This window comes from Domibacillus aminovorans, assembly GCF_001643235.1.
Lineage (GTDB): Bacteria > Bacillota > Bacilli > Bacillales > Domibacillaceae > Domibacillus > Domibacillus aminovorans.
On sequence record NZ_LQWY01000012.1, the window covers coordinates 1 to 230,686 of the forward strand.

At 42.5% G+C, this 230,686-nt stretch carries 227 protein-coding genes, 1 pseudogene and 1 other annotated feature (1 of these 229 cut by a window edge); of the genes and pseudogenes, 20 read left to right on the forward strand and 208 right to left on the reverse strand.

Translation table 11 applies throughout. The features are described from left to right. Positions 1 to 1,023 (reverse strand): spore germination protein (locus tag AWH49_RS05155; RefSeq protein WP_169815975.1); only part of this gene is annotated, 1,023 nt, incomplete at its 3' end. Positions 1,024 to 1,308: 285 nt separating this feature from the next. Between AWH49_RS05155 and AWH49_RS05160 the strand changes: the two are divergent. Continuing rightward, positions 1,309 to 2,439, forward strand: a pseudogene (locus AWH49_RS05160) (tyrosine-type recombinase/integrase). 122 nt (positions 2,440 to 2,561) lie between these two features. On the opposite strand, the gene glnA reads toward AWH49_RS05160, so the two are convergent. From glnA to AWH49_RS05175, 3 genes are all read right to left on the reverse strand, one after another. Next, positions 2,562 to 3,896, reverse strand: a complete 1,335-nt coding sequence (gene glnA / locus AWH49_RS05165; RefSeq protein WP_063965033.1) for a type I glutamate--ammonia ligase — start codon at positions 3,894 to 3,896, stop codon at positions 2,562 to 2,564. A gap of 47 nt (positions 3,897 to 3,943) precedes the next feature. Continuing rightward, positions 3,944 to 4,339: a MerR family transcriptional regulator gene (locus tag AWH49_RS05170; RefSeq protein ID WP_034285445.1), complete on the reverse strand. Its 396-nt coding sequence runs from the start codon at positions 4,337 to 4,339 to the stop codon at positions 3,944 to 3,946. 118 nt (positions 4,340 to 4,457) lie between these two features. Continuing rightward, complete coding sequence (locus AWH49_RS05175; protein ID WP_425305696.1) at positions 4,458 to 5,729, reverse strand: methionine gamma-lyase family protein; 1,272 nt, start codon at positions 5,727 to 5,729, stop codon at positions 4,458 to 4,460. Positions 5,730 to 5,873: 144 nt separating this feature from the next. Here AWH49_RS05175 and AWH49_RS05180 point away from each other — a divergent pair, with 144 nt between their 5' ends. Beyond that, positions 5,874 to 6,476, forward strand: coding sequence for a trimeric intracellular cation channel family protein (locus AWH49_RS05180; RefSeq protein WP_063965035.1), 603 nt, complete (start codon positions 5,874 to 5,876; stop codon positions 6,474 to 6,476). 113 nt (positions 6,477 to 6,589) lie between these two features. On the opposite strand, the gene AWH49_RS05185 is transcribed toward AWH49_RS05180, so the two are convergent. The 6 genes from AWH49_RS05185 to glpK form a co-directional block, all read right to left on the reverse strand. After that, positions 6,590 to 7,222, reverse strand: coding sequence for a TetR/AcrR family transcriptional regulator (locus tag AWH49_RS05185; protein ID WP_063964886.1), 633 nt, complete (start codon positions 7,220 to 7,222; stop codon positions 6,590 to 6,592). Between the two features lie 37 nt (positions 7,223 to 7,259). After that, the gene (locus AWH49_RS05190) at positions 7,260 to 8,174 is read right to left on the reverse strand and encodes an AAA family ATPase (protein ID WP_082862684.1); all 915 of its coding nucleotides are present in this window, start codon (positions 8,172 to 8,174) and stop codon (positions 7,260 to 7,262) included. A gap of 85 nt (positions 8,175 to 8,259) precedes the next feature. Next, entirely contained in the window at positions 8,260 to 8,508 is a 249-nt protein-coding gene (hfq, locus tag AWH49_RS05195) for an RNA chaperone Hfq (RefSeq protein ID WP_063964887.1), read from the reverse strand. Between the two features lie 42 nt (positions 8,509 to 8,550). Further along, positions 8,551 to 9,501, reverse strand: coding sequence for a tRNA (adenosine(37)-N6)-dimethylallyltransferase MiaA (gene miaA, locus AWH49_RS05200; protein ID WP_227431844.1), 951 nt, complete (start codon positions 9,499 to 9,501; stop codon positions 8,551 to 8,553). A 44-nt stretch (positions 9,502 to 9,545) separates the two neighbouring features. Continuing rightward, entirely contained in the window at positions 9,546 to 11,171 is a 1,626-nt protein-coding gene (locus AWH49_RS05205) for a glycerol-3-phosphate dehydrogenase/oxidase (RefSeq protein ID WP_063964888.1), read from the reverse strand. A 143-nt stretch (positions 11,172 to 11,314) separates the two neighbouring features. Continuing rightward, the gene (gene glpK, locus AWH49_RS05210; protein ID WP_063964889.1) at positions 11,315 to 12,805 is read right to left on the reverse strand and encodes a glycerol kinase GlpK; all 1,491 of its coding nucleotides are present in this window, start codon (positions 12,803 to 12,805) and stop codon (positions 11,315 to 11,317) included. Between the two features lie 127 nt (positions 12,806 to 12,932). Here glpK and AWH49_RS05215 point away from each other — a divergent pair, with 127 nt between their 5' ends. Further along, positions 12,933 to 13,694 (forward strand): polyphosphate kinase 2 family protein, encoded by a 762-nt coding sequence (locus tag AWH49_RS05215; protein ID WP_063964890.1) that lies wholly within the window; start codon positions 12,933 to 12,935, stop codon positions 13,692 to 13,694. A gap of 56 nt (positions 13,695 to 13,750) precedes the next feature. On the opposite strand, the gene mutL is transcribed toward AWH49_RS05215, so the two are convergent. The 114 genes from mutL to AWH49_RS05785 all read right to left on the reverse strand — a co-directional run bounded on the left by mutL (position 13,751) and on the right by AWH49_RS05785 (position 132,303). Further along, positions 13,751 to 15,538, reverse strand: a complete 1,788-nt coding sequence (gene mutL / locus AWH49_RS05220; protein WP_063964891.1) for a DNA mismatch repair endonuclease MutL — start codon at positions 15,536 to 15,538, stop codon at positions 13,751 to 13,753. A gap of 83 nt (positions 15,539 to 15,621) precedes the next feature. Further along, positions 15,622 to 18,183: a DNA mismatch repair protein MutS gene (gene mutS / locus AWH49_RS05225; protein WP_063964892.1), complete on the reverse strand. Its 2,562-nt coding sequence runs from the start codon at positions 18,181 to 18,183 to the stop codon at positions 15,622 to 15,624. Between the two features lie 85 nt (positions 18,184 to 18,268). Then, positions 18,269 to 18,766, reverse strand: a complete 498-nt coding sequence (gene cotE, locus AWH49_RS05230) for an outer spore coat protein CotE (RefSeq protein WP_018392421.1) — start codon at positions 18,764 to 18,766, stop codon at positions 18,269 to 18,271. Positions 18,767 to 18,922: 156 nt separating this feature from the next. Continuing rightward, entirely contained in the window at positions 18,923 to 19,357 is a 435-nt protein-coding gene (locus tag AWH49_RS05235; RefSeq protein WP_018392420.1) for a YlbF/YmcA family competence regulator, read from the reverse strand. Position 19,358: 1 nt separating this feature from the next. Then, positions 19,359 to 20,897: a tRNA (N6-isopentenyl adenosine(37)-C2)-methylthiotransferase MiaB gene (gene miaB / locus AWH49_RS05240; protein ID WP_018392419.1), complete on the reverse strand. Its 1,539-nt coding sequence runs from the start codon at positions 20,895 to 20,897 to the stop codon at positions 19,359 to 19,361. Positions 20,898 to 21,023: 126 nt separating this feature from the next. After that, complete coding sequence (locus AWH49_RS05245; RefSeq protein WP_018392418.1) at positions 21,024 to 21,890, reverse strand: 2-oxoacid:ferredoxin oxidoreductase subunit beta; 867 nt, start codon at positions 21,888 to 21,890, stop codon at positions 21,024 to 21,026. Between the two features lie 2 nt (positions 21,891 to 21,892). Continuing rightward, a complete protein-coding gene (locus AWH49_RS05250; RefSeq protein WP_063964893.1) occupies positions 21,893 to 23,635 on the reverse strand; it encodes a 2-oxoacid:acceptor oxidoreductase subunit alpha in 1,743 nt (580 codons plus the stop codon). A 230-nt stretch (positions 23,636 to 23,865) separates the two neighbouring features. After that, a complete protein-coding gene (locus AWH49_RS05255) occupies positions 23,866 to 24,126 on the reverse strand; it encodes a stage V sporulation protein S (protein ID WP_018392416.1) in 261 nt (86 codons plus the stop codon). Between the two features lie 67 nt (positions 24,127 to 24,193). Next, positions 24,194 to 24,994: a TIGR00282 family metallophosphoesterase gene (locus tag AWH49_RS05260; RefSeq protein ID WP_063964894.1), complete on the reverse strand. Its 801-nt coding sequence runs from the start codon at positions 24,992 to 24,994 to the stop codon at positions 24,194 to 24,196. Positions 24,995 to 25,061: 67 nt separating this feature from the next. Next, positions 25,062 to 26,621, reverse strand: coding sequence for a ribonuclease Y (gene rny, locus AWH49_RS05265; protein WP_018392414.1), 1,560 nt, complete (start codon positions 26,619 to 26,621; stop codon positions 25,062 to 25,064). A 248-nt stretch (positions 26,622 to 26,869) separates the two neighbouring features. Continuing rightward, on the reverse strand, positions 26,870 to 27,937 hold the full coding sequence (recA, locus tag AWH49_RS05270) for a recombinase RecA (RefSeq protein WP_063964895.1): 1,068 nt from the start codon (positions 27,935 to 27,937) through the stop codon (positions 26,870 to 26,872). A gap of 303 nt (positions 27,938 to 28,240) precedes the next feature. Then, the gene (locus AWH49_RS05275; protein ID WP_063964896.1) at positions 28,241 to 29,533 is read right to left on the reverse strand and encodes an O-acetylhomoserine aminocarboxypropyltransferase/cysteine synthase family protein; all 1,293 of its coding nucleotides are present in this window, start codon (positions 29,531 to 29,533) and stop codon (positions 28,241 to 28,243) included. Positions 29,534 to 29,602: 69 nt separating this feature from the next. Further along, positions 29,603 to 30,847 carry a competence/damage-inducible protein A gene (locus AWH49_RS05280; RefSeq protein ID WP_034285465.1) on the reverse strand — a complete coding sequence of 415 codons (1,245 nt, stop codon included), beginning with the start codon at positions 30,845 to 30,847 and terminating at the stop codon, positions 29,603 to 29,605. 60 nt (positions 30,848 to 30,907) lie between these two features. Next, the gene (gene pgsA, locus AWH49_RS05285) at positions 30,908 to 31,486 is read right to left on the reverse strand and encodes a CDP-diacylglycerol--glycerol-3-phosphate 3-phosphatidyltransferase (RefSeq protein ID WP_063964897.1); all 579 of its coding nucleotides are present in this window, start codon (positions 31,484 to 31,486) and stop codon (positions 30,908 to 30,910) included. Between the two features lie 25 nt (positions 31,487 to 31,511). Then, the gene (locus AWH49_RS05290) at positions 31,512 to 32,372 is read right to left on the reverse strand and encodes a helix-turn-helix domain-containing protein (RefSeq protein ID WP_063964898.1); all 861 of its coding nucleotides are present in this window, start codon (positions 32,370 to 32,372) and stop codon (positions 31,512 to 31,514) included. Between the two features lie 18 nt (positions 32,373 to 32,390). Next, positions 32,391 to 33,182: a YmfK family protein gene (locus AWH49_RS05295; RefSeq protein WP_034285470.1), complete on the reverse strand. Its 792-nt coding sequence runs from the start codon at positions 33,180 to 33,182 to the stop codon at positions 32,391 to 32,393. 136 nt (positions 33,183 to 33,318) lie between these two features. Beyond that, positions 33,319 to 33,564, reverse strand: a complete 246-nt coding sequence (locus AWH49_RS05300; protein WP_063964899.1) for a DUF3243 domain-containing protein — start codon at positions 33,562 to 33,564, stop codon at positions 33,319 to 33,321. Positions 33,565 to 33,623: 59 nt separating this feature from the next. Next, positions 33,624 to 34,346 (reverse strand): elongation factor P 5-aminopentanone reductase, encoded by a 723-nt coding sequence (gene ymfI, locus AWH49_RS05305; protein WP_063964900.1) that lies wholly within the window; start codon positions 34,344 to 34,346, stop codon positions 33,624 to 33,626. Continuing rightward, on the reverse strand, positions 34,346 to 35,641 hold the full coding sequence (yfmH, locus tag AWH49_RS05310; protein ID WP_063964901.1) for an EF-P 5-aminopentanol modification-associated protein YfmH: 1,296 nt from the start codon (positions 35,639 to 35,641) through the stop codon (positions 34,346 to 34,348). Before yfmH ends, ymfI begins: the two co-directional genes overlap by 1 nt. After that, on the reverse strand, positions 35,641 to 36,918 hold the full coding sequence (gene yfmF, locus AWH49_RS05315; RefSeq protein ID WP_063964902.1) for an EF-P 5-aminopentanol modification-associated protein YfmF: 1,278 nt from the start codon (positions 36,916 to 36,918) through the stop codon (positions 35,641 to 35,643). Before yfmF ends, yfmH begins: the two co-directional genes overlap by 1 nt. 270 nt (positions 36,919 to 37,188) lie before the next feature. After that, a complete protein-coding gene (locus tag AWH49_RS05320; RefSeq protein ID WP_018392403.1) occupies positions 37,189 to 37,914 on the reverse strand; it encodes a GntR family transcriptional regulator in 726 nt (241 codons plus the stop codon). Between the two features lie 147 nt (positions 37,915 to 38,061). Beyond that, complete coding sequence (locus AWH49_RS05325) at positions 38,062 to 40,326, reverse strand: FtsK/SpoIIIE family DNA translocase (RefSeq protein ID WP_157723669.1); 2,265 nt, start codon at positions 40,324 to 40,326, stop codon at positions 38,062 to 38,064. A gap of 100 nt (positions 40,327 to 40,426) precedes the next feature. Next, positions 40,427 to 42,094, reverse strand: coding sequence for a ribonuclease J (locus tag AWH49_RS05330; RefSeq protein ID WP_034285479.1), 1,668 nt, complete (start codon positions 42,092 to 42,094; stop codon positions 40,427 to 40,429). Between the two features lie 145 nt (positions 42,095 to 42,239). Further along, positions 42,240 to 43,106: a 4-hydroxy-tetrahydrodipicolinate synthase gene (gene dapA, locus AWH49_RS05335; RefSeq protein WP_018392400.1), complete on the reverse strand. Its 867-nt coding sequence runs from the start codon at positions 43,104 to 43,106 to the stop codon at positions 42,240 to 42,242. Positions 43,107 to 43,142: 36 nt separating this feature from the next. Next, the gene (gene dapG / locus AWH49_RS05340) at positions 43,143 to 44,369 is read right to left on the reverse strand and encodes an aspartate kinase (protein WP_063964903.1); all 1,227 of its coding nucleotides are present in this window, start codon (positions 44,367 to 44,369) and stop codon (positions 43,143 to 43,145) included. Between the two features lie 257 nt (positions 44,370 to 44,626). Then, complete coding sequence (gene asd / locus AWH49_RS05345; protein ID WP_063964904.1) at positions 44,627 to 45,679, reverse strand: aspartate-semialdehyde dehydrogenase; 1,053 nt, start codon at positions 45,677 to 45,679, stop codon at positions 44,627 to 44,629. A 187-nt stretch (positions 45,680 to 45,866) separates the two neighbouring features. Further along, entirely contained in the window at positions 45,867 to 46,451 is a 585-nt protein-coding gene (locus tag AWH49_RS05350; RefSeq protein ID WP_063964905.1) for a dipicolinate synthase subunit B, read from the reverse strand. Positions 46,452 to 46,454: 3 nt separating this feature from the next. After that, positions 46,455 to 47,324, reverse strand: a complete 870-nt coding sequence (dpsA, locus tag AWH49_RS05355; protein ID WP_157723670.1) for a dipicolinate synthase subunit DpsA — start codon at positions 47,322 to 47,324, stop codon at positions 46,455 to 46,457. A gap of 102 nt (positions 47,325 to 47,426) precedes the next feature. Beyond that, complete coding sequence (locus AWH49_RS05360) at positions 47,427 to 48,668, reverse strand: M16 family metallopeptidase (RefSeq protein WP_018392395.1); 1,242 nt, start codon at positions 48,666 to 48,668, stop codon at positions 47,427 to 47,429. Between the two features lie 135 nt (positions 48,669 to 48,803). Then, positions 48,804 to 50,924 carry a polyribonucleotide nucleotidyltransferase gene (gene pnp, locus AWH49_RS05365; RefSeq protein ID WP_034285483.1) on the reverse strand — a complete coding sequence of 707 codons (2,121 nt, stop codon included), beginning with the start codon at positions 50,922 to 50,924 and terminating at the stop codon, positions 48,804 to 48,806. Between the two features lie 75 nt (positions 50,925 to 50,999). Continuing rightward, complete coding sequence (rpsO, locus tag AWH49_RS05370) at positions 51,000 to 51,269, reverse strand: 30S ribosomal protein S15 (RefSeq protein ID WP_018392393.1); 270 nt, start codon at positions 51,267 to 51,269, stop codon at positions 51,000 to 51,002. 112 nt (positions 51,270 to 51,381) lie between these two features. Beyond that, a complete protein-coding gene (gene ribF / locus AWH49_RS05375) occupies positions 51,382 to 52,344 on the reverse strand; it encodes a bifunctional riboflavin kinase/FAD synthetase (RefSeq protein WP_018392392.1) in 963 nt (320 codons plus the stop codon). Between the two features lie 21 nt (positions 52,345 to 52,365). Further along, a complete protein-coding gene (gene truB, locus AWH49_RS05380) occupies positions 52,366 to 53,259 on the reverse strand; it encodes a tRNA pseudouridine(55) synthase TruB (RefSeq protein WP_063964907.1) in 894 nt (297 codons plus the stop codon). Positions 53,260 to 53,341: 82 nt separating this feature from the next. Beyond that, positions 53,342 to 53,698: a 30S ribosome-binding factor RbfA gene (rbfA, locus tag AWH49_RS05385; RefSeq protein WP_034285487.1), complete on the reverse strand. Its 357-nt coding sequence runs from the start codon at positions 53,696 to 53,698 to the stop codon at positions 53,342 to 53,344. 25 nt (positions 53,699 to 53,723) lie between these two features. Continuing rightward, positions 53,724 to 55,733 carry a translation initiation factor IF-2 gene (gene infB, locus AWH49_RS05390; RefSeq protein WP_063964908.1) on the reverse strand — a complete coding sequence of 670 codons (2,010 nt, stop codon included), beginning with the start codon at positions 55,731 to 55,733 and terminating at the stop codon, positions 53,724 to 53,726. 43 nt (positions 55,734 to 55,776) lie between these two features. Beyond that, positions 55,777 to 56,085 carry a YlxQ family RNA-binding protein gene (locus tag AWH49_RS05395; protein WP_018392388.1) on the reverse strand — a complete coding sequence of 103 codons (309 nt, stop codon included), beginning with the start codon at positions 56,083 to 56,085 and terminating at the stop codon, positions 55,777 to 55,779. 1 nt (position 56,086) lies between these two features. Then, the gene (gene rnpM, locus AWH49_RS05400) at positions 56,087 to 56,362 is read right to left on the reverse strand and encodes an RNase P modulator RnpM (RefSeq protein ID WP_018392387.1); all 276 of its coding nucleotides are present in this window, start codon (positions 56,360 to 56,362) and stop codon (positions 56,087 to 56,089) included. 12 nt (positions 56,363 to 56,374) lie between these two features. Next, positions 56,375 to 57,523, reverse strand: a complete 1,149-nt coding sequence (gene nusA / locus AWH49_RS05405) for a transcription termination factor NusA (RefSeq protein ID WP_063964909.1) — start codon at positions 57,521 to 57,523, stop codon at positions 56,375 to 56,377. Positions 57,524 to 57,563: 40 nt separating this feature from the next. Next, on the reverse strand, positions 57,564 to 58,037 hold the full coding sequence (gene rimP / locus AWH49_RS05410; protein WP_018392385.1) for a ribosome maturation factor RimP: 474 nt from the start codon (positions 58,035 to 58,037) through the stop codon (positions 57,564 to 57,566). Positions 58,038 to 58,187: 150 nt separating this feature from the next. Next, complete coding sequence (locus tag AWH49_RS05415) at positions 58,188 to 62,504, reverse strand: PolC-type DNA polymerase III (protein ID WP_063964910.1); 4,317 nt, start codon at positions 62,502 to 62,504, stop codon at positions 58,188 to 58,190. Positions 62,505 to 62,560: 56 nt separating this feature from the next. Continuing rightward, the gene (locus tag AWH49_RS05420) at positions 62,561 to 64,267 is read right to left on the reverse strand and encodes a proline--tRNA ligase (RefSeq protein WP_063964911.1); all 1,707 of its coding nucleotides are present in this window, start codon (positions 64,265 to 64,267) and stop codon (positions 62,561 to 62,563) included. Positions 64,268 to 64,306: 39 nt separating this feature from the next. Next, positions 64,307 to 65,563: an RIP metalloprotease RseP gene (gene rseP / locus AWH49_RS05425; RefSeq protein WP_063964912.1), complete on the reverse strand. Its 1,257-nt coding sequence runs from the start codon at positions 65,561 to 65,563 to the stop codon at positions 64,307 to 64,309. 18 nt (positions 65,564 to 65,581) lie between these two features. Beyond that, positions 65,582 to 66,727, reverse strand: a complete 1,146-nt coding sequence (dxr, locus tag AWH49_RS05430; RefSeq protein WP_018392381.1) for a 1-deoxy-D-xylulose-5-phosphate reductoisomerase — start codon at positions 66,725 to 66,727, stop codon at positions 65,582 to 65,584. 13 nt (positions 66,728 to 66,740) lie between these two features. Then, positions 66,741 to 67,529 (reverse strand): phosphatidate cytidylyltransferase, encoded by a 789-nt coding sequence (locus tag AWH49_RS05435; protein WP_063964913.1) that lies wholly within the window; start codon positions 67,527 to 67,529, stop codon positions 66,741 to 66,743. Between the two features lie 25 nt (positions 67,530 to 67,554). Further along, the gene (locus tag AWH49_RS05440) at positions 67,555 to 68,316 is read right to left on the reverse strand and encodes an undecaprenyl pyrophosphate synthase (RefSeq protein WP_034285499.1); all 762 of its coding nucleotides are present in this window, start codon (positions 68,314 to 68,316) and stop codon (positions 67,555 to 67,557) included. A 125-nt stretch (positions 68,317 to 68,441) separates the two neighbouring features. Then, on the reverse strand, positions 68,442 to 68,963 hold the full coding sequence (gene frr / locus AWH49_RS05445; RefSeq protein WP_415874128.1) for a ribosome recycling factor: 522 nt from the start codon (positions 68,961 to 68,963) through the stop codon (positions 68,442 to 68,444). A gap of 38 nt (positions 68,964 to 69,001) precedes the next feature. Next, positions 69,002 to 69,724, reverse strand: coding sequence for a UMP kinase (gene pyrH / locus AWH49_RS05450; protein ID WP_018392377.1), 723 nt, complete (start codon positions 69,722 to 69,724; stop codon positions 69,002 to 69,004). Positions 69,725 to 69,814: 90 nt separating this feature from the next. Next, the gene (gene tsf / locus AWH49_RS05455; protein WP_063964914.1) at positions 69,815 to 70,696 is read right to left on the reverse strand and encodes a translation elongation factor Ts; all 882 of its coding nucleotides are present in this window, start codon (positions 70,694 to 70,696) and stop codon (positions 69,815 to 69,817) included. A 163-nt stretch (positions 70,697 to 70,859) separates the two neighbouring features. Continuing rightward, positions 70,860 to 71,612: a 30S ribosomal protein S2 gene (gene rpsB, locus AWH49_RS05460; RefSeq protein WP_018392375.1), complete on the reverse strand. Its 753-nt coding sequence runs from the start codon at positions 71,610 to 71,612 to the stop codon at positions 70,860 to 70,862. Positions 71,613 to 71,762: 150 nt separating this feature from the next. After that, positions 71,763 to 72,239 carry a DUF6115 domain-containing protein gene (locus AWH49_RS05465; protein WP_063964915.1) on the reverse strand — a complete coding sequence of 159 codons (477 nt, stop codon included), beginning with the start codon at positions 72,237 to 72,239 and terminating at the stop codon, positions 71,763 to 71,765. A 36-nt stretch (positions 72,240 to 72,275) separates the two neighbouring features. Beyond that, the gene (locus AWH49_RS05470) at positions 72,276 to 73,040 is read right to left on the reverse strand and encodes a FliA/WhiG family RNA polymerase sigma factor (RefSeq protein ID WP_063964916.1); all 765 of its coding nucleotides are present in this window, start codon (positions 73,038 to 73,040) and stop codon (positions 72,276 to 72,278) included. A gap of 128 nt (positions 73,041 to 73,168) precedes the next feature. Then, the gene (locus AWH49_RS05475) at positions 73,169 to 73,666 is read right to left on the reverse strand and encodes a chemotaxis protein CheD (RefSeq protein ID WP_034285508.1); all 498 of its coding nucleotides are present in this window, start codon (positions 73,664 to 73,666) and stop codon (positions 73,169 to 73,171) included. Continuing rightward, entirely contained in the window at positions 73,659 to 74,300 is a 642-nt protein-coding gene (locus AWH49_RS05480) for a chemotaxis protein CheC (protein ID WP_034285510.1), read from the reverse strand. Before AWH49_RS05480 ends, AWH49_RS05475 begins: the two co-directional genes overlap by 8 nt. Positions 74,301 to 74,312: 12 nt before the next feature. Next, positions 74,313 to 74,750, reverse strand: a complete 438-nt coding sequence (locus AWH49_RS05485) for a chemotaxis protein CheW (protein WP_018392370.1) — start codon at positions 74,748 to 74,750, stop codon at positions 74,313 to 74,315. A 15-nt stretch (positions 74,751 to 74,765) separates the two neighbouring features. Continuing rightward, positions 74,766 to 76,793, reverse strand: a complete 2,028-nt coding sequence (locus AWH49_RS05490; protein ID WP_063964917.1) for a chemotaxis protein CheA — start codon at positions 76,791 to 76,793, stop codon at positions 74,766 to 74,768. Between the two features lie 6 nt (positions 76,794 to 76,799). Continuing rightward, complete coding sequence (locus tag AWH49_RS05495) at positions 76,800 to 77,891, reverse strand: protein-glutamate methylesterase/protein-glutamine glutaminase (protein ID WP_063964918.1); 1,092 nt, start codon at positions 77,889 to 77,891, stop codon at positions 76,800 to 76,802. Further along, positions 77,888 to 78,778 (reverse strand): MinD/ParA family protein, encoded by an 891-nt coding sequence (locus AWH49_RS05500; RefSeq protein ID WP_063964919.1) that lies wholly within the window; start codon positions 78,776 to 78,778, stop codon positions 77,888 to 77,890. The genes AWH49_RS05495 and AWH49_RS05500 overlap by 4 nt, the downstream gene beginning before the upstream one ends. Then, the gene (gene flhF, locus AWH49_RS05505) at positions 78,771 to 79,895 is read right to left on the reverse strand and encodes a flagellar biosynthesis GTPase FlhF (protein ID WP_063964920.1); all 1,125 of its coding nucleotides are present in this window, start codon (positions 79,893 to 79,895) and stop codon (positions 78,771 to 78,773) included. The genes AWH49_RS05500 and flhF overlap by 8 nt, the downstream gene beginning before the upstream one ends. Beyond that, positions 79,892 to 81,928 (reverse strand): flagellar biosynthesis protein FlhA, encoded by a 2,037-nt coding sequence (flhA, locus tag AWH49_RS05510; RefSeq protein ID WP_063964921.1) that lies wholly within the window; start codon positions 81,926 to 81,928, stop codon positions 79,892 to 79,894. The genes flhF and flhA overlap by 4 nt, the downstream gene beginning before the upstream one ends. A 21-nt stretch (positions 81,929 to 81,949) precedes the next feature. Continuing rightward, positions 81,950 to 83,029, reverse strand: coding sequence for a flagellar biosynthesis protein FlhB (gene flhB / locus AWH49_RS05515; RefSeq protein ID WP_034285523.1), 1,080 nt, complete (start codon positions 83,027 to 83,029; stop codon positions 81,950 to 81,952). Positions 83,030 to 83,033: 4 nt separating this feature from the next. Further along, the gene (gene fliR, locus AWH49_RS05520) at positions 83,034 to 83,810 is read right to left on the reverse strand and encodes a flagellar biosynthetic protein FliR (protein ID WP_063964922.1); all 777 of its coding nucleotides are present in this window, start codon (positions 83,808 to 83,810) and stop codon (positions 83,034 to 83,036) included. Between the two features lie 6 nt (positions 83,811 to 83,816). Next, positions 83,817 to 84,086 (reverse strand): flagellar biosynthesis protein FliQ, encoded by a 270-nt coding sequence (fliQ, locus tag AWH49_RS05525; RefSeq protein WP_018392362.1) that lies wholly within the window; start codon positions 84,084 to 84,086, stop codon positions 83,817 to 83,819. Positions 84,087 to 84,098: 12 nt separating this feature from the next. Further along, positions 84,099 to 84,764, reverse strand: a complete 666-nt coding sequence (gene fliP / locus AWH49_RS05530) for a flagellar type III secretion system pore protein FliP (RefSeq protein WP_018392361.1) — start codon at positions 84,762 to 84,764, stop codon at positions 84,099 to 84,101. Next, positions 84,757 to 85,425, reverse strand: a complete 669-nt coding sequence (locus tag AWH49_RS05535; protein ID WP_082862686.1) for a flagellar biosynthetic protein FliO — start codon at positions 85,423 to 85,425, stop codon at positions 84,757 to 84,759. Before AWH49_RS05535 ends, fliP begins: the two co-directional genes overlap by 8 nt. A 12-nt stretch (positions 85,426 to 85,437) precedes the next feature. Beyond that, positions 85,438 to 85,803 (reverse strand): response regulator, encoded by a 366-nt coding sequence (locus tag AWH49_RS05540; RefSeq protein ID WP_063964923.1) that lies wholly within the window; start codon positions 85,801 to 85,803, stop codon positions 85,438 to 85,440. Between the two features lie 23 nt (positions 85,804 to 85,826). Beyond that, the gene (gene fliY, locus AWH49_RS05545) at positions 85,827 to 87,029 is read right to left on the reverse strand and encodes a flagellar motor switch phosphatase FliY (protein WP_063964924.1); all 1,203 of its coding nucleotides are present in this window, start codon (positions 87,027 to 87,029) and stop codon (positions 85,827 to 85,829) included. Beyond that, entirely contained in the window at positions 87,019 to 88,020 is a 1,002-nt protein-coding gene (fliM, locus tag AWH49_RS05550) for a flagellar motor switch protein FliM (protein ID WP_034285527.1), read from the reverse strand. The genes fliY and fliM overlap by 11 nt, the downstream gene beginning before the upstream one ends. Before the next feature lie 16 nt (positions 88,021 to 88,036). Continuing rightward, positions 88,037 to 88,486 carry a flagellar basal body-associated protein FliL gene (fliL, locus tag AWH49_RS05555; protein ID WP_063964925.1) on the reverse strand — a complete coding sequence of 150 codons (450 nt, stop codon included), beginning with the start codon at positions 88,484 to 88,486 and terminating at the stop codon, positions 88,037 to 88,039. Beyond that, complete coding sequence (locus tag AWH49_RS05560) at positions 88,476 to 88,697, reverse strand: flagellar FlbD family protein (RefSeq protein ID WP_018392355.1); 222 nt, start codon at positions 88,695 to 88,697, stop codon at positions 88,476 to 88,478. The genes fliL and AWH49_RS05560 overlap by 11 nt, the downstream gene beginning before the upstream one ends. Positions 88,698 to 88,764: 67 nt before the next feature. After that, complete coding sequence (gene flgG, locus AWH49_RS05565; RefSeq protein WP_063964926.1) at positions 88,765 to 89,550, reverse strand: flagellar basal body rod protein FlgG; 786 nt, start codon at positions 89,548 to 89,550, stop codon at positions 88,765 to 88,767. Between the two features lie 94 nt (positions 89,551 to 89,644). Further along, entirely contained in the window at positions 89,645 to 90,052 is a 408-nt protein-coding gene (locus tag AWH49_RS05570; RefSeq protein ID WP_063964927.1) for a TIGR02530 family flagellar biosynthesis protein, read from the reverse strand. A gap of 15 nt (positions 90,053 to 90,067) precedes the next feature. Continuing rightward, the gene (flgD, locus tag AWH49_RS05575) at positions 90,068 to 90,724 is read right to left on the reverse strand and encodes a flagellar hook assembly protein FlgD (protein WP_063964928.1); all 657 of its coding nucleotides are present in this window, start codon (positions 90,722 to 90,724) and stop codon (positions 90,068 to 90,070) included. A 4-nt stretch (positions 90,725 to 90,728) separates the two neighbouring features. Further along, a complete protein-coding gene (locus AWH49_RS05580) occupies positions 90,729 to 92,069 on the reverse strand; it encodes a flagellar hook-length control protein FliK (protein ID WP_063964929.1) in 1,341 nt (446 codons plus the stop codon). Positions 92,070 to 92,122: 53 nt separating this feature from the next. Continuing rightward, positions 92,123 to 92,752 (reverse strand): MotE family protein, encoded by a 630-nt coding sequence (locus tag AWH49_RS05585; RefSeq protein ID WP_063964930.1) that lies wholly within the window; start codon positions 92,750 to 92,752, stop codon positions 92,123 to 92,125. Between the two features lie 5 nt (positions 92,753 to 92,757). Then, positions 92,758 to 93,204 (reverse strand): flagellar export protein FliJ, encoded by a 447-nt coding sequence (fliJ, locus tag AWH49_RS05590; protein WP_018392348.1) that lies wholly within the window; start codon positions 93,202 to 93,204, stop codon positions 92,758 to 92,760. A 7-nt stretch (positions 93,205 to 93,211) separates the two neighbouring features. After that, positions 93,212 to 94,525, reverse strand: coding sequence for a flagellar protein export ATPase FliI (fliI, locus tag AWH49_RS05595; protein WP_063964931.1), 1,314 nt, complete (start codon positions 94,523 to 94,525; stop codon positions 93,212 to 93,214). Between the two features lie 3 nt (positions 94,526 to 94,528). Then, the gene (gene fliH, locus AWH49_RS05600) at positions 94,529 to 95,287 is read right to left on the reverse strand and encodes a flagellar assembly protein FliH (protein WP_157723671.1); all 759 of its coding nucleotides are present in this window, start codon (positions 95,285 to 95,287) and stop codon (positions 94,529 to 94,531) included. Beyond that, positions 95,280 to 96,293 carry a flagellar motor switch protein FliG gene (fliG, locus tag AWH49_RS05605; RefSeq protein WP_018392345.1) on the reverse strand — a complete coding sequence of 338 codons (1,014 nt, stop codon included), beginning with the start codon at positions 96,291 to 96,293 and terminating at the stop codon, positions 95,280 to 95,282. Before fliG ends, fliH begins: the two co-directional genes overlap by 8 nt. Before the next feature lie 11 nt (positions 96,294 to 96,304). Continuing rightward, complete coding sequence (fliF, locus tag AWH49_RS05610; RefSeq protein WP_063964933.1) at positions 96,305 to 97,882, reverse strand: flagellar basal-body MS-ring/collar protein FliF; 1,578 nt, start codon at positions 97,880 to 97,882, stop codon at positions 96,305 to 96,307. A 37-nt stretch (positions 97,883 to 97,919) separates the two neighbouring features. Further along, the gene (gene fliE, locus AWH49_RS05615; protein WP_018392343.1) at positions 97,920 to 98,225 is read right to left on the reverse strand and encodes a flagellar hook-basal body complex protein FliE; all 306 of its coding nucleotides are present in this window, start codon (positions 98,223 to 98,225) and stop codon (positions 97,920 to 97,922) included. A 16-nt stretch (positions 98,226 to 98,241) separates the two neighbouring features. Beyond that, entirely contained in the window at positions 98,242 to 98,694 is a 453-nt protein-coding gene (gene flgC / locus AWH49_RS05620; RefSeq protein ID WP_063964934.1) for a flagellar basal body rod protein FlgC, read from the reverse strand. Further along, positions 98,691 to 99,077 carry a flagellar basal body rod protein FlgB gene (gene flgB / locus AWH49_RS05625; RefSeq protein ID WP_063964935.1) on the reverse strand — a complete coding sequence of 129 codons (387 nt, stop codon included), beginning with the start codon at positions 99,075 to 99,077 and terminating at the stop codon, positions 98,691 to 98,693. The genes flgC and flgB overlap by 4 nt, the downstream gene beginning before the upstream one ends. Before the next feature lie 239 nt (positions 99,078 to 99,316). Next, positions 99,317 to 100,099, reverse strand: coding sequence for a GTP-sensing pleiotropic transcriptional regulator CodY (gene codY, locus AWH49_RS05630; protein ID WP_034285544.1), 783 nt, complete (start codon positions 100,097 to 100,099; stop codon positions 99,317 to 99,319). 23 nt (positions 100,100 to 100,122) lie between these two features. Then, positions 100,123 to 101,532, reverse strand: a complete 1,410-nt coding sequence (gene hslU, locus AWH49_RS05635) for an ATP-dependent protease ATPase subunit HslU (protein WP_034285546.1) — start codon at positions 101,530 to 101,532, stop codon at positions 100,123 to 100,125. An 11-nt stretch (positions 101,533 to 101,543) separates the two neighbouring features. Continuing rightward, positions 101,544 to 102,086 carry an ATP-dependent protease subunit HslV gene (gene hslV / locus AWH49_RS05640; RefSeq protein ID WP_018392338.1) on the reverse strand — a complete coding sequence of 181 codons (543 nt, stop codon included), beginning with the start codon at positions 102,084 to 102,086 and terminating at the stop codon, positions 101,544 to 101,546. Between the two features lie 17 nt (positions 102,087 to 102,103). After that, a complete protein-coding gene (gene xerC / locus AWH49_RS05645) occupies positions 102,104 to 103,003 on the reverse strand; it encodes a tyrosine recombinase XerC (RefSeq protein ID WP_034285548.1) in 900 nt (299 codons plus the stop codon). 70 nt (positions 103,004 to 103,073) lie between these two features. Then, positions 103,074 to 104,378, reverse strand: a complete 1,305-nt coding sequence (trmFO, locus tag AWH49_RS05650) for an FADH(2)-oxidizing methylenetetrahydrofolate--tRNA-(uracil(54)-C(5))-methyltransferase TrmFO (RefSeq protein ID WP_063964936.1) — start codon at positions 104,376 to 104,378, stop codon at positions 103,074 to 103,076. A gap of 151 nt (positions 104,379 to 104,529) precedes the next feature. Beyond that, a complete protein-coding gene (gene topA, locus AWH49_RS05655; protein WP_034285550.1) occupies positions 104,530 to 106,608 on the reverse strand; it encodes a type I DNA topoisomerase in 2,079 nt (692 codons plus the stop codon). 221 nt (positions 106,609 to 106,829) lie between these two features. Next, complete coding sequence (gene dprA / locus AWH49_RS05660; protein WP_063964937.1) at positions 106,830 to 107,699, reverse strand: DNA-processing protein DprA; 870 nt, start codon at positions 107,697 to 107,699, stop codon at positions 106,830 to 106,832. Between the two features lie 71 nt (positions 107,700 to 107,770). Beyond that, on the reverse strand, positions 107,771 to 108,673 hold the full coding sequence (gene sucD / locus AWH49_RS05665; RefSeq protein ID WP_018392333.1) for a succinate--CoA ligase subunit alpha: 903 nt from the start codon (positions 108,671 to 108,673) through the stop codon (positions 107,771 to 107,773). 34 nt (positions 108,674 to 108,707) lie between these two features. Continuing rightward, positions 108,708 to 109,868 (reverse strand): ADP-forming succinate--CoA ligase subunit beta, encoded by a 1,161-nt coding sequence (gene sucC, locus AWH49_RS05670; protein ID WP_034285554.1) that lies wholly within the window; start codon positions 109,866 to 109,868, stop codon positions 108,708 to 108,710. A gap of 153 nt (positions 109,869 to 110,021) precedes the next feature. Further along, the gene (locus AWH49_RS05675; protein ID WP_063964938.1) at positions 110,022 to 110,294 is read right to left on the reverse strand and encodes an EscU/YscU/HrcU family type III secretion system export apparatus switch protein; all 273 of its coding nucleotides are present in this window, start codon (positions 110,292 to 110,294) and stop codon (positions 110,022 to 110,024) included. After that, the gene (locus AWH49_RS05680) at positions 110,291 to 112,168 is read right to left on the reverse strand and encodes a hypothetical protein (protein ID WP_063964939.1); all 1,878 of its coding nucleotides are present in this window, start codon (positions 112,166 to 112,168) and stop codon (positions 110,291 to 110,293) included. Before AWH49_RS05680 ends, AWH49_RS05675 begins: the two co-directional genes overlap by 4 nt. Positions 112,169 to 112,191: 23 nt before the next feature. Then, complete coding sequence (locus tag AWH49_RS05685; protein WP_063964940.1) at positions 112,192 to 112,959, reverse strand: ribonuclease HII; 768 nt, start codon at positions 112,957 to 112,959, stop codon at positions 112,192 to 112,194. 69 nt (positions 112,960 to 113,028) lie between these two features. Beyond that, positions 113,029 to 113,883, reverse strand: coding sequence for a ribosome biogenesis GTPase YlqF (ylqF, locus tag AWH49_RS05690; RefSeq protein ID WP_063964941.1), 855 nt, complete (start codon positions 113,881 to 113,883; stop codon positions 113,029 to 113,031). A gap of 31 nt (positions 113,884 to 113,914) precedes the next feature. Beyond that, positions 113,915 to 114,454, reverse strand: a complete 540-nt coding sequence (gene lepB / locus AWH49_RS05695; RefSeq protein WP_018392327.1) for a signal peptidase I — start codon at positions 114,452 to 114,454, stop codon at positions 113,915 to 113,917. 98 nt (positions 114,455 to 114,552) lie between these two features. Beyond that, positions 114,553 to 114,900 (reverse strand): 50S ribosomal protein L19, encoded by a 348-nt coding sequence (gene rplS, locus AWH49_RS05700; RefSeq protein WP_018392326.1) that lies wholly within the window; start codon positions 114,898 to 114,900, stop codon positions 114,553 to 114,555. A 127-nt stretch (positions 114,901 to 115,027) separates the two neighbouring features. Continuing rightward, positions 115,028 to 115,768, reverse strand: coding sequence for a tRNA (guanosine(37)-N1)-methyltransferase TrmD (gene trmD, locus AWH49_RS05705; RefSeq protein ID WP_063964942.1), 741 nt, complete (start codon positions 115,766 to 115,768; stop codon positions 115,028 to 115,030). Then, positions 115,765 to 116,283: a ribosome maturation factor RimM gene (gene rimM / locus AWH49_RS05710; protein WP_063964943.1), complete on the reverse strand. Its 519-nt coding sequence runs from the start codon at positions 116,281 to 116,283 to the stop codon at positions 115,765 to 115,767. The genes trmD and rimM overlap by 4 nt, the downstream gene beginning before the upstream one ends. Before the next feature lie 5 nt (positions 116,284 to 116,288). Continuing rightward, on the reverse strand, positions 116,289 to 116,678 hold the full coding sequence (locus AWH49_RS05715; RefSeq protein WP_063964944.1) for a YlqD family protein: 390 nt from the start codon (positions 116,676 to 116,678) through the stop codon (positions 116,289 to 116,291). 82 nt (positions 116,679 to 116,760) lie between these two features. Then, complete coding sequence (gene rpsP / locus AWH49_RS05720) at positions 116,761 to 117,033, reverse strand: 30S ribosomal protein S16 (RefSeq protein ID WP_018392322.1); 273 nt, start codon at positions 117,031 to 117,033, stop codon at positions 116,761 to 116,763. A gap of 212 nt (positions 117,034 to 117,245) precedes the next feature. Beyond that, entirely contained in the window at positions 117,246 to 118,595 is a 1,350-nt protein-coding gene (ffh, locus tag AWH49_RS05725) for a signal recognition particle protein (RefSeq protein ID WP_018392321.1), read from the reverse strand. 12 nt (positions 118,596 to 118,607) lie between these two features. Next, positions 118,608 to 118,922, reverse strand: coding sequence for a putative DNA-binding protein (locus AWH49_RS05730; protein WP_018392320.1), 315 nt, complete (start codon positions 118,920 to 118,922; stop codon positions 118,608 to 118,610). 102 nt (positions 118,923 to 119,024) lie between these two features. Then, positions 119,025 to 120,044 carry a signal recognition particle-docking protein FtsY gene (gene ftsY, locus AWH49_RS05735; protein WP_018392319.1) on the reverse strand — a complete coding sequence of 340 codons (1,020 nt, stop codon included), beginning with the start codon at positions 120,042 to 120,044 and terminating at the stop codon, positions 119,025 to 119,027. A 21-nt stretch (positions 120,045 to 120,065) separates the two neighbouring features. Continuing rightward, positions 120,066 to 123,626 (reverse strand): chromosome segregation protein SMC, encoded by a 3,561-nt coding sequence (smc, locus tag AWH49_RS05740; protein ID WP_063964945.1) that lies wholly within the window; start codon positions 123,624 to 123,626, stop codon positions 120,066 to 120,068. A 17-nt stretch (positions 123,627 to 123,643) separates the two neighbouring features. Continuing rightward, positions 123,644 to 124,378, reverse strand: coding sequence for a ribonuclease III (gene rnc, locus AWH49_RS05745; RefSeq protein WP_034285574.1), 735 nt, complete (start codon positions 124,376 to 124,378; stop codon positions 123,644 to 123,646). A gap of 117 nt (positions 124,379 to 124,495) precedes the next feature. Then, positions 124,496 to 124,729, reverse strand: a complete 234-nt coding sequence (acpP, locus tag AWH49_RS05750; protein WP_018392316.1) for an acyl carrier protein — start codon at positions 124,727 to 124,729, stop codon at positions 124,496 to 124,498. A gap of 60 nt (positions 124,730 to 124,789) precedes the next feature. Continuing rightward, complete coding sequence (gene fabG, locus AWH49_RS05755) at positions 124,790 to 125,533, reverse strand: 3-oxoacyl-[acyl-carrier-protein] reductase (protein WP_063964946.1); 744 nt, start codon at positions 125,531 to 125,533, stop codon at positions 124,790 to 124,792. Continuing rightward, the gene (gene fabD / locus AWH49_RS05760; protein WP_018392314.1) at positions 125,530 to 126,477 is read right to left on the reverse strand and encodes an ACP S-malonyltransferase; all 948 of its coding nucleotides are present in this window, start codon (positions 126,475 to 126,477) and stop codon (positions 125,530 to 125,532) included. Before fabD ends, fabG begins: the two co-directional genes overlap by 4 nt. After that, positions 126,477 to 127,478, reverse strand: coding sequence for a phosphate acyltransferase PlsX (plsX, locus tag AWH49_RS05765; protein WP_063964947.1), 1,002 nt, complete (start codon positions 127,476 to 127,478; stop codon positions 126,477 to 126,479). Before plsX ends, fabD begins: the two co-directional genes overlap by 1 nt. Beyond that, entirely contained in the window at positions 127,462 to 128,052 is a 591-nt protein-coding gene (fapR, locus tag AWH49_RS05770) for a transcription factor FapR (protein WP_063964948.1), read from the reverse strand. The genes plsX and fapR overlap by 17 nt, the downstream gene beginning before the upstream one ends. A gap of 91 nt (positions 128,053 to 128,143) precedes the next feature. Continuing rightward, positions 128,144 to 130,201 carry an ATP-dependent DNA helicase RecG gene (gene recG / locus AWH49_RS05775; protein WP_082862690.1) on the reverse strand — a complete coding sequence of 686 codons (2,058 nt, stop codon included), beginning with the start codon at positions 130,199 to 130,201 and terminating at the stop codon, positions 128,144 to 128,146. Positions 130,202 to 130,258: 57 nt separating this feature from the next. Continuing rightward, entirely contained in the window at positions 130,259 to 131,923 is a 1,665-nt protein-coding gene (locus AWH49_RS05780) for a DAK2 domain-containing protein (protein ID WP_063964949.1), read from the reverse strand. A 17-nt stretch (positions 131,924 to 131,940) separates the two neighbouring features. Next, a complete protein-coding gene (locus AWH49_RS05785) occupies positions 131,941 to 132,303 on the reverse strand; it encodes an Asp23/Gls24 family envelope stress response protein (protein WP_063964950.1) in 363 nt (120 codons plus the stop codon). Between the two features lie 224 nt (positions 132,304 to 132,527). Here AWH49_RS05785 and rpmB point away from each other — a divergent pair, with 224 nt between their 5' ends. Then, the gene (gene rpmB / locus AWH49_RS05790) at positions 132,528 to 132,716 is read left to right on the forward strand and encodes a 50S ribosomal protein L28 (RefSeq protein ID WP_045850130.1); all 189 of its coding nucleotides are present in this window, start codon (positions 132,528 to 132,530) and stop codon (positions 132,714 to 132,716) included. Between the two features lie 56 nt (positions 132,717 to 132,772). Here rpmB and spoVM read toward each other — a convergent pair whose 3' ends face one another. From spoVM to remA, 14 genes are all read right to left on the reverse strand, one after another. After that, entirely contained in the window at positions 132,773 to 132,856 is an 84-nt protein-coding gene (spoVM, locus tag AWH49_RS21190; RefSeq protein WP_034285583.1) for a stage V sporulation protein SpoVM, read from the reverse strand. Next, entirely contained in the window at positions 132,853 to 133,515 is a 663-nt protein-coding gene (locus AWH49_RS05800; RefSeq protein ID WP_063965040.1) for a thiamine diphosphokinase, read from the reverse strand. Before AWH49_RS05800 ends, spoVM begins: the two co-directional genes overlap by 4 nt. A gap of 79 nt (positions 133,516 to 133,594) precedes the next feature. Continuing rightward, positions 133,595 to 134,470: a ribosome small subunit-dependent GTPase A gene (gene rsgA / locus AWH49_RS05805; RefSeq protein WP_063964951.1), complete on the reverse strand. Its 876-nt coding sequence runs from the start codon at positions 134,468 to 134,470 to the stop codon at positions 133,595 to 133,597. Positions 134,471 to 134,481: 11 nt separating this feature from the next. Continuing rightward, entirely contained in the window at positions 134,482 to 136,416 is a 1,935-nt protein-coding gene (gene pknB, locus AWH49_RS05810; protein WP_063964952.1) for a Stk1 family PASTA domain-containing Ser/Thr kinase, read from the reverse strand. Between the two features lie 5 nt (positions 136,417 to 136,421). Next, positions 136,422 to 137,174: a Stp1/IreP family PP2C-type Ser/Thr phosphatase gene (locus AWH49_RS05815; RefSeq protein WP_094777144.1), complete on the reverse strand. Its 753-nt coding sequence runs from the start codon at positions 137,172 to 137,174 to the stop codon at positions 136,422 to 136,424. 5 nt (positions 137,175 to 137,179) lie between these two features. Then, positions 137,180 to 138,265 carry a dual-specificity RNA methyltransferase RlmN gene (gene rlmN, locus AWH49_RS05820; RefSeq protein WP_063964954.1) on the reverse strand — a complete coding sequence of 362 codons (1,086 nt, stop codon included), beginning with the start codon at positions 138,263 to 138,265 and terminating at the stop codon, positions 137,180 to 137,182. Next, entirely contained in the window at positions 138,262 to 139,590 is a 1,329-nt protein-coding gene (gene rsmB / locus AWH49_RS05825; protein ID WP_063964955.1) for a 16S rRNA (cytosine(967)-C(5))-methyltransferase RsmB, read from the reverse strand. Before rsmB ends, rlmN begins: the two co-directional genes overlap by 4 nt. Before the next feature lies 1 nt (position 139,591). Continuing rightward, positions 139,592 to 140,530, reverse strand: coding sequence for a methionyl-tRNA formyltransferase (gene fmt / locus AWH49_RS05830; protein ID WP_063964956.1), 939 nt, complete (start codon positions 140,528 to 140,530; stop codon positions 139,592 to 139,594). Next, on the reverse strand, positions 140,530 to 141,012 hold the full coding sequence (gene def, locus AWH49_RS05835) for a peptide deformylase (protein ID WP_063964957.1): 483 nt from the start codon (positions 141,010 to 141,012) through the stop codon (positions 140,530 to 140,532). The genes fmt and def (AWH49_RS05835) overlap by 1 nt, the downstream gene beginning before the upstream one ends. 19 nt (positions 141,013 to 141,031) lie before the next feature. Beyond that, positions 141,032 to 143,428 carry a primosomal protein N' gene (gene priA, locus AWH49_RS05840; RefSeq protein WP_063964958.1) on the reverse strand — a complete coding sequence of 799 codons (2,397 nt, stop codon included), beginning with the start codon at positions 143,426 to 143,428 and terminating at the stop codon, positions 141,032 to 141,034. Then, complete coding sequence (gene coaBC / locus AWH49_RS05845) at positions 143,425 to 144,630, reverse strand: bifunctional phosphopantothenoylcysteine decarboxylase/phosphopantothenate--cysteine ligase CoaBC (protein WP_063964959.1); 1,206 nt, start codon at positions 144,628 to 144,630, stop codon at positions 143,425 to 143,427. Before coaBC ends, priA begins: the two co-directional genes overlap by 4 nt. Positions 144,631 to 144,710: 80 nt before the next feature. Then, the gene (rpoZ, locus tag AWH49_RS05850; RefSeq protein WP_063964960.1) at positions 144,711 to 144,938 is read right to left on the reverse strand and encodes a DNA-directed RNA polymerase subunit omega; all 228 of its coding nucleotides are present in this window, start codon (positions 144,936 to 144,938) and stop codon (positions 144,711 to 144,713) included. Then, the gene (gmk, locus tag AWH49_RS05855; protein WP_026221569.1) at positions 144,938 to 145,555 is read right to left on the reverse strand and encodes a guanylate kinase; all 618 of its coding nucleotides are present in this window, start codon (positions 145,553 to 145,555) and stop codon (positions 144,938 to 144,940) included. Before gmk ends, rpoZ begins: the two co-directional genes overlap by 1 nt. A 5-nt stretch (positions 145,556 to 145,560) precedes the next feature. Next, complete coding sequence (remA, locus tag AWH49_RS05860) at positions 145,561 to 145,821, reverse strand: extracellular matrix/biofilm regulator RemA (RefSeq protein WP_018392295.1); 261 nt, start codon at positions 145,819 to 145,821, stop codon at positions 145,561 to 145,563. Between the two features lie 166 nt (positions 145,822 to 145,987). Here remA and AWH49_RS05865 point away from each other — a divergent pair, with 166 nt between their 5' ends. Beyond that, on the forward strand, positions 145,988 to 147,691 hold the full coding sequence (locus AWH49_RS05865) for an Rqc2 family fibronectin-binding protein (protein ID WP_063964961.1): 1,704 nt from the start codon (positions 145,988 to 145,990) through the stop codon (positions 147,689 to 147,691). Positions 147,692 to 147,791: 100 nt separating this feature from the next. Here AWH49_RS05865 and pyrE read toward each other — a convergent pair whose 3' ends face one another. The 36 genes from pyrE to bshC form a co-directional block, all read right to left on the reverse strand. Further along, positions 147,792 to 148,418: an orotate phosphoribosyltransferase gene (gene pyrE / locus AWH49_RS05870; protein ID WP_018392293.1), complete on the reverse strand. Its 627-nt coding sequence runs from the start codon at positions 148,416 to 148,418 to the stop codon at positions 147,792 to 147,794. 1 nt (position 148,419) lies between these two features. Next, complete coding sequence (gene pyrF / locus AWH49_RS05875) at positions 148,420 to 149,130, reverse strand: orotidine-5'-phosphate decarboxylase (RefSeq protein ID WP_018392292.1); 711 nt, start codon at positions 149,128 to 149,130, stop codon at positions 148,420 to 148,422. Beyond that, a complete protein-coding gene (locus AWH49_RS05880) occupies positions 149,130 to 150,041 on the reverse strand; it encodes a dihydroorotate dehydrogenase (protein WP_018392291.1) in 912 nt (303 codons plus the stop codon). The genes pyrF and AWH49_RS05880 overlap by 1 nt, the downstream gene beginning before the upstream one ends. Continuing rightward, positions 150,038 to 150,817, reverse strand: coding sequence for a dihydroorotate dehydrogenase electron transfer subunit (locus AWH49_RS05885; protein ID WP_034285605.1), 780 nt, complete (start codon positions 150,815 to 150,817; stop codon positions 150,038 to 150,040). The genes AWH49_RS05880 and AWH49_RS05885 overlap by 4 nt, the downstream gene beginning before the upstream one ends. Further along, positions 150,814 to 154,020: a carbamoyl-phosphate synthase large subunit gene (gene carB / locus AWH49_RS05890; protein WP_063964962.1), complete on the reverse strand. Its 3,207-nt coding sequence runs from the start codon at positions 154,018 to 154,020 to the stop codon at positions 150,814 to 150,816. Before carB ends, AWH49_RS05885 begins: the two co-directional genes overlap by 4 nt. Further along, complete coding sequence (locus AWH49_RS05895) at positions 154,013 to 155,104, reverse strand: carbamoyl phosphate synthase small subunit (protein WP_063965041.1); 1,092 nt, start codon at positions 155,102 to 155,104, stop codon at positions 154,013 to 154,015. The genes carB and AWH49_RS05895 overlap by 8 nt, the downstream gene beginning before the upstream one ends. Further along, a complete protein-coding gene (locus AWH49_RS05900; RefSeq protein ID WP_063964963.1) occupies positions 155,101 to 156,387 on the reverse strand; it encodes a dihydroorotase in 1,287 nt (428 codons plus the stop codon). The genes AWH49_RS05895 and AWH49_RS05900 overlap by 4 nt, the downstream gene beginning before the upstream one ends. Continuing rightward, complete coding sequence (locus tag AWH49_RS05905) at positions 156,371 to 157,279, reverse strand: aspartate carbamoyltransferase catalytic subunit (protein WP_018392286.1); 909 nt, start codon at positions 157,277 to 157,279, stop codon at positions 156,371 to 156,373. The genes AWH49_RS05900 and AWH49_RS05905 overlap by 17 nt, the downstream gene beginning before the upstream one ends. A gap of 190 nt (positions 157,280 to 157,469) precedes the next feature. Continuing rightward, on the reverse strand, positions 157,470 to 158,006 hold the full coding sequence (pyrR, locus tag AWH49_RS05910; RefSeq protein WP_063964964.1) for a bifunctional pyr operon transcriptional regulator/uracil phosphoribosyltransferase PyrR: 537 nt from the start codon (positions 158,004 to 158,006) through the stop codon (positions 157,470 to 157,472). A 160-nt stretch (positions 158,007 to 158,166) separates the two neighbouring features. Then, positions 158,167 to 159,078 carry an RluA family pseudouridine synthase gene (locus AWH49_RS05915; RefSeq protein WP_063964965.1) on the reverse strand — a complete coding sequence of 304 codons (912 nt, stop codon included), beginning with the start codon at positions 159,076 to 159,078 and terminating at the stop codon, positions 158,167 to 158,169. Between the two features lies 1 nt (position 159,079). Further along, positions 159,080 to 159,538: a signal peptidase II gene (lspA, locus tag AWH49_RS05920; RefSeq protein ID WP_018392283.1), complete on the reverse strand. Its 459-nt coding sequence runs from the start codon at positions 159,536 to 159,538 to the stop codon at positions 159,080 to 159,082. Between the two features lie 71 nt (positions 159,539 to 159,609). Then, positions 159,610 to 162,381: an isoleucine--tRNA ligase gene (gene ileS, locus AWH49_RS05925; protein ID WP_063964966.1), complete on the reverse strand. Its 2,772-nt coding sequence runs from the start codon at positions 162,379 to 162,381 to the stop codon at positions 159,610 to 159,612. Positions 162,382 to 162,441: 60 nt separating this feature from the next. Beyond that, positions 162,442 to 162,663 (reverse strand) — a binding site (T-box leader). Positions 162,664 to 162,718: 55 nt separating this feature from the next. Then, a complete protein-coding gene (locus AWH49_RS05930; protein ID WP_018392281.1) occupies positions 162,719 to 163,228 on the reverse strand; it encodes a DivIVA domain-containing protein in 510 nt (169 codons plus the stop codon). A 92-nt stretch (positions 163,229 to 163,320) separates the two neighbouring features. Then, the gene (locus tag AWH49_RS05935) at positions 163,321 to 164,097 is read right to left on the reverse strand and encodes a YlmH family RNA-binding protein (RefSeq protein ID WP_018392280.1); all 777 of its coding nucleotides are present in this window, start codon (positions 164,095 to 164,097) and stop codon (positions 163,321 to 163,323) included. A 12-nt stretch (positions 164,098 to 164,109) separates the two neighbouring features. Beyond that, a complete protein-coding gene (locus AWH49_RS05940) occupies positions 164,110 to 164,370 on the reverse strand; it encodes a YggT family protein (protein ID WP_018392279.1) in 261 nt (86 codons plus the stop codon). A gap of 5 nt (positions 164,371 to 164,375) precedes the next feature. Then, positions 164,376 to 164,801, reverse strand: a complete 426-nt coding sequence (locus AWH49_RS05945) for a cell division protein SepF (protein WP_063964967.1) — start codon at positions 164,799 to 164,801, stop codon at positions 164,376 to 164,378. Between the two features lie 16 nt (positions 164,802 to 164,817). Then, the gene (locus tag AWH49_RS05950; protein WP_063965042.1) at positions 164,818 to 165,492 is read right to left on the reverse strand and encodes a YggS family pyridoxal phosphate-dependent enzyme; all 675 of its coding nucleotides are present in this window, start codon (positions 165,490 to 165,492) and stop codon (positions 164,818 to 164,820) included. Positions 165,493 to 165,496: 4 nt separating this feature from the next. After that, entirely contained in the window at positions 165,497 to 166,312 is an 816-nt protein-coding gene (gene pgeF, locus AWH49_RS05955) for a peptidoglycan editing factor PgeF (protein WP_063964968.1), read from the reverse strand. 51 nt (positions 166,313 to 166,363) lie between these two features. Beyond that, a complete protein-coding gene (locus tag AWH49_RS05960; protein WP_018392275.1) occupies positions 166,364 to 166,621 on the reverse strand; it encodes a YlmC/YmxH family sporulation protein in 258 nt (85 codons plus the stop codon). A 77-nt stretch (positions 166,622 to 166,698) separates the two neighbouring features. Then, positions 166,699 to 167,478, reverse strand: a complete 780-nt coding sequence (sigG, locus tag AWH49_RS05965; RefSeq protein ID WP_018392274.1) for an RNA polymerase sporulation sigma factor SigG — start codon at positions 167,476 to 167,478, stop codon at positions 166,699 to 166,701. Positions 167,479 to 167,539: 61 nt separating this feature from the next. Beyond that, a complete protein-coding gene (gene sigE / locus AWH49_RS05970) occupies positions 167,540 to 168,259 on the reverse strand; it encodes an RNA polymerase sporulation sigma factor SigE (protein WP_018392273.1) in 720 nt (239 codons plus the stop codon). Between the two features lie 22 nt (positions 168,260 to 168,281). After that, on the reverse strand, positions 168,282 to 169,130 hold the full coding sequence (locus tag AWH49_RS05975) for a sigma-E processing peptidase SpoIIGA (RefSeq protein ID WP_063964969.1): 849 nt from the start codon (positions 169,128 to 169,130) through the stop codon (positions 168,282 to 168,284). 161 nt (positions 169,131 to 169,291) lie between these two features. After that, a complete protein-coding gene (gene ftsZ, locus AWH49_RS05980) occupies positions 169,292 to 170,461 on the reverse strand; it encodes a cell division protein FtsZ (RefSeq protein ID WP_063964970.1) in 1,170 nt (389 codons plus the stop codon). A 39-nt stretch (positions 170,462 to 170,500) separates the two neighbouring features. After that, positions 170,501 to 171,805, reverse strand: coding sequence for a cell division protein FtsA (gene ftsA, locus AWH49_RS05985; RefSeq protein WP_018392270.1), 1,305 nt, complete (start codon positions 171,803 to 171,805; stop codon positions 170,501 to 170,503). A 220-nt stretch (positions 171,806 to 172,025) separates the two neighbouring features. Further along, complete coding sequence (locus AWH49_RS05990; protein ID WP_034285632.1) at positions 172,026 to 172,820, reverse strand: cell division protein FtsQ/DivIB; 795 nt, start codon at positions 172,818 to 172,820, stop codon at positions 172,026 to 172,028. Between the two features lie 47 nt (positions 172,821 to 172,867). Next, positions 172,868 to 173,965, reverse strand: coding sequence for an undecaprenyldiphospho-muramoylpentapeptide beta-N-acetylglucosaminyltransferase (murG, locus tag AWH49_RS05995; protein ID WP_018392268.1), 1,098 nt, complete (start codon positions 173,963 to 173,965; stop codon positions 172,868 to 172,870). Positions 173,966 to 174,096: 131 nt separating this feature from the next. Continuing rightward, positions 174,097 to 175,158, reverse strand: a complete 1,062-nt coding sequence (gene ftsW, locus AWH49_RS06000) for a putative lipid II flippase FtsW (protein ID WP_280512813.1) — start codon at positions 175,156 to 175,158, stop codon at positions 174,097 to 174,099. Between the two features lie 94 nt (positions 175,159 to 175,252). After that, entirely contained in the window at positions 175,253 to 176,602 is a 1,350-nt protein-coding gene (gene murD, locus AWH49_RS06005) for a UDP-N-acetylmuramoyl-L-alanine--D-glutamate ligase (protein WP_063964971.1), read from the reverse strand. Further along, positions 176,599 to 177,570 carry a phospho-N-acetylmuramoyl-pentapeptide-transferase gene (gene mraY / locus AWH49_RS06010; protein ID WP_018392265.1) on the reverse strand — a complete coding sequence of 324 codons (972 nt, stop codon included), beginning with the start codon at positions 177,568 to 177,570 and terminating at the stop codon, positions 176,599 to 176,601. Before mraY ends, murD begins: the two co-directional genes overlap by 4 nt. Then, complete coding sequence (locus AWH49_RS06015; RefSeq protein ID WP_063964972.1) at positions 177,567 to 179,042, reverse strand: UDP-N-acetylmuramoyl-L-alanyl-D-glutamate--2,6-diaminopimelate ligase; 1,476 nt, start codon at positions 179,040 to 179,042, stop codon at positions 177,567 to 177,569. The genes mraY and AWH49_RS06015 overlap by 4 nt, the downstream gene beginning before the upstream one ends. Before the next feature lie 125 nt (positions 179,043 to 179,167). Then, positions 179,168 to 181,048, reverse strand: coding sequence for a stage V sporulation protein D (locus AWH49_RS06020; protein WP_063965044.1), 1,881 nt, complete (start codon positions 181,046 to 181,048; stop codon positions 179,168 to 179,170). 112 nt (positions 181,049 to 181,160) lie between these two features. Next, positions 181,161 to 183,368 (reverse strand): penicillin-binding protein, encoded by a 2,208-nt coding sequence (locus tag AWH49_RS06025; protein ID WP_063964973.1) that lies wholly within the window; start codon positions 183,366 to 183,368, stop codon positions 181,161 to 181,163. Next, complete coding sequence (gene ftsL / locus AWH49_RS06030) at positions 183,365 to 183,715, reverse strand: cell division protein FtsL (protein ID WP_018392261.1); 351 nt, start codon at positions 183,713 to 183,715, stop codon at positions 183,365 to 183,367. Before ftsL ends, AWH49_RS06025 begins: the two co-directional genes overlap by 4 nt. Before the next feature lie 11 nt (positions 183,716 to 183,726). Then, positions 183,727 to 184,674, reverse strand: coding sequence for a 16S rRNA (cytosine(1402)-N(4))-methyltransferase RsmH (gene rsmH / locus AWH49_RS06035; protein ID WP_063965046.1), 948 nt, complete (start codon positions 184,672 to 184,674; stop codon positions 183,727 to 183,729). Positions 184,675 to 184,696: 22 nt separating this feature from the next. Then, positions 184,697 to 185,128, reverse strand: coding sequence for a division/cell wall cluster transcriptional repressor MraZ (gene mraZ, locus AWH49_RS06040; protein ID WP_063965045.1), 432 nt, complete (start codon positions 185,126 to 185,128; stop codon positions 184,697 to 184,699). Positions 185,129 to 185,275: 147 nt separating this feature from the next. Further along, entirely contained in the window at positions 185,276 to 186,892 is a 1,617-nt protein-coding gene (gene bshC / locus AWH49_RS06045) for a bacillithiol biosynthesis cysteine-adding enzyme BshC (protein ID WP_063964974.1), read from the reverse strand. 181 nt (positions 186,893 to 187,073) lie between these two features. Between bshC and AWH49_RS19895 the strand changes: the two genes are divergently transcribed. Further along, complete coding sequence (locus tag AWH49_RS19895; RefSeq protein ID WP_157723673.1) at positions 187,074 to 187,217, forward strand: hypothetical protein; 144 nt, start codon at positions 187,074 to 187,076, stop codon at positions 187,215 to 187,217. On the opposite strand, the gene AWH49_RS06050 is transcribed toward AWH49_RS19895, so the two are convergent. Further along, positions 187,209 to 188,096, reverse strand: coding sequence for a 2-dehydropantoate 2-reductase (locus AWH49_RS06050; protein WP_063964975.1), 888 nt, complete (start codon positions 188,094 to 188,096; stop codon positions 187,209 to 187,211). The two genes, AWH49_RS19895 and AWH49_RS06050, sit on opposite strands and share 9 nt — an antisense overlap. A gap of 118 nt (positions 188,097 to 188,214) precedes the next feature. Between AWH49_RS06050 and AWH49_RS06055 the strand changes: the two genes are divergently transcribed. Beyond that, on the forward strand, positions 188,215 to 188,670 hold the full coding sequence (locus AWH49_RS06055) for a GNAT family N-acetyltransferase (RefSeq protein ID WP_063964976.1): 456 nt from the start codon (positions 188,215 to 188,217) through the stop codon (positions 188,668 to 188,670). A 43-nt stretch (positions 188,671 to 188,713) separates the two neighbouring features. On the opposite strand, the gene AWH49_RS06060 is transcribed toward AWH49_RS06055, so the two are convergent. From AWH49_RS06060 to AWH49_RS06070, 3 genes are all read right to left on the reverse strand, one after another. Then, positions 188,714 to 189,478 (reverse strand): enoyl-CoA hydratase/isomerase family protein, encoded by a 765-nt coding sequence (locus tag AWH49_RS06060; protein ID WP_063964977.1) that lies wholly within the window; start codon positions 189,476 to 189,478, stop codon positions 188,714 to 188,716. Positions 189,479 to 189,589: 111 nt separating this feature from the next. Further along, a complete protein-coding gene (gene rpmF, locus AWH49_RS06065; protein WP_018392254.1) occupies positions 189,590 to 189,763 on the reverse strand; it encodes a 50S ribosomal protein L32 in 174 nt (57 codons plus the stop codon). A 62-nt stretch (positions 189,764 to 189,825) separates the two neighbouring features. Then, entirely contained in the window at positions 189,826 to 190,356 is a 531-nt protein-coding gene (locus AWH49_RS06070) for a YceD family protein (protein ID WP_063964978.1), read from the reverse strand. Between the two features lie 146 nt (positions 190,357 to 190,502). On the opposite strand from AWH49_RS06070, the gene AWH49_RS06075 reads away from it, so the two are divergent. Then, entirely contained in the window at positions 190,503 to 191,702 is a 1,200-nt protein-coding gene (locus tag AWH49_RS06075) for a nucleotidyltransferase (RefSeq protein WP_082862691.1), read from the forward strand. Here AWH49_RS06075 and AWH49_RS06080 read toward each other — a convergent pair. After that, positions 191,694 to 192,749, reverse strand: coding sequence for a SepM family pheromone-processing serine protease (locus tag AWH49_RS06080; protein WP_063964979.1), 1,056 nt, complete (start codon positions 192,747 to 192,749; stop codon positions 191,694 to 191,696). The genes AWH49_RS06075 and AWH49_RS06080 overlap by 9 nt on opposite strands. Then, on the reverse strand, positions 192,728 to 193,519 hold the full coding sequence (locus AWH49_RS06085) for a patatin-like phospholipase family protein (protein WP_018392250.1): 792 nt from the start codon (positions 193,517 to 193,519) through the stop codon (positions 192,728 to 192,730). Before AWH49_RS06085 ends, AWH49_RS06080 begins: the two co-directional genes overlap by 22 nt. Positions 193,520 to 193,648: 129 nt before the next feature. On the opposite strand from AWH49_RS06085, the gene ylbJ reads away from it, so the two are divergent. After that, complete coding sequence (gene ylbJ, locus AWH49_RS06090) at positions 193,649 to 194,785, forward strand: sporulation integral membrane protein YlbJ (RefSeq protein WP_063964980.1); 1,137 nt, start codon at positions 193,649 to 193,651, stop codon at positions 194,783 to 194,785. Between the two features lie 21 nt (positions 194,786 to 194,806). Here the strand turns inward: ylbJ and coaD are convergent, their stop codons facing one another. The 3 genes from coaD to AWH49_RS06105 form a co-directional block, all read right to left on the reverse strand. After that, a complete protein-coding gene (gene coaD, locus AWH49_RS06095) occupies positions 194,807 to 195,301 on the reverse strand; it encodes a pantetheine-phosphate adenylyltransferase (RefSeq protein WP_018392248.1) in 495 nt (164 codons plus the stop codon). A 2-nt stretch (positions 195,302 to 195,303) separates the two neighbouring features. Next, positions 195,304 to 195,870, reverse strand: a complete 567-nt coding sequence (rsmD, locus tag AWH49_RS06100; protein WP_034285662.1) for a 16S rRNA (guanine(966)-N(2))-methyltransferase RsmD — start codon at positions 195,868 to 195,870, stop codon at positions 195,304 to 195,306. A 105-nt stretch (positions 195,871 to 195,975) separates the two neighbouring features. Continuing rightward, on the reverse strand, positions 195,976 to 197,385 hold the full coding sequence (locus AWH49_RS06105) for a stalk domain-containing protein (RefSeq protein ID WP_063964981.1): 1,410 nt from the start codon (positions 197,383 to 197,385) through the stop codon (positions 195,976 to 195,978). Positions 197,386 to 197,540: 155 nt separating this feature from the next. Between AWH49_RS06105 and AWH49_RS06110 the strand changes: the two genes are divergently transcribed. Next, a complete protein-coding gene (locus AWH49_RS06110; protein ID WP_018392245.1) occupies positions 197,541 to 197,930 on the forward strand; it encodes a DUF7147 family protein in 390 nt (129 codons plus the stop codon). A 35-nt stretch (positions 197,931 to 197,965) separates the two neighbouring features. On the opposite strand, the gene AWH49_RS06115 is transcribed toward AWH49_RS06110, so the two are convergent. The 3 genes from AWH49_RS06115 to AWH49_RS06125 form a co-directional block, all read right to left on the reverse strand. Next, positions 197,966 to 198,241 (reverse strand): YlbG family protein, encoded by a 276-nt coding sequence (locus AWH49_RS06115; RefSeq protein WP_018392244.1) that lies wholly within the window; start codon positions 198,239 to 198,241, stop codon positions 197,966 to 197,968. A gap of 73 nt (positions 198,242 to 198,314) precedes the next feature. Continuing rightward, complete coding sequence (locus AWH49_RS06120) at positions 198,315 to 198,764, reverse strand: YlbF/YmcA family competence regulator (RefSeq protein ID WP_034285664.1); 450 nt, start codon at positions 198,762 to 198,764, stop codon at positions 198,315 to 198,317. A 37-nt stretch (positions 198,765 to 198,801) separates the two neighbouring features. Continuing rightward, positions 198,802 to 199,875 carry a CAP domain-containing protein gene (locus tag AWH49_RS06125; RefSeq protein ID WP_082862692.1) on the reverse strand — a complete coding sequence of 358 codons (1,074 nt, stop codon included), beginning with the start codon at positions 199,873 to 199,875 and terminating at the stop codon, positions 198,802 to 198,804. A gap of 171 nt (positions 199,876 to 200,046) precedes the next feature. On the opposite strand from AWH49_RS06125, the gene AWH49_RS06130 reads away from it, so the two are divergent. Further along, positions 200,047 to 200,406, forward strand: a complete 360-nt coding sequence (locus AWH49_RS06130; RefSeq protein ID WP_063965049.1) for a YugN family protein — start codon at positions 200,047 to 200,049, stop codon at positions 200,404 to 200,406. A gap of 37 nt (positions 200,407 to 200,443) precedes the next feature. Here AWH49_RS06130 and AWH49_RS06135 read toward each other — a convergent pair whose 3' ends face one another. The 7 genes from AWH49_RS06135 to cyoE form a co-directional block, all read right to left on the reverse strand. Further along, positions 200,444 to 200,911, reverse strand: coding sequence for a DUF420 domain-containing protein (locus AWH49_RS06135; protein WP_034285666.1), 468 nt, complete (start codon positions 200,909 to 200,911; stop codon positions 200,444 to 200,446). A 66-nt stretch (positions 200,912 to 200,977) separates the two neighbouring features. Beyond that, a complete protein-coding gene (gene ctaG, locus AWH49_RS06140; protein ID WP_063964982.1) occupies positions 200,978 to 201,886 on the reverse strand; it encodes a cytochrome c oxidase assembly factor CtaG in 909 nt (302 codons plus the stop codon). 134 nt (positions 201,887 to 202,020) lie between these two features. Then, positions 202,021 to 202,353, reverse strand: a complete 333-nt coding sequence (gene ctaF, locus AWH49_RS06145; protein WP_063964983.1) for a cytochrome c oxidase subunit IVB — start codon at positions 202,351 to 202,353, stop codon at positions 202,021 to 202,023. A 3-nt stretch (positions 202,354 to 202,356) separates the two neighbouring features. Continuing rightward, positions 202,357 to 202,986: a cytochrome (ubi)quinol oxidase subunit III gene (locus AWH49_RS06150; protein ID WP_063964984.1), complete on the reverse strand. Its 630-nt coding sequence runs from the start codon at positions 202,984 to 202,986 to the stop codon at positions 202,357 to 202,359. Beyond that, positions 202,986 to 204,863: a cytochrome c oxidase subunit I gene (gene ctaD, locus AWH49_RS06155; protein ID WP_063964985.1), complete on the reverse strand. Its 1,878-nt coding sequence runs from the start codon at positions 204,861 to 204,863 to the stop codon at positions 202,986 to 202,988. Before ctaD ends, AWH49_RS06150 begins: the two co-directional genes overlap by 1 nt. Before the next feature lie 31 nt (positions 204,864 to 204,894). Further along, positions 204,895 to 205,974 carry a cytochrome c oxidase subunit II gene (gene coxB, locus AWH49_RS06160; protein ID WP_063964986.1) on the reverse strand — a complete coding sequence of 360 codons (1,080 nt, stop codon included), beginning with the start codon at positions 205,972 to 205,974 and terminating at the stop codon, positions 204,895 to 204,897. 83 nt (positions 205,975 to 206,057) lie between these two features. Continuing rightward, positions 206,058 to 206,945, reverse strand: coding sequence for a heme o synthase (gene cyoE / locus AWH49_RS06165; protein ID WP_063965050.1), 888 nt, complete (start codon positions 206,943 to 206,945; stop codon positions 206,058 to 206,060). Positions 206,946 to 207,278: 333 nt separating this feature from the next. Here cyoE and AWH49_RS06170 point away from each other — a divergent pair, with 333 nt between their 5' ends. Then, positions 207,279 to 208,184 (forward strand): COX15/CtaA family protein, encoded by a 906-nt coding sequence (locus tag AWH49_RS06170; protein WP_063964987.1) that lies wholly within the window; start codon positions 207,279 to 207,281, stop codon positions 208,182 to 208,184. 157 nt (positions 208,185 to 208,341) lie between these two features. On the opposite strand, the gene AWH49_RS06175 is transcribed toward AWH49_RS06170, so the two are convergent. The 4 genes from AWH49_RS06175 to AWH49_RS06190 all read right to left on the reverse strand — a co-directional run bounded on the left by AWH49_RS06175 (position 208,342) and on the right by AWH49_RS06190 (position 214,414). Next, the gene (locus tag AWH49_RS06175; protein WP_063964988.1) at positions 208,342 to 209,148 is read right to left on the reverse strand and encodes an MOSC domain-containing protein; all 807 of its coding nucleotides are present in this window, start codon (positions 209,146 to 209,148) and stop codon (positions 208,342 to 208,344) included. A 232-nt stretch (positions 209,149 to 209,380) separates the two neighbouring features. Then, complete coding sequence (gene pyc, locus AWH49_RS06180; RefSeq protein WP_211268381.1) at positions 209,381 to 212,818, reverse strand: pyruvate carboxylase; 3,438 nt, start codon at positions 212,816 to 212,818, stop codon at positions 209,381 to 209,383. Positions 212,819 to 212,892: 74 nt separating this feature from the next. Further along, entirely contained in the window at positions 212,893 to 214,044 is a 1,152-nt protein-coding gene (locus AWH49_RS06185) for an FtsW/RodA/SpoVE family cell cycle protein (RefSeq protein ID WP_063964990.1), read from the reverse strand. Between the two features lie 88 nt (positions 214,045 to 214,132). Continuing rightward, positions 214,133 to 214,414, reverse strand: coding sequence for an Fpa/YlaN family protein (locus AWH49_RS06190; protein ID WP_018392229.1), 282 nt, complete (start codon positions 214,412 to 214,414; stop codon positions 214,133 to 214,135). Between the two features lie 161 nt (positions 214,415 to 214,575). Between AWH49_RS06190 and AWH49_RS06195 the strand changes: the two genes are divergently transcribed. Continuing rightward, positions 214,576 to 215,076 carry a hypothetical protein gene (locus AWH49_RS06195; protein WP_034285689.1) on the forward strand — a complete coding sequence of 167 codons (501 nt, stop codon included), beginning with the start codon at positions 214,576 to 214,578 and terminating at the stop codon, positions 215,074 to 215,076. Between the two features lie 30 nt (positions 215,077 to 215,106). Here AWH49_RS06195 and AWH49_RS06200 read toward each other — a convergent pair whose 3' ends face one another. Together AWH49_RS06200 and AWH49_RS06205 are read right to left on the reverse strand one after the other, a co-directional pair. Continuing rightward, a complete protein-coding gene (locus tag AWH49_RS06200) occupies positions 215,107 to 216,210 on the reverse strand; it encodes an HD-GYP domain-containing protein (protein WP_063964991.1) in 1,104 nt (367 codons plus the stop codon). Between the two features lie 39 nt (positions 216,211 to 216,249). Next, complete coding sequence (locus AWH49_RS06205; protein ID WP_063964992.1) at positions 216,250 to 216,714, reverse strand: pyridoxamine 5'-phosphate oxidase family protein; 465 nt, start codon at positions 216,712 to 216,714, stop codon at positions 216,250 to 216,252. A gap of 118 nt (positions 216,715 to 216,832) precedes the next feature. Between AWH49_RS06205 and AWH49_RS06210 the strand changes: the two genes are divergently transcribed. Beyond that, on the forward strand, positions 216,833 to 217,036 hold the full coding sequence (locus AWH49_RS06210; protein ID WP_018392224.1) for a YlaI family protein: 204 nt from the start codon (positions 216,833 to 216,835) through the stop codon (positions 217,034 to 217,036). 210 nt (positions 217,037 to 217,246) lie between these two features. On the opposite strand, the gene AWH49_RS06215 is transcribed toward AWH49_RS06210, so the two are convergent. Both AWH49_RS06215 and typA read right to left on the reverse strand, forming a co-directional pair. After that, positions 217,247 to 217,561, reverse strand: coding sequence for a YlaH-like family protein (locus AWH49_RS06215; protein WP_018392223.1), 315 nt, complete (start codon positions 217,559 to 217,561; stop codon positions 217,247 to 217,249). Positions 217,562 to 217,586: 25 nt separating this feature from the next. After that, a complete protein-coding gene (gene typA / locus AWH49_RS06220) occupies positions 217,587 to 219,410 on the reverse strand; it encodes a translational GTPase TypA (RefSeq protein WP_018392222.1) in 1,824 nt (607 codons plus the stop codon). A gap of 163 nt (positions 219,411 to 219,573) precedes the next feature. Here typA and AWH49_RS06225 point away from each other — a divergent pair, with 163 nt between their 5' ends. Further along, positions 219,574 to 219,759 carry a YlaF family protein gene (locus AWH49_RS06225; protein ID WP_034285695.1) on the forward strand — a complete coding sequence of 62 codons (186 nt, stop codon included), beginning with the start codon at positions 219,574 to 219,576 and terminating at the stop codon, positions 219,757 to 219,759. A gap of 37 nt (positions 219,760 to 219,796) precedes the next feature. Here AWH49_RS06225 and AWH49_RS06230 read toward each other — a convergent pair whose 3' ends face one another. Beyond that, entirely contained in the window at positions 219,797 to 220,585 is a 789-nt protein-coding gene (locus AWH49_RS06230; protein WP_063964993.1) for an inositol monophosphatase family protein, read from the reverse strand. 139 nt (positions 220,586 to 220,724) lie between these two features. Here AWH49_RS06230 and AWH49_RS06235 point away from each other — a divergent pair, with 139 nt between their 5' ends. Beyond that, positions 220,725 to 221,342: a YktB family protein gene (locus AWH49_RS06235; protein WP_018392219.1), complete on the forward strand. Its 618-nt coding sequence runs from the start codon at positions 220,725 to 220,727 to the stop codon at positions 221,340 to 221,342. A 39-nt stretch (positions 221,343 to 221,381) separates the two neighbouring features. On the opposite strand, the gene AWH49_RS06240 is transcribed toward AWH49_RS06235, so the two are convergent. Continuing rightward, a complete protein-coding gene (locus AWH49_RS06240) occupies positions 221,382 to 221,651 on the reverse strand; it encodes a UPF0223 family protein (RefSeq protein ID WP_063964994.1) in 270 nt (89 codons plus the stop codon). Positions 221,652 to 221,802: 151 nt separating this feature from the next. On the opposite strand from AWH49_RS06240, the gene AWH49_RS06245 reads away from it, so the two are divergent. After that, positions 221,803 to 223,272, forward strand: a complete 1,470-nt coding sequence (locus tag AWH49_RS06245; RefSeq protein ID WP_063964995.1) for an aminotransferase class I/II-fold pyridoxal phosphate-dependent enzyme — start codon at positions 221,803 to 221,805, stop codon at positions 223,270 to 223,272. Positions 223,273 to 223,321: 49 nt separating this feature from the next. Here AWH49_RS06245 and AWH49_RS18985 read toward each other — a convergent pair whose 3' ends face one another. From AWH49_RS18985 to pdhA, 5 genes are all read right to left on the reverse strand, one after another. After that, positions 223,322 to 223,444, reverse strand: coding sequence for a GapA-binding peptide SR1P (locus AWH49_RS18985; protein WP_081897958.1), 123 nt, complete (start codon positions 223,442 to 223,444; stop codon positions 223,322 to 223,324). A gap of 172 nt (positions 223,445 to 223,616) precedes the next feature. Then, positions 223,617 to 225,026 carry a dihydrolipoyl dehydrogenase gene (gene lpdA / locus AWH49_RS06250; protein WP_034285700.1) on the reverse strand — a complete coding sequence of 470 codons (1,410 nt, stop codon included), beginning with the start codon at positions 225,024 to 225,026 and terminating at the stop codon, positions 223,617 to 223,619. A 3-nt stretch (positions 225,027 to 225,029) separates the two neighbouring features. Continuing rightward, positions 225,030 to 226,397: a dihydrolipoamide acetyltransferase family protein gene (locus tag AWH49_RS06255; RefSeq protein ID WP_063964996.1), complete on the reverse strand. Its 1,368-nt coding sequence runs from the start codon at positions 226,395 to 226,397 to the stop codon at positions 225,030 to 225,032. A gap of 72 nt (positions 226,398 to 226,469) precedes the next feature. Then, positions 226,470 to 227,447, reverse strand: coding sequence for an alpha-ketoacid dehydrogenase subunit beta (locus AWH49_RS06260; RefSeq protein ID WP_018392213.1), 978 nt, complete (start codon positions 227,445 to 227,447; stop codon positions 226,470 to 226,472). Positions 227,448 to 227,450: 3 nt separating this feature from the next. Next, positions 227,451 to 228,563: a pyruvate dehydrogenase (acetyl-transferring) E1 component subunit alpha gene (pdhA, locus tag AWH49_RS06265; protein WP_018392212.1), complete on the reverse strand. Its 1,113-nt coding sequence runs from the start codon at positions 228,561 to 228,563 to the stop codon at positions 227,451 to 227,453. A 377-nt stretch (positions 228,564 to 228,940) separates the two neighbouring features. Here pdhA and def (AWH49_RS06270) point away from each other — a divergent pair, with 377 nt between their 5' ends. The 3 genes from def (AWH49_RS06270) to rnjA all read left to right on the forward strand — a co-directional run. Beyond that, positions 228,941 to 229,495: a peptide deformylase gene (gene def, locus AWH49_RS06270; RefSeq protein ID WP_063964997.1), complete on the forward strand. Its 555-nt coding sequence runs from the start codon at positions 228,941 to 228,943 to the stop codon at positions 229,493 to 229,495. 347 nt (positions 229,496 to 229,842) lie between these two features. Continuing rightward, a complete protein-coding gene (locus AWH49_RS06275; protein WP_018392210.1) occupies positions 229,843 to 230,052 on the forward strand; it encodes a DNA-dependent RNA polymerase subunit epsilon in 210 nt (69 codons plus the stop codon). 3 nt (positions 230,053 to 230,055) lie between these two features. Next, positions 230,056 to 230,686, forward strand: partial view of a ribonuclease J1 gene (gene rnjA / locus AWH49_RS06280; protein ID WP_034285704.1) — the beginning only. Its footprint extends 1,037 nt past the window's final position; only the first 631 of its 1,668 coding nucleotides appear in the window; it begins with the start codon at positions 230,056 to 230,058; the stop codon falls past the right edge of the window.

Sequence of the window (230,686 nt, forward strand, 5' to 3'; positions counted from 1 at the left end):
GAAAGCAAGGACGCGTAAAAAGCGGAGGCCATTGGCGATATCAAAACGCATGCTATAGTCTTCAATAGTCTGGAAAAATCCAACGAAAAGAGCGGGAACAAGAAGCACAAACGGCGTTCCGTTAATCAAAATCGCGATCCTTCCTTCCAGAAGATTGGCCGCGACCATATCAGGCCTTTCCGTGTTATCAATCGTCGGGAAGGGCGTCATGGTCTGATCTTCAATCAATTGTTCGATATAGCCGGATTCAAGGATACCGTCAATGTCAATTCTGTTTAATCGTGTACGCACTTCTTTCACGACGTCCTCTTTCGCTATGCCTTTTAGGTACATAATGGAAACGTCTGTTTTCGTCATTTGTCCGATTGTCATCGATTCCACCCATAAATCCGGGCTTTTAATAATTCGGCGAACCATGGCGATGTTTGTTTCGTTGGTTTCTGTAAATCCTTCTTTGGATCCACGGATCGAAATATGCGTCGTCGGCTCTTGAATGGCTCGTTTTTCCCCGCCCTGTGTACCAGCTGTCAGCACTTCGTCGATTCCATCAATCAGAATGAGGGTATTGCCCGCCATTAAAGTGTCGACGATTTCCTCCTGGTTACGCATCGATTGAACTTGACCGAGCGGAACGACCTCATCCGTGATCAGACCCATCAGGTCTTCAGGAGTACGTTTTTCCTGTAAATGATTGCTCTTCATGATCGACTCAATGAAGAATTCGTCCACGGCTCGACTGTCTACGAGTCCTTTCACAAAAAGAACCGCGGCGTCCGTTTTTGCCTGATAGCCGATTTTGACTTTTCGAATGACAATATCCGGGCTGTTTCCAGTGATTCGTTTGATGTCCTCCAGATTTTTGGAGAGAGAAAAGTCGATCATGACAGAAGACTTCTGTGCATAGATCTCTTCTTTTGGCTGTTGTGGATCGCTTCTGTTTTTCTTTTGTTTCTGTGCATAGATCTCTTCTTTTGGCTGTTGTGGATTGCTTCTGTTTTTCTTTTGTTTAAAGAATGAAAGCATCGTATTAACTTACCTTTCTTTCTTTTTTCATCCATTCTGTCCAGGTACTTGCCCGCTTATACATATTGGTTGTTTAAATGGAAAAGAGGAGATCACTTTGGTCTGTACGAAAACGCACATTAATTCTCACCAACCTGTCCCTTTTTGAGACAGGTTTTTTCCTTTACACCCAAAAGAACATATGTTTTTATAATTACTTGTCCCATCACCCTACTTACATTGTTCCAATGAAAACAATACACTGCTGAACTAAAGGTTGCACACGAATTGAAAGGAGATATAAACATGGCATTTTTCAGAAAACGCGGAGACTCTTGGCAATATCGGATCAGCTACGTGGATCCGATCACGAACATGTCAAAAGAGAAATCAAAAGGCGGCTTTAAGACAAAGAAGGAAGCACAGCTTGCTGCGCATGAAATAGAAAAACAACTCGGGGAAGGTTTTGAACAAACCGATATTACCTTAAAGGCTTACCTGCACGAATGGCTACATGAATTTAAAAAGGGTACGATCCGCAAAAATACATTCAACCTGCATGAAGCAAATATCCGGAATCATATCCTTCCACACTTTAAAAACGTTTTACTGATCAAGGTAAAACCGATCATGTATCAGAAATTCTTAAATGGTCTTTCAAACCAATACAGCAAACGGGCCGTTGAAATTGTACACAGCACAATGTATAACGCCATGAACAAAGCTGTTACGCTCGAAAAACTTGAAAAAAACCCCTGTGAAGGGGCCACGATTAAAGGAGAACATAAAAAGAGAGAGTTTCAATTCTTAGAAAATCAGCATATTCCTCCCTTTTTAAAAACCGCGCGGCAGTACGGATATATTTACTGGATCTTTTTCAGAGTGTTAATTGAAACGGGGATGCGTAAAGGGGAAGCCGCTGCCTTGAAATGATCCGACATCAACTTTAAAGAGCAGACAATCAGCATCAACGAAACGTTGGATTTTAAGGTAAAAACGAAAGATGAGTTATTCGGTAACACAAAAACATATCGCTCGAATCGGGTCATCACTATCAGTCAACCACTTGTTCAGGCGTTACAGCACCATATCAAGCATCAAAATCAGCATAAGCTCGTATTTGGAGAACAGTATCATCATGATTTAAATCTTGTCCTATGCCGTGATGATGGCAATTTCATGCCACAGTCAACGTTATTTAATGCGTTTGCCCGTATATTGAAACAAGCAGACCTTCCCTCTCTACCAATCCATTCTCTGCGGCATACTCATGCTGTTCTACAGCTGGAAGCCGGAGCTGATATGAAATATATTCAGGAGCGTTTAGGTCATGGTAGCATGTCGATCACAGCCGATGTATATGCGCATGTTTCTAAAAAGATGGAACAAGATCAGATGAACCGGTTTGAAGATTATACAAAGGGAATGCTTGAATAAATATTGTTTTGAAAATAAAACCGGTCAAATTCCGGTCAACGCGCTTTCCTTTCGCTAAAAGACTGGTATTTGACCGGTTCAAAAAACCCCTTAAAGCCATACGGCTCAAGGGGTTCAGCTGATTAGAATGTTGTAAGGTATTGTTCACGTTCCCAAGGGTGTACTTGTGTGCGGAACATATCCCATTCAATTTCTTTCGCTTCAATGAAATGCTCGAGGATGTGTTCGCCAAGTGCATCTTTGATCGTGCTGCTATTTTTAAGAGCTTCAAGTGCCGCAGCAAGTGTTGCTGGAAGGTCACGTACACCTTCTGCTTCGCGCTCTTCTTTATCCATTGCATAGATGTTGCGGTCTACTGCTGGCGGCGGAGTCAATTGGTTTTTGATTCCGTCAAGGCCGGCTTTCAACAGAACAGCCATAGCAAGGTATGGATTCGCTGCCGGGTCCACGCTGCGCACTTCTACGCGTGTACTCATTCCACGTGAAGCCGGGATACGGATTAATGGGCTGCGGTTTTGGCCGGACCATGCGACGTAGCAAGGTGCTTCATAACCAGGTACGAGACGCTTGTATGAGTTAACAGTTGGGTTTGTAATTGCTGTGAATGCTTCTGCATGTTTAAGTGTGCCCGCGATGAATTGGTATGCTGTTTCACTCATTTGAAGTTGACCGTCTTCTTGGAAGAATGCATTTTTGCCTTCTTTAAATAAAGACATGTTGCAGTGCATACCAGAACCGTTAACACCGAACAATGGTTTTGGCATAAACGTTGCGTGCAAACCATGTTTACGGGCAATTGTTTTAACAACCAATTTAAACGTTTGGATCTCATCACATGCCGTCACAACATCAGCATATTTAAAGTCGATTTCATGCTGACCAGGTGCTACTTCATGGTGAGATGCTTCAATTTCAAAGCCCATCTCTTCAAGCTCAAGCACGATGTCGCGGCGGCAGTTTTCACCAAGATCGGTCGGCGCAAGGTCAAAGTAACCACCGTTATCATTTAGCTCAAGTGTCGGGTCACCATTCTGATCCAATTTGAAGAGGAAGAATTCAGGCTCAGGCCCAAGGTTGAAATTTGTGAAACCAAGCTCTTCCATTTCTTTTAACACACGCTTCAAGTTTGTACGCGGGTCTCCTGCGAATGGTGTGCCATCCGGCATATAAATATCACAGATAAGACGCGCCACTTTTCCTTTTTCAGCTGTCCAAGGGAATACAACCCATGTGTCAAGATCCGGATAAAGGTTCATGTCTGATTCTTCAATGCGGACAAAACCTTCAATGGAAGATCCGTCAAACATCATTTTATTGTCGAGTGCTTTATCAAGTTGGCTCACTGGAATTTCAACGTTTTTAATTGTACCTAGAATATCCGTAAATTGAAGGCGGATAAATTTCACGTTTTCTTCTCCAGCCAATCGTTTAATGTCTTCGCGAGTATACTTGCTCATGTTCATTCACTCCTCCTCAAAAATGTAAAACCTTATATGGCAAAAGATTAGTGGAAAAACCGTCTCTCCACTTCTGAAGAGCGATTGAAACGTCCAGCATTGATTAATTCCTTCCGGAGCAGCTTCCGCAGTTCTTCGTCAGTGAACTCTTTCTTCGGTTTTGCACTACTTTCTTTTGTTTCCAATTTTTCTGCCTGTGATTCATCTTTTAGTAAAATTTTTTTAATCCCGGCCATATTAATACCTTGGTCGAGTAAGTCTTTTACTTCAAGAAGACGGTCAATATCGTTCAATGAATAAAGTCGCCGGTTTCCTTCAGAACGATCCGGGGTAATTAAATGATGCTGCTCATAATAGCGAATTTGCCTTGCAGATAAATCAGTAAGTTTCATAACGGTTCCCATTGGAAAAAGTGGCATTGTCCGGCGAATATGGCTGCTCATGTTTTCCCCTCCTCTTTATCTGATGCTTTTACTTTAATTGATGTCACTTAATTTGTCAATACAATGTTATATTTTATAACACGAAAAATTTCTCCTTAAAAAAGGAGAAATTTTTTCTTTATATCTGATTTTTTTCAATTAAATGATCGATCGCACTTATTACGGCAATTTTCACATGTGCATATGTGAGCCCTCCCTGCACATACGCTGCATACGGTGGACGCAATGGACCATCTGCGGTGAGTTCAATACTCGCTCCTTGTATAAAGGTGCCAGCTGCCATAATAACATCGTCCTCATAGCCCGGCATATACGCTGGGGATGGCGTAACGTGTGAGTTAACCGGTGAGGCATATTGAATCGCCTGACAAAACGCGATCATTTTGTCCCGATCATCAAACTGAACGGCTTGAATAAGATCAGTGCGCTCCTCTCTCCATGATGGCATTGTTTTCATACCAAATAGCTCTAACAGCGCCGAGGTGAAAATCGCCCCTTTTAAACTTTCTGCCACGACGTGCGGCGCGAGAAAGAATCCTTGATACATTTCTTGAAGACTGTAAAGACTTGCTCCTGCTTCTGCACCAATTCCCGGCGATGTCATACGATAAGAACAGCTTTCTACATATTCTTTTTTCCCCGCGATGTAGCCCCCTATTTTGGCAAGACCGCCTCCTGGGTTTTTAATTAATGAGCCTGCAATCAGATCAGCTCCTACATGAAGCGGTTCTTTTTTTTCAACAAATTCACCGTAACAATTGTCAACAAAGACGACCGCAGATGGTTTAATGTCCTTTACAAAGCGGCACATTTCACCGATTTCTTCTATCGTAAAAGAAGGTCTGACCGCGTAGCCTTTGGAACGCTGAATCGCAATCATTTTTGTTTTATCTGTAATGCTTGTACGAATTTTTTCAAAATCAGGTCGTCCGTTTTCATTGAGATCAACGTGCTTGTATGTAATACCAAATTCCCGCAACGATCCGTTTGATGGTTCTCGTATGCCAATAATATCATCGAGCGTATCGTACGGTTTTCCGGTAATGTAGAGCAGCTCGTCGCCCGGGCGTAAAATGCCGAACAGAGAGATCGTAATGGCATGTGTGCCAGAAATAATTTGCGGACGCACGAGCGCACTTTCACCGCCAAATACATCTGCATATACACGTTCAAGTGTATCGCGGCCTGAATCGTCATACCCGTATCCAGTAGACGGCGTAAAATGAAAATCGCTCACCTGGTTTTTTTGAAAGCTTTGCAAAACGCGAAATTGATTGTATTCCGCCATCTGTTCTACTTGTTCATGAACAGTCGCAATTTTCCGTTCCGCTTCCTCTGCTTTTTCACGAATAAGAGCTCCATTTTTTAGTAAATCAAATATACTAGTCATCGTTATAATCCTTCTTTCTTGTTCACTTTTTCCATCATAGCAAAATCACCGTTTTCTTAAAAGAAAAATAGCCGTTCGTCGAATGATGGATTATAATAAAGCCGAACATTTTACACGTTGAATGAAAGAAGGCTCAGAATGGATATTACATGGGATGTGTTAACAATCATTGGAACGTTTGCCTTTGCGATTTCAGGCGCAATTGTTGCAATGGAAGAAGAATACGATTTATTTGGCATATATGTATTAGGAATGATTACCGCATTTGGCGGTGGAGCGATCCGAAACTTATTAATCGATGTTCCTGTTTCAACTTTATGGGAACAAGGTGAATTTTTTACGATAGCGATATTATCGATAACAGCAATCGTTCTATTTCCACAAAACCTGCTCCGCTACTGGCCTATATGGGGCAACTTATTTGATGCGATTGGGTTGTCTGCGTTTGCTATTCAAGGCGCGTTATACGCAGTAGGCATGGGGCATCCGCTCAGTGCCGTTGTCATGGCAGCGGTGTTAACCGGAAGTGGCGGCGGACTTGTCCGCGATGTGCTTGCTCAGCGGAAACCAACTCTTTTACGAAATGAGGTGTACGGTGTGTGGGCGGCGCTTGCCGGCATGTTCATTGCACTAAACATTGTACAGTCACCCGCACAAATCTTTATTTTATTCCTATTCATAACGGTTTTACGTATTCTTTCCTATAAATATAGCTGGTATTTACCCAAACGAACAATGAAACGATAATCTTTAGCATTCGCCGAGATTCAGCAGGTGCTTTTTCTTTTGCCGACACGCAGAAAATGAGTAAGATGAATAGGTACGAAGGGCTTGGTCCACGTACAAAAACAGAGCCTAGATCACACTGGCTCTGTTTTCAATAAAAATCTGTCGCCTCTTCCTGATTTCATCGCTTCTTCTGTCAGCAAAGAATGAATCATCATATCGTTGAAGATGTGGGCGATCGTTTCAATGGACAGTTCTCCATCTTTTTTAAACCATTTATACATCCAGTTAATGATACCCATAATCGCCATTGTAGAAATTTCAGCGGGTACTTCTTGACGAAAATCACCGGTAGACTGCCCATCTCGAATGACCTGAAGAAGCAGTTTGCGGTATTCATCCCGTTTTTCATTAATTCGCTCTTCAAAATCACCTTTCAAATACGTACTCTCCTGATAGAATACCGTAATATGCGGTTTGTACAAGTCAAAAATTCTTGTAAATGATGTGATGATGGCACATAACCTCGACACAGGATCGGTTTCTTTATCGTGTGATTCCTTCGCTTTATTAAGTAAATACGAAATAAATACGTCGTGAATATGATAAAGCAGTTCATCTTTTGATTTAAAATTGTGATAAAAGCCGCCTTTTGACGTACCACATTCATCGACAATCTGATCGACGGTCACACCGTGGTAACCATGTTGTTCAAACATAATTAAGGCCGTTTCAATGATTCTTTCTTTAACGGGTTTCTTTTTCATTATCATCATCCTTTTCGACATTTTACCACATACGTCATTATTTCGACAATTCAAAATCTTCCCCTTTTAATAGTCTCAAATCCTTTTTCGAATGCATCGTCTGTTTCATTAAACGAATCGCCTGCTTTCTTGCGGCTTTCTCGATCATCGTCCGTATGTTACGGCCATTCGCAAAACGAAATCCTTGCTTTCTTTTTTCTTCAGCTATCTTTTCCATCAAAATCGGTTTCGCTGCCGAATCGATGTCGTACCATTTTTCGTGCGCGCTCTGTTCTGCTATTTGGTACAGTTCATCCACCGTGTAATCGGCAAAATGATGTGTAATGGGAAAACGAGATTGCAACCCTGGATTAAGCGTTAAAAAGTGTGCCATTTCCCTTGGATATCCCGCTAAAATTAAAATAAAGTCATTTTGATGATCTTCCATTTGCTTCACAAGCGTATCGATCGCTTCTTTGCCAAAATCCTTTTCGCCGCCACGTGCAAGTGAATAGGCTTCATCAATAAACAGCACACCGCCCAGCGCTTTTTTTACGAGATCCCGTGTTTTTTGCGCTGTGTGGCCGATGTATTCTCCGACGAGATCAGCCCGTTCCGCTTCAATAAAATGTCCTTTTTCAAGAATACGAAGCCGTTTAAACATCGAGGCGATAATGCGGGCAGCCGTCGTTTTTCCTGTGCCTGGATTGCCTGTAAAGAGCATATGAAGCATTTGCCCTTTCGCTTGAATGCCTGCTTCGATTCGCTTTTGATTTATATAAGCTGTTGCATATAATTCACGAACGAGTATTTTTAAATCGGCAAGGCCGATCAACTGTTCCATCTCTTTTTCAATATCGAGAAGTACCTCGTGGGCAGGATGACGGTACCATTCTGGTTCTGCTGCCAGCGGCGTTTTTTCTTTCGGCTGAAAGACGACATGAATGCGGCCTGGTTGATTGATCTGCTTCATGCCAACAGCCCCCTTTTCCTTCAATTGTATGCTTAGAAATAAAAAAAAGACCCGCATCTATGCGGGCCCTTCATTCACATCGTCATTATTTATCCAATTGTAAGCTGACTTCATCAAAATTTAAACTGACGCTGCGCTGAGGAGCAAATGTCGAAATGGCATGTTTGTAAACGAGCTGCTGTTTGCCATCTGTTTCAACCAGTACCGTAAAATTATCAAATCCTTTAATAAGTCCGCGGAGCTGGAATCCATTCAATAAAAAAACCGTGACCATTGTGCTATCTTTGCGCAGCTGGTTTAAAAATTGATCTTGAATGTTAATTGGCTGTTTCATGCTTCGTCCTCCTCTTTCTATCTGTATCCATTAATACTTATTCTATCTTAGATTCAGCTTTCCTGCCAGCAACGCGCAAATTTGTTGTTTTTTTTCATCGCGCAATGCTGCATCTGTCATGTCCACCCATTCAATGTTCATTTTATTGTGGAACCATGTCAACTGCCGCTTCGCATAATGGCGCGAATTTTGTTTTAATAGATTCACTGCTTCATCCAACTGCTGCTCGCCTTTTATATAGCCAAACAATTCTTTATAGCCAATCGCTTGAACAGCTGGGACGTCTTTTAATCCGAGGTCATACAACCTTTCTGCTTCCTCTAACAGTCCAGATTCCATCATCAGATCGACCCGTTTGTTAATCCGTTCATATAACATAACCCGATCCATTGTCAACCCGACGATGGCACTGTCGTATTTCTCATCCGGTTTTTTACTGCTTCGCTGCTTAGATGCCGGCCGGCCGGTCGTATGAAAAATTTCGAGTGCACGAATTGTTCGGCGTACATTGTTCGGGTGAATGGACTGGGCAGATATAGGATCAACCGCACGCAGCTTTTCATGAATGGCCTCTGCACCGATGTTGTCTGCCTCTTTTTCTAATTCTTTACGGATCGTCTCATCGTTGCCATCCTGTGCAAACTGATAATCATATAAAACAGATTGAATGTATAGCCCCGTTCCGCCGCAAATAATCGGCAATTTGCCCCGCGCATGAATATCCGCTATTTTCTCCCGCGCCAGCTGTTGAAATTCAGCAGCTGAAAATGGTTCGTCCACATTTTTTATATCAATTAAATGATGCGGCACACCATCCATTTCTTTTTTCGTCACTTTCGCCGTTCCAACATCGAGTCCTCGATAAATTTGCATCGAGTCACCACTTATAATTTCACCGTTTAACTGTTTCGCAATAAAAATACTTAAGTCCGTTTTTCCAGATGCAGTCGGTCCAATAATGACCGCCACTTTTTCTTTCGTCATATGTCTCACAGCCTTCTCCATATCAGTCTCCTTATTATAACGGATCCCTATGTTTAAGAACAGGCGGCGATTTCCGCTTCTAATTCCGCAATGTGCTTTTCTTTTTCTGCCTGTGACCAGTTAAAATGATCAGCTAAAATATCCGTGCATATTTCTTTATAGTCAAGAACTGTTTTCAAATCGAACAAAAGCGCACTAATACGACGAATGAAAAAGTCAGCCGGTGTGTATGCCATTTCTTCCTCTATCGCATACATGAGCTGCGCGTAAAGCACATTAGGCATCGGGCTATTTTCCTTCTTATGAGCAAATAATTTATCTACGTTCGAACCGTACTTATTAACGAGTGTCTTTGCCTCTTCTTTCGAGAACCCTTTCTCCATGCCAGTGGCTATTTTTTCTTGAACATACGCCTGAAACTTCGCCGAACCGCCGACGTCACCGCCTGAAATCGGCAAATGTTTCGTTTCGGACGGGCTAAATAAAATGGAGTGTTCTTCTTTAAACCATTTTGCCACGCGCTCCATAATCGTTTCTGCCATTTTCCTGTAGCCTGTCAATTTCCCGCCGGCAATCGTCAATAAACCTGTCTCTGATTCCCAAATTTCATCTTTGCGTGAAATTTCCGACGGGTCTTTTCCCTCTTCATAAATAAGCGGCCGCACGCCTGACCATGAAGATTCAATGTTCGACTCGTTCACATTAACAGATGGGAACATGAATCGGATCGCTTCAAGCAAATATGCACGGTCTTCCGCTGTCACATCCGGGCGGATTGGATCACGGTCATAAAACGTATCCGTCGTGCCGATATACGTTTTGCCATCGCGCGGAATCGCAAACACCATCCGTCTGTCTGTTGTATCGAAATAAATGGCCTGTTGAAGCGGGAACACAGACTCATCTATGACGATATGAACCCCTTTTGTGAGACGCAAATGCTTGCCATTTTCACCGCCATCTTTTTTTCGGACGGAATCTGCCCAAGGGCCTGATGCATTAATGACCTTTTTAGCTGAAATGGTAAAGCGGCTGCCATCGATTTGATCAACCGCTTCAATTCCTGCTACACGTCCGTTTTCATAATGAAACTCGGCCGCCTTCACGTAGTTCAAACAAAGAGCACCTTTTTCCATCGCTTTTTTTATCACTTCAATCGTTAATCTTGCATCGTCTGTTCGATATTCAACGTAGTAGCCGCTACCTTTTAAACCGGCTTCTTTAACGAGCGGTTCTTTTTTCATTGTTTCAGAGACCGAAAGCATGGAACGACGTTCAGACCGCTTGACGCCGGCTAATAAGTCATATACATGCAGTGCAGCGGACGTTGTATATTTCCCGAATGTGCCTCCTTCGTGCAGCGGCAAAAGCATCCACTCCGGTGTTGTCACGTGCGGTCCATTTTCATACACAATCGCCCGTTCTTTCCCGATTTCTGCAACCATTTTTACTTCAAACTGTTTTAAATAGCGAAGCCCGCCGTGCACAAGCTTTGTTGAGCGGCTAGACGTACCCGCTGCAAAGTCCTGCATATCAATAAGCGCTGTCTTCATCCCGCGCATCACTGCATCGAGTGCAATCCCAGCACCCGTAATGCCGCCGCCGATAATGAGTACATCAAACGGTTCGATTTTCATCATGTTTATTTTTTCTGCACGGTTTTTATTGGAAAAGTTCATCTTCTCATCCCCTCGTCTTATTATGTACCCTAAAAAGACAATAAAAAGACCTGAATAGCCGAAACAGTCATCGCTGTTTCGCTTTCCAGACCTCTTCAATTCTCCGGACATTGTATGAACGTATGTGTAATGGATCAGTACCATTATTGAAAAGCAATAGCTGCTTTCACTGCTTTTTTCCATCCGCTGTACAATTCATTACGAACGGCTTCTTCTATGCTTGGTTCAAATGTACGCTCCACCTGCCAATTACGGGCAATTTCTGTACGGTCACTCCAGAAACCAACCGCTAGACCGGCTAAATAGGCTGCGCCGAGTGCAGTCGTTTCATTAATTTTCGTCCGTTCAACAGGCACATTGAGCAGATCACTCTGGAATTGCATTAAAAAGGCATTCATAACCGCACCACCATCAACACGGAGCGTTTTTAATGAAATGCCGGAATCGGCTTCCATCACTTCCAGTACATCTTTCGTTTGATAGGCAAGAGATTCAAGCACCGCACGAATGAAATGTTCTTTTTCTGTACCGCGTGTCAAACCGAATACCGCACCGCGCACGTCACTTTCCCAATATGGGGTGCCAAGTCCGACAAATGCCGGTACGACATAGACACCATCCGTTGACGATACCCGTTCTGCATATTGCTCGCTGTCACTCGCGTTTTTTAACATGCGAAGCCCATCTCGAAGCCACTGAATCGCAGAACCCGAGACGAAAATACTGCCTTCAAGTGCATACTCGACTTTTCCATCAATGCCCCATGCGATCGTTGTCAATAAGCCATGTTCAGACTTAATCGCTTCCTCACCGGTGTTCATGAGCATGAAACAACCCGTTCCGTATGTGTTTTTCGCCATTCCTTTTTCAAAACATGCTTGTCCGAACAAAGCGGCCTGCTGATCACCCGCGGCTCCTGCAACCGGAATTTTTTGACCGAAAAAATGAATCGGCGCGGTCGTTCCATATATAGATGATGACGGACGCACGTCCGGCAATAATGCTTCTGGTATATTCAATATATGAAGCAATTCCTGATCCCATTCAAGTGTGTGAATGTTGAACAGTAATGTACGCGCTGCGTTCGAATAATCGGTGACGTGCGCCGCGCCGTCCGTTAATTTCCAAATGAGCCACGTATCCATTGTCCCAAACAGTAATTTTCCTTGTTCAGCCAGCGCACGGGCTCCTTCCACTTGATCAAGAATCCATTTTACTTTCGTTCCAGAAAAATATGGATCGATAAGAAGACCTGTTTTATCACGAAATGTCTGTTCATACCCCTTTTGTTTTAACTCGGCGCAAATGTCCGCTGTCTGACGCGACTGCCAGACAACCGCATGATAAATCGGCCGGCCCGTTTCTTTATCCCAGATTACCGCTGTTTCACGCTGATTCGTAATGCCAATCGCTTCGATCTGACTGGCCCGGATCTCTTTTTCAGTTAACACCGTTGCTATACAGGATAAAACAGACCCCCAAATCTCATTCGCATCGTGCTCAACCCAGCCTGGGTGCGGAAAATATTGTGTAAATTCTTTTTGTACGGAATGAACGATTTCGCCTTTTTTATTAAATAAAATCGCCCGTGAACTTGTCGTTCCCTGGTCAATGGATAAAATATACTTTTCCATGCGAAAATCCCTCCTTGTTAAAACAACTGTTTATCCTACACGCTATTGGAAGCGGTGTCAAATATTTTTTGTTTGTTCAAAGAGCCTTTTTTTCGGGTATGATAAAAAAAGGAGGCGATGCATACATATGGAAGTGAAGTTAAATAAATTAAAACAGGACAAGCACATCGACGCGAAAAAAGAGTATCAAGCAGAACTTGAAAAATACCAGCGCCGCTTGCTCAGTTTGCAGCAGCTATTATTCCGTGAAAAAATCAGCTTAATCGTCATTATGGAAGGGATGGATGCAGCCGGAAAAGGCGGTGCGATCAGACGAATGACCGCAGAACTCGATCCGCGCGGCATAGCTGTTCATCCGATATCCGCACCGGCACCGCATGAAAGGCGCTATCATTACATGCAGCGATTCTGGCGGAAAATTCCACAGTACGGACAATTGACGATTTTTGACCGGTCATGGTATGGGCGCGTTTTGGTCGAGCGCATTGAAGGATTTGCGGAGAAGGAAGAATGGAAGCGCGCGTATGATGAAATAAACGGTTTCGAGAAATTAATAACGGATGACCGGTACATTATGATGAAATTCTGGCTGCAAATTTCAAAAGATGAGCAGCTGAAACGATTTGAAGAACGGCAAAATAATCCGCTTAAGCGATGGAAGATTACCGATGAAGATTGGCGCAACCGAAATAAATGGGATTCGTATATAGAAGCAGCGGAAGAAATGCTGCGTCGAACCCATCACGACTATGCACCATGGCACGTTATTGAAGGAAATGATAAGAAATATGCACGCGTCGCGATTTTGCGAAAAACAGTTGAGCATATTGAAAAATATTTAACAAAAAAAGGGATTCCCTTACCAGAGTACGCATTGTTTAATGCTTAATGAAAAAGGGCTTGATCTACTGTACGAGATCACGCCCTTTTTCTGCTCCTCCCTTTTTACATAATGCGTTTAAACATTTTTTCAATATCATAAGTTGACAAATGGATCATAATCGGACGGCCATGTGGACACGTGAATGGATCTTCGCTTTCACGCAAATCATTTAATAGCTGCTCAATTTCATCATTTCGCAAATGACGGTTCGCTTTAATCGAGCCTTTGCAGCTCATTAAAATAGCCGCTTCCTCACGAATTTTTTTCACATCCGGCTTTTTCATCTGAAGCACTTCTTCAATCATTTCTTCAATCACATCGCGCTCTTCTCCTGTTGGAAACCAGGACGGATGCGCTTTAACAATGTACGACTTATCACCGAACGGTTCTAGAAAGACACCGACTTCTTCAAGGAATACACGGTTTTCTTCAATTTTCAAATACTCATCTGCAGAAAAATCAAATGTTATTGGAATGAGTAATTCTTGCAGTTCGTTTTCAATCTGCCCCACTTTTTCACGAAAATATTCATATTTTATCCGTTCTTGAGCAGCGTGCTGATCGATCATGTACAACCCATTTTCATTTTGCGCGAAAATGTAGGTGCCATGCATTTGACCGATTGGATAAAGCGGCGGCATCCGTTCTTTTGAAGGTTCTTCCCGATCATGGATCGTGACGGTTTCAATCACTGGTATCGTTTCTTTCACCGGTTGATTATAAAATTCGGGCCTATAAAGCTTTTCCACTTCTTTTTTTGGCGGCATAGCAGGCTTTTTCGGCCTCGGTGCCTCAAATTGAAAGGCTCGCTGCTCGGTGAAATCTTTGCGTTTTTTTAACGTCGGCAGAGCATCTGGAATGAGCGTTTCTTTTCGCAGCGCGTCTTTAATGGCTGTTGATAAAAGCGCGCATAGCTCCTGCTCTTTGCTGAAACGGACTTCAAGTTTGGATGGATGTACGTTGACATCGACAAGCAGCGGGTCCATTTTCATATTGACGAGCACGATTGGATAGCGGCCGATCGGCAAAAACGTGTGATATCCTTCTAAAATAGCATTCGATACTTTGAAATTTTTGATAAGCCGCCCATTGACCATCATCGACATGTAATTGCGGGAAGCTCTCGTCACCTCCGGCAATGAAAGAAATCCGGACAATTCAAAGTCGAGTGATCTAGCGTTAATTGGTATCATATTTTTGGCAATATTGATGCCGTAAATCGCAGCGATGACTTGCTTCGCATCACCATTTCCATTCGTTTTCAGCAGTTCACGGCCATTATGGCGAAGACGAAATGATACGTCCGGCCGGCTGAGCGCGATCCGGTTGACAACGTCTGTAATGTTTCCAAGTTCGGTATGCACACTTTTCATATATTTCAAACGTGCCGGTGTGTTGAAAAATAAATTGGACACAATTATTTCTGTTCCTTTCCGTGCGGGTCCTGGTTTTTTAGATTGAACGACCCCTCCGGAAAGAATAATTTCCGTGCCGGCATTTTCACCCGTTGAAGTTGTCATCGTTAAATCTGAGACAGATGCAATGCTCGGCAATGCTTCGCCGCGAAAGCCGAGTGTACGAATACGGAATAGATCATCTTCATCTTTAATTTTACTCGTCGCATGACGGTAAAAAGCACGTTCAACGTCGTCGTTTTCCATTCCCGCTCCATTATCTGAAACCCGGATCGAAGTGAGGCCCGCTTCTTCTACATCAATTTCAATGACTGTACTTTCGGCATCAAGCGCATTTTCCGTTAATTCTTTCACGACCGATGCTGGACGCTCGACAACTTCACCAGCGGCAATTTTATTCGACAGCGATTCATTGAGCTGAATGATGATGCCCATTTTATCACCTCATTTTATGACTTCATTTTGTGTAGCGATTGATTCAGTTTGCGGAGTATTTACTCAGTTTACGGCCACTTTACTCAGTTTGCTGACTTTTTTGCTGATTTTTGCAAGGCATATAATGTATTCATCGCTTCCATCGGTGTCATTTCCATAATGTCATAGCTTAGTAGCTTCGAAACGATTGTTTTATCTTCTTTTAGTGTAGGCTTTGATACTAGTTCTTCTTTAAAAAAAGATAACTGTCCTTCGTTAATTATTTCAGGCTTGTTTTCTTTACTTTCGAACGAGTGCAGCAGCTCATCCGCACGTGTGATGACCGTATCTGGAAGACCGGCTAATTGCGCGACATGAATGCCGTAACTTTTATCCGCAGCCCCGTCTTTTACTTTGTGCAAAAAAACGACTTTCCCCTCTTGTTCAGCGGCGGTGACATGCACATTTTGCACATGCTCGAGTGACTGATCAAGCACAGTTAATTCGTGATAATGTGTTGAAAATAACGTTTTCGCCTGAATGTTTGTATGAATGTATTCGATCATCGCCTGTGCAAGTGCCATCCCATCATAGGTTGACGTACCACGGCCAATTTCATCAAATAAAATGAGTGATCGGTCTGTCGCATTCACAATCGCATGTTTCGCTTCCAACATTTCCACCATAAACGTACTTTGTCCTGAAACTAAATCGTCTGCCGCTCCGATCCGGGTAAATATTTGATCAAATACAGGCAATATGGCTTTATCAGCCGGTACGTAACAGCCAATTTGCGCCAAAATCACAATGATTGCCACTTGCCGCATGTACGTACTTTTCCCAGACATATTTGGACCGGTGATGAGCAGCATATCGCGTTTCGGTCCCATAAAGCAATGATTGGGTACGAAAAGCTGGGCGTCCATCACTTTTTCCACGACCGGATGGCGGCCTTCTTCGATAATCATCGTCCGGTCTGTTGAAAAAACAGGACGCACGAACCGGCGCGATTCACTAATAGCGGCAAAACATTGGAGCACGTCAATTTCACTGACCGTCCGAGCCAAGTTTTGCAATCGTGGAATAAACTCTTTCACCTTTTCACGCAACTGTGTAAAGAGTTCATATTCGAGTTCCATCATTTTATCATTCGCTTCTAAAATAAGCGTCTCTTTTTCTTTTAATTCTGGCGTCACAAACCGCTCACAGTTCGCCAACGTTTGTTTCCGCTCATAGCGGCCTTCTTCAAGCAAGCCAAGATTCGCTTTCGTCACTTCAATGTAATAGCCAAAAATGCGGTTATAGCCAATTTTCAACGACCTAATTCCCGTTTTTTCCCGTTCTTCTTTTTCCAGTTCCGCGATCCATTGTTTGCCATTACGCGCGGCATCACGGTATTCATCAAGCTGCGGATGAAATCCGTCTGCAATCATGCCGCCTTCTTTCACAGAAATCGGAGGCTCGGCAATGATCGCACTTTCGAGCAGATCAAAAAGCTCGGTACATGGATCAAGCTTGTCCGCTAATTGCTGTACGGCATCCCTATTAATTTTTTTCAATAAGTCGGTTAAACGCGGAATTTGGCCGAGTGATTTTTTCAGCTGAACAAGATCGCGTGCATTCACATTGCCAAACGCTACACGCCCTGCAAGACGCTCAAGATCATACACTTCTTTTAGCTGTTCGCGCAGTTCTTCACGCTCGAAAAAAGAGGCTATAAACGTTTCAACTATGCCGAGACGGCGGTTAATGTCTTTTTCGTTCAAAAGAGGACGATCGATCCACTGCTTAAGCAGCCGTCCCCCCATCGCTGTTTTCGTTTCATCAAGCAGCCATAAAAGCGACCCTTTTTTCCCTTTTGAACGAATCGTTTCGGTCAGCTCAAGATTACGCTTGGAATAATAATCGATATTCATATGATCGCGGATTTCGTACTGTTCTGCCGGCTGCAAATGATCGAGATTTCGCTTTTGCGTCCGATGGAGATAATGATAAAGACGGACGGACGCTTTTCGAGTTAAGGAATGCGTTAATTTTGTTAAAAGCGCGTCAAATTCAAACTCATCTGTATTCTCTTCAATCGAAATAACCGCTCCAAAACGGTCATTGATTTTCTTCAGGTCTTCCGCATTCCATGCGCTATTCATAATGATTTCTTTTACACCATAGGCAGCGAGCTCGTGCAGTGCGCTGTCAAATGAATGAAAAACAGCCGTACGGCATTCGCCGGTTGTTAAGTCGGCGGCCGCAACAGCATAGTCATTGCCTGACTGCTCAAATGAAGCAAGATAGTGGTTTTCTTTCTCTTGAATCCCTGCGCCCTCCATCATTGTGCCAGGTGTTATGACTTGTACGACTTCTCGTTTAATCACACCTTTCGCCTGTTTCGGATCCTCTTGTTGTTCGCAAATCGCGACTTTATGTCCTGCTGCAATGAGTCGTTCTATGTATCCCTTCGCCGAATGATAGGGCACGCCGCACATCGGAATCCGGTCCTGACTGCCGCCTTCACGTGACGTTAAAGTAATTTCAAGTATTTGACTTGCTTTTTGCGCATCATCAAAAAACATTTCATAAAAATCGCCCATGCGAAAAAATAAAAAGGCATCTTCATAGTCTGCCTTCACACGCAAATATTGTTGAATCATTGGAGTATAGTGTGCCATGTTTAATCCCTCTCTGTTGGTCTTCTTCTGTTAGTATAGCACATAGAAAAAAAGCGGGAAAACAGTCTGTTCCCCGCAGCGCATTTTAGTGATGATGCTCCTCAGCCGTTTCCCGCTCGCAGTCCCACTCGTCTTCAAACTCATGGACAGACACCGTTATTTTTGTGTCACCGGTTACTTCCACCGTCAACTCCCGTTCGGCCTGCACATTAATTTTCGTGCCACAATCGCTAATAACCGCTTCCTGGCAGTTTGGCTGCTGAATGACTTTCACCCAGACGTCGTCATCTCCATTGCAGTCATCATCACGATATGAAAGCTTAATCACATCTTTATAGTCCACTTTTTCCGTTACGACAGCTGTTTTCGTATGGTTGTGATAAGAGTACCAGACGTTGATCTCGTACGTGCCAAACACCTCTGTTTTGTGACCGTTTTTCTTGGCCTTGTACTCATGGTTAATGATCCAGCAACCGAGAATGCCGGACGGCTTATTAGGCGGCAAAACAGCATGATGCGTCTGCGTGTACTTCCGGCCTTTGGCGACGACGGACTTCGTGATAATTTCGCGATATTGACTCAAGATGTGCGTCCCTCCCTTTGTTAGTCTCTGTATTGTATGCAGCATGTGTAAGTGTGGTGCCCATGAAAATTATTCGCACAGTATTCCGTTTCTGTTCGCCATTTTTTCCGCGCAAAAAAATCCCGCCACGATGACCGCAGCGGGATATGCAGCTCTTTAGCAGCTGCCTGGTGTGCTATTTTGAACTTGTGCGCCGGTTTCGCCTCTAAGCAAATCGCCGCCCGTTTCTTCAAGAATATTGTCCGTTACTTTGTTTGAAATCGCCGTTGCAACCATTTGTAAAATTTCATTTACATCCGTTTGAGATTGCTTGAACTGCTGGACAATGGGCATTTCATCCAGTTCTGTTTCAATTTTTTCGATTTTTTCTTCAACCATTTTTAAAGCCGATTCTTTGCCGTAATGCTGGAAGTTTACCGCTTGTTTTTGTAAGCTTTTTAAGCTCGCCATTTTTTCACGCAGCTTTTGATTTTCATGAATTTTCGCTTCTGCCTGCTTAAAAAATTCCACTTCTTCCGTTGCTGAAATCATGTCTGCAATTTCTGTTGCTTTTGCAATAATGTCATCTTTTGTGTAGATTGCTTTTTCCATATTAGTTCACCCCGGCCATTTTTTGAATTTCTACTGCTTCTCCATCAAGCGACCACGTTTTTGCTTCCGTAATTTTCACCGGAATAATTTTCCCAATCGCTGACTTTGGTGCTTTTACATTGACGAGCTTGCTTTTCGACGTGTAGCCCGCTAAAACATCCGGGTTCTTTTTGCTTTCGCCTTCGATTAATACATCAACAACTTGCCCTTCGTATTTCTTCATTGATTCACCGGCAAGCTCATTAACAAGTGCATTTAAACGTTGAAGACGTGCTTTTTTCACTTCCATCGGTACATTGTCAACCATCTTTGCCGCCGGTGTTCCTTCACGCGGTGAGTAAATGTATGTGTATGCAAGTTCGAAGCCGACTTCACGGTAAAGCGACATCGTTTCTTCAAATTGCTCATCCGTTTCATTTGGATAGCCTACGATAATATCCGTTGTCAGCGTCACATTCGGGATCGCTGCTTTAATTTTACGTACGAGTTCCAGATAGCCCTCACGTGTGTATTTACGTGCCATAATTTTTAACACGTCCGTTGAACCTGATTGTACAGGCAAATGAATGTGATCCATTAAATTGCCGCCTTTGGCCAGCACTTCGATTAACTGGTCATCAAAATCACGCGGATGGCTCGTCATAAAGCGGACGCGCGGAATACCGATATGACGAATTTCATCCATTAATTCTCCGAGACCATACTTCATATCGTCAAGATCTTTTCCGTACGCATTGACGTTTTGACCAAGCAATGTCACTTCTTGATACCCTTGTGCAGCTAGATGGCGCACTTCCCGAATGATTTCATCCGGACGGCGGCTTCGCTCTTTCCCGCGCGTATATGGGACGATGCAGTACGTGCAAAACTTATCGCAGCCGTACATAATGTTCACCCACGCTTTAATGTTGCCGCGGCGCACTTTCGGTAAGTTTTCAATCACGTCGCCTTCTTTTGACCACACTTCGACGACCATTTCCTTCGATAAATACGCTTCATTTAAAATTTCTGGTAAACGGTGAATGTTATGCGTACCGAAAATCATATCGACGTGATGATACGATTTCAAAATTTTATTGACGACGGATTCTTCCTGTGACATGCAGCCGCAGACGCCGAGTAATAGATTTGGATTATCTCGTTTTAGCTGCTTTAAAAAACCGAGTTCTCCAAATACTTTATTTTCTGCGTTTTCGCGAATAGCGCACGTATTCAATAAGATAACGTCTGCTTCTTCTGGCGTATGGACAGCCTTATAACCGAGCGCCATGAAAATGCCCGCCATCACTTCTGTATCGTGTTCATTCATTTGGCATCCGTACGTACGAATGTAAAAGTTTCGTTCTCTGCCCATTCCTTGAAACCGTTCATCAATTTTAAAGTCATGGTGATACGTGACTTCTTCTTTTCCACGCTTTTTCGCCTCTTTCAACGAAGGTGGTGTATAAACGGTTTCAAAATACTTGCTGTAATCCTTGTCGGATTTTTTGTCCGATGGATTAATCGCTTGTTGCCCGTCTTTTCGCTGTTCTTCGTTCATCGTAAATCCCCTTTCCGATCTTGCTAAACTATCGTGCACATTCCTTTAGTATATAACGTAGAAACAATGGGCTCAAGCAAACAGACGAAAAAGACGCAGAGATTTGAATTCTCTGCGTCAAGAAAATTACATAAACTCTTTCAAAAGCTCATTAAATGCGGCTTCATCCATTTTCAAATCGGCATGCGCGAGTGGCTCTTCCGAATAGCCATTGACGAGCTGCTGATAAGAAGGGCGTTCTTTATTTTGATAAATGATGCCTGTCACTAAGTCGTCGTGCTGCATCAATGTATTGATTGCACCTTCACGGCTCGATGGATCATAGCCTTCGATGTCTGCAAGCTTCGTTAAGTTTTCTTTAAACCAGTCATACGTGTTCACTTTGTTATAGGTCACACAGGGGCTGAAGACGTTAATCAAGGAGAAACCTTTATGATTAAGGCCTGCCTCGATGATGGCTGTTAAGTCTTTCAAGTCCGTCGAAAAGCTTTGTGCGACAAATGTTGCACCTGTTGTGACGGCTAACTGCATAGGAGAGAGCGTCTGTTCGATGGAACCTTGCGGAGTGGATTTTGTTTTGAATCCAGCTGCTGAACGCGGAGACGTCTGACCTTTCGTTAATCCGTAAATTTGGTTGTCCATAACGATATACGTCAAGTCGATGTTACGGCGCATTGCATGAATCGTGTGACCCATACCGATGGCAAAGCCGTCACCATCCCCCCCTGAGGCAATAACCGTTAAGTCTTTGTTTGCCATTTTAACGCCCTGCGCAATCGGAAGCGCGCGGCCGTGAATGCCGTGAAGTCCGTATGAGTTAATGTAGCCAGAAATACGGCCAGAACAGCCAATGCCAGAAATAACAGCTAAGTTTTCCGGTGTTAAGCCAACATTCGCTGCAGCACGCTGAATCGCTGCCTGCACCGAGAAGTCACCACAGCCTGGGCACCAGTTTGGTTTTACGTTATTACGGAATTCTTTAAATGTTGCCATGATTAGATCAACTCCTTGCTGCTATCAACAATATGATGCGGCTGGAATGGATTGCCGTCATATTTCAAAACACTTTTAATTTTTTGCGGGTAGCCGACATTCATTTTAATGATGCTTGCCAGTTGGCCCGTTGCGTTGTTTTCCACGACGGCGACATGTTTCGCTGATTCGATTAATGGTAACATTTCATCCGTTGGGAATGGATGAATAAGCCGGACACGCGCATGGTTTACTTTCACTCCATCAGCCTCTAAACGCACCATCGCTTCTTCAATCGCACCGCCTGTTGAGTTAAAACCGATTAACAGAAGATCTGCTTCTTCGTGTTTCACATTTTTTTCGATCGGATTTGGGAACGTCGTATGCAAGTTATTCAACTTGCGCATACGCTTGTCCATTTGCGCTTTCCGGTTCGCCGGTGATTCAGACGGTTTACCTGTTTCATCATGCTCAACGCCGGTTACGTGATGGATGCCGTTTTCGACACCTGGAATGACACGCGGCGACACACCATCTTCTGTTACTTCATATCGTTTAAAGTACGCCTTATTTTCCACTTCTGGCAGCCCTTCTGTGACAAGTTTACCACGGCGAATGTCAATTTTGTTGTAATCAAGCTTGTCCACTGTATGTTTACCTAGAGATAGCTGCAAGTCAGATAATATAATAACTGGCACTTGATATTCTTCAGCAATATTAAAGGCTTCAATTGTATCATAGAACCCTTCTTCTGCTGTACCCGGCGCGATCACGACTTTTGGAATTTCACCGTGTGTGCCGTAAACCATCGCCATTAAATCGGATTGTTCCTGTTTTGTCGGAAGACCGGTCGATGGTCCGCCACGTTGTGTATCAATCACAACAAGTGGTGTTTCCGTCATGCCAGATAAGCCAATGGCTTCCATCATGAGGGATAGACCGGGACCTGCAGACGCTGTAAATGAGCGGATCCCACCGTAGTTCGCGCCGATCGCCATTGTAGCTGCCGCAATTTCATCTTCCGTTTGAATGACAGTACCACCGACTTTCGGCAGTTTTTTGATTAAGTATTCCATAATTTCTGAAGCCGGTGTAATCGGGTATGCTGGCATGAGGCGGACACCTGCTGCAAGCGCACCGAGTGCAATCGCGTCGTTGCCGATCATAAACATACGCTTATTTCCGTCCGCTGCCGGCAGTTCAAGTACGCTTGACTGTCCATCCATTTTTTCTTTCATATAGTTATAGCCCTGTTGAATGGCCTCCATATTTTTTTGAACAACCTTTTCCCCTTTACGGCCGAAGATTTCTTCAACAACGTCGAGAAATACCGATACATCGAGGTTGATGATCGCACACGTTGCACCGACCGCGACCATGTTTTTCATGAGAGACGTGCCAAGTTCTGTCGCGATTTCTGTAAATGGAACCGCGTAAAACGCCGCTTTTGTATTAGCCGGTTTCACTGGTTTAAATTTTGTATCGGCCATGATAATCCCATCTTGATGAAGTTCTTGATAATTGACATCGATTGTTTCTTGGTCAAATGCAACAAGAATATCAAGGTCATCCGCTATCGCACTTACTTTCGTTATACCGACGCGAATTTTGTTATTTGTATGTCCGCCTTTAATACGGGATGAGAAATGACGGTATCCGTACAGATAGTAGCCGAGGCGGTTCAGGGCCGTGGAGAAAATTTCCCCGGTGCTTTCAATCCCTTCTCCTTGTTGTCCTCCTACTTTCCATGAAAGTTGTTCTAACATTGTTTGTTACACTCCTTTAATCGTGCCAAATCAATTGATTTACTTCCTTTAGTCTATCATTTTTTTAAGTAAATCACTATCCGAATCTCTTATGTTAAAAATACCAAATCACTTATGTTAATACTCATTAAACAAATCAGATTTATACAATATTGGTAGTGTACTCTTTTTATTTTAAAAATGCAAAAGATTTTGCCACAAAAAAAATTCCGGTCGATTGACCGAAATTTTTAGCGAGATTGAATAATTAATTTCATCGCTGTCCTCGCTTCACCAGCAATCATTATACTTGTAAATGCAGGGATACAGATTAAATCAATGCCGCCCGGTGCAACAAATCCACGGGCAATCGCAACAGCTTTAACCGCCTGATTGAGCGCACCCGCACCGACAGCTTGAATTTCCGCGTTTCCTCTTTCACGCATGACGCCAGCAAGCGCACCGGCGACTGAATTCGGATTTGATTTTGATGATACTTTCAAGACATCCATTCGTTTATCCCCTTTCAAAAACCTCGATTCGTCTTTCATATATATTCAAATGAGGCGGGGCTATGAATTAATAATCGCTGAATGGATGGTCTTCATTAATTAAAATACGTCGGATCGATTTGGCAAGACCTGTTTTCCGGTCGGCTTGGACGATGCAGCCTGACAACTGCGTGCGGCCTTCTTTCGGTACTTCAAAGCGAGCTGGGAGTGCATTTTGGAACTTTTTGATGATGGCTTCTTTCTCCATCCCAAGAATGCCGTCATAAGGGCCTGTCATGCCGGCATCTGTTAAATAGGCTGTACCCCCTGGCAACACTCGGTTATCTGCTGTCTGTATGTGTGTATGCGTTCCAACGACCGCTGTCACCCGCCCATCTAAAAACCAACCCATCGCCTGTTTCTCACTCGTCGTTTCCGCGTGAAAATCGACGAAAATAAACGGTGTTCGCTTCCTCGCTTCCTCAACGAGTTCATCTGCCTTTTTAAACGGGCAGTCGAGATCATTCATAAAGACACGCCCCTGGAGGTTGATCACAGCCACTTCAAATTCACCTGCCGGTACATAAGCAATCCCCTTTCCAGGTACTCCTTCTGGAAAGTTAGCCGGACGGACGAGCCATTTTGCCCCGTCAATAAATTCAAAAATATCACGATTGTCCCACGCATGGTTACCGAGCGTGATAACATTGGCCCCGTCATTCATAAATGTTTTATAAATTTTTTCAGTAATGCCACGGCCGCCTGCTGCATTTTCACCGTTTATAATCGTCATCGATGGCCGGTATTTTTGTTTTAATTTTGGCAAATACTCACTTACCATGTCCCGGCCAGGTGAACCGACAATATCGCCAATAAATAATAGTTCCATAATCGCTACCTTCTTTCTCGTTTTTTAACAAAAAGAAAGCGATGTGACTAGCGCACACCGCTTTCGCTTATTTTGCGTATTCTACAGCCCTTGTTTCACGGATGACCGTTACTTTAATATGACCAGGATAGTCAAGTTCGCCTTCGATGCGTTTTCGAATATCACGCGCAAGTCGATGCGCTTGTAAGTCATCAATTTGTTCCGGTTTCACCATGATCCGTACTTCGCGGCCAGCTTGAATGGCAAAAGATTTTTCAACACCATCATAAGATTCGGAAATTTCTTCTAATTTCTCCAAACGACGAATATAGTTTTCAAGTGTTTCACTTCGTGCTCCAGGACGGGCAGCTGACAATGCATCTGCTGCAGCCACAAGAACAGCAATGACGGATGTCGGTTCTGTATCACCATGGTGAGAAGCAATACTGTTGATGACGACTGGATGCTCTTTGTATTTTTGACCGAGCTCGACACCGATTTCAACATGGCTTCCTTCCACTTCGTGATCAACTGCTTTTCCGATATCATGAAGTAACCCTGCACGGCGGGCCAGCGTTTCATCTTCACCTAACTCAGCTGCAAGAAGACCAGATAAATACGCGACTTCGACGGAATGTTTCAGCACGTTTTGACCGTAGCTTGTCCGGTATTTTAAACGGCCAAGAATTTTGATCAAATCCGGATGAAGTCCATGAACACCGACTTCAAATGTCGTTTGTTCACCGATTTCGCGAATGTGCTCATCCACTTCACGTCTTGCTTTATCGACCATTTCTTCAATACGTGCTGGATGAATACGTCCGTCCTGCACTAACTTTTCAAGTGCAATGCGGGCCGTTTCACGGCGGATTGGATCAAAGCCAGACAGAATGACTGCTTCTGGTGTATCATCGATAATTAAATCAATGCCTGTCAGCGTTTCAAGTGTACGGATGTTGCGTCCCTCACGTCCGATAATGCGGCCTTTCATTTCATCATTCGGCAATGTCACAACCGATACAGTCGTTTCAGCGACGTGATCAGCCGCACAACGCTGAATGGCAAGTGATAAGACTTCACGTGCTTTCTTGTCTGATTCTTCTTTCGCACGATGCTCATTTTCTTTTACCATGATAGCAATATCGTGAGACAATTCTTGTTCCGTTCTTTCTAAAATGATGGAGCGCGCTTCATCTCGGGTCAGAGCAGAAATTCGCTCAAGTTCAGACTGCTGCTTTTTCACCATCTCATCCACTTTGCTGTCCATCTCTTCAATATGTTGTTGTCTTGTGTTTAACGCTACCTCTTTAAGTTCAAGCGTTTCTTCCCGCTTATTTAGGGAATCATCCTTTCGATCAAGGTTTTCTTCTTTTTGAAGGAGGCGGTTTTCCTGTTTTTGCAATTCATTTCTTCTCTCACGGATTTCAAGTTCTGTTTCTGTACGCAGTTTATGAATTTCATCTTTTGCCTCGAGTAATGCTTCTTTTTTCGAAGCTTCCGCTTCACGTTTCGCGTCATCCACAATTTGATCCGCGGCGGTTTTCGCGCCTGCGATTTTTGATTCAGCAATTGATTTTCGTACAAAATAGCCAACAACGACACCAATGATAAGGCCAAGCAAAATGGAGATGATTGTAATGGGTTCCATCATTTCACCTCCCCTTGCTATAGATGATTGTCATGTTTTTAACATGTCGGCTGCTGTCACAAATTTAAATGGAACAAACAGCGCTACATTTACATTTCCATTTTCAAGATAAAAAATGTCAAATATATATCTTCAATTTTATCGGTGTGAAAATTCATTGTCAAGGTTTTCTCAAGGAATGACACCGATTATATAGGCAATGACACGGTTTTAAACAAAAAACAGGAGGAAGCCCTCCTGTTTAAAATTTATTCTTCTTCAAAAAGCGACGGATCTTGAAGCGGCATATCTTGATCATTTTCATCCTCTACCGGCTGCGCAGAGATTTGATCTAGTCCATAACGCTCACGGATTTTCATCATAATTTCATGGCGTAGTTCCGGGTTTTCTTTTAAGAATTGTTTCGCGTTTTCACGGCCCTGCCCAAGACGCTCTTCATTGTACGAGTACCAGGCACCGCTTTTCTGAATAATGTCTTCATCGGAACCAAGATCAATAATTTCACCTTCACGCGAAATGCCTTCTCCATACATAATATCCACTTCCGCTACACGAAACGGAGGTGCCACCTTATTCTTAACAATTTTAATTTTTGTTTTATTTCCTACGATATCATTGCCCTGTTTCAATGCTTCAGCACGTCTTACTTCGAGACGTACAGAGCTATAAAATTTGAGCGCACGGCCGCCAGGTGTTACTTCTGGATTTCCGAACATGATCCCGACCTTTTCACGTATCTGGTTAATAAATATCGCAATCGTATTTGATTTATTGATAGCACCTGACAGCTTACGGAGTGCCTGCGACATGAGACGGGCTTGTAAACCTACGTGGGAGTCACCCATTTCGCCTTCAATTTCCGCTTTCGGCACAAGTGCCGCAACAGAGTCAATAACAATAATATCAACGGCACCACTTCGTACGAGTGCTTCCGCAATTTCAAGCGCCTGCTCACCAGTATCCGGTTGTGATAAAAGTAATTCGTCAATATTAACGCCGAGCTTTTGCGCATAGACAGGATCGAGCGCATGCTCTGCGTCAATAAAAGCAGCCTGTCCGCCTTTTGCCTGTACTTCTGCAATCGCGTGAAGGGCAACCGTTGTTTTACCTGAGCTTTCCGGTCCATAAATTTCCACGACACGTCCACGAGGATATCCGCCTACTCCGAGTGCCGCATCAAGTGCTAGAGAACCACTTGGAATTGTTGATATGCGGCGCTCTGCCTGCTCTCCAAGTTTCATTATAGAACCTTTACCGAATTGTTTTTCAATTTGTTTTAGCGCCATGTCTAAGGCAGCTTGACGGTCGTTCGTCATAAAATTCCTCCTCATAAATCTCTTAATCTATAGTGGGAACAGCTGTTTTTTGGGGTTGTGTGATAACCTGTCATAACTATACCGTATTTAAAAGTGAATTACAAGCAAAAAACGAACATTTATTCGATTGTTTCCACCTGCTTTCAATTGGGAATGATACGTCGGGATGAGTAGAGATTCTAAGAAGAAGCAGAAGAGTAATAGAAGAGTTTTCTTGCAGCACACCCAGACAGTGCACTTTTTATAGTATAGCATAACATCCATAAAAAAAGCGCGCCTAGACGTGACGGCGCGCCGATCAAATTATAAGTTGATTCCCGTTCCTTTTTCAATTGCTTGTTTTAAGTCTGCAATTAAGTCTTTAGGTGATTCAAGACCGATAGATAGACGAATCAATTCTTCTGTTACACCTGAATTTTTCATATCTTCCGCACTAAGCTGCTGGTGCGTAGTCGATGCCGGATGAATGATCAATGACTTGCCATCCCCTACATTCGCCACATGCGACCATAATTCAACCGAATCAATCGCTTTTTTACCGGCATCGCGGCCGCCTTTAATTCCGAATATGACAATCGAACCAAACGTGCCATTTAAATACTTTTGTGCCAGTTCATGAGATGGATGATCGCTTAATGATGGATGAGAAACCCATTCAACACCAGGATGACTTTTTAAGAATGCAATGATTTCCTGTGTATTTTCATGATGACGCTGAATACGGAGATGCAATGTTTCCAGCCCTTGTAAAAGCAAAAAGGCACTGTTTGCACTAAGTGCTGGACCGAAGTCACGCAGCAGCTGAACACGCAGCTTCACTGCGAACGCTGGACCTTCAATATCCGCATACTTTAACCCATTATACGACTCGTCAGGTGTTGTAAATCCTGGGAACTTATCCGTATTCCAATTGAACGTCCCGCTGTCGATCACAATACCGCCAATGACCGTTCCATGGCCGCTAATCCATTTCGTTGCCGAGTGAACGACAATGTCTGCGCCCCATTTAATCGGCTGAGAACCATATGGAGAAGCAAATGTATTGTCCACAATTAACGGAATGCCATTTTCATGAGCGATTTCTGCTGTTTTTTCGACATCCAGTACATTCAACGATGGATTACCAATAATTTCAGCGAAAACAGCTTTTGTTTTCGTTGTAATCACTTTACGGATATTTTCCGGATCAGTTAAATCAACAAACTTGACCTGAATTCCATACTTCGGTAACGTATTGGCAAATAAATTGTATGTACCACCGTATAGATTTACATCCGCCACAATTTCATCTCCTGCATGGGCTACGTTCATAATCGCAAATGAAATAGCTGCCATGCCGGATGATAGTGCCACAGCTGCTGCACCGCCCTCCAGAAGTGCAACCCGCTTTTCAAATACATCAACCGTCGGGTTCGTAATGCGTGTATAAATATTGCCGGCCTGTTCAAGCGCAAATAATGCACGCGCATGATCTGTATCTTGAAAAACATAGGATGTCGTTTCATATATCGGTACAGCCCGAGCTCCTGTTACTGGATCTGGATATTGCCCACCATGCAACAAATTCGTTTCGGGCTGCCACTGTTCTCTCGTCATCTATCGTTCCCCCTCGTTGTTCATTCTCTACTAGTATACCGATTCTTCGCGTTCATCGTCAATTTATTATCAGAACATTTCAGCAAATGCCTGAAGTAAATAATGACAGCCGTATTTCACTGTCCGTTTTCGAACGCCCTCACGGCTTCCCACCATTTTTAATGGATGAACAATTGTTTCCAGCCCTTCTGCTGCAATCGCCAGAAAAACAGTTCCCGGTTCATGTCCTTCGAGTGGATCAGGTCCTGCAACACCGGTAAAACTGATGCCAATGTCCGATTCGCATAAGTTTCGTACATTTTCAGCAAGTTCTTTTGCGCATTCACTGCTGACCGCACCATACCTTGATAACGTGTCGCTTTTCACGCCAAGAACTTGTTTTTTCACTTCATTTGTATAACAAACAATGCCGCCTTTAATATGAGTGCTCATACCTGGAATGGCTGTCAATTCCCCAAGGAACAATCCACCTGTTAAACTTTCAGCCGCCGCAATGGTCAACTTTTTTTCTTTCAATTGATCTGCAAGTTCTGCTGCAATGGTCGTTTCATCGTAGCCATAAAAATAGTGTCCAACCCGTTCTAAAATTTCATCTTCTGCCTGTTGTATCATACGGAACGCTTCGTCCGATGATTCATGTTTGGCAGTGATGCGAAGCGTGACTTCACCATCCCCTGCAAGCGGTGCGATCGTCGGGTTTGTCTGCTTCATTAAAATATCATCAATGTCCGTTTCAAGTGTCGATTCACCGATGCCGAAAAAGCGTAGTACACGCGATTCAATTCGCTCTACTTTTTCTATGACATTTACAATTTCAGGCCGTCCATAATTTAAAAACATCGGTTGCATTTCGCGCGGTGGTCCTGGAAGCAACACATAATACTTTCCATCCGCCTTTGTAAACATACCTGGTGCCATGCCATTGTCATTTTTCAGCACCGTACTGCCTTTAATGACTAGCGCCTGCTTTTTATTATTTTCTGTCATTACACGGCCTGTTTTGTCAAAATAGGCTTGAATGCCAACGAGCGCCTCTTCGTTATATTCGAGTGTTGTACCAAGCATCCGGGCGATCGTCTCTTTCGTTAAATCATCTTTTGTTGGGCCGAGACCACCGGAGAAAACAATTAAGTCCGCACGGGATTGTGCTAGTTTTACCGCTTCTTTAAGCCGCTCTTCATTATCACCAACAACCGTGTGATAGTATATATTCACACCTATTTCAGCGAGGTGCTGTGAAAGAAAGCGGGCATTCGTATTTGTAATTTGTCCTAACAATAATTCAGATCCAACCGCAATAACTTCCGCATTCATATGTATTCGCTCCTAAGTTTGAAAAAGGTACCTGTGGAGTTTCCCAAAGGCACCTATCTATTATTTCGAGTTTTTAAAAACAGCTTTATTTAATTTAAAATAATCCCAGCCAGACCACATCGTAAAGAAAAGAGCGATCCAAAGCATAATGTCTCCAAATGGAATACCTATGCTCTCAAATGGTGCATTATGAAGCAATAAAACGGCAATCGCCACAATTTGCGTCCACGTTTTAATTTTACCGAGGGTGTTCGCTGCGACAACTTCACCCGTTCCCGCTAAAATGAGCCTTAGACCGGTCACTGCAAACTCACGGCTAATGATCGCAATAACGATCCATGATGGAGCAAAATTCAATTCTACTAAAATAATAAGTGCTGCTGAAACGAGCAGTTTATCAGCGAGCGGGTCCAAAAACTTCCCAAAGTTTGTGACGAGATTATATTTCCTTGCAATATAGCCGTCAATCCAATCTGTCGTTGATGCGACAATAAATAAAAGCGCTCCAACTAAATGTTCAATCGGCATGTCCGTTCCAAATACACTAACTGTTCCCCATCCGAAGTCAACGACCATAATGAGGATGAAAAATGGAATCATGAGTATACGTGAAATGGTAATCTTATTCGGTAAATTCAAAAAAGTTCCCTCCAAGAAACGACCGTTATTGTGCTTTTAAGCGAATGACGATATCTTGCCGCACTTGATCTGCTGCTGGCAACTTATACACAAGTGCTTTGCCATTCACAGTAATAACGGTATCAGGTGCAAATCCAACAACGATATGTGCTTCTGTCTGTCCCGTTAAGTTATGGGCTTGCGTCTGTCCGTTTGCAAGCATGCCGCTGTAATATTTTTTACCGCTGCCATCTGCCAGCTCAACCCATGTTTCGCCCTTTGATGAAACGGCCACCTCAAACGACTCGGCTCCAGCCAATTCATATGCTGTTTTTCTTCCGCTCGTTGATACAGCAGTCAGTGTTTGAACGGGTGCTGCCGGTTTTTCTAATACGGGTTTTTCTACAGGCGGCTCCTTAACAACAGGCTCCTCTGTTCCTACTGCCGAATCTTCCTGAACTTGTACTTCTTCATCAACAGCTGGTTCACTTTCTGAACCGCCTTTCGGAATAATCATCCAGACGAGGAAGACACCGCCAATAATAAATGCCGTCACTAAAATTTTCGGTAAATACTCTAGCAGCTTTGATGAACCACGAACTCGTTTCGATGTATCGATACTTGTTGTTTGTCCGGTAGCGGTCGGACGAAGCGGCACTTCGTCTTCTTTAGAAGACGGTATTTCACCTTTAAATTCTTCAAACAGTTCATCTGCGTTTAAGCCTATCGCTTCTGCATACTGCTTAATAAACGCACGCACGTAAAATTTGCCTGGCATGATATCATAATTTCCTTCTTCAATACCAGCTAGATAACGCTTTTGGATCTTTGTCAATTCTTGAACATCTAGCAGCGACATTCCTTTTGACTCCCGCTCTTCCTTTAATTTTTTCCCTAATTCTGTCACCCGTAACACCTTCCAATATTAAAAGTTAAAACCACCAAAGTTCGAATCCTGGAACAGGTTGTTTTTTTCTACTGCTTCATACGTAATTTCTTCATCCGGTTCATTCCGAAGCTCAATAATATAGTCAAAATCATCGAGTGAATAATCACTGTTCGCGGCGAATACATCCGGATGCTCAACCACTTTTACTGCCGGAAGCTGCATGACTTCCCGGATGAGCTGCCAATGTTTTTCACCGGCCCGTTTTGCGGAAATAACGCCATCTAGAATAAAAATATTATTTGGACTGTATTCATCACGCAAAAGTTGTTCGCGTACCGTTTGCTTAATCATCGTAGAAGACATGAATAGCCATTTTTTATTTGCACAAACACTCGCTGCCACAATTGATTCCGTTTTTCCGACGCGCGGCATTCCACGAATTCCGATTAGCCGGTGCCCTTCCATTTTATACAATTCTGCCATAAAGTCGACAAGAAGTCCAAGCTCACTGCGAATAAACCGAAACGTTTTACGGTCGTCTTCATCACGCTCAATATATCTTCCGTGACGCACAGCCATTCGATCGCGCAATTTCGGCTCACGCAGCTTGATAATGTCAATTGTATCCATTGTCATTAAAATCGACTCAAGCCGCTTAATCTGGTCTTCACTTTCCGCCCGCATTAATAGCCCGCGGCTTTTGTCATCGACGCCATTGATGGTCACAATATTAATTGACAGCATACCGAGCAAAGAAGAAATATCACCAAGCAGACCCGGACGGTTCTTTTTTATTCTATATTCAAGGTACCACTCTTTTTTCACCATCGAACTCCTCCAGTGGGCATGCTCCTGATGTTTTGCATCTGATTACTATAATAAATGATATTATGTATTTTTAAAAGCAGAAGTGAAAAGAAAACCCTTCTTGAACAGGAACGCTCAAGAAGGGTTTATAAAAGGGTTATTTTTGAACGAGCTTCATCATGCATCTTGCCAATGTTTTTTGCTCATTTTCATCGGCAACCGACCATAAGTCAGACAGCACACGTTCCTGTTCATTTTTTGGATCCACATTCGAATGCAGATAATCACCAACTTCAAGTGCAAGCTTGTTAATTACTTCTTCTGGAATACCCTTAACCACCGCATTATCCATTTTATTGCCTAAAAATCGCTTCCAGTCCTGCCAATTATCAAGTACAGACATATTAAGAAAGCCTCCTTTAAAAGTGGAATCATTCGTAGTATGTTCTGACCGTTTTAAAATTATGCGTACCAGCCGCCGTTCACTGATAACGTGTGACCGGTAATATAACTAGCAGCAGGTGACAGCAAGAAAGCAGCTACTCCAGCAATTTCATCCGGCTGGGCAAAACGGCCGAGCGGAATACCCGAAGCAATTTCTTCCTGTTCATCCATCGAAAATCCATTGTTCATTGCCGTCTGTACAGCACCGGGCGCAATCGTGTTCACACGTACACCGGACGGACCCAGTTCTTTTGCCAATGCTTTTGCAAAAGCAATTTGAGCTCCTTTTACAGCAGAATAAACCACTTCACAAGAGGCGCCTGTTTCGCCCCAAATAGACGAAATGAGCGTAATAGACGCGTTGTCCTGATGAATTAAAGTTGGAATCAGTGCACGCGAGATCATCAGCGGTGCTTTCAGATGAACACGCCAAAGTTCGTCCATTTCCGCGTCTGTTACATCTTGAAGCATGCCATATTGATTCATCCCAGCCGCGAATAAAACAGCTGTCGTGTCAGAGGTTGCCTTAACAAGTGATTCAACCTCTTCACGCTTCGTTAAATCAGCCTGAATGACGACTGCTTCGCATCCTTTTTCACGAATCCGGACGGCGAGATGATCAACTGACTTTTTATTTTGGCTGTAATGAATATATACATCCCATCCATCTTCCGCCAGTTTAAGCGCAATAGCCGAACCGATGCCCCCCGATGCACCGGTGATCAATGCTTTTTTTCGCATTAGGCTGTTTCTTTTGGCAGAATAAAGCAAGATGAAAAGCCTTCTTCTTGAATCATCTTTTCTGCCAGGCCAATAACGTCTTCTATTGTCATCGCTTCAAGCACAGGTACTGTTTCAAACAAATTTAACCCGTTAAATTGATACCGTGTAAATTGATTGGCAATATATTCTGGTGAATTAAAGGCCCGCAGCTGCGCCCCAATTTTTTTCTTGCGTGCTCTATTGAATGATTCGTCCGTAATATTTTGCCCATCTTTCGCTTCAAGCAATTGTGTTTTAATACGTTCTGCCAATTTTTCCGGCTCATCTGTATCACCGCCGACAAGTGCAAAGCTGAATCCACGCTCGCCTGTATAATCAAATCCGAACGTATCATCAATGAGCCCTTCATTATACGATTTTTCGTAAAACGCAGCACTTTTGCCAAACAAAATTTCAAGCAGCAGCCCTGCCGCCAACTCTACTTTTAACTTCTCCGTTCCTGTTTTAAGGGAAGCTGGCATTTTTAACCCAACTTCACATTTTGGCGTGTTTACGCTCATATGGATAGCGCGATGCTTTTCAGCAGATTCCGCCGGCTCATTCGGAAAACGACGCTCGACTGACTTCGGTTCAGCAAATGTTTTACCCGACTGATTTTGGCGTACAAGACTCATCATTTCATTCGGATCAACGGGTCCAACGATAAAAAGAGACATATTTGCCGGATGATAAAATGTTTCGTAACATGTATACAAATAATCTTTCGTAATGTCTGCAATCGATTCAACCGTACCGGCAATATCAATTTTTACCGGATGATGTTTGTATAAATTTTCAATCAAACCGAAATAGACACGCCAATCGGGATTGTCGTCATACATACGAATTTCCTGTCCAATGATCCCTTTTTCTTTTTCCACTGTCTGCTCTGTAAAATAAGGTGCTTGCACAAAATCAAGCAACGTTTCGGTATTTTCTTTTATGTTTGACGTTGCAGAAAATAAGTAAGCTGTCCGTGTAAAAGACGTGAATGCGTTGGCCGATGCTCCCTGGCTGCTAAACTTCTGGAACACATCACCATCTTCTTTTTCAAACATTTTATGCTCAAGAAAATGAGCAATTCCGTCTGGTACGTGCAAAAAGTCCGTTTCTCCTTCTGGAATAAAATCGTTATCAATTGATCCGTAATTCGTCGTAAACGTCACATACGTTTTATTAAAGCCTACTTTTGGCAAAATATACACGTTCAAGCCATTTTCCAGCTGCTCATGATAAACCGTTTCATTCATTTGGTCAAAGATTGTTTTCTTCATCATGCTTCCTCCTTACCTGACAAAAAGTACACCGTATCGACAACAACTGTTTTTGCCACCGCAGATACTTCTTCTTTCGTGACCGTGTCAATCTCCTCAATCCATTTATCAATCGGACGATCAACGCCAGCTGCGATATTGTTATACAGCACTTCCACCATGCCACGTGCTGTATCCGCTGATTCCTGCAGCTGGTTTTTCAACAGCGCTTTCGTCTGATCCATTTCTAGATCTGAAATGTGCCCATTTTTGACTTCATCTAACTGCTCGTTCATAATTTGCACCGTTTTATCATAATTTTTTTGATCAATACCAGCGAGCATCATTAAAAAACCCTTATGACTGTCAAAACGGCTTGCTGCATAATACGCCAGACTTTCTTTTTCGCGCACGTTCATAAACAATTTTGAATGCGCAAACCCGCCAAATACACCATTAAACACTTGCATCGCCGCAAATTGCGGATCGGCATACGTAATGCTCGTCTGGCAGCCGATATTTAATTTACCTTGGTTAATATCCTGCATTTCACGAATAACACGTATCTCTTCTGTTTTGTGAGAAAGGTAATTTTCTTTTAAGATCGCTTTTCGTTTTTTAAATGGCAAATGCGATTCAATCTTCGCAGCCGCATCAGCAGCCTTCACATTACCGATCACAAAAATATCGATCATATCTTCCGCCAATGTTTTCTTGTAATAATCATGGAGAGACGCAGCTGTAATCGGCTCCACTTCTTTTAAAAGGCCGCCTGCCGGTAACGCATACGAATCTCCTTTGTACATCTCTTCCACAAGTTTCATTGACGCATAGCGCGTTTTATCATCATAAATGGAGCGTATGCGCTGCTGTAAGCTTCTTTTTTCTTGTTTCATGGTCTGCTCAGAAAAGGCACCTTCTTGTAAGTATGGACGAAATAACACATCAGACATAATCGTAAGCGCTTGATCAAACAAATTGCTTTCCCCATGCAAAAACTTTTCATTTGCCACATCAATCGTAAATGTCAGGACATGTTCATTTCCTCTTTTTGCGGAATCAGCAAAAAAATGAGCGCCATACAATTCATCGAGTGCCGAACGGAAAGCCGTCGCTGATGGTGCATTTTCCGTTCCCGACTGCAAGACGTGCGGCAAGAGTGCGCGCATCGTAATCGTATCTTGCTCAAGCGGTGCTCTCATTTTAACGATAACTGTATTCGTTTTATATTTTTCCGTTTCAATCACATGGACATGACATCCAGATTGATTAAACGATTGCTCACGTGTTTCTTCCATTTATATTTCCTCCCCTAATCGGAACTTCTATATAGCTTTTACTAGTATATCTTCACTATACAGGAGCATTCATGAAATGAAAAAGATTTTGACGCGACTAACGTACGAATAAAGGCATTTTATCCGTACGAAGAGCATTTAACACAAAAAAAACACGTCCACAACAACGGGACGCGCTTTCCTTTTCTATTTCCTTTACGATACCAGCGTCCAGAATACGTGAAGTGGGAATGGTAAAGCTTTATGCATATCCTAAGAAAATCATCGTCCTTACATCCGTCTGCGCAAAACATGGAAGCTAAACTTGTCCGCACGAAAAAAGTTGATCGAGTATAAAACAGGCAGCTCACTTTCCGTATAATGCAGTTGCTTCAGTGCAAGCATCGCCGTTTCAGGTTCACATTGTAAAATGGGTGATATTTTTTCATGCCAGCCGAACGGCTCAATATTCGTAACTGCATGAGAAATTGGACCCGTTTCCTGTTCATCAAATAATGTAAAAAGAGACTCACGCCCCGCGTCAAAATGCCCCGGAAAAAGAGCGATAGGTATTTTGTCAATGCAATAAACAACCGGTTCACTGTTGGCTGTTCTTACTCGTTCAATCACCATTAATTCCCCATCTACCGGACATAAAAAGCGGCGTGCATCCTCTTCAGTTGCCTGCTGTACATTGGATGAAAGAAAAATAGTGCCTGGTTCCATCCCGGCGTTTACAATCATATCTGTCACGCTGTTTAACTGTTCAATGCCGGACATAAAAAGCGGTTTTGAATGAATAAATGTGCCCACACCGTGGCGCCTAATAATTACACTTTCTTCTTCGAGTATACGAAGTGCTTCACGAAGCGTCGCCCGGCTTACACCGAGCTGTTTAGCTAATTCAAATTCAGAAGGAAGCTTTTCTTTTTCTTTATAAATGCCTTTTTCAATATCCTTTTTTAATCGGTCAATTACTTGTAAATATAAAGGCCGGTTGTCCTGTTTAATGGACACGGATTTTCACCACCTTTTCTTTCAGACATCAGACCTCTGAAGTTTAACATTTACGTTAATTTACCCATAATATATCATTTCTTTCCCTAATTGAAAAGACAATATTCGTCATAAACCGCTTGCTTCTTATGAATGAGACTGTTCTTTTCAGACCATTTCATCAGAAGGTTTTGGAATAAGCACAGTGCGCGGCTTGCTTCCTTCATAAGGGCCTATAATACCGCGCATTTCCATTTCATCAATTAAACGTGCTGCCCGGCTATAACCGATCCGGAAACGGCGCTGCAGCATCGAAACAGACGCTGTCTGCATTTCAGATATGAGCTGTACCGCATCGTCGTATAACTCATCTTCTGATTGAGCCGTCGTTTCTGGGATGTCTTCTGGAATCATTTCCTCTTGATACTGCGCTTTTTGCTGGGAAATAACAAAGTCAACGATATCTTCTACTTCTTCATCTGATAAAAAAGCACCCTGCACGCGGACCGGTTTCACGGCACCTGTCGGATAAAAAAGCATATCGCCGCGGCCAAGCAGCTTCTCTGCCCCACCCATATCAAGAATCGTCCGTGAATCAATAGCTGATGATACCGAAAAAGCAATACGTGATGGAATGTTTGCTTTAATAATCCCCGTAATAACGTCTACAGATGGACGCTGCGTCGCAATAATAAGATGAATGCCGGCAGCACGTGCCATTTGCGCAAGCCGGATAATTGAATCCTCCACATCATTTGATGCTACCATCATTAAGTCTGCGAGCTCATCGACAATGACCACAATGTACGGCAAATGCGGCTGTTTTTCACCTGTTTCTATATTATGTTTTATCACATGTCCGTTGTAGCCTTCAATGTTACGCGTACCTGTATGAGAAAATAAATCGTAGCGCCGTTCCATCTCTCCGACTACTTTTTTCAATGCTTGAGACGCTTTTTTTGGGTCTGTTACAACAGGTGCCAATAGATGCGGTACACCATTATACACGTTTAATTCCACCATTTTAGGGTCAATCATCATCATTTTGACTTCATGTGGTTTTGCGCGCATTAAAATACTTGTAATAATGCCATTAATGCATACACTTTTTCCACTTCCAGTCGCGCCTGCTACGAGTAAATGCGGCATTTTATTCAATTCTGCTCCGATCGCTTCACCGGTAATATCACGACCGAGTGCCACGTGCAATTTCGAGTCGGGTTTTTCATTTTGTTTTGCCTCAATGACTTCCCGAAAACTAACCATGGCGACTTCCGCGTTCGGCACTTCAATGCCGATCGCGGATTTCCCTGGGATCGGCGCTTCCATCCTAATATCTTTTGCGGCAAGTGCCAGCGCCAAGTCGTCTGTTAAACTGACAATTTTGCTCACTTTCACACCCGTATCGGGATGCACTTCGTATTTTGTGACCGCCGGACCAAGATGCACCTGTGTTACTTTTGCTTTGACGCCAAAACTTTGAAATGTTTTCTCCAGCTTTTGCGCATTTTTTTGAATGCGTTTTTTTTCATTGCTCTGATCTACTTGCTGAGGCTGTTTCAAAATCGAAGCTGGGGGTAATTTATATTCTTTGTTTTCTTCTTCCGTAAATGATAAGACAGCTTCTTCCAGTTCTTTTTCCTGCACGGGCTTTTGAGGAGCAGCCAGCTCTTCATTGTACGCTTTTTCAACAAAGCTGGAAATAACCGGTTCCGGTTCGCTTACAACTGCATGGAAATCCGGTTCAGGCTGCCTTATTTCTTTTGACGCTTCCGATTCCATCTGGACACGGCTTTTCTCTTCCCTTCTTTCGTTCACTCGTTCATGCGATCCTTGCCATACCTGTTTCACTTTTTCACTAAATAATACAAAACTGTGCGATATTTTTTGGATAAGCGGTTTGCCACCGATCATCAAAACACCGGAAAGGAAAAGCAATACGGCAAAAACCCATGTCCCTGGACGGCCAAACAAAAAGTAAAACAAGGTAAACAGTGTGCCGCCGATCATACCACCGCCAATATCGACTGCTTCATTATACGTAATGCTTTCTTTATACAAAAGCCATGTTTCAGCTAAATAATTTGTTCCGTCTGTTGGAGTGTCAAACAAGCGTATATGCAAAAAAACGAGAACACTTGCGATGATCAACAAAACGCCAGTAATGCTTCGTTTCCACAAAGGAGGGCGCTGTCGTTTGATTATCATGTAAAGCGCCATTCCAGCAAGGCCTATTAATCCCATTATATATAGACTGCCAAAGAAAAAAGATGCGGCTTGTGTAACAATTTTGCCTGCTATTCCTGTGCCAACGATTCCAACCGTACAGATTGCGAGTATAATCGCACCCGCTCCTTGAAGCTTTAATGATTGCATTCTTTCTTTTTCTTTATTTGTCCGGCGTACCGGTTTTTTTCGTTTCTTTTGTGCCAATTCAATCACCCTTATTTTTGTTCTTTAAACAATCGAAAGCAGCCAAATATGGGCTGCTTTCCAATTATATCATATTTAATAAAAACAAACATACGAGCGGTTATACTTCCATGATAATCGGCAGAATCATTGGTCGACGCTTCGTTTTTTCATGTAAGAATGAATTCAATTGATCGCGAATATCCTGTTTAATACCGGACCATTCAAACGACTCACCGGCCAGATTTTTTTCAACAATATTCGTCACGAGCTTCACAGACTCATCAATTAATTTTTCTGATTCACGAACGTATACAAATCCGCGTGAAATGATTTCCGGACCCGCGACAATTTTTTTCTGCTTTTTACTGAGCGTAATCACAACAGTAAAAATCCCATCCTGCGAAAGTAATTTTCTATCACGAAGAACAATATTGCCGACGTCACCAACACCGATTCCGTCAATAAGAATATTACCGGCTGTTACTCTTCCAGCTGGACGCATCCGGCCTTCCTTAAATTCAATAACGTCACCCTTTTCAGGGATATAAATATTCTCACGTGGTACACCGGTCATTTCCGCCAATTTCGCATGTGATTTTAACATGCGATATTCACCTTGAATCGGTATGAAATATTTCGGCTGCATTAAGTTCAACATAAATTTCAAATCTTCCTGTGAACCATGTCCAGATACGTGAACACGACGGTTGCCTGTTAATACATTTGCGCCTGCACGGTACAGTAAGTTCACTGTTTTCGCTAAAAGAATTTCAAGACCGGCAGACGGTGTTGCAGTAATGATTACCATATCGCCTTCTTTAATTTTCACATGACGGTTTGTCCCTTTTGCCATTTTTTGCAGCGCTTCAATTGGTTCACCTTGTACGCCTGTCGCAAGAATAACAACTTGGTGATCCGGATATTTGCCAATTTCATTTAAATTAATTAAGATGTCGTCTTCCACCTGAAGATAGCCAAGACGAACCGCAATGTCATTCACTCGCTGAATACTTTTGCCGCTGACCGCCACTTTACGACCATGTTCATAAGCCGTATCAAATACTTGCTGCATGCGAATTAAGTTCGATGCAAATAATGAAACGATAATACGCCCGCTTGCCATATGAAACGCATCAGACAACTGAGCCGCAACCACTGCTTCTGACGTCGTATGCCCCGGACGTTCTGCTTCTGTTGAGTCAGACAGTAGCGCAAAGACACCATTTTTGCCAAGTGTCGCCATTTTGCCGATGTCCGGTGCGTAATGTCCTTTTGCACTCTGGTCAAATTTAAATTCACCTGTGTGAACAATCGCCCCTTCAGACGTATGAATTGCCACGCCGATTGAATCCGGAATGCTGTGCGTCGTGCGGAAAAATGTGACTTCCGCATGATCAAAACGAAGGCGTGATTCGGAATGTACCGTATAGAACTTTACATCTTCTTTTACATTTTCTTCACGGAGACGCATTTTTGCAAGCGCTAGTGTCAATTTCGTCCCATATACAGGCGCTTTCACTTTTTTCAATACGTATCCGAGTGATCCGAGTGAATCTTCATGTCCGTGCGTTAAAAAGATCGCTTTAACCCGATCTTTATTTTCTTCTAAATACGTAATGTCAGGAATAACGATATCAATCCCAAGCATTTCATTTTCTGGAAACATGAGTCCTGAATCAATCACAAAAATATCACGATCCACTTCCACAACCGTCATGTTTTTACCGATTTCTCCAACTCCTCCGAGTGGAATGACTTTAATTAATTCATTTGTTTTCTTGCTCACTATTATTTCCTCCTAAACATTTAACAAACCCGATCTACACGTTACGTCTATTATAATCGATGAAGAAAAGTAAAGCCAATACAATCTATATGCAAAAGGAAAAGCCGGTTTTTGCAGAATGATTCTGCAAAAACCGGCCCACCTTTTAAAGCAATGTCGATAATGCTGTCCGTTCTTCTTCTGTTAGTGGAATGAGCGGCAGGCGAACGCCGCCGACATCCAGCCCTTTTAACTGTAATGCCGTCTTAACCGGCACCGGATTTGGTGCGGCAAACAATCCACGGAAAAGTGGAAGAAGCGCCTGATGTATTTTAGCAGCTGTTTGGATGTCCCCTGCATAAAACGCATTGATCATTTTCTTCATTTCATTCCCCGCTACGTGTGACGCCACTGAGACGATGCCTGTGCCTCCAACGGACAAAACAGGAAGTGTCAAGCCATCATCACCGCTGTAGACTAGAAAATCATCTGCTGTATTCGCAATAATTTCCGTAATAATATCGATGCTGCCGCTTGCTTCTTTTGTTGCCACAATATTTGGTACTTCATTAGCAAGACGGATTGTTGTTCTCGGTTCGATTAAAATCGATGAGCGACCTGGAATATTATAGATCATAACCGGGAGATTTGTCGATTCAGCAATGGTTTTGAAATGCTGGAAAAGTCCTTCTTGATTCGGTTTATTGTAATATGGCGCAACGAGCATAATGGCATCGACGCCTTCTGCTTCCGCTTTTTTTGTTAATTCAATGGATGCCCTCGTGTTGTTGCTGCCTGTACCGGCAATAACTGGAATGCGTCCGGCCACTACTTTTACCGCATGGCGGAAAAGTGCAATTTTTTCTTCTGCTGTAAGCGTCGGTGATTCACCAGTCGTTCCTGCTACAACGAGCGAGTCCGTTCCATTTTGAATTAAATATTCAATCAGTTGGGTTGTTTTATTGAAATCAATGTTTCCTTTTGAATCAAACGGCGTAACGATCGCCGTTGACAACCGGCCGAAAGTAATCATACGCATTCGCCTCCTGTATTCCCGGGCCTCCTAATATTATTCAGCCTGTTGATTTGTTGATTTGTTGTTTTGAAGTAAGAATGTATCATGCAGTGCGTTAACAGCAGCCGGCATCTGGTCTTCTTTTACAAGTACCCAGATCGTCGTGTAGCTGTCAGCTGATTGCATAATGTTAATGTCTTTTTCTGATAGAGCTGTGACGATTTTAGAGGTTACACCTGGTACACCTGTCATTCCTGCGCCGACGACAGATACTTTCGCACAATCCGGCTCCATAATCGGTTCATACCCATTATCGATAAGCTTTTGCTGTGCACGATTGGCATTTTCATCTGTCACGGTATATGTGACACGGTCTTCTGATATGTTAATAAAATCAACGCTTATACCTTCAGCCGCCATCAGTTGAAAAATACGGGACTGATCCGTTGTCTGAACTCTAATACGGGTAATGTCTGTTACATGAGCAATGCCCGTTACAGGACGATCGTGCATATCAAAGCCGTGATGTTCATCCGATGCGGAAGTAACGAGTGTACCCGTTTCTTCTGAATAGGTCGATCGGATACGAAGCGGCACTTTCGCCTGCATCGCAATCTCCACTGCACGCGGGTGAATGACTTTTGCTCCTTGATACGCCATGTTACATACTTCTGTATAGGTCACGATAGAAAGCGGCCGTGCATGCTGCACAATACGCGGGTCTGCTGTCATAATACCGTTCACGTCTGTAAAGATATCGATGAATTCAGCTTGGACTGCAGCGCCTAAAGCAGCTGCAGACGTGTCACTGCCTCCCCGACCCAGCGTCGTCACTTCACCAAATTTTGAAGTGCCTTGAAAACCGGCCACGACGATTACATCGTTCGTTTCCAGTTCTTTTAACAGGCGTGCGCAGTTCATTTCAATAATTTTTGCATTCATGTGGTCATGATCCGTGACAATTCCGGCCTGCCCGCCTGTCAACGCCGTTGATTGAAGTCCATTTTCCTTCAACATGTTCGAGAAAACGAGACTAGAGATCAGTTCCCCAGTGGATAAAAGAAGATCGGTTTCTCTTCTGGTCAGCATACTTTCCCCGCCGCCTGTAAGCGCTAATAACGTATCCGTTGAATACGGATCGCCTTTTCGGCCCATAGCCGACACAACGACAACGACTTTATATCCTTCGCGAACGGCACGCTGTACGTGATTGAGGGCACTGAGTCTTGACTGTTCATCACGAACAGACGTACCGCCAAATTTCTGAATGATGATTTTCATATTGAACACCTGGCCTTTTCATGAAGAATGGCGGCCGTTTATCCCGCATTAACGGACAGTAAACCCGTCTCTCTTTCAGTCATCGAAAAGAAAAAGCGATGAAAGAGGTTAGGTTAACTGTCCGTAAACGCCCGATTGGTTCCGTGCCTGTAGAAGCCCGGTCACTCAGGTATTGCCGCAGGACGCGGCGCTTTTTATCTGAGTTTTTCTTTTTATTCAGAAGGTCTCAGGTGGTCCCCACTGAATGAAGTTTCGCTTTATTTTTCTGTGACAATCTCCATGTCAATCAATGTTTCAGCGATCTGCACAGAATTCCATGCTGCTCCTTTTAACAAGTTATCAGAAACAACCCACATATGGAAACCGTTATCTGTATGAAGATCTTTACGGATACGTCCAACAAATACGTCATTTTTGCCAACACAGTCTGCCGGCATTGGATATACTTGTTCGGCCGGATTATCTTGAAGGACAATTCCCGGCGCATCTTTCAACAAATTTTGTATATCTGCTGCTGTAAGTGCACCTTTTTCCGTTTCAAAATAAAGAGATTCTGAATGGCCTATTGCGATTGGCAAACGAACACAAGTCGCAGCAACAGGCAGACTATCTAGGTGCATAATTTTTTTCGTTTCGTTAATCATTTTCATTTCTTCAAATGTAAAGCCATTGTCTTCAAATTTATCAATTTGCGGAATGGCATTGAATGCGATTTGATAATGTTTTTTATCGCTACCTACCGGTAAAATTTTCGGTTCAAATGATTCGTTGTTAACAATCGCTTTCGTCTGGCTGTAAAGTTCTTCTACCGCCTGTGCACCCGCGCCGGATACTGCCTGATACGTTGACACGATAACTTTTTTCAATCCGTATGCTGCACGGATTGGCTCAAGCGCCACAAGCATTTGAATCGTCGAGCAGTTTGGATTGGCAATGATTCCTTTATGATCGCGCAAATCTTCTTTATTTACTTCTGGTACAACAAGTGGAACTTCCGGATCCATGCGGAATGCGCTTGTGTTATCAATGACCACAGCGCCGCGTTTTGCTGCTTCAGGAGCGAGCTCTTTTGACACACTGCCGCCTGCTGAAAACAACGCGATATCGATTCCGTCAAAGCTTTCCGGTTTCGCTTCCTGTACTGTTACGTCTTCGCCTCTAAAAGAAACGGTTTTTCCCGCTGAACGGGCGGATGAAAGCAGCGTTAATGACTTCATTGGAAAATTGCGCTCTTCCAGTGTTTTTAGCATTTGTTGTCCGACCGCTCCCGTCGCACCGACGACGGCTACGTGAAAACCTTTGTTACTCATGTAAATCTTCCCCTTCCAGAATAAGTAATTCATTTTTCGTATAAAATACGTTGTCGAATAATAGCAAATAGTGAAAAAGTATTTCGATACTTTTAATAGCATTATTTTAACACAATAAAGGATGAATAAAAGAAGAAAATCATTTGTTCGCAAAAAAGACCGTTTTTTTGGGGGATTTACGTGTATTTTATCTAAGCAGTGGCTGAATTTGACGGTTATTGATGGCAGCGACAACTGTTTCTGGAACGAGGTCCATTTTAGCAACGAGCGAGTTTGGTTTTTTTACTGGATCATCCTGTCCAAACGGAACGAAATAAATGTTTTTCGTAGTTAACAACTTAGCAATATTATGGCTATTCAAGCCAAGTCCATCGTTTGTTGAAACTGCTACAACGACCGGTCCACCGTTTCGTAGTGTCGCTTTTGCAGCCATTAGGACCGGTGAATCCGTATTCGCATTAGCAAACCGGCTAATGGAACTGCCTGTCATCGGTGCAATAACCATGCAGTCAAGCGGTTCCTTCGGCCCGAGTGGTTCTGCATCTTGAATCGTTACGATCGCTTTTCGACCCGCTTCTTCCTCTATCTTTTGCAGCCATTCACCCGCTGAACCGAAACGACTCGCTTCCTTTTGAACAGTAGCCGTCGCTACGGGAACAACATGTGCTCCAAGCTCGACTAATTTTTTCACAACCGGCACTACCTCTTCAAATGTGCAGTGAGACCCTGTCAATCCAAAGCCTATTCGACGTCCTGCTAAAGGCGATTCCACTGTTTACAGTCCCCTTTCCATTTTCCATTCACGGGCAGCATTGACAATGACCTGCCCAAGTATTTTACCTGCTGTTTCCGGCGCCGCTTTCCCCGGCAGACCGAGCGCATGAATGGCTTGAATACCAGCTGCCTCTGCTGCTTTGAAATCCGTTCCACCTGGCATTGAAGCGAGATCGATAATGATCGCTGTCTTTTTCATCTGCCGAATCACTTCATCCGTCAATAAAAGGGCCGGTACTGTATTAATTATGATATCTGCCAGACCCGCCTGTGTGTGAAGTTCCTCCATATAAAATGGATCAAGCCCCATTTCTGATGCACGGGCAAATCTACCTGTTTCTCTCACAGCTGTTGATACAGTTGCACCGACCTGATGAAAGAGACGTGCTGTCGTCATCCCAACGCGTCCGAACCCTACTACCACAACCTTTGATTGGTGAATGGTAATTGGTGTTTGCTGCATAGCAATCATAAGCGTTCCTTCAGCGGTTGGAATGGAATTATGAATCGCTGCATCTTCACGTTCAAATAAAAAAGTGACTTCACGTTGTATCATTTGTTTGAGCGCAGCTGTTTTTATGCCGCTCATGACTGCACACGATTCTGGTATTTTGTCTGCAATTTCTTTTGTAAAAAAAAGCGGTTCGTTTGCAAACGAAGCATCAACTTCTCCATTTTCCTTCACACCGGATACAGGCAAAACGAATAAATCGATGGACAAACTATTCAAATCATCCGTTTTTATTTTTTTAACATTTTCAATTATCTCTATTTGTTCAAACCCAATCATCCACACGTCATATCCGTGCTGAACAAGAATGCGGCTTATTTCCAATTGCCTTGCATCGCCACCAAACAAAACGGCGTTCATCTTCATCTCCTCCATCTTTGACGTATTCTTTTTATTGTATGAACTGTTTATTTTGCTGTGCCATTTTACTACGTATAAAAAAAGAACCCGCAAAAAGCGGATTCAATTGACAGCTGTTTTCGGCCATTTGCCGTCCGGGCTGATTAATGATGCAGAAAATGGTTTATCAAATAATTGTTTCGCGAGTTCATCAACACGTTCTTTTGTCACGCCATCAATGAGTGAGACAATCTCATCCAATGAGCGGTGATGTTTTAAAAGAAGTTCATTTTTCCCATTGCGGCTCATCCGGCTATTTGTGCTTTCCAAACTTAACATTAAACTGCCTTTGAGCTGTTCTTTACTGTTGTACAATTCTTTTTCCGTCAATCCTTCCGTTTTCACAAGATGAATCGAATTTTGAATCGTCTCATATAATTCATCGAGCTGCTCGGCACCGGTTCCACCGTAAAAAGTAATTAGACCCGTATCTTTGTAAGATGAATGGTACGAATAAACAGAATACGCAAGACCCCGCTCTTCCCGTACCTCTTGGAACAAACGGCTCGACATGCTGCCGCCGATAATATTGTTCATAACAATTAAATTGTAAATATTTTCATCTCCGATTGGAATACCCTCATAGCCGAGACATAAATGCGCCTGCTCTGTTTCTTTTGAACGCGCTTTTTTCTCGTAATAAAAATGAGAGACTGCTTCCAATTCAGCTGCCTTGCCCCCTGTATACGAACCAAAGAGTGCCTCTGCTTTACGGACGATATCTTCATCAATATTACCAGCGATAGAAATAACAACCCGGTCTGGTGTATACATGTTATATATATATTCTTTCAATGTATCACGTGTAAAAGAAGATAGTGTTTCTTCTGTACCTAAAATTGGCAGACCGAGCGGATGATTACCGTATGCGGCGCTGCTCAATAAATCATGGACGATATCGTCCGGTGCGTCTTCATACATTTTAATTTCTTCGTATATTACATTTTTCTCTTTTTCCATTTCCTCTTCCGCAAATGTTGAATTAAAAAACATATCGGCCAGCACATCTAATGCATGGTCCGCATGATTATCAAGTACTTTCGCGTAATAACATGTGTATTCTTTTGATGTAAAGGCATTTACTTGTCCGCCAATACTGTCAAAACTTTCAGCAATTTCTTTTGCACTTAAGTTTTTCGTTCCTTTAAAAAACATATGTTCAATAAAATGGGATACACCATTTAGCTGAGGAGACTCATCTCGCGAGCCAGTCGCAATCCAGATTCCAATTGCTGCTGAGCGGACAGTTGAAATTTCCTCTGTTACTATGGTCACACCATTGTTACATGTAAATCGTTTTATCAACGTAATCTATTCCTCCTAGTATCTGTTTCATCTAGATGTCTATTTCGTTATATCAATAAACAACATTAACATAGGTCATTCATTTATTCCAGAAAAAAAGCGCCGCTCTTCAAAAGAGATCGACGCTTTTTATGATTATGATTGTTTTGACGCTTCTTCTTTTTCTCTTTGCTCTTTCAAAACAGCTTTACGCGATACATTTACACGGCCTTGATTATCAACACCGATGACTTTTACAAGGAATTGATCGCCCATTTTAACGACATCCTCTACTTTGCCAACCCGCTCTTCTGCCAGTTCAGAAATGTGGACAAGTCCATCTTTTCCTTTAAACAATTCAACAAATGTACCAAATTTTTCAATTCGTTTTACTTTCCCCATATAAAGTTCGCCTACTTGGACTTCACGAACAATATCTTCAATGATTTTTTTCGCGCGCTCATTATCTTCTTGATTAATCGATGAAATAAAGACTGTTCCATCTTGTTCAATATCGATTTTGACGCCCGTTTCTTCAATGATTTTATTGATTTGCTTACCGCTCGGCCCAATAACATCACGGATTTTATCCGGATTAATTGTCATAGTCATGATTTTCGGTGCATACGCGGACAATTCAGCACGCGGCGTGTCGATTATAGACAACATATGCTCTAAAATGTGCATTCTGCCTTCTTTCGCCTGCTGCAATGCTTCTTCTAAAATTTGACGACTTAAGCCATCAATTTTAATGTCCATTTGAAGGGCTGTTATACCTTTTGCTGTACCCGCTACTTTAAAGTCCATGTCGCCAAGGTGGTCTTCCATGCCTTGAATATCAGAGAGGACTGTGTAATGTTCACCTGACTTAACAAGACCCATTGCAATACCGGCAACCGGTGCTTTAATTGGTACACCTGCATCCATCATAGCCATTGTACTCGCACAAATGCTCGCCTGTGAAGAAGAACCATTTGATTCAAGCACTTCTGACACGACACGGATCGTATAAGGGAAGTCTTTTTCGTCTGGAATAATCGGAAATAGCGCACGTTCTCCAAGTGCACCGTGACCGATTTCACGGCGTCCAGGCGCACGAAGCGGACGCGTTTCCCCGACGCTGAATGAAGGGAAATTGTAATGGTGCATAAATCGTTTTGACTCTTCTACGCCAAGTCCGTCCAATATTTGAACATCACCGAGCGCACCGAGAGTTGCAATGCTGAGCACTTGCGTTTGGCCGCGTGTAAACATGGCAGAACCGTGTGTCCTTGGAAGCAATGCTGTTTCCGATGCAAGCGGACGGATTTCATTGATTTTACGGCCATCTGGACGGATTTTTTCAACAGTAATTAAACGGCGTACTTCTTCTTTCACGATTTTATCCAAAATTTCAGACGCTTCTCGGACTGACTCTTCTTCGCCTTCCTCTTCAAGAGTTGCTTTCACAGCGTCTTTCACTTTTTTAATCTCTTCGTCACGCGCATGTTTTTCAACCGTTTGTATGGCTTGAATCATGTCTCTCTCACACATTGTGCGGATTTTCGCTTCAAGTTCTTGATCATTTTCATAGAGAGCAACTTCGTGTTTTTCCTTACCGCATTTCGCAACAATTTCTTCTTGAAAAGCGATGAGACGTTTTATTTCTTCGTGGCCAAACATGATTGCTTCAAGCATCACTTCTTCAGGCACTTCATCTGCTCCTGCTTCAACCATGTTGATCGCTTCTTTCGTACCGGCAACCGTTAAATCGATATCACTCTCTTCTGCTTGTTCAACCGATGGATTAATGATAAATTCACCATTAATGCGTCCAACCTGTACCCCCGCAATCGGACCTTCAAACGGAATATCTGACACAGATAGCGCAAGAGAGGATGCAAACATTGCCGCTATTTCAGAAGAACAATTTTGATCCACACTCATAACTATACTAATGACTTGAATTTCATTGCGGAAACCATCAGGGAAAAGCGGACGGATTGGACGATCAATAAGACGGCTCGCAAGGGTCGCTTTTTCACTCGGGCGGCCTTCACGTTTAATAAATCCGCCTGGTATTTTACCGGCAGCGTAAAGACGTTCTTCATAGTTCACGGTCAACGGAAAGAAATCTACTGCTTTCGGTTCTTTTGAGGCTGTTGCAGAGCTCAATACAACGGTATCACCATAGCGTATTAGCGCTGAACCATTGGCCTGCTTAGCGATTTGTCCTACTTCGACAGTTAGCTCACGCCCTGCCCATTCGATGGAAAATGTTTGTTTTCCTTGCTCCATATAGTTGCACCTCTTTTATTTTAACATCATATTTTTTCCCTAACAAAAAAGCGGGAAGAATCCCGCTTTTGTGAATTATCGGCGCAAGCCGAGTTTTTGGATCAACTCGCGGTAGCGTGCAACATCCTTGTTACGAAGGTATGAAAGCAAGTTACGGCGACGGCCGACCATTTTTAAAAGACCGCGACGTGAATGGTGGTCTTTTTTATGTGTGCGTAAATGATCATTCAATGTGTTGATTTGTTCAGTCAATACAGCAATTTGCACTTCTGGAGATCCCGTATCAGACTCGTGCGTTCTATACTCCTGAATTAGTTCGTTTTTGCGTTCTTGTGATAATGCCATTATTTTGTTTCCTCCTTTAAATTTGTTTCATCCCCGTCAGCCTAGCATACGTTGGAGACTCGCCATGCCAAGCAGCGGTTCAAAATGTTAAGCACTGTATATTATACGAAACTTAAGGGTGTTCGTCAAGTCGCTTACGGTCAAAAAAACGAATGGCTGCCTGTTTGTCTTTTTCAATTTGCGCAGACAACTCGTCCATGCCGTTGAACTTTTGTTCACCACGTAAGCGAATGTACCAGTCCACGTCGACTTCTTCTCCGTAAATGTCTCCATTGTAGTGGAACATATGCACTTCAATCGATAAAACAGGCTTGTCCGGACTTTTAAATGTTGGCCGAAATCCTACATTGCATACTCCTTCACGCCATTCATTTTGCACATTCATTTTCACTGCATATACACCTGTAAGCGGTAAAAAGTAAGAGTCGTCCGGTTCAATATTTGCGGTTGGAAAGCCCATTTTACGTCCGCGTTTATCGCCATGAATAACCATTCCTCGCATACGGTATGGCCGTCCTAGTAAATCCGACGCATCACGTACGAGTCCGCTTGACAAAAGTTCACGCACTTTTGTAGAACTTATTTTTTCTTGTTCAAAATCAAGTTTTTTCACTCCTGTATATGTGAACTGGCCACGTGAATGAAATTGCATCGTTTCCATCGTTCCTTTGGCAAGACGGCCATACGTGTAATCAAAACCGGCGACGACATGCTGCACATTTAATCCGATGATGAACTCATCCACAAATTGCTGTGGTTCGAGCGCAGCAAAGTCAGATGTAAACCGGACGATGAATAAATAATCGACACCGAGTTCTTCAATAAGCCGTTTCTTTTCTGCTAACGGCGTAATATGACGAATGTGCGTATGTTTGCGGCTGAGTACGAGAGACGGATGAGGATCAAACGTCAGGACTGCACTTTTCCATTCATTCTCGCTGGCAATTTGTTTTGCTGTAGTAATGACTTGTTGATGACCTTTATGTACACCGTCAAAAAAACCGAGTGCGAGCGCCATTGGCTCATACTCGTCTTTCTTTTTTTCATGTGGATGATGAAGCATAATAACTTCCATACGTTGACACCTGTCTTTCTTTCAGTCTGGCATTACTTTGATCGGTTTGACTTTTCCTTCTTTTTCTGGATGAATCTGATAAATAGCAAGCAGTTCATCGTTTAAATAAACTGCTGCTTCTTTTTCTCCATCCGGCCAATCAGTAGGAACTGGCAGTACGGCTCCGTTTTTTATCGTCACTGCTACTGTATCAAATACGTTCCACTTCGGCAAATGAGAAACCGCGATTTCAACCGGCTTCAGCACGTCTTCTGGCATACTTACGGCAATCTCCTCCAATGTTACACAGTCTTTCTCGTAAAAGCCTCCAGAACTTGTGCGGACGAGCTTTGACATATGAGCAGGATAGCCAAGTTTTTCACCGATCATGACAGCCAGTGTTCGGATATACGTGCCTTTACCACATACTATACGAATGGAAAAGCGCACCGTCTCACCGTCATGTACAATACTGCTTATTAACTCAATTTGATCAATCGTCACGATTCTTGATGGCCGCTCAACGATTTCTCCTGCACGCGCATATTCATATAGACGCCTTCCATTCACTTTGACAGCAGAATACATCGGCGGTACTTGTTCAATCTGTCCAGTTAACTCCTCAAATATAAGCAGCAACTGCTCGGCTGTGATAGAAGCGTCTATTTTTTTTGATTCAATGACTGCACCCGACGCATCTTCTGTTTCGGTCGATATCCCGATCGTCACTTCTGCTTCGTACGTTTTGCCGCTGTCTGTTATGTATTCGGCGAGGCGAGTTGCTTTGCCAATACAAAGCGGCAATACGCCTTCTACATCAGGATCGAGCGTACCCGTATGGCCGACTTTTTTCGTTTTCAGTATTTTGCGCACTTTAAAAACGCAGTCATGTGATGTCATGCCTTTTTCTTTCCATAGTGGTAAAATTCCATTCATTTGACTGGCCTCCTTTCTTCATAAAAAAAGACGTCTGGCAGACAGCAAGATCAAGTCCGCTGCTGCCATGACGTCTATTTTCTTAGGTCGGTTCATTTGATGAATTGTCGATTTCTTTTAAGAGAGTATCAATCCGGCTGCCGTATGCAACCGATTCATCAAACTCAAACATAAGCTCCGGTGTTTTCCGGAGACGGATTCGTTGACCGAGTTCAGAACGGATAAAGCCTTTTGCTTTCGCCAGTGCTTTTAACGTTCCTTCCCGCTCATCTTCACCACCAAGCACTGTAATGTAGACAGTAGCTTGCTGCAAATCGCCGGTGACTTCAACATCTGTTACTGTTAAAAAACCGATACGTGGATCTTTCACTTTCCGGCTTAAAATATCCGTCAATTCTTTTTTCATTTGTTCTGCTACGCGATTTGAACGCATTGACATGTATATCACCCCTTAAAACGAAAGGTTATTTGCGCTCGATTTCCTGCTCGATGAACGCTTCAATAATATCTCCTTCTTTGACATCATTGAAACCACGAATCGTAATTCCGCACTCATAGCCTTGCGCAACTTCTTTTGCATCATCTTTAAATCGTTTCAAGTCATCGACTTCACCTTCAAAAATAACGATGCTATCCCGAATTAAACGTACGCCCGAGTCACGGGTAATTTTGCCTTCTGTTACATAGCTTCCGGCAATCGTACCGATTTTCGACACTTTAAACGTTTGGCGCACTTCAGCCTGTCCAATAATTTTTTCTTCAAATTCTGGATCAAGCATCCCTTTCATCGCAGATTCAATTTCTTCGATGACTTTATAAATAATACGGTGCAGACGCACTTCTACTTTTTCCACATCCGCTGTACGTTTCGCATTGACATCAGGACGGACGTTAAATCCAATCACAATCGCGTTTGATGCAGATGCGAGAATAATATCTGATTCTGTAATCGCACCAGCACCTGTATGAATAATTTTGACGTTAACGCCTTCCACTTCGATTTTTTGAAGGGCAGCAGCTACCGCTTCGACTGAACCTTGTACGTCCGCTTTCAAGACGATGTTCAAATCTTTCATTTCGCCTTGTTTCATATGTTCAAACAAGTTATCAAGACTGACTTTTGTTTTTTCACTGCGCTGTGCTTGAAGTGCTTCTTGTGCGCGAGTTTCACCGATTTGACGAGCTGTTTTTTCATCTTCAAATACAACGAAACGGTCTCCCGCGAGCGGTACATCATTCAAGCCTGTAATTTCAACCGGTGTCGATGGACCAGCTGTTTTCACACGTCGTCCAACATCATTCACCATCGCACGAACACGGCCAAATGTATTGCCGACTACGATCGGATCACCGACATGAAGTGTTCCGTTTTGAACGAGCAATGTCGCAACAGAACCGCGGCCTTTATCAAGCTCTGCTTCAATAACGGTACCCATTGCACGGCGCTGTGGATTTGCTTTCAACTCTTCTACTTCTGCGACGAGAAGAACCATTTCAAGCAATGTGTCAATTCCTTCTCCGTGCTTCGCTGAAATCGGAACGAAAATGGTTTCACCGCCCCATGCTTCTGGAACGAGACCATGTTCTGTTAATTCTTGCATCACACGATCCGGGTTGGCCGCGGGCTTATCAATTTTATTAACCGCCACAATAATCGGCACTTCCGCTGCTTTTGCATGGTTGATCGCTTCAACGGTTTGCGGCATAACACCATCATCCGCAGCCACAACGAGAATGGTAATATCCGTCACTTTCGCACCACGTGCACGCATTGTCGTAAACGCCGCATGTCCAGGTGTATCGAGGAACGTAATTTTCTTTCCATTCGTTACTGCCTGGTAGGCACCTATATGCTGTGTAATACCGCCGGCTTCACCTTCTGTTACTTTTGTGTTTCGAACTGAGTCAAGCAGCGTTGTTTTACCATGGTCAACGTGACCCATGATCGTCACAACCGCTGGACGTTCATCCAAATTTTCTTCTGTCGTTTCTTCTTCAAAATAGGTTTCAAGATCCGCTTTGTCGATTAGTATTTCTTCTTCTACTTCGACATTAAATTCACTTGCAACAAGTTCTATTGCATCTTTATCAAGCTCTTGATTGATTGTCGCCATGACGCCAAGCATGAACAACTTTTTAATGACTTCTGACGGTTCAACGTTCATTTTCTTTGCTAACTCTGCTACTGTCAGTGAGCCTGAAAAAACGATTTTTTCTGGAATTTCTTTCTTCTTAACGACGGGCTGCGGTCTTGGAGTTCCTTTACGTTGGCCTCCCGAACGGCCTTTGCCACGTGGTCCGCCATTAATTCCGCGTTGTCCTGGCTTTGAAGCGCCACCACGTGCACCTCCGCCTGTTTTCTGCTGTACACCTGGTTTAGATCCAGTCGGTTTTGGTTTCGCCGGTCCACGATTCTGTGCCGGCTGGCTTGCTGATTTATTCGTTGTTTGTTGATTATTTGTTTTATTATCCAAGTTTAAATGGCCTCCTTGTCATGACAGTCATATACATATGCTGTCATTCCCCATCGATAAGCGTCTTCAACTTTTTGGCGAAACCAGCATCGGTCACAGCAACAACGACTCGGGCATCTTTTCCAATTGCCTGCCCTAGTACAAAGCGGTCCTGTATCCGTCTGAGCGGTACGCCATAAAAGTGCGCCTTATCGGTAATTTTCTTTTCTGTATTACGCGATGCATCTTCTGATAAAATAACGAGTTTTGCATTCCCACGCTGAATTTCTTTGACAGTCAATTCTTCACCGGAAATAATTTTGCCTGCTCGAGTTGCAAGTCCTAAAAATGATGTCCATGGCTGGCTAGCCATATTAATTTTTGTCCTTTGCAATAATTTCAAGCAATTCATCATAAATGGATGACGGGATTTCCGCACTGAGCTGGCGGGCAAGAACATTTTTTTTCTTCGCTGCTTCCACCGCTTCTTTTGATTTTGTTACATATGTGCCGCGCCCTGACTTTTTGCCGGTCGGGTCAACAGACACGTCTCCTTCTTTTGAACGGACAATGCGGATCATTTCTTTTTTCGGTTTCATTTCACCCGTGGCCGCGCATTTGCGGAGCGGGATTTTTTTGGGTACGGGCATCGCTGTTCCTCCTTATTCGATGTCTTCTGAAAAGAAATCTTCAAGGTTGGTATCTGACGCTGCTCGTTCAAACTCGTCATCTTGATCAATGGATACGCTGTTTTTAGACGACGGATATATACCGGCTTCACGTGCGTCTGTTTCACTTTTAATATCTATTTTCCAACCTGTTAACTTCGCTGCAAGTCGTGCGTTTTGTCCACGTTTTCCGATGGCCAGCGACAATTGATAGTCCGGAACAATAACAGTCGTTGCTTTATTTTCTTCATCGAACGTCACTTCAATGACTTTTGCGGGACTAAGAGCATTTGCTACAAATACAACAGGGTCATCTGACCATTTCACGATATCAATTTTTTCACCTTTTAATTCGTTGACAATCGCCTGTACACGGTTTCCTTTAGGTCCAACACATGCTCCAACGGGATCGACTTCTTGATTTTCAGAATGCACCGAAATTTTAGACCGGTCACCTGCTTCGCGTGAGACAGAGCGAATTTCGACTGTGCCATCAAAAATTTCTGGCACTTCAATTTCAAATAAACGCTTAAGTAACCCTGGATGTGTACGTGATACGAAAATTTGCGGTCCTTTTGTCGTCCGTTCCACTTTTGTAATAAATACTTTTATACGGTCATGCGGTTTGTATGTTTCATTCTGCATTTGCTCTGACTGTGGCAAAAGCGCTTCGATTTTACCGAGACTGACATAAATGAATCGGGCATCCTGCCGCTGTACAATTCCCGTCATAATGTCTTCTTCACGATCAATAAATTCAGAATAAATAATGCCGCGTTCTGCTTCACGCACGCGCTGCGTAACGACTTGCTTTGCTGCCTGTGCTGCAATACGGCCAAAATCTTTTGGTGTCACTTCCAGTTCAACAATATCGCCAATTTCGTAAGCCGGGTTAATCAATACCGCATCCGGAACCGCAATTTCAAGCCGTGAATCAAATACTTCGTCAACGACTTCTTTGCGTGCATATACACGTATTGAACCGCCTTCAAGATTTAAATCCACCCGCACATTTTGAGCTTGATTGAAGTTACGCTTATAAGCGGAAACAAGTGCTGCTTCTATTGCATCAATTAATACATTTCGTTCGATACCTTTTTCTTTTTCAAGATAAGTGAGGGCATCATATAGCTCTGAGCTCATTGGCTAAAAAGCCTCCTTACATAAATATCTTATTAATTTTTTAAAATGTAACAGCAAGACGTGCTTTTGCTACTTTATTCAAAGAAATCGTCAACTGTTTTTTACGCGTTTTTACCGCATATTCAATCGTTAGTTCTTCTCCGTCAAACGAAAGGAGTTTGCCTTCATACGTTTTTTCGCCGTCAATCGGTTCGTAGAGCTTTACATTTACATGTTTACCGACAGACCGTTCGAAGTCTTCCTTTTTCTTTAATGGTCTTTCTGCACCGGGTGACGACACTTCGAGGAAATAATTGTGTGGAATCGGATCCGGATCAAGCGCGTCCAATTTCTCGCTCAAACGTTCGCTGACCATGGCACATTCTTCAATATCAATGCCGCTTTCTTTATCAATGTACAATCGCAAAAACCAGTTTTTTCCTTCTTTAACATATTCCATTTCAACAAGTTCAAGATTCAATTCTTCAATGATTGGTTCGGCAATTTTCTCTACCGTTTCGATGATTTTACTCATTGTTTTGTCCTCCCGCATGAAAGAATTTGTTTCGGAACATCCCCGCAACAAACACGAAAGAGTGGGGGCGGCCCACTCTTTCGAAGAGAGTTATCATGCAATTTCCATCTTTAAGGATACCATAATTAGGTCCTTTTTGCAAACAGCACATTAGAACAACGACAGTTGGTTCTGGTCAGGCAATGCATCTAGGCAGCCCATCTTCTCCAAGTATTCCATAATCGTTTTTGATACTTTCCCCCTCTGCTGTAAATCTTCTTTCGATAAAAACTCGCTGTTCGCTCGGGCAGCAACGATATTTTTTGCTGCGTTCGTACCAAGACCCGGTATAGCGTTAAACGGTGGAATGAGTGAACCGCCATCAATGATGAATTCATCAGCACTCGAGCGGTATAAGTCTACCTTTTGAAAAGTAAAACCCCGTTCAACCATTTCAAGTGCTAGTTCAAGCACCGTCATTAAGTTCTTTTCTTTTGGCGATGCATCGAGTCCTTTTGAATTGATTTCCTGAAGCAATGCTTTAATCGCTGCCGACCCTCTCGACATGACATCAATTTCAAAGTCTTCTGCACGAACCGTAAAGTACGCTGCATAATACAAAAGAGGCAAATGAACTTTGAAATACGCAATCCGTACCGCCATTAACACATAAGCGGCCGCATGGGCTTTCGGGAACATATATTTAATCTTTTTACATGAATCAATATACCATTCAGGTACTTCATTTTTACGCATTTCTTCTTCCATTTCATCCGATAAGCCCTTCCCTTTACGGACAGACTCCATAATTTTAAAGGCGAAAGCGGGATCGAGTCCTTGATAAATTAAATACACCATAATATCATCCCGACAGCCGATCACATCTGACAGTTCGCAAACACCTTTTTGAATCAGTTCCTGTGCGTTCCCTAGCCATACGTCCGTTCCATGAGACAGTCCGGATATTTGAACGAGTTCTGAAAACGTTGTCGGCTTCGTTTCTTCAAGCATTTGCCGGACGAATCGCGTACCGAATTCCGGAATACCGAGCGTTCCTGTTTTACACATAATTTGCTCTTCTGTCACACCGAGTGATTCGGTACCGCTGAAAATTTTCATCACTTCCGGATCATCCGTCGGGATTGTTTTCGGATCAATACCAGACAAATCTTGTAGCATCCGGATGACTGTTGGATCATCATGTCCGAGAATATCTAGTTTCAGCAAGTTATCATGAATGGAATGGAAGTCAAAGTGGGTCGTTTTCCATTCCGATTTATCAGAATCAGCTGGATATTGAATCGGTGAAAAATCATAAATATCCATGTAGTCTGGTACAACGATAATTCCACCCGGATGCTGACCAGTTGTCCGCTTCACACCCGTGCATCCTGACACGAGGCGATCTACTTCAGCACTACGATATTGTTTCGTATACTCTTCCGCATACTTTTTTACGTAACCATAAGCGGTTTTTTCTGCCACCGTTCCGATCGTTCCTGCTCTAAACACATACTCTTCACCGAATAGCTCTTTCGTATAGTTATGAGCGCGCGGCTGGTATTCACCGGAAAAATTCAAATCAATATCCGGTACTTTGTCTCCTTTAAAACCAAGGAACGTTTCAAATGGGATGTCATGTCCGTCTTTTTTATAAGGAATGTAGCAATCTGGACAATCTTTATCTTTCAAGTCAAAACCCGAACCGACAGAACCGTCATCGAAAAACTCGGATTTTTTACATTGCGGACAAACGTAATGCGGCGGCAGCGGATTGACTTCGGTAATTTCTGTCATCGTGGCAACAAATGATGAGCCAACAGAACCACGGGAGCCAACGAGATAACCATCATCAAGTGATTTTTTTACAAGTTTATGTGAAATAAGATAAATAACAGCGAACCCGTGTCCAATAATACTTTTCAATTCTTTTTCAAGACGTGCTTCCACAATTTCAGGCAGATCATCGCCGTAAATACTTCTCGCCATCCCGTAACTCATTTCGCGCATTTCTTCGTCTGCGCCTTCAATTTTTGGTGTAAACAAATCATCTTTAATCGGCTTAACATCTTCAATTAAATCGGCAATTTTATTCGTATTATCGACGACAATTTCATGTGCTTTATCCGCCCCGAGAAACGAGAATGCCTCTAACATCTCATCTGTCGTACGAAAATGAACGTCTGGCAATGTTTGACGGTTCAGTGGATTCGCACCGCCCATCGATGAAATTAAAATATGCCGGTACACTTTGTCTTCTTCATTTAAGTAATGCACATTTCCTGTTGCAACAACTAATTTCTTCTGTTCATCTCCGAGCTGAATCATATTCCCAATAATATCTTCAAGTCCTGCTTCGTTTTTTACAAGCTCCATTTCCACAAGTGGTGCATAAACAGCTTTTGGCTGCACCTCGAGGTAATCGTAAAATTCAGCTGCCTGACGCGCTGTGTCCATCCCTTTTTGCATCATCGCTTCAAACACTTCACCCTTATTACAGCCTGAACCGATTAATAAACCATTCCGATGTTTTTGTAATACAGAACGCGGGATGCGCGGTACACGATAAAAATAGTCAATGTGCGACTTGGAAACAAGCTTAAATAAGTTTTTCAATCCGTCCGCATTTTGTACTAATATTGTACAGTGGTAAGGGCGTGCCCGTTTATACGCGCCGCCTTCCCCCATATAATTATTAAATTCATTGTGACGTTTTATGCCTTTTGCATCCGCGTCTTTCAATAGCTTTAGTAAAATATAGCCCGTCGCTTCTGCATCATATATCGCTCGGTGATGCTGTGTTAATTCAACATCGAATTTTTTTGCCAATGTATTGAGCCGGTGATTTTTCATATCAGGATAAATGAGACGGGCTAGTTCGAGCGTATCAATGACCGGATTTCCTATTCGGCCAATACCGTATTTTTCATAACCCGTTTGAATAAAACCCATGTCAAATGAAGCGTTATGGGCGACTAATATCGAGTCGCCGCACCATTCTTTAAAATCACCCAATGCTTCATCGACATCCGGTGCATCTCTCACCATTTCATCTGTAATGCCTGTTAACTCAATCGTCGTCGCAGAAAGCGGATGATGTGGATTCGCGAACCGCTCAAACCGATCGATAATGTCACCGTCTTTTATTTTAACAGCGGCCAATTCAATGATCGTATCGTATACAGCTGACAATCCAGTTGTTTCAACGTCAAAAACAACGAACGTATCGGTGGCAAGTTCTCTGTCTGCATCTTCATACGCAATGGGTACGCCATCATCAACAACATTCGCTTCCATGCCATATAAAATTTTCACGCCATTCTTTTTTCCAGCGCTATACGCTTCTGGAAACGACTGAACAACGGCATGATCCGTAATCGCAATCGCTGAATGTCCCCATTTTTTCGCTTGACCGACGAGCGTACTGACCGATGTAACAGCGTCCATCTGGCTCATGGGCGAATGAAGATGAAGTTCTACCCGCTTCTTTTCTGCGGTATCTTCACGTGACGGCGAACGAATTTCATTAATATCATTAGCAATCATGACTAGGTCGCGAACGAACGTATCATTTTGAACCGATCCTCTGACACGCACCCACATTCCTTTTTTGACACGATTAAATATTGCTGCATCTTCTTTATCACGGGAAAACATTTTGATCATTAATGAATCTGTGTAATCCGTAATTTTAAATGTAAGCAGCGTACGGCCGCTGCGCAGTTCTTTCGTTTCCGCATCAAAAATATACCCTTCCGTTGCAATACGGCGTTCTTCATCGATAATTTCTTCAAGCCGTTTAAATTCACTGTCCGGCTTAATCGTATACCCAATCGTAACAGGACCCGAATCTTCTGTAGCACCGGAGTCCTGCTCTTTCGCACGATTTTGCATCTCCACAACCGCTTGTCTTGCCCGTTCCGCATCTTCTTTTCGCTTTTCTTCAAGAAACTTCTCATACTCTTCATTTTGCGTATTCTCTGTTATTTGCACGTCAAATGTAAGCGGCGGAAAGCCAAGACTTTCATATATATCACAAAGGCGGCGTCCATATTTATTTTTCAGTGCCATGCCTTCCATTTCATTTTGCGTACGAATGATTAATTTCGTTCCAGATACACCTGGCTGCTGCTCGTTTAACGCAGCAAGAATCGGTGGTGCAATGCCATCTAACTGGCGAACACAATAGGACCAGTAGTCTAAAATATGCTCCGGCGTACAAGATCGGTTATTGACTTCAATGGCAAACGTAATCGAAGCAATAGACGAAAATGTACTTGAAAGTGCATCAGCAAAACGTATGAGAACACTGCTTGGAATAAGTGCCGGTGCCGAAAAAACGAAATGCCATTTTTTATCTTGTTTATGGACAGTCAACTTTTTAATTTCAGTGTCATCAAAATGACGTACAACTGCGTCTTCCGTTAAGCGGAGTTGTTCAAGCAAAATTAAAAAGCGGCTCCGACCGTCGGATGATGATCCATTCATGTTCATTCCCCCTTACGTATAAGAGGATGAACGGCAAATGCCGGTCATCCTCTTTTTTAAATCGTTCCTTGCAAGTCATGAATGACGTTGATAACATTTTCAACAGATGATTCAATGACGTCACCTGTTTTACGTACTTTGATTTCCACTATGCCTTCTGCCGCTTTTTTACCGACCGTGACACGTACTGGCAAGCCAATTAAGTCGCTGTCTGTAAATTTAACGCCTGCGCGCTCAGCACGATCATCCATTAATACACTGAAGCCTGACTGTCGAAGCGTGTCATAAAGTACGTTCGCTGCATTCACCTGAGCTTCATCTTTCACGTTAACCGGAATTAAATGCACATCAAATGGGGTAAGAGTAGCCGGCCAGACAAAGCCTTTCTCATCGTTGAACTGCTCGGCAATCGCCGCCACAATACGAGAGACACCAATACCGTAACAGCCCATAATCATCGGCTGTGTACGGCCATTTTCATCCAAGTATACAGCATTCATCGCTTCACTGTAACGTGTACCTAATTTGAATATATGGCCGACTTCAATGCCTTTCGCAAATTGAATGGTGCCTTTTCCATCCGGTGATGGGTCGCCTTCTAAAATGAATCGAAGATCCGCAAATTCAGATATATTAAAATCACGTGCAATATTTGCATTCACGTAATGCCAGCCGTCTTCATTTGCACCGCAGACAATGTTCGTCAGCGACTGAACAGCCTGATCAGCAATGATTTTCACATCTGCCGGCACACCTACTGGACCGAGTGAACCGAACGTTGCGCCAAAAATTCGAGCCGCTTCCTGTTCCGTTGCCATTTCGACCGTTCCCGCATCTAGGTAGTTTTTCAATTTAATATCATTAATTTCATGATCGCCACGTGCAAGCACGATGACCAGTTCTTCATCTACTTTAAAGACGAGCGTTTTCACGCACTGTTCAGCTGGTACGTTCAAAAAGGCTGCTACAGATTCAATCGTTTTAGAATCCGGTGTTTCCACTTTTTCAAGCGGTTTTGGTTCGTCATTGCTTTTCTCGTAAACCGTCACAACCGGTGCCATTTCAATATTTGCTGCATAGCTCGATGTATCTGAATACGCAATCGTGTCTTCACCGATCTCAGACAACACCATAAATTCATGGGTATCTTTCCCGCCCATAGCTCCTGAATCCGCAATAACAGCACGGAAATTCAACCCGCAGCGCTGGAAAATATTCGAATACGCTTCAAATAAACGATCATATACCTCATCCAGACTTTCCTGAGAAGAATGAAATGAATAGGCATCTTTCATAATGAATTCACGGCCGCGGAGCAAGCCAAAACGCGGCCGTTTTTCATCGCGAAACTTCGTTTGAATTTGATAAAGCGTAAGCGGCAGGCGTTTATATGATTTCACTTCATCACGAACGAGAGCCGTAATGACTTCTTCATGTGTGGCGCCGAGTGCGAATTCACGTGAATGACGGTCTTTCAAACGCATCAATTCCGGACCGTACGTTTGCCAGCGTCCTGATTCCTGCCATAACTCTGCCTGCTGCAAGGCCGGCATTAATAATTCTACTGCTCCTGCGTCGTCCATTTCTTCGCGGACGATGTCTTCTACTTTACGAAGCATTTTTTTACCGAGTGGCAAGTAGGTGTACACACCACTCGCATTTTGCCGGATAAAGCCGGCGCGGAGAAGGAGTTGATGACTTTTTACATCCGCATCAGCCGGCACTTCTCTCATTGTTGGAATTAACGTTTTACTTTGCTTCATTCAATCGCACCTCGACTAGAAAATTATTGGTTCTATTTATTATAAAAAGAATCGCTGTATGTCGTTCCATGTGACAACAATCATTAATAGCATTAAAAGCGCGAAACCGACAAAGTGGATCATTCCCTCCATTTGACGGTCAACCGGCTTACCGCGTACTGCTTCATAAAAGAAAAACAACAGTCTGCCTCCATCAAGAGCAGGCAGCGGAAGCAAATTCATAATGCCTAGGTTAATGCTTAAAACACCCGCCCATTTTGCGAGATTCAGAATACCTGATTCGGCAACGGTATCCGTAGACACGTATATGCCAACCGGTCCGGATAACATGTCAATCGAAAATTGACCTGTTACGATTGTACCTAGCAATTGAATAATCTGGATTGTCCACGCATAAACATCTTTGGCTCCATAAACAAATGCTCCGAAAAACGACTTCTCAAACGGGGTGTATACACCAATCATCCCATATGTTTCACCTTCTGCTTCTTCAGCTGATGGTGTAACCGGAAGCGTCAGCTGCTCCCCACCGCGCTCAATATTAAATGCGAGCTCTTCCCCTGGACTTTTTTGGATGACAGTAACGATATCTTCCCATGACGACATCGTTTCACCGTCAATCGATATAATACGGTCACCTTCTTGCAATCCTGCTTCGACTGCCGCCCCACCCTCAATGACTTCTCCAAGCTGTGGCTCATTTGTTGGGATCCCTTGAATCATCGCCAGAACGACAAAAACGATAAATGCAAGGATAAAGTTAAACAACGGCCCTGCAAAAATGGCCATTGCGCGCTTAGGCAATGTTTTTGAATTAAACTGACGGTCATACGGCGCAATTTGTGTGCTTAAATGATCTTCTGTCATTAACGCTTCACGGTGAACGCGAAATGTTTTTAATTCATCCTCGCCCTCTTCATACCCGGTGATGAGCAACTCATGTTCAAGGTCCGCTTTTTCAATTTCGATCACACGGGCCTCTTTAAAACGATCACGGCCATTGACAATTAAATTAATCACTTCGTCTTGTTCATTAAATATAACGCCAATACGCTGCCCAGCTTTTAGTTCGGTCATTTCCGGATCTTCGCCGGCCATTCGGACATATCCACCGAGCGGCAGCAGCCGGATCGTATAAACTGTTTCTCCTTTTTTATGAGCAAAAATTTTCGGTCCAAACCCAATCGCAAACTCACGGCATAATATACCTGCTCGTTTAGCAAAAATAAAATGGCCAAGCTCATGGAAGAAAACAAGTGATCCAAAGATAACGATAAACGCGATTACGGTATTCAAACGGTTCTAACCACCTTTTTATGATAAGAATGAGCGTACAAACGCTCTCCCTTCTGCATCGGTTTCGATAATCGCACCTAGCTCCAGTGACTCAACCGGGTTGTGTTGTTCCATTGCCCGCTCTACTACTTCTTCAATCTGCAAAAATGTAAGTTTGCTATCAAGAAAGGCCGCTACTGCTTCTTCATTAGCCGCGTTCATGATTGCTGGCATCGTGCCTCCTATTTTTCCTGCTTCGTACGCGAGATGAAGCATCCGGTACCGATTAAAATCTGCTTTTTCAAAATGAAGCTTGCCAATGGAAGCAAGATCAAGCGGTGCTGTATCCGGCATCGGAAAGCGATCTGGCCACGTCAATGCGTATTGAATCGGTACACGCATATCGGGTGAACCGAGCTGCGCCATAACAGAACGGTCGTGAAACTCGACCATCGAATGAATGATGCTTTCTCGATGTAAAATAACATCTATTTGATCATATGGCAAGTTAAAAAGCCAGTGCGCTTCAATCACTTCAAGTCCTTTGTTCATCATCGTCGCAGAATCAACGGTAATTTTAGCACCCATTGACCAGTTTGGATGATTCAATGTTTCTTCAACTGTCACGTTTGCAAGTTCTTCCCGGTTTTTATTTCGAAAGCTTCCGCCTGATGCTGTTAAGAGGAGACGGCTTACGTTTTTTTCATGTTCTCCCTGCATACATTGAAAAATCGCGGAATGTTCGCTATCGACCGGCAGTAGCTTAACACCTGCTTTTTTCGCAGCTTCTGTCACAATATGCCCCGCTGTCACAAGCGTTTCTTTATTCGCAATCGCGATTGTTTTCCCTGCCTCAATCGCCTTTAATGTCGGCTGCAGACCCACACTGCCGAGAACAGCATTGACAAGCGTATCTGCTTTTTCATCAACCGCCGCCGCTTCAAGCCCCTCTGCTCCATGCAAAATACGGATATGAGGATACTCTATCTTCAGCCGATTTGCTTCATCTTTCTCAAGAACAGATACGAGATCAGGTTTAAACTCATTGATAATCTGCCGGGCTACATCTATGTTTTTCCCAGCGGAGAAAGATGATAACCTAAATATTTCTGGTTTTTTTCTAATAATATCGAGCGTTTGTAAGCCTATCGAGCCTGTAGCCCCTAGCAGACTTATCGTTTTCAAAAAATCATCTCCCTTAGAGCAATTGAAGTATATGTAAAAGCGGAAATACGAACAGCCAGCTGTCTGTCCGATCTAATATTCCTCCATGGCCCGGTAGTAATGTACCCGAATCTTTCACATCATAATGACGTTTCATGGCGGATTCAGCAAGGTCACCAATTTGTCCTGCAACCGATAATAAAGCCGTTGCCGTCAGTACCCAAAATGGATTAGCATCAAAGTCGACAATAGATAATAAGATAACTGCCACTAAAACAGCGGAGCCAATCCCGCCATAAAAACCAGCTACTGTTTTATTCGGGCTAATCTCAGGCCATAACTTCCGTTTGCCGATCGAACGACCAACAAAATAAGCACCTGAATCTGTTGCCCATGTAATGAGCAAAGCGAAAAAGACGAATAGAACACCCGCTTCTCTCGTTTCAATCACATATGAAAATCCGAAGCCTATATAAAGCGGGGTCAGGATGCAAAAGGCCGCTTCATCAAATGTAAATCGATTTTTCGTTACGACTGTATACACTAAGAAAAGGAGCACAAAAACAAGCAATAATTCCAGCTTCCCGTATCCCGCATCCTGCCATTTCCCCGCAACATCCTCTGGCATGAGTAACATGAATGAAAGCAGGACAGATAAAAGCGCGGGCAGCGAAACAGCCGGAACGCCTTTCATTCTTAACGCTTCGAGTACCGCAGTGGCACTCATAATATAAACGAGTATGGTAAACGGCCACCCGCCATACGTAACGATTGGTAAAAACAGAGCCGCTGCAATGACGCCCGTTACAATTCGTTGTTTCATAATTCGTTATCCTCCAGCTTTTTCTTCACGACAACCCTCCGAAGCGCCGTGACCTTTTTTGAAATACAGCCACCGCTTCAAGAAGATCCTCTTCTGAAAAATCAGGCCACAATACATCTGTAAAGAAAAATTCAGTGTAAGCAAGCTGCCAGAGCATAAAATTGCTCAGACGATGTTCGCCGCTTGTACGAATGAGTAAGTCAGGCTCCGGTAAATGACTAGTCATTAAGTAATGAGAAATCGTTTCATCTGTCACGTCACGTTTTTCCAGCACACCCGATTGTATATCATTCATTATCGCCTGAACGGCATTGACGATTTCTGAACGGCTGCCATAATTTAAAGCAAAATTTAAAATAAGTCCATCATTGCCAGCCGTTCTGTTTATCGCATTTTGAACAGCCCGTTTCGTATGAACAGGCAGCTTCTCTATATCGCCGATCATTTCAACACGTACATTTTCTTCTATTAACTCCGGCAAAAAAGTAGAAAGAAATTCTTCAGGCAATTTCATTAAGAAATCAACTTCCACTTTGGGACGCTTCCAATTCTCTGTTGAAAATGCATAGAGCGTTAACACTTTTACCCCGATCCGATTGGCACTGCGGGTAATTTTCCGTACGGTTTTCATGCCTTCATTATGTCCGGCAATACGCGGCAAAGCCCTTTTTTTTGCCCACCGGCCATTTCCATCCATAATGATGGCAATATGTTCAGGCACATTCTCTTCTGAAAAGGCTATTTCACCTGTTTGTTTTAATTGCCAGAACCACGGTTTATGTCCCATACAAGATCCTCCACATCGCTTCTTTCCTATACATTTTACCATATAAGACGATTTCATGGTAAATACAGCGATAAAATCAAAAAAAGAACCCTCTTGCATAAGAAGAGGGTTTGCTAATTAGCGTATTACACTTCCATAATCTCTTGTTCTTTATCTTTAGCAATTTCATCCACTTTGCGAATATAATCGTCCGTCTGTTTTTGAACGTCTTCTGTATAGCCACGAAGATCGTCTTCTGTTATATCTCCGGTTTTTTCACTTTTCTTCAAGTCATCGTTTGCATCACGGCGTATATTGCGTATCCCCACTTTCGCCTCTTCTGCTTCTTTCTTTACCAGTTTCGCCAGTTCTTTCCGACGCTCTTCTGTCAAAGCCGGGAAGTTTAAGCGGATGACCGCTCCATCATTTGACGGATTTAAGCCAAGATCAGATTTCAAAAGTGCCTTTTCAATATCACCTAATGATGTTTTATCATACGGTTGAATCACTAAAAGACGCGCTTCCGGAATGTTAATAGAAGCGAGCTGATTAATGAGTGTCGGTGCTCCATAGTAATCAATTGTAATGCGGTCTAACACATTCGCACTCGCACGTCCTGCACGGATTGATGCAAGTTCACGTGTAAATGCTTGAATCGCTTTATCCATTCTCTCTTTTGTCTGGTTAATAATTTGTTGTACCAAGATTATTTCCCCCTTACGATTGTTCCGATATTTTCACCCATAACAACGCGTTTAATATTCCCTTTTTCTGTGACAGAGAAAACAATAAGTGGAATATCATTATCCATGCATAACGAAGAAGCTGTCGAATCCATGACTGCTAGTCCTTCTTTAATAACATCAAGATAGGACAATTCCACATACTTCACTGCATCTTTGTCCAATTTTGGATCTGCACTATATACTCCGTCTACATTATTTTTTGCCATTAAAATAACTTCTGCTTCAATTTCAGCAGCGCGTAACGCAGCTGTTGTATCTGTTGAAAAGTATGGATTTCCTGTGCCCGCAGCAAAAATAACGACACGTCCTTTTTCGAGGTGGCGAATCGCCCGTCTACGAATATATGGCTCTGCTATTTGACGCATTTCGATGGATGTTTGCACGCGCGTTTCAATGCCTTGCTGTTCAAGACTATCTTGTAACGCCATCGAGTTCATGACTGTTGCCAGCATCCCCATGTAATCGGCTGTGGCACGATCCATGCCCATTTCACTACCGATTTTCCCTCTCCAAATGTTGCCGCCTCCAACGACGACTGCCACTTCTACGTCCAGTTCACTTACTTCCTTTACTTGTTCAGCAACTGATTGAATGACGGCAGGGTTAATACCGAAACCTGCTTCTCCTGCTAATGCTTCACCACTTAATTTTAATACAACGCGTTTATATTTAGGCTGGCTCATGTAGACCTCCATCTGTAATGTACATGAAATCCCTCACCAGATCGGCAAGGGATTTCACTTATTCCATTCCGTCCGACGGAAAAAGAATCATTATTTTTTCACTTGGTTCATAACTTCTTCAGCAAAATTTTCTTGACGTTTTTCAAGACCTTCACCAACTTCATAGCGAGTGAATTCTGTTAATGTTGCGCCTTTAGATTCAAGGAATTGACGTACTTTTTGATCTGGATCTTTAACAAATCCTTGGTCCAAGATGCACACTTCTTCAAAGAATTTTCCAAGACGGCCTTCCACCATTTTTGCAACGATATTTTCAGGTTTTCCTTCGTTAAGCGCCTGTTCCGTCAATACTTTACGCTCACGTGCTACCTCATCTTCAGACACTTGATCGCGTGAAACATATTTCGGGTTCAATGCTGCTGCATGCATCGCAACGTCTTTCGCTGCTGCTGCGTCAGTTGTACCTTCAAGGACAGCAAGAACACCAATACGTCCGCCCATATGCAAGTATTCACCGAATGCTGCATTCTCGCCTTTTGTGCGGATTTCAAAGCGACGAAGGGATAGTCTTTCACCGATTTTAGAAATAGCTTCGTTAATATACACATCAACCGTTTTGCCGTTTTGCATTGTTTGCGCAAGCGCTTCTTCAACAGTAGCTGGCTTGTTGGCAAGAAGATGTTCTGCGATTTCTTTCACAAGAACTTGGAAGTTTTCGTTTTTCGCAACGAAATCTGTTTCAGCGTTCACTTCAAGAATAACCGCTGTGTCGCCTTCACTTATAATATAAGTTGTTCCTTCAGCAGCGATTCGATCTGATTTCTTCGCCGCTTTTGCAATACCTTTTTCACGAAGGAAGTCAATTGCTTGATCCATGTTACCTTCTGTTTCAACCAATGCTTTTTTGCAGTCCATCATACCTGCGCCTGTTTTTTCACGAAGCTCTTTTACCATTTGTGCAGTAATAGCCATTATAGTTCCTCCTTCAATATGTAGAGTGTGACCCGCATGATGCGAGTCATGAAAGCGTTGCGGCAGGACGCCGCACTTTTAGCTTTCGAATGAATCTTGTTTCTTTATTGTCTAGCTTCAAAAAAAGATGATAAGGGTATCCCTCTTATCACCTTTTTGTTCATTACTCAGCTGCAGCTTCTGCTGTTTCAGCTTGTTGCGCTTCTTCCACAGCAACAGCTTCAACGATTTCTTCGCCTTGCTTCGCTTCAAGAACAGCGTCAGCCATTTTACCAGTCAAAAGTTTTACAGCGCGGATTGCGTCATCGTTTGCAGGGATGACATAATCGATTTCATCCGGATCGCAGTTTGTATCAACAATACCAACGATTGGAATGTGCAATTTGCGTGCTTCTGCAACCGCAATACGCTCTTTACGCGGGTCGATGATGAAAAGGGCATCTGGAAGACCTTTCATATCGCGAATACCGCCAAGGAATTTTTGTAGGCGTTCATGTTCTTTTTTAAGTTTAACAACTTCTTTTTTCGGAAGTACGTCAAATGTACCATCTTCTTGCATTTTTTCAATGTTTTTCAAACGTTGAACACGCTTTTGGATTGTAGAGAAGTTTGTAAGTGTACCACCCAACCAGCGTTGGTTTACATAGTACATACCTGAACGTTCTGCTTCTTCTTTCACAGAATCTTGTGCTTGTTTTTTCGTTCCAACAAACAATACTTTACCACCGTCATCGGCAACTTCTCTTACAAATTTATACGCTTCTTCCACTTTGCGAACGGTTTTTTGAAGATCAATGATGTAGATCCCGTTACGTTCCTGGAAGATGTATTTTTTCATTTTTGGGTTCCAGCGGCGAGTTTGATGGCCAAAGTGAACACCAGCTTCAAGCAATTGTTTCATAGAGATTACTGACATGTTTGTTTCCTCCTGTTTGGTTAGATTTCCTCCGCCTTTATCCTATTCAGACAAATTCCGTCACGGACGGCACCGTCTGCCTGAATCAAAAGACGTGTGTATTAACACCGTTAGTTACTATACCATAACGCTTCGTGCCCCGCAACCATTTTATTGTAGCCGATAAAATTTTAAGCCGAGCTGAACTTCTGTAACACCTATTTTCAATTCGCGTGCAATCTCTTCTTCAGAGAATCCTTGTTTTTTCAATTCCATCATCCGTTCTGATGCAGACCGTTCTTTTACCGGCTGTTTCGGCTCTTTTTTCACACTTGCATATGCTTTAGCTACCGCTGCCCGCGGGACAATCGGTGGGAGCACAACCGTATCATCCTGTGGCGCTTCATTCGGTATAGGCACCGGCTCTTTTCGCTTCGGTTCTTTTTTCGACAACTGTTTGATCAACTGCTCGTTTTCTTCTTTTAATTCCATTAAAAAAACTGACATCATCTCTTCTGTTTCCGCAGCCGTTTGCCGCATTTTCTTTTCTGTCTGCTTCATATTATTTTGCCGTTGAAATAATAAGATAAGTGCAAACAAACTGACCGCATGTATTAAAAAGGAAGTCGTGATTAAAAATGTTATCATACGTGCTCCTTATCCAATTTCACCCATAATGAATGATTACTTTTTCTTCACAAGCTGCTGTTTTAATTTAAACAATGCTTTTGAATGAATTTGTGAAATGCGAGACGTCGACAATCCGAGAATCTCACCAATTTCCGTCAGTGTTAACTCTTCTTTATAAAAAAGGTCAATGACGAGTTGCTCTTTTTCTGTCAGCTTTTCAATTTGAACAGCCAACTCATTCATTTGTTCCTGCTTTACAAGCTCTTCCTCCGGTGAGATTTTCCCGTCGTCTTTCAATACAAACCCCGGTCCATCCGGCTGACCCAGTTCATTCACTTGCTCGTCTATCGATAAAATGTGTGAAAAAAAGTGTTCAGCGATCGTATCGTGTACTTCATCCGTCGTTATACCGAGTTCTTCTGCTACTTCTTCTGCTGTCACTGCCCGCAAATAGCGTTGTTCAAGCATGGATATGGCTACTTCAATTTTTTTCGATTTTTCCCGGGCAGACCTCGGAAGCCAGTCCGCTTTCCGCAAGCCATCTAAAATCGCGCCACGTATTCGAAATGAAGCATACGTATCAAACTTCAAATCGCGTGAGGGCTCAAATTTTAAAAGCGCATCATATAAGCCTGATAAACCAAAACTTGTCACTTCTTCTCTGCTCACTGCTTTTGGAAGTGTTGAAACAATTCGCCTGCTATGAAATGTCACAAGAGGCAAATAACGGGCCACGAGCGCATCTCCATCATCCGGATGTTTATCTCTTTTCCATCTTTTCCACAAATCATGCTCTTCGTACGGCGTTAATTTCGTCATTTCATCCCCCCATCAACTGACATCACCTGGTACGAATTATTTCTATCTTTAATAATAGTTTAAAGAAAAGTCAGGTATTTGCCAACGTTATGTACAAAAAAGCAGCGGTTTTATATCCGCTGCTTTGCCTACAACCGCTGTTCGCCTTTACTGACCGACCGAATATGCAGAATAGATGTTAATGGATCAAATTCAATCGTTCGTCCGCTGTTTCCACCAACATCCTCGGCAAGAATCGGAATACGAGCTATTTTCAGCTGTTGTTTGACCGCCTCTACATTCCGTGGGCCAATCTTCATCAAATCAGAACCGGACTTATACTGAAACATTTGCGCACCGCCTGCGATCTTTGCTTTTAAGCGAAATAGACGTGCACCGCTTTGTGTTAACTCTTTTATGAGCGCAGGCACGCCCGTATCCGCAAACTTTGCTTCGTTTTTCGCACCTGATTTCGCAAGGCTTGAGTCCGGCAGCATGATATGAACCATTCCCGCAATTCGAGCTGTTTCATCATATATAACGACTCCGACACAGGAACCGAGCCCTGACGTACGTATCGTCCCTGGCGGTTTAACGACATTTATATCAGCAATTCCTACTTTGACAACATCACGCACGTTATTCACTGTATCCGGCTCCGAGTGCCTCGAATATAACCGGGAATGAGTCCGGAGACAACAGTAAAAAGAAATGTCCTTTCACAGTTTCCACATTGTCATCTTCAAGCTCAGTTAATACCGTGTCGATCACAATGGCATAGTCGCTGTACTGTGAAATTTCAAGCAGACCGTAACTAATAATCGCACCGAACATATCGATAGCAAGCTCTGGTACAGACGGTTGCAATTTTAAGTGCGTAAAATCGCTCAGCGCAGATAAATAAGAACCGGATAATATATTCCCCATTTCCTGCATGGCTGAAAAACCAATATGCTGTGCTTCACGATTGTGAAATGTAAATAAATCATCTGACATTAACTTACGAATAAAGCGGTCTGCTTCTGCTACTGTGAGTATAAAAAACATGTTTCCACCTGCTTCTCCTTCAATTCGAAGGCTGACACTGACCACTTCTTGTTCAGATCCGCCAGTTAATTCCATCATCTCTGAAAATGGTACAATGCGTACACTCGGTACTTTCATATCAATTCTTCTATTTAAGAGAATAGACAGCGACGTTGCTGCGTGGCCTGCTCCTATGTTGCCAACTTCCTTTAAAATATCGAGATGAATCGGTTGAATATTATCAATGTAGTTCATCATGAACCGCCTTTATTTAAAGATCTTTTCAAGACTAAGCATAATGAGCAGTCTTTTTTCCAATTTTGCAACTCCCGTAATATATTCATCGCCCATGGACCCTACAACTTCAGGCTGTGGCTCAATCGCATCAAGAGGGATGTCAAGTACGTCATTTGCTCCATCCACAATAAGACCGACTTCCATATCATCGAGCGCCGCAATAATAATGCGAGTTGTGTCATCGTATTTTTCGTCTACCAAGCCGAATCGACTACGTAAATCAATAATTGGTGTCACAACGCCACGCAAATTGATTACACCTTTTACAAATGGCACAGTGCCGGGTACACGCGTAATGTGCATTAATTTTTCGATGGAGTAGACTTGATGAACAGGCAAAGCGTACTCTTTATCTACTAATTGAAAAGCAATGACTTTCACAGCGCTTGGAGCACTTGTCTCACTCATAGCCGTACCTCCTTCTTATTTAATGAGCGCATTGCAGTCTACAATAAGCGCCACTTGTCCGTCACCTAAAATCGTTGCTCCTGAAATAGCAAATACATTCGTTAAGTAGTTACCGAGTGATTTCAAGACGACTTCTTTCTGACCGATAAAGGAATCAACGACGAGACCGGCCATTTTTTCACCCTTTCTGACAATAACGATCGAATAGAAGCGGTCCTCATCATCTTGATGTGGAACAGAGAAAATATTTTCAAGGAAAAGAAGCGGAACGACTTTGCCACGGAAATCAATGACTTGCTGGTTGTGGGCGTTCAACACCTCGTCCTTCTTGACAATCGCCGTTTCAATAATAGAGGAAAGCGGGATCGCATATTTTTCTTTCTCCACTTCTACAAGCATGACGGAAATAATCGATAGTGTTAATGGTAGTTGAATTGAGAAAATCGATCCTGATCCTTCAACAGAATCAATTGTAATCGAACCACCGAGTGATTCAATCGTTGTTTTGACAACATCAAGTCCGACACCACGCCCCGATAAATCAGAGACAACATCTGCTGTTGAAAAGCCCGATGCCAATATAAGTTCATAAATTTGGCGGTCACTCAGTGTAAGCACCTGTTCTTCTGTGACAATTCCTTTATCCAATGCTTTTCTCAACACTTTATCTTTGTGAATACCTGCTCCATCATCTTCAATTTCAATGAAAACATGATTGCCGCTATGGTATGCTTTTAATTTCACTGTGCCTTCAGCTGGTTTTCCTTTTGCAATACGGTCTGCTGGCATTTCAATACCATGATCCATCGCATTGCGGATTAAATGAATGAGTGGATCGCCGATTTCGTCAATTACCGTCCGATCGAGCTCGGTTTCTGCACCGATAATTTCGAGGTTCACTTGCTTGTTTAAATCCCTCGTCAACTGTCGGACCATTTTCGGGAAACGATTAAAGACTGTTTCGACTGGTACCATGCGCATGTTCAAAATAATCGTTTGCAAATCACCTGAAATGCGTGACATATGCTCAACCGTTTCATTTAATTCGGAATGGTTCAGTTCGCTCGAGATCGACTCAAGACGGCCGCGATCGATGACGAGCTCTTCAAATAAATTCATTAAAATGTCAAGTCGCTCAATGTTGACACGGATTGTCTTATTCGTTACAGCATGCTTTGACTCTTTAACGTCGTCCCTTTTCTTTACCTCTGGGTTTATTTCTTTTTTCACGTCTATTTGTTTCGGCTCTTGCGCAGGAGCAGCTTTTTCCTGATGAGACCCATTCATACTCAAATTCGTAACTTCCATGACGGTCACTTGATCAACTTCTGATACTTTTTTTACTTTTTCTTCAATATCTTCTGCTGGTTCTTTCGTAATAAGTGTAACGGTGAAGTATTCATCAAATTTTTCTTCTTCCAATTTTTCTGTAGGCGGAACTGATTTAATCACCTCACCACATTTTTCAAGCACTTCAAATACCATGAACACGCGAGCTGCTTTTAACACACAGTCAGCACGTAAAAAGACTGCAACTTCATAACATGTAAAGCCCTGTTCTTTAGACTGTTCGATGACAGTACGCTCGAATTCATCGTACTGAAAGTCTGATTTCAGTGATAAAGGGGGCTCTTCTCCTTTTACTTCAGGTGACAAAACCGTTTCACCCTGTTCAATTTCCAGCAGTTTCGTAACGATTTCGGTTACATCCCGCTTCCCATCACCACCGGAAGAAATATCATTTACCATCGCTTCAAGGTCATCAACAGAAGAAAAGACAACATCCATAATTTCTAATGTAACGGCAATTTTATGATTGCGAATCGCATCAAGCACATTTTCCATTTTGTGTGTCAAGTCAGCAAGATCTTCATACCCCATTGTGGCAGACATCCCTTTTAACGTATGGGCAGATCGAAAGACTTCATTGACAATTGCAATATTCACAGGATCTTTTTCCAGTTCTAGTAAATGCTCATTCATTGCTTGTAAATGTTCTTTACTTTCATCAATAAAAATTTCCAAATACTGATTCGTATCCATCCGTCTTCACCTCTTATCATTTACGTATTTAACAATCGTTACGGCAATTTCATCGACCGGCACTATTTCGTCAACAAGATGTGTCGCGACCGCTGCTTTTGGCATGCCATACACGACGCACGTTTCTTTCGATTCTGCAATGGCTTTGACTACCCCTGTTTCTTTCAGCTTGATCAAACCGTCTGCACCGTCTGTACCCATACCCGTCATGATCACTGTGACTTTTTCAACACCCTGGATTGCTGATGCAGAGCGGAACGTCACATTAGCAGCTGGACGATGTCCACCTTCTGGATCCGTTTGATCAAGTGTTACAACAATAGAAGAACCGACTTTCCTAAGCTTTAAATGATAGCCTCCTGGTGCGATATAAGCCGTCCCTTTTTGTAAAATTTCTCCGTCTTCCGCTTCTTTTACTCGCATGTCCGACAACGAATCAAGCCGATCAGCGAGCGACTTCGTAAAACTTGCCGGCATGTGCTGTACAATCACAACGGGGGCCAAAAGCGCAGCGGGCAGTTTCGTTATAACATGCTGCAGTGCACGCGGGCCGCCTGTTGATGTAGCGATGAGCACGATTTTATCCATTTTTTTATATTGAAAAGGAAATGTCATACGATCTCTCTGACCCGGATTGGTCTGAACAAACGATTCGATAACTGTCGGTTTTGCTGCTAATACAGGCTTCATGCTAATATTTGCTTTTGCTGCAGCAAGCACTTTTTCAATTAATATATCTTTAATTTTGTGAAGGTCCAGCGAGATCGCCCTGGATGGTTTAGCAATAAAATCGACAGCGCCCATTTCCATTGCTTTTAATGTCGTGTCCGTTCCTTCTTTCGTTATACTCGACAGCATGACTACTGGACATGGCTGCTTGTCCATAATCAATTTCAAAGCTTCCAGCCCGTTCATTTCCGGCATCTCAATATCGAGCGTAATGACATCCGGTTTTAACTCTATTGCTTTTTTAACGGCATCATGTCCGTTTCGTGCAGACGCAATCACTTCGAGGTCCGGGTGCTCGGATAAAAATTCAGAAATCAGCTTTCTCATAAATGCAGAGTCGTCCACAACAAGAATTTTTTTGGATTTCATCGGCTGTCCCTTCTTTCTGTAAAAAAACGCCGCAATTTATCGATGAAACCTGTTGGTTGATTTTCTTCATTCGCAGGCAAACCAGCATACTTCTTTACAATGTTATCAAGCGCTGTTGAAACACGCGCTTCCGGATACAAAATCATAAACGGCTGTCCGGCTGTGACTGATTTCCGAACAACGCTGTCTTCTGGAAGTGAACCAAGAATGGTCGGGCTGACATGCAAAAATGTCTCCATCGTCTGCTTAAGACGACCCGCTGTTTTCCGTCCTTCTTCTGCAGATTCAACCCGATTGCATATTAAATAAAAAATTTTTTCCTGATCACGTAAATAAATAAATTTCATCATAGAATAAGCATCCGTTATTGCTGTTGGTTCTGGTAGCGTGACCGTTAACACTTCTTCTGCGGCATGCAAAATATTTAAACTTTCTTTTGATGCACCCGCTCCCATATCAAACAATAAGTAATCGTAGTCATCGATAAGTTCTTCGAGAGCCTGAATCCATTTTTCCATATAAGAGTCATCCCACTCAAATAGTTGAGTGGCTGCTGAACCGCCATGAATGAAAAAAACCCCTTCAGGTCCAGACTTGATCAAGCTCACAAGCGGTTCCCCCTTTATGAAGAAATCAGCAATAGAACGTCCAGGATCTTGGCCTATTAAGTGATATATATTACCCATACCGATGTCCATATCAAACAACAAAACTTTTTTTCCCAATTTGGCGAGTCCTACAGCAAGGTTCACTGAAATATTTGTTTTCCCAACACCGCCTTTTCCACTGACAATGGCTACTGTTTTTGCACAGCTTTTTTTCATCCTATTGATTTTAGTCGCTTTTTGCCTGATTTTTTTTCTGAGTGTTTCCGCTTGATCATTCATCACATGTACCCTCGAACAATGATTGAATAATAGATATAGTCGTTGTCTTTTCAAGATCATCTGGTACATTTTGACCATTTGTAATGAATGTTGTACCTACTTTGTAATTATACATTAAATTCACAATTGTGCCTTTAGTTTTTGTTTCATCTACTTTTGTAAAAGTAAAAATAAAACCATCCACTTGAACCGTTGTGAAATTATGAATGACTTCTTCTAAATCTTCCTGTTTTGATGCTGCACTTAAAACAAGATAGGTAAGAGATTCTCCTTTTTTCTTCGACATCAAGTTCTGTAAATCGTCTACATATTTTTTCTCTCGGTAATTGCGGCCGGCTGTATCAATAAATATGACATCATATTTTGTGAGAGAATGAAACGCTTCTTCCATATCACTTCTTGAATAAGCTACTTTAAATGGGACATTTAGAAGACTTGCATATGTTTTCAGCTGCTCAATAGCTGCAATCCTGTATGTATCCGTTGTAACGAATGCCACCTTTTTTTCTTCATCAAGCACTTTTTGCGATGCAAGTTTTGCAATTGTCGTCGTTTTGCCGACACCAGTCGGGCCGAGTAAATATATGTATTTTGCCGTTTCTTCGTTTACTGTACGACAAGGTGACAAACACTCTGTAAGAAATTCTATCGTCCACTTGCGTACTTTCACACTCGTTGTCTCACTTCGTTCTTCTTTCCACTTTGTCAAAAGATATTCCGCTGCCATTTGGCGCAGCTCATCAGATAACCCTTGCCTTTTTAATTGTTCAAGTACTGGCTGCAATGCATCCGGATATAAAAAATCAGCCTGCTTTGATTCTTTTAACTGTCGGATCATTTGCTTCATTTCCAGCATTTCTTTTTTAAAATCAGCAGGCAGCGGTGGCGGCTGTTGAATGGATGCTGGAGCAGACTTTACATCTGGTGTTTTTTCTACTGCTTCTATATATGGGTCTATTGCTGCGACCACTTCAATATTTTTCTTTTTAAACAGCCCTAAAACGCCACCTGTGTACACTGTTTTTGATTGTAAAATAACCGCCTGTGGGCCAAGTTCAGCTCGCACTTTTTTCATGATTTCTGGCATAGATGACGCCATATATTTTTTCATTTTCATTCAATTGTCACCACCCCTGTACTCTGGACTTCTACACTTGGTTCAAGTTCATTGTAAGACAAAACAGGTATCTGTGGAAAATATCGCTCAAGCAGCTGCTGCACATACATGCGTACTGCCGGTGAACAAAGAATAACCGGTGACTGCTGCATAAATGATGCCTGCTCTACTTGCTGGGCTGTCGCTTCTAAAATGCGCTGTGAGTCATTCGGATCGATTGACAAATAATTCCCATGTTCTGTCTGCTGTACACCATCTGCAATTAATTTTTCAATTCGACCTGATAATGTAATCACATTTAGCGAGCCACTATCATCCGCAAATTGCACCGTAATTTGACGAGCAAGAGCCTGGCGTACATATTCGGTTAATAAATCCATGTCTGATGTCATTTTGCCAAAGTCAGCGAGGGTTTCAAAAATAATCGGCAAATTGCGGATTGATAAATTTTCTTTCAATAATTTTGCCAGCACTTTTTGTACTTCACCGATGGATAGTGGATTCGGTGTAACTTCATCGACTAAAATGGGATACGATTCTTTCAAATGATCGATTAGTTGCTGCGTTTCCTGTCGACCAAGCAATTCGTGCGCGTGTTTTTTTATGATTTCTGTTAAATGAGTTGACACAACGCTTGGTGGGTCCACAACGGTATAACCGAAAATTTCCGCCTGTTCTTTTGCATCTTCTGTAATCCATTTTGCTGGAAGACCAAAGGATGGTTCAATCGTATCGATGCCTTCAACCATATCATCTTCTTCACCAGGGCTCATCGCTAAATAATGGTCGAGGAGCAATTCGCCGCCCGCTACTTCACTTCCCTTTATTTTCACCCGATATTCATTCGGCTGCAACTGAATGTTATCACGAATGCGGACGATCGGAATGACGAGACCGAGTTCAAGTGCTAGCTGCCGTCGAATCATGACGATACGATCAAGAAGATCGCCGCCTTGGTTCGTATCTGCGAGTGGAATAAGTCCGTAACCGAATTCAAATTCAATTGGATCGACTGTCAATAAATTCACGACTGACTCTGGACTTTTCAACTCATCTGTTTCGATTTCTTCTTCTGAAAGCGCCGGATCATCCAACTCTTTATTTGGTAAACGGGAATTCATATATCCGATTAGCGCAAGTCCTATCGCTATCGGGATCGTTAAAATATCGTTAATCGGTGTTGCAATCCCTAGTAAAAAGATCGTGCCCGCCGCAATATAGAGCATTGATGGGTAACGAAGAAGCTGGGTGTTTATATCTCCGCTAAGGTTGCCCGTCGATGCGGCACGTGTCACAACAATCGCAGTTGCTGTTGAAATGAGAAGCGCTGGAATTTGTGAAACAAGACCGTCGCCGACTGTTAAAAGAGAATAGCGTGCAGCGGATTCTCCGAAAGACAAATCTTGCTGCATGACGCCGATCACCATCCCGACAATCAAGTTAATAATAACCATAATAATCCCGGCAATCGCGTCCCCTTTAACGAATTTCGTCGCACCGTCCATGGCCCCGTAAAAATCAGCTTCACCGCTCACTTTTTCACGCCGTTCACGCGCCTGAACTTCTGAGATCATACCGGCATTTAAATCAGCATCAATACTCATCTGCTTACCAGGCATCGCATCGAGGGTAAACCGGGCTGCCACTTCTGATACACGTTCAGCACCCTTAGTAATAACAAGAAATTGAATAATAACGAGAATGAGAAAGACAACCATCCCGACCACAATATTTCCTCCGACTACGAATGTGCCGAATGTCTCGACAACGCCCCCTGCTTCCCCGTGACTTAAAATGGAACGCGTTGTCGACACATTCAGACCAAGCCGGAATAATGTCAACAGCAAAAGCAGCGAAGGAAACACAGAAAATTCAAGCGCTTCTTTCATATTCATCGAGATAAGCAAAACGAGCAGCGCAAGAGACATATTTATGATGATAAGTATACTTAATAGCCACGTAGGAAGCGGCACGACAAGCATGGCAACGATTAAAATGACTCCGAATAAAACAGAGAGGTCTCTCGCTTTCATTTTTTTCTCTCCCAACAAAAATTACACTTTATTTTTAATACGGTAAACGTATGCGAGAATTTCTGCGATTGCTTTAAAAAATTCTTCTGGCACCGCATCTCCGATTTCCGTTTGATCATGTAAGGCTCTTGCCAGTGATCTATTTTCAACCATTGTGACGTCATTTTCTTTGGCTATCAGTTTGATTTTTTGCGCAATGAAATCTGTTCCTTTCGCAACGACATACGGTGCATCAAGTTTTGCATCATCATATTTTAGCGCAATCGCATAATGGGTTGGATTTGTGATCACAACATCTGCATCTGGCACTTCCTGCATCATACGGCGCATGGCCATTTCACGCTGTGTCTGACGAATGCGTGATTTAATGAGGGGGTCTCCCTCTGTGTTTTTATGCTCATCTTTAATATCCTGCTTGGACATGCGCAAACTTTTTTCAAAATCAAACTTTTGATAAAAATAATCAAGAACGCCGAGGACAAGCAGTGCTGCAGCAGCGACAAGCCCCATCTGCACGGTTAATGTTCCAACGAGCGGAAGCGTATCTTCAATCGGCTTTAACGCAAGTTTTAGTACATCTTCTTTATTGTTCCAAAGAATAATAAAGGCCGCAGTTCCTACAAAACCAATTTTCAATATCGACTTTAACAGTTCGACAATGGCCCGCATGGAAAAAATACGTTTAAATCCTTTAATCGGATCCAATTTTTCAAGTTTCGGTTTAATCGGCTCACCGGTTACAAGCCAGCCGACCTGTGCATAGTTGGCCACTACTCCCGCAAGGACCGCCGCACCCATAAATGGACCTAGTATCAATGCGCACTGCTCCATAATTTCAAATACAATCGTCTTTAAATTCGCTTCAGTAACAGGCATAAGCATGTAGTATTCAACAGAGTGCTGAAACATCTGATAAATATTCCGGCCCATCGACGCCGCAAAAACCAATAAAAAACCAAATAATACGAGCAGACTGACCGCTGTATTTAAATCCTGGCTTTTGGTTACCTGCCCTTTTTTACGGGAGTCCTGCTTCTTCTTCGGCGTCGCTTTTTCCGTTTTTTCTCCCGCGAAAAATTGCAGATTCAGTTTCAACAGCATGGTGCTATCCGCCTCCAAAAATCGTCATTAAATCACGCATTGTATGTAGCATCATTCCGAACAAGTCACGTACTAATGTAAAAATAACACCGAGGACAATAAAGACAACGATAAAAGCAACACCAATTTTGAGCGGAAATCCGACAACAAAAATATTGAGCTGTGGAACTGTCCGGGCGACGATACCGAGCATGACATCGGTCAAAAACAACACGGCAACAACAGGCATTGCCATTTGAAACGCTATGATAAAGACGGCATTAAATGTCCTCGCCATATAATAAGCCGCTTCTCCATTCCCAAAGGGCAAGTACAATTGATCGATCGGAATAAATTCATAACTATAAAAAATCCCGTCCAATATAAGATGATGGCCGTTAAGTGCCAACAGCATGAGCAATGAAAACATGTATAAATATTGTCCCATTAGCGGACTCTGTGCGCCGGTCTGCGGGTCAATAACATTCGCGATGGCAAACCCCATCTGAAAATCGATAAATCCACCGGCAATTTGAATCGCAGATAGAACAATAAAGGCAGCTAATCCTATTAATAATCCAGTCATTGCTTCTTTTAAAATGAGCAATATGTATTCACCATTTATTTCAAGCGGACTGGCATCTATTGAATAATACATCGTCCATGAAAGTACAAGTGCAAAAGCGATCCGGTGCTGCGCTGGGATTGTACGATATGAAAAGAGTGGCATCGTCACGAAAAATGCCGATACACGTACGAGGATAAGTAGAAATACAGATAGATTAGGAAATAATTCATCCATCTGCCATTACCCAACAAACCTCGTTAAATTTGTGAAAATCTCCATTGTATACGACACAATACGTGACAGCATCCATGGTCCAAAAAAAATCATTCCAACAAGAACAGCCACAATTTTCGGAACGAATGCCAGCGTCTGCTCTTGAATTTGCGTCGTTGCTTGAAAAATACTAACCGCAAGACCGATTCCGAGCGCAAGCAAAAGGAGTGGTGCACAAACGATAATTGTTGTATAAACCCCTTTTTCAGCAAGGGAAAGAACCATCTCTGTATTCATTTCTTCACCTACCTAAAAGCTTTGTAGCAGCGACTCAATGACGAGATACCAGCCGTCGATCAGTACGAACAATAAAATTTTAAACGGCAATGAAATCATTACTGGCGGGAGCATCATCATCCCCATTGACATGAGAACACTTGCGACAATCATATCAATGACGAGAAACGGAATGAACACCATAAAACCAATTTGAAAAGCCGTTTTAATTTCACTTAACGCAAATGCTGGTACAAGCGTTGTGAGTGGAATATCATCAATCGATTCCGGCTGTTCTGCCTGCGTATAATTCAAAAATAATTCTAAATCCTTTTGCCTCGTATGAACGCTCATAAACTCCTTAAATGGACCGCTTGCCAATGTATACGCTTCTTCGAGGTTAATTTCTTCGTTAAAAAGAGGCGTCAATGCTTCATCGTTTACTTCCTGCAAAACAGGCGACATAATAAAAAAGGTCAGAAAGAGCGCGAGGCCGAGAAGTACTTGTGTTGGCGGCATTTGCTGCGTTGCAAGTGCCGTTCTTACAAACGACAACACGATAATAATACGTGTAAAACAGGTCATTAAAATTAAGATACTCGGCGCCACCGACAAAACGGTCAGCATTAATAGCAATTTAACAGACGTAGACACATTTTCAGGTGAGCTTGAATTGAAAAACTCCATGAATTCATTCATCTTTATTCTGCTCCCTGTCTGTTAAATCTTGAACGGCTTGTCCACGGCTTTTTTTCAGATCAGCCATTTTCCGCTCTAATTCCTGTTTAAAATCAGATGATCCGGTCGTTTGTTTCTTTCGTTCTACTTGTGACTTCATTCGATTAATGATATCAGAAGGCTGCATCATTGTGTCCAATTGTCCTTCATAGCGGGCAAGCAGCTCATTTCGTTCTTCTTCATCCTCAATCTCTTTTAACAACCCCACATTTTCACCAACACCAAGAATAAGCACACGGCTGCCCACTTTGACAACCTGCACTGATCGACTTCCTCCAAGCGCGGTACCGCCAAGATGACGAACAGTATGATTTTCTTGATACGAGCGGCTTTTTTTATTAATAAACCGCAATAAAAAATAAAGAAGCGCTACAACGAAAACGAGCGCCCCGACCATGCGAACGACATCTAAAAATCCGATTCCGACCGGTTCACTTGCGGTTTTTGAATCCGCATCTGTTTTCCCGCTGCCTGCCGGCTCTTCTTCTGCACACAAATCTGGGTTTTCAATACATTCTTTCACATTCGAATCAAATGGCTCTGCCGCGGCAATCAGTTGATTGCCAGAGAACAGAGCCATTGCGAATAAAAAGGGCATTATCCATTTTAAAAATAAGTTCACGTGATCACACCTTTATGAGGATAACACTTTAGATATGGCTTCAATCACACGATCCGCCTGGAATGGCTTCACAATAAAGTCTTTCGCACCGGCTTGAATCGCGTCAATGACCATCGCCTGTTGACCCATTGCCGAACACATAATCACTTTTGCTGCAGCATCTGCTGCTTTAATTTCCTTTAATGCAGCAATTCCATCTTTTTCGGGCATTGTGATATCCATTGTGACAAGATCGGGTTTTAATTCAACGTATTTCTCTACTGCCTGTGCACCATTTTCTGCTTCACCGACTACTTCAAAACCATTCTTCATCAAAATATCTTTAATCATCATGCGCATAAATGCAGCATCATCTACAACCAAAATTCGATTCGCCATTGTTCCTGACCCCCTGTAAAAGATTAATTTAAATTTTTCAACCGATCTGCTGGACTTGCAATATTTGTAATCCGCACACCAAAATTCTCTTCAATAACAACAACTTCCCCTTTTGCCACTAACCGTTTGTTGACGAGTACGTCTACCGGCTCACCTGCCAGCTTGTCCAATTCAATGATCGAACCTGACGTCAATTCTAATATATCTTTGACAGAACGATTCGTCCGGCCTAGTTCAACGGTTACTTGCAGCGGAATATCAAATAACATATTCAAATTGCGCGCTTCCTGTTCACCGAGCTGTGGCGTGTCAAATGACGAGAAGACAGCTGTTTCCACGTTGACTGGCTGTTGTCCAAGTGAAGAGCCACCAATATGACGCGGTTCTTCCGATTCCCGTACAGGCATTGGTCGTGCCTGATGAATAGGTCGTGCAGCCGGCTGAGGTGTTGCTTCTGAAGCTTGTGGCTGCGGCGGTGCCTCATTTGCAACTGGCGGCGGCTGAGGCGATGCCTCCTGTTCTTCTTGTGGAGGATTCATAAGTTCCGTTACAAGCTGCTTTCCGAATTGCAGCGGAATGAGCTGCATAATATTTGAGTCAATTAAACTTCCAACCTTTAAGCGGAAAGATATTTTGACTATAAGTTCCTGTTTTGGAATGGTATCGTTTCCTTTACCTTCATTCAAATTCAAAAGCGAAATAGACGGCGGTGAAATATCTATTTTTTTATTAAAAATAGTTGACATCGCTGTTGCCGCCGAACCCATCATTTGATTCATTGCTTCTTGAACTGCGCTCAATTGCAGTTCGCCTAGCTCTCTGGCTACATCAACACCACTGCCGCCAAGCATTAAGTCCGCAATAATCGCTGCATCATCCTGATGAATGACAAGCAAATTCACACCAGTAAATCCTTCTGTATATTCAACTTCAATCGCCGCATATGGATGAGGAAATTCATCTTTAAGTCGACTTTCTTCTATAACTGTAACCGTCGGTGTTGTGATTTCCACTTTTTGATTCAGTAATGTTGATAACGCTGTTGCTGAACTGCCGAATGAAATGTTGCCAATTTCGCCAAGCGTATCTTGCTCAAAATGATCTAAGTATTCTTCTACACGGTTAACCGTACTTTTTTCCTGTTGCGTGAAATCGTCCATTTCATCGCTGCTACCTTTTAACAATGCATCAATTTCATCCTGAGACAGCATATCGTTACTCATCATCGTTGTCCCCTCCTTTCATGTAATCGAGTACTTGCACGGCAACTTTTCGGTTCACTCGACCTGGCTGTGCCGTAAATTTCGGAACACTTCCCACTTTTATCGTAAGCGGGGCATCGATTAATGTGTTTAATTCAATAATATCGCCTTCTGCTAATAAAAGAAATTCCTCAATCGTAATATCTGACTCTCCTAGTTCTGCAATAACTGGCAAATTGGCTTGTCGAATCCGTTTCTCCAAACTTTGAATATCTTCTGGACTGTGTTCTTTATTATCCGGATTTTGCATCCAGTATTGAACAGAAAGCTTCGGAATAATCGGTTCGAGTACGACGTGTGGGATACAAATATTAATCATACCCGTCGTTTCACCAATCGTTGTATTTAATGAAATGACCACAACGGTTTCGTTCGGTGACACCATCTGTAAAAACTGAGGGTTCACTTCAAAATCCGTCGCGATTGGATCAATTTCAACAACATTTGCCCATGCTTCACGATAATTTTCAAATGCGTGGTCAAACATATTCGACATAATTCTCGATTCGATTTCAGTTAAATTCTCGATTTTATTTACACCGACTCCGCGTCCCCCTAAAAGGCGATCAAGCATTGAATACGCAACATTCGGATTTACTTCCATTAAAATACGTCCTTCAAGCGGAGGTACTTCGAATACATTTAAAATCGTTCGATTAGGAATGGAACGAATAAACTCTTCATATGGAATCTGATCTGCAGATACAACGTCGACCTGGACGTACGTTCTGAGCTGTGCAGCGAAAAACGTCGTTAAAATACGAGCAAAGTTGTCATGCATTCTCGTTAAACTCCGAATTTGATCTTTTGAAAAGCGTAGTGCACGTTTAAAATCATACACCTTCACTTTCTTTTCTTCTTCTTCTTTTTTTAATTCTTCTGCATCCATTTCACCCGTTGAAAGAGCGGAAAGAAGCGCATCAATCTCATTTTGAGATAAGATCTCTCCTGACAAATATGTCCCCTCCTGTTTATTGAATAATATATGAGGTGATATAAACGGCTTCTACTTTTCCACCTTTCATAATACTATTCAACTCGCTTTTGAGCATCTCTGTTAATTTTTCTTTACCGGCCTCACCTTTTAAATCATCTGCCGTCATTTCCGAAAGTTTTTTGATGATGATATTTTTTGCCTGGAAGTCACGTTTTGTCATTTCTTCCATTGCATCTGCGCTGTCTGTCTGTATTTTAAATGAAATACGAATAAAGTCATCTGATGCCAAATTCGTCGTCATTTCAGGCATATCCACCGATGCTTCCAGAACTTCATCAATGCTTGGCCCTTCTTCAGCCTCGTTACCGCCTGGTGATTTTAAAATCATGACAACTGCTATTGTCCCAGCAAGCAAGATGACCGCCATCACGATCATCATGATCATCATTAGTTTATTTTTCTGTTCTTTTTTTTCACTCTCCATCGTCGTCCTCCCCTGCTTTTACTTTTCCGAGAAGCGCAATACGCGTATAAAATGATTCAACGTTCGCCGTCACTTCTTTATGCGATTCACGCACAACATATTTTTTTCCGTTTGTGAGCGTAATCGTCGTATCAGGAAAACTTTCGATCGTTTCTATGTAAATAGCATTGAGCGAAAACGTCTTGCCGTTTAGTCTCGTCACAGTAATCATATATACCAAGGCTAAAGCGAACCCCAGCCCTGCCCCCTCTCTACTTTAAAAAATAACGAATAACTTATTAACGTTTTAAATTCATCAATTCCTGCAATATTTCATCCGACGTCGTAATAATACGCGTATTTGCCTGGAAACCACGCTGCGCAACGATCATCTCCGTGAACTCTTCTGAAAGATCGACGTTTGACATTTCGAGTGAACCTGATGATAATATCCCTCTTCCATCTACACCTGGAACACCAACTACTGGAACTCCAGAGTTGTCCGTTACCTCATATAAATTGGAACCTACTTTCCGTAAGCCTTCCGGATTCGGAAATTTAGCGATTTCTATTCGCTGACTAGTATTTAAGGTACCATCTATATAACTTATCGTTCCATCCGTACCAATGCTAAGACTTGTAGCGGTCGTTGGAACATTGAATGGAGTTCCTACTGCGCCCAAATAAAAACCATCTGAGTTAACGAGATCTCCGTTTTCATCCATATAAAAATTACCTGCTCTCGTATAATATGTATTTGTGCCATCATTCACTTGAAAAAAACCATCACCACTTATCGCTAAATCCAGTGTACGACCCGTCGTTTGTGTAGAACCTTCTGTATGAATCGTATCAATGGCAGAAAGTTGAGCGCCTAGGCCAACTTGTTTCGGGTTCACCCCGCCGCGCCCGCCTCCAGTCGGTCCATTGGCACCAGCAATTTGCTGTGACACTAAATCTTTAAAAACAGCACGTCCTTTTTTAAATCCGTATGTGTTTACGTTTGCAATGTTGTTGCCGATCACATCAAGTTTTGTCTGGAAGTTTTTCATTCCGCTGATACCAGAGTACATTGAGCGTAACATAAGTTTGTTTTCCCCTTTCGAATATCGTCTGCGTCAGTTGGTCGGCAGACGGTCAGGCTTCCTTTTCGGTCCAGCCTGGTGATATATAGATCGATTATACGTTGTCCATGACAATTGTGCCGTTGATATTTGTGAATATTTGTGATCTTGCTTCTTCTCGATTCATCACAGTGATCACTGTGTTGTTTTTGGCGCTGGCAATAAGCGCTGCGTCTTTTAACAAGATGAGTGAATCTTTCACGCCTTTTGAACCGGCTTCGGCAAGCTTTTCACCAATTGACTGCCATTGATCACTGTTAATCGCGATACCTCGTTCTTTTAAACGCTGTTCTGCGTGTTTTGAAATGATTGGTTTTGAAATGATTGGTTTTGAACTGGTTGACATGACTTTTTCAAGCGTCTCACCAAATGAAAACGATGATGATACTTTTTGATCAACGTTTTTTTTAACTGGTGCAAATGGCTGCATGATTCCTGTAATAATTGGATTTACGGGTTTCATCTGTTCTTCACCCGCCTATTCAATTTTCGTTAAGCTTGAAGCTGCAATTTTTTCATCGTTCATCAGTTGAAGCCATACTTGTCCATCTTTCATTGACACAGATTTCACTGAGGCACTCTGTTCACTGTCTTCTGTTCCCCACGTAACTGTACGTCCGATTAAGTAGCTTGCCTCAACGAGCGGGTTCGAGCTGATTACATTGCCTCCAGATGTTCCTGTGCTACTGCCAATAAGTTCTGATATGTTAGCCGGTTCAAGGACTGTGCCATCTGAGAGCGTAAATTGAACACTTTCACCTGTAAATTTAATCGACGCAACGGTTCCTGTACCTGTTTCTACAACCGGTTCGCCCCCAGCATCTGTTTTTTCCGCCATCTTATGCCAAACAACATCTTTCCCTATAAAAGACTGGTAGTTAATCATTTGTGATACCTGCTGCGTCTGCGCCATTTCTTCAATCATCGATGTCATGTTAACCATTTGCTCAAGTGTTGTAAATTGTGCCATCTGTGCGATGAAATCTTTATCTTCCATCGGGCTGAGCGGGTCTTGATTTTGGAGCTGTGTCATCAAAATTTTCAAAAATTCATCTTTTCCAAGCCCGCTGTTGCCCGTCTGTTTCGTCTGAACCGGATTATTGGCTAAATAAAGGGATGGATCAATTTTGGACATGAATTTACACCTCGATTTCTATATCTGTTAAAAGGTCCGCAAACGAACCATTTTCTTCTTCCGTTACTTGATTAGCTTGCTGTTGATCATTTTGTTGCTTTTGTCCATTTTGACGATCTTGTTGATTGTTCCGATCAAACATTTGCTGTCTCGTCTCTTGGTTGTTTATTTCAATCTTCTCCACATTGACGTTTTGCTGACCGAATGCATGTTTTAATTGATGAGCATTTTGCTCAAGCAACTCTTTTACTGCTTGCGTCGATGATAAAATTTTCGCCGTTATCACGCCATTTTGCTGCAAAAGTTCAATACGAAGCGTACCAAGTTGTTCTGGATAAAGCTTAATCAATAATTTTGTGCCATTCGGCGTTTTCATCAAACTTGAATTGCCAAGAATTTGCGTAAATTTCTCGATAAATTGCTCCATATTCATCGGACGTGAATCGGTTTTAACACTCATCGCAACCTGTTCTATTTTCGTCATTTGATGAATGACAGGATTGAGTGCCTCCTGTCCTAAAGCCGGCCGTACCGTTACAGTTTCAACTTTCGCCTTTTCAATGCCGGCTGGGATGAATGTGACTTCCTGTTTTACTAACGGGGTTTCAGCTACTTTCGGCTGCCCGGCCGGCTGGCCGCTGATTGCCGCCGAGTTATAGCGTGCATATGCTGTTTGTATCGCTATTTGACGTGTAGAATTCGTTCGTACCGTTTCCTTTTGCAACATTGAGGCTGCCTGCTGTAATGCTGATTGCAATAATTTAGATGCCTGTTCTGCCGGCGGCTGTTGTTGTTCTGTAAATTGCTGAGCAATTTGTGCGGCTTTCATCACCATAACAGCTGCCTGTTTATCGCTTTCCTTCACAATTTGCGGTGCATTAGCTGCAATTAATTGTACGACTGATGCAAGTTCTGCGACTGGTACTGTTTCCGGCAAGTGTTGCATCGTTTCCTCATTCGCAAATAAAGACGCCATTTGCTGAATGGATGCCATGATTGTTTCGACATCTGTTCCAAGAATGAGTGCAAGTTCCTGCATTGTTGGCATTTCACCATCTTTGAGCAGCCGTTCTGCCATTTTCACGAGTTCCGGGTCTAGGTCCATATCTGGAATATCCATAAGCGATTCGACCGGTTTCACGATAGCTCCGAGTACAGTGGTATAATCAGCCGGCAGCGGGATTGCATCAGCCATTATCCCTACTTTTCCATATTGAATCGATTGCTGTACAGCGCCGAGCATTTGTTTAAATTCTGTTTTTGTTGTCTTTTGGCCTACAATTGAACTTACTCCTGCTGGAATCGATGCACTAGGTAAAGCGATTGACCCAAAAATAGCCTGCATCTTTTCACACCTCTTTTCGCTACCTATTATCTCATAAATATCCTTATTTTTCTTCATTCATTCGACAATATTTTTGTATATTCGGCAGCAATTTCTGCAGGTAATTTTTCAAGAACATCTGCCTGTTTCTCAATGCTTAGCTGCTTTAAAAGATCAACTGCTTCTGCATCAGTCATATTGACAATAATGCCCGCAATGTTTTTTGCCCCCATTGTTTCATATGTTTTAATGAGCGTTTTTGTCTCCGTTTTTGCTGCGGTGCCTTGATCTAACCCCTCTTCTCGCTGCTGTTGCTGCAATTGCTTTAATTCTGAATTTAAACGATCCTGCTCGGTCAATAGATCTTCAATTTCTGTTTCAGAGTCTGTCAATTTTCCTTGTAAACGTTCAATCTCAGCTTCTTTATTTTTCATTTCCGCCTGTAATTCGACTATTTTGTCTCCATCTTTTTTCCCATCCAGCTTAACATCCGTACCAACCCATTCCGAAACGTAAGGAATACTATCTGCCACTTCTTTCGTTTTCTCAAATACATTTACTCCAGCAATCGTCATCACAATGAGTGCAATCGTCATAGCGAATAACAGGGGAATAAAGACAACGAAGATGATCCATTGAAATGTGCTGTATCCTTGCTTTTCTTCCGCATCTACAGCCAATGCTTTCTTTTTTTTTCTGGCCATTTCACTCACCTGATCTTTCGGTTCATAAATTGGATAGAAGATAGCTCGTCCATTTGTTTAGCTTCTTCTACGTTCAACCATTTATGATATACTGCTAAATCTTTTGTTCGTATTTTTCCGTATTTTTTCACTTCAATATTTTTTTCTTGCAGTTGCTGCTCGCACCATTGCATTCGTCCTCTGGCTGTAATAACAACTTGTTGCTGCTGTTCGATCAGCTTTTCAAGATTGCTAATAAATTGTTGATAATGTTGAATATCTAGAACAGAAAAACCCGTCTTCATTTTTTGCTCCTGCACATCGATCAATTCTTCTTTTTTCTTCAATAAGTCGTATAACTTTTCTGCTTCTATTTCAAATTGTCCAACCGCTTCCCGATACACATTCTCTGACTCTTCTTTTTCCCGTTCACGCAACTGCAAGATTTTATCAAACTTATAATGATAGCCCATTTATTAGTCAGTCCCCTTTATCTGCCAGTTGAACTAGTCCGTATGCTGTTTCTTCTAATGTTGATTTTTCATCTGTCCGCTGTTTCAAAAAAGAAAGAATAGGCTGGTAATTTTGAATCGCCCGATCGATTGCAGGAGAGGAACCTTTTTTATAAGCTCCAATGTTGATTAAATCTTCCGAGTTTAAATACGTATTTAATGAATCCCGTACGGTAAGTGCTGAATCATAATGGCTACGGTCCACAATATGTGGCATCAGACGGCTAACACTTTTCAGTACATTAATGGCTGGATATTGTCCTTTATTCGCAAGTTCCCTGTCAAGTACAATGTGCCCATCTAAAATTCCCCGCACCGCATCCGCAATTGGCTCATTCATATCATCACCGTCAACAAGCACTGTGTAAAAAGCTGTAATCGTGCCATTTTCATTTGTCCCCGTCCGCTCCAACAACTTTGGCATGATCGCAAAAACAGAAGGCGTATACCCTTTTGTGGCTGGCGGTTCACCGACAGCCAGACCGATTTCCCGCTGCGCCATTGCTACGCGTGTCACAGAGTCCATCATAAGCATTACATTGAGCCCTTTAGCACGAAAATATTCGGCAATCGCTGTTGCTGTAAAAGCTCCTTTAATACGCATGAGTGCTGGTTGATCAGACGTGGCAGCGACAACGATCGATTTTTTCATTCCTTCTGGACCAAGATCGCGCTCAATGAATTCACGAACTTCACGGCCCCGTTCACCAATCAGCGCGATGACATTTAAATCGGCATTCGTATTGCGGGCAATCATACCAAGCAATGTACTTTTGCCAACACCGCTTCCAGCAAAAATACCAACGCGCTGACCCTTTCCAACTGTCAGCATCCCATCAATAGCCCGTACGCCTACTTCAAGCTTCTCATGAATTGGCGGTCTTGTTAGTGGATTAGGCGGTTCGGCTTCCGTTTCAATGGACGTCATTGTGCGCGGGAGCACCGTATCATCGAATGGTTCACCGAGCGGATCAATAATTTTTCCAACAAGCGCTGGCCCTGCTTTGATCATAAGCGGATGACCAAGCGATTCCACAAGACTACCCGGTGAAATTTCATTGATATTTGTATAAGGCATTAAAATAATCATTTCATCTTTAAATCCAGTTACTTCTGCCATAATAGTCTTTTTTCCATCTTTTGACTGAATGTAACAGATATCGCCGACAGAACTTTCAGGTCCTTGTGATTCAATCATCAAACCGACGACTCGCTTGACCCGTCCATATCGTTTAAATGTATCGATAGTTGGAATGATGGATCGCAGTTCACGTGCTTTCATCGCTTATTCTCTCTCCAGTATGTCAAATAAAGTTTTCCTTAGCTGCTGTAGCTGCGCATCAATACTCGCATCAATTCGGCCGCTAGTTGTTTCTACAAAGCAAGCCTCTTCTTTCGCTTCCTCATTTGGGAAAATATAACAATTTACTCCACCTGGAAATAATGCTTCAATTTCATCTTTCTGTGATACAACAAATGAATATCGAGCCGGGTGGACGTGAATTTGGACTTCTTTTTGTTCTCTTACTTCCTTAATAGCCGACTTTACGATACTCATAAACAATTCATCATTACCTTCCAACTCTGTCTGAAGAATTTTTTCCGCACAGATGAGAGCTAGATTAAGGATTGTTTGTTCAGATCGTTCGACATTTTTTTTATACTCAATCTTAGAGGAAGCAACCGTTGACTTTGCTTCTTCAATCAGCGAATTCATATCACGGTAGCCAGATTCACGGCCTTCTATAGCACCTTGCTCAAAAGCAGCCTGATATGCTTCCGTTTGAATTCTCGCTTTTTCCCGTTCCCAGTCCGCCTGCCATGCTTCTGCTTCTTCCATGATACGCTTTTTCTCGGATTCTGCCTGTTCAATAATAGACTGGGCTCTTCCATTTGCTTCTTGAATGACGGCCGATCGTTCGTGTTCATAATCAGGTGTTGCTTCTTCCCGAAATTCATAGTCTGTGTGTATCGATTTAATCCCGATTACTCGTTTCGGTTTTTCTGTTGATATCATATGGTCCGGACGAATAACTCTAGACAATAATATCATCTCCTCCACCACGGGCGATGATGATTTCCCCTGTCTCTTCAAGCCGTCGAATCGTTGCTACAATACGTGACTGTGCCTCCTCTACATCACGTAGACGAACAGGTCCCATATATTCCATTTCCTCCTTAAATGTCTCAACCATTCGCTGTGACATATTTCGGAAAACAACTTCTTTTACTTCGTCGCTTGATACTTTCAATGACAATAACAAATCTTCATTTTCACAGTCGCGTATGACACGCTGAATCGAACGATTATCAAGCGTAACAATATCTTCAAAGACGAACATCCGCTTTTTAATTTCTTCCGCAAGCTCTGGATCTTGAATTTCAAGTGCATCGAGAATCGTTTTCTCCGTTGCCCGGTCAACACCATTCAACACTTCAACGACTGCTTCTACGCCGCCGGTCTGCGTGTAATCTTGCGTGACAGTTGAGCTTAATTTACGTTCTAAAATCGCTTCTACTTCATTAATAATCTCTGGCGATGTACTGTCCATAATCGCAATCCGCTTCGCAATGTCCGCCTGTACTTCCTGCGGGAGCTCAGACAAAATCTGGCCAGCCTGCTGGGGATCAAGGTAAGACAAAATGAGCGAAATCGTCTGTGGGTGCTCATTTTGTATAAAATTTAAAATTTGTCCGGCATCCGCTCGCCGTGCAAAGTCAAACGGTCTAACTTGCAGCGACGATGTAAGTCGATTAATAATGTTTTGTGCCTGTTCCGGACCGAGCGCTTTTTCAAGCACTGTTTTCGCATATCCAATTCCACCTTGAGAAATGTAATCCTGCGCCAAAGCAATATTGTGAAACTCTTCAAAAACCTCTTCTTTTATTTCGGTGTCGACTTTTTTCACACCAGAAATTTCAAGCGTCAGCCGCTCAATTTCTTCTTCAGATAAATGTTTATAAATGGAGGCCGAGTAATCCGGTCCGAGGGAAATAAGCAGGATGGCAGCTTTTTGTTTCCCCGTTAGTTTTTTCTCTCTTACAGCCATTCGTAATCCTCCTATTCCTCAGACAGCCATGTACGTAATAGCTTCGCAAATTCTTCTGGCTTTTCTTTTGCCATTTTTTCGAGTTGCTTGCGTCGTGTACTGCCTTCTATTTCTGTTAAAATATCTTCTGTTTCGACTGCCAGCTCTTCTTCAAACTCTTCCTCTTCTTCCACACGTCGTCTTCTAACCATCATAAACACAAGGACACCGATAATTAAAAGAAGAACGCCGCCGATCACATATACCCACCATGGAATTGTACTGCTTGTTTCTTCTTCAAATGTAATTTTTCCATTGAAAGGCTGAACGGAAACAGCAATTTTCCCTTCTAATGCTTGATCGGTTAAATCCGCATTGTATCCTTTATCGACGGATGTACGGATAATCGTGCCGAGCATTTGCTGGATATCATCAATATTCTCTTGTGGTAATGATTCTGGATCATCTGCTGTAGGGGGTTCGACCATTACTTGAATGCCAAGGTCACGGATTTTATAAGGGCTTTCTGTAATTTGGCGGCGAATACGATTCACTTCTTTATTGATTGTTTCTTCATTTCGTTCATAATCGCCAGTTCCATTTGCTCCTTCCATATACGTAGTAGCTGTATCTCCTGCGTCTTCTGCCTGTGGAATACCGCCCGCCGCATTTGCTGCATCTCCTGTAAACGTCTCCGTAATACGCTGTGCGCTAATCTGGATGCCCTCCATATTTTCTTCATCAACCGGTTCAACGAGGTTTTCTTCTCTATTTTCTCGAGTGAAATCCACATCAGCTGTAACGGACACAGCTACTTTGTTCTGCCCCATCAATGTGCCAAGCATACTTTGCACTTGACGCTGAATATCACGTTCAATTTGCTTTTTGACAGCCATTTGCTGCGCATATCCATCACCCGCGAAAGAAGCCCCGCTTCCTTCCAAATCGAAATATTCGAAGTTCTGGTTCATAATAACAATATTTTCAACAGGGAGATTCGGCACGCTTTTTGATACGAGATGATAAAGGGACTTAATTTTCTTTTCATCAAACTCATAGCCTGGCTCTGTATTTAACACAACGGATGCTGATGCCTGTTCCGCTTCTTCTGTTACAAATATTTGCTCCTGCGGAAGGTTAATCATGACATTGGCTTTTTTCACCCCATCAATGCCCTGAATTAACTGGCCAAGTTCTGTTTGCATCGCGTCAAGCTTCAGCACATTAAACTCGTTATCTGTCATACCAAATCCTGCATTTTGACTGAAAAAGCTGTAATCAATCGTACCAGATTGCGGCAATCCTTCTGCAGCAAGATCCACTTTTATCGTATCGACCGCTTCTTCAGGAACGAGGATCCCTGTACCGCCATCCGTAATTTCATAAGCGATTCCCCGTCCCTCCAGGTTTTCTTTGACAGCACCTATTTCAGACGGCGATAATTCACTATACAGAGGAGCCATCGTTGTTCTCGTCGTAAAAAAAACAAGAAGCGACAGAGCGATGACAAAAAATGTAAATGCACCGACACCAATCGCTTTTTGTTTCCTCGAGCGGCTGTTCCAGTATTCTTTTATTTTAGCTAGCTGCTGTTTTATATTTTCGTTCATCCCAATCCCCCGGTTGCCTCATTGCTGTATATATGAATTAAATTTGCATACGCATGATTTCCTGATACGCTTCTACAGCTTTGTTTCTCATTTCTATCGTTAATTGCATCGTGATGCCTGATTTTTGCGCCGCAGTCATCACTTGATGAATATCAACGTTCTCGCCTCTAATCATTTTATCTGTCATCATATTAGATTCCGCTTCTGTTTTCATGACATCATTCAATGAATCTTTTAAAAAGCTAGCAAACTTTTGCTGTGCTTCGTACGGTGTTGAAACTTTTTTCAGAGATCCACTTTGAATTACATTCGGTGAGACTGCATTTAATGCTTCAATCGCCATTTAATTCCTCTCCTTACTATTTTCCAATTTCAAGTGCTTTTGTCATCATTGCTTTTGAAGCGTTAAAGACCGTTACGTTCGCTTCGTAAGAACGGGTCGCGCTCATTAAATCAACCATTTCACGAAGCGGGTCGACATTTGGCATACTCACATAGCCATCTCCATTTGCATCTGGGTGTTCGGGATCATAAACCATTTTAAACGGTGTCTCTGTATCTTCTAAAATTTTCGTTACTTTCACACCATTACCCGTCTCTCCCTTGTTTGTCGCCATATTAAGAAACGAAGCAAAAGATCCTTCTTTCGGCTGTAAGACGACTGATTTCCGCTGATATGGCTGCCACTCACCGTTCACTAATTTAGCCCGCGTTGAATCGACATTGGCCATATTAGATGAAACGACGTCCATACGAAGTCGCTGAGCCGTTAAAGCAGAGGCCGTGATATTCATCCCATTAAACATGTTTATCTGCCTCCCCTAATCACATTTGACAACGATGAAAACTTAGAGCTGAGACGATCTGTTAACGCGTTATAATAAATTTGATTAGTCGCCAGATCCGACATTTCTTGATCAATGTCTACATTATTTCCACTCTCATTATAAGAAAGATTTTTTTTCGCAATGATGGTACCGTCTGAAGTGGATGAAAACGTAAAATGACGCTCATGTGTACGATTCGCCTGTAATGAATCTGACTTTTTTTCTAAAATTTGTCTAAAACTTACTTCTTGAGATTTATAATTTGGTGTATCGACATTGGCAATGTTATTCGCAATCGCTTTTTGCTGCAATGAGGCATAGTTTAACCCGTGCTCAAGAGAGGCTATTGAATTTGAAAAGAGATTCAACTTTTATCACTCCATCTTTCTTATTCCCTTGCTTAATAATATATATTCTTTAAAAAATATATCATAAAAGACAATTCCCGACACGTTTCTTTACAAACTTAACATTTTTTTCTCAAAAACGACATAATTATATTATTTTTGTTATTTTTCCATTATATATTCTCCCTCTCTATTTCAATAAATGTTTTTCAAAAAAAAAAAACTAGAAGCATATTTGCTTCTAGTGCAGGTCATGTCAATTAATTCGATTTTATTTTTTCTAATTCCATCAAAAATTTATCATTCAATACTTTAATATACGTACCTTTCATACCGAGTGAACGCGATTCTATAACACCTGCGCTTTCAAGCTTACGGAGCGCGTTAACGATAACGGACCGGGTAATACCGACTCGGTCTGCAATTTTCGATGCAACAAGCAGCCCTTCTTTTCCGTCCAACTCTTCAAAAATATGCTCAATTGCTTCTAATTCACTATATGAAAGGGAACTGATCGCCATCTGTACAACCGCTTTGCTTCGAGCTTCTTCCTGCATTTCTTCTGCTTTTTCACGTAGAATTTCCATGCCGACGATCGTTGCACCGTATTCAGCCAAAATAAGATCATCATCTTGGAACTGCTCTTCCACGCGTGACAGCACTAGTGTACCGAAACGCTCACCTGCACCAATAATGGGAACAATCGTCGTTAAACTTTTTTCGAATAATTCCTTGTTTTCAACAGGAAATGCTGTATATTCACTGTTTATATCAAGATTGGATGATGTTTCTGTAATACTAAATAAATTTTTTGTATACTGTTCTGGAAATTGACGTTCTTCCATAAGTATTTTCTTCATGCGTTCCGTTTCAAGTTGCCGATAAAGGCTGTAACCGAGTACTTTGCCACGCCGGCTGACGACAAAAATATTGGCGTCAATCACGTCTGACAACGATTCAGCCATTTCCTTAAAATTAACCGATTTTCCTGCAGCATTTTGAAGCATTTTATTTATTTTTCTCGTTTTACCTAAAAGGTTCATTTAGTTAGTTGCTCCTTCGCAAGTTATAAAATAAATTCACTTAAATCTTTATTTTGTGAAATCGCTGATAATTTTTCATCTACGTATTGTGGTGTAATCGTTATTTGTTCAAGCGTCACATCTGGAGCTTCAAATGACAAGTCTTCAAGCAATTTCTCCATAATAGTATGAAGGCGGCGCGCACCAATATTATCCGTTTCTCCATTTACGTGAAAGGCTATTTCTGCAAGACGCCGTACGGCATCATCTGTAAATTCCACACGAATTCCTTCTGTTTCAAGTAAAGCTTTATATTGCTTTATAAGAGCATTGTCTGGCTCTACTAATATGCGGACAAAATCATCCGTTGTTAATTTTTCAAGTTCCACACGAATCGGGAAACGCCCTTGCAGCTCTGGTATTAAATCAGACGGTTTCGACATATGAAAAGCACCGGCCGCTATAAATAAAATATAATCTGTTTTTACCGTACCGTATTTCGTCACAATCGTCGAACCTTCAACGATCGGTAAAATATCGCGCTGTACGCCTTCACGGGATACATTCGCTCCCGCCTGCGATCCACCTTTTACAGCAATTTTATCCACTTCGTCAATAAATATAATGCCTGTTTGTTCCGCACGGTTTAGCGCTTCTTGTGTCACTTCTTCCATATCAATCAGCTTTTGAGCTTCTTCTTGCTCTAACACATTACGCGCGTCCTTGACCGGAAGCTTTCTCTTCTTTTTCTTTTTAGGAATTAATCCTCCGAGAGCATCTTGCATATTCATCCCCATCTGTTCCATTCCCGAACCTTGAAACATATCAAACATGGAAGGTGGCTGTTCCTCTATCTCTACAGTGATAACTTCATTTTCCAATTCACCTGCTGCAAGTTTTTCCGCCACTACACGGCGCTTTTCAAAAAGGGACATATCTTCTTTCGTATTATCTGTTTCCGCTGGTTGTTCTCCCGTTCCACCAAACAGCATTTCAAACGGATTCTTTACAGATGCTGCTTTTTTTCGGGACGGTACAAGCAATTCAACGAGACGGTAGTTCGCAGCTTCTTTGGCCGGTTCACGCACCGCATTCATTTTTTCTTCTTTTACTAAACGGACAGCTGTTTCAGCAAGATCACGGACCATTGATTCTACATCGCGGCCGACATAACCTACTTCCGTAAATTTCGTTGCTTCCACTTTAATAAATGGTGCGCCTGCAAGCTTAGCCATACGTCTTGCAATTTCTGTTTTCCCGACACCAGTCGGACCGATCATGAGCATGTTTTTGGGGATGACTTCATCCCGGAGAGCTTCATCAAGCAAACTGCGACGGTACCTGTTTCGCAGTGCAACGGCCACTGCTTTTTTTGCTTCTTTCTGTCCAACAATATATTGATCAAGACGCTCCACAATTTGACGCGGCGTCATTTCCAGTGCGTTACTTTTCATTTTCCCACTCCTCACTGAAGCTCTTCTACAATAATGTTATGGTTTGTGTATACGCATATATCAGCCGCTGTTTTCAGCGATGCTTCCGCAATGTCAAATGCAGACAAATGAGAAGCGTATTGCTTTAATGCCCGGCCCGCTGACAATGCATAATTTCCACCTGAACCAATTGCCAGAATACCATCATCCGGTTCAATTACTTCACCTGTACCAGAAATAAGCAGCAAATTGTCTTTATCCATTACAATGAGCATCGCTTCTAATCGGCGCAGCATTTTGTCTGAACGCCATTCTTTTGCCAGTTCCACAGCAGCCCTTTGTAAATTACCGCTATATTCCTCCAGCCGCTTTTCAAATAGTTCAAACAATGTGAAAGCATCCGCAACAGAACCGGCAAAACCTGCGACGACTTTTCCATTAAAGAGACGACGTACCTTTTTAGCCGTATGTTTCATTACGACGGCATTGCCAAATGTAACTTGTCCGTCCCCTGACATAGCGGACGAACCGTTATGCTTTACTGCAAAGATCGTTGTAGCGTGAAATTGTTCCATTATTTATTTTCTCTCCTTTATGCCCGCGGATGATGATTCATATACGTCTTTTGTAAATGTTCTTTCGTTACATGCGTATACATTTGCGTAGATGAGAGGCTTGCGTGCCCGAGCAGCTCCTGAACCGTCCGCATATCTGCTCCATTATTCAATAAATGTGTCGCAAAAGTATGCCGCAGCATATGTGGATGAATTTTTCCGGACAATGACGCTTTTTCCATTAATCCCGTTAAAATGTGGCGAATACCTCCTGCTGTCAGCGGACCTCCGCGGAAATTGACAAACAGAATCGAATGATCGGTGTTTTTCATCAATGAAGTCCGGCTTGATTTTACATACTCTTCTACTGCTTCTGCCGCAAAACTACCAAAGGGAACATATCGTTCGTTGCCGCCTTTTCCGTGAACAAGAATCACGCCAAGATCAAAATCAATATCTTTCAGTTCGAGTCCAGCACATTCACTTACACGGATACCAGTTCCATACATTAATTCAAGCAAAGCTTTATTTCGTATGGACAATTTATCTGTCTGCTGCACTGTTTCAAACAATTCGTTCATCTCTTCTTCATAAAAAAAAGAGGGCAGCTTTCTCGCACCTTTCGGCCGATACACATTTAAAAATGGATTTTCTTCTACAATCGATTCTCTCATTAAATAGCGGTAAAATCCTCGAAGTGCTGAAATTTTCCGAGATACAGACGCACGAGCCATTTTTTTTTCATGCAGTTTTGTTAAATAAAGACGAGTATCTTGATGTGTTACATCTGTTAGTTTTTCTATATGCTGTTCATTCATAAACATAAAAAATTGCTCTAGGTCATCACGGTAATTTTTCACCGTGTGGACAGAGCTGTTCTTTTCTATTTGCAAATAAGCAAAATAAGAATGTGTATAATTATTGAAAGGTTTTGACATTTTATCACCTCAGAAAGGGCTACTACATGATAACATACGTCAGTAGCCCTTGCAAGAAAGTTTATAAAGTTTACAAAGTTTTCAAAAAAGTTTGAATTGTTTCTAAAGCTCGTTCAGCAAGTGCTTCATATCGCTCTTTCTTCCCTTTTATTTTTACCGAAAGTGGAGGGAATAAACCAAAATTTGCATTCATCGGCTGAAAATGATCGGCGGCTGCATTTGTAATGTAATGGGCCATGCCCCCGATTGCTGTTTCAGCGGGTGCCGTAACCGGTTCTTGCCCATTTGCAAGCCGTGCCGCATTTATACCCGCCATCAATCCACTTGCCGCGGACTCGACATATCCTTCCACACCGGTCATCTGACCGGCAAAGAATAAGTTTGGACGATCTTTCAGCTGATAGGTTGATAATAACGCTTTTGGTGAATTAATAAATGTGTTACGATGCATCACACCGTAACGGACGATTTCAACATTTTCAAGCCCTGGAATAAGTTGAAGCACTTCCTTTTGTGGACCCCATTTTAAATGTGTCTGAAAACCAACAATGTTATAAAGCGTACCTGCCGCGTTATCCTGGCGCAGCTGAACAACCGCATATGGACGTTTTCCAGTGCGTGGATCTTCAAGGCCAACAGGCTTCATTGGACCGAAAAGCATCGTCTTTTTGCCGCGGTTTGCCATTACTTCAATCGGCATACATCCTTCAAAGAAAATTTCTTTTTCAAATTCTTTCAGTGGTACAGTTTCAGCTGCGATTAACGCTTCGTAAAAACGGTCAAACTCTTCTTCATTCATCGGACAATTTAAATAGGCCGCTTCGCCTTTATCATATCTTGATTTCAAATAGACAATGTCCATGTTAATACTATCTTTTTCCAAAATCGGCGCAGCCGCATCATAAAAATACAAATAGTCTTCGCCTGTTAACATCTGAATTTTTTCAGCTAAACCGCTTGTTGTAAGCGGTCCTGTTGCAATAACCGTAATGCCTTCCGGGATGTCTGTTACTTCTTCGTTGATCACTGTTACATTCGGATGGTTTTTCACCCGCTCTGTCACGTGCCCGGCAAATTCATGACGGTCCACTGCAAGCGCCCCGCCTGCTGGAACTGCACATGCGTCAGCTGAACTGATAATGACTGAGTCCAGTTTGCGCATTTCTTCTTTCAATACGCCCACTGCATTCGTCAAACCATTTGAACGCAGCGAGTTACTGCAGACAAGCTCTGCAAATTGATCTGTATGATGAGCCGGTGTTTGCTTCACTGGACGCATTTCATATAAATGGACGTGCAATCCGCGCTCTGCAATTTGAAATGCTGCTTCACTGCCAGCTAAGCCAGCGCCGATTACATTAATTGTTTGAGTCATGTTTGTTTCCTCCTGCTGTTACTATTAAAGGTACGTACCTATGCATCCTTTAAGCATTTTACACTACTCGTATGCAGAAAAAAAGAAAAATGTTGTATTCAACTAAAAGAACTGTCTGAATCATAACCGATTCAGACAGTTGTTATACATTCTATGACTGAGGCTGTTCTTTATAATCACATTCTGTGCATTGAATTTGGATACCTTTTTTCAGCTTTTTCTCGACGAGCATCTTGCTGCATTTCGGACATGGCCGCTCAATCGGTTTATCCCACGAAAGGAAATCACATTCAGGAAACTGGTCACATCCGTAAAAAATACGGCGCTTTTTACTTTTTCTTTCTATTATATTACCTTCCGAACATTTCGGACATTTCACACCAATTTCCTTCACGATCGCTTTCGTGTTCCGGCATTCCGGAAAATTACTGCACGCCATAAACTTTCCATAACGGCCCATTTTAAACACCATTTCATGACCGCACTTTTCACAGTCTTCACCGGCCGGCTCGTCTTTAATTTCAACTTGTTCCATCTCTTTTTCTGCTTTTTCAAGATGGCCTTCAAAACCTTTATAAAATTCGTCTATGACCGCAACCCATTCTTTCACACCATCTTCTACGTTATCAAGATCGCGCTCCATTTTCACCGTGAATTCAACATCAATAATGTCTGCGAAAAACTCAACCATTAGTTCGTGGACAATGCCTCCGAGTTCTGTCGGTACGAAGCGTTTGTTATCCAGCGCCACATATCCGCGCTTCTGAATCGTATCAAGTGTCGGTGCAAATGTGGACGGACGGCCTATGCCGAGCTCTTCAAGCGTTTTAACGAGACGAGCTTCTGTGTAGCGCGGCGGTGGCTGTGTAAAATGCTGCTTCGGATCAATCTCACCTGACTTCACGCCGTCACCTTCTTCCAGATTCGGAAGAAAGTTTTCTTTTTCTTCTTTCGCATCATCCGAGCCTTCTACATATACTTTCATAAAGCCTTGGAATTTCACCTTTGAACCCGTTGCTCGGAACATGACCTCCCCGTTGACAATATCGGCACTTACTGTATCCATCACGGCTGCTGCCATTTGACTGGCAACAAATCGTTCCCAGATTAATTTGTAAAGTCGCAGCTGATCACGCGATAAAAAGTCTTTCAGTGTAGATGGCTCACGAAGCATGCTTGTAGGTCTGATCGCTTCATGCGCATCCTGCGCATTTGGTTTTTTTGCTTCTATTTTCTGTCCCAGCTCTTTCACATATTCGTTTCCGTATTGAGACACAATATAAGAATGGCTTTCTGCCTGTGCGACTTCTGATACACGTGTTGAATCTGTTCTCATATACGTAATTAATCCGACCGTACCTTCTTTGCCGAGATCAATTCCTTCATATAATTGCTGGGCAAGCATCATCGTTTTCTTCGCACGGAAATTTAATTTACGAGCGGCTTCCTGCTGAAGCGAGGATGTTATAAACGGCGAAGCAGGGTTACGGCGGCGTTCTTTTTTCGTTACAGATGCAACGTCAAAGTCATTTCCTTGAATGGCTGACAGCACATTTTTCATGTCTTCTTCCGAAGCTAGTTTCGTTTTTTTGCCATTCATTCCGTAAAACGATGCCTGGAATGTATCAGTGCCTTTTATAAATTGTGCTTCAATCGTCCAGTATTCTTCTGGAATAAATGCTTTTATCTCATTTTCCCGATCAATGATCAGTCGGAGCGCAACAGATTGTACACGGCCGGCGCTCAAGCCTTTTTTCACTTTTTTCCAGAGAAGCGGGCTAATGTTATAGCCGACAAGCCGGTCTAAAATACGGCGCGCCTGCTGTGCATCGACAAGATCCATATTAATCGGACGCGGATGCTTAAATGATTCTTTAATAGCATCTTTTGTAATTTCGTTAAACACAACCCGGCAATCTGATGACGTCTCGATATTCAGTGAATGTGCCAGATGCCACGCAATCGCTTCCCCTTCGCGATCCGGGTCAGCTGCCAGATAAATTTTTTTCGCTTTTTTAGCGGCGCTTTTCAATTCTTTTAACACGGGACCTTTCCCGCGAATAGTAATGTATTTTGGCTCGTAGTTATTGCCCGTATCGACACCCATCTGACTTTTCGGCAAATCGCGAACGTGCCCCATCGATGCCCGAACTTTGTAGTTTTTCCCGAGATAGCGCTCAATTGTCTTCGCTTTCGCCGGGGATTCTACTATTACTAAATAATCCGACATAAGATAAAACCTCCCCCGAGAGGTGAAATGAATAATTAGACATATTATTATGCGTACAGTCCATGTTTGTCAAACGATTATTGTTTGTGTCATTCATTTTCAAGCTCTCTATGTTGCAAAACAGAACATGTTTCGTAAAAATCATTCTGTTGCAAAATCTATATGATATTAGCAGGAATTGCAACTATTTTTATACAAAGGTGCTATAATTTTTTAAAAAGTTAATCAAACTCTGTGTAAATATCTGCTGCTGAATGGACGATTTTTGCACCGTCCCTAATAAGCTCATGAACACCTTCAGACAAAGGCTGTGTAATCGGCCCTGGCACGGCAAACACGTCCATTCCCTGATCTAGGGCATATGATGCGGTTATGAGTGAGCCGCTTTTTTTCGCTGCCTGTACAACGAGCACTGCTTTAGATAATCCGCTAACGATCCTATTTCTTGCTGGAAACTGCCATTTTTCCGGTTTTGTTGTCGGTGCATATTCTGAGACAACGAGTCCCTGTTTAATAATTTGCTGAGCAAGACCAACATTTTCACGCGGATAAAAATGATTGAATCCGCCGGCGATAACAGCGATTGTCTTGCCACATGAATGCAGTGTCTGCTCATGGGCAAACGCATCAATTCCTTTCGCAAGGCCGCTGACTACCGTTATATTTTTTTCAACGAGTGGTGGAATGAGCAGCTTCAGTGCGTCTTTTCCATATTGGGTACCATGGCGGGAACCAACAATAGCCAGATTTTTCCCCTTCAATAAAGTCAAGTCTCCTCTTGCAAACAACGCCCAGGGCGGTTGTGGCAATGTTTTTAACAAGTCCGGGTAACGTTCATCGTAGATCGGGATAAAATGTGTATTTGAACGGGCGAGTGAAGATAAAATGTGCTCGAAAGAGAGTGAATGAAACTGCTGTAAAATGGAGGCGGACTGAAGTTCGGAGCGGCCGGTGAGATAGGAAAATTGAGATGGTGTGATTTTAGGTAAAAGCATTAAATCCGGATCATGTTTAAATAAATAATAAAAATCTTTCCACCCAGGTCCTTTGCAATAGTAAAGCAGTAGCAAATATTTTGTTGTATCGTTCATGCTTTTTCCCCTCCTTTTTGTCCATAGCAAAATAAGGTACCTGTACAAGAGACAGGTACCCATTCGGTATTTTAGTGTGTTTTGCACTCAGCTAAAAGTCCTTTTTCTTCCAAAACTTTAATAAGCGTTTCACCCATAACAGATGGCGTTTCCGCTACTTGAATACCACATTCGTTCATTACGCGGATTTTTTCGTCTGCTGTACCTTTACCGCCTGAAATGATCGCACCAGCATGGCCCATGCGTTTCCCTGGAGGAGCTGTACGTCCGCCGATGAAGCCGACAACCGGTTTCGTCATGTTCGCTTTTACCCACTCAGCCGCTTCCTCTTCTGCTGTACCACCAATTTCACCGATCATAATTACGGCTTTTGTTTCCGGGTCTTCATTAAATGCTTTTAAAACATCGATGAAGTCTGTACCATTTACCGGATCGCCACCGATACCGACAGCTGTTGACTGGCCAATGCCCGCCTGTGTCAATTGGTGAACGGCTTCATACGTCAATGTGCCGGAGCGTGAAACAACGCCGACATGACCTTTTGTATGGATGTAGCCAGGCATAATGCCGATTTTGCACTCATCTGGCGTTATAACACCCGGACAGTTCGGCCCTACAAGGCGTGTTTTCTTGCCTTGCATGTAACGTTTTACTTTGACCATATCCAACACTGGAATATGCTCTGTAATACAGATAGCAAGATCGAGATCAGCATCAACCGCCTCCAAAATCGCATCTGCTGCGAATGGAGCCGGTACGTAAATAACTGATGCATTTGCACCTGTTTCTTTTACTGCTTCAGCAAGCGTATTAAATACCGGCACGCCTTCCACTTCTAAACCGCCTTTACCAGGCGTTACGCCGCCGACGATTTTTGTTCCGTATTCAAGCATTTGCTTCGTATGGAAAAGAGCAGTCGAGCCCGTAATACCTTGAACGATTACCTTTGTATCTTTGTTAATAAATACACTCATGCCTGTACCTGCCTTTCTATTGTCAACATCATTATTATTTTACGAGACTAACGATTTTTTGAGCGCCATCAGCCATTGAATCAGCTGAAACAATGTCAAGACCAGATTGATTCAAGATCTCTTTACCTGCATCGACATTTGTTCCTTCAAGACGGACAACGAGCGGTACAGACAGGCTGACCTGTTTCGCTGCTTCAACAACGCCTGTTGCGATGATATCACATTTCATAATTCCACCGAAAATGTTAACGAAAATCCCTTTCACATTTTCATCAGATAGGATAATTTTGAATGCTTCTGTTACTTTTTCAGCTGTTGCACCGCCTCCAACATCAAGAAAGTTTGCCGGATCGCCACTGTAATGTTTAATAATATCCATCGTCGCCATCGCAAGACCTGCACCATTTACCATACAGCCGATGTTACCGCCGAGAGAAATGTAGCTTAAGTCGTATTTAGATGCTTCAATTTCTTTTTTGTCTTCTTCGTCAAGATCGCGGTATGCTAAAATATCTTTATGGCGATACAATGCATTTGCATCAAAGTTTAACTTTGCATCAAGCGCCATGACTTTACCATCACCAGTTACAACAAGTGGATTGATTTCTGCAATAGAACAGTCTTTGTCTATAAAAGCTGTATAAAGGCTTATCATGAATTTAACAGCCTGTCCGACAAGCTCTTTCGGGATGTTAATGTTAAATGCTACACGGCGTGCCTGAAACGGGCTAAGGCCTATAATCGGGTCAATGTATTCTTTAAAGATTTTTTCCGGTGTTGCTTCTGCCACTTCCTCAATTTCTGTTCCGCCTTCTTCAGATGCCATTAAGACAACCTGTGACGTTGCACGATCCAAAACAAGACCGATGTAGTATTCTTTCTTAATATCGCATCCTTCTTCAATAAGAAGACGCTTTACTTCTTTACCTTCAGGGCCTGTCTGGTGTGTGACAAGCGTTTTGCCGAGAATTTCTTCTGCATATGTACGCACTTCATCAAGATTTTTTGCGACTTTTACGCCGCCCGCTTTTCCGCGGCCGCCCGCATGAATCTGTGCTTTAACAACGTTTACCGTTGTGCCTAGTTCTTTTGCTGCTTCAACCGCTTCTTCAACGGAAAATGCAACTTTCCCATTTGGTACAGCAACGCCGTAACTTCTGAGAACTTCTTTACCCTGATACTCATGAATATTCATCATCCAGCCTCCTATCGATCTCAAAACATAGTGTATAAACAAAACAGACTGCGACTTCATTGTAGTTAAAAAATGATATTATGTCTAGTTTTTGAACAAAAAAAAACGGTCTCTTTTTCAAGCGCGGAACAATTTCACAAAATGCTTATAATGTTATTCGTCAAAGCACCGGTCAAGATGATAAATGAATGCAAATACCTCGGCAACTGCCTGATACAAATCTTCTGGAATTGCTTCATTTATCTCAAGCTGACCGAGCAGTTCAACGAGTCCGGGATCTTCTTGAATTGGAATATTATTTTCTTTCGCTGTTTCAATAATTTTTTCGGCAATTAGCCCTTTTCCCTTCGCCGTGACAGTCGGCGCTCCAACTGCACCTGGGTTGTAGGAAAGCGCAGCTGCCTGTTTACGGTTAGCCGGTTTCATATACGTATGTCTACCCCCAAATATCCTTCACCGTCCATAACACAGGCGAGCGGCGGTTTCGTTCCGTGTCTCTGCATCGCTTCTTCTTCAGACGGCTCTTTAAATTGAACACCTGACAACCGGTATCCGTGTTCTTCAAGTGCTTCTTTTAGACGATCCATCTTATTTATGCTCATTTGTTTTAACAAAGACGGTGCGGCGGCCGCGACAATGTTTAAATGAATGATTCGGTTTTGCACCTGCATATCGATGACCGTATTTTTCAAATTGGTCATATCCACATAAAATAATACGCGGCAATAATCAGCATCAATTTTTCCATTTGACTTCTTTTTACCGCTCCATTTGATCGTGACATCTCCTTGAAAAGCAGCAAATTGAAACGGCACTTGCATAACGAGCTGCTGGAGCGGGCCAGATTCTGCAGATAAAATATGCTGTGCATTCAACCGGCCAACAATTTGCTCGGCTGCTTCACGAATCGGTGCCGGTATCGTTTCTATCATGAGCTTCAGGAGCTCCTGCTTTACATTTTGCTGCATTGCTTCCGGCTGATTTTTAGACGTGATAATTGCTTCGTGATCAATGCCGAGCAGTCGAAAAGCATCTCTCAATGCAACCGCCACGTCTTTTCCATTAACATGTACCGGCAGCACTTGCGGTTCTTCAATTGGCCATGCATCCGTGCCAAGCAACAGCGCCATTCGTACCGCCGCTTGCTCAGGTACTGTCGCTGCAATGGAAAAAGCGAGTTGAAATAACGAAGCAATTTGTCTGTTTACAGCAGGTACATCTTTCGTTAACTGATCGGTCAATTGCGTTACTTGCTGCATAAGGGCTGCTCTGTCTGGATGATTTGCCGGAATAGACTGGAACACAGCTTCTTTAAATGAAGCAATTGTCTCCAGTGTTACCGGCTTGACTGCCAGCTGAACGAGCATTTCTTTCATCATTTGCACCGGCTGAACAGACGGACTATTTGTTGTTTCGTTATTTTTCACTGCGACTGGCTGTTCCTGTATATTAGCAGCTACAATGGAGGCCGGCGATCTGCTTGTCGTCAAATTGTTTTTCACAATAGAGGCTAGCTGTTCTGGCACATCAGCGGATGAGGCCGGCATGTTCAATACTTGTTTCAGTATTTGAACAGCCGCCACTTTTTCAGATAGACTGCCAGTTGAAAGAGCTGCCGCCAGATGGACCGCTTTTGCATTTACATCTAACAACAGGCTAGCAGCTGTTTTTCCTGATGAAGTTGGTTCTCCAAGCAGCCGATTAAGTGCAGCCGTTGCTTCTGGCATATCCCCTAGTTTCACGAGCGTATGTTGGAGTGCTTCTAACTTGCCAGTCAATGATTCAGTTGAACGAGCTGATACGAGTGCCTGAAAGACATTTTCTGTAATCGGTAAATTGCGGCTGAACATAAACCGGAGTGCTTCCATTCCATCTTTCAGACCCGCTTTTGACAGCCAAGCTGAGCCAAACTGAATGCTATCTTTTGAAAGCGACTGGCCCATTTCAATCGCAAGTGCAGTGAAAACGACGCTTTCTTTCGTGACCGGTATCTGTAATTTTTCAAGCAACGCAGCCGCTTGGTCGGGCGTTCGCTGCATCGGCGCATTATCCGACACGACTTTTAACTGCATCGTTCCTTTAAGGGAAGCAACCTGGAAAAAGTAACGCCCACCCGCTTGAAGCGGCACTTCAAGCTGGGCAGTGATCTTCTGACCGAAGACCGCCAGCTCGGCCATTTGCCCTGGCAGTAGTTTCATCACTTTCCCAGAAAAAATTTGTCCTTCGTTCAGCATGTCAACCGGATTGCGCCCTAGCTGTGCTCTAACTCCTCTTTGAATCGCCGATTGACCGATCTCCATACTCATCACCTCTTCTTACATCATTATTGAAGCATTTCTTTTACAGGTGCAAACGTTTTGCGATGCTGAGGTGTGATGCCATATTTCTCAAGCCCGAGTAAATGCTCCCGTGTTCCATAGCCCATGTTTTTTTCAAATCCATAACCAGGATATTGACGTGCATATTCTTTCATCAACCGGTCTCTTGTCACTTTTGCGATAATCGATGCAGCCGCAATCGATGCACTTTTTGCATCTCCTTTAATAATCGACGTCTGATGAATATCAACCGGAATCACCATTGCGTCTACAAAAAGGTGGTCAGGGGTCGCAGGAAGTGCCTTCACAGCTTCAATCATCGCTTTTTTAGTCGCTTCGTATATATTGATTTGATCAATTTCGTCTGCACTAATAATACCGACGCCTGTCTGGCAGTTCTTCATAATTAATTCATATAAACGATCACGGGCCGTTTCACTTAATTTTTTTGAGTCATTTATACCCTCTGGCAAAAAACCTTCTGGCAAAATGCAGGCCGCTGCGACGACCGGGCCAGCAAGCGGTCCCCTTCCTGCTTCATCAATGCCTGCGATGATACAGACTCCTTTTGCCTGCTCTGCACGTTCATACGCCATGATTTGATGCAGGCGGTCCTCTTCCTTTCTTTCTCTTTCAAGACGGCGTATACAGGCCGTAATAGCTGCCTGCACTCCTTTTCGTTCGTCATTTTTCCAGAAGGACAAACGAGAGTCGTCTGTTGTCTTTATAACAGACAACTGTTCTTTAATAAATGCAATCGTTTCTTTTGCCATATACATCTCCCTGTTCTTTTTATCGGTCGTTTCTATTTTTTTTACACAAAAAAGCGTGAAGGCAGTCCTTCACGCTTTTTCCGGTGGAACATCGAATGTAAGCCGGCCAAATTGACCGCTACGCACATCACGGATCATGATGTCCGTCACTTTATCGTAGTCCACTTCGCCGCCCGACCCAAGACAGCCGCGCCGCTCGCCAATTTGATGAAACACGTACGCCATATCTTCCGGCAATACCGCAAATCCATATCGTTCTTCAAGACGTGCTGGATATCGTTCTTCCAAATAACGAAGACCGTAAATCGCTACATCCTGTAGATTTAAAATGGCATCTTTAATCGCACCTGTCAAAGCAAGTTTATAGCCCGTTTCCGGATCTTCAAATTTCGGCCATAAAATACCTGGTGTATCAAGCAATTCAAGGTGCTGCGCTGTTTTAATCCACTGCTGCGCTTTCGTTACCCCTGGCATATTACCTGTTTTAGCAATATTTTTTTTTGCAATCCGATTAATAAGCGTCGATTTCCCGACATTTGGAATACCAACAATCATCGCCCGCATTGCACGCGGTTTTATCCCACGTGAACGCATCCGATCGAACTTTTCTTTTAAAATACCTTCTGCTGCTTTCACCATTTTATCAAGCCCATTGCCCGCCTGTGAATTGACGGACACTGCTTCAATACCTTGTTCTTTAAAATAACGGATCCATTCTTTCGTCATCACGGGATCAGCCATGTCTTCTTTATTTAAAATAACGAGACGCGGTTTTTGATTGACAATTTCATCAATCATCGGGTTGCGTGATGACAATGGGAGTCTCGCATCTACGAGTTCAAAAATAATATCCACTAATTTTAATTTTTCCGTTACTTGCCGCCGTGCTTTGGCCATATGACCAGGAAACCATTGAATCGTCAAACTCACACCATCCTTTCTATCCTTTTACCTTTTAATCAACGATACGGATCTGGTCAAATGGCCAATAAACAAATTTCGTTTCTCCAACGATTTTATCTATTTTAACCGTCCCGATATGCCGACCGTCTTTACTAAAACGACGGTTGTCACCAAGTACAAATATTTCACCGTCCGGCACTGTTTCCTGTCCGGTTATTTCAGCAAGTGTAAAATCCGGTGTGAGGGGACCGTCTGTTACTTCGCTTTTGTATTCATTTAAATATGGTTCATCCAGTGCTTTACCGTTTACATATAAAACATCGTCTATATATTCGACTGTGTCGCCTGGAAGTCCGATTACTCGTTTGATGTAATCTTTATTTTCAGGCGCGTGAAAAACGACGATATCAAAGCGGTCCGGGTTGCTCATTTTATTCACAATCATCCGGTCGCCGCTCTCAAGCGTCGGCATCATAGATAGACCGTCCACAACAATCGGCGCAAATATAAAGTATCGAATAAGAGCTGCCATGCCGACTGCGATGAGCAGTGCTTTCGTCCATTCCCAAAATTCATTTTTCCCTTCTGTCATGCTCGATAACACCTCCATACAAAGTACAATTATCATATCATGCAACCGGCAAAATCTGAAAGAAAAAGGAGCCTGCAGGCAGACTCCTTTTAATACGCTTAGTATCTGATTTCTTTAATGCGGGCTGCTTTACCACGCAGATTGCGCAAGTAGTACAATTTCGCACGACGAACTTTACCGCGGCGCATTACTTCAATTTTTGCGATTTTTGGTGTATGAAGCGGGAATGCACGCTCAACGCCCACGCCGTAAGAAATCTTACGAACTGTAAATGTTTCGCTTACGCCGCCGCCGCGACGCTTGATTACAACGCCTTCATATACTTGAATACGCTCACGTGTACCCTCAACGACTTTAACGTGTACGCGTACAGTGTCTCCCGGACGGAAAGATGGGAGATCAGAACGAAGCTGCTCCTGAGTTAATTCTTGAATCAATTTGTTCATTTTGTTTTCCTCTCCTTCTAACAAATGCTCATACCCGCGCATATCGGCGGCAGCGGAACACCGTTTTAATGTAGTTATGCACTTTTGCACACTACACGCGAAATTTTATCATATTATTTTGCATAGATCAAGTTGTATTTTTCATTTTCCATGAATCAATTAACTGTTTTTCTTCTTCTGTTAACGGGTAATGATCAAACAGATCTGGACGGCGTTCCCACGTGCGCTTCAGCGATTGCTCCCGCCGCCATTCGTCGATATGACGATGATTGCCCGATGTTAAGACATCTGGTACTTTCATCCCTCTAAAATCTGCGGGACGTGTGTAATGAGGGTGTTCGAGCAGCCCCGAAGAAAATGAATCCTGCACAGCAGAATCATCATTGCCAAGTACACCGGGTAAAAGCCGTACAATGCTGTCTGCGACGACCATTGCGCCAAGCTCTCCCCCCGTTAACACGTAGTCGCCAATGGAAATCTCATCCGTCACAAGATGCGTACGAACCCGTTCATCATATCCTTCGTAATGGCCGCACAAAAAAATGAGATGCTCTTCACGTGCAAGTTCTTCTGCTTTCTTTTGTGTATAACGTTCGCCCTGTGGACACATTAAAATGATGCGCGGAGCCGTTTCTGCTTCTTCTTTCAGCGCCTCTACTGCATCAAATAGCGGCTGTGGCTTCAATACCATGCCCGCACCGCCCCCATACGGATAATCATCAACAACTTTATGTTTTCCGTCCGCATAGTCACGGAAATTAACAGCGCGAAACGATACTTTTTCTTTATCCGCTGCTTTCTTCATAATGGATGATGAAAAAACGCCGTGAAACATTTCCGGAAACAGCGTCAATACATCGATTTTCATTCGAGCAGCCCGTCCATCGGGTCAATAATAATGACTTTTTCATCTGGATCAACAGACTTCACGACGTCATCAATATACGGAATATACGCATCATCTCCACCGATTCGGCTGACGACCCAGACGTCATTTGCGCCAGGTGTAAGCACTTCTTTCACCTGTCCAATAACGTCACCGTCAACGGTTCTTACTTCACAACCGACAATTTCATGAAAATAGAATTCACCTTCATCGAGATCACCGAGCTGATCTTCATGTACTTTTAAAACTGAGCCTTTAAACGGTTCAACAAGTTGGATTGATGTATAATTTTCAAACGTCAGCAAGTCAAATGTTTTATGTTTGCGGTGTGCATCAATCGTAACTGGAATGCCCTCTTTGCCGCCTTCTTTAAAAATAGAAAGGGTACTGCCTTTTTTATATCGTTCTTCTGGAAAATCGGTGAGAGACAGCACCCTTACTTCGCCGCGCAGTCCATGCGTATTGACGATTTTTCCAACGTTATACCATTTACTCATATCATTCACCTCTGCGTGCGGATTTCAATAATAACACCATCTTTTACAACAATTGTATCACCGTCTCCTCCATCAAAACGGTCGCCTGGCTTTACTTCAACAACAGATTGAATATCACGTTCCTTCAATTCGGTTCCCATCGGCAGCTGATCCAGTTGGCTCATTTGAAATTCAATTACCGAAATTTTCTCCTGACGCTGATCAATTTCCTGTTGAAATCGTGCAGCAACATCCACCTGTTTCAATCCCGCACGTTCCGCTTTTTTCTTTTCAAAAAGAAGCTGCGCGGTTTCTCGTTCCAGCTGGCGCATTCGACTTTCATAGTCATACATTCGGTCCTTCTTTAACGTTTCCGTTACGACTTGAACGATTGATACTGTTTGTAAAATGTGCACATTCACCGCTCCTTTTCATGGAACAAAAATGGCAATTCCCCAAAAGAATCCTTCTTTTGGGGAATTGTCGTCTCGCAATGAATTACTTGCTGTATTTTGCATTATGGAATTTTTCCATGATGCCTTCGTTTGAGAACAAGTTACGAACAGTGTCAGACGGTTTCGCGCCGTCTTGCATCCATTTAAGCGCAAGTTCTTCGTTAATTTTTACTTCCGCCGGTTTTGTTACCGGATTGTACGTGCCGATTGTTTCGATTTGACGGCCATCACGCGGTGAACGAGCGTCTGCTACTACGATACGATAGAATGGGGATCTTTTTGAACCCATACGTTTTAAACGAATTTTTACTGCCATGCTAATAAGCACCTCCGAAATAGTTTCACACAAGATAGAATAATACCAAATAGTTAAAGTGTTGTAAAGTGTTTTTTCTTTACAAGGCTCATAGAAAGTAAATCATGAAGGCGTTGCGGCCCGATACCATGCTTTTTAGCCTTCGAACCTTGAATAAATTACGTTAGTCTGTCTTTTTGCTTGTCACTCCAGAGCAGTCGGCTCCGTTTTTCTTACATAAACGGTAATTTTGGCATGCCGCCTTTTTTCTTGCCTTTTTGCTGCATAGCGGACATTTGCTTCATCATTTTTTTCATGTCTTCAAATTGCTTAAGAAGACGATTTACTTCCTGGATCGATGTGCCGCTGCCTGTTGCAATTCGTTTACGGCGTCCTGAATTAATAATCTCCGGTTGCTGCTTTTCCTCACGTGTCATTGAACGAATAATGGCTTCAACGCGGCCGATTTGTTTTTCATCGACTTGCACGTTATTAAGACCTTTCATTTTGTTCGCACCTGGAAGCATTTTTAAAATTTCATCAAGCGGACCCATGGAACGCACCTGTCCGAGTTGATCGAGAAAATCGTCAAATGTGAACGACATCGTCCGCATTTTTTGCTCGAGCTCTCTCGCTTTCGATTCATCGACATTCGTCTGTGCTTTTTCAATAAGTGTCAGCACATCACCCATACCGAGAATACGTGAAGCCATACGTTCTGGGTGAAACGACTCTAGCGCATCGAGCTTTTCGCCCATCCCAATAAACTTAATCGGTTTTCCAGTGACAGCACGAATAGACAGCGCTGCACCACCACGCGTATCACCATCCAATTTTGTCAGCACGACGCCCGTAATGCCAAGCTGTTCATTAAAGCTTTCAGCTACGTTTACAGCATCTTGTCCAGTCATTGAATCAACAACAAGGAAAATTTCTTCCGGCGTAGAAAGCTCTTTAATTTGTTTCAGTTCATCCATGAGCGTCTCATCAATGTGAAGACGGCCCGCCGTATCGATTAAGATGTAATCAAGATGCTCATCTTTCGCTTTTTGAATCGCCTGCTTCGCGATCTCAACTGGGCTTACTTGATCACCTAGTGAAAAAACAGGCATATCCAGCTGTTTTCCGAGCGTTTCGAGCTGTTTAATTGCCGCCGGACGATAAATATCCGCCGCGACTAAAAGTGGCTTCCGATTGTACTTTTTACGGAGCAGATTGGCGAGTTTTCCGGTTGTCGTCGTTTTACCAGCACCTTGCAAACCAACCATCATGATGACCGTCGGCGGCCGTTTTGACGTACCGATTCGGCTTTCTTCACCGCCCATCAGTTCAGTCAGTTCTTCTTTTACAACTTTAATGACCTGTTGACCTGGTGTTAAGCTTTTCATGACTTCCTGGCCGACAGACCGCTCACTTACTTTTTTAACGAATTCTTTCACAACTTTAAAGTTAACATCCGCCTCGAGTAACGCCAGACGCACTTCACGCATCATTTCTTTCACATCGGCTTCAGATACTTTCCCTTTGCCGCGAATTTTCTGCATCGTTCCTTGCAGCCGTTCGGCCAATCCTTCAAACGCCATCATGCAGTCCCCCTATTCGAGTTCCTCAAGCGCCAGAACGAGCGGCAAGGAGTGCGCATCTGCACATTCCTTTAGCTGCTCGATCAGTTCTTTGCGCTGCTGGAATTTATTTAGCAGCTTTAATTTCGCTTCATATTCTTCAAGCATCGCTTCTGTGCGTTTTATATTGTCATAAACTGCTTGACGGCTCACTCCATACTCTTCAGCAATTTCGCCGAGCGAGTAATCATCCAGGTAATATAAGGACATATAGCTGCGCTGCTTGTCGGTCAGAAGCATCTGATAAAAATCGGACAGATAATTCATCCGCATCGTTTTTTCAAGCATGGCCGTCCTCTCCTTCGTTAAGTGAAAAACCTTTACACCAAAATAGTGTACCTGCTTCTTCCTCTTCTGTCAAGAAAGATGAAAACCAGGTTCGACTTCCTTTTATTCGCTTGCTTCGTCGTTGTTTTTATCTTCCTTTTCTTCAAATGCCTGTGCAAATAATCCATATGCATATTTCTCAGCATTAAACGGCTGCAAGTCATCTATTTTTTCACCAAGTCCGACGAATTTTACCGGAACACCAAGCTCTTTGCGGATAGCAAGTACGATGCCGCCTTTCGCGGTGCCATCTAGCTTCGTCAACACAATACCTGATACATCTGTCGCTTCTTTAAACGTTTTCGCCTGAATCAGCGCATTTTGACCAGTCGTTGCATCCACGACAAGCAATACTTCATGCGGAGCGCTAGGAATTTCTCGTTCGATGACACGCTTCACCTTTTGTAATTCATTCATTAAATTTACTTTGTTTTGCAAACGTCCCGCCGTGTCACAAAGTAAAATATCTGCACCGCGTGATTTTGCTGCACGAACAGCATCATACATGACAGCTGCCGGATCCGAACCTTCCGTCTGTTTAATGACATCAACGCCGGTGCGTTCTCCCCACACTTCCAGCTGTTCGATTGCACCCGCACGGAATGTATCGCCTGCTGCAAGCATCACTTTTTTACCGTCTGATTTAAATGTATGCGCAAGTTTGCCAATCGTCGTCGTTTTGCCGACACCGTTTACCCCGACAAACAAAATAACAGTCAGTTCTCCATCTTGAATGTTCAAATCAGACTCGACTTCTTCACTACCTGAATAAATATCAACAAACTTTTCAGTAATGATTTCGCGGATCGCTGTCGGGTCGTTCGTGTTGCGGCGCTTCACTTCCAATTTCAGTTCATCAATCAATTCCATCACCGTATCGAAACCAACATCAGCTCCAATTAAAATTTCTTCCAGTTCTTCAAAGAAATCTTCATCGATTTTCCGGTAACGGGCGATTAAATTATTTACTTTTGCTGCAAATCCAGTCCGCGTTTTCGCTAAGCCTTCCTCATATTTTTCCGTTGTTTGTTCTTGTTCTGCTGAACCGGAAAATTTGTCTTTTAATTTTTTAAAAAAGCTCATTTATTTCATTCCTTTCACAAATTAAATAGACGCAGCCGCTTCTTCAAGACGGACAGATACGAGACTTGACACGCCCGACTCCTGCATTGCTACGCCGTACAGCGCATCTGCTTCTTCCATTGTCTGCTTCCGATGCGTAATAACGATAAACTGCGTATTTTCGCTAAACTGTTTTAAATAGCGGCTGAACCGATGTGCATTTACTTCATCGAGCGCTGCTTCTACTTCATCAAGAATGCAAAATGGTACAGGACGCACACGTAAGATCGCAAATAACAGCGCAATCGCTGTGAGTGCCCGTTCACCGCCTGAAAGCAAACTTAAATGCTGCAATTTTTTCCCTGGAGGCATGGCCGAAATATCAACACCGGAATGAAGAATATTTTTCGGATCCGTTAATTTTAGCTCTGCCCGGCCGCCGCCAAATAGCTGTGTAAAGGCTGGCTGAAATTCCGCCTTAATCGCATCAAATGTTTCCGCAAAACGCCGCGTCATTTCTATGTCCATCTCATCCATAACATCACGCAATGTTGCTTTTGCCTCTTCAAGATCTGTTTTCTGATCACACAAAAAAGTTACACGGGCAAATGTCGTCTCATATTCTTCAATCGCACCAATATTTACTTCGCCGAGTTCTTCAATCGTTTTTTTTATTAACCGTATGTGTCGTTTCGCTTCATCAAGCGGGCTGTTGAGCGGATAATCACGCTGCGCTTCTTCAAAGGTAAGCGAATAATACTCATTTAGTTTTTGCAGAAGTGAATCCATTTCCATTTCAAGACGGGCGATTTTCACATCATGCTCGCGCAGTGCTTCAGATAGTCCTTTTAACAGGCGGCGGGACTCGGTTAATGATTTTGTTTTTTGTTCAAGTTCTGCCGTTTTTTTCAAACGTGTTGATTTTATTCGGGCAATCTCTTTGACAGTCCGATCTTTTTCAGCTGACCGTTCTTCTGACTGTCGGGCAAGTGTTACACCTGTTGTACCGCTGTTGCTTTGTTCACTCTGAATAAACGAACGCTCTTCTAAAAGCTGTTCATACATTTCTTCTACATCTGTCCATTCCGAAAGAAGACGGGTTTCCTGCTCTTTTTTATAGTCAAGCTGTTCACTCAATACCGCGATTTTCGGACGAAGTACATTCAATTCCACTGCGAGATTTTCACGCTCAGCAGAGGCTGATTTCCGCTTTGATTCAAGTGAAGCTATTTGACGATCAAGTGATTGAATAGACTCTTGTTCTTCTTTCAGCGTTAATTCCACTTCTTTTTTTCTTTTTTGCAGAAAAGTTTTTTCATCATCAAACTCCCGTTTTTCTGCATCATATACAGCTAAACGATCATTGATGGACTGTTCGTTAAATGACCATTCCAATAGCTGGTTTTTCACTTCCTGCAATGACTGTCGGTACATTTCACCCGTTTCTTCCAGCTTCTGCACATGTTGATCTTGCTCAGCAGAACGAATTTGCAAAGATTTTACGTCTTGTTCAGCGGATGCCGTTTTTCGCTCCATCGCTTCGATCTGGCTGTTTAATGTATCGAGTTCATTTTTCCGCCCAATTAACGATACGCCCGTTTTTTTCACAGAGCCGCCTGTCATTGAACCGCCTGCATTCACAACATCACCGTCTACAGTTACAATACGGTAACGTTGATTTATTTTGCGGGCAATATGATTTGCTTCTTCAAGTGAAGCTGCAATAATAACATTTCCAAGCAAATGACCAGCTGCCCTGGCATATTGCTCATCGTAATCAGCAAGTTCATTCGCTGTACCGAGAAATCCTTTTTCCTGGCGAATGGTTGACAGTATATGATCCGGAAGTGTTTTTTCTTTCACCGTCGAAAGCGGTAAAAATGTCGCTCTTCCGTATTTGTTTTTTTTCAAAAATGCAATCGCTGCGCGCGCAGACTGCTCGTCTGTCACAAAAATATGCTGCAGTGCACCGCCAAGAGCGGTTTCGATCGCTAGTTCATATTCTTTCGGGACACGGATCAGTTCAGCAGCAGCACCGATTACGCCAAGCAGCCGATTGTTTTTTTCTTTTAATACTTCTTTTACACCAGAATAAAAACCGGCATACTCATTTTCTAGCGACGACAGCAAATCACGGCGTGACAATGCTTCCTGCAAAATTTGATACGCTTTATATAGAGCAGTGCGTCGTTTTTCGATTGTTTCTTTTGCGGCATCACGTTCTTTTTTTGCTTCTCTATAATAAGCGTTATGCTCATTCAGTTTCTGTTCGGCTGCTACCCGTGCTTGCTCAAGCTTCTGTTTTTCTTTTTCAAGTAATTCGCGTTCGTGCAAGTATTGATTATTGCTACCGCCAAGACGGGTTAATCGTAATGTAAGCCGCTCGAACTGCCGATCAATCTCACGCAGCTCATTTTTCGCTGCCGCTGCGCGATTTAAATGATCAATGTAGTCTGATTTTAACGATTCCAGTTTTTCTTCAGTATTTTCGGAAAAAGCTTGAAAAAGTGTCTCTTTTTCTATTGCTTCACGCTTTAGCTTTTCAAGTTCTTCTCTCTTTAATTTTGCAAGTTTGCTTGCTTCTTCTCTTGATGCTTTCAAAGATACACGTTTTCGCTCTGCTTCTTCGATTGATTTTGCCAGTCGTTCTTCGTTGTATGATGCATTTTTTAGACGCTCATCCATAAGCCGGCGTTTTCCTTCAATTTTTTCAAGTGATTCAATAATGATAAGTAAATTTTGCTGAGCAGCCTCTTCCTGTTCACCAAGCTGCTTCAAATCCTGTTCCATAGTTTTCATTAATGTCTCAGAAGATTCTACTTGTTCGGACAATCCGGCCGCCTTTTGTTCATTTCGCTTTTTTTCTTCTTTTTGATGTTCCCATTCCGCATGAGATTGGGCGATATCATGTGCCCATACTCCCGCCTCAATTTCTTTTAACTCAGCTTTTTTCTCCAAATAATCTCTGGCCGCAGACGCCTGCATTTCAAGCGGTTCGACCCGTTGTTCAAGTTCATGCAAAATATCGTTCACGCGGCTTACATTCTCTTCTGTTTCCTTAAGTTTTTGTTCTGCCTGTTTTTTACGCGTTTTATACTTCAACACCCCAGCTGCTTCTTCAAAAATCGACCGTCTTTCTTCCGGACGACTGTTCAAAATCTCATCAACGCGGCCTTGTCCAATAATTGAAAAGGCACCACGTCCGAGACCTGAATCCATAAATAATTCAATAATATCTTTCAGACGACAGCTTTGCTTATTAATAAAATAATCGCTGTCGCCGTTCCGATTTACGCGGCGCATGATGCTTACTTCGCTGTAATCCAGCGGCAGCGCACCATCCTTGTTATCAAGCGTAATCGTAACAGCAGCTTCGTTCAATTTCCTTCTTGAATCACTGCCGGAAAAAATGACATCTTCCATTCTCCCTCCGCGTAAACTTTTCGCCGATTGTTCGCCAAGCACCCAGCGAATGGCTTCCGTAATGTTACTTTTACCGGAACCGTTTGGGCCGACAACCGCGGTTACGCCAGGCATAAATTCGAGTGACACCTTTCCAGCAAATGATTTAAATCCCGCAATATCCAGCTTTTTCAGGATCATGCCTATCCACCTGTCTTCTAATTCGATTGTTGTTTTATGTTTTCTAGCGCCATTTGCGCCGCAAACTGTTCTGCTTCTTTTTTCGATCGGCCTGCACCACGGCCAAGCACTGTTCCATTTAGTGACACTTCAGTGACAAATTCTTTATGATGCGCTGGACCTTTTTCTTCTAAAATGCAGTACGTGGGTGCTCCTTTTAATTCACGCTGTACATATTCCTGCAACTGGCTTTTAAAATCCATCACATGAGAAAAAGCACCGGCGCTGATTTTAGGAAAGACAACCCGTTCTAAAAATGGAATAACAGCTTCCATTCCCTGATCTAAATAAAGCGCACCGACAAAGGATTCAAATACATCGGCTAGAAGAGCTGGACGCATTCTTCCGCCGGTCATTTCTTCTCCTTTTCCAAGTAAAATGAGCTTGCCAAATTCAAGTTCATTTGCAAACGTGACAAGTGACGGTTCACAGACGACAGCTGCACGTAATTTCGTCAATTCCCCTTCAGACATGACCGGATATGTTTTATATAAAAATTGCGATACGGTCAGTTCTAGTACAGCATCCCCAAGAAATTCGAGCCGCTCATTGTCTTCGTATGGTTTTCTCCGATGCTCATTCACATATGATGAATGGGTAAATGCTTGTTTTAATAATGATTCGTTTTGAAAACGGATATCCATGGTTTCTTGAAATTGTTCAAATTCCATATCTTTCCGTTCGGAATAACGCTCCCGATTTGTTTTCTTCATTGATGTTCCTCCGAAAAGTTAAAATACATACAAAAACAGTTTAGCTGAAAAAAATGCATAGCGCAAAGACAATTGAAAAAGCAGACCCGCACTAGCGGATCTGCCATTAATGGACGATTAGTTTTTGCTGTTTATGTATGTTACAGCGTCGCCTACCGTCGTAATTTTTTCCGCGTCATCATCGGAAATTTCTACATCAAATTCGTCTTCCAGCTCCATAACAAGCTCAACAACGTCAAGAGAATCCGCACCAAGATCTTCCTTGAATTTCGCATCAAGGTTAACCTGTGATTCTTCCACGCCTAGACGATCGACGATAATTTTCGTTACACGTTCTAATACATCTGCCACTATGATTCACCTCCCTTCAATGTATTATAGTCGATTTGCAGTCTTAGAACACGTCTTTTCTTACATTGCCATGCCGCCATCGACACCAATGACCTGGCCCGTAATATATTTAGCCCCATTACTCGCTAAAAATGCAGCCGCAGCCGCGATATCTTCCACTTCACCAAGCGTGCCTAGCGGGATTTGCCCAATTAACTGCTCTTTTGCTTCAATTGGCAGTTCATCGGTCATATCTGTTGCAATAAAGCCTGGTGCAATTGCATTGACGGTAATACCCCGCGCTGCTAGTTCACGTGCTGACGCTTTCGTCAAACCAATCACTCCTGCTTTGGCTGCTGTGTAGTTTGCTTGACCCGCATTGCCGATTCGGCCGACTACAGAAGATATGTTAATAATTCGGCCGCTCCGCTGTTTCATCATCTGACGTGTCACCGCTTTTGTACAAAGGAATACACCTTTTAAATTCGTATCAATAACATCATCCCACTCTTGCTCTTTCATACGCATAAGTAAGTTATCACGCGTGATGCCTGCATTGTTGACCAGAATATCAAGACGGCCGAATTGATCCACTGTTTCTTTCACCATTGACTGAACAGCATCGCTATCGGAAATATCGCACTGAATGATGAATGACCGACGGCCCATCGCTTTAATTTCTTCTGAAACGTCCCTTGCTTTTTGTTCATTGCCTGCATAGTTAATCACTACATCAGCGCCGAGTCGCGCTAGTTCAAGCGCAATCGCTTTACCAATTCCACGTGATGCACCGGTGACAAGTGCTATTTTTCCATCAAGATTCATTTTGCTTCCTCCTTCAGCGCCGCCGCTGTTTTCATAATCGATTCCTCATCGCTCACCGCAAACGTACGCACGCGGCGATTTACTTTTTTTATTAATCCCGATAGCACTGTACCTGAACCAATTTCAATAAACGTATCTACGCCTTCGTTCAATAGTGCATTTACGCTGTCTTCCCATAAAACAGGTGAATAAAGCTGGCGAACGAGATTTTCTTTAATCGTTTCCGCATCTGTCACAGGTTTCGCATCGACATTGGCCATAACCGGTACTTTGCTCGATTGAATGTTTGCAGCATCAAGCACTGCACGCAATTTTTCGGCCGCTGGTTTCATAAACGGAGAATGGAATGGACCACTGACGTTAAGTGGAATAACCCGCTTAGCGCCTTTTTCTTTTAATCGTTCTGACGCTTTTTCAACGCCTTCTTTTGAACCAGAAATGACAATTTGGCCCGGACAGTTAAAATTCGCTGCAGCCACAACAGCACCGCTGTTTGAGATTTCTTTCATCACTTCTTCAAGTGAATCGCGGTCCATACCGAGGACTGCTGCCATTGCACCGAGACCTGCTGGGACTGCTTCTTCCATCAACTTCCCGCGCTGATGGACAGCAACGACAGCTTTTTCAAATGTAATAGCACCTGCTGCTGCAAGGGCGGTATATTCACCAAGACTGTGACCTGCTGTAAAGTCCGGTACAATACCAACCGTTTCAAAGCGTCTTAATACGGCCATACTCGTTGCTAAAAGAGCTGGCTGTGCATTTGTTGTTAACGTTAGCTGCTCATCTGGACCATTAAACATAATATCCGTTAACGAATACCCGAGTTTTTCGTCTGCTTGATCGAGCATCGCGCGGATGTCTTCATGCTGATCCGCAAGTGATTTCCCCATTCCAACCGTTTGTGATCCTTGTCCCGGAAAAACAAAAGCAATTTTCCCCATTAGTTTGAATCTTCCTTCCTACTGGAAATTTGTGTTTCAATAATTGCTGGTACGTTTGATTTCGCCATTTTATATGCCTGCTCAATCGCATGAAAAAATGCATTTGCATCCGATGAACCGTGCGCTTTAATAACAGGTGCTTTTAAGCCAAAAAGGCCGGCACCGCCATATTCTGCATAATCCATTTTGTTTTTCAATTTGCGCAGCTCATCTTTTAACAAAACAGCACCGACTTTTGATTTTGTTGAAGAGGTGAAAGCCGTTTTTAACATCGAGAAAACAGATAGCGCTGTTCCTTCGATTGTTTTTAATACCATGTTGCCTGTGAACCCATCTGTTACGACAACGTCAGCCACTCCATTCAGCAAATCACGTGATTCAACGTTGCCGATAAAGTTAAGATCATCTGCTTCACTTAAAAGAGCAAAAGCGGCTTTCGTCAATTCGTTCCCTTTTTTCTCTTCTGTACCGATATTCAGCAAACCGACGCGCGGATGGTCAATGCCCCGCACTTTTTCCGCATAAACAGAGCCCATAACAGCATATTGAAGCAAGTGCTCTGGTTTTGCATCCGAATTAGCACCCGCATCAAGTAGGACGAATCCTTGACCGTCAATTGTCGGCAAAGTTGGGGCAAGTGCAGGCCGTTCAATACCATCTATACGGCTAATGATGAAAAGCCCTGCAGCCATTAACGCTCCTGTATTACCGGCGGATACACATGCCGAAGCTTCATTATTGGCGATCGCCGATGCCATCATTACAAGCGATGACTCCCTCTTCCTGCGAACAGCCCGAACCGGCTCGTCAGTGCCTAGAATAACATCTGGTGCATGAATAACTTCCACTCGGCTATTCACGTCTAAATATGTACATATTTTCTGTTCATCTCCGAACACGATTAATTCGAGTTCTGGTATTTGCTTCAATGCCCGATTCACCCCAAGAATGATTTGCTCCGGTGCATTGTCGCCGCCCATTGCATCAATTGCCAGTTTCATCTTGGCCCTCCTTATCTGGTAACGGCGCGCGGAACATGGAGAATTCTCCACGGAAAACAAGTTCGCTGCCGACAAAACTTGATACTTTCACTATTGTTTGCAATTTTTCCGTGCGGATCACTTTCGCTTTTGCCACAATGCGCTCGCCTTCTCTTACCGGACGTGTAAACTGGATATCTGCTTTTCTCGTCAGCGCCATTTCGTCATTAATAACGGCAACAGCAAGGGAATTTGCCTGAGCGAATAAGTGATGACCACGCGCAATGCCATTTCGTGTAAATACATGTTCTTTTTTTACATCGAAAATCGAAATCGCACTTTTATCAAGTTCAATGTCAATAATATCACCGATTACTTCTTCAATCGGAAGAGATCTCACTTCATCATCCATGTTTCGTTCTGCTACGTATTTTATTCGTTCACGCAATTCAGGAATCGATAGCTCCATCCGGTCAAGTCGGATCGTTTGGACACTGACATGAAATTGACCCGCCAGCTCTTCATCGGTCACAAAAGGATTAGCCTGAATCGTTTCCTGAAGATGTTCCTGCCGCTCTTTTTTTGTTCTTCTCATTTTATTTGCCACCATCCATCCGATATTAGGACTAGGTACTAAAGTTAGTATAGAGACAACAAAAAAAGAATGCAAGGATAATCTTGCATTCTTAGTCAAGCTTTTCATCAGACAGTACACCCGATTCTGTTAACATAGCCCGTAAAAGATGATATTCATCGCCTGTCCAAAATGATGGAGAGCCAATGAATGTCTTTGCATCTTCCCGTGCTGTCTCAAGCGCCCGATAGTCATGAACCATATCGGCCATTTTAAATTCAGGCAATCCACTTTGCTTTCGACCGAAAAAATCGCCCGGTCCGCGTAGCTCTAAATCTTTTTCACTGAGGACAAATCCATCATTTGTTTCCGTCATGGCAGTCATCCGCTCTTTTCCTGTTTCCGATTTTGGATCCGCAATAAGCATACAATACGACTGCTCGGATCCGCGTCCAACACGTCCTCGCAGCTGATGAAGCTGCGACAAACCAAATCGTTCCGCATCATATATAATCATCACCGTCGCGTTTGGTACATTTACACCGACTTCAACGACCGTCGTTGATACAAGTATGTTCAATTCATTGGCACTGAATGATTTCATGACCGCCTCTTTTTCATCGCCCGACAGACGGCCGTGCATGAGGCCAACTGTAAATTTCCCATCATAATAACTGCTTAATTGTGCATGAACGTCGAGTGCATTTTGAAAATCAAGCTTTTCTGATTCTTCAATGAGCGGACAGATAACATAGGCCTGTCTCCCTTTGCTCAATTCTTTTTCGGTAAAATCAAGTACGCGGCCAAGCATTTCTTCTTTCGCCCAATATGTTTCGATCGCTTTTCGCCCTGCCGGCATTTCGTTAATAATCGACACGTCCATTTCACCAAATACAGTAATCGCAAGTGTTCTCGGAATCGGTGTGGCTGTCATAAACAACACATCTGGATTTTTCCCTTTCGCCCGCAAAACGCGGCGCTGGTTAACACCGAAGCGATGCTGTTCATCCGTGATAACCAGACCTAGATTGTGAAACAAAACGTCATCTTGAATGAGCGCATGCGTTCCAATTAAAATATCGATCTCCCCCGAAGCAAGTGCCTCAAGAAGTGCCCTCCGTTTTTTCCCTTTGACTGTTCCCGTTAAAAGAGCTGTATGAATGCCGAATGATTCAAGCATATCATGAAGCGATTTTGCATGCTGCTCGGCTAAAATTTCCGTTGGGACCATAAGTGCTCCCTGATAACCTGCTGTGACAGAAGCGTACAATGCCAGTGTCGCCACAGCTGTTTTACCGCTTCCCACATCTCCTTGCAAGAGCCGGTTCATTCGATAAGGTGATTTCATATCTGCACAAATTTCATTCACCGCTTTTTTCTGCGCATTCGTCAGTTCAAATGGCAAAGAATCAATCAATTTTTTTAATTTGGCGAGATCGTATTTTTGTACAATGCCACCCGATTGCTCACGGATCACTTTGCGGAGTGCCTGCATTTTCAATTGAAAATAAAAAAATTCTTCATAGACAAAACGACGCCGGGCTTGTTTCATTTCTTCCTGTGATTCTGGGAAATGAAGCGCCCTGATCGCCTCTTTCCGTTCCATAAGCCGGTATTTTTGCAGAAGATCCGCTGGCAATGTTTCTTCAATGTATAAACCATATAACTCAATGGCCTGCAAAACCAATTTACGAAATAATTTAAGCGGAATGGCATTTCTTAGCAAATAAACTGCTTCAAAATCCGTCTCGCGTTTGTACTGTCCCACTTCAAGTACTTGACCAGATAACGCCAGACGATGGCGATCCCATTTCCCGGTCACTGTTACTGTATCGCCGATACCCGCTTTTTTCTTTAAATATGGCTGATTAAAAAACGTAACATTAATTACATGCGAACCAGAAAGCATCTTAAATGTGAGTCGTGATTTCTTTTTTCCATAGTACATGACAGACGGCTCTGTTTGAATCGTTCCTTCAATTGTCACTTTCTCGTCATGTGCGGCATCGGACGGGCTTTTTAAACGCGTATCATCATACCGGGCTGGCACGAATTCCATTAAATCACCGACCGTTAATACACCAATACTTGCAAGTGACATCTCCGTTTCTTTTCCCGCTCCATTTAAAACACTTACCGGCAGCTGTAACGGTGATTCGGCTTTATTCACATCATTCCCCCCTTTCTAAAAATAAGAAAAAGAGAGAGATCTCTCCCTCTCTCACTATTATTCAATCGAGAAAATAAACGGATAAAGCGGCTGCTGCCCGTTATGGATTTCCACTTCAGTATCGGGAAACTTCTCCTTAATATAAGATACGACTTGCTCGACTTCTATCTCCGTTGCATCCTGTCCATAAATGACGGTCACAATTTCTGATTCATCGTCGAGAAGAGTCTCAAGAAGTTCTGTCACAGCTGTCATTTTATTTTGATTTGTCACTGTAATTTTTCCTTCTGCAAGCCCTATAAAGTCGTTTTTCTTAATGTCAATACCATCGATGCTCGTATCGCGGACGGCATATGTGATCTGTCCTGTCTTCACATAGCCGGCAGCGCTTGTCATCGCACTTTTATTCGTCTGCTCGTCTCCATCCGGATTAAAAGCGAGCAGTGCTGCAAGACCTTGAGGAACCGTTTTTGTCGGTATAACGATAACACTTGCTCCAGATATCTCTGCTGCTTGTTCTGCTGCCATAACAATATTTTTATTATTTGGTAATAGGATGACGTGATCCGCATGAGAATCATGAATGGCTTTTACGATATCTTCCGTTGATGGATTCATCGTTTGTCCGCCTTCGATGACAAATGTAGCACCGATGCTTTTAAACAGTTCTGCAACACCTGCGCCCATTGCGACAGTAACGACACCATAACGGGCTTTTTCTGCTCGTTTTGGTTCTTTAACGGATCCCCCTGTAATAGCACTATGCTGTTCACGCATATTTTCAATTTTCATATTGATTAAACTGCCATATTTTTGTCCAACTGTCAGTACGTCACCCGGATACTCTGCATGAATGTGCACTTTCACCATTTCATCATCTGAAATGACGAGCAGTGAGTCTCCATATTCACTTAATTCATCACGGAATCCTTCTTCTGAAAACGGATGTTTTGCTAGTCTTTCATCATCAAACTTCACCATAAATTCCGTGCAATAGCCGAATTCAATGTCTTTTGTATTCATAAAGCTTTGAACGCTTTTATGATGTTCAGCACTGACAATGTCTGTGAAATCTTGACGCGTCGAGAGCGCTGTCGGAAGTGCTTCTCCTTTTAATTCAGCAAGGAATCCTTCGTACACAAGCAGAAGTCCCTGACCGCCGCTGTCGACAACACCGACTTCTTTTAATACAGGCAAAAGATCAGGCGTCCGATTTAACGAAGCCTGTCCCTCTTCTACAAGCGCTTCGACAATAGCGACAATATTTGTTTCGGTCTGCGCTGTCGCTACTGCTTTTTTCGCCGCATCTTTAGCAACGGTTAAAATCGTTCCTTCAACCGGTTTCATGACCGCTTTATACGCTGTCTGAACGCCAGCTTCAAAGGCAACAGCCAATTCAATGGCTGTTACTTCCTGTTTACCCGCAACCGCTTTTGAAAACCCGCGGAACAGCTGCGATAAAATCACACCCGAGTTTCCACGCGCCCCCATTAAAAGCCCTTTTGCGAGCGCTTCCGCTGTTTTGCCAAAGTGCATTTGTTTGTTTTGTTCCGTTTCTTTTGCTCCAGACGTCATAGACAAATTCATATTTGTTCCTGTATCTCCGTCTGGAACCGGGAAAACGTTCAGCGCATCCACCATTGCAGCATTCGCTGATAGATGCTGTGCACCGGCTTGTACCATCTTAGCCAGCCTAGCCCCGTCCAATGAATTAATCACCACGAAGTTTCCTCCTTATACTAAGAGCTCGTTACCCGCACACCCTGTACAAAAATATTAACAGACTCAACCGAAAGACCGACTGTTTTATTAAGTGTATATTTGACTTTTGATTGAACATTGCTTGCCACTTCTGAAATTTTCGTTCCATAGCTGACGATAATATACATATCGATAAACACTTGATCTTCTTCCTGGCGAACAATGACACCACGCGTAAAGTTTTCACGGCGCAAAATTTCAGTAATACCATCTTTCAACTGCTTTTTCGATGCCATTCCGACAATTCCATAGCAATCCACTGCTGCACCACCGGCAATCATCCCAATAACTTCATTTGAGATATCAATGTGTCCAAGTTCTGTTTTTAATTCAATCGTCACGAAAAGTCCCTCCTTGCGAATCGAACTATTGTCATTTTACTATACTTATATATATGTTCACAACTTACTAACCAAGATAGATCGGCTTTTTCACTGTCAAGGTTTTTTTCTTGAAAGACTTTGTTTAAGTAGTTGCATTCGTTATGTTATTATGATAAATTATTTAAGTGTCTTGCAAATATAAAATAGACTATATGAATCCTGAACAGTAAGGAGTGAATAAAATGCCAAAAAAATGTGTAATCTCTGGCCGTAAAGCACGTACTGGAAACAATCGTTCACACGCGATGAATTCAAGCAAACGTACATGGGGAGCTAACCTGCAAAAAGTTCGCATCCTCGTAGACGGTAAACCGAAACGTGTATGGGTTTCCGCTCGTGCGCTTAAATCTGGAAAAGTTGAACGTGTTTAATTTTTCATAATAAAAAAGCACCTGTGCACAGTTCATACACCATGCACAGGTGCTTTTTATTTGTTCTTTTTCCCTGCAGATAAGACCATTCGAATCATCCCACCTACAAATTTTGGTAGCTTTAATGTATAAAATTTCAACGGTTCATCCCCCCGTCAATACTTCTTATAACCATTAATATGCCTGAACGGAATGAAAAGACCGCTTTTTTTTCGATTATTTCATTGCTCACACACCTAGATGAACCGCTTTTTAGCAAATGATTTACAAGCGGGTATTTAAACCCTTTAAGTGTCAATTCTTCCACTTTTTCGTTCATTGCAAAAAACGAATAATAATGCTCGTTTTCTGCTGCTTCTACTTCTATCCGCCCTGGTTTATATAATGCAATGTGGTTGTAACGGTCAATAATCGCAACAGTTGTTCCTTCGTTCATTACTTCGTCTTTCATAAGAAGCGTCACAGCACCGAAAAAGTGATCAAGCCGCCCGCCCGTCACACCGTAAAGATGGATTGCATCCGGCTTCTTACTAATAGCATACGTTAGTGCAATTTCTAAATCCGTTTCATCTTTTTCAGCAGGAAACTGGACATGATCAGGAACAGCATTGACAATTTTTTGCTTTTCTTTATCAGAAACTGAATCGAAATCACCGAGTGCTTTCATCGGTGTGATCCCACGGTCCAGTAAATAAAGCGCTCCACGGTCCACTCCGATCCATACAGTGCCCCTTACATCTAATAACTGCAAATCCGGCAGTTCCTGCTCCGGCCCGCCGGCGACAATGCGGATAATCATGCGTTTTTTGCTGCTGAGCAAATGTTTTTAATCGCAGCTCCTCGATCTTCTTTATTGTGAATAGTTTTGATCATCACAACTAATACCTCGGCTTTCTCTCTTTAATTTCCTCGATAAATTGCAAATAATGATCGTAACGGTACGATGGAATGTCGCCATCCTCTACCGCTTTTTTGATCGCACATTTTGGCTCATTCACATGAATGCAGCCTCGGAATTTACATGCGTTACTCCTTTCTGCCATTTCTGGAAAGCAAGAAGACAACTCCTCTACTTCAATTCCATCAAAATCCAGCGAACTGAATCCAGGTGTATCAGCGACTAGTCCGCCTGCTGCTAGAATGAGTTCCACATGACGAGTCGTATGCTTGCCCCGGCCGAGCGAATTAGATATTTCATCTGTTTTCAAGTGCAGATCCGGACGAATCGCATTCAACAAAGATGATTTACCGACACCCGACTGGCCGGCAAAAACAGACGTTTTTCCTTTTAAGTAATCACCAAGTGCTTCCAGGCCATTGAACGTTTCAGAGGATGTCTCGATCACGGTGTAACCAATATGCCGATAATTTGACACATAATGTGCCAGTTCATCTACTTTATTTAGCAAATCCGTTTTCGTAATACAAATAATCGGTTCAATATCTTTTGATTCAATAAGCACGAGAAAACGATCTAAAAGTGTTGTACTAAACGCAGGCTCCATTGCTGAAAAAACGAGCACCGCCTGATCAATATTCGCTATAGGGGGACGGGGAAGTTCGTTTTTGCGCTCTTCAATCGACAAAACATATCCTTCTTTATCATTTTCTGCTTCATATTCTACATAATCACCGACGAGCGGCGTAATATTCTGTTTCCGGAATATCCCCCGCCCTCGGCATTGAATGATGTTTTCTTCGTTTAGAACATAGTAAAAGCCGCTCAACGCTTTAATAATTTTGCCTTCTGGCATGAAGCACCACCTTATTCATTTTCTTCTTCCGGGAATAAAATCGATTCGTCCATAATGACAATTTGGTCACGAATGACTTTATATCCCGCTTTCGTTCCTTTTTCAATGACAAATTCAAGCGTTCGCTCTGTATCTTCAGTAATTAAAAACTTCTCATATGGTTCAGTCATGCTATGGTCGATATCTTCAATGTAAATCTGCACTTCTTGCGTTTCACCTTCTGTTTCCGGCTCATAAGGAATTACAATGTCTTTTCTAACCGTCTTGGGTGGAATTTCTTCCGGTCCTTTTGATAAAGTAACTTTGACCGTGCTGCCCGGTGCAACTTCACTACCTGCCTGTGGTATTTGTGTCAACACCTGTCCTGCATCGACTGTATCTGAATATTCTTCTCCCGCAATATCGATGATAATACCAGCAGAGTCCGCATAGTCTTCAAGACTTTTTTTGTTGTAGTCTGTCAAATCAATGAGGATAACATTTGCAAGACCAGCGCTTACAGTTAATTCTACATCTACTTCTTCCGGAATAACTTTTTCACCAGCTTCAGGATTTTGTTCCAGCACGGTTCCTGCTTCACTTTCATCATGAGCCATTTCTACATCCACATTTCGAAATCCCGCTTCTTCCAACAATTCGCGTGTTTCTTCCAATGTCTTTCCCACGTAATCTGTCATTTCCACTTGCTCTTTGCCCGCAGACACGTACAAGTCCACCGTGCTATCTTCCTTCACAGTTTCACCAGCCGCAGGATTCGTATAGATCACTTCTCCTTCTGCAACATGCGCATTGAATTCTTCATGCGTTTCTCCGACAATGAGCCCTGCTGTGACGAGTTTAGATGCCGCAGCATCCAGTCTGTCCTCTGTTGTATCAGGTACTTCAATATCTTTCGGCGCTGTCAAAATCGGCCAGATAATCACTGCGGCTATCGCGATTAACAAGAGTACGGCAAGAAACCATGGCCACTTTTTGCGTTTTTTCTTTAGGTTTGGTTTCTCCGTCTTTTCTTCCGGCACTGGTGTAGCCATTATTCGTTCCAGAGGTTTTGGTATAACAATCGGAATTGACTTCGTCTCTTCATCATCTTCATCTGGTATAGTAAATTTCTCTTCACGAAGGCGATAGTCTTCCAATGCAGTGGATAGGTCTACTTCCATTTCCTCTGTATTCGCATATCGGTGAAACGGATCTTTCGCCGTCGCATGGAGCACGATATTTTCAATACTTTGTGGAATCGTTGGGTATAATTGCTTTACAGACGGTGTCTCAGATTGCAAATGCTTTAAAGCAATGGAGACAGCTGACTCCCCTGAAAAAGGAAGCCTTCCTGTTAACAACTCGTACATCACAATACCAAGAGCGTATATGTCGGACTTTTTGGTTGCCATTCCGCCCCTTGCTTGCTCTGGGGAAATGTAATGAACAGAGCCAAGAACCGTGTTGGTCTGTGTAATCGACGTTGCACTCATCGCCATCGCAATACCGAAATCGGTCATTTTCACCGTGCCATCATGGTCGATTAACATATTATGTGGTTTTACATCCCTGTGAATAATCGAGTGCTGATGTGCGAATGCCACCGCTGCCGTCATCTGCTTCATAATATCGATTACTTTTTCATATGGAAGAGGTGAATATTGCTGAATATATTCTTTTAACGTCATACCATCTACATATTCCATCACAATAAAATTGACATTGTCTTCTTCTCCGATGTCGTAAATACTGACAATATTCTGATGAATAAGACTTGACGCAGCTTGAGCTTCTCGTTGAAACCGGCGCAAAAACTCATCTTCTCCGACAAAATCAAAACGAAGCACTTTAATGGCCACATCGCGGTCTAATATGATATCCCGGGCAAGATAGACATGAGCCATACCGCCGCCGCCAATCATCCGTTCAATTTTATAGCGGCCACTTAAGCGTTTTCCAATTAACATTCCACTCATCCGCTTTCACTGCCCGCACACTGTTCGAGAATCACAACGGTAATATTGTCTTCCCCACCATTTTCATTGGCCATCTGAATGAGTGTATCCGCTTTTAGCGGCAGCGAATCCGCAGATTGAAGAACATGTTGCATATGAGTGGTCGTCACTTTATTAGACAAACCATCTGAGCATAGAAGCAAATAATCTTCTTCTTCGAACATAATCGTCCGGTAATCAACAATTAGTTTTTCATCTGTACCTAGTGCACGTGTCAACACATTTTTTTTCGGATGATTTTCCGCGTCTTCACGTGTGATCTCTCCAGATTTCACAAGTTCATTGACAAGTGAATGGTCTTCCGTTACTTGCGTAAAACCACTTTCACTTTGCAAATAGCACCGGCTGTCGCCGATGCTTGCAATGGTGCAAAATTTCTCTGTACATAATGCAGCAACAAGCGTTGTTCCCATACCACTGCATTCAGAATGTTCATTTGCATGATTCAAAATATCCTTATTAACGACTAAAATAATTGATTTCAGCCATTCAACTGCATCATCGGATGATTTAATAGTTGATGCCGACGTGTTCCAGGCACGCTCCATCGCTTCAATCGTCATCCGGCTCGCAATATCACCTGCGTTGTGACCGCCCATCCCATCTGCTACTACTGCTAAACAAAGATGATCTCCATGATAAAACACGCCACCATGATCTTCATTATGAGCGCGAACACGGCCTCTGTCCGTTTGAAATACAGCATTCACACTGATCACCTCGTTTCGCTGGCACGCTCTTTCGCACGGAGTTGTCCGCATGCCGCATCAATATCCGTTCCTTGCTCACGGCGAATCGTTACATTAACGCCGTTCTGTTTCAATGTTTTTTCAAATTCAAAGATTTTATTGCGTGGTGTGCGAACGTAATCACGTTCGAGCACATAATTGACCGGAATTAAATTAACATGGCATTTAATTCCTTTAATAAGTGCCGCTAGTTCTTCCGCATGAGCAATCGAGTCATTTTCACCACCGAACAAACCGTATTCAAAGCTAATGCGGCGTCCTGTTTTTTCCGTATAATAACGAATAGCTTCCATCAAATCCTTTAATTTATACGCTCGGTTAATTGGCATTAACTTTGTGCGTAATTCATCATTTGGTGCATGAAGAGACACAGCGAAATTAATTTGTGTTTTTTCATCCGCAAATTTGTATATTTTCGGCACGATGCCGCTCGTTGATACAGTAATGTGGCGGGCACCGATATTTAAGCCTTTTTCATGGTTAATGATGTGCAAAAATGACATCATTTCATCGTAATTATCAAATGGTTCCCCAATCCCCATAATGACGACAGAACTAACACGTTCTCCCACTTCATCAAGTGCCTGCTGTACTTTTACAACTTGCGCGACAATTTCACCAGCTTCTAGGTTTCGTTTCAATCCGCCTAGTGTCGATGCGCAAAATGTACAGCCTATGCGGCAGCCAACCTGCGTTGTCACACAAACAGAGTTGCCATATTCATGACGCATTAATACAGTTTCGATTGAATAACCATCATGCAGTTCAAATAAAAATTTAATCGTCCCGTCAGCTGATTCTTGCTGGATGGCTGTTTTTAATGCGGTAAACAAAAAGGACTGTTCCAATTTTTCACGTAATTCCTTTGACAGATTTGTCATATCTTCTACTGATGTTGCTCGCTTTATATATAGCCAGTCAAAAATTTGATCGGCACGGAAAGGTTTTTCCCCATTTTCTAAAAGCCAGTCTTTCAGTTCATGAAGCTCCAATGAATATATCGATGGCTTCGGCTTCTGCTCATCTGTTTGTTTTTTCGTTACTGCGCTCATTTATGTTTTGCCTTCTTTCTAAATTTACTAATGAAAAATCCGTCTCCGCCAAAGTCGTCTGGAAATACTTGCAGCATAGTTGACTTCGGCTGTATGGAGATATGTTCAAGCGGCTCAGGCTGGAATTCCGGATGAGTCGCTAAAAATGCCGTAACTGTTCCTTCATTTTCTTCTTTATCTACTGTACATGTACTGTAAACAAGCACACCATTTTCTTTTACTAAAGGTGCCGCCGCCGCTAAAATATTCAACTGAATCGTCTGTAAATTCTCCAAATCTTTTTCCACCTTGGCGTATTTCAAATCCGGTTTTCGGCGAATAACACCAAGTCCGGAGCACGGAGCATCAACGAGAATCGCATCAAATGTTTCTTTTTCAAAAATGTCACCGGCTTTTCTCGCATCTCGTTTTTGAACATGAATGTTTGAAAGTGATAAACGTTCTGCATTTTGTATCACAAGTTTCAATTTATGTTCATGAATATCAAGCGCATCAATATGCCCTTTATTATTCATTAATTCTGAAATGTGAGCTGTTTTCCCGCCAGGTGCCGCACACATATCAAGAACATGCTGTCCTGGCGATGCGCCTAAAACTGGCGCTACAAGCATGGAGCTTTCATCTTGAATGGAAATGATGCCTTCTGCATATAACGATGATTTCGCCGCGTTGCCTTTTGCAATTCGTATTGCATGTGGTGACACATCAGAAGGCGATGCGTCAAATCCTTCTTCTTGAAGTTTTTCAATCGCCTCTTGACGTGTGATCTTCATTTCATTTACACGTGCTGTCTGATCAGGCGCTGTTAAATTGTGCTGGCACATGGCTTCTGTTTTTTCGACGCCGTATGCACCAATCCATCGTTTCACGAGCCAGAGCGGATGACTCGTTTCAATGGAAATACGCTCCGTATCATCTTGAATCGTCTTTGTATCCGGTACCCCTTCTCGTTGAATAGAACGGAGCACACCGTTTACCATACTAGCAATTCCTTTATGACCGCGTTTCTTTGCAATGTTAACCGCTTCATGAATAATAGCTCTCTCCGGCACTTTATCAAGATAGACCATTTGATAAAGAGATAAACGGAGTAAATTGTTCACCCATCGCTCCGGTTTTTTTTTCAAAAAGGGAGCCAAGTAAAAATCAAGTGTTAATTTCCGTTGAATCGTACCGTACATGATTTCTGTCAACAGTGCTGTATCACGTCCAGACATGTTGTTCTTTTCAATCGCATTATTTAACATTAAATTACTATATGAACCGCTTTTTTCAACTGTATCAATTAATTCAAGCGCTGTTTCGCGCACGTTCATTATTCCCATATTACTCTCCAAACTTCATGCCGACTTTTAATGTAGAACCTGAACCACGTAAATAATCGCGCGCACTCATCCGCTTTTTACCAGCAGGCTGTAATTCAATGATTTTAAGTGCTGTATTCGATCCAGTAGATACGATAAAACTGTCTTCCTCGATAGCTGTTACTACACCTGGTGCTGATGATCCTGTTTCTTTTTTTGCTTTCCATACTTTCACAACATTTCCATCAAGCGTCGTATAAGCAACCGGCCATGGATGAAGACCGCGCACTTGATTATACAACTCTTCACCAGATCGGTTCCAGTCAATTTTTTCATCCGTACGACGTATGTTCGGTGCAAATGTCGCTTTTGATTCGTCCTGTGGCGTGCGACTAGATGTTCCTGATAAAATAGCTGGGATCGTTTCAGACAACAGTGCTGCTCCGACTTCGCTTAATTTGTCGTGCAATATACCGGTATGATCTGCTTCTTTAATTGGAACGACCGACTGGCTAATGATATCACCAGCATCTAGCTTTTCTGCCATATACATAATCGTAATGCCTGTTTCTTTTTTCCCTTGTAATAGTGAATAATGAATCGGTGCTCCCCCACGCAATTCTGGCAGTAATGACGCATGAACATTAATGCAGCCATATTTCGGCGCTTCCAGCAGTTCATTTGGCAAAAGCTGCCCGTATGCAGCCGTTACAATAAGATCCGGTTTCAGATTAATCATTTGCTGTAATTCATCAGACCTTGATAATTTTTCCGGCTGTAAAACGGGTAAATTGTGTGCAATAGCTGCTTCTTTTACCGGCGGCGGTGTCATCACTTTTTTACGGCCAACAGGTCGGTCTGGCTGTGTGACCACAGCAAGAACGTCATACCCGTCTTCAATCAGTTGACCGAGAACCGGAACAGAAAATTGAGGGGTGCCCATAAATATAATTTTCGTCATTACGAATCCACCCTTTCTAATTCCCCTACTGGAATGTATTTTATTACTTTTGATGTAAATAAAACGCCATCAAGATGATCCATTTCATGCAGAATTGCTCGAGCTAAAAAGCCTTTTGCCTGCAATATATACGACTGTCCTTTTACATTTTCCGCTTTAATTTTAATAACATTTGGGCGGCTTACTTCACCGTATAATTCTGGAAAACTTAAGCATCCTTCAATGTCCGTCTGCTTGCCTGACGACTCTATCAGTTCTGGGTTAATTAACACAATTAATCCGTGCTCATCTTCAATGTCTACAATAGCTAGACGAATATCTTGTCCGATTTGCGGTGCAGCCAGACCGACGCCGTCCGCTTCAATCATCGTCTCTTGCATATCGTGCACGAGACGTTTTAGCTTGCTGTCAAACTGCGTCACCGGACGGCATTTTGTTTCTAAAATAACGGACGGATGTTCAATAATTTTTAACACTGTCATATAATATAGTTCCTCTTTTCTACATTAACATATATGGATGTATATCAACGGACACTAAGAGTTCGTTCGATTTTCCTTGTTTTGCATAATGTTCAAGCACTTCTTTTAAAACGGCTGTTAACTTCGGTTCACGTTTGTATTTTATCAAACATTGCCATCGATATCTATCGTTGATCCGTGCGATTGGCGATGCAACCGGTCCAAGAATGACAGCAGCTGGTGAAAGCGATGGTTTTATTTTCGTGACAATTTTATTTGCAGCGCTGGATGCTTCAATGGCTTCTTTATGACTTACATTAATCAAAGCTAAATAATAAAATGGGGGATAGCCGCCCATTTTTCGCATCGTCATTTCCTGCTGATAAAACGACTCATAATTTTGTTCCGCAGCAAGTTGAATGCTGTAGTGCTCCGGCGTGTATGTCTGAACAACTACTTCCCCTGGCAGATGATGACGACCAGCACGTCCACTCACTTGTGTTAACAGCTGAAACGTTTTTTCCGACGAACGAAAATCAGGCAAATGAAGCATCGTATCAGCGCTCAGTACACCGACGAGCGTAATATCAGGAAAATCGAGTCCTTTTGCTATCATTTGCGTCCCAAGTAAAATATCAGCTTCTTTATTAGCAAACTGACGGAGCAATCTTTCATGTGATCCTTTCGTTCCCGTCGTATCAACATCCATGCGAATAATACGTACTTCCGGCAAGAGCTTCAACAATTCTTCTTCGACTTTTTGCGTGCCGGTGCCAAAATGACGGATATGCTCACTGCCGCATTCCGGGCATATATTCGGTGCCGGTTCTTCATAGCCACAGTAATGACACTTTAACTGATGGCGGTGGCGGTGATATGTCATCGACACATCACAATGTGGACAGCCGGCCACATACCCGCAGTCACGGCACATGATAAAGGATGAATAGCCGCGTTTATTCAAAAATAAAACGGTCTGTTCTTCTTTTTCGAGCCGATCTTTTATTTTATCAAAAAGTGTACGTGAAAACATCGACCGGTTCCCTTCACGCAGTTCTTCTCTCATATCGATAATATCAACGCTCGGCAGCGGTCGGTCATTGACTCGATTATCGAGCGTTAAAAGAGTATATACACCTTTTTTTGCACGAGCGAATGATTCCAGAGATGGTGTTGCACTCCCTAAAATAACCGGGCAATCATAGTAAGCAGCTCGCCAAATCGCTACATCACGTGCATGATAACGGGGATTTTCTTCCTGTTTATAGCTCGTTTCGTGCTCTTCATCAATGATAATAAGCCCTATATTTTCAAACGGCGCAAAAACAGCCGACCGCGCACCGACGACGACTTTCACTTCTTTCCGGCTAATTTTCCTCCATTCATCATACTTTTCTCCGATAGACAGACCGCTGTGTAACACGGCGACATCATTTCCAAACCGGCGCTTAAATCGCTCCGTCATTTGCGGTGTCAATGAAATTTCCGGCACAAGCACAATGGCTTCCTGTCCTTTTTCAATGACCTGGCTGATCGATTGCAAATAAATTTCCGTTTTCCCGCTTCCTGTAACACCATGAAGTAAAAATGTCTCTGTTGTACCATCGTTTATTGTAGCTAGAATCGGTTCGATGGCTTCCTGTTGACTTTCTGTTAATTTAAGCGGCTTGTCCGGTTCAAAATGCCTTCCACTATGTGGATCACGATACATTTCTTCCTGCTTTTCTTCTATCCATCCTTTTCCAAGGAGCGATTTCGCTGTTGCCGATGACATACCGGTTTCTTTTAACGTCAGCCAGTTACCTCTTCTCCCCGAAAAGGCGAGCAGTGCTTCTTTTTGTTTAACCGCATTTTTCGCCATCGTTCCAACTGTTTCAGCCAGTGTTTCTTCTGACAATAAGCATCTCACCATACGGACCGTTTTTTTACGTCCTTTGCTTTTAACCGAATAAATAACCTCGATCGTGCCATTTTTCACTTCTTTTCGAATATCGGCTAGTGCACCAGCATCAGACGCTTCTTCCCATGGAATTTCCGTTTGGCCTTTAAATAAGGAAGCCAGTTCTGGTGGAAGAGACTTCTCCCCTGTCAGGCGGATTAGTTTTGAATACTTCACTTTCATCGCCGCTGGCAACATTACGTGAAGTGCAGATATTTTAAAGCAAAGTGATTCGATTGTTAGCCAGTGGGCAAGTTTCATCAGTTCTTCGCTTAAAACGGGGATAATATCCATCGGCTCTACGATTGGTTTTAGCTTACGGATCTCTGTGTCCACTTTTATCTCAAGGACGAATCCTTGCACTTGGCGCGGACCGAATGGCACGATAACACGCATTCCAGGTTGAATGACTTCTTGCCACCGTTCCGGAATTTCGTAGTCAAACGGGCGGTCTGTCTGCATGACAGCCACATCGACAATGACAGATGCTACATTCATTGCCCATCACCAATTTGCTCAATCGCTTCTGTTAAAAGGTGAACAGCTGCTTCCTTTTTCGACATCATATCGAATTCTTTATGCGACCCATCACGATGAAAAATAGTAATAATATTCGTATCGCCTCCGAATCCTGCACCTGCCTGCTTCACGTTGTTTGCCACAATCATATCGGCATTTTTGGACTCAAGCTTTTGTTTCGCATACGTCTTGACGTCTTTCGTTTCAGCTGCAAAACCAATTAAAAACTGATGTTTTTTTTGTTCACCAAGTGTTTTTAAAATATCAGTCGTCCGCTCAAGTTCCATTAATAATTCACCGTCTTGTTTTTTCATTTTATGATCATGGACACGTTTTGGCCGATAATCTGCAACGGCTGCTGTCTTTACGACGATATCTGCTTCATCATAAGACGACATAACGGCTTGAAACATCTCTTCTGCACTTTCAACATGTGTAACGGAAATACCTGAAGGCAGCTCAATAGTGACTGGACCGGAAATAAGTTCAACATCCGCACCGAAGTCGCGCGCTGCTTCAGCGACTGCATAGCCCATTTTACCAGTTGACCGGTTTGTGAAAAAACGGACCGGATCCACTGCTTCACGAGTCGGTCCTGCTGTGACAATGACTTTTTTTCCAGCGAGCGGTTTATGCTGCTGCCCTAAAAAATACTCCGTAACGAGCGCTGTAATGACCTCTGGTTCTTCCAGACGTCCTTTTCCTGTATAGCCGCATGCAAGATACCCTTCACCTGGTTCAATAAACCGATATCCGAATGATTTGAGTGTATTCATATTGTTTTGCACAGCCGGATGAGCATACATGTGAACATTCATCGCCGGTGCGATCCATCGCGGTGCTGTACCGGCAAGCAAAACGGTCGAAACTATATCATCACCGATGCCATTCGCCATTTTTGCGATCATATTAGCTGTGGCCGGAGCAACGATCACAAGATCTGCCCAGTCAGCAATATCAATGTGCGCAATTTTCGCTGGGTCCTTTTCGTCGAATGTATCTGTGTAAACAGGCTGACCAGACAGCGCTTGAAACGTAATCGGTGTTACAAATTGCTGCGCAGATTCGGTCATGACAACTTTCACCTCGGCACCCGCCTGTTTTAACTTACTCGTAAGGGCAGCCGCTTTATAAACAGCAATACCACCGCTGACGCATAGTAAAATATGTTTTCCATTCATATCATGTACCCCTCCGTCCAAATCATTCTGATAAAAAAGAAAAGGCCGGTGTAAGCCGCCCTTTTACATTTGTTCATTATTTATACTTCGTCTGAATACGTTTCGTTCGCGTTTTTCTTTTTCATCACAAGTTCATCAGCATAAATTTCTTCAAGCGCTTTGCCAACGTATTTATATGACTTATATGAATATAACACTTCTGACCCTTTATTTTCCTGCATATAACGTGCACGTTTAGCGGCAACACTAACGAGCGAGTATTTTGAATCAATTTTCGTCAATAAGTTATCAATGGATGGATATAACATTAATTTTCACCTTCTAGCATAATTTGATAGCGGTGTTGCACACGTTCACGTCGGCAATGCTCCGCTTCAATAATCGATTGGATGCGGCTGCACGCCCGCTCGACTTCATCATTTTCAACGACGTAGTCATATAAATCCATCATCTCAATTTCTTTTCTTGCCTGTTCCATACGACCGTGGATCACATCATCTGTCTCTGTGCCACGATTAATGATCCGGCTGTGCAGCTCGGAAAGACTTGGCGGTGCAAGAAAAATAAACAGTCCTTCCGGAAACTTTTCTCTTACCTGACGAGCGCCTTCCACTTCGATTTCGAGAAAAATATCGGTTCCTGCATCGAGTGTTGCGCGCACATAATCAACCGGTGTTCCATAATAGTTGCCGACAAATTCAGCATATTCCAACAGCTTTCCAGCTGCAATAAGCTGTTCAAATTCCTCACGGGATTTAAAAAAGTAATCGATCCCATCGACTTCTCCTTCACGCGGCTTGCGTGTCGTCATCGAAATCGAATAGTCGAACTTTACATCGTCCCTTGAAAAAATTGCTTTTCGCACCGTCCCTTTTCCGACACCTGATGGCCCGGACAATACGATCAGCAAACCTTTTTCTTTCACGTCTTTCACATTCCTTCCTCTGTATCCTCATCTTTCAAAACAGCACGGTTCGCCACCGTTTCTGGCTGAACAGCTGATAAAACAATATGGTTGCTATCCGTAATGATAACTGCACGCGTCCGGCGGCCAAATGTCGCATCGACGAGGTTTCCCCGTTCACGTGAATCTTGAACAAGCCGTTTGATCGGTGCCGATTCTGGACTGACGATAGCTACAATCCGCTCTGCCGATACGACACTGCCGAAACCAATATTGATTAACTGCATCGTCCACATTCCCCTTTGTTATTCTTATCCGTTCTTGCATACTTGATGTATTATATCATATTTTCTCCTATTATCGCTTAAAAAATAAGCGAACTGCAAATTTACGTATTCATATATTCCATGATATGATGGATAAATATGTTCGTTTGAAAAGGGAGTATGACTTATGGCATTTGATGGATTATTTACGAAGGCAATGGTGGAAGAATTGAACGAAGCGCTCACAGGCGGACGCGTCAATAAAATTCACCAGCCATATAAAAATGAAATGATTATGGTTATTCGAGCACGCGGGAAAAACAACAAGCTTTTGCTATCTGCTCACCCATCTTACGCACGAGTGCAATTGACAGATACGGTACAGGACAACCCATCCGAACCACCGCTTTTTTGTGTCATGATGCGTAAACATTTAGACGGAGCGATTTTAGAAAATATCCAGCAAAACGGTCTTGACCGGACGATTATGTTTGAGTTTAAAGGCAAAAATGAAATCGGAGATATTTCATACAAACAGCTGTACGTGGAAATAATGGGCCGCCATAGTAACATCATTCTTGTTGATAAAGAAAAAGGTACGATGATTGACAGTATTAAACATATACCGCCAGCGCAGAATAGCTACCGAACTATTTTGCCGGGTTCACTTTACGTAAACCCGCCAGCGCAAAACAAAAAAAATCCACTTATCGCTGATGCGGAAACAGTCTTGCAGTCTATTGATTTTAATACCGGTAAAATTGGAAAACAACTCGTTGCTTCTTTTGAAGGATTATCTCCGCTCATTAGCAATGAAGTCGTTGCGTGTGCTGGTCTTGCCAACCGCGAAACGATTCCGGGTGCGTTTGTTAAAACAATGAAACCGATTCTTGAAAAAAAATATACGCCCGTTATGATCGATAGCGGTGATAAAACCTATTTTTATATGATCGACTTATCCCATTTAAAAGGTGAACGTACGAAACTTGATACATTATCCATGCTTCTGGACCGTTATTATTTCGGTAAAGCTGAACGCGACCGTGTCCGACAGCAAGGAAATGACCTCGAGCGTTTAATCAGCAATGAACTTCAAAAAAACCGTTCAAAAATACACAAGCTCGAACGGACTCTTGAAGAAGCGGAAAATGCCGGTGAATATCAGCGTCTTGGCGAACTGTTAACAGCAAACTTATATGCAGTAAAAAAGGGCATGAATGAAATACAAGTGCTCAATTATTATGATGAAGCAGGTTCCATGATTACGATCCCGCTTGATCCACGCAAAAATCCCGCTGACAACGCACAAAAATACTTTTCACGCTATCAAAAAGCGAAAAATGCGATCATCGTCGTTCAGGAACAGATCGCGAAAACGAATGATGAAATCTATTACTTTGAAGCTTTGTTTCAGCAGCTTGAATCCGCATCACCACGGGATATTGAAGAAATTCGTGAAGAACTCGTGGAAGAAGGCTACATTAAAGCACGTCATGTGAAAAAGAAAAAGAAACCTGAAAAACCAATTATCGAAGAATATGTATCATCCGACGGTACGCTTATTCACGCTGGCAAAAACAATCGACAAAATGATTATTTAACGAATAAAGTGGCAAGACGTGATGATATATGGCTCCACACGAAAGACATTCCTGGCTCACACATCGTTATCCAATCAGCCGAACCGTCAGACGAAACCATTTTAGAAGCCGCGATCATCGCCGCCTACTATAGCAAAGCGAAAGAATCTTCTTCCGTTCCAGTCGATTACACGAAAGTTCGCCACGTCAAAAAACCATCCGGTGCTAAACCTGGCTTTGTTATTTACGATCAGCAGCACACAGTTTATGTGACACCTGACGAAGGTAAAGTGATGGAGATGAAAAAATAAAAAAGCGAACAGAACAAGCATGATTTTCTAACTTACACGCGAATCCTGTTCATTTTGTGCAAAAATAAAGAGATCGGTCACAAATTTGTGACCGATCTCTTTATTTCGTTCCCCACGCATCAGGGTTTTGTTTCCATTGTTTCAATGTTTCAATGTCGCTAGCCTCTACATATTCTTTTTCCGCTGCAACTTCAATCAATGCATCATAGTCGCTCAGCGAAGCTGCTTGTAATTGAGCTTCCGCAAGACGTGAATCTCCTTTTGGCAATCCGTATGTAAAGATTGCTGCAACACCAAGGACGTCACAGCCTGCTTCGCGTAACGCTTCTGCCGCTGTAATCGCACTGCCTCCCGTCGAAATTAAATCTTCAATAACGACAACTTTCGCACCTTCTGCAATTTTACCTTCAATTTGGTTGCCTTTTCCGTGTTCTTTCGCTTTCGAGCGAACGTAACACATTGGCAAGTTTAACACGTCTGATACCCATGCAGCATGAGGGATACCAGCGGTTGCTGTTCCAGCTAGGATTTCCGCTTCAGGATAGTTCGTTTTAATTAATTCAGCTAATCCTTTAGCGATTTTTTGACGCGTTTCCGGATAAGACAACGTCAACCGGTTATCGCAATAAATTGGTGACTTCATGCCAGAAGACCATGTAAATGGATCATTTGGCTGTAAATACACCGCACGGATTTTCAATAATTCTTCTGCAATTTCTTTTTTCATATTAAGATTGTCCCTCCCACAGTGCTTTCACATGATGATAGGCAGCGACTGGATCGGCTGCTTTCGTAATCGGACGGCCTACAACAATCATAGTCGAACCGATTTCACGTGCTTCTCTAGGATCAGCAATTCGCTGCTGATCATCCACATTTCCATCTTTTAAGCGGATGCCCGGCGTTACTTTATAAAAGTCTTCGCCGCATGCATTACGGATAGCCGATGCTTCAAGAACCGAGCAGACGACGCCGTCACAGCCTGCTTCTTTCGCTTTTTTCGCATAATGAAGAACGGACTCATGGAGCGGTACAGAAATTAACTGATCGGCTTGCATGGCTTCTTCTGATGTCGAAGTCAATTGTGTCACCGCCAGCAAAACTGGACGTTTGCCGTTAATAGACCCTTCATCCAGTCCCGCACGAGCCGCCGCCATCATTTGAACACCGCCTGCTGCATGAACGTTAATCATGTCCACACCGAGTGATGCGAGTCCTTTCATCGCCTGATGCACTGTATTTGGAATATCATGCAATTTTAAATCAAGGAAAATACGATGATTCATTTCTTTTAACCGTTCAATAATAAACGGGCCATTTTGCAAATAAAGCTCCATGCCGACTTTCACATACAGCTGTTCTTGATCAAAAGGGGCAAGAAATTGTTCGGTTTGCTCCCATGAAGGGAAGTCGAGTGCAATAATTGGTTCTCTCTCCATTACTTCCAGCTCCGCCCCTTCAGTTCGCTAATATGATCCACGTTATGTGCTTCTAAATATTGATCTAACTGCTCGATCAATTCTGTACATATAAACGGATTGACAAAGTTCGCTGTGCCAACTGCGACTGCATCTGCACCGGCAAAATAAAATTCAATAATGTCTTCTACGCTTGAAATGCCGCCCATGCCGATAATCGGTAAATTTGTATTCTGACTGACTTCATAGACCATTCGAACAGCGACCGGTTTTACCGCAGGACCGGACAAGCCGCCTGTACGATTCGATAGTACTGGACGTGCTGTTTTTAAATCAATGCGCATACCGATTAATGTATTAATCATCGTAATGCCATCTGCGCCGCCATCTTCTACGGCTTTCGCCATTTCAACAATATTCGTTACGTTTGGCGACAGCTTCACGTAAACGGGCACATCTGATACTTCTTTTACACGCTTCGTCAGCTCTTTCGCTGTTTCAGGAATGGTACCAAATGCGATACCGCCTGTTTTGACGTTCGGGCAGGAAATGTTTAATTCAAGCGCATGAACGTTATCCACTTTGGAAATTTCTTTCGCTACCTGCACATAATCTTCTGTCTGTGATCCAGCTACGTTCGCAATAATCGGGACGTCAAATTGTTTCAACCACTCAAGTTCATTTGCGATGACTTTTTCAAGACCCGGGTTTTGAAGGCCGATCGCATTGAGCATGCCCGCCGGTGTTTCCGCGACACGTGGCGTGGCGTTGCCGTAGCGCGGTTCTTCTGTCGTCGCTTTAATCATGATTGCACCAAGTGAGCTTAAATCATATAGCTGGCTGAATTCACGGCCGAATCCAAAGCAGCCTGATGCTGGCATAACAGGATTTTTTAACGAAAGACCGGGAAGCTCAATATTTAATCTATTCAAAGCGCTACCTCCCCAGCTGAAAAGACTGGGCCATCGCTGCAAACTTTCAAATACGCAGTGCCCGATTCATCTTCTTTTGGATGGCAGACACAGGCGAAGCAAGCACCGATCCCACAACCCATCCGTTCTTCAAGCGAAATGTAACCGTGAGGAGCTGCATGAAGCTGTTCGACTGCTTTTAACATGACTGTTGGACCGCATGAATAAAAAATATCGGCTTTTAATCCGTGATTGTTCACAACATCTGTGACAAATCCTTGCTCACCGAGTGAACCGTCTACTGTGGATACATACGTGTCGCCAAGTGATAAAAATTGCTCTGTGTAAAACGCTGCTTCTTTATTTTGAAAACCAAGTACATGAATTGTTTTAACACCATTGGCATTTAAACGGCGCGATAATTCATACAGAGGAGGAACACCAATACCTCCTCCAATTAAAAGAGCTGTTTGCCCTGGTTGTGCTTCCTCAACTGGAAAACCATGACCGAGTGGACCGAGTACGTCAACAAAGTCGCCTGTGCGCTTTTTCGCAAGTGCATTCGTACCTGCCCCTTCTGCCCGGTAAATCATCGTAAATTCCTGTTTTTCCTGTTCGATGCGGGCAATGCTGATTGGGCGGCGCAACAGCGGGATCATTTCGTCACCTGCTTTCAAATGAACGAACTGACCTGGTTCGTTCATTTGATTAACAAGTGTACCTTGCAATGTCATTTCATAAATATTATGGGCGATTTCCGTTTGGTTTGTTACGGTCATCAACTCTTTTTGAATCATATATGAGCCGCCTCCAATGCCGGTTTTGGCATTGCTTCCGCGTTAAAGATCATTGATTCAAGTACTTGCAAAATTGCATCAGCTGTATCAAGTGATGTTAAGCATGGGATACCATTTTCGACTGTTTCGCGGCGAATACGGAATCCATCACGTGCTGGCTGTTTGCCTTTTGTGAGCGTATTAATAATAAATTGTGCCTGTCCACTGCGGATTAGATCAAGCATATCCGGACCTTTTGCACCAATTTTCGATACCGTTTCAACCGGTATGCCGGATTGACGCAAGAAGTTCGCTGTACCGTATGTCGCAAGCAGCTGAAAGCCTATGTTGTGAAAGCGTTTTGCAAGTGCAAGTGCTTCGTCTTTATCTTTATCGGCTACAGTTAGCAGGACAGCACCTTTTCTCGGAATTTTCATACCGGATGCCACAAGTCCTTTATACAATGCTTTTTCAAGTGTATCATCTTTCCCCATTACTTCGCCTGTCGATTTCATTTCAGGACCGAGCGTTGTATCAACGCGGCGCAATTTAGCAAATGAGAATACCGGCACTTTAACATAGACACCCTCTTTTTCAGGTATAAGACCTGTCTCGTAGCCCATTTCTTTCAACGTTTGGCCCATAATAGCTTTTGTGGCAACGTTCGCCATCGGAACATTGGTAATTTTGCTCAAGAATGGAACAGTACGACTTGAACGCGGATTCACTTCAATGACGAATATATCGCCTTTAGAGATAACATATTGAATGTTCAATAGACCGATAATGTTTAAGCCCTTTGCCAGTCTCACTGTGTAATCAATAATTTGTGCTTTTTGATCTTCTGTCAATTTTTGCGGTGGATAGACGGCAATGGAGTCACCTGAATGAACACCTGCGCGCTCAATATGCTCCATAATACCTGGAATAACAACATCTGTACCATCCGAAATCGCATCGACTTCGATTTCCTGACCTGTTAAATAACGGTCAATCAATACTGGGTGCTCCGGGTTGATTTTTACTGCATTTGTCATATATTGAAGAAGTTCTGCCTCTTTATAGACGATTTCCATCGCACGTCCACCGAGTACATAAGAAGGACGGACGAGCACCGGGTAGCCAATGTTGTTCGCGATTTCAACCGCTGTCTCAACAGAGAACGCCGTTTTACCGAGCGGCTGCCGCACATCAAGTTCCTGCAATGCCTGCTCAAATTTATCTCGGTTTTCAGCACGGTCTACGTCTTCTAGGCTCGTACCAAGAATTTTCACACCATGTTCAACGAGTTTATCCGCAAGATTGATCGCTGTCTGTCCGCCGAACTGTACGATAACGCCTTCCGGTTTTTCATGATCGATAATGTGCATCACATCTTCAATTGTAAGTGGCTCAAAGTATAGTTTATCGGAAATACTGAAGTCCGTTGAGACCGTTTCTGGGTTATTGTTAACAATGATTGCCTCATAACCCGCTTCTTTTAACGCCCATACAGAGTGAACAGTCGCATAATCAAACTCGACACCCTGGCCAATACGAATTGGACCTGAACCAAGAACGACAACAGATTTGCGATCTGTCACGATTGATTCGTTTTCTTCTTCATAGGTACCGTAGTAGTACGGTGTTTCGGATTCAAATTCAGCGGCACACGTATCAACGGTTTTGAACACAGGAACGATGCCGTTTTCTTTGCGCCAGTCGTAAATTTCTTTATCTGTTTTCGCCCACATTTGTGCGATTGTTTTGTCTGCAAATCCAAGCTCTTTCGCTTTTTTGGCAACTACGGTATCAAATGGATTGTTTTCTATCTCTTTTTCAAAACGAACGATGTTTTCGAACTTTTTCAGGAAAAACAGGTCAATCTGGCTCCACTCGTGAATCGTTTCAATCGTAATGCCGCGGCGCAGTGCTTCACCAAGATAGAACAAACGCTCATCGCCTGCTTTACGAATACGTTTTTCAATAAAAGCATCCTCTTTATCCGCAAGTTCATCAAGTCCGAGGTGAAAAACGCCGCTTTCAAGTGAACGTACCGCTTTCAACATGGATTCTTCAAACGTACGGCCGATCGCCATGACTTCGCCTGTTGCTTTCATTTGCGTGCCAAGTGTCCGGTTTGCGTTTTCAAATTTATCAAATGGCCAGCGTGGAATTTTCGATACGATGTAATCAAGTGCAGGCTCAAAGCATGCGTATGTTTTTCCTGTAACAGGGTTCATCATTTCGTCAAGGGTTAATCCGACCGCAATTTTCGCTGCAAGTTTCGCAATTGGATAACCTGTTGCTTTTGACGCAAGAGCAGATGAACGACTTACACGCGGGTTCACTTCAATAATGTAATACTGGAAACTATATGGATCAAGTGCAAGCTGTACGTTACAGCCACCTTCAATACCGAGCGCACGAATAATTTTCAATGACGTGTTGCGAAGCATTTGGTATTCACGATCCGTCAATGTTTGGCTTGGCGCCACAACGATCGAGTCGCCTGTATGAACGCCGACTGGGTCAATGTTTTCCATGTTACATACAACGATCGCATTATCGCTTGAGTCACGCATTACTTCGTATTCAATTTCTTTAAAACCGGCTATGCTTTTCTCAAGAAGACATTGTGTTACAGGGCTATGCTTCAATCCGCTCGTGACAATTTCAATCAATTCTTCTTTATTCTCGCAAATTCCGCCGCCCGTGCCGCCTAGTGTATAAGCAGGACGCACGATAACTGGATAGCCAATTCGTTCAACGAATGCATATGCTTCTTCCAAGTTATGAATGATATCACTATCCGGTACTGGCTCGTTCAGATCATTCATTAAGGTACGGAAAAGATCACGGTCTTCAGCTTGTTCAATCGCAGACAATTTTGTTCCGAGTACTTCTACTTTGTATTCTTCAAGCACACCTGCATTGGCCAATTCAACCGCCATATTCAAACCTGTCTGCCCGCCAAGTGTCGGCAAAACCGCGTCTGGACGTTCTTTTTGGATAATGCGGCTTACAAATTCAAGTGTGATCGGTTCGATATAAACTGCATCTGCAATTTCTGCATCCGTCATAATCGTTGCCGGATTCGAGTTAACAAGAATGACTCGATATCCTTCTTCTTTTAACGCAAGGCATGCCTGCGTTCCTGCGTAGTCGAACTCTGCTGCCTGGCCAATCACAATAGGGCCGGAACCAATGACGAGTATACTTTTAATATCTGTGCGTTTAGGCATTTTGTTTCTCCTTTGCAACGTTCTTTTTCATCATATCAATAAAGCGGTCAAATAAAATATTGTCATCTTCCGGTCCTGGTGATGCTTCTGGATGGTATTGAACCGTGAATGCTGGATATGTTTTATGAGCAAGTCCTTCGACTGTACCATCGTTCAATGCAAGATGCGTCACTTTCAAGTCTGTGTTTTTAATCGTTTCTTCATCTACAGCATAGCCATGATTTTGTGATGTAAGAGCCGTTCGTCCTGTTTCCAAATCTTTAACCGGGTGGTTCGATCCCCGGTGACCAAATTTCAACTTAAATGTATCCGCGCCTGATGCAAGCGCGAACAGCTGATGGCCAAGACAAATACCGAAAACTGGCACTTTTCCGATCAAATATTTAACCGTTTCAATTGCATACGGCACATCTTTTGGGTCTCCAGGTCCGTTTGTCAACATAATACCATCTGGCTTGAACTGCATAATTTGTTCACCTGTCGTATCATGCGGCACGACGGTGACATCACAGTCACGGTTGTTTAGCTCTCGTAAAATGCCATGCTTCATACCAAAATCAATGAGCACAACGCGGAATCCGCGGCCCGGACTTGGATATGCAGATTTCGTTGACACCTGTGCCACCTGGTCTGTCGGCAATACGGTTGCCTGCAGACGGTGAACAACTTCTTCTGCATTTGCATCTGCAGACACAATAGCACCTTTTAATGCCCCATATTTACGAATGATACGTGTTAATTTACGTGTGTCGATACCAGAAATGGCTGGAATGTCTTTCATTTTTAAATATTCATCAATTGAAAATTCACTTCTGAAGTTAGAAGGAAAATCAGCCGCTTCTTTTACAACAAGTGCTTTCACAGCCGGTTGAATCGTTTCAAAATCGTCACGGTTTATACCATAGTTTCCGATTAATGGATACGTAAATGTGACAATCTGTCCGCAAAACGACGGATCAGACAATGTTTCCTGATAGCCTGTCATTCCTGTTGTAAAAACGACTTCGCCTGTAATATCTTTGTTACTTCCAAACCCCTCGCCAGTAAATATCGTTCCGTCTTCTAAAATCAGCTGTTTTTTCATGATTGTTTCGTTCCTTCCTGCCATACAAGATTTCCTTCAAAAAATGTTACTGTCGGCCATCCAGTTAACTTGCGGCCTGTAAATGGCGTGTTTTTCCCTTTAGATAAAAATGTTTCTGGATCGACTTCTTTTTCTGTTTCAAGGTCAATAACCGTAATATCTGCTGCAGCCCCTACTTCTAAACGGCCAAACGGCAAATTAAATGTTTCAGATGGCTTGATCGTCATCCAATCAACAAGTTGTTTCAATGTCATCACATTTTTTTGCACAAGTTCTGTATATAGAAGCGGGAATGCTGTTTCAAATCCTGTAATGCCGAATGGTGCTTTTTGAATGCCGGCTGCTTTTTCTTCCGCAGTATGCGGTGCATGATCCGTTGCGATGAAATCAATTGTCCCATCAAGCAGTCCTCCGATTAACGCCTCTTTATCTGCTGACGAGCGCAACGGTGGATTCATTTTAAAATTCGGGTCTTGATCTGGAATATCAAGATCTGTTAGCACAAGATGATGCGGTGATACTTCTCCTGTCACACGAATGCCGGCTTTTTTTGCATCGCGGATGACGCGGACCGATTCTTTTGTACTGACATGACAAACGTGATAGTGACAGTTTGCTGCTTCGGCAAGCAGTACATCACGAGCAATTTGCACCGATTCACAGATCGCAGGAATACCGGGAATACCTTCACGTTTTGAATATTCTCCTTCGTGAACGGCACCGCCATAAATTAAACTGTTATCTTCGCAGTGTGCAACAATCGCCATGTCGATCGCTGCTGCTTTTTTCATAGCTGCATGCATCATGCCTGCCTCTTGAATACCCACGCCATCGTCTGTATAAGCAAATGCACCATTTTCTTTTAATAGGGGGAAGTCAACGAGTTCTTTCCCGGCTTGGCGAATCGTAATCGATGCATATGGCAATACGCGGACGTGCGCTTTTTGATCGATTAAGCCGTTTACTTTTTGGAGGTTTTCTACTGTATCTGGTACAGGGCGTGTGTTTGGCATGGCGGCAATTGTCGTGAACCCGCCTTTTGCTGCGGCCATTGTGCCTGAATCGATCGTTTCTTTATGCTCACCACCCGGCTCTCGCAAATGAACATGCAGATCTACAAGGCCCGGTGCAACTAAGCTGCCGCCTGCATCGATAACTTCTTCATTGGATGCTGTAAGATTCGTTCCGATTTCAGCAATTTTACCTTCTTGAATGCGAATATCCGCACTCAGTAATTCACCGTTTTCGCTTAAGATTTGTCCATTTTTAATTAACCAGCTCATTTGACAGTCTCCCTTCAAGTACCTCTTTTAATACAGCCATACGTACGTATACCCCATTTTCCATCTGTTTAAATATACGTGATCGTTCGCATTCAACCAAGCTGTCGGCAATTTCTGCATCGCGGTTTACCGGTGCTGGGTGCATAATAATACTTCTATTTTTCATACGGTGTTCCCGCTCTTCTGTCAATCCAAAGCGAACGTGATATTCTTCTTTCGTCATCGAGGACGCCACTTGGTGCCGTTCATGCTGAATGCGCAGAAGCATGAGTACATCCACCTGCTCGATGAGTTCATCAATTTCAACGAATCCGCCCGAGTTCATAAATTCATCTTCAAACCATTCCGGTGGTCCTGAAAACTTCACATCTGCGCCAAGTCTTTGCAATGCTTCTGCATTCGAACGGGCGACACGGCTATGACGAATGTCACCGACAATGCCAATTTTCAGTCCTTCAAACGAACCAAATTCCTGTTGAATAGTGAGTAGGTCAAGCAAACATTGTGTCGGATGCTGTCCACATCCATCGCCTGCGTTAATAACTGGAATGTCAATATGGCCGACAAGTTCATCATAATATGCATCTTCTTCGTGGCGGATGACAACTGCATTCACACCGATTGCTTCCATCGTACGTACCGTGTCATACAGCGTTTCACCTTTTAATACACTCGAGCTGCCGACATCAAATGGAATGACACCAAGTCCTATTTTTCGTTCTGCCATTTCAAAACTCGTTTTCGTTCTCGTACTCGCTTCGAAAAACAAATTTGCGACAAATAATTTTTCATCTGGTGACCAAACTTCGCCTTCCGCAAATTTCTGTGCCTGCATTAATATTAACAAAATTTCATCTTTATTCAAATCCCTAATTGAAACTATATTTTTCATCGTCGATTTCCGCCTCCGTTTTCATGAAAAAAACACCCTCAAGAACGGGGTGTTTTCTCGTCTTTACAGCATAACGAAGCTGTACTGCACAAACGTGCAGAACGATTTCACCCTTAAATGCCTCTCGTGCACTTTTAAAAGGTTGTCAATGTTCATAAAGCCTCTCACGACTTTCATTTAACATTCATCTTTATTCATATATACTAATACGATCAAATTCGTCTACTTCTTCAAGTGTAACGACAATACGCTCACTTTTTGCTGTCGGGATATTTTTCCCGATGTAATCGGCTCGAATCGGCAATTCCCGGTGACCTCTATCAACAAGCGCCGCCATTTGAATATGCGACGGCCTTCCAATGTCCATGAGCGCATCCATCGCCGCTCGTACGGTCCGTCCTGTATAAAGCACATCATCGGCTAAAATAACGGTTTTACCATTGATATCAATTGGAATGTCTGATCCTCTCACTTCTGGATCGTGACTTTTCATTTCATGCGTCAAGTCATCACGATATAGCGTAATATCAAGCTCACCAACTGGAATGTGTAGTCCTTCTATTTGAAAAATACGTTCTGCCAGCCGCTTTGCAACATAAATACCTCGTGTTTTAATCCCGATTAATACACAGTTGCCAATGCCCTTATTTCGTTCAATGATCTCATGTGCAATTCTCGTCAGTGCCCTGTGAATTGCCTGCTGATCAAGCACAACTGCTTTTTCCACAAAAAAGCCTCCTCACCCGTTACGGTGAGAAGGCGTACTGATCCCTACGTATGCGGTATTACATATACCGCATTTTATCCGATCCCTTCCCAGCCTCTCCGGACTGTTCTTAAAGGTTCTTATTCAACTGCATTTATTTTAACGATAACCGCACAGATTGTCAATTATTTTTCTTCAGTTCAATAAGAAGGTCGTCAAATTCTTTTGGAGCAGGTGCTTCAAACTCCATGTATTCATCTGTACGTGGATGAACAAATCCGAGAACACCTGCATGAAGCGCCTGTCCATCATGTTTAAGCGTTTTTTTCGGTCCATATTTCGGATCGCCTGCTAGGGGAAAACCGATATACTTCATATGCACGCGAATTTGATGCGTACGTCCTGTTTCGAGTTCACATTCAACGAGCGTAAATTCTTCAAATCGCTCGATCACATGAAAGTGAGTGACCGCGGCTTTTCCATTATCAACGACCGCCATTTTTTGACGATCTTTCGGATCGCGGCCAATTGGTGCTTCAATTGTGCCAAAATCATGTGGAATCACACCATGCACAACAGCTTTATATTTTCTTGTGACTGATTTTTCAACGAGCTGATTGACAAGCTTTTCATGTGCCATGTCGTTTTTCGCGACCATTAACAGCCCCGACGTATCTTTATCAATCCGATGGACAATCCCTGGACGCATAACACCATTAATGCCCGACAAATCTTTACAGTGAAACATTAGCCCATTCACAAGCGTACCGCTCACGTGGCCCGGTGCGGGATGAACGACCATGCCACTCGGTTTATTCACAACAATAACATCCGTATCCTCATAATACACATCGAGCTGTAAATCCTCTGCTTCAATTTTCAATTCTTCTGGTTCCGGAATGTGAATCGTCACTTCATCACCGGCGACGGCTTTATAGTTCGCTTTCACAGGTTTGCCATTAACGAGTACGCGCCCTTCTTTTAACCAATCCTGGACTTGTGTCCGTGAAAACTGTTCATCTTGTGCTGCAGCCAATTTGTCAATCCGGCTGCCATTTTCTTCTTCCGCTACGGTAAAATTCATGTTTTCCATCTTATTCCTTCTTTCCTTTTCGATCTTCAATAAACATAGCTCCAAATAATAATAGAACACCAATCGTCAGTGCTGCATCCGCAATGTTAAAAATTGGGAAGTGGTAGCCGAAAATAAACGTCTGTATGAAATCAACGACTTCGCCGCGAAACAACCGATCAATAAAATTGCCGATCGCACCACCAAGCAAAATTGCCAGCGATGTTTTCATTAATGGTTTTCCTTTTGCCTCTGTCTGCATAAAATACACAAGAGCTACGACGACGACTGCGGTAATGATATAAAATAGCCAGAATTTACCTTCAAGCATCCCCCATGCCGCACCTCGATTTCGGTGAGATGTTATATGAATAATGTCGTCAATCACTTTTACACTTTCGCCGATTTCCATTGACGCAACAATGAGCCACTTCGTCCATTGATCTAATAAGATTACTAACAGTGTCAATATGTAATACATCTATACGTTCCTCCATCCGCCTGGATAACGGTGAAAAGAGGTTAGCGGTTGCTAACCTCTTTTTTTATCCTTTAGTTTAATTCTGGATAATGCTCGGCCACAACCTCAGCACAGCGGGGGCAAAGTGTTGAATGTGCTGGATCGTGTCCAACTTCTTCAGTCACCGTCCAACAACGTTCACACGTTTCACCGGACGCTTTCTCAACGACAACAGACGCTGTGTCAAGCTTCACTGCATTGCCTGGTGCATCTGCTTTGGAACCCACTACTTCAAATCCGGATACGATAAACAATTGTTTCAAATCTTCCTGAATGGATGCAAGAAGGTCCGTTACATCACTGTCAGCGTATAAACGTACGTGTGCTGTAAGCGATTTGCCGATCACTTTCTCATTACGCGCTTTTTCCAGCGCTTTTAACACATCGTCACGCACATTCATAAACGCTGTCCATTTGGCTGTTAAACTTGCTGCATCCGCGATCTCTTTATACTCCGGCATATCTGTCAACTGAACGTATTGTTCTGTTGCCCCCGGTACTTCTGTCCATACTTCATCTGCTGTATGCGGCAAAATTGGAGAAAGTAGTTTTGCAAGAGCTGTTAACGTTTCATAAAGAACTGTTTGAATCGCCCGGCGCTCCGACTGATCTTCCGCTTCGATATAAAGAACGTCTTTAGCAAAATCAAGATAGAACGAACTCATATCTACTGTAAAGAAATTGTTGATTGCATGATAAATAGCTGCGAATTCATAGTTTTCATAATAGCTGCGGACATTTTTAATCAATTCATTTAATTTCACAAGCATAAACTGATCAACTTCACGCAAGTTTTCATGCGAAACAGCATGCTTTGCGGGATCAAATCCATCGAGGTTTCCAAGCAGGAAACGGAATGTATTGCGGATCTTCCGATATACTTCTGTAACCTGTTTCAAAATCGCATCAGATACACGTACATCCGCCTGAAAGTCAACAGATGCCACCCATAAGCGTAAAATATCCGCCCCGAGCTGATCCATCACTTTTGATGGGATAACCGTATTGCCTAGTGATTTGCTCATTTTACGGCCTTCGCCATCAAGTGCAAATCCGTGGCTAAGAACACCTTTATACGGCGCTTTTCCTGTTACAGCAACGCCAGTAATAAGAGAGGAATTAAACCAGCCCCGGTATTGGTCTGATCCTTCTAAATAAAGATCGGCCGGACGCTGTGCGTCATCGCGAAGTTCAAGAACACCTTGATGAGATGAGCCTGAGTCAAACCAAACATCCATAATATCATTTTCTTTCGTAAACTCACCATTCGGACTGCCTGGATGTGTAAAACCTTCTGGCAATAAATCTTTTGTTTCACGCTTAAACCAGATGTTCGAACCGTGTTCACGGAACAAATCGGATACATGTGCTATTGTTTCATCTGTAATGATTGGCTCACCGTTTTCTGCATAGAACACAGGTATTGGCACACCCCACGCGCGCTGACGGGAAATACACCAGTCGCCTCGGTCACGGATCATGTTAAATAGACGCGTTTCACCCCATGATGGTACCCATTTCGTTTCTTTAACAGCTTCTAATAATTCTGGACGGAATGCATCAATTGACGCAAACCATTGCGCTGTTGCACGGTAAATAACTGGTTTTTTAGTCCGCCAGTCATGCGGGTATGAATGTGTAATAAATTCCATATTCAAAAGCGCACCGACTTCCGTGAGCTTTTCCGTAATCGCTTTGTTTGCTTTATCATAGAAAAGGCCTTCAAAACCGGGTGCTTCTTCTGTCATCACACCTCGGTCATTCACTGGACAAAGAACATCAAGACCGTATTTTTTACCGATGATAAAGTCATCTTCTCCATGTCCGGGTGCTGTATGAACGCATCCTGTACCGGAATCGGTTGTCACGTGTTCGCCAAGCATAACGAGTGAATCACGATCGTAAATCGGGTGAGCAGCGATAATGTTCTCCAACTCCTCCCCTTTGACCGTTTTTTCCTTCGTGTAAGAGCCCCAGCCAATTTTCTCCGCTACCTCTTCAAGAAGGGCTTCTGCCACGACAAAACGATCGCCGCTTGTATTTACGACAGCATAACCAAGGTCCGGGTGAACAGCAATACCAAGATTCGCAGGAATCGTCCACGGTGTTGTCGTCCAAATGATTATTTTCGTGCCTTCTTCAAGTACACCATTACCTTGCTTTACATTAAACGCCACATAAATAGACGCAGATTTTTTATCCTTGTATTCAATTTCCGCTTCAGCAAGTGCTGATTCAGACGAAGGCGACCAGTAAACTGGTTTCAGTCCTTTATAAATATAGCCTTTCTTCGCCATTTCACCGAATACTTTAATTTGCTGTGCCTCGTATTCCGGCTTCAATGTAATGTATGGATTTTCCCAATCACCACGAACACCGAGACGTTTAAACTGTGTACGCTGACTGTCAATTTGTTTATAGGCATAGTCTTCACAAAGCTGGCGGAACTGAGCCACTGTCATTTCTTTTCGATTCACACCCGAGTTTGTAAGTGCCTGTTCAATTGGCAAACCGTGTGTATCCCAGCCTGGAATATATGGCGCGTAATAACCGCTCATTGATTTAAAGCGGACAATAAAATCTTTCAAAATTTTATTCAACGCATGTCCGATATGAATATCCCCGTTTGCATAAGGAGGTCCATCATGTAAAACAAACATCGGGCGGTCTTTCGTACGATCGAGCACCTGCTTGTAAATATCTGCTTCATTCCATGTTTTTTGCATATCTGGTTCACGTTTCGGCAAATTGCCCCGCATCGGGAATTCTGTTTTAGGCATTAATAATGTCTCTTTATAATTCATGTCCCATTCTCCTTTAATCTAAATGTAATAAATACAAAAAAAACCTTTTACATCCCCTAAATAAGGGACGAAAAAGGTTTCCGCGGTACCACCCTGATTGACAGCAACTACACTGTCCGCTCACCATCCGTAACGTGGATGAGCCGCTTGTCCGCTACTATTCGTTCACGAAAAGCACTCAAGGGTGATCTTCCGTCAACAATCAGCAGCCGGGCTTACACCCTCCCCGGTTCGCTTTAACACTGATTTATGTAAACGTACTGTCCCCGTCATCGTTTTTGCTTATATAGTTATTTGAATGAATCCATTATAAAAATGAACCGGTCATCCGTCAAGTTTACATGTCGTCTTCGCTTAATTGCTCGATTTCATCCGTATCCACTTCAAAACCCATTAACGCATCCCAATCGTCGTTGCTCAACAAATCTAACTGTGCTTCCATCAACATTTTAAATCGTGTCCGGAATACTTTTGACTGTTTTTTCAATTCTTCAATTTCAACTGCAATACGACGCGCCTTTGACAAAGACTCCTCAACAATACGATCCGCATTTCTTTCAGCTTCCCGCACAAGCAGTTTCGCTTCTTTTTGTGCATTGCGTTTCACGTCTTCCGCTGTTTCCTGCGCAATGACAATCGATTTGTTTAATGTTTCCTCAATATTGGATAAATAACTAAGCCGCTCCGTCTGTGAAGCAAGCTTTGTTTCCATTTCTTTTTTTTCACGAATAATGAGTTCATAATCTTTTATTATTTGATTTAAATAATCATTCACTTCGTCTTCATCATACCCACGAAATGAACGTCCGAATTCTTTTTTATGTATGTCCAACGGCGTTAAGGGCATACAGTCACCTCCAAAGCGTTACATTAACAACTGTATTTTATTATAAAGGTTTTTTCGCTCTTTTGTATGGAAATCTTTTTATTTTCTTAAATTTATTTCAAAATACCCAGCGTCAGGCGCCATTTTTCTCTTTTCGTTTGTCCATCAATCGATAAAATTTTCATCCGTCCGCTACCCCGCACAGACAATACATCTTGTTCTGCACATTCAAACGACGGATTGTCGACCGCTTTCCAATTTACCTTCACAGCACCGCCTTTAATTAACTGTTGTGCTTTTTGCCTAGACATCGCAGGTAATGAAGCGATAACAGTGTCCAAACGGATAGATGTGACCGTAACAGACTGTTCGTGCCAACTTTCTATCGATTGAATGGCCTCCTGAAACAATTTTTCTTTCAACTTGACTGGCACTTTACCAACATGTTCAAAATGCGTATCCATATAACTAGCCGTTTCTTTTACGACAAAAAGCTGAAAACGGCTGCCATCTGTCATGATGTCACCAAACTTTTCCCGTTTTAACCCGAGTCCCATTAAACTGCCGAGAATCTGAGGATGACTAATGGTTGAAAATTTTTCTGGATAATCAATTTCGTATAATACGACATCGTAATCCGTTACATCTGGCTCATAGTAATCCGGATGAATAAGAGCTCGCTTCCGTTCTGCCGATTCCGTACCTCCAAAAAAAGATACTCGCACGTCTTCATCTGAACCGACAACAGAACGGATAATCTGTCTTTCGCGCGGATCAAGAAATCCGGTCAACTTTGGCGCATACATTTCCGTAACTTGCTGCTTCCATTCTATCGCTTTATCAATAAACTCTTTTTCTTCCGGTCTGAAATGCTGATAAATTCCGCTCAATCTATTCTCCCCTTATACCCACAGTGACAGCTGCGACAGACCGCTTTGCGCTAAGCGTAGCACGATTAACGCGACAATAGGCGAAATGTCGAACATACCAATGGCCGGGACAAAGCGGCGAAACGGTTCAAGATAGGGTTCACTGATCTTTGTTAAAAAGCGTCCAATCGTTGTTTCTCGTGCATTGGGAAACCATGACATCAAAATATATGCGATCAACACCCATGAATATAGTTCTAGAGCTCTGTAAATAATATAAATGATTGTATCCATTCGACTTATTGCCACCCCGTTTTATCATGATCGTTATTGCCAAATTGTGTAATACTTCCACTGATTTCAACATTTTCAGGTGCGCAGAAAAAGATTTTTTCTCCGATTTGCTGTATTTCTCCACCAATGGCATACACTGTACCGCCTAGAAAGTCAACAATACGGCGTGCCTGATCCGTTTGAATGCGCTGCAAATTGACGATGACCGCTTTTTTCATTTTTAAATGATCGGCAATTTCCTGTGCTTCCGCGAAAATGCGCGGTTCAGACATAATGACTTTCGCTGGCTTTTGCGCACTTTTCAAGCTGACAACATTCTTTTTTCGCGTTGTAGACTGCTCATGTTCTTCTTCATATACATCTTCTTCCACCATATCATAATCTTCTTCGTCTAAAAGAAAAAATGATTTAAATTTCGATTTCACTCCCACGGTTCCACCTCCGCTCTCATTCTTCACCAACAAGCGCTGTGCCAATCCGAACCATCGTTGCTCCTTCTTCAATTGCAATGTCAAAATCGTTGCTCATACCCATTGAGAGCTCATTGCATGGTGCATAATCAAGATGTAATGCCTGCACACGGCTTTTGCATTCTGCTAACCGGCGAAAACAGGCACGAAGCACTTCTCGGTCTTCCATAAGCGGTGCCATTGTCATCAATCCACACACACGCACATTTTTATATACAGCAAGTGCTTCAATAAATGGAATAACCGCTTCCGGCTCTAAGCCATGTTTTGATTCTTCGCCGGACACATTGACCTGTACAAAGCAGTTTACCGTTTTACTCGTACGGCGGTCAATTTCTTTAGCGAGCGATTCACGGTCAAGCGAGTGAATATAGTCGATTTTATCAATAATTAATTTCACTTTTCTCGTCTGCAAAGAACCGATAAAATGCCACTTTGCTCGGTTACCAATTACTTCATACTTTGCATTCAATCCCTCATCCCGATTTTCACCAAGATCGATGATACCTGCTTCCACGGCTTCTTCTGCCCGCTCCACAGACACGTATTTCGTCACCGCAATGATTTTTATCTCATTAGGATTCCGCCCTGCATGGCTTGCGGCTTCCTCAATACGATTTGTAATGGTTGCTAAATTCTCACTGACTCTCATCATTTCATTCCTTCCAGCCAATATAACTCATCATTCTGCCTGTATGACCTCCGTCGCGCCGATAAGAAAAAAAATCGGGTGAACAACTTGTACAAAGGTGCGTCATGTAAATATTTTCTTCCAACACGCCCGATTTTAAGAAAATGTCCTTATTAAAGTTCTGCAATGAAAAATAAAATGTATCCGGTTCATCTGAAACCGGTAAAAACGATCTTGTTTCATAGCGGCTATACCATTTTTCTGCTTCATCTGTGACCATTTTACCCACTTTATAGCAATTACCACAAATGGATGGACCGATGACGACCTCAATATCTTCAAGTCTACTCCCTTGCTTTTCCCATTTTTTGATCATCGCGGAGCCGATGCCTCCGACAGATCCTTTCCAGCCGGCATGCGCTGTACCAATCCTTTTTGACGATCGGTCGCAAAAATAAAGCGGCACACAGTCTGCATAGCAAAGTGTCAATAAAATGCCAAGATCATTTGTATAAAGACCATCTGTAGACGAAAGCGCACTATCATAATCAAGCGCGCCTCGTCCACTGTCTTCTTTCGTTACTTGTTCAATATGCGTGCTATGTGTCTGCTCACATCCAACCCACTGTCTTACCGGGATACCCGTTTTCTCTCCGATACGTATTCGATTCTGTCGAACAGCTGATGGGTCATCATGTACGTGAAACGCTGTATTTAATTTGTTAAAAATGCCTGATCCCTCGTTCTTTGATGTAAATCCGGCTATTAAGCCTGGGAACTCCTTTTCCCAACGTTCAATACAATACAGACCATCTATTGATTTTTTAAAAGGTTCTGTCATTATCTTCTCCTGCACATTTTCCTCTAGTGTACCACACCGAACTATTTTACGTCATTGTTCATCTTCTTCTGATGGCTTTTCACCATGACGAACTAAAATAACATCGCCGCCAATTTTTACAATATTCATCCAAAAAATAATGATTTCTTCTTCTTTGCCGAATAAACCGAATTTTTTCCCGCTTTGTTCAATAATTAATGCGGAAATGGCTCCTGTTGTACTGTTTAATTCAATATCAGCAAGCCTGCCAAGTTTTTTCCCATCTGTCACATTGACGATATCTTTTAGTTGAAAATCAGAGATGCGCATGATAATGCCCCCTTTCTCTCATATGTATGTATCAAAACAAAGAAAAAAAACAGGAAGTAAAAAACTCCTGTTTTGAATTAGTCGTTTATTCTCTTTTTCATTTGCTTAATGGCTCCTTTTTCAAGACGGGACACCTGCGCCTGGGAAATACCAATTTCATCTGCGACTTCCATTTGGGTTCTCCCACTGAAAAATCGTCTTTCCACAATCATTTTTTCTCTTTCTGACAATCTGTTCAATTCATCGGTTACCGTCATCGAATCAACCCATTCTTTTTCACGATCTTTTCCGTCACTTATTTGATCCATCATATAAATCGGATCGCCGCCATCTTGAAATACAGGTTCAAACAGCGACACGGGGTCTTGAATAGCATCAAGCGCAAATACCATCTCTTCTTTTGGCACATCAATCGCCCGGGCAATATCTTCAGCAGCCGGCTCTACAGATCGTTCTGCTGTCAATCTCTCTCTTGCCTGTAATGCTTTATACGCAATATCACGAAGCGAGCGCGAGACACGGATCGGATTATTATCTCGCAGATAGCGTCGTATTTCACCAATAATCATCGGCACAGCATACGTCGAAAAGCGGACATTATGACCTAAATCAAAGTTATCAATCGATTTCATTAAACCAATACATCCAACTTGAAATAAATCATCCGCCTGTTCATTGCGATGATTGAACCGTTGAATAACACTTAAAACAAGACGCAAATTTCCTGTAACAAGTTCTTCGCGCGCACTTTTGTCACCGCTTTGATATTTTATAAATAGAACTTTCATTTCAGGATTTGTTAAAACAGGAAGCTTTGATGTATCGACACCGCACAGTACAACTTTATTCCGGGCCATCACTGTTCCTCCTCATGATGTCTGTTTCTTAGAACAGTATTTCCGACCCGGAAAATTTTATTCAGCGCAGTTTATTCAATTCTTTCTTCAGTCGTCCAATGATTTTCTTTTCCAGACGTGAAATGTATGACTGTGAAATGCCGAGTAGATCGGCGACTTCTTTTTGCGTTTTTTCTTCCTGCCCATTTATCCCAAAACGCATTTCAATAATCTGTTTTTCGCGGCCTTCCAGATCTTCAAGTGCTTCTGCCACTAAATGTTTGTCAACATCTTCTTCAATCCCTTTCGTAATAATGTCATTCTCTGTTCCAAGCACATCTGACAAAAGCAATTCATTGCCATCCCAGTCAACGTTTAGTGGCTCGTCAAATGAAATTTCTGAGCGTATTTTATTATTGCGGCGTAAATACATTAAAATTTCGTTTTCAATACAGCGTGATGCATATGTTGCGAGTTTAATTTTCTTTTCGGGATTAAATGTGTTCACCGCTTTAATTAATCCGATTGCCCCGATACTAATTAAGTCTTCGATATGAATACCGGTGTTTTCAAACTTACGGGCAATGTAAACAACAAGCCGTAAATTGCGCTCAATCAACATCGCCCTAACCGCTTTATCACCGGATGGAAGCTTCGTAAGCAAGTGCGCTTCTTCATCACGCGACAACGGCGGCGGTAACGCTTCACTTCCACCAATATAGTAAATCGCTTTCGACTTCATTCCCGCTTTTTGAAGCACATTATACATCACATACATCCATTTCGTTTTGACTGGCCGCATATAAACCCACTCACCTTTCCATTCATTGTCGAACCATATTCGGATGCAAAATAAAATCAAAAGATTGATCATCCGAGAGTATTGCTGTCGTAAATGTCACAAGCGCTTTCGGCGTCTGTACAGCTTTCCCGTCCATAAAAACTGTTAATTCATCTGTTCGAAAAGCAGCGAGCAATTGTTTTTCAGCGCCTAAGGAGCGGGCTGGAACCCAAATCATCTTTTCCGCCCATCGATCAGGCAGCCCTGATAATACCTCCTGTTCCCCGCTATGAACCGCATTTGGCCAGCTTTCACCAGCTCGAATTTGACAGACAGCCACTCCTTTTTTCGTAATCGGATCACATAATGAATTTCCCGTATCAATCAGTGCTATACCGGACCATTTCATTCCACAAATGGAAAATGTAACTGGCACCGTTTGTTTTTTTATATTCCGTTTCGTACTCAAGTTGAATAGACGGCGCTGAATAAAATAAAAAGCAGCCGAGATAGATACAATGAATAACATGACAATTGAAAACTGACCAGAAGAATTTCCATTAAAAATAACAGACTGGAACCCGTATAACACACCGCCTGTTAAAAAAGTAACAAAATAAAAGGTGACAGCAGCAGATAAAAGGACAGCAATGCCGGTGATTTTAAAGGCAATAATAAGCATAAAAACAGGTGACAACATTTTAACAGCAAAATGATTAAGCCAGTCCCATCCTGTAATTAAATGCATGAACAACGGGATTGTCCCGATCATCGAAGCTAGTAAAAGCCTTCGTGCCTGTAACCGTTTTCCCAATAAAATACCTGTCACAAGCAGCAGCAACCCATCCGCCGCAAAATTAAAAAGGACAATGACTTCTGCGTAACCGGTCAATTCACCCCTCCCTCTTTCCGGCTGCCTGTCCCATGATTATTAGTGTAGCGGATTTAGATTTCAATTTGTGTCGCAATGTGAGTGAATTTTTACAGCGATTTTTCCGAATTATGTCACTAACACAAAAAATCCTGCCACGTATGTGGCAGGATCCGTACTATTTATCTTCTTCTATTTCGGTTACGTAAAAATGTTGGAATATCAAGTGTATCATCCGTACTTGATTGCTGCGGCTGACGAATTGGCTGTTCAACCGGCGGCGTATCTTCACGTTTCACATCACGCGGTTTTGACTGCTGCGGTGCTGCCTGCTGCTGAGGCTTCATCTGGCCAAGGCCAGGACGAGACTGTCCACTTGGTCCACCGGGCTGAGATGGGAGTTCTTTAAATCCAGTCGCAATGACCGTGACAATGATTTCATCTTTTAAGTTCTCATTAATAACAGAACCGAAAATCATATTTACTTCTTGATCTGATGCAGAGGATACGATGTCCGCCGCTTCCTGTACTTCATAAAGGCTCAAGTTACTTCCGCCAGTAATATTCATTAACACACCTTGTGCACCATCAATTGCCGTTTCAAGAAGCGGGCTGGAAATGGCTTTTTTCGCTGCTTCAACAGCACGATTTTCACCAGAAGCGACACCAATTCCCATCAAAGCAGAACCTTTATTAGACATGATTGTTTTCACGTCAGCAAAGTCCAGGTTAATCAAACCAGGGACGGCGATTAAATCAGAAATACCCTGGACACCTTGTCTCAGAACGTTATCCGCTTCACGGAACGCTTCAAGCATTGGTGTGCTTTTATCAACAATTTCAAGCAAACGGTCATTTGGAATGACAATCAATGTGTCAACAGATGCCTTCATTGATTCAATTCCCCCTGCTGCCTGTGTCGCACGTTTTCGCCCTTCAAATGTAAATGGACGTGTTACGACACCAACTGTCAGCGCGCCGAGATCTTTTGCAATTTGTGCTATAACCGGTGCTGCTCCTGTGCCTGTTCCACCGCCCATGCCGGCTGTAACAAACACCATGTCTGCACCTTTTAATACTTCTTCAATTTGCTCTTTACTTTCTTCTGCAGCTTTTTTACCGACTTCCGGGTTAGCACCTGCACCTAAACCGCGTGTCAATTTTGAACCAATTTGCATCTTTACTTCTGCTTTTGATAAATTTAGCGCTTGTGCATCCGTGTTAACCGCAATGAAGTCAACACCTTGTACACCGTGCTCTATCATTCGGTTTACGGCATTATTTCCGCCGCCGCCTACGCCGATCACTTTAATTGTTGCTAACGAATCTAAATTCGTATCAAATTCCAACATGGCAAATCCTCCTAATTCGTCATAATCTATTCATCTTCATTATTCTTCAAAAAAGTAGCCGAAAAGCCGTTTCATTTTCGATCCGACACCATCTTTTTGCTTGTCATTTTCTTTTTTGGACGGTTTAGCTTCCTTTTGTGTATCCTGTCGTTCTCTTCTTTCTTCTTTTTCCTTAGGCTGAACATCATTCGGCTCGCTTATTTTTCGACCGGTAAGACGAGCGGTTTTATACGCATATTTAATCAAACCGACGGCTGTCGTATATTGTGGCTCACGAACGCCAATATAATCCGGGATCGCTACACGAACACGATTTTGAAAAACATCCTGTGCTAGGTCAAGAATGCCATTCATAGCCGATGTGCCTCCAGTTAATACGAAACCGCCTGGTACATCGTGGATACCTGTTTGGCGAAGATCCTCCACAATCATCATAAACAATTCTTCCATTCTAGCTTCAATAATTTCTGAAATTTCAAGCTGATTAAACTGGTCATGTTGATCGCTGCCAATAACTGGTACGCTGAAAACTTCCTCTTCAGATGCAAGATCATAAAATGCATGACCATGCTTCGATTTAATTTGTTCCGCTTCTTCCGTGGATGTACGAAGGCCAATCGACAAATCTTTCGTAATATGTTCGCCCCCAACAGGCAATACCGTTGTTTGCTGAATATAACCATCTTTGAAAAATGATACGGTTGTCGAACCGCCGCCAATATCAACTAACACTGTACCAAGATTTTTTTCATCGTTTGAAAGAGCAATTTCACCACTTGCAAGCGGCTGAAGAACAATCTCGTTAATGTTTAAGCCGGCACGTTCTACACAGCGCAATGTGTTATGTAAAAAAGTTCTTGAACCGGTAACGATAATTCCTTCCATTTCTAAACGGACACCTAGCATACCACGCGGATCATTAATCTCATCAAACCCGTCCACAATAAATTGTTTCGCAATAACGTTTACAATTTCTCGATCCGGCGGGATAGACATAACCTGTGCCGCATCTTTTACACGAATGACATCTTCGCTCGTAATTTCACGATTTTCACTTGAAACGGCCACAACACCGTTGCAAGAATGAAGAACTGCATGATTGGCTGCAATGCCTACAATGACAGAGCTAATTTCAACACCAACCATACGCTCCGCTTGCTCAATTGCTTTTTTAATTGAATGGACCGTATCGTCAATATCGACGACCGCACCTTTGCGAATTCCTTTTGACTTTACACTGCCGACACCGATAATATTTAAAGAATCATTGACCATTTCCCCAATGATCACCTTAATAGCGGATGTACCAATGTCAAGACTGACTAGTATTTCATTACTGTTCATGCTGCGGCACCTCCTTTACCATAAAAACCTGAATAATCGAACAACAATTCGCACCTATGTTCGTTAAAACATGTATAAAGAACGTTATTCGTCATATTCAATATATTTTCCTTTTTTAAGTTTAATATTTTTCTAATGTAATGTCTTTGAAACTCTCTCATACAAGTCTACACTAAGATGAGATGCTGGAAAAGGCTAAGTTGTCCCGTTTTCAAAAACTTTATGGGCTTTCCGCCTCTTCCATGCCTTCTTCTCCTCCTTGCTGCTGCGAAGGATCATATGGTTCAAAATAAGAACCGACTTCAAGGTTAATGATTCCTCTTACATTCGGGTCCAGCTGGTTGGATATGGACGGGTAATAGACCATCTTATCTGCAAATGTTGAAAGCGTCGCGGATACTTCAAATCCATCTGTCATAAATGCTTTTATGTGAAGCGAATCACTTTTTTTCGGATCATAATAGACTTCTGAAATTATGTTAACGACTTCATCCGGCAACATTTCAATCGCTTTCGCCAAGCGATTCAGCGCATCGCCTTCTTTAAAGTTATATAAAATAGGCAACTGTGACGGTGCTCCTTGTATAGGATCACTTACAATTTTACCATTTTGTAAAATTGGGTATATACCACCTTTGCGGGCTGCATAGGCAATTTCATTTTGTTCAACGACCGTTATCTTTAAATCATTTGGAAAACCTATGGATATTGTTGCCTCTTTAATACGCTCATCCTTTAAAAGCCGCTCTTCCGCTTTATTTTTACCTGCTGCCCATATGCTTCGGCCGACTTCAAGCCCACTTTGTGCAATAATTTCCCTCTCCGTCGTTAATGTATTGCCTTCTACATGAATTTGTGCCACTTTACTTAGCGACGACTGCAAATAAATTAAGAAAAGAGCAAGTAAAAAGAACATAGACAGGAGAATGAGAAGACGGCGGTTTGCTTTCCGTTTACGCATTTGTTTCAGCTTTGGAATACGCTCTTCTATTGAAATGATTTTTTGTTTATTCATGTACACACCTCTGTCCATTTACGGACCAACAATCAGTTTAACCCCCATTATCTTCCTCCTGCAAGATCGATCATGACATTGTATAAACGATCTGCAGCATCTCGAATACCGAGTCGTTCTGCTTCTTTTTTCATTTGGATTAATGATGATTCATTCATCAAAATCGAGTCCAGCTCCCCAACGAGGGTGTCAGCATTCAAGTCTTTTTCCAAAAGTAAAATAGCTGCACCACGGTCAGTGAGGGTACGCGCATTTTTCTCTTGATGATTATTTGTTACATATGGACTCGGTACGAGAATAGATGGAATACCGAGTGCTGTTAGTTCAGCAAGCGTTGTTGCACCTGCACGCGAGACAACAAGATTAGACGATGCGAGCACTTCCGGCATATTATGAATAAATGGCACAATCGATACATTAGCCGGTTTTCCGGCTGTTTCAAGCATCGATGAAACCTTTTCGTAATGAACGTCACCTGTTACATACAACACTTGATAATCACGGCTCGCCAAGTTCGTTAAGGCACCGGTAACGGCATCATTAATCGGTTTTGCACCACGGCTTCCACCAAAAATAAGCACTGTTTTTTGTTCGCTTTGTAAGTCAAATGTTTCCATTATGCCTGTGCTGCTTGCTTCTATCACTTCAGAAGCACGCGGGTTTCCCGTTAAAATCGTTTTCTCTGCTGGGAAAAATTCTTTCGCTTCTTCAAAACAGACCGCAATTTTCTCGACATATTTACTTAAAAACTTGTTCGTTAAACCCGGTACGCTATTTTGTTCATGAATGATGGACGGAATACCCATTTTCGCCGCTGCATAAACGACCGGTCCGCATACATAACCACCTGTACCGATCACAACATCCGGTTTAAATTCTTTCAGCATTTTTTTACATTCATTTACACCTTTTAAAAAACGCATAATCGTTTTCACATTTTCAAAGGAAACCGCTCGGCGAAAACCTGTAATATCAACTGACCGAAAAGGAATGCCTTCCCGTGTAACGAGCTTAGACTCTAGTCCTTTTTCAGTTCCGATATATAAAAAAGATGTTTCCGGATGTTTCAATTTAATCATTCGAATGAGTGCGAGTGCCGGATAAATGTGTCCTCCGGTTCCCCCGCCGCTGACTACGATTTTCAATTACATTCACCTCAGTATTCATCTGGCAGCCTCGTGCTGTTTACACTGGCTGTCTAATGCATTCTCATCTTAAATCAATGCGTCACGAGAATCAAATATTATCTTGAAAAAGCAGAAAAATTCCTCCATTTTTACCCCTTTAAGCGGCTAATGCCAAGCACAATCCCTGCAGATGCCAGTGTCATCGTCAAAGAAGAGCCCCCATAGCTTAAAAATGGCAGCGTTACACCTGTCACCGGCATCAGCCCGATCACAACACCTAGATTAATAAATGACTGCAGACTGATCATCGCTGTAATCCCACAAACAAGCAGTGCAGCAAATGAATCTTGTGTGCGCATGCCAATATGAATACCGCGCCAGATGAGCAGAAAAAAGAGCGTTATAATGAAGACCGCTCCGATAAAGCCCGTCTCCTCTGCCCAGATGGCAAAAATAAAGTCTGTCTGTGGTTCTGGCAAATAATAATATTTTTGCCTACTTTCTCCATATCCGTGTCCGAATAATCCACCAGGACCAACTGCGTAAAGCGACTGAATGATTTGAAAGCCACTTCCGAGCGGGTCAGACCATGGATCAAGATACGCTGTTATCCGTTTCATCCGGTATGGCGCAGATGCAATTAAAATCGCAAGTCCCCCTAAAGCAGACAAACCAGTCATAACAAAAAAACGAATCCGGGCGCCCGCGATAAACAATAGAAGAAAGGCAGTACCGCCCATCACTGCTGCCGTCCCAAGATCAGGCTGCAGCATAATGAGCCCAAATGCCATACCAAGAACAAAAAGTGGTTTAAATAGTCCTTTCCAGAATAAATGAATGACGGTTTTTCGTTCAGAGAGCAACACGGACAAATAAAAAATGAGCGCAATTTTCATTAATTCTGATGGTTGAAACGAAAGTGATCCGACCCCAATCCAGCTTTGTGATCCGTTTCTCACCATTCCAATCCCTGGAATGAGTACGGTTATTAATAAGAAGAAAGCGAGTAATAGCAATGGTCGTGCGATTTTTTTCCAGACTCGGTAATCAACATATGAAACACCAGCCATGGTGATCAAGCCAATTGCAGCAAAGAATGCCTGTCTCTGGAAAAAATAAAAAGGATTTTCATAGTTGAACTGCCCCCACACTTCTCCTGCACTTGCAACCATAAATAAACCCGAGCCGGTCAAAAGCAATACAAGCATCAAGAATACATAATCCGGCGCTTGTCTGAAAACGATTCTGCACTCCTTTCCAATACCAAAAATAAGAGCCGGAGCCTCATCCGGCTCCGGCTCTTTCTTATAGTGTATTCACGCAATTAATAAATATGTCGCCGCGCTCTTCAAATGTTTTATATTGATCCCAGCTCGCACATGACGGTGACAAAAGAACAACGTCACCTTCCTCTGACAATGAAACAGCTCTTTCTACTGCATCGGTCATATAATCGGCTTTTTCAAATAATGAAATTCCCGCTTTCGCAGCTGTATTTTTCCATTTTTCAGCTGTCTCTCCAAATGCAATAATCGCTTTTACTGATGTTAAATGTGGAAGTAAATCATCAAATTCATTGCCGCGGTCCAGCCCTCCTGCAAGAAGAACGATCGGTGACTTGAAAGCTGTTAATGCACTTTTCGTCGCCAATGTATTTGTCGCTTTTGAATCATTGTAAAACTTCCGGCCGTTCCATTCACGGACAAACTGGGTCCGGTGGCGAACACCTGCAAATGTTTTTAGAACATGGCAGATTGCTTCATTCGAAACACCCGACAGTTTTACAGCCGCAACCGCTGATAAAATATTTTCGAGGTTATGATTACCTGGCAATGCAACATCCTCTGTATGCATAATTGCTTCCTCTTGAAAAAAAATAGTTCCTTCTTTAATATACGCTCCATTTTTCACTTTTTGATTCACTGAAAATGGAATAACCGCCGCTTGACTCGAACCTGCCATCGACAGAAGTGCTTCCTGGTCAGCGTTAATAATCAAATAATCTTCTTCTGTCTGGTTTTTCGTAATATTCATTTTCGCACCGGCGTATTCTTCTTTTGAACCATGATAATCCAGATGCGCGTCATAAATATTTGTAATAATCGCGATATGCGGGCGGAACGTTTGAATGCCCATCAACTGAAATGAGGATAGTTCGATCACGACACGGTCGTCCGGTTTTGCCCTTTGCACAACTTCCGATGCGACTTCCCCTATATTTCCAGCTAATACTGTCCCTTTGCCATCTTCTTTCATCATTTCATTAATTAATGTCGTCGTCGTTGTCTTTCCGTTCGTTCCAGTAATGCCGATGAAAGGCGCTTCTGAAATGAGTCCCGCGATTTCTACTTCTGTAATGACCGGAATGCCTCGTAGCACTGCTGTTGAAATAATAGGGTTCGAATACGGAATACCCGGGTTTTTAACGACGACTTCAAATCCTTCATCGAGAAGTTCAAGCGGATGGCTTCCGCAAATGACATTGATCCCTTCTGCCTGAAGGGTCCGTGCCGCCTCATTTTCTTCAAGTGGTTTACCGTCGTTAACAGTAACGACTGCTCCTAATTTTTTCAATAGAGTCGCTGCCGCAAGTCCGCTTTTTGCAAGACCGAGCACGAGCACTTTTTTTCCATTATACTGATTGATTTGCTTCATAAATTCCATACTCCAATCCAGACGCCAATCGCTGCGGCCACAACCCCGACAAACCAGAACGTAACGACAACGCGCCATTCTGACCAGCCGCCAAGTTCAAAATGATGGTGCAGCGGGCTCATTCTAAAAATTCGTTTACCTCTTGTTTTAAAAGACCACACTTGTAAAATAACCGACAGCGTTTCTGCAACAAAAACGATACCAATTAACAATAATAAAAATTCAAATTTCGTTAAAATAGATAATACTGCAATCGCACCACCGAGCGCCAGTGAACCGGTGTCACCCATGAAAACGTGCGCCGGATAAGCATTGAATACAAGAAAGCCGATAACTGCACCGACAACGGCAAAAGCAAAAATCGCTGTTTCTTCAAGCCCCTGACTCCATGCGATAACCGCGTAGGCACCAAATGCAACGGATGCAGTGCCGGATACAAGACCGTCTAGTCCATCTGTTAAATTTACAGCATTTGAAAATCCGACAAGCCAAAATAAGACGAACAAGGCATATAGAATCCCAATATCAATGGAAAAGAATCCGAATGACAGCTCTGTTGATAATCCATGTTGTGCATAAATAATATAAAATATAACAGAAATGACAATTTGCCCGATTAATTTTTGCAAAGATGTCAATCCAAGGTTCCGTTTCATGACAACTTTAATGAAATCATCGAGGAAGCCAAGCAGCCCGAAACCAATTGTGACAAGCAACAATAAAATCGTTTCTGGGCCCACCGATCCAAACAACTGCACGAAAAACAATGTTGTGATTACAATGGACAGTAAAAAAACGAGACCGCCCATCGTCGGTGTCCCCGATTTTTGCTGATGCGACTCTGGTCCTTCTTCTCGAATACTCTGCCCAAATTTTAGCCGGCGTAAAAATGGAATAAATAACGGTGCAATGAGAACCGTTATAAAAAAGGAAACAGCGATGACTAATCCAATCTGCCATTCACTCATGCGATCCCTCCTGTCTTGTCACCAAACGCTTCTTTTGCGACTTCACGGTCATCAAAATGAATCACATCCTGACCAATAATTTGATATGTTTCATGTCCTTTGCCGGCAATCACAACAGCGTCACCCGGTTTTGCCAAAGCGATGGCCTGGTGAATCGCCTCTTTCCTTTCGCCAATGACCGTATACTGCTGTCCAATCACGCCTGCTTCCATATCGGCTAAAATGGCCGCCGGATCTTCACTTCGAGGGTTGTCCGATGTAAAGATTGCTACATCTGCATACTGACAAGCTGCCTGTGCCATTAATGGCCGCTTCATTTTATCTCGATCGCCTCCGCATCCAACGATGACCATGACCCGCCCGGTCGTCAGTGGACGAACGGTTTGAAGCACGTTAACGAGACTGTCCGGTGTGTGAGCATAATCGACAATAACGGAAATACCACTTTCGTTTGGTACCATTTCAAATCGGCCCGCTACACCACTTACTCGTTCAAGTGCCAATTTCATTGTTTCCGCTGCAACAGATGAAACGAACCCTGCTGCAAACGCTGCAAGCACATTATATACATTGAACAATCCCGCTAATTTGGACTGAATATCAATCGTTCCACCTGGATAATGAATAGTAAATGCCGTTCCTTCTGACGTAAGGCGAATATCCTTCGCTTGAATATCCGCGCGGCGTTCGATACCGTAAGTAACGACAGACGCGGCTGTCATCGCTTCATATACGCGTGATGCCTCATCGTCCACATTGAGCACGGCGTAGGCTTGATTCCCTGCATGAAACGAATTGCCAAGACGTGCGAACAGAAGGCCTTTCGCTGTCCGATATTCATCCATTGTCCGATGAAAATCAAGATGGTCCTGCGTTAAATTTGTAAAGACCGCCACATTAAACTGTGTACCATTCGTACGGCCCTCTTGCAGTGCATGAGAGGATACTTCCATCACAGCAGATGAGACACCTGCGCTCTTCATCTTCGCAAACGTTTTTTGCAATGTTAAGCTTTCCGGCGTTGTGTTTTTCGTTTCAATCATTTCATCGCCAATCTTCATATACATCGTCCCGATTAAGCCAGTCGTCTCGCCGTTGGCCCGAAGAATTTCTTCGATCAAATGACTCGTCGTCGTTTTTCCATTCGTACCGGTAATAGCAATGAGATGAAATGATTCAGTTGGGTGTTCATAAAAATGCGCAGCCAGCTGCGCCATTACTCTTTTCGTACTGCGCACATAAATAACAGGTACCGGTACATCTACCGGCTGCTCGGCAATAATAGCTACCGCTCCTTTTGCTGCTGCTTCTTTTGCCGCACTATGGCCATCAAATGTATACCCTTTTATACAAATAAAAATCGACCCGTCAGAGACAAGACGGTGGTCGTTTTCAATCGATGTAACTGCCGGATTCCCCACTTTATCCTGACTGTAAAATGGAATGGCTGCGAGCAAAGTTGATAAGTCCACACTTTTCAATCCTTTCTATTAAAGAACAATATGTACAATTCCTGAGATTTCTATTGTAACGAAAAAAAGCCACCGAAGCGAATGCTTTTCAGCCTGTTTCGGTAATTTTCGGCGGCTTCGCTCAATTATTTTAATAAAACGCGCACTTTACTGCCTCTTTCTACTTTAACACCTGCTGATGGTGACTGCGATGCTACTGTTTCACCACTGCCTTCAATTTCAATATCAACATTAATTAATTGCTCTTTTAATTCTTGCTTCGTCAAACCAACAAGATTAGGCACTTCGATCATATCGGGGTCATTCCACGTTTTTTCTTTTTCTATCTGATTTTTTTGCGGTTTGACACCGAGCAGTGGCAGTACATCAGCCATCATCTTCCCGACAATCGGTGCGACTACCGTTCCGCCAAATTGTACCGTTCCTTTCGGGTTATCGATCGCTGTATAAATGACCACTTTCGGATCGTTAGACGGTGCCACAGCGATAAACGAAACGATATGATTATTTTCTAAATAACGTCCGTCTTTCGCTTTTTGCGCAGTTCCTGTTTTCCCGCCAATCCGGTAGCCTTCTACAAACGCGTTTCGACCGGTTCCTTTTGCGACGACACTTTCAAGTGCCCGACGAACTTCACTCGAAGTTTCCTCTGAGACGACACGTCTTACTTTTTTCGGCTCGTTTTCAATCATTACTTTCCCCGTTTTCGGATCCGTCCAGTTCATCGCTACATACGGACGATACAGTATACCACCGTTGACGGCTGCTGAAACCGCGGTAACCTGTTGGATAGGTGTGACCGCTACCCCCTGTCCAAAGGCCGTTGTTGCATCTTCAACAGGACCCGCTGACTGCTCTGTAAATAAAATACCTGTTCCTTCCCCATATAAATCAATACCCGTTTTTTGTCCAAATCCAAATTTACGAATATATTGGAAGAGTGTTTTTTCACCGAGACGGCTCCCCATTTCAACGAAGCCCGGATTACATGAATTTTCAACGACTTCAAGAAACGTTTGATGACCATGTCCTCCTCGTTTCCAACAGCGCAGTCTGGTTCCATTGACGACTACATAGCCTGGATCATGAAAATGTTCTTGATCAAGATCAACTTTCTTTTCTTCTAGCGCTGCCGCTAGTGTAATAATTTTAAATGTTGAACCCGGTTCAAATGTACTCCACACCGGCAAATTTCGGTTATACACATCCGGGTCATAATCCCCAAATGATGACGGATTGTATGACGGCCGGGATGACATGGCTAGTATTTCACCGCTGTTCGGATCCATCGCAATCGCCATTGCCCCTTCCGGCTTGTACATTTTTTCCGCGTTGTCTAGTTCTCGTTCAACTACGGCTTGAATTTTTGCATCGATCGTTAGTTGCAAATCCATTCCGTTTTCAGGCGGTATATAGCTATCAGCCATACCTGGCATTTTTTCTCCTTTCGCGTCGGTGTACATTTGAACGGAACCGGCTGTTCCTGCTAACTTTTTATCGTAGTATGCTTCGATTCCTGCCAGCCCCTGATTATCTACACCGGTAAAACCAATAACGTGAGCAAGGCGTTCATTCAATACGTAATCCCGGATCGAATCTTCCCCAACCCATACACCTTTCAACTGCAATTTCGTTACTTGCCTGGCTGTTTCAACTGAAAGATTCCGACCTCTTGACTGAAGGCGTTCAATCGATGAGCGCTTCGTCATTCTTTCCAATAAAACGGATTCTTTTTCATTCAAAATAGTGGCCAGCTTACGCGCTGCTGTTTGAGCATCTTCAATTTGTGCTGGAATCACGTAAACAGATGATGTATGTTTATTTCCAACAAGAACTGTTCCATTTCGGTCTTTAATAAAGCCACGCTCCGGCTGAGCAGGAATGCTTCTTCCCCATAGTTCTTCCGCTTTTTCGGTTAACTCGCTACCGATTGACAACTGAATATAGGCCGTGCGAACAATGAGGGCTGTAAAGGCTATGAGTGAAACAGCAAGAAGCCAAAACATTCTGTTGCGCAAAGATTCCCTCTCCTTTCTCCCTCCATGACTATATGCAGAAAAAAAGAAAAATTGACAAAAAACCGTTATGGAATCCGTCATCCATAACGGTTTTTATCAATTAGCGGGGTTGATCAGAATCTTCTTTTGCCTTTTCATTCGCTTCTTCCACGTTTCCTTGCTGTTCAAGCTGCACGATTAATTTTTGTCCTTCTTTCAATACACTATCCGTCTCAATATTTTGTGATATGACGTAACCTGTACCGGAATAGCTTAGTTTCAGTCCGACAATTTCGGTTATTTTCATAACGTCACGGATCGCCCATCCTGTCATGTCAGGCATTGTCCAGTTATCCGATGTAAGAAGCACAGCTTTTTCACCTTGTAACATCTTCTCTCCAGCTGCTGGCACCTGTTTGACAATTTTGTTTCCTGTTCCAATAATGACAGGATCTACTCCATATTTTTCATATGCTTCGCGCGCTTTAAATGTTTTTTCACCTGTAAAATCTTTTAATTCCACTGTTTTGGAGACAATATTTTCAGCTGGTTTTACATTCAAATATTGAAGGCTGTTCCTCATAACAGGATTGAATATCCTTGAAACAGGGGCAGAACCTGATTCATTTTCCAGCTTTGGCTGTGCGACTGCTACATAGACAATCAGCTCAGGGTCATCTTTTGGTGCTATGCCAATGAATGAAAATAAGTAGTTGCTTGCTCCAGTTAAATATTTTCCATCTTTCCCAACAAGCTGTGCCGTCCCCGTTTTCCCTGCTACATCATAGCCTTCAATTTGGTAAGTTTTACCAGTTCCTTCTTCAGCTGTCAAAACGGTCTCAAGCACATCCAGTGTTTCGTCAGCCGTTTCTTTGGAGATGGGTTCACCAACAACTTCTGGTTCTACGTTAATGATCGTGTCACCAGTCTCATTATCCGCAATTTTATCAATGACATATGGTTTCATCATTTTCCCATTATTTGCAATCGCAGTTGCACCTTGAATCATCTGCATAGCGGTCACCGTTGTTCCTTGACCGAATGAGGTTGTCACTTGCTCAAGCGGGAAATTATATAATATACTTCCCGACGCTTCATTCGGCAGTTGAATACCTGTTTTTTGCCCAAAATGAAAGTCTTCCAAGTATTGACGGAAAACACCCGGTGTCATTTTCTCCAGAAGTTTGGCCATTGCGACATTAGAAGACCGCTGTATGCCTTCCGCATAAGTGATTTCTCCCCATCCTGCGCCGCCATTATGGTCTCTTATACGGTTCGGACCAACTTGATAAGTACCTGATTGATACGTTTCTTCCGCATTAAATACACCTTCTTCAATGGCCGCTGCAAGCGTAAATATTTTCATCGTTGAGCCCGGTTCATATGAATATTCAACAAGATCATTCATCCAATTGACATCCAGCCCTTCACGTGTACCTGGATGAAATGTGGGCCGCTGACTCATCGCTAAAATCTTTCCTGTTTTTGCTTCCGCTACAATCGCAAATGCTTTTGATGGATCATATTGCGCCTCCACCTCATTTAACGCATCTTCAAGAAACGTTTGAATCTTAGAATTAATCGTTAAGTAAATATCATTTCCGTCTTCTGGTTCAGCGACCATTTCGTGACGGTCTGGCAATAAATATCCCCACAAATCGCTCGTATAACGAATTTTACCGTCTTTCCCCTTTAAATATTTCTCATAAGACTTTTCAATCCCCATTTGTCCTTCTGTTTCAAACGTAATTTTACCGTCTTTCCCCTCTTCTTCTATTTGCTGCGTAAAGCCAATTAAGTGAGAAGCAAATTTACCATTCGGGTAAAATCGTTTTGCTTGGCGGATAAACGTGATACCCGGCAAATTTTCATCTTCAATTTTGCGTTTCACACTGTTAGACAAACCACGACCAGCGCTACCAAACTCTACTTGAAACGGATCACCATCTTTTTTTAATCGCTTTAGTATTTCCACTTCTTCCATGTCGAGATATTTAGCAAGGACTTTCGCTGTTTTCTCTGGATCAGTCACATGATTAGGTTCTTTTTGGTCCGTTGTCACAGACGCATCTAATATTGCTGCAATTGTAAACGATGATGTGTCCTCTGCAATGACTTCATTATTCGCGTCGTATATCGTGCCTCGTTTAGCTTCTAATACATCCGTTCGTCTATATTTTTCAAGTGCTTCATTTTTCAGCTCATGTCCGTCTGCTTTACCAGTTGCTTGAATGAATAGTACTCGCGAAAATAAGATAAAAAAGAGGAGGGCGAATCCAACAAAAAGGATCGCAGCTCCTATCTTTTGATTATTTCTATTTTCAATCATTTCGGTTCAACAACCTTAATGTTTTGATCACTTAAATCAAGACCCATTGCTTTTGCACGTTCCCATATCTTTTCATATGTGCTTTCTTCACTAATTTGCATGTCGAGGTCGCGATTCACTTTTTCTTGTTCCTGGACTTTTGCATTCATGTCCTGTATTTGTTTATTCGTTTCATAAATTGCTGCCTGTGTAGAAATGAGTTTGGCACACATAAAACAAACAGTCAGAACAAAAACAACAAATAATACTTTTTCACCCGGGGTAAAGAAGTGCTTATTCATTTTGCGCTGCTTGACAGACGACGTTTTCGGTTGTTCAATGATTGGTTGTTTCGCTGTATTGTTCATCTTGATCCCCCCTAAACGGTTGTCTTTCTTTTTTCTGCAATGCGCAGTTTTGCGGATCGTGCCCGATTGTTTTCTTCTAATTCTTCTTCCGCTGGCATAATTGGTTTTCTAGTCACAAGTTTTAAAACAGGCTCAAATTCTTCAGGTATGATCGGTAGTCCAGACGGCAGTTCCGGTCCTTTTGACGCTTCTTTAAACACTGTTTTACAAATACGGTCTTCAAGCGAGTGAAATGTAATGACGCTAATACGCCCATTTATATTTAAAAGAGCTATCGCATCGTCAAGCGAACGCTCAAACACCCCAAGTTCATCATTCACCGCAATACGGATCGCTTGGAAAACGCGTTTAGCTGGATGCCCGCCTTTTCGTCTAGCTGGTGCTGGAATAGCTTCTTTAATTAAATCTGTCAGTTCACCAGTTGTTTCCACCGGTTTTTTTTCACGTGCCGCTTCAATTTTACGGGCAATTTGCTTCGAAAATTTTTCTTCTCCGTATTTAAAAAAAATGCGAACGAGTTGCTCAAATGGCCAATCATTTACGACATCATAAGCAGACAAAGCGGCACTTTTATCCATGCGCATATCAAGCGGTGCATCGTGATGATAGCTAAACCCTCGTTCCGGTGTATCCAATTGTGGGGATGAAACACCAAGATCATATAGAATCCCATCTACACCCGTTATGCCGCGGCTTTTCAGTTCACTTTTTATGTGTTCAAAATTGCTTTTTATAAAAACGACCCGGTCACCAAACGTGGCGAGACGTTTTTTCGCATGTTCAATGGCTGTTTCGTCTTGGTCAAACGCATACAATTTTCCATCTGGGCCAAGCTGAGACAACAAGTATTCGCTGTGGCCTGCTCCACCCAATGTACAGTCTACATAAATTCCATCTGGGCGAATATTAAGCCCATCGACCGTTTCACGCAATAGCACGGTCGTATGATTAAATTCCATTTTCATATCAGTCCAATCACATTTATAAATCAAAATCCGTTAAATTTTCAGCGATATCAGAGTAGGACTGTTCCGATAGGGCGAGGTAATCGTTCCATTTTGAAGTATTCCATATCTCCATCCGGTTCGAGACGCCTACAATGACACAGTCTTTTTCAAGCGATGCATACTTCATAAGCAGGTCTGGTAAATTAATGCGGCCCTGCTTATCGAGCGGACAGTCATTAGCTCCTGAAAAAAAGAATCGGGTAAAGGCTCTCGCATCTTTTTTCGTCAGCGGCAATGTTAACAGCTTCTCTTCAAGCACTTTCCATTCGCACGGCGGGTATAAAAACAAGCATTTATCAAGGCCTCTCGTCACGATGATCGTTTTGTCGAAATCCTCACGAAACTTTGCTGGGATAATGACTCTACCTTTTTCATCAATTGTATGACGGTATTCGCCCATGAACATCGCTGCTTCCCCACTTTCTAACCTAACTTTACCACATCCCCCCACTTTGCACCACCATTTTCATTTCTTCCTATATCCTTTGTTTTCTTCATGTCTTTTTTCTTTTTCAACCTGAAAAAAAGCCTACCAAAAAGGCAGACTTTTGCTTCACATATAGATAAGATAATGGTCCCCTTTATGATCAAATGACTGTTCCATTAACTTCTCGATAAACGATGGTCCATACGTATTTAAAAAGGAATAAATATTCCATATTCTTTCTTGCGGGCCGCCCGGATGCAGCGCCGATTCAAGACGATCAAAACGCAGTAAAGTTGCCGCATGTGTTTGTTCAAGCACGGCATCACTTTTTTGAATTAAAAATTCAATTTGTCGTTCATGATACGCTTTGTTTTTTTCAACAATCGGCATCAGCCCGTTATGAAGCTTACTTGCCCGCTGCTCGATTTTCTCATAACTTGCAAAAAGATCTGCTTTCATTTCAGCTACCAGATCATGCAAATGATGATCACGGACCGATTCAATATACGCTTCCTTTTCCATTTTGACGCCCGACTGAATGATCTGTTCCATCGTCAAATCGATTTCAGCAGCGATTCCCACAATGGGACGTTCGACAATCGAAATATTGACACGCGGCACAATCACTGGCATTTTCATCTCAAAATGATGAAACGCGCGATTCAGTTCTGCCCAGTAGGCAATTTCACCTGGACCTGCAATAAATGCAAGCGTTGGAAATAGCCATTCCTGCATTAACGGACGGGTAACGACATTGTTGCTGAAGGTATGCGGTGACATTTCAAGCAGTTCAAGCAATTCGCTTTCTGAATAAGAACGCCCGCTTTTACTTCGATATAGATCGCCGTCCCTTTCAAGTAAATGGCGTTCACCATCTTCAATTAAAAATAAGTTAGCCGGCTGTTCTCCCGTTTCAATCGCTAATGTGTATGCTGCTTTTTTGATTTCTTCTTGCGCTCCGGCAACCGATGCAGCCAGTTGTTTATTTTCTATAATTAATCGTTTAAAAAATGGAACTTCTAGTTGTCTTAACGCTGGGTCCGCTGCATCAATAAGCAAAAGACCATACTTGCTAAACAGCGTTTGCGTTAACTGTGCAAAAAAAGCAGTCAATGTATCGTGCTGATGAACAGCTTGAAGCACATCTTGCAGAAGCTGATTTGTATGATTTGTTTCTTTCATACAGGAAAAAATAGATGTAACCCACTTCTCCATCGTGCCCTTTTCGTAGATCGTTTCCGAAGCCATTTGTTTTTTTATAAATCGTTCCGGGTAGCCTATTTTGTGCATTTGGCCTTCTTTTTCTACATAAACATGATTAATTTCCAGAAGGTCATGATCTTCACCCGCGATCCAAAAAATAGGCACAATAGGAAGACCTAATTTTTTTTCCTGATCGGCTGCGAGTTGAATAATTGATATGATTTTATGTATAGAATAAAGCGGGCCGGTTAATAGTCCCGCTTGCTGTCCGCCAATGACGACAAGAGATTTCTCATCACGCAGTTTCGCGAGCGATCGTTCCGTTTCCTCCGTCAATTGAAATGATTGCATATAGTTGTAAATAATGTCCGCCAACTTCTGGCGTTCATATCGCCGCGTTTGTATATCCGCTGCTCTGGCCGCAAACTCCGTCTGATGGAACGGATGATAATCAAAATAAGGAGCGGTCTGTTCATCTCCGCTTATGTAGTCTTTTGCAAAACGATTTAAAGCGGGAACAGAAATGCATTCTTGTTCCATAAATGTACTTCCTTTCTGCGCACAATTTTCTTGTTTGAGTATACCATCTGATGGAACGAAAGGAAAAACAATGTGCCTATTTTCTGAATATTATTTCAGAAAATTTTTTATCTGATAATGATTATCATTGTAATTTAGTTGACAGCTTTGCTGATCGTTTAAAAAAAGAGCGTTTCCCCTCATGAAAAAAAAGAAATTTGGTCTTTTATCTTTACTGCTCACCCTTATCTTTATACTGCTTGCAGCATATGTCCCTGAAAACTACCGGGACATTGATAATGAATGGTTCGGTCTAACGAAACAGGCACGCCTGAACTTATTTTGATATAAGTCCAGGCTTATTTTCTTTCCCCTTGACCATATTGTATAAGATATGAAAAGAAGGCACACACTGATCCTGTTTTTCCGCTTCTTTTAACAGGACACCAACGATCGCGTCGATTTCAGTAGGTCTTCCTGCTTTTACATCTTTTAACATCGATGATTCATTGTCTGCTGTTTTGTTACAAATAGAGAGAACAGATTGAAAGATCTCTTCTTCTGTTTTATCTGGATAAACAGATGCAAATTCCTGGCAAAGATCTTTCACAATCGAACGATACTGCTCATTGTCAGCAATCTCTCCATTCTTCACTTGAAGCACAGCCGTCAGTGGATTAATGACGGCGTTTGCTGCCATTTTTTCAATGAGCATATGCTGAATATCTTCTCTCCATTCAAAAGGAAAAGATTTCGTTTGAATGTCTTCTATAATCGTTTCGGTTCCACCTCGATAAATACCGATATTCGTTTTATTTCGCCCATTTACTTGAATCGTCCGCTCATCCATTTTGACAATACCATGTTCAATTGATGCCACATATACGTTCTTCTGTGGCAGCTCATTCATCAAATCTAGATGACTCATTCCGTTTTGAATAAATAGAATAGCATGTGCATCTGCGCTTTGTAACACCTTTATAATTTCTCCCATATGATATTGTTTAACCGCAACGACGATCAAATCCGCTGTTACAGTTCCAATCATTTTTGAATCTACATGATCAACGGTTTCAATTCCATTTTCGATCACACATATCCCTTCAGATTGAATTCGTTCTGCCTGTTGCTTCGTTCTTGTCTGCAGCGTCACAACATGGTTGCCGCTCCACTCCGTGGCAAAAAATAATCCGACGGCACCACCGCCGATAATATGAATGTTCATACTTGACCCCCACTATATATGTAAGCGCTAACAATATTCCGCTACATTTTTACTTATATTTATTATATAATAGAAGTGAACATACTGGTCAAGATTGAGGGCTAAGGGGGAAAAGCGTATGGGGCTAAATGTTGAAAATTTAAAAATGAATTTTAAAACGATTGAGGAATTCAAATCGTTTAAAGAGTATGGGCTTGAGGAGCTATCTATGCTTGAAGAATTACACATTTCAATGGTAGAAGATAATACATCGTCTCCTTTTTATGGTATTTATTATGGTGACCGTCTCGCCGCACGTATGTGTTTATATATACGGGAAGATAAGCTGAACTTAATTCCGACGAGCGAAAAATTTTTAGAAATCTGGAAGCTTGAAGTTTTGCCTGCATTCCAGCATAAAGGATTTGGCCTTATGCTTGTAGAGTTTGCCAAGTCATTTCAATTGCCAATTATGACGAAACCGCGCGTTAAATCACAATCATTCTGGGAAAAAATGAACTTTGTTCCAGTATCAGACACGAGTACACGTCTCATTTGGGATCCGAACGCAGTTGACACACAGATAATAAGCTGACTCTAAAAAAGTGTGCTGTCTCAAATTGAGGCAGCTTTCTTTTTTATTTCTTATTTTTTGATAAAAATGATGCGACCGCTTCTTGATGAGCATCCTGTGCCCATAAAATCGCACATTCTTTTATTTCCGTCTTCATACGATTTCGTAAATCACCGGCTTCCCATTTCGCGATCAGCATTTTTTTATACGCGGTCAGAACCGAAATTTTTATTGTCTGTTCATTTTTGAAAAAAGCTCTTGCTTCTGACAGTTCAGCCTGCTCGCTTATCCGGTCGATAAAACCGAATTGATCAAGTTGCTCTGCCCGAAAAACAGCCGCTTCTGACAGCATTTTAAATGCATAGCGAGGTTCGATCCGCTCCATTAAAAGCGTTCCGCCGCCCCAGCCAGTTGTAATGGCCATACATCCTTGAATAAACCCAATTTTCACACCTGTACGGGCAATACGGTAATCACATGCTGCTGCAATTTCACATCCGCCCCCTACTGCTGAACCATTCAATAGGGCGACTGTTGGCTTCGGCAATGTCGCCAGCTTATATAAAACGTCACCCATTTTTGCTAGCATGTTATATGCTTCTTTTTCTGTACGGAGCGCATGAAAAATGGACAGGTCTCCGCCAGAACAAAAGGCTTGCTCTCCTGACCCAGTAATCGCAAGCACTCGCACATCGTCCTTCTTTGCCCGCTCCACTGCTGCTTTCAAACCGTCCATCACCGCATAATTGACTGCATTTCGTTTTTCTTCCCGCTTAATCGTAAATAATAAGATGCCGCTCTGTTCATCCAACTCGACTATGTAATCCATCAAAAGAATTCCCCCTCACATTCATTGTAGCGCTTTCACAATTTGAAAAACAAGTACAAAAAAGGCAGAGAGCCATGGTCTCTCTGCCTTTTTTGAAAGAATAGAAAAGTCTTATTTGCTAACGACTTCTTTACCTTTATATGTTCCGCACTCTTTGCATACGCGGTGCGCAAGTTTCATTTCACCACAGTTCGGGCAAGAAACCATACCGGGCACTTGCAACTTGAAATGCGTACGGCGTTTGTTTTTGCGTGTAGTGGATGTTCTTCTAGCAGGTACTGCCATGTGATATACACCTCCTTAAAGGAATAAAAACTATATGAAGCCAGAATAGCTGTACTTCTCAATTACTCTTCATCAGACGTAAAGAAGTTTTGAAGTCCCGCCAAACGCGGATCTACCGCCGGCTTCTCTTTTTCGGGAAGCTCTTCTTCTTTTTCATAAAACGTCCAATCTTTTCCTGATTGCACAACGTGTTTGTCTGCTTCTTCACTAAATATTTGCAACGGTACTTCCAGAATGATTGCTTCTTCTAAAAACGGACGGAAGTCAATGACATTTCCTTCCGGCAGATGAACATCATCCGTTTCATATGACTCGCCTTCTTCCGGTTTCAAAAGAAACCTTTCGGTAAGGGCAATGTCGAACGGGTATGGTACGTCAACAAGTGTTCGTGAACAAGGGACAATCATTTCCCCTGTTGCTTTCACATTGAAAACAACTTGGTCATGTCTAATATCCACACGTCCTGTTACGTGAACAGGTGAGATCCGGCGAATATCATTGTCAAGCGTTGTTAGTTCGGTTAAATCGACCATTTCGTCGATTTCAAGACCACGGTCGCGGTATTTTTGCAGTTGAATTATTGACCATTTCATTTAATCACCTCAAGGCAACAAAAGTAATTATAGCCCTCTCCTGATAGATTGTCAATATATTTTCTTTACAGTGAAATGCCGGTTTGACTTTTTTTCCACCATCTTTGAAAATGAAGGTACATTCTTATAAAGAAAGGAATTTTCCTATGAACGCAGCTGGTATTGTCGTTGAATATAACCCATTTCACAACGGTCATTTTTATCATGTAAACGAGACGAAACGCAAAGCAAAATCAGACGTCCTCATTGCGGTCATGAGCGGCTCTTTTTTACAGCGCGGTGAACCGGCACTCGTCGATAAATGGACGCGGACGAAGATGGCTCTTTCCAATGGTGTTGATATCGTTGTCGAGCTACCCTATGCTTTTTCTACACAAAAAGCGGAAACATTTGCTGCCGGTGCCATTCAGATCCTTGATCATATGAAATGCCGATCGTTTTGTTTTGGCAGTGAAGAGGGCCAATTGGATCCATTTCTTCAAACCGCGGCTCGTCTCTACGAAGAAAGAGAAGCACTGAATGAATGTGTCCGATCCAGTATGAAAAAAGGGAACAGTTATCCCACCGCCCAGACGCTGGCAAGAGAAACACTCTTTCAAGATCAGCCTTTGCCACTTGATTTATCCAAACCAAACAATATACTCGGTTTTCATTATGTAACAGCGAACAATGAACTGAATCATCCCATGCAGCCGCTTACGATTTTACGTCAAGGAGCCGGTTACCATGATGAACAGGCATCTGGACATATCGCAAGCGCAACGGCGATCCGAAATTTATTATTTGATCAAAAACAGGCAGATCATTTTTTGCCTCATTCTGTCCTATCCATTTTAACAGAACATAAGCAAAATGGGTTGATCCATTCATGGGAATTGTACTGGCCTCTTCTCCGCTATCGTCTTCTGTCCATTCATTTAGATGATCTAAATGCTATTTATGAAATTGAAGAAGGCATCGGTCCACGGCTCATTGATGCAGCTTTAAAAAGTAATACATTCCTTTCGTTTATGGAACGGGTAAAAACGAAGCGGTATACGTGGACAAGAATCCAGCGCATGATGACGCACGTGTTAACAAATACGAATAAAAAAGAGATGAACGACGCAGCGGCACACGTTTCCTTTGTCCGCCTGCTCGGAATGACAGAAAATGGCCGTAGCTACATTCGGGCGATCAAAAAAGAGATGGCGGTACCGCTTCTATCCAGAACAGCAGCCGCTGTAGATTTGCTTTCGCTCGATATTAAAGTGTCACGCGTTTACGCTGCTGCCTCGACAGCACCTGCTCATTATACAGAACAGCTTTTAGACCATGAGTTTTCTGCACCACCTATTTTACTTTGATACGGTAATATTAGCCAAGTAGTTAACAGCGTCTGAAAATGTTTGGACCGGTACAATTTTCATGTCGGTCTTTATGTCTTCAGCCGTTTTTTTTGCCTGTTCATAATTGGTCAGCAAATCCCCCCCTTTTTCTGGCAACTCATCATCCGGAGCAAAAAAGATTTCAGCGCCAGACCGATCGGCTGCAACCACTTTTTGATCGATTCCCCCGATCCGTCCAACTGTTCCATCTTTTGCAATCGTTCCCGTGCCTGCTACTCGAAGCCCTGCAGCAACATCCTCTGAAACAAGCTGATCATAAATTTCCAGGCTAAACATGAGCCCCGCAGACGGTCCCCCAATCTCTTCTGCTTTAAGTGTTACTTTCGGATGACTTTTCAATGTCCGATCATCCGCCAAACTAATGCCCAGTCCTGATTTTCCATCCAACTCTGGAAAAGCTCTTAGTTCAATTTCCACTTCGTTTTCTTCCTTATCCCGCTCATACATCAACGTCACCGTCTCACCCGGTTCTTTTGACTGTACATAATCGGTCATTTCTTTTGATTCTTTCAGCTTTTGTCCATCAATTGCTGTAATACGGTCTCCTGCTTCAAGCACTTTTTCTGCCGGCATGCCTGGAAATACGCCAAGCACAAAAATGCCATTGTACGTCCAATCGTACGTTTTTCCGGCTTCATCGAATGCTACGGTAATCGCATTTTGTTGGGACGTATTCATTAAATAATATTGTCTTACATTGTATTCCTCATCCGATTCATATGGATAGCGTACGTCTTCTTCTGGTAAAATTTTTTCATAGTCACGAAATTTTGCCCATATATAGGAGTAAATATTCGCCGGCCCCATGCTAATTGTCGTCAACATTAACGTGCCTGTATCATCGTGATCACCGCCATCGACGTGAACAATCGGATCAAGCTCGTGCGCGCCGCCTGGCTTTGTTACGTAAAAAGGGAGAGGAATAAAGGCAGCTGCAATAATGGCAATCAATAAAATATAGATTATCGCTGTTCGTTTATTTTTCACAATTGTTCTTCCTTCCATGCCGAAATCAGCTGTTTAATCAGATCCACTTGTTCACGCGCTGCCCGTTCTCCAGCTGCAATAATATCTGGAATGTGTGTATATGCGCGTGAATTGTATGAATCGATAGACGGCCGGATCATCACATCCGACGCCATCGTTCTGCTTTCAATAATTTCAAGCTGTAAAATATCAATACTTTGCATAATGACATCAAAAATGGTGGTTATTTCAGCATTTTTCTTCACAGATGTGACATCGACACCAATGACGATATCAGCCCCCATCTCTTTCGCCACTGACACTGGCACGCGGTCGATCACACCGCCATCGATGAGCAACCGCCCGTTTACTTTCTCCGGAACCAAAATACCTGGTATCGCAATACTTGCTCGTACCGCTTCCGCAATCGGCCCCTCCGTAAAAACAACTTTTTCTGCTGCCTGTATATCGGTCGCAACAATCGCCAGTTGCACATTTAAGTCTTCGATTCGTTTCCCGTGTGTAAAAAGACGGATAAAATCTTTTATTTTACGTCCCGCAATAAAGCCCATTTTCGGTACAATCCAGTCGAGAAAGAATTTACGTTGAAAAGCAGAAGACAATTTGTACAACATCTCCATATTATGTCCCGCACCGTACAATGCACCAACAAGAGCGCCCATACTGCTTCCTGCAATGATATGAACGGGAATCTTTTCTTCCTGAAATACTTTTAAGACGCCAACGTGAGCAAATCCACGTGCTCCTCCTGATCCGAGTGCGAGGCCAATTTTCGGTTCAGCAGCCATGAAAACACCTCCTGTCGCCTTACATCCATTCTATTCTTCTGTACGCGGCATATCCTTTCGTACAAGCTATTTTTTATTGTACAAAAAATGATGCAAGAAAACTGTATTCATGCTCGGGAGGATTTTTAAATGAACGATATTCCATGGAAAACGGTTATTGCCGCTGTCTTTATGACCGTGTTGACAGCTGCACTTCTTTTTTTTCCCGAAACGGGAGTATATGCAGCTCGGCAAGGAATGGATATGTGGTGGAAAACGGTTTTCCCCTCTCTTCTCCCTTTTTTCATCTTAACAGAAATGCTTCTCGGTCTCGGAGTCGTCGCTTTTTTCGGTGCACTTTCAGAAAATATCATGCGTGTTCTTTTTCGTCTTCCTGGACCCGCTGGTGTCGCCTGGATTCTATCACTTGCTTCAGGCTTTCCAACTGGAGCACGACTCGCAGCACGACTTCGGAACGATAATGTAATTACGCAAGTCGAAGCAGAACGTCTTGTTGCCTTTGCCCACTCGTCCAATCCGCTATTTATTTTAGGTGCTGTTGCAAGTGGCTTTCTTCACGATCCGGATGTTGGATTTTTACTTGCTGCAGCCCATTATAGCGGAGCTTTTTTTGTCGGTATCACAATGCGCTTCTATGGTGGACAGACACCCGTTTCCCGTTCCGTATCAACACGTGCCATTCAAGCATTTGTGATGGCTCGCAGACAAGATGGACGGCCTTTTGGTACATTGATTGCCGATGCAGTTATTTCCTCTGTTCAAACACTCATGCTCGTTGGCGGGTTTATTATCTTTTTTTCAGTTATAACTGAATTATTGAAAATAAATGGGGTTTTCTCTGCTTTTTCCATTCTCTTTTCAAAGGCAGGTCTGAATACGGATATGGCTGCACCACTTCTATCAGGATTGATCGAACTCACTGCCGGCACAAAACAAGCTGCCGAAATGAATGGTGAGCTCACCGTTATACTCATGGTGATCAGCTTTATTTTAGCCTTCAGCGGCTTCAGTGTTCATGCCCAAGTCGCAGCCATTCTCAGTAAAACGGATATTCGTTATGCACCTTTTCTCGCTGCGCGTGTGCTGCACAGTATATACGCCGTACTAATTACGTTTTTATTGACTTCCGTTAAGCTTGCCGATTCACCCGTGTCCGTTTCGATGATCCCACCTGAAAACGGGATAAGTATGACCGTTTTATGGATGACCATTGCTTCTATTTTGTTCTTTATTCAATATAAAAACAGCCGGCGCAAAAGAAATTGATTTCTTTCGTACCAGCTGTCCTCATGCAGTCGGTCCTGCCAGCCGTTTTTGATTTAATGCGGCTTCGACTTCTTTCGGTACGAGCTCTGAAATATTCGCACCGTATTTCGCCACTTCTTTCACAATACTAGAGCTTAAAAATGAATATTGACTGTTTGTCATCATAAAGAACGTTTCCAATTGATCATCTAGAACGCGGTTCATCGACGTGATCTGCATTTCATATTCAAAATCAGATACGGCGCGTAATCCGCGCAAAATCGCGTTAGCTTTTATTTCCTTCGCATAATCAACGAGCAGACCTTGATAATGATCCACTTCAACATTCGGTATATGCGCAGTCACTTTTCGAATTAACTCCGCACGCTCTTCTGTTGAGAAAAGCGGCTGTTTCGCTGAATTGCTCAATACAACGACATATACTTTATCAAATACTTTCGCCCCACGCTGAATAATATCAAGATGCCCGTTCGTAATTGGATCAAAGCTGCCCGGACAGACTGCTATACTCGCCATTATTATTCCTCCCCATCCTTCATCCAATAATAAATAGAAATGGCAATCATCCCATACGTCTCAAACCGTACACGTTCAAACGGTCCTGCCACATGTGGTAGATGGACATCTGAGCCGTGTTCGCACATAATAAATCCATCTGTTGAAAGCAATGACTGCTCGCCAATAAACTGAAGCATTGACTCAAGCTTTTGCTTTTTGTAAGGTGGGTCAAGAAAAATACTATCAAAGACGATGCCGCGCTTAACAAGTGCTTTTAATGCACGCTCCGCTTCATTTCTATACACTTCCGCTGCCTCTGCAAACCCGGTAGAACGAAGATTTTCTTTCACCGTTTGAATCGCTTTCATATCACGGTCAACAAAAATGCCCTCATCAAACCCCCGGCTAAGTGCTTCGATACCAAGCCCGCCAGAACCTGCAAATAAATCCAGTACGATACCACCTTCAAAATAAGGTCCAATCATATTGAAAATAGATTCTTTTACTTTATCTGTCGTCGGCCGTGTATCTTTACCTGGCACTGCTTTTAGTGGATGTCCTTTTTTCGTTCCAGAAATAACTCTCATTCTATTCAACCTGCCATTCATTTTTCTTCGTTTATGGTATCATAAACAAACAGTTGAATCTACAACATAAAAAAAGAAACCTTACATATGATTGACAAGGTTTCTTTACAATTTATACGGCTGTAAATTAATTTTTTCCGCCATTTCCTGAACTTCAATGAGAAAGATTTTCTGAAACCAAATTTTATCGACGTGCATCGTTCCATTTATATTTTGAAGCGCTGTATCGTACAGCACATAATTATGCTTATTAAACAAGACACGGTTTTCATTTATATAAAAACGATACGTCTCAAATTCTTTTTGCATGAGCCATTCCTGACCGATAGATAACTCTTGAATGGTAAACCCGAGTGATTCAGCTGCTTCTTTCAATGGCACATAAAGAACTCCCTCTTTTTTCTTCATATGAAAAGCTGCTTCTTTTCCTTCAATTATCACCGGACGGCCATCGAAAAAGATAAGTGGTAGGACGGCTGTATCCCTTTTTTTATTGTTCGTAAAAAACTGTGTTTCTTCCCCTTTAACGGATCCGAGTAAATCATCGAGCTTCTGTGCACTCACTTCTTTTCCCTTTAAACCCACTAATTCTTCCAGCCATTCAGCCTGTTCCGTTTCGGTCAATTGAGCAGTAATTTTTTCTTTCATGACAGCCGCTTTTGAAAAAACAGGCTGTGAATCATATAAAGAGACGACTATAAAAGAAGCCAACCACTTTTCACTTTCCTGAAAAATGAAATGCTGTAATGCATAATTATGAATGATCTGATTGCGAATCGTCTTCAATCCATCCATGCTTTGAACGAGCGTTAGTCCGCTTAATTCTACTGGCCTTACATCGGGTAAAATAACAACCGTTTGCGGAGCAATTTCATCTTCGTCAAACGGGAAGTCGAATGAAGATGCAGTCGATTGGACACTTTCAACATTATATACGGTTAAAATCGGTGAAAGTACACTTTTTATGAGCGGCGATTTTTGCCAATACAACGGTGCTTGTCCGGAATTTCCTTGAAACGAATAAAAGTCAATAAGCGACATTTGTTTCGCAGCCGTCTGTTCAAGGGACGATATCCATTCTCCGCCCTGCTTTGTATGGTCTATTACCATGACCGTTGTTGCCGATATGTTGACGTCAGAGAATGAAGCATACCAGTTATTTAATGTAAAAGATGCGTCTATATGCGGAGCTGGCAATCGGTAATGAATCGTCAGACTTTCTCCACTTATATCAACTGTACCCGCTTGACCTCCGATTTCACATACATCTCCCTTTGAACATGAGACTTCATCTGCATCCGCCGGGAGTTTGAAGACCATTTTTTCGTTTTCGGGCAATAGCCTGATTGTCTGGCTTACAATCAAGTGGTCTTTCTTTACATCAAGTTCAATTTCTTGTGCAGAAATAATCGTTTCAGATGCTTTTGATATTTTTTCATATCCAATCCATTGGACCGTTAATAGCACCCCAGAGACAATAAATAGCAACAAACTAATTATCAGGACTTTTTTCATACATTTGTCTGCCTCCTGTAGGATGATGATTCACTTTCATCATAACAAATTTTTTGCGTTTTTAAAGACGAAATTTATTATAATCACGTGAACAGTTATTGTTTATTAAAAACAGAAGGGGTACGATAGGTAAGAAAAGAATGGAGGCATTGAAATTGATTCAACGATTTATTGAACTTGGGGAAGGATATTCCGATTTGTATGAACTGATTGATGTCGCAAAAAGAGCCGAACAGCGCGTTCTGCATTTTCTCGCACTACACTCAAAAGTGAATGAACGGCATGTAACGTCATGTGCCGTTGTTCTAACGCCTACTACACCGGGCGATTTCCAACCAATATACATATGCCGAGAAGGCATTCCTTACCTGCATGAAAAGCCAAACGAGCGATACCGTTTATTTGAAGAAACAGCACAGTCACTTCATAAAAACGTCATTGAGTTGGACGTCAAATCGTCTGTTGCTTTTGCAGAAACAGCGCTCTACTATCAATATCTCATCGGCATTTTGCGGCTCAACCATCACATTCCACCGCTTCAATGAAAAAAGGGGATCTGTCACGATGACAGTCCCCTTTTTTAAACACCAATTTTATAATCATATTCTTTCGCTTTATCCGGCCGGGAATTTTCATAGTCTACTTTTAAAAATGGTTTCTCTGAAAATTCCACTTTTTTCACAAATGAAAATGTGTCAAGCTTCTCTGCAAGTGCGGCTATTTCCGACTGGTCACAGTACAGCACGACATATTTCATTTTTTTTGATACGTAATGAACATTTCCATACTTACGTAGTGATTTAGCCGGCTTAAGTGAATGAAGCCATACAATTAACGCCTGTCGTTCCGTTAACATATTTCGCCCTCCGGCACTATATTTTTTATCCTGCTTTAATGAGTTGTACAAACCTCCGCTGAATAAAGTTTCACTATGCGGAACATCCGCAAGAACCGCCGCTTTCGCTGCTTCCACAACTTCCACAGGCACTTGAGAATACAGAACCTGCACCCGGCACTTTTACCTGATCAGAAACAGAACGGGCAATGAGCAAACTAACATCGTCAAGTAGCTGCTGAAGTTCCGTCTCTGCTCGTCTAAACGCGGCGACATGTTCATCCATATCCATTTCACGCTTTGCCTGGCGCGTTTCCATCATAATCTTTTTATAATCGGGATGGTAGCGGCCAAATCGCTGCACATCTTCATATTGATCTTTTAATCGGCTGAACGCGAAAATTTTTCGTTTCACCGATTCATTTGTATAAAGCAATTTATAACAGTCGCGATATTTAATAGCTGTTTCAGACTGGAGAATCATCTCTCCAAGCTCGTCTGCTGCATCCGCTGCACTGATGAGTTCCATCGTTGTTGCAATCATGAAATGCACCTCCATCGACTCATTTTACCATATAACTTTACTCTTCGGTAAAATTTTGTGTGTAATGTTTCCGATAAGCGCCCGTACCAAGTGTAGAGAACGATTCACTAAGCATGACCTCCCTGTGCTCCTTTGAGTTGAGCCATCCTTCCATCGCCGCAGCAGCATCTACATAGTTTGCCGCAATATTTTCACCAGCTGCACCATACATAACATCTGCACGCCTAAGACGATCTTCAAGGCCACCAAATTGCGGTGATTCATGATCGAAATAGCCTGCTGAAAACATATCTTTACTATGACTTTTAGCTACAGCCGCAGCTCCAGTATTCCATTCAAGCAGTGATAAACCAAACCGGCTTCTCATCACATTTGTAATCTCATATATTTGCTGCTCGCTGCCTCTCTCAATATGAACCCATGCTGAGCGCCCTGGCGACGGCACTTCAGGCAGCGTTCCTTGATACACTAATTCATATGGCCTCATTTTTAGCAGCACATCCTTCGTCATAAAACGAACCGCAGAAAGAGTTCCTGAAAACTGATCAATATATAACTGAGCATAAAAGTTCCCAATCGGTACAATCGGACGGAGATTTAAATCTTCTTCAGACAGTTCAAATCGATAGTAACTGTCGTTCGCATTGACAACTATCTCGGTTTCAGGATAACGTGATCGAAAAATTTCATTCGATGAAATACCGAGTGTAAAGGGCTCCGTATCCATGTTGCCTGTCGCATATATTGTCACGATACGGTTATTTTCTACACCTGCGAGAAAATACGCATTGCCTGTATGATACACCCACCAGTCATATCCATAAGCAGATGGTTCTTTCCGAACAGGCGGTCCATATAAAGTCAATAACTTCTCTGCGGACTCTCCAATAAAAGAACCGGCGCCTGAATTCGGTGTTGTTTCTGTTTTTGTTTCTTCGGCTGGCTCTACCCGACCGCTATTCACAGACGGTGGTACTGGTGTTGTTTCTTCTTTACGCTCATTCATCGATTTATCTGTATAAATGCCTGCAAGCATCATAATCAAAAAGATAATTAAAATTTTAAAAACAGATCGCAGAAAATCTCCTCCTTTATAAACCGGCACATCCATATACCTTTATCAGTATATCATTCCAAATTCATGATTGAACAAAACTTTCTATCTAATCTTTTCAAAATTGTCATAGACAATTAAATGAAGCACATTGCATGAAAGCAGAATTTCGACTATTATGGAAGAGGAAGCAAAAACATGACGGAAATGCAGGAGGGATCTTTTTTCATGAAATTTGAAAATATTGGTTTAGAAAAAACACAAATCGATTTAAACCGCCTCACTTATATTATGGAAGAGCATGGAATGGTGCTCGCCGGTCAGTGGGATTACGAGCGCGTTACATATGATCGCAAATTTGAACTAAAAGAAGGCGTTTATTACTTGCGTGTATTCGGCTTCGCAGTACAAGGCGATGTCGGTACAGATGATGCTACTATTGAATTAATGACGCCAATTCTTGGTAAGCATTACTATCCACATGGTGTGGAATATGGTGATAATGAATATTATCCGGAATCACTTGTCAAAACATGTGAAAAATTACTTGCTGATATTAAAGCGGATATGGTTCATTACATCGGCTAAGAAAAAGCTTTCCCCCTTAAATGGAGGAAAGCTTTTTTTATGAGCCAAGAATCGCTTTAAACACAGATGTTGTTGGGCCGCCTGTATAAAAAACATATAAAAGAAGATAAACAGCTACCCCTGTAATACCTGTAAAAAACCAGATGATACTCGTATATGGACCAATTTTCCGGTGACGAATTAAATTGCTTTTCAATCCACTCACAATGGAAACAATTCCAAAAACGGCTCCTATCGTGGCGAGACAAATATGAAAGATAAGAAAAATAGTGTAATATATTTTGATATCATCTGGCCCCCCGAATGCGGTGTTTCCGATAAATAACGTTCTACTCACGTAAATGATAAAGAAAGTAAGGGCAAAAACACCAGCAAGCAGCATTGTTTTTTTATGTTGCTCCACTTTTCTCTGTTTAATTTGTGCCCAGCCGATTGCAACAGTAATCGCACTAAGCGCAATAAAGATCGTACTGATAGTAGGCAAAATCGGTAACGACATGAACATTCCTCACTTCCATTATGTATGAAACGAGGGGAGCAGGTCCCCCATCGTTTCTTTTGTCTTATTTAATTAAGACATTGATTTATCATGACGTGCTAGGGCGGCTTCCGTAATTTCATCCGCCTGCTCGTTCTCTTTACGGAACCATTCAAAAAACACTTGGGCTAATACTACACCGTACACAATTTCTTGAATAATTTTCATAATCACGCCGCCAAGCTGCTGATCTTCGACAACAGGCATATTTGAAAACAGTTCGGGACCGCTCAAATTAAGACCAGCCAGCGTATCAACAGGTACACACAATTCCATCGCTTTCAGCCAGACAGAAGCGTCTGAATAAGTGGCATAAAGCGGTGTTGCTGCGAAAATAATGAGCGCACATGCCGGTGTCAATAGTATACCATCTGCAAAGATGTACCCGACTTTTTTCAAACCGTGTAAAGAGCGTCCTTCCCGCTGTTCATTTACAAGTGGCCACCACATAAAAATGGCGAAGAAAAAGAGCATGAGCGTGTATAAACTATGAAGTGTATTACTCATTTTAATGAAATCGAAAATGAGCGGAATATGATAGAACGAAAATAAACCATTAAAGAAAATTAACGCGACCAACGGACGTGTTGCAAATGAAAAAATCGAACGAATAACTGGCAGCTCAATTGTTGCTTTCCATACCCACCAAGGGATTGCTTTAATAAGCAGCGGTGGTACGACAAGATATAAGACCGCCATTTGAATCATGTGATATGTCATCATAATGTGACCCATCAAATCGATCGGAGACCCTTTGACTGCATAGAGGATAGCCATCGTTGTTAAAAAAAGAACAGCTTGTCTTTTTGTCAATGGCTCACTAACGCTGAAATCTTTTCTCCACTTCACAGTAATTAAGAAAAAGAGAACGGTTAAAAACAGAAGCACTACAATAAATAAAGGACTCCATAGAGCCTGAAAGCCAAATATTCCTATAGGCATCATTCTTATCACCTCAATGTTTTTTTGATGCTCAATCCATTATAACTCGCTAAAAAGCTTCATACAACGCTATGTATTGACAAGTTCATGACAGAAAAAAAGTGTTTCCCTGAAAAGGGAAACACTTTCCTTTCTTACCACCAGATAATTGTCAAAAAGGCAAGTATCGTTAAGAATGCGATGAGTATACCAGAATACATAAAGAATTGTGGTACTGCATGACCTTTATGACTCATATGCATAAAGTAATAAAGCTGGAATACAACCTGTACGATAGCAAGAAGTAAAACAAATGGAAGGATAAACCATTTAGAGAATCCTGCTCCGACAGCTGCAAACGCGATAACCGTAAAGAAAATCATCATCGTGAATGTCACGACCTGCATTCTCATGTCTTCTGCACTTTTCTTACGACGGTATTCATAGTTAACTTTAGGCTCACCTGAATTCGATTGTAAATTCGCCATCCGTTATCCCACCATTCCCATTAAATATACGACCGTAAAGATAAACACCCATACGACATCAATGAAATGCCAGTAAAGACTTGCCAGGTAAAACTTCGGTGCATTATAAAGGTTCAATCCGCGCTTTGCATTGCGGACCATAAGAGCAATAATCCAAAAAAGACCGAACGTAACGTGCCCTCCGTGGAAACCGACTAGCGTGTAAAACGCTGAACCGAATGCACTGCTTGTAAATGTATGTTCATACTCGTGAACATAATGATTGAATTCATAAATTTCGCATCCAAGGAACCCAAAACCAAGTACGACGGTAATGAACAGCCATGTCTGCATTTTTTTGAAGTTATAGTTCTTCATATGGTACATCGCAAAAACAGATGTTAATGAACTTGTCAAAAGAAGCATCGTCATCATGAACACGAGCGGAAGTTCAAATAAATCTTTCGCAAGTGCATGATCTGGACTTGGTACACTATCTTTTAACGCCAGATACGTGGCAAACAGAGAGGCAAATAACACCGTCTCACCGCCAAGGAAAAGCCAGAAACCTATAAACTTATTTTTCCCTTCCAGAGTTGCCTGTTCAGGCGATTCAGGCCACGTCTGTGGCGTGAATTTTTCTTCAGCTGCCATTATCGTGTCCCCCCCTTATCAGCATCATCAAGAAGTTCTTCTTTATGAATATGATAACCATGATCATCTTTAATTGAACGGTAAAGCATTGAAGCAAATGCTACAGCCAAACCGATAATTAATACTGGAAGTGCCCATCCTTTGTCATCCACGTGATACATCGCACCAAAAGCCCCAATAAATAAACCTAATGCAATCATGAATGGTGTAAATGAATTGTTCGGCATATGAATGTCACCAATTGGTTCTGCTGGCGTCATTTCTGTTTTGCCTTCCATTTTTTCAATCCAGAATGCATCCAGACCACGTACAAGTGGAAGCTGTTTAAAGTTGTAGAATGGTGTTGGTGATGGAAGTGCCCACTCAAGTGTGCGTCCATCTTTCCATGGATCTATTCCAACTTTTACATTTTTCACTTGTGTCACAACGACATTAATTAGCAGTACAATGACACCGACAAACATAAATGCAGCACCTATCGAACTAATTAAGTTTCCAGTTTCTAATCCTTGCCCCGGTAAGAATGTCCAAACGCGGCGCGGCATCCCCATAAGTCCAAGGAAATGCTGGATAAAGAATGTTAAATGGAAACCTATCAGGAAGAACGTAAAGGTTACTTTTCCTAATTTTTCACTCAACATTGTGCCAAACATAAGCGGCCAGTAGAAATGAACACCTGCTAATAGTCCAAACACAACGCCACCAACGATAACGTAGTGGAAGTGAGCAACGATAAAGTAACTGTCATGGAACTGGTAATCAGCAGGAGCAGCAGCCTGCATAACCCCTGTTACACCACCCATAACGAATGATGGAATAAACGCAATGGCCCAAAGCATCGGCACTGTAAACTGAATGCTTCCGCCCCACATCGTTAAAATCCAGTTAAAGATTTTAATCCCTGTTGGAACAGCGATCGCCATTGTTGCTACTGCAAAAATCGCATTAGCAACCGGACCTAGACCCGTTGTAAACATATGGTGAGCCCATACCATGAAGCCAAGGAACCCGATTAACACCGTCGCGAATACCATCGAAGAATATCCAAACAAACGTTTTCTGGAGAATGTCGGAATTACTTCAGAGAAAATACCGAACGCCGGCAAAATAAGAATGTATACTTCCGGGTGACCGAAAATCCAGAATAAATGCTCCCAGATAACTGTGTTACCACCCATAGCTGCATCAAAGAAGCCCGCTCCGAACATACGATCAAATAACATCATGAACAAACCTACAGTAAGTGGTGGGAATGCAAAAAGAATAAGCGCTGATGCGACAAATGTTGTCCATGTGAAAAGCGGCATTCTCATGTATGTCATGCCCGGTGCGCGCATATTGATAATTGTAACGAGGAAGTTAATTCCCCCCATCAATGTACCGAAACCGGAAATTTGCAGCCCGAGCACGTAAAAGTCAATTCCGTGCCCTTCTGATGCTAGTGAAAGTGATGCGTAAGATGTCCATCCTGCATCCGGCGCACCACCCAAGAACCATGAAAGGTTCAAGAATACGCCGCCGAAAAAGAACAGCCAGAATCCTAAAGCATTAACAAATGGGAACGCAACGTCGCGCGCACCGATTTGAAGCGGCATAACCGCATTCATAAAACCTAATAAAAGTGGCATTGCTGCCAGGAATATCATTGTCGTACCGTGCATCGTAATAATTTCATTAAAAAGACCGGCACTGACAAAATCATTGTTTGGTACAGCCAGCTGAATACGAATCATCATCGCTTCAATACCACCGGCTAGGAAGAAGAGACCTCCGGCCAGTAAATAAAGAATGGCGATTTTTTTATGGTCAACTGTTGTTAAGTATTCCCAAACTGTACCGGCAAATCCCCGTTTTTGCGTGTGTGCAATGGTACTCAACGGTTTTACCTCCTTTATGATGTTTCAGTAATTATTGTTCTACTTTCAGACCCATCAAATACGTTGCCAATTGATCAAGTTCTTGATCGGACAATTCGCCATATGTGCCTGTCATTTTGTTTCCTGGTTTGTAAGCTTCTGGATTGGAAATCCAGTTTTTCAATTCTTCTTCGTTGTGCTCTAAAATACCTGCAACGAGTTCACGATCACCAAAGCTTCCAAGGTTCGGTGCCATACGTGCTGCTTCCGGACGCTCATCTGCTGGTGATACAGCATGACAGCTTAAGCATTTTTGGTTGAATATTTCTTGCCCTGCAGCAGCTTGTGGATCTTCTGGTACAGCTTTTGCATCAACTGCTTGCATCGCTGTTGTCCACTGGTCAAACTCATCTTGTGGAATGGCACGCACTTTAAAGTCCATCAATGCATGAGACGGTCCGCAAAGTTCGGCACATTTTCCATAGAAAAGATTATCCGCTTCTATTGCTTTTTGATTATCAAATTCAAGCCACATTTTATTGACATTTTCTGTGTTCGCATCAATTTTTCCGCCCGCAGCCGGAATCCAGAATGAATGTTTAACATCTGATGCTTTTATATTAAAATACACTCTTTGATCCGTTGGAACGACAAGTTCCTGACTCGTAATGATTTTTTGATTCGGATACTCAAATTCCCACCAGTAAAGACTCGCGCGAACATTTACAACAAGAGCATCGGTTGTACCATCTTCTTTCTTTTTATCCATCGCTTTCGTATCCGCAAGTTCAAACGTAGTGATAACGGTTGGAACCGTAAGAATGATGAGTAAGAGAATCGGAATAACCGTCCAGACAATCTCTAAAACATGGCTTCCTTCCACTTGTTTCGGGATGGATTCATCGCCTTTTTTACGACGGAATTTAATGATGGCGACAGCAAACATAATCGTTACAACGATGACGACACCGACCATGATCACAGTACTCAAGATCATGAGATCATATGCAATTTGACCCGCTTCTCCGGCTGGAATCAACGTTGAAAGAAATGGTTCACCACAGCCAGACAGAACGAGCGTCAGCAAGCCAAAAACCGTCAAAAGACGCCATTTTGTTAACTTCTGTTTCATAGCTTATTACTACCCCTCTTTCCTATAAATTTCTAAAAACAGTGCGTATATATGGATTTCTTATAAAGAAAGAATTCCCTCATTTAAATAACGGTCACAATGACCATCGCAACAAACATAATAGTTAAATATTGAAGCGAATAAACAAACATACGTTTCGCCCATTTTAAATCGTCTTTTACTTTAAAACCGGTAATCGCAAGCGCTATCCAGCCGATATTTAATATCGTAGCCAGAGTGAAAAACGCAAGGCCAAGATCCATCATGAAGAACGGAAGCGGCAACAGTAATAGCGTCCAGACGAACATATGGCGTTTTGTGACAGCAAACCCTTTCACTGTCGGCAGCATTGGAATGCCGGCTTTTCCGTATTCCTCGCTCCGTTTCATCGCCAGCGCATAAAAATGTGGCGGCTGCCAGATGAACATGATTAAAAACAGCATCCATGCGAGTACATCAAGTGTCGGGTCGACGGCTGCCCAGCCAATTAATGGTGGCACGGCACCTGATAGACTTCCGACAACTGTATTGCTTACATGGCGGCGTTTCGACCACATCGAATAGATTACGACATAGCTTAAAATACCGATAATGCCGATGACACCTGCTGTGAACGTTGTCAAAAATAAAAGCGCTGATCCCATGATGACAAGCGCAAGTCCTAAGATCAATACTTTTGAATAACTGATTTTGCCTGTCACAGTCGGTCTTGATTTCGTCCGCTCCATAAGCGGATCAATGTCCCTGTCTATGTAATTGTTTAAACTAGCCGATCCGGCGATAATGAATGCCGAGCCGAGCAATGTAAAGAACATGGTATCAAGGTTAGCCAGGAATGGGACATCATTCATAACAAATGCCAGCCACATACCAGTAAAAACCGTAATTAAATTGGAATTAACAATGCCAATTTTTATGAGTGCCATAAAATCTTTCATCGCTGTCGTTTCAGGCACATTTGTTTTATCCATCGTTGTTGCGGCACGCGACACATTTTTCTCCTCCTCTCTCGTACATCAGCTTCTCCCTCCTACTATAAAGGATACAGCCGCACTTTTCTACACTATTTAAAAACATTTCAAAACAATGGATCCTATATTCCATATTAAATCATATCCATTACTTTTTATGTGAACAGATGATGAACTAATTTTGTCGAATTTGTGACTCGTCAATGCGTTCTGTTTTCATTGTTTCATTTTTATAAGATAATATTAATTATGTGCAGAGGCTAGTTGCAGAATTGCGTCTTTCTCTGTATGATCATGTACGGATACGTTCATATACAGAAGAAGGTGAATCTATTGCAGAGTTGGCTTAAATGGCTCGGGGTGCTGACAACATTAGTCATGTTAGTCGTGTTGATCGGCGGCGCACTTGTGACAAAAACGGATTCCGGACTTGGCTGCGGAAATGAATGGCCGCTTTGCCACGGACAGATTATTCCGGAAGATATTACGATGGAAACATTTATTGAACTTTCTCATCGAGCTGCCTCAGGAGCAGCTGGATTGCTTGTTCTGAGTCTTTCAATCGGCTCATGGCGTGTAATTGGACATAAACGGGAAACGAAATTTTTAGCGTTACTTTCCTTTTTCTTTTTAATGGCACAGGCATTAATCGGTGCGGCCGCTGTATTGTGGGGACAAAACGACTTCGTTCTGGCGCTTCATTTTGGCATCTCACTCATTTCTTTTGCGTCTGTTCTTTTATTAACATTGCTTATTTTCGAAGTAGACAAGCGGTTTGATGCATCGAATATCGTGATTGATAAACGAATGAAATGGCATACAATCGGGGTAACCCTTTATAGCTATATGGTCGTTTATACAGGTGCACTCGTACGCCACACAGAAGCAAGCATGGTATGCGGTTCCTGGCCACTTTGTGGAAATAATTCTTTTCTTCCATCAAATATGTATCAATGGATTCAAATGGGCCACCGAGCTGCGGCAGGGCTGATTTTTATTTGGATCGCTTACATTACCTATATTGCCGTTAAGCATTATAAACAGCAGCGCGTGCTATATTGGGGCTGGCTCATTGCATTCAGTCTGGTGTTATTACAGGTAATTGCTGGCGCATTTATTATTTGGACAAATTTAAATTTATATGTAGCGCTTGCACATGCGTTATTTATTTCTTGTTTATTCGGCCTTCTCTGCTACTTCATATTACTCATTTCAAGAAGCAATATAAACGGGCAGTAATGAAAAGATTGCGCAAACACAAAACGAGCCTTGGTAGCGATTCTGAAGGCTCGTTTTATTTGTATTTTGAATGATTTAAAATTCAAAAAGATATGTTTTCAACTAAAATGAACATCACTGTATTAACATACTTTTTCCTTTTACGCCATAGGATGACCTATTCAAACTCAATCGTATCTCCCCGCTGAATATGACCACCTTGAATGACTTTAGCGTAGACACCAATCCCACCGTTATTTTGCTTTATAGCCGTTCTCAGAACACTTGTATCTTTAGGCAGATCACCTTGAGGCAATGTTGTCATTACACAACGTACTGTTGGCTGTTCAATTTGCAGACGTACCTCTTTCCCAATACGAAGAGTCTTGCCAACCCACTCATTTTCGATAAAGCCTTCGCCATCAGGTACATCGACGACAAGATTCGGACGGAAGCGTCGTACTTCAATCCTGCTCTCTGGATTCAACTTTCGCATGTGATCAATGGTAGCTGTAGTAAGCAAGTGAACCATCGCCGCATCAAAAAAAGTACCTTGTGGAGATGCGCAGCTAATGACTGAATTACGGTTGTTCAGTTCCTCCATGTCTGGAATATATTCCTCAAACTGTACTTCATTAGATGTTGGTGTGACGAGGTGAACAGGGCGATTCAAATTCTCTGAAAGTCGATCATTTAGATTTTCTTCGGTGCTGATTCCCATAGAACCATCAGGAAAGGTAATCCGGATGACTGAAATAGAGTTAGAATCAGTAGGTGGTTCAACAAATGAAGCACGGTAATCAAATATATTTGGCCACTTCCGTGGGTTTTTCGCGTTAGCAAGCTTTCCTGTTGACATATCCATCAAAGCATATGCACGGTCTCCTAGCAACCCATTTAATGTCACATTGCATGCATTCATCTCTTCTCCCATCATTGACTTTACAGGATACCGCCAGACTGAGACTACTTTTGGATTTTGCATGAAATTTCGCTCCTTTATAAAAGTTTACATTTTATTCTTCCACTTCAATTATAACTCTCCTACTACAGATCCGTTACCATTAATCCCAATATTCAAAAAATTATATACCTTTTGTATGGGTTATTAGCTCTGAAGGCGACAAATTCATTATAAATGAGCTTTTACGTAAAAAACAAAAATCCCCAAATAGAGGATTTTTAAGATTCCACTATTCGGGGTCAAATTCATTCATTTATTTTTCAAGCTCAACAAGTAAATCGCCGGTAGCAATCGCTTCACCACTTTGAACGTAAACCGCTTTTACTGTTCCATCAAATGGCGACTGCACTGTCGTTTCCATTTTCATTGCTTCTGTGATCATCAAGTGATCCCCGCGTTTTACTTTGTCGCCTTTTTCAAGGATGACTTTAATAACCGTACCTGGCATTGTCGCACCGATATGGCCCTCATTTTTGGGATCTGCTTTTACTTTTGCATTTACAACCGATTTAATGCTTTCATCTTTAATGACTACATCACGAGGCTGACCGTTTAGTTCAAAGTTAACGATACGTGTTCCATCTGCCTGTGGATGGCCAATTGAAATCAATTTCACAATCAGCGTTTTACCTGTTTCGATTTCGATTTCTTTTTCTTCACCTAGACGCATACCATACAGGAATGTCGGCGTATCCAAAACCGAAATATCACCGAATTGAGCGACAACTTTTGTGTAATCCGTAAATACTTTAGGATACAATGCATACGCAATGACATCATGGTCTGTCGGATCTTCGTCGATTTCTTTCTTTAACTCTTCGCGTAATGCTTCAAAATCAACGTCTGCGAGCAGTTCGCCAGGACGCACTGTAATCGGTGCTTTTCCTTTCAAAATAACGTTTTGAAGCGCCTCAGGGAATCCACCGACCGGCTGGCCAAGATAGCCTTCAAACAGTTCAATCACCGAATCCGGGAAGTCAATTTTATCGCCTCGGAGCAAGACTTCTTCTTCTGTCAAATCATTCTGTACCATGAATAATGCCATATCACCAACGACCTTAGAAGATGGCGTTACTTTAACAATGTCACCGAACATTAAGTTCACGCGGCGGTACATATCTTTCACTTCATCCCAACGCTCGCCAAGACCGACTCCTTTTGCTTGCTGTTGAAGATTACTATACTGCCCCCCTGGCATTTCGTGCTCATAAATTTCTGTATGAGGTGCGAGCATGCCACTTTCAAATGGCGCATAGTATTTACGTATATCTTCCCAATAAGAAGACAATTTTTCAAGCGAATCGATGCTAACAGACGGTGCACGATCTGTTCCTTCAAGCGCATAGCGAAGTGTATTTGCACTTGGCTGCGACGTTAAACCAGCCATTGAGCTCAATGCTGTATCCACGATATCAACACCTGCTTCAATCGCTTTCGTATACATGTAAATGCCATTTCCGCTCGTATCATGTGTATGAAGATGGATCGGAATATCAATTGTCGCTTTTAATTCAGAAATAAGACGATAAGCGGCTTGTGGTTTTAATAAGCCTGCCATATCTTTAATGCCGAGAATATGAGCACCCTGCGCTTCGAGTTCTTTCGCCATTTGTTTATAATATTCGACGTTATATTTCGCGCGGGACGGATCATCAATGTCACCCGTATAGCAAATGGCTGCTTCGGCAATTTTGCCCGACTGGCGAACGGAATCAATCGTGACTTCCATTCCTTTTACCCAGTTTAAACTGTCAAAAATACGGAATACATCGACGCCAGATTCCGCTGACTGCTGAACGAATTCACGAATGACGTTATCTGAATAGTTTTTGTAACCGACCGCGTTCGCTGAACGAAGAAGCATCTGGAACAATACATTCGGTACCTGCTTGCGAAGTGTCTCAAGGCGTTTCCATGGATCTTCTTTCAAGAAACGATAAGCCACATCAAATGTCGCACCGCCCCACATTTCCATTGAGAATAATTCGGGAAGTAAACGCGCCGTTGCTGGTGCAATATTCATTAAATCATTTGTCCGTACACGTGTAGCAAGAAGCGATTGATGGGCATCACGGAATGTCGTATCGGTAAGCAATACTTCATTCTTCTCTTTTACCCAATTGACAAGACCTTCTGTCCCTTGCTCATCCAAAATTTGTTTCGTGCCGCGTGCTGGTTTTTCAGACAGTTTCACTTTTGGAATGCGCGGTGTTTCAAAGACTGGTTTTTTCTTCTGTTCTACACCAGGGACACCGTTGATTGTGACTGTCCCAATGTAGTTAAGCATTTTTGTTGCACGGTCTTTCTTTTTAGGAAAAATAAAAAGTTCCGGGGTTGTATCAATAAATGACGTATCGTAATTGCCCGCAATGAAATCTTCATGGCGCATGACGTTTTCAAGAAACGGAATATTTGTTTTAATGCCTCGAATACGAAATTCCTGCAAATTGCGCATCATTTTTGAGGCTGCTTGTTCAAATGTCATCGCAAATGTGGACACTTTCACAAGTAAAGAATCATAGTACGGTGTAATAACAGCACCTTGGAAGCTATTCCCTGCATCTAGACGTACACCGAATCCGCCGCCTGAACGATACGCCATAATGCGGCCTGTATCTGGCATAAAGTCATTTTCCGGATCTTCCGTCGTAACACGTGACTGAATGGCATAACCCATCGTACGAATGTTTTCCTGCACTGGAATGGCCACTTTCGTGCTATGCATAGAATGACCTTCCGCAACTAAAATTTGCGTTTGAACGATATCAATACCCGTAATCAATTCGGTAATTGTATGTTCTACCTGAATACGCGGATTCACTTCAATAAAGTAGAAGTCTTCGCCCGCTGTTAAAAACTCAACCGTTCCGGCATTTAAATAGTTTACTTTTTTCATTAGCTTAACGGCTGCTTCACAAACACGGTCACGCAATTCTTCTGAAATGGATACAGCTGGTGCAACTTCGACAACTTTTTGATGACGGCGCTGTACAGAGCAGTCTCGTTCATACAAATGAACAACATTGCCTTCATGGTCACCGATAATCTGTACTTCAATATGCTTCGGATTTTGAACGAATTTCTCCACGTATACTTCGTCGTTTCCGAACGCCGCTTTCGCTTCGGATTTCGCACGATCATATGATTCACGTACTTCTCCAACGTTTTGCACAATCCGCATACCACGGCCGCCGCCGCCGAGCGATGCTTTAATAATAATTGGGAATCCGTGCTGTTTACCAAACTCCACAACTTCTTCAAGGCTGTTAACAGGACCGTCTGTACCTGGGATTACTGGAATATCCGCATTGATTGCCTGTGTACGCGCTTTTACTTTATCTCCAAACATGTCGAGATGGCCTGATTTCGGCCCAATAAAGATAAGCCCTTCTTCTTCGCAACGTTTTGCAAAATCAATATTTTCAGATAAAAAGCCGTAGCCTGGGTGAATAGCATCAACATCTGCCTTCTTGGCAATTTCTATAATGCCTTCAATGTCAAGGTATGCATCAATCGGTTTTTTTCCTTCTCCGACAATGTATGCTTCGTCTGCTTTATAACGATGATATGATCCTGAATCTTCCTTTGAATAGATAGCAACCGTTCGGATATGTAATTCAGTGCAGGCCCGGAAAACACGAATTGCGATTTCTCCCCTGTTCGCCACCAGCACTTTACTGATTTTTTTCATCTTCATCTCTCCCCTGATATGTTGATAAAGTCTATATAAAAAAGTTCAGCAAATTGAACCTTTTTATTTTAGCGTTATGATTTGTAATTTTTTTCGTATTTCGTATGCATAGAAATATTCACTAAAATGCCCATTGATATCGAAAGCAAAACGAGTGATGAACCACCGTAACTAATAAATGGAAGCGGTACACCTGTAATCGGAATCACACCCGATACACCACCCAAATTAATAAACGACTGAATCCCAATCATGGATGAGATGCCAACTGCAAGCATAGCACCGAAAGGATCCCTGCACTTAATGGATGTGAAAAGCCCCCTTAATATGATAAAGGCTAGTCCGCCTATTGCAATGATTACACCAATTACGCCAAGTTCTTCAGCAATGACTGACATGATGAAATCTGTATGTGGTTCTGGTAAATAGCCCAGTTTTTGAACACTCTGGCCCAGTCCCCGACCAGTTAGTCCGCCGGAGCCGATAGCAATGTACGAATTGACGAGATGATAACCCGCGTCTTCTTCGTATCTAAATGGATCAAGGTAGCTTGTCACACGGCTCATTCTTTCTTCTGAAAAAATATTGTCTTTTTGCCATATAAAGAGCGGCGATATGGTAACGCCAAGTATGGCTAGAAGCAATGCAAATTTTGCAAGCTTTTTCATTTTTATACCGGATGATAGCAAGATTGTCAACCCGATTAACAGAATAATGAACGCTGTTCCGAAATCCGGTTCAATTGCGACTAAAAAGACGACACCCAGCAGTATAATAACCGGCGGCGCGATGCTGTCGTTCAATGAATTAATATTTTTTTGTTTTTTAGAAAATGCAGCTGCCATGTAAATGATAATGACAAGCTTTGTAAATTCGGAGGGTTGAATAGAACGCGCACCGATCTGAAACCAGCTTTGCGCATTGTTCGAGACACTTCCGAATAAAAAAAGAAGAAAGAGAGTTAGAAACATGCCGCCCGTAATACAGAGCAAAAACCGCTTCGCTTTCAGCTTTTTATACGGAAAAATCGCCATCACACTAAAAGCTAAAAATGCGATAATAACATGAAACTTTTGCTTATCATAAAAAAAGCCACTTGATACTTCATATTTTTGAACAGCAATAACAGAGCTCGCACTATAGATCATCATTAGTCCAAATAAGCAAAGAATCAGAAATGCGGCAATAAGCGAGTAATCATACGATTTTAACATTCTTTTCCACATATAAACCTTCCATTCGTGCGCTTACCGAAAAGCGGTACTCATTTTAAGTGTAAAAAAACTCAAACTGCCGTTTGAGTTTTCTGTCTGTTTACCGGTTGATGGACGCTTCATGTAGAACGGACAGTTCCTGTTCAAGCGAATCGATAAGCTTTTTACCGTCCGCTTCATCCACTAGTCCAAGACGTATAGCGAAATCTATTTCACGGGATAAACCAAACATTCGAGTGTCAAGCACTTCTTCATAAAGAGGACACTGCGGCATCGTCAAGTTGTCCATTTGAACTTTGATGAGACGTAAAATCTTTTCCGCATCCTCCTGCAACAGAGAGTAGGCTTTTTCCCGATGATCTATTTGTAAATTAGATGCCATATTAAACTCCCCCCTGTCCCAAGAATGAAATCACTTATATAATTAAAGATTTTATCGTTAATACTGGCAATTTGCAAGGAATTTTAATACGTACACTGACATTCGGAAAAATTCACTGTATACTTACATTTGTACATAGCAAAATTAAAGGAGACTTACTCATGGAGAAAATTATTCCGTTTAAAGGGAAAGTCGCGTTTCCCATTACACTTGATCCGAGCGTTTGGATTTTTGATGACCGTCGGATCGACCTTGATTCTTATTTCGCTGAACCTAATCAACCAGAAATAGATCCGAATGAAGAGTATACGAAAAGCGTGTCGAAGTTCTGGGAAAAAGAAATCCGTGAAGGTGCTACTTTTCCTCCGACGATTAAATCAGAAAAAAAATATGAAAAAGAAAAAGTGCTTACTGGCTCATTTGGCGTACCGCTGGCGCCGTTTTTAAAAAATGCAGAGCCTGCTGATGATGCATCTCAACTTGTAATCGAAACGAAAAATGGAGATCATTCTTTTTCTATTGAGAATGCAGATTCACTTATTATGGCTTTTTCAAATAAAGGAAAACCATTTCTCGTAGATGGGCCTGTCCATATTTTATTAAAAGATGGCTCAAACCTCGATTACCCGATTACGCACGTGACGGCCATCCGTCTAGATTGAAAAAACCTTTCTAACGTGCGGAAGGTTTTTTCAATTGCCGGATAATGTTGTATCTGTTTCAGTAATAAACAGCGTTCGATCAACAGTCATATCGACTTCATATGGATCTCGAACACCGATTCCGTTTTCTTCCAAAATTAGCACCGAAGGACGATCACTTATATGCTCATTTTGCCTGGAGACAACCCCTTTTCGCCCGTCGTTCAACCAGACCGTCAATCCTGTTGGGTACATAACGATTGCCCGACGAAACATTTCAACATAGTCTTTTTCAAACTCTGATCCCGACCCGGCATACAATATTTCCATTCCTTCATGCGGGAGCATTGCTCTTCTGTACACACGATTTGATGTAACAGCATCATATACATCTGCAACACCGATCATTTTACCAAAAACATGAATTTCGTTTCCTTTTAATCCTCTTGGATAACCTGTACCATTGAGCCGTTCATGATGCTGCCATGCACAATGGGCTGATGTAAGTGGCAAACTGTGTTCTTTACGTAATAAATCAAAGCCGTATTCCGTATGTTTTTTGACAAGTTCAAATTCTTCTTTTGTCAATCTAGAAGGTTTTTTTAAAATGTGGGAAGGGAGCATCATTTTGCCGACATCATGAAGCATAGCGCCAATCCCAATTTCTTCCGTCTGCTTCGCAGTGAGATTCTTCATCTTCATGCTTAACGCCAGCGTATAAATCGTTACGTTAAGCGAATGACTAAACACATAATCGTCATGCACATACAGGTGCGTAAGTAAATCAACCGCTTCTCTCCTATCACGGATTTGACTGATAATATCGCGGACGACAGAATAAAATCGTTTTTCTATTTTGTGGAATGAAAATCGGGTAGATTCTGTGGTAAGATCCTGTTTCACCTGGTCAAAAGCTTCCGTCATAACCTGTATCGCTTCACGACGCGTTTCTTCTGTTATAACAGGCCGGATCAAAATATCATCCGTACGCCCATCTTCAATATATACATACGTAATACCTAACGTCTGCAGCCGGTTATTAATAGACGTCGTCAAAGTGGCTCCCGTTTTCAACAAAACGTTCCCTTTATTGTTAAACACATTTTCTGCTAGTTTCACATCTTCCTTTATAGATGATACAGCGACTAATCTCAACTTGTTCCCGTCTCCTTACATAGTCAACACGCATTCTTGTTAACTGGAAATTTCTTTTTTCAACGCACTCATGACTTGACGGTCTAGCTTAAGAGCGGCTTGCCTATCATACGTTTTCTCATGAACGGGCTCTTTTACAATTTTCGAACCGTAAAACATGACATCACGTACTTCTGTAACCGTAATTTCAATCATTGATGCTTTAAGGGGAACATCTTCTAAACGTTCTACTGCAATACGAGCTTTTCCACTGATCGTATAAGTCGATTCTGCTACAAAAATCGCAACGGAAACAAATGAGTTTTTATTAATATTTTCAATCATCTTTGACCGGCTGTCGATGGCAATTCGAATCGTTTTTTCGTCTGGTGCAAAGATCCAGGAAACTGTATTCATAAATGGTGCACCTGTATCCGCATTTACCGTTGAAAACAGTGCAAAACGTTCCTTCTGCAACGCTCCAAATAAATCCGGGAGTAAGTACTCCTCATTTCGGTTAGCCAAAAATACCGCTCCTTTAGCTTTTTATTCCATTATACCGGCAAAGATATTCCTTTTCTATATAAAAAGTAATCTGCCAGTATTCATGTTATACTATAGAAAAATAGTATGGGGGTGTGTCATGCGAGTAAAATGCATTATTTGCGATAAAATTGAAACGATTGAAGATAGTCTTCCCGCTGCAAAGAAACTGAGAAATCGTCCTATTCATACATACATGTGCGATGAATGTCGGACGCGTATCACTGAGAATACGACAAAGCGGGTCAACACTGGGCAGTTTTTCGTCTACCGATCAGGCAAACAAAAAGAATGGCTTCCATAAAATATACTTCATAAACGGCCACCTCGTCCCGGCTTCATTTGTATTTCTCTCTATCCATTCTTGCTGTAAAGCCTGCTGCCAGCATTAATGATGCGTCTACTTATCTCTACCAAATACTAAGACACATCTTAACATCTTATATGCGCTCATATTGAGCTTTTATAACTCAAAAAAAATATAAGCGGAAGGCTTAAACGCCTTCCGCTTTATTCATTGTATTGTATTTTCTTCTTTTTGATGCTTTTTAAGCCTAAATTTATACGTACCGAGGATGAGTGCCGCAACAATAAGACTTTCGACAACTGGCAATTGATAAGACAGAATTAAAAGAAGCAACGAACCTATGGCAAGTGAAATATAAATAATGACGTTCTGCCACATTTTTAATTTTTTCGCAAACCCGAGATTGTAAACGAGAATGGAAAGGGCAATTAATATACCCCAGTAAATGTAGACAGCTGCTTTAACACCGAACGCTTCAATAATTGCTCCCAGAAGCGGACTGATATGTTCAAGTCCTTCCACACCTATCCCTCCTGCTTATTACTTATTATACTTTCTTTTTCGCTGCACGCTCGCGTTCACTCTTATCGAGTATTTTTTTACGAAGACGAATGGATTCAGGTGTTAATTCACAATACTCATCATCATTTAAATACTCAAGTGCTTCTTCAAGCGACATAATACGAGGTTTTTTCATCGTTGCTGTTTGGTCTTTATTTGCTGAACGAACATTTGTCGCCTGCTTTGTTTTCGCAATGTTAACTGTTAAGTCATTATCACGTGTATGTTCGCCAACAATCATACCTGCATAAATCTCCGTTCCTGCTTCAACGAATATAATTCCACGGTCTTCAACACCCATGATCCCATAAGTTGATGCTTTTCCCGTTTCCTGCGAAACAAGAACACCTTGGCGGCGTCCGCCGATCCGGCCTTTCTGCATAGGCTGATAAGAATCAAATGTATGGTTAATAATACCATAACCTCGTGTCATTGTTAAGAATTCAGTTGTATACCCAATCAAACCGCGTGCCGGTACCATGAAAATTAAACGAACTTGACCATTTCCATTGTTCACCATATCTAACATTTCGCCTTTACGTGTACCGAATGATTCGATAATTGAACCCGTATATTCTTCCGGCACGTCAATTTGAACACGTTCTACCGGTTCGCATTTTACACCGTCTATTTCACGAACGATTACTTGAGGTTTTGATACTTGAAGTTCAAATCCTTCACGGCGCATGTTCTCGATTAAGATCGACAAATGAAGTTCGCCGCGGCCTGATACGATCCATTCATCAGGTGAAGTTGTATTTTCAACGCGCAGACTGACATCCGTTTCTAATTGCGCATGCAAACGCTCTTCAATTTTTCTAGACGTAACAAATTTTCCTTCGCGGCCTGCAAATGGACTATTGTTTACTAAGAAATTCATTTGAAGTGTCGGCTCGTCAATACGGAGAACTGGAAGTGCTTCCTGGTGTTCTGTTGGTGTTACCGTCTCACCCACATTAATATCTTCCATTCCGGATACCGCAACTAAGTCGCCTGCTTTTGCTTTTTCAATTTCAATTCGTTTCAACCCGAGGAAACCGAACATTTTTGTAACGCGGAATTGTTTTACCTTCCCGTCCAGTTTCATAAGTGCAACAGATTGACCCACTTCCATTTCACCACGGAAAATACGGCCAATTCCAATACGGCCTAAATAATCGCTGTAATCAAGAAGCGCAACCTGGAATTGAAGCGGCTCATCGCTGTTATCAATCGGTGCTGGAATGTGTTCAATAATTGCCTCGTAAAGAGCTTCCATGTTTTCATCTTGCTCATCCGGTGTTTTGCTTGCTGTACCATTAATACCGGAAGCATAAATAACAGGAAATTCAAGCTGTTCGTCATTCGCATCAAGCTCAATGAACAATTCGATTACTTCATCGACTACTTCCTCTGGGCGGGCAAAATCACGGTCAATTTTATTGACAACGACGATCGGACGCAAATTTTGCTCCAACGCTTTTTTCAACACGAAACGGGTCTGCGGCATACAGCCTTCATACGCATCAACAACTAATAGAACACCGTCGACCATTTTCATGATCCGTTCTACTTCACCGCCGAAATCCGCATGTCCTGGTGTATCGAGGATATTGATTTTTGTGTCTTTATATTGAATCGCAGTATTTTTCGCCAAAATCGTAATGCCGCGCTCCCGTTCAATGTCATTTGAATCCATCGCGCGCTCTTCCACATGTTCGTTTGAACGAAAAATACCTGACTGCTTTAATAGCTGATCGACGAGTGTCGTTTTTCCGTGGTCAACATGGGCGATAATCGCGATGTTACGTAAATCGTTTCTTGTTTTCAAACTATTTCCTCCTGCTCTTTTCTAGAAACTTCTTCAAATACAGTTTCCATTAACTGCGTTATTATATCACACACTTTACAAGATGCCTATTTGAAAAAAAAAACGATCATTGCAAAAAAAGAACGGCTTATACTACAATAAAGAAAAAAGGGGGCTTGGCATAATGTCTAACATTCAATGGCCGTTTCTCGGTTTTGCTGTTCTTGCCGCTGCTTGTATGATAGGCATAGGCGTCGCAATCAGTGAACAGAGCTGGATTGGTGCCGTTCTTTCGATTGTAATTCTTTTTGGTGTCATGGGTTTTGGATTTTCATACAAAGCAAAATTGCGCCGCTTAGGCAAACTATAAAAAAGCCGGAAAGACAAATTGCTGTCTTTCCGACTTTTTATTTTAAATAATCAGTTAATATTCGTTCATGAAGCCCCGGTGCACAGGCGAAGAGCGGATTGATCGCCAGCATATTGACATCAGACCCGTCCAATGTGCTCACAATACCACCCGCTTCTTCTACAATTATTTTTCCGCCTGCAAAATCCCACGGTGCGTTTCTCATCGTTATGTAGGCGCTCAATCGTCCTGAAGCTACATATGCAAGCTCAAGTGCTGCCGAACCGTATGAACGTGTTCCGCGTACCTCTTTCGCCAGCGCAATCAATTTATTTTGATCGAAATAACGGTTATTAATTAGCCAAGTTGAACTGATGCCGACAATGGCTTCTTTTACAGGCACAGGTTTCAATTTTTCAAGGGGTATATCATTCATCCACGCGCCTTCTCCACGCCGTGCATGATACAACTCATCATGCACAATATCATATATATAGCCAAGTACGCCTTTTCCGTTCTCATAAATACCAATTGAAATAGCAAAGTTGCGCTGCTGATGGACAAAATTCATCGTTCCATCAATCGGATCAATGATCCAGATGATACCGTCAAGCGACTGAATACGATCGCCCTGACCTTCTTCACCCAAAATAGCGTGATTGGGATAATTCATACGAATATTTTCAATAAAAAATCGTTCTGTTTCTTTATCCATATTTGTGACTAAATCATTTGGATTCGATTTCGACTGAATGCTCAATGAATGATGAAAGGATTCTCTAATTAACGCTCCTGCTTCTTGAATCCAGCATTTTACCTCTTCATCTAATTCTGTCCAATTTGTCATATTTTATCCCCCTGGCTCCACCCTGAATTCCGATTCAGTTTATTTTCACATTAAACTAATTTATAAAGCTTATCAAGTTTTTCCATTCAAAAGTGCTGTGGTACTATGGATAATATAGATAAGTTGAAAGGAGTTTCACATGACAACACCGTTTTTCACCAAGGAAGATTTTCAAGTATTTAAGATTGAGGGGCTTAACGAGAGAATGACCGCTATTCAAGAACGGATTCAACCGAAATTCAAAAAAGTCGGTGACCAACTGACAGATGATCTTTCAGCACTGCTTGGTCAGGAAATGTTTTTACATATTGCCAGGCACGCGCGGCGCAAAGTGAATCCGCCTAACGATACGTGGCTGGCGATCGCAGGCAACAAACGCGGGTACAAACAACACCCACATTTTCAAATCGGCTTATTTGACGATCATGTTTTTATTTGGTTAGCGTTTATTTACGAACTTCCTCAAAAAACAGGCATCGCGAAAACATTTTTGAACAACATGGACATGATCAAACAAACCATTCCAGGTGATTATGTCATTTCGCTAGATCATTTGAAAAAGGACGCTGTTTCATTGATAGAAATCAATTTAACGGAAGCCCTTGAACGTTTTCACGACGTCAAGAAAGCTGAATTATTAATCGGTCGGCACATTGCAGCAAATGACCCCGTCTTAAAAGACGATACAGAATTTTACAAACTGGCGAAAGAAACGTTCGAAACGCTTATTCCATTATATAAGCTGTCGTATAAATAAAAGTGTGCCCGCATCGCTCATATGCAATGCGGGCTTCTTCTACATACGGACACGCGCATTTTCCGGTGCCTGCTTCATTTTTTGAACAGCACGATAGGAAGAATAATTGCTCACCTCTTCAAATTCATCGCAAATTCGCTTTTCATCTGCTTTGCCCGGAACAATTTCTTTAAACCGGCGATAGCGATCCATAAACTCTTCCCGGTTCATTCCTTTCTCATATACATTTTCCACCGCTTCAAAAAAAGAAACGACATCAATGACTTCTTCCGTTGACCAATCCGCTCTAAATGGATACGAATATTCCATTACTCTCACCTCACTTTATTTTATTCGTTTCTCCTTCTATATATCCTTTGTTTTTCTGCATGATAAGCATGCGGATTTTTCTTTGCAACGACCTTCCAAAGTGCTATAATGCTTTATGTTTTGAATTATGTAGAAAGAGGTGGATAATGCGTTGTCACAACACAATACACCATTATTTGACGGGCTTCTCAAGCACGCAAAGAAGAACCCGGTTCAGTTTCATATACCAGGCCATAAAAAAGGAAAAGGGATGGACCCTGTCTTCAGAGAGTTCATCGGTGAAAATGCCTTATCAATCGATTTAATTAACATTGCACCGCTTGATGATTTGCATCAGCCACATGGCATTATTAAAGAAGCACAGCAGCTCGCTGCAGAAGCATTTGGTGCCGATCACACATTCTTCTCCGTACAAGGAACGAGCGGAGCAATTATGACGATGATCATGGCTGTATGTGGTCCCGGAGAAAAAATTATCGTCCCACGCAACGTTCATAAATCGATTATGACGGCGATTGTTTTTTCAGGCGCCGTGCCGATTTTTATCCATCCGGAGATTGATAAAGACCTAGGGATTTCACATGGAATGACGACAGAATCAGTCAATCGCGCATTAATAGAGCATCCTGATGCAAAAGGTGTCCTCGTCATCAACCCAACTTATTTCGGCATTGCCGGCGATTTGAAGCAGATTGTCGAGATAGCACATTCCTATTCCGTACCGGTGCTTGTTGACGAAGCTCACGGCGTCCATATTCACTTTCACGACGACCTGCCGATTTCGGCCATGCAAGCAGGGGCTGACATGGCCGCGACAAGTGTTCATAAGCTGGGTGGGTCAATGACCCAGAGTTCTATTTTAAACGTTCGTGAAGGGCTCGTATCCGTCAATCGCGTACAGTCTATCCTTAGCATGTTAACGACGACATCGACGTCATACATCCTTCTCGCATCACTCGATACTGCACGAAAACATTTAGCCATAAATGGAAAGGTGATTATCGAAGAAGCCATTAAACTTGCTGAAAAAACACGTGAAAAGATTAACAAAATTGATCATTTTTATTGCGTAGGTTCTGAAATACTCGGTTCAAAAGCGACATATGACTACGATCCAACTAAACTGATTATTTCAGTGAAAAACCTTGGTATTAGCGGACATGATGCTGAAAAATGGCTTCGTGAGCACTACAACATTGAAGTAGAATTAAGCGATTTATATAATATTTTATGCCTTATAACTCCTGGGGATACAGAAACAGATTGTTCCCTGCTCGTCAAAGCATTAACGGAAATGGCTGATACATTCAGCGACACTGTCCAATCGCGATATGCGCATGTTATGCTGCCAGATATTCCTCTTCTCGCTTTGTCGCCTCGTGAAGCTTTTTACGCCGAGACGGAAAAAGTCCTGCTTGAAGAATCAGCCGGCCGGATTATAGCAGAATTTATGATGGTCTATCCGCCAGGTATCCCAATTTTCATTCCGGGCGAAATTATTACTGAAGAAAATTTGCGCTATGTGCATGAGAACGTGGCTGCAGGTCTTCCTGTACAGGGGCCTGAAGATGAAGAGTTAAAAACATTACGTGTTATTAGAGAGCGCAAAGCCATTTATTAAGAAAAAAAAGAGCTGACCCGTTACCTGGGTCCAGCTCTTTTTAAATATATTATTTATCGTTTTCCGTTTCCGTTTTATGATCGCACCCACAGTGAGAGTAAAGAACTGTCACCTTCTCTTCTTCAAAGTACTCGATTGTTTTCAGGCAAGTTGTACAGATGATTGTTCCCATTTTTCATTACCTCCCATTGTTTGTTTTGAAAGCGCTTTATGTTTCTTAATTACATAATAATATAACATAATTAAGATTGCAAGCATAAATTGTATAGCATATTTAAAAACGGGACAAAAAGCCCCCTATTTACCATACACAGCAAATAGGGGGCTTCAGGCTGATTATTGTATTATTTTACGATATGAATTGGTGTTCCAAGCGCAACTTCTGCTGCTTCCATCGTCATTTCGGCGAGTGTTGGATGCGCATGAATGGTCATCGCAATATCTTCAAGTGTCATGCCTGCTTCAATGGCAAGACCAAGTTCAGATACCATGTCGGATGCACCTGTACCGGCAATTTGAGCACCGATTACAAGGCCATCTTCTTTACGTGATACAATTTTAACAAAACCATCTGTACTGTTAAGAGCAAGCGCACGGCCATTCGCTGCAAACGGGAACTTAGCCGCTATTACATCGATTTTTTCTTCTTTTGCCTGCGCTTCTGTATAGCCGACAGTTGCTAATTCAGGTTCTGTGAAGCAGACAGCCGGAATCGCTAAATAATCGACTTCTGATTTTTCACCGCTGATTGCTTCCGCAGCAATTTTACCTTCGTAAGATGCTTTGTGGGCAAGTGGAGGTCCCGTAATAATATCACCGATCGCGAAAATATTTTCAACGCTTGTACGACACTGTTTATCCACTTCGATTACACCACGGTCTGTCATTTTAATGCCGGCGCCTTCAATGCCAAGTTCATCCGTGTTAGGACGGCGGCCTACGGTGACAAGTACATAATCAGCTTCAATTGTTTCTTCTTTACCGCCTGCTTCATATGTTACTTTTACGCCATTTTCTGTTTCTTCCGATGATTTTGCCATCGCTTTCGTTACAATGGTCACACCTTTTTTCTTCATACTGCGTTTGACAATGGCAGACATCTGCTTTTCAAAGCCCCCTAGAATTTCAGGAGCACCTTCAAGAATCGTTACTTCAGAACCGAAATTTGCAAATGCCGTCGACAATTCTGATCCGATATAGCCGCCGCCAATAACGACCAACTTTTTCGGAATCTCTTGAAGAGCAAGAGCACCCGTTGAATCGAGAACACGTTTTGAAAATTTGAAGTTCGGAATTTCAATTGGTCTTGACCCTGTTGCAATGATCGCGTTTTTAAATGTGTACGTTTGAGCAGAGTTTTCCGTCATGACACGAAGTGTATTCGCATCGTTAAAGTAAGCTTCACCGCGTACGATTTCTACTTTGTTCCCTTTCAGCAAGCCTTCAACGCCGCCTGTTAATTTCTTAACAACGCTGCCTTTCCACTTCTGAACTTTTTCAAAATTCACTGTCACGTTTTCAGCGACAATACCGATATCATCTGAATATTTTGCTTGATCGAAGCGATGAGCTGCAGTTAAAAGGGCTTTTGAAGGGATACAGCCTACGTTTAAACAAACGCCTCCAAGATTTTCTTTTTCAACGATGGTCACTTTTTGTCCAAGCTGTGCTGCACGAATTGCGGCAACATATCCACCAGGACCTGAACCAATAACTATAGTGTCTGTTTCAATTGGGAAATCTCCTACTACCATTTATTACGCCTCCATTAGTAAAAGTTCTGGGTCGTTCAACAACCGCTTAATATGATTCAATGCATGTTGTGCTGTCGCTCCATCAATCATACGATGATCAAAGCTCAATGATAATGCTAACACAGGTGCGGCTATAATTTCACCATTTTTCACAATTGCTTTCTCAGCAATTCGTCCAATTCCTAAGATCGCTACTTCCGGATGATTAATAACCGGTGTAAACCATTGGCCCCCAGCTGACCCGATATTGGTAATTGTGCAAGATGCACCTTTCATTTCTGTTGGTGCAAGTTTACCATCACGTGCTTTTACAGCAAGTTCATTAATTTCATTCGAAATCGTGAACATTGATTTACGGTCTGCGTTTTTCACGACTGGTACCATCAATCCTTTATCTGTATCTGCTGCAATCCCGATGTTGTAGTAATGTTTATGAACGATTTCACTTGTCACATCATCAATGGATGTGTTCAAAGCAGGATATTCACGAAGCGCGCTTGTCAAAGCTTTCACAACGTATGGAAGGAATGTTAATTTCACGCCTTTTTCCGCCGCCACTTCTTTGAACTTTTTACGATGAGCCCACAATTTTGTCACTTCAATTTCGTCCATTAATGTAACGTGTGGTGCTGTATGTTTTGAGTTAACCATCGCTTTGGCGATTGCTTTGCGGATTCCGCTCATTTTTTCACGTGTTTCCGGGAATTCGCCTTCAGGAATGACGGTTGCTGCAGCTGGTTTTGATTCATTCGCTGCCGCTTCTTTCATTTCTTCCTGTTTTTGTGCTGGCTGTTCAGCTGCTTCAGGACCTTTTTGAAGGAATTGATCGATATCTTCTTTTACGATACGGCCATTTTTGCCGCTGCCTGATACAAGTGTAATATTGATCTCTTTTTCACGTGCATACTTACGTACAGATGGCATAGCAATAATACGGCGGTTCGGATCTACTTCTGACGTGTCAGCTTGTGGCTGGCTGCCTGCACCTGTCGCTTCAGCCGATGTTTGTTTTGTTTCTTCAGCAGGTACTTTATCTACATTTTGACCTGCTTCGGCTGTTGATTGAACTTGTTCTTCTGTTTGAACGGCACCTTCGTCTCCATGGTCGCCTTTAAACTTCAAGTCTTCGTAACCTGGAGCGTCAAGTTTAATCAATGTATCGCCAACGATTGCCGTAGCGCCTTCATCAACAAGTATATCTTCTACTGTTCCAGCAACTGGTGACGGAATTTCAACCACCGCTTTATCATTTTGAACTTCGCAAAGTACGTCATCTTCCTGTACTTTATCGCCTGGCTTTACGAACCACTTGACGATTTCGCCTTCATGAATTCCCTCGCCGATATCTGGTAGTTTAAATTCAAATGCCAATGTATTCATCCTCCTATATTGTCATTTTAGAAAGGAGGCGCAAGGCCCCCCGTTTCTAATGTGATCTATTCATTAAAATTCAAGTACTTTTTTTGCTGTTTCAATGACATCTTTATAGTTAGGCAGCCATACGGCCTCCGCTTGTGAAAACGGGAAGACTGTATCTGGTGCTGCTACGCGAAGAACAGGTGCTTCAAGACTCAAGATCGCACGGTCATTAATTTCAGCGACAACATTCGCTGCAATACCTGCCTGCTTTTGCGCTTCCTGCACGACGATTGCACGACCCGTTTTCTCAACAGACGCAATAATAGTTTCGATATCAAGCGGTTGAATCGTACGAAGATCAATGACTTCAACAGAGTAGCCTTCCTTTTCAAGTGCTTCTGCTGCTTTCAATGATTCATGAACCATTGCACCGTATGTGATGATCGACAAATCAGAACCTTCGCGTTTCACAGCCGCTTTACCTAAAGGAATTATGTATTCTTCTTCCGGCACGTCTTCACGGAACGAACGGTACAATTTCATGTGCTCAAGAAAAATAACTGGGTCGTTGTCGCGGATTGCAGAAATTAAAAGTCCTTTTGCATCGTACGGAGAGGAAGGAATAACGACTTTCAATCCTGGTTGCTGCGCCATTAAACCTTCTAAACTATCCGCATGAAGTTCAGGTGTATGAACGCCGCCGCCAAAAGGAGAACGGATTGTCACAGGAGCCGAGTAAACGCCGCCAGAGCGGTAGCGCATACGCGCAAGCTGTCCACTTACTGAATCCATTACTTCATATACGAAACCGAAAAATTGAATTTCTGGTACAGGACGGAATCCTTCAAGAGCAAGACCGACAGCTAGACCACCGATTCCTGATTCCGCAAGCGGTGTATCAAATACGCGCTCTTCTCCAAATTCTTTTTGAAGACCCTCTGTCGCGCGGAATACCCCGCCGTTAACGCCTACGTCTTCACCGAAGACAAGTACGTTTTCGTCGTTTTTTAATTCTACGCGTAAGGCATCAGTAATCGCTTGAATCATTGTCATTTGTGCCATGGCTTACTTCGACTCCTTTGCAGTATAAATTTCATATTGTTCTTTCAGATTAGCTGGCATTTCGTCATACATGTTTGCCATTAAATCTGTTACTTTTTGTTTTGGTGTTTCATCTGCTTTTTTAATCGCATCTTTAATTTCTTCTTTTGCGCGTTCAATTACTTCTGTTTCTTTCTCTTCATTCCATAAGCCTTTTTCTTCAAGATATTTACGGAAGCGAACGAGCGGATCTTTTTTCTCCCATTCTGTATCAAGATCAGAAGTACGATAGCGTGTTGGATCGTCACCAGCCATTGTATGCGGGCCATAACGGTAACACACTGTTTCAATCAATGTCGGGCCGCCGCCATTGATTGCGCGCTCGCGGGCTTCTTTTACGACTGTATATACAGCAAGTGGATCCATACCATCAACAAGAACAAATGGGATACCAGCAGCAATTCCTTTTTGAGCGATCGTTTTCGCTGCGGTTTGCTTTTCACGCGGTGTTGAGATCGCAAATTGGTTGTTTTGCACGATGAAAATCGCCGGTGCATTGAATGCTCCTGCAAAGTTAATTCCTTCATAGAAATCCCCTTGTGAAGAACCGCCATCACCTGTATACGTTACAGCGACTGCTTTTTTGCCGCGTTTTTTCAATCCAAGTGCCACGCCTGCATTTTGAACATACTGTGCACCGATAATAATTTGCGGTGACAATACATTTACGCCTTCAGGTGCCTGGTTACCGACGAAATGTCCACGTGAGAATAAGAACGCCTTCCAAAGCGGAAGTCCATGCCAGACGATTTGTGGCACATCACGGTAGCCTGGTAATATCCAGTCCGCTTTTTCAAGCGCGTAATGAGAGGCGATTTGTGACGCTTCCTGCCCAGCTGTCGGCGCATAGAAACCTAATCGACCTTGACGATTAAGCGAAATAGAGCGCTGATCAAGAACACGTGTATACACCATACGCGCCATTAACTCTTGAAGCTCTTCATCCGACATCTTCGGCACAGCCTCTTCATTTACAATTTTCCCCTCTTCATTTAAAACTTGGATCATTTCAATTTGATTTTCAATGGATTCAAGTATTTGTTGTGGATCGAGCTGAGCAGTTTTCTTTGCACTCATGATCAACACCTATCCTTTCATTATTGGTTACACGATTATTTTTTTATTTATAATTCCCTGTATCAGTTGTTTCCACAAAGGCACTGATACAATATGAAGCAATGATTAATAGTTTATATCATCATGTTTAATCCGTCAATTTTAAATAATCCTCTTGTGTACTCCCCAAAAAAACAAAGACTGTATTAGTTCAAAAACACAATCTGTATTATAAAAAGAAAGCGCTTTTAACATCTGTTATACATTACATTTCTCTAACCTGCCCTTCTCTATTTTCCCTTTCTTTCCTTTTCAAAACACACAATATGTGGCATTAACATTTTGCACACTTTTTGATAAGATAAGTACACCAATCGGAAAAAAAGGAAGGTATACAGATGATTAAAATGAATGATATCGTGCGTGAAGGAGAACCTGTCCTGCGTGAAAAAGCGAGCGACGTGATACTCCCTGCTTCACCGGAAGAGAAAGAAGTACTTGCTTCTTTAATGGAATATGTACAAAATAGCCAGAACCCGGATATCGCAGAAAAACACGGACTGCGCCCTGGCATCGGCCTTGCAGCTCCCCAAATCGGCGTGTCAAAACGAATGATTGCCATTCATGTAAAAGATGAAAAAGGCGTACTAATAAGTTATGCCCTTTTCAACCCGAAAATTGTCAGCCACTCGGTAGAAAAAGCATTTTTAACGAGTGGAGAAGGATGCTTGTCGGTTGACCGCGACGTACCTGGATACGTTCATCGCTATGCACGCGTCACAATCAAAGGCACGACACTTGCTGGTGATGAAGTTAAATTTCGTTTAAAAGGACTGCCTGCCATCTGTATTCAGCATGAAATTGACCATTTAAACGGTGTCTTATTTTACGACTATATTGACCAAAATGACCCATTCCGTGTAGAAGATAACGCACAACCCATTGAACGATAATATGTATAAACATTATTAATACAACGCATACTACGCGCATACCCATTTTTCTTTTCATAAAGCCATGCGTATGATAAAATGGCTTTAAGGAGTGATCCACGATGTTAAAAAAGCTAAAAAAAAAGCTTGTAAAACAGTGGAAAGACATGCTCAGAAGAAAAACAATTGCATAACATTGAATGGTTAAGCCCTTCCGAAACGAAGGGCTGTCTTTGTGTAAGAGACCGAAGATGTTCATTTCGTGTAAAAACATCTTTTTTTCTATATAATTAAAAAACATTAACACCCTGAGAAGAACCGCTCACATGCGGTTTGTATATATTACTTCGGAAAAAGGAGAGAAGTTCATGATTTACAAAGTGTACTATCAAGAAGATTATTCAGAGGTACCCGTTCGCGAAAATACGAAATCGTTATACGCAGAAGCGGATTCAGAACGCGCCGTTCGTCACGCATTAAAAAACCGCCCATACAATATTGAATTTGTTCAATTGGTAAACGAATCTCACCTCGAATATGAGAAGCAGTCGCCAAACTATAAAGTGGAGCAGCTGTAAAACATGAAATTCGTAAAAAATGATCAAACAGCTGTTTTTGCCCTCGGCGGTTTGGGTGAAATCGGTAAAAACACGTACGCTGTCCAATTTCAGGACGAAATTATTTTAATTGATGCTGGAATAAAGTTTCCAGAAGATGAATTACTTGGGATCGATTACGTGATTCCGGACTATTCATATTTAGAAAAAAATGCAGATAAAATTAAAGGGTTGTTCGTCACGCACGGTCATGAAGACCATATCGGTGGTATCCCTTACTTGCTGCGTGTTGTCAATGTACCTGTGTATGGCGGAAAACTTGCTCTCGGTCTGCTTCGTAATAAGCTGGATGAGCATGGACTTCTGCGCCGTACCCGCCTTCATGAAGTCGTGGAAGATGATGTGATTAAATTTCGAAAAACGTCCGTTTCTTTTTTCCGAACAACACACAGTATTCCGGATTCATATGGTGTTGTCGTTAAAACACCTCAAGGAAGCATCGTTCACACAGGAGATTTTAAATTTGATTTCACACCAGTCGGTGAACCTGCAAACTTAACGAGAATGGCTGAGATCGGCAAAGAAGGCGTACTCTGCCTTCTCTCTGATAGCACGAACAGTGAAGTACCTAACTTTACAATGTCAGAACGCAAAG

Excerpts from the sequence above, each read along its gene's own strand:
- glnA (WP_063965033.1), bottom strand. The coding sequence starts at position 3,896 with ATGAGCAAGTATACTCGCGAAGACATTAAACGATTGGCTGGAGAAGAA.
- AWH49_RS05170 (WP_034285445.1), bottom strand. The coding sequence starts at position 4,339 with ATGAGCAGCCATATTCGCCGGACAATGCCACTTTTTCCAATGGGAACC.
- AWH49_RS05175 (WP_425305696.1), bottom strand. The coding sequence starts at position 5,729 with ATGACTAGTATATTTGATTTACTAAAAAATGGAGCTCTTATTCGTGAA.
- AWH49_RS05185 (WP_063964886.1), bottom strand. The coding sequence starts at position 7,222 with ATGAAAAAGAAACCCGTTAAAGAAAGAATCATTGAAACGGCCTTAATT.
- AWH49_RS05190 (WP_082862684.1), bottom strand. The coding sequence starts at position 8,174 with ATGAAGCAGATCAATCAACCAGGCCGCATTCATGTCGTCTTTCAGCCG.
- hfq (WP_063964887.1), bottom strand. The coding sequence starts at position 8,508 with ATGAAACAGCCAATTAACATTCAAGATCAATTTTTAAACCAGCTGCGC.
- AWH49_RS05205 (WP_063964888.1), bottom strand. The coding sequence starts at position 11,171 with ATGAACTTTTCCAATAAAAACCGTGCAGAAAAAATAAACATGATGAAA.
- glpK (WP_063964889.1), bottom strand. The coding sequence starts at position 12,805 with ATGGAAAAGTATATTTTATCCATTGACCAGGGAACGACAAGTTCACGG.
- AWH49_RS05215 (WP_063964890.1), top strand. The coding sequence starts at position 12,933 with ATGGAAGTGAAGTTAAATAAATTAAAACAGGACAAGCACATCGACGCG.
- mutL (WP_063964891.1), bottom strand. The coding sequence starts at position 15,538 with ATGGGCATCATCATTCAGCTCAATGAATCGCTGTCGAATAAAATTGCC.
- mutS (WP_063964892.1), bottom strand. The coding sequence starts at position 18,183 with ATGGCACACTATACTCCAATGATTCAACAATATTTGCGTGTGAAGGCA.
- AWH49_RS05235 (WP_018392420.1), bottom strand. The coding sequence starts at position 19,357 with ATGGAAAAAGCAATCTACACAAAAGATGACATTATTGCAAAAGCAACA.
- miaB (WP_018392419.1), bottom strand. The coding sequence starts at position 20,897 with ATGAACGAAGAACAGCGAAAAGACGGGCAACAAGCGATTAATCCATCG.
- AWH49_RS05245 (WP_018392418.1), bottom strand. The coding sequence starts at position 21,890 with ATGGCAACATTTAAAGAATTCCGTAATAACGTAAAACCAAACTGGTGC.
- AWH49_RS05250 (WP_063964893.1), bottom strand. The coding sequence starts at position 23,635 with ATGTTAGAACAACTTTCATGGAAAGTAGGAGGACAACAAGGAGAAGGG.
- AWH49_RS05255 (WP_018392416.1), bottom strand. The coding sequence starts at position 24,126 with ATGGATGTCTTGAAAGTATCATCAAAATCAAATCCGAATTCAGTCGCC.
- AWH49_RS05260 (WP_063964894.1), bottom strand. The coding sequence starts at position 24,994 with ATGGAACTATTATTTATTGGCGATATTGTCGGTTCACCTGGCCGGGAC.
- rny (WP_018392414.1), bottom strand. The coding sequence starts at position 26,621 with ATGGAACCCATTACAATCATCTCCATTTTGCTTGGCCTTATCATTGGT.
- recA (WP_063964895.1), bottom strand. The coding sequence starts at position 27,937 with ATGACGAACGACCGTCAAGCTGCCTTAGACATGGCGCTAAAACAAATT.
- AWH49_RS05275 (WP_063964896.1), bottom strand. The coding sequence starts at position 29,533 with ATGACGAGAGAACAGTGGCAGCCCGAAACGAATTTGTTGCATGGTGGG.
- AWH49_RS05280 (WP_034285465.1), bottom strand. The coding sequence starts at position 30,847 with ATGAATGCGGAAGTTATTGCGGTTGGATCTGAATTATTGTTAGGACAA.
- AWH49_RS05295 (WP_034285470.1), bottom strand. The coding sequence starts at position 33,182 with ATGGTGAAAAAAGAGTGGTACCTTGAATATAGAATAAAAAAGAACCGT.
- AWH49_RS05300 (WP_063964899.1), bottom strand. The coding sequence starts at position 33,564 with ATGTCTGTACTTGATAATTGGCAGGACTGGAAGCGATTTTTAGGCAAT.
- ymfI (WP_063964900.1), bottom strand. The coding sequence starts at position 34,346 with ATGCGAAAAAAAGCATTGATCACCGGTGCATCGGGGGGCATCGGTTCG.
- yfmH (WP_063964901.1), bottom strand. The coding sequence starts at position 35,641 with ATGAAGAAAACAATCTTTGACCAAATGAATGAAACGGTTTATCATGAG.
- yfmF (WP_063964902.1), bottom strand. The coding sequence starts at position 36,918 with ATGGAAGAAACACGTGAGCAATCGTTTAATCAATCTGGATGTCATGTC.
- dapA (WP_018392400.1), bottom strand. The coding sequence starts at position 43,106 with ATGATTACTTTCGGCCGGTTGTCAACGGCGATCGTTACGCCGTTTGAT.
- dapG (WP_063964903.1), bottom strand. The coding sequence starts at position 44,369 with ATGAAAATCATCATTCAGAAATTTGGCGGTACGTCTGTTCGTGATGAA.
- asd (WP_063964904.1), bottom strand. The coding sequence starts at position 45,679 with ATGAGTAACAAAGGTTTTCACGTAGCCGTCGTCGGTGCGACGGGAGCG.
- dpsA (WP_157723670.1), bottom strand. The coding sequence starts at position 47,324 with ATGAACGCCGTTTTGTTTGGTGGCGATGCAAGGCAATTGGAAATAAGC.
- pnp (WP_034285483.1), bottom strand. The coding sequence starts at position 50,924 with ATGGAGCAAGGAAAACAAACATTTTCCATCGAATGGGCAGGGCGTGAG.
- rpsO (WP_018392393.1), bottom strand. The coding sequence starts at position 51,269 with ATGGCATTATCACAAGAACGCAAAAACGAACTAATTCAGGAGTATAGA.
- ribF (WP_018392392.1), bottom strand. The coding sequence starts at position 52,344 with ATGGAAGTTATTATGCTTCATCATCCACATGAAAAAAAGAAAGACGAG.
- truB (WP_063964907.1), bottom strand. The coding sequence starts at position 53,259 with ATGAATGGAATTTTACCACTATGGAAAGAAAAAGGCATGACATCACAT.
- rbfA (WP_034285487.1), bottom strand. The coding sequence starts at position 53,698 with ATGTCAATGCGTTCAAATCGCGTAGCAGAACAAATGAAAAAAGAATTG.
- AWH49_RS05395 (WP_018392388.1), bottom strand. The coding sequence starts at position 56,085 with ATGGCTAGCCAGCCATGGACATCATTTTTAGGACTTGCAACTCGAGCA.
- rnpM (WP_018392387.1), bottom strand. The coding sequence starts at position 56,362 with ATGCCCGTACCCAAAAAAATCCCGCTCCGCAAATGCGCGGCCACGGGT.
- nusA (WP_063964909.1), bottom strand. The coding sequence starts at position 57,523 with ATGAGCTCAGAGCTATATGATGCCCTCACTTATCTTGAAAAAGAAAAA.
- rimP (WP_018392385.1), bottom strand. The coding sequence starts at position 58,037 with ATGAGTAAAATCATCGAAACGGTAGAGAAAATTGCCGAACCAATCATT.
- AWH49_RS05415 (WP_063964910.1), bottom strand. The coding sequence starts at position 62,504 with ATGAATGGATCATCATCCGACGGTCGGAGCCGCTTTTTAATTTTGCTT.
- AWH49_RS05420 (WP_063964911.1), bottom strand. The coding sequence starts at position 64,267 with ATGAAGCAAAGTAAAACGTTAATTCCAACAATGAGAGAAGTGCCGGCT.
- AWH49_RS05435 (WP_063964913.1), bottom strand. The coding sequence starts at position 67,529 with ATGAAACAACGAATTGTAACGGGCGTCATTGCAGCGGCTCTGTTTTTA.
- AWH49_RS05440 (WP_034285499.1), bottom strand. The coding sequence starts at position 68,316 with ATGGGACATAAACCGTGGTTCTGGCAATTAAAACAAACAGGTGAAATA.
- frr (WP_415874128.1), bottom strand. The coding sequence starts at position 68,963 with ATGGATAAAGCGATTCAAGCATTTACACGTGAACTTGCATCAATCCGT.
- pyrH (WP_018392377.1), bottom strand. The coding sequence starts at position 69,724 with ATGAGCCAGCCTAAATATAAACGCGTTGTATTAAAATTAAGTGGTGAA.
- tsf (WP_063964914.1), bottom strand. The coding sequence starts at position 70,696 with ATGGCTATTACTGCACAAATGGTAAAAGAGCTTCGTGAAAAAACAGGC.
- rpsB (WP_018392375.1), bottom strand. The coding sequence starts at position 71,612 with ATGTCAGTAATCTCTATGAAACAATTGCTTGAAGCTGGTGTTCACTTT.
- AWH49_RS05465 (WP_063964915.1), bottom strand. The coding sequence starts at position 72,239 with ATGATAACATTTTTAATCACGACTTCCTTTTTAATACATGCGGTCAGT.
- AWH49_RS05470 (WP_063964916.1), bottom strand. The coding sequence starts at position 73,040 with ATGACGAAATTAACGCCGTACGAAGAGCATGATTTGTGGAAAAGATGG.
- AWH49_RS05480 (WP_034285510.1), bottom strand. The coding sequence starts at position 74,300 with ATGAACTACATTGATAATATTCAACCGATTCATCTCGATATTTTAAAG.
- AWH49_RS05485 (WP_018392370.1), bottom strand. The coding sequence starts at position 74,750 with ATGAGTGAGACAAGTGCTCCAAGCGCTGTGAAAGTCATTGCTTTTCAA.
- AWH49_RS05490 (WP_063964917.1), bottom strand. The coding sequence starts at position 76,793 with ATGGATACGAATCAGTATTTGGAAATTTTTATTGATGAAAGTAAAGAA.
- AWH49_RS05495 (WP_063964918.1), bottom strand. The coding sequence starts at position 77,891 with ATGAAATCCAAAAAAATTCTTGTTGTGGACGACTCTGCATTTATGAGA.
- AWH49_RS05500 (WP_063964919.1), bottom strand. The coding sequence starts at position 78,778 with ATGAATGATCAAGCGGAAACACTCAGAAAAAAAATCAGGCAAAAAGCG.
- flhF (WP_063964920.1), bottom strand. The coding sequence starts at position 79,895 with ATGAAAATGAAAAAATATATGGCGTCATCTATGCCAGAAATCATGAAA.
- flhA (WP_063964921.1), bottom strand. The coding sequence starts at position 81,928 with ATGAAAGCGAGAGACCTCTCTGTTTTATTCGGAGTCATTTTAATCGTT.
- flhB (WP_034285523.1), bottom strand. The coding sequence starts at position 83,029 with ATGCTGTTGAAACTGAATCTGCAATTTTTCGCGGGAGAAAAAACGGAA.
- fliR (WP_063964922.1), bottom strand. The coding sequence starts at position 83,810 with ATGGATGAATTATTTCCTAATCTATCTGTATTTCTACTTATCCTCGTA.
- fliQ (WP_018392362.1), bottom strand. The coding sequence starts at position 84,086 with ATGAATACAGAGATGGTTCTTTCCCTTGCTGAAAAAGGGGTTTATACA.
- fliP (WP_018392361.1), bottom strand. The coding sequence starts at position 84,764 with ATGAATGAATTCATGGAGTTTTTCAATTCAAGCTCACCTGAAAATGTG.
- AWH49_RS05540 (WP_063964923.1), bottom strand. The coding sequence starts at position 85,803 with ATGGCGAATCGAATTTTGGTTGTAGATGATGCTGCATTTATGCGCATG.
- fliY (WP_063964924.1), bottom strand. The coding sequence starts at position 87,029 with ATGATGAGTAACGATATGCTGTCTCAGGATGAAATTGATGCATTGTTA.
- fliL (WP_063964925.1), bottom strand. The coding sequence starts at position 88,486 with ATGGAGAGTGAAAAAAAAGAACAGAAAAATAAACTAATGATGATCATG.
- AWH49_RS05560 (WP_018392355.1), bottom strand. The coding sequence starts at position 88,697 with ATGATTACTGTGACGAGACTAAACGGCAAGACGTTTTCGCTCAATGCT.
- flgG (WP_063964926.1), bottom strand. The coding sequence starts at position 89,550 with ATGTTACGCTCAATGTACTCTGGTATCAGCGGAATGAAAAACTTCCAG.
- AWH49_RS05570 (WP_063964927.1), bottom strand. The coding sequence starts at position 90,052 with ATGAAACCCGTAAATCCAATTATTACAGGAATCATGCAGCCATTTGCA.
- flgD (WP_063964928.1), bottom strand. The coding sequence starts at position 90,724 with ATGTCCAAAATTGATCCATCCCTTTATTTAGCCAATAATCCGGTTCAG.
- AWH49_RS05580 (WP_063964929.1), bottom strand. The coding sequence starts at position 92,069 with ATGCAGGCTATTTTTGGGTCAATCGCTTTACCTAGTGCATCGATTCCA.
- AWH49_RS05585 (WP_063964930.1), bottom strand. The coding sequence starts at position 92,752 with ATGGCCAGAAAAAAAAAGAAAGCATTGGCTGTAGATGCGGAAGAAAAG.
- fliJ (WP_018392348.1), bottom strand. The coding sequence starts at position 93,204 with ATGGGCTATCATTATAAGTTTGATAAAATCTTGCAGTTGCGTGAACGG.
- fliI (WP_063964931.1), bottom strand. The coding sequence starts at position 94,525 with ATGAAAGCACGTGAACTGCGATCCATCATTCCAACTATCGATACATTT.
- fliG (WP_018392345.1), bottom strand. The coding sequence starts at position 96,293 with ATGGCTGTAAGAGAGAAAAAACTAACGGGGAAACAAAAAGCTGCCATC.
- fliF (WP_063964933.1), bottom strand. The coding sequence starts at position 97,882 with ATGAACGAAAATATAAAACAGCAGCTAGCTAAAATAAAAGAATACTGG.
- fliE (WP_018392343.1), bottom strand. The coding sequence starts at position 98,225 with ATGGCGATTGAAGCATTAAATGCAGTCTCACCGAATGTAATTCAAAGT.
- codY (WP_034285544.1), bottom strand. The coding sequence starts at position 100,099 with ATGAACCTTTTAGGTAAAACGAGAAAAATAAATAAAATGCTTCAAAAT.
- hslU (WP_034285546.1), bottom strand. The coding sequence starts at position 101,532 with ATGAAAAGTAACGCACTGGAAATGACGCCGCGTCAAATTGTGGAGCGT.
- hslV (WP_018392338.1), bottom strand. The coding sequence starts at position 102,086 with ATGGAACAATTTCACGCTACAACGATCTTTGCAGTAAAGCATAACGGT.
- xerC (WP_034285548.1), bottom strand. The coding sequence starts at position 103,003 with ATGTCAAAACCTTTCAATAATTATACACATTCTTATTTTGCTTATTTG.
- trmFO (WP_063964936.1), bottom strand. The coding sequence starts at position 104,378 with ATGACTCAAACAATTAATGTAATCGGCGCTGGCTTAGCTGGCAGTGAA.
- topA (WP_034285550.1), bottom strand. The coding sequence starts at position 106,608 with ATGTCGGATTATTTAGTAATAGTAGAATCCCCGGCGAAAGCGAAGACA.
- dprA (WP_063964937.1), bottom strand. The coding sequence starts at position 107,699 with ATGAACGATACAACAAAATATTTGCTACTGCTTTACTATTGCAAAGGA.
- sucD (WP_018392333.1), bottom strand. The coding sequence starts at position 108,673 with ATGAGTGTATTTATTAACAAAGATACAAAGGTAATCGTTCAAGGTATT.
- sucC (WP_034285554.1), bottom strand. The coding sequence starts at position 109,868 with ATGAATATTCATGAGTATCAGGGTAAAGAAGTTCTCAGAAGTTACGGC.
- AWH49_RS05675 (WP_063964938.1), bottom strand. The coding sequence starts at position 110,294 with ATGAAACCGGCTAACCGTAAACAGGCAGCTGCGCTTTCCTACAACCCA.
- AWH49_RS05680 (WP_063964939.1), bottom strand. The coding sequence starts at position 112,168 with ATGGAGATCGGTCAATCGGCGATTCAAAGAGGAGTTAGAGCACAGCTA.
- AWH49_RS05685 (WP_063964940.1), bottom strand. The coding sequence starts at position 112,959 with ATGGCAAAAGAAACGATTGCATTTATTAAAGAACAGTTGTCTGTTATA.
- lepB (WP_018392327.1), bottom strand. The coding sequence starts at position 114,454 with ATGACAGAAGGGAAAAATGAATTTTGGGAATGGACGAAAGCACTGCTC.
- rplS (WP_018392326.1), bottom strand. The coding sequence starts at position 114,900 with ATGAACAAATTGATTCAAGAATTAACTCAGGAGCAGCTTCGTTCTGAT.
- trmD (WP_063964942.1), bottom strand. The coding sequence starts at position 115,768 with ATGAAAATCGATGTATTGACGCTGTTTCCGGAAATGTTTCACGGCGTT.
- rimM (WP_063964943.1), bottom strand. The coding sequence starts at position 116,283 with ATGAGTAAATGGTATAACGTTGGAAAAATCGTCAATACGCATGGACTG.
- rpsP (WP_018392322.1), bottom strand. The coding sequence starts at position 117,033 with ATGGCAGTAAAAATTCGTTTAAAACGTATGGGTTCAAAAAGATCCCCA.
- ffh (WP_018392321.1), bottom strand. The coding sequence starts at position 118,595 with ATGGCGTTTGAAGGATTGGCCGAACGGCTGCAAGGAACGATGCAGAAA.
- AWH49_RS05730 (WP_018392320.1), bottom strand. The coding sequence starts at position 118,922 with ATGCTTGAAAAAACGATGCGGATGAATTATCTGTCCGATTTTTATCAG.
- ftsY (WP_018392319.1), bottom strand. The coding sequence starts at position 120,044 with ATGAGCTTTTTTAAAAAATTAAAAGACAAATTTTCCGGTTCAGCAGAA.
- smc (WP_063964945.1), bottom strand. The coding sequence starts at position 123,626 with ATGATCCTGAAAAAGCTGGATATTGCGGGATTTAAATCATTTGCTGGA.
- rnc (WP_034285574.1), bottom strand. The coding sequence starts at position 124,378 with ATGAAGAAAACAAATCGGGAGCGTTATTCCGAACGGAAAGATATGGAA.
- fabG (WP_063964946.1), bottom strand. The coding sequence starts at position 125,533 with ATGAATCTTGATGGAAAAATAGCACTTGTCACCGGTGCATCACGTGGA.
- fabD (WP_018392314.1), bottom strand. The coding sequence starts at position 126,477 with ATGGGGAAAATTGCTTTTGTTTTTCCGGGACAAGGATCACAAACGGTT.
- plsX (WP_063964947.1), bottom strand. The coding sequence starts at position 127,478 with ATGAAACTGGCAATTGATGCAATGGGCGGCGACAATGCACCGGAGCAA.
- fapR (WP_063964948.1), bottom strand. The coding sequence starts at position 128,052 with ATGAGAAGAACAAAAAAAGAGCGGCAGGAACATCTTCAGGAAACGATT.
- rpmB (WP_045850130.1), top strand. The coding sequence starts at position 132,528 with ATGCCAAAAAAATGTGTAATCTCTGGCCGTAAAGCACGTACTGGAAAC.
- AWH49_RS05800 (WP_063965040.1), bottom strand. The coding sequence starts at position 133,515 with ATGATTATCCGCATTGTCGCCGGCGGGCCGGAGCAGGAACTGCCGGAT.
- rsgA (WP_063964951.1), bottom strand. The coding sequence starts at position 134,470 with ATGCCAGAAGGCAAAATTATTAAAGCGTTGAGCGGCTTTTACTATGTT.
- pknB (WP_063964952.1), bottom strand. The coding sequence starts at position 136,416 with ATGTTAATTGGAAAACGCTTAAGTGGCCGCTATAAAATTGAACGGATG.
- rlmN (WP_063964954.1), bottom strand. The coding sequence starts at position 138,265 with ATGAGCGCAGTAACGAAAAAACAAACAGATGAGCAGAAGCCGAAGCCA.
- rsmB (WP_063964955.1), bottom strand. The coding sequence starts at position 139,590 with ATGGGAATAATGAACGTGCGCGAAACAGCGCTTGAATTAATTGATACA.
- fmt (WP_063964956.1), bottom strand. The coding sequence starts at position 140,530 with ATGACGAAAATTATATTTATGGGCACCCCTCAATTTTCTGTTCCGGTT.
- def (WP_063964957.1), bottom strand. The coding sequence starts at position 141,012 with ATGACAGTGTTAAAAATTATTGAACATCCGTCCGTTATTTTAGAAACA.
- priA (WP_063964958.1), bottom strand. The coding sequence starts at position 143,428 with ATGAATGTAGCATCTGTCATTGTCGATGTGGCTGTCATGCAGACAGAC.
- coaBC (WP_063964959.1), bottom strand. The coding sequence starts at position 144,630 with ATGAATGGAAAACATATTTTACTATGCGTCAGCGGTGGTATTGCTGTT.
- rpoZ (WP_063964960.1), bottom strand. The coding sequence starts at position 144,938 with ATGTTATATCCATCCATTGATAACTTATTGACGAAAATTGATTCAAAA.
- remA (WP_018392295.1), bottom strand. The coding sequence starts at position 145,821 with ATGCAGTTAATCAATATTGGTTTCGGCAGTGTCGTATCGGCAGAGCGG.
- AWH49_RS05865 (WP_063964961.1), top strand. The coding sequence starts at position 145,988 with ATGGCATTTGATGGATTATTTACGAAGGCAATGGTGGAAGAATTGAAC.
- pyrE (WP_018392293.1), bottom strand. The coding sequence starts at position 148,418 with ATGAAAAAAGAAATTGCAGAAGAATTATTGAAAATCCGTGCGGTGTAT.
- pyrF (WP_018392292.1), bottom strand. The coding sequence starts at position 149,130 with ATGGAGAGAGAACCAATTATTGCACTCGACTTCCCTTCATGGGAGCAA.
- AWH49_RS05885 (WP_034285605.1), bottom strand. The coding sequence starts at position 150,817 with ATGATTCAAAAAGAGTTGATGACCGTAACAAACCAAACGGAAATCGCC.
- carB (WP_063964962.1), bottom strand. The coding sequence starts at position 154,020 with ATGCCTAAACGCACAGATATTAAAAGTATACTCGTCATTGGTTCCGGC.
- AWH49_RS05895 (WP_063965041.1), bottom strand. The coding sequence starts at position 155,104 with ATGAAAAAACAGCTGATTTTAGAAGACGGAACGATATTTACTGGCGAG.
- AWH49_RS05900 (WP_063964963.1), bottom strand. The coding sequence starts at position 156,387 with ATGAGCTGGTTAATTAAAAATGGACAAATCTTAAGCGAAAACGGTGAA.
- AWH49_RS05905 (WP_018392286.1), bottom strand. The coding sequence starts at position 157,279 with ATGAAAAATATAGTTTCAATTAGGGATTTGAATAAAGATGAAATTTTG.
- AWH49_RS05915 (WP_063964965.1), bottom strand. The coding sequence starts at position 159,078 with ATGGAAAACATGAATTTTACCGTAGCGGAAGAAGAAAATGGCAGCCGG.
- lspA (WP_018392283.1), bottom strand. The coding sequence starts at position 159,538 with ATGTATTACATATTGACACTGTTAGTAATCTTATTAGATCAATGGACG.
- ileS (WP_063964966.1), bottom strand. The coding sequence starts at position 162,381 with ATGAATTATAAAGAGACATTATTAATGCCTAAAACAGAATTCCCGATG.
- AWH49_RS05930 (WP_018392281.1), bottom strand. The coding sequence starts at position 163,228 with ATGCCCTTAACGCCGTTGGACATACATAAAAAAGAATTCGGACGTTCA.
- AWH49_RS05940 (WP_018392279.1), bottom strand. The coding sequence starts at position 164,370 with ATGGATACAATCATTTATATTATTTACAGAGCTCTAGAACTATATTCA.
- AWH49_RS05950 (WP_063965042.1), bottom strand. The coding sequence starts at position 165,492 with ATGAGAGTCAGTGAGAATTTAGCAACCATTACAAATCGTATTGAGGAA.
- pgeF (WP_063964968.1), bottom strand. The coding sequence starts at position 166,312 with ATGACAGAACCTTTTAAAAAATCAATAGATGGTCTGTATTGTATTGAA.
- AWH49_RS05960 (WP_018392275.1), bottom strand. The coding sequence starts at position 166,621 with ATGCGCATCTCTGATTTTCAACTAAAAGATATCGTCAATGTGACAGAT.
- sigG (WP_018392274.1), bottom strand. The coding sequence starts at position 167,478 with ATGGCCCGGAATAAAGTTGTACTGTGCGGTGTCGATACATCAAAGCTT.
- sigE (WP_018392273.1), bottom strand. The coding sequence starts at position 168,259 with ATGCGGCCAGTCAAAACGAAATGGATGTATGTGATGTATAATGTGCTT.
- ftsZ (WP_063964970.1), bottom strand. The coding sequence starts at position 170,461 with ATGTTGGAATTTGATACGAATTTAGATTCGTTAGCAACAATTAAAGTG.
- ftsA (WP_018392270.1), bottom strand. The coding sequence starts at position 171,805 with ATGAACAGTAATGAAATACTAGTCAGTCTTGACATTGGTACATCCGCT.
- AWH49_RS05990 (WP_034285632.1), bottom strand. The coding sequence starts at position 172,820 with ATGAATAAACAAAAAATCATTTCAATAGAAGAGCGTATTCCAAAGCTG.
- murD (WP_063964971.1), bottom strand. The coding sequence starts at position 176,602 with ATGAAGCAAATCAATCAGTATAATGGAAAAAAAGTGCTCGTGCTCGGT.
- mraY (WP_018392265.1), bottom strand. The coding sequence starts at position 177,570 with ATGAGTGAATGGCAGATTGGATTAGTCATCGCTGTTTCCTTTTTTATA.
- AWH49_RS06020 (WP_063965044.1), bottom strand. The coding sequence starts at position 181,048 with ATGTTTTGGCTTCTTGCTGTTTCACTCATAGCCTTTACAGCCCTCATT.
- AWH49_RS06025 (WP_063964973.1), bottom strand. The coding sequence starts at position 183,368 with ATGATTGAAAATAGAAATAATCAAAAGATAGGAGCTGCGATCCTTTTT.
- ftsL (WP_018392261.1), bottom strand. The coding sequence starts at position 183,715 with ATGAACAATACAGCGAAACAACCAATCATTGAACAACCGAAAACGTCG.
- rsmH (WP_063965046.1), bottom strand. The coding sequence starts at position 184,674 with ATGGAATTTAATCATACGACCGTGCTATTGCGTGAAACGGTCGATGGG.
- mraZ (WP_063965045.1), bottom strand. The coding sequence starts at position 185,128 with ATGTTCATGGGCGAATACCGTCATACAATTGATGAAAAAGGTAGAGTC.
- bshC (WP_063964974.1), bottom strand. The coding sequence starts at position 186,892 with ATGGAACAAGAATGCATTTCTGTTCCCGCTTTAAATCGTTTTGCAAAA.
- AWH49_RS19895 (WP_157723673.1), top strand. The coding sequence starts at position 187,074 with ATGAAAAAAAAGAAATTTGGTCTTTTATCTTTACTGCTCACCCTTATC.
- AWH49_RS06050 (WP_063964975.1), bottom strand. The coding sequence starts at position 188,096 with ATGAACATTCATATTATCGGCGGTGGTGCCGTCGGATTATTTTTTGCC.
- AWH49_RS06055 (WP_063964976.1), top strand. The coding sequence starts at position 188,215 with ATGGGGCTAAATGTTGAAAATTTAAAAATGAATTTTAAAACGATTGAG.
- AWH49_RS06060 (WP_063964977.1), bottom strand. The coding sequence starts at position 189,478 with ATGGATTACATAGTCGAGTTGGATGAACAGAGCGGCATCTTATTATTT.
- rpmF (WP_018392254.1), bottom strand. The coding sequence starts at position 189,763 with ATGGCAGTACCTGCTAGAAGAACATCCACTACACGCAAAAACAAACGC.
- AWH49_RS06070 (WP_063964978.1), bottom strand. The coding sequence starts at position 190,356 with ATGAAATGGTCAATAATTCAACTGCAAAAATACCGCGACCGTGGTCTT.
- AWH49_RS06075 (WP_082862691.1), top strand. The coding sequence starts at position 190,503 with ATGAACGCAGCTGGTATTGTCGTTGAATATAACCCATTTCACAACGGT.
- AWH49_RS06080 (WP_063964979.1), bottom strand. The coding sequence starts at position 192,749 with ATGGAAGGAAGAACAATTGTGAAAAATAAACGAACAGCGATAATCTAT.
- AWH49_RS06085 (WP_018392250.1), bottom strand. The coding sequence starts at position 193,519 with ATGGCTGCTGAACCGAAAATTGGCCTCGCACTCGGATCAGGAGGAGCA.
- ylbJ (WP_063964980.1), top strand. The coding sequence starts at position 193,649 with ATGAACGATATTCCATGGAAAACGGTTATTGCCGCTGTCTTTATGACC.
- coaD (WP_018392248.1), bottom strand. The coding sequence starts at position 195,301 with ATGGCGAGTATAGCAGTCTGTCCGGGCAGCTTTGATCCAATTACGAAC.
- rsmD (WP_034285662.1), bottom strand. The coding sequence starts at position 195,870 with ATGAGAGTTATTTCTGGAACGAAAAAAGGACATCCACTAAAAGCAGTG.
- AWH49_RS06105 (WP_063964981.1), bottom strand. The coding sequence starts at position 197,385 with ATGAAAAAAGTCCTGATAATTAGTTTGTTGCTATTTATTGTCTCTGGG.
- AWH49_RS06115 (WP_018392244.1), bottom strand. The coding sequence starts at position 198,241 with ATGTTAACGGAACGACAGGCGTTAATTGTATGGCTTCATTCACTTAAG.
- AWH49_RS06120 (WP_034285664.1), bottom strand. The coding sequence starts at position 198,764 with ATGATTGCAACAACGATGGAACTCATCAGTGCAGCGGATGCAGCAGAC.
- AWH49_RS06125 (WP_082862692.1), bottom strand. The coding sequence starts at position 199,875 with ATGGATGTGCCGGTTTATAAAGGAGGAGATTTTCTGCGATCTGTTTTT.
- AWH49_RS06130 (WP_063965049.1), top strand. The coding sequence starts at position 200,047 with ATGAAATTTGAAAATATTGGTTTAGAAAAAACACAAATCGATTTAAAC.
- AWH49_RS06135 (WP_034285666.1), bottom strand. The coding sequence starts at position 200,911 with ATGTTCATGTCGTTACCGATTTTGCCTACTATCAGTACGATCTTTATT.
- ctaG (WP_063964982.1), bottom strand. The coding sequence starts at position 201,886 with ATGCCTATAGGAATATTTGGCTTTCAGGCTCTATGGAGTCCTTTATTT.
- ctaF (WP_063964983.1), bottom strand. The coding sequence starts at position 202,353 with ATGGCGAATTTACAATCGAATTCAGGTGAGCCTAAAGTTAACTATGAA.
- AWH49_RS06150 (WP_063964984.1), bottom strand. The coding sequence starts at position 202,986 with ATGGCAGCTGAAGAAAAATTCACGCCACAGACGTGGCCTGAATCGCCT.
- coxB (WP_063964986.1), bottom strand. The coding sequence starts at position 205,974 with ATGAAACAGAAGTTAACAAAATGGCGTCTTTTGACGGTTTTTGGCTTG.
- cyoE (WP_063965050.1), bottom strand. The coding sequence starts at position 206,945 with ATGGATAAAACAAATGTGCCTGAAACGACAGCGATGAAAGATTTTATG.
- AWH49_RS06175 (WP_063964988.1), bottom strand. The coding sequence starts at position 209,148 with ATGCAAAATCCAAAAGTAGTCTCAGTCTGGCGGTATCCTGTAAAGTCA.
- pyc (WP_211268381.1), bottom strand. The coding sequence starts at position 212,818 with ATGAAAAAAATCAGTAAAGTGCTGGTGGCGAACAGGGGAGAAATCGCA.
- AWH49_RS06185 (WP_063964990.1), bottom strand. The coding sequence starts at position 214,044 with ATGTGGAAAAGAATGTTAAAATCGTATGATTACTCGCTTATTGCCGCA.
- AWH49_RS06190 (WP_018392229.1), bottom strand. The coding sequence starts at position 214,414 with ATGGCATCTAATTTACAAATAGATCATCGGGAAAAAGCCTACTCTCTG.
- AWH49_RS06195 (WP_034285689.1), top strand. The coding sequence starts at position 214,576 with ATGGAGAAAATTATTCCGTTTAAAGGGAAAGTCGCGTTTCCCATTACA.
- AWH49_RS06210 (WP_018392224.1), top strand. The coding sequence starts at position 216,833 with ATGCGAGTAAAATGCATTATTTGCGATAAAATTGAAACGATTGAAGAT.
- AWH49_RS06225 (WP_034285695.1), top strand. The coding sequence starts at position 219,574 with ATGTCTAACATTCAATGGCCGTTTCTCGGTTTTGCTGTTCTTGCCGCT.
- AWH49_RS06230 (WP_063964993.1), bottom strand. The coding sequence starts at position 220,585 with ATGACAAATTGGACAGAATTAGATGAAGAGGTAAAATGCTGGATTCAA.
- AWH49_RS06235 (WP_018392219.1), top strand. The coding sequence starts at position 220,725 with ATGACAACACCGTTTTTCACCAAGGAAGATTTTCAAGTATTTAAGATT.
- AWH49_RS06240 (WP_063964994.1), bottom strand. The coding sequence starts at position 221,651 with ATGGAATATTCGTATCCATTTAGAGCGGATTGGTCAACGGAAGAAGTC.
- AWH49_RS18985 (WP_081897958.1), bottom strand. The coding sequence starts at position 223,444 with ATGGGAACAATCATCTGTACAACTTGCCTGAAAACAATCGAGTACTTT.
- lpdA (WP_034285700.1), bottom strand. The coding sequence starts at position 225,026 with ATGGTAGTAGGAGATTTCCCAATTGAAACAGACACTATAGTTATTGGT.
- AWH49_RS06260 (WP_018392213.1), bottom strand. The coding sequence starts at position 227,447 with ATGGCACAAATGACAATGATTCAAGCGATTACTGATGCCTTACGCGTA.
- pdhA (WP_018392212.1), bottom strand. The coding sequence starts at position 228,563 with ATGAGTGCAAAGAAAACTGCTCAGCTCGATCCACAACAAATACTTGAA.
- def (WP_063964997.1), top strand. The coding sequence starts at position 228,941 with ATGATTAAAATGAATGATATCGTGCGTGAAGGAGAACCTGTCCTGCGT.
- AWH49_RS06275 (WP_018392210.1), top strand. The coding sequence starts at position 229,843 with ATGATTTACAAAGTGTACTATCAAGAAGATTATTCAGAGGTACCCGTT.